Annotated in this window: 177 protein-coding genes and 6 tRNA genes (1 of these 183 cut by a window edge); 99 read left to right on the top strand and 84 right to left on the bottom strand. The window is 49.4% G+C overall.

Annotated features, from left to right (window positions below):
* On the top strand, nt 1-802 hold the 3' portion of the coding sequence (waaA, locus tag BUB81_RS15600) for a lipid IV(A) 3-deoxy-D-manno-octulosonic acid transferase (RefSeq protein ID WP_073324259.1). It extends 509 nt beyond the left edge of the window; 802 of the gene's 1311 nt are visible here — the last part of the coding sequence; its start codon lies beyond the left edge, outside the window; the stop codon is at nt 800-802.
* Between the two features lie 481 nt (nt 803-1283).
* Here the strand turns inward: waaA and BUB81_RS15605 are convergent, their stop codons facing one another.
* Nucleotides 1284-3119, bottom strand: coding sequence for a cation:proton antiporter (locus BUB81_RS15605; protein WP_073324260.1), 1836 nt, complete (start codon nt 3117-3119; stop codon nt 1284-1286).
* Nucleotides 3120-3384: 265 nt separating this feature from the next.
* On the opposite strand from BUB81_RS15605, the gene BUB81_RS15610 reads away from it, so the two are divergent.
* Entirely contained in the window at nt 3385-4176 is a 792-nt protein-coding gene (locus tag BUB81_RS15610) for a vWA domain-containing protein (protein ID WP_084526638.1), read from the top strand.
* A 168-nt stretch (nt 4177-4344) separates the two neighbouring features.
* Nucleotides 4345-5259: a hypothetical protein gene (locus BUB81_RS15615; RefSeq protein WP_139241604.1), complete on the top strand. Its 915-nt coding sequence runs from the start codon at nt 4345-4347 to the stop codon at nt 5257-5259.
* Nucleotides 5260-5288: 29 nt separating this feature from the next.
* Here BUB81_RS15615 and BUB81_RS21980 read toward each other — a convergent pair whose 3' ends face one another.
* The 4 genes from BUB81_RS21980 to BUB81_RS15630 form a co-directional block, all read right to left on the bottom strand.
* Nucleotides 5289-5519 (bottom strand): hypothetical protein, encoded by a 231-nt coding sequence (locus BUB81_RS21980; RefSeq protein WP_139241605.1) that lies wholly within the window; start codon nt 5517-5519, stop codon nt 5289-5291.
* An 85-nt stretch (nt 5520-5604) separates the two neighbouring features.
* Nucleotides 5605-7107 (bottom strand): S41 family peptidase, encoded by a 1503-nt coding sequence (locus tag BUB81_RS15620; protein WP_073324263.1) that lies wholly within the window; start codon nt 7105-7107, stop codon nt 5605-5607.
* A 182-nt stretch (nt 7108-7289) separates the two neighbouring features.
* Entirely contained in the window at nt 7290-7847 is a 558-nt protein-coding gene (locus tag BUB81_RS15625; RefSeq protein WP_217653474.1) for a nucleotidyltransferase family protein, read from the bottom strand.
* An 8-nt stretch (nt 7848-7855) separates the two neighbouring features.
* The gene (locus BUB81_RS15630) at nt 7856-8695 is read right to left on the bottom strand and encodes a class II glutamine amidotransferase (protein WP_073324264.1); all 840 of its coding nucleotides are present in this window, start codon (nt 8693-8695) and stop codon (nt 7856-7858) included.
* An 86-nt stretch (nt 8696-8781) separates the two neighbouring features.
* On the opposite strand from BUB81_RS15630, the gene BUB81_RS15635 reads away from it, so the two are divergent.
* Nucleotides 8782-9120: a hypothetical protein gene (locus BUB81_RS15635; protein ID WP_073324265.1), complete on the top strand. Its 339-nt coding sequence runs from the start codon at nt 8782-8784 to the stop codon at nt 9118-9120.
* 44 nt (nt 9121-9164) lie between these two features.
* Here the strand turns inward: BUB81_RS15635 and BUB81_RS15640 are convergent, their stop codons facing one another.
* The 3 genes from BUB81_RS15640 to thpR form a co-directional block, all read right to left on the bottom strand.
* Complete coding sequence (locus tag BUB81_RS15640) at nt 9165-11342, bottom strand: M3 family metallopeptidase (RefSeq protein WP_073324266.1); 2178 nt, start codon at nt 11340-11342, stop codon at nt 9165-9167.
* Between the two features lie 180 nt (nt 11343-11522).
* Nucleotides 11523-12377, bottom strand: coding sequence for a formyltetrahydrofolate deformylase (gene purU / locus BUB81_RS15645; protein WP_073324267.1), 855 nt, complete (start codon nt 12375-12377; stop codon nt 11523-11525).
* 69 nt (nt 12378-12446) lie between these two features.
* The gene (thpR, locus tag BUB81_RS15650) at nt 12447-13052 is read right to left on the bottom strand and encodes an RNA 2',3'-cyclic phosphodiesterase (RefSeq protein ID WP_073324268.1); all 606 of its coding nucleotides are present in this window, start codon (nt 13050-13052) and stop codon (nt 12447-12449) included.
* A gap of 169 nt (nt 13053-13221) precedes the next feature.
* Here thpR and hrpB point away from each other — a divergent pair, with 169 nt between their 5' ends.
* Both hrpB and phbB read left to right on the top strand, forming a co-directional pair.
* Nucleotides 13222-15690: an ATP-dependent helicase HrpB gene (hrpB, locus tag BUB81_RS15655; RefSeq protein ID WP_073324269.1), complete on the top strand. Its 2469-nt coding sequence runs from the start codon at nt 13222-13224 to the stop codon at nt 15688-15690.
* 159 nt (nt 15691-15849) lie between these two features.
* A complete protein-coding gene (gene phbB / locus BUB81_RS15660; protein ID WP_073324270.1) occupies nt 15850-16572 on the top strand; it encodes an acetoacetyl-CoA reductase in 723 nt (240 codons plus the stop codon).
* Nucleotides 16573-16658: 86 nt separating this feature from the next.
* Here the strand turns inward: phbB and BUB81_RS15665 are convergent, their stop codons facing one another.
* From BUB81_RS15665 to BUB81_RS15695, 7 genes are all read right to left on the bottom strand, one after another.
* Entirely contained in the window at nt 16659-17903 is a 1245-nt protein-coding gene (locus BUB81_RS15665; RefSeq protein ID WP_073324271.1) for a lytic murein transglycosylase, read from the bottom strand.
* A 64-nt stretch (nt 17904-17967) separates the two neighbouring features.
* The gene (locus BUB81_RS15670; protein WP_073324272.1) at nt 17968-19185 is read right to left on the bottom strand and encodes a polyhydroxyalkanoate depolymerase; all 1218 of its coding nucleotides are present in this window, start codon (nt 19183-19185) and stop codon (nt 17968-17970) included.
* A gap of 145 nt (nt 19186-19330) precedes the next feature.
* On the bottom strand, nt 19331-19669 hold the full coding sequence (locus tag BUB81_RS15675) for a phasin family protein (RefSeq protein ID WP_073324273.1): 339 nt from the start codon (nt 19667-19669) through the stop codon (nt 19331-19333).
* Between the two features lie 28 nt (nt 19670-19697).
* The gene (locus tag BUB81_RS15680; RefSeq protein WP_073324274.1) at nt 19698-20342 is read right to left on the bottom strand and encodes a phasin family protein; all 645 of its coding nucleotides are present in this window, start codon (nt 20340-20342) and stop codon (nt 19698-19700) included.
* Between the two features lie 197 nt (nt 20343-20539).
* On the bottom strand, nt 20540-20968 hold the full coding sequence (gene phaR, locus BUB81_RS15685; RefSeq protein WP_073324275.1) for a polyhydroxyalkanoate synthesis repressor PhaR: 429 nt from the start codon (nt 20966-20968) through the stop codon (nt 20540-20542).
* 100 nt (nt 20969-21068) lie between these two features.
* Nucleotides 21069-22853, bottom strand: coding sequence for a PHA/PHB synthase family protein (locus BUB81_RS15690; protein WP_073324276.1), 1785 nt, complete (start codon nt 22851-22853; stop codon nt 21069-21071).
* Nucleotides 22854-22871: 18 nt separating this feature from the next.
* Entirely contained in the window at nt 22872-23114 is a 243-nt protein-coding gene (locus tag BUB81_RS15695) for a DUF6489 family protein (protein WP_073324277.1), read from the bottom strand.
* A 279-nt stretch (nt 23115-23393) separates the two neighbouring features.
* Between BUB81_RS15695 and mrcB the strand changes: the two genes are divergently transcribed.
* Nucleotides 23394-25724 (top strand): penicillin-binding protein 1B, encoded by a 2331-nt coding sequence (gene mrcB, locus BUB81_RS15700; RefSeq protein ID WP_245819238.1) that lies wholly within the window; start codon nt 23394-23396, stop codon nt 25722-25724.
* Nucleotides 25725-26292: 568 nt separating this feature from the next.
* Nucleotides 26293-26760, top strand: coding sequence for an azurin (gene azu, locus BUB81_RS15705; RefSeq protein ID WP_073324278.1), 468 nt, complete (start codon nt 26293-26295; stop codon nt 26758-26760).
* Here the strand turns inward: azu and BUB81_RS15710 are convergent.
* Together BUB81_RS15710 and BUB81_RS15715 are read right to left on the bottom strand one after the other, a co-directional pair.
* Entirely contained in the window at nt 26747-27664 is a 918-nt protein-coding gene (locus BUB81_RS15710; protein WP_073324279.1) for a DUF808 domain-containing protein, read from the bottom strand. The two genes, azu and BUB81_RS15710, sit on opposite strands and share 14 nt — an antisense overlap.
* Before the next feature lie 2 nt (nt 27665-27666).
* The gene (locus BUB81_RS15715) at nt 27667-28431 is read right to left on the bottom strand and encodes a hypothetical protein (protein WP_073324280.1); all 765 of its coding nucleotides are present in this window, start codon (nt 28429-28431) and stop codon (nt 27667-27669) included.
* A gap of 256 nt (nt 28432-28687) precedes the next feature.
* On the opposite strand from BUB81_RS15715, the gene glnK reads away from it, so the two are divergent.
* The 7 genes from glnK (at nt 28688) to BUB81_RS15750 (ending at nt 35912) form a co-directional block, all read left to right on the top strand.
* Entirely contained in the window at nt 28688-29026 is a 339-nt protein-coding gene (gene glnK, locus BUB81_RS15720; RefSeq protein WP_073324281.1) for a P-II family nitrogen regulator, read from the top strand.
* 35 nt (nt 29027-29061) lie between these two features.
* Entirely contained in the window at nt 29062-30306 is a 1245-nt protein-coding gene (locus BUB81_RS15725) for an ammonium transporter (RefSeq protein ID WP_073324282.1), read from the top strand.
* A gap of 166 nt (nt 30307-30472) precedes the next feature.
* The gene (gene ggt / locus BUB81_RS15730) at nt 30473-32158 is read left to right on the top strand and encodes a gamma-glutamyltransferase (RefSeq protein WP_073324283.1); all 1686 of its coding nucleotides are present in this window, start codon (nt 30473-30475) and stop codon (nt 32156-32158) included.
* A 7-nt stretch (nt 32159-32165) separates the two neighbouring features.
* Complete coding sequence (locus BUB81_RS15735) at nt 32166-33080, top strand: Dyp-type peroxidase (RefSeq protein WP_073324284.1); 915 nt, start codon at nt 32166-32168, stop codon at nt 33078-33080.
* Nucleotides 33081-33106: 26 nt separating this feature from the next.
* Complete coding sequence (gene nhaR / locus BUB81_RS15740; RefSeq protein WP_073324285.1) at nt 33107-33985, top strand: transcriptional activator NhaR; 879 nt, start codon at nt 33107-33109, stop codon at nt 33983-33985.
* Nucleotides 33986-34103: 118 nt separating this feature from the next.
* Nucleotides 34104-34985, top strand: coding sequence for a protease HtpX (gene htpX, locus BUB81_RS15745; RefSeq protein WP_073324286.1), 882 nt, complete (start codon nt 34104-34106; stop codon nt 34983-34985).
* Between the two features lie 72 nt (nt 34986-35057).
* Nucleotides 35058-35912, top strand: a complete 855-nt coding sequence (locus tag BUB81_RS15750) for an endo alpha-1,4 polygalactosaminidase (RefSeq protein WP_084526640.1) — start codon at nt 35058-35060, stop codon at nt 35910-35912.
* Here the strand turns inward: BUB81_RS15750 and BUB81_RS15755 are convergent.
* Genes BUB81_RS15755 through BUB81_RS15770 form a run of 4 tightly spaced genes read right to left on the bottom strand, consistent with a single transcriptional unit; the run spans nt 35896 to nt 39520 of the window.
* A complete protein-coding gene (locus BUB81_RS15755) occupies nt 35896-36108 on the bottom strand; it encodes a hypothetical protein (protein WP_073324287.1) in 213 nt (70 codons plus the stop codon). The genes BUB81_RS15750 and BUB81_RS15755 overlap by 17 nt on opposite strands.
* A 19-nt stretch (nt 36109-36127) precedes the next feature.
* Complete coding sequence (locus BUB81_RS15760) at nt 36128-37195, bottom strand: adenylate/guanylate cyclase domain-containing protein (protein ID WP_073324288.1); 1068 nt, start codon at nt 37193-37195, stop codon at nt 36128-36130.
* Nucleotides 37196-37219: 24 nt separating this feature from the next.
* Nucleotides 37220-38500, bottom strand: coding sequence for a glutamate-1-semialdehyde 2,1-aminomutase (hemL, locus tag BUB81_RS15765; RefSeq protein ID WP_073324289.1), 1281 nt, complete (start codon nt 38498-38500; stop codon nt 37220-37222).
* Between the two features lie 12 nt (nt 38501-38512).
* Entirely contained in the window at nt 38513-39520 is a 1008-nt protein-coding gene (locus tag BUB81_RS15770; RefSeq protein ID WP_073324290.1) for an aspartate carbamoyltransferase, read from the bottom strand.
* Nucleotides 39521-39767: 247 nt separating this feature from the next.
* Between BUB81_RS15770 and BUB81_RS22195 the strand changes: the two genes are divergently transcribed.
* Together BUB81_RS22195 and BUB81_RS15775 are read left to right on the top strand one after the other, a co-directional pair.
* Nucleotides 39768-39920, top strand: coding sequence for a hypothetical protein (locus BUB81_RS22195; protein WP_175555826.1), 153 nt, complete (start codon nt 39768-39770; stop codon nt 39918-39920).
* Nucleotides 39904-40581 (top strand): DUF2982 domain-containing protein, encoded by a 678-nt coding sequence (locus tag BUB81_RS15775; RefSeq protein ID WP_073324291.1) that lies wholly within the window; start codon nt 39904-39906, stop codon nt 40579-40581. The genes BUB81_RS22195 and BUB81_RS15775 overlap by 17 nt, the downstream gene beginning before the upstream one ends.
* Here BUB81_RS15775 and BUB81_RS15780 read toward each other — a convergent pair.
* Entirely contained in the window at nt 40578-43706 is a 3129-nt protein-coding gene (locus tag BUB81_RS15780) for a hybrid sensor histidine kinase/response regulator (protein WP_073324292.1), read from the bottom strand. The two genes, BUB81_RS15775 and BUB81_RS15780, sit on opposite strands and share 4 nt — an antisense overlap.
* Nucleotides 43707-43916: 210 nt before the next feature.
* Here BUB81_RS15780 and parC point away from each other — a divergent pair, with 210 nt between their 5' ends.
* From parC to BUB81_RS15795, 3 genes are all read left to right on the top strand, one after another.
* Nucleotides 43917-46166, top strand: a complete 2250-nt coding sequence (gene parC / locus BUB81_RS15785) for a DNA topoisomerase IV subunit A (protein ID WP_073324293.1) — start codon at nt 43917-43919, stop codon at nt 46164-46166.
* Nucleotides 46167-46313: 147 nt separating this feature from the next.
* Complete coding sequence (locus BUB81_RS15790) at nt 46314-46850, top strand: heme NO-binding domain-containing protein (protein ID WP_073324294.1); 537 nt, start codon at nt 46314-46316, stop codon at nt 46848-46850.
* A 2-nt stretch (nt 46851-46852) separates the two neighbouring features.
* Entirely contained in the window at nt 46853-49015 is a 2163-nt protein-coding gene (locus BUB81_RS15795; RefSeq protein WP_073324295.1) for a putative bifunctional diguanylate cyclase/phosphodiesterase, read from the top strand.
* A 70-nt stretch (nt 49016-49085) separates the two neighbouring features.
* Here BUB81_RS15795 and BUB81_RS15800 read toward each other — a convergent pair whose 3' ends face one another.
* The 8 genes from BUB81_RS15800 to rpe all read right to left on the bottom strand — a co-directional run bounded on the left by BUB81_RS15800 (nt 49086) and on the right by rpe (nt 57748).
* Nucleotides 49086-49892 (bottom strand): DUF1338 domain-containing protein, encoded by an 807-nt coding sequence (locus BUB81_RS15800; RefSeq protein ID WP_073324296.1) that lies wholly within the window; start codon nt 49890-49892, stop codon nt 49086-49088.
* Between the two features lie 26 nt (nt 49893-49918).
* Nucleotides 49919-51391, bottom strand: a complete 1473-nt coding sequence (astD, locus tag BUB81_RS15805) for a succinylglutamate-semialdehyde dehydrogenase (protein WP_139241607.1) — start codon at nt 51389-51391, stop codon at nt 49919-49921.
* A gap of 24 nt (nt 51392-51415) precedes the next feature.
* Nucleotides 51416-52453: an arginine N-succinyltransferase gene (gene astA / locus BUB81_RS15810; RefSeq protein WP_073324298.1), complete on the bottom strand. Its 1038-nt coding sequence runs from the start codon at nt 52451-52453 to the stop codon at nt 51416-51418.
* A gap of 17 nt (nt 52454-52470) precedes the next feature.
* The gene (locus BUB81_RS15815; protein ID WP_073324299.1) at nt 52471-53679 is read right to left on the bottom strand and encodes an aspartate aminotransferase family protein; all 1209 of its coding nucleotides are present in this window, start codon (nt 53677-53679) and stop codon (nt 52471-52473) included.
* Nucleotides 53680-54076: 397 nt separating this feature from the next.
* The gene (locus tag BUB81_RS15820; RefSeq protein WP_073324300.1) at nt 54077-55237 is read right to left on the bottom strand and encodes an HDOD domain-containing protein; all 1161 of its coding nucleotides are present in this window, start codon (nt 55235-55237) and stop codon (nt 54077-54079) included.
* A 167-nt stretch (nt 55238-55404) separates the two neighbouring features.
* Nucleotides 55405-56025: an anthranilate synthase component II gene (locus BUB81_RS15825; protein WP_073324301.1), complete on the bottom strand. Its 621-nt coding sequence runs from the start codon at nt 56023-56025 to the stop codon at nt 55405-55407.
* 18 nt (nt 56026-56043) lie between these two features.
* Entirely contained in the window at nt 56044-57051 is a 1008-nt protein-coding gene (trpS, locus tag BUB81_RS15830; protein WP_073324302.1) for a tryptophan--tRNA ligase, read from the bottom strand.
* A 19-nt stretch (nt 57052-57070) separates the two neighbouring features.
* A complete protein-coding gene (gene rpe / locus BUB81_RS15835) occupies nt 57071-57748 on the bottom strand; it encodes a ribulose-phosphate 3-epimerase (RefSeq protein WP_073324303.1) in 678 nt (225 codons plus the stop codon).
* Nucleotides 57749-58135: 387 nt separating this feature from the next.
* On the opposite strand from rpe, the gene BUB81_RS15840 reads away from it, so the two are divergent.
* From BUB81_RS15840 to BUB81_RS15850, 3 genes are all read left to right on the top strand, one after another.
* A complete protein-coding gene (locus tag BUB81_RS15840; RefSeq protein WP_073324304.1) occupies nt 58136-58852 on the top strand; it encodes a TorF family putative porin in 717 nt (238 codons plus the stop codon).
* Nucleotides 58853-58997: 145 nt separating this feature from the next.
* Entirely contained in the window at nt 58998-59255 is a 258-nt protein-coding gene (locus BUB81_RS15845) for a hypothetical protein (protein WP_073324305.1), read from the top strand.
* 5 nt (nt 59256-59260) lie between these two features.
* Nucleotides 59261-59452, top strand: a complete 192-nt coding sequence (locus tag BUB81_RS15850; RefSeq protein ID WP_073324306.1) for a DUF2970 domain-containing protein — start codon at nt 59261-59263, stop codon at nt 59450-59452.
* Here BUB81_RS15850 and BUB81_RS15855 read toward each other — a convergent pair.
* The 9 genes from BUB81_RS15855 to pilM form a co-directional block, all read right to left on the bottom strand.
* Nucleotides 59439-60305, bottom strand: a complete 867-nt coding sequence (locus tag BUB81_RS15855) for a Dam family site-specific DNA-(adenine-N6)-methyltransferase (protein WP_073324307.1) — start codon at nt 60303-60305, stop codon at nt 59439-59441. The genes BUB81_RS15850 and BUB81_RS15855 overlap by 14 nt on opposite strands.
* Nucleotides 60306-60480: 175 nt before the next feature.
* Nucleotides 60481-61902 (bottom strand): SPOR domain-containing protein, encoded by a 1422-nt coding sequence (locus tag BUB81_RS15860; protein WP_073324308.1) that lies wholly within the window; start codon nt 61900-61902, stop codon nt 60481-60483.
* 24 nt (nt 61903-61926) lie between these two features.
* On the bottom strand, nt 61927-63006 hold the full coding sequence (gene aroB, locus BUB81_RS15865) for a 3-dehydroquinate synthase (RefSeq protein ID WP_073324309.1): 1080 nt from the start codon (nt 63004-63006) through the stop codon (nt 61927-61929).
* Between the two features lie 21 nt (nt 63007-63027).
* Nucleotides 63028-63543, bottom strand: coding sequence for a shikimate kinase AroK (aroK, locus tag BUB81_RS15870; protein WP_073324310.1), 516 nt, complete (start codon nt 63541-63543; stop codon nt 63028-63030).
* A 289-nt stretch (nt 63544-63832) separates the two neighbouring features.
* Nucleotides 63833-65608 (bottom strand): type IV pilus secretin PilQ, encoded by a 1776-nt coding sequence (locus BUB81_RS15875; RefSeq protein WP_073324311.1) that lies wholly within the window; start codon nt 65606-65608, stop codon nt 63833-63835.
* Nucleotides 65609-65624: 16 nt separating this feature from the next.
* The gene (locus BUB81_RS15880; protein ID WP_073324312.1) at nt 65625-66146 is read right to left on the bottom strand and encodes a pilus assembly protein PilP; all 522 of its coding nucleotides are present in this window, start codon (nt 66144-66146) and stop codon (nt 65625-65627) included.
* Nucleotides 66143-66751, bottom strand: a complete 609-nt coding sequence (locus BUB81_RS15885) for a type IV pilus inner membrane component PilO (RefSeq protein WP_073324313.1) — start codon at nt 66749-66751, stop codon at nt 66143-66145. Before BUB81_RS15885 ends, BUB81_RS15880 begins: the two co-directional genes overlap by 4 nt.
* Nucleotides 66748-67341 carry a PilN domain-containing protein gene (locus tag BUB81_RS15890; RefSeq protein ID WP_073324314.1) on the bottom strand — a complete coding sequence of 198 codons (594 nt, stop codon included), beginning with the start codon at nt 67339-67341 and terminating at the stop codon, nt 66748-66750. Before BUB81_RS15890 ends, BUB81_RS15885 begins: the two co-directional genes overlap by 4 nt.
* Nucleotides 67329-68396, bottom strand: coding sequence for a type IV pilus assembly protein PilM (pilM, locus tag BUB81_RS15895; protein WP_084526672.1), 1068 nt, complete (start codon nt 68394-68396; stop codon nt 67329-67331). The genes BUB81_RS15890 and pilM overlap by 13 nt, the downstream gene beginning before the upstream one ends.
* Nucleotides 68397-68538: 142 nt before the next feature.
* On the opposite strand from pilM, the gene BUB81_RS15900 reads away from it, so the two are divergent.
* From BUB81_RS15900 to BUB81_RS15910, 3 genes are all read left to right on the top strand, one after another.
* Nucleotides 68539-71208: a penicillin-binding protein 1A gene (locus BUB81_RS15900; protein ID WP_073324316.1), complete on the top strand. Its 2670-nt coding sequence runs from the start codon at nt 68539-68541 to the stop codon at nt 71206-71208.
* A 46-nt stretch (nt 71209-71254) separates the two neighbouring features.
* The gene (locus BUB81_RS15905) at nt 71255-72946 is read left to right on the top strand and encodes an NAD-dependent malic enzyme (protein WP_073324317.1); all 1692 of its coding nucleotides are present in this window, start codon (nt 71255-71257) and stop codon (nt 72944-72946) included.
* A 217-nt stretch (nt 72947-73163) separates the two neighbouring features.
* Nucleotides 73164-74138: a DUF4382 domain-containing protein gene (locus tag BUB81_RS15910; RefSeq protein ID WP_073324318.1), complete on the top strand. Its 975-nt coding sequence runs from the start codon at nt 73164-73166 to the stop codon at nt 74136-74138.
* A 30-nt stretch (nt 74139-74168) separates the two neighbouring features.
* On the opposite strand, the gene BUB81_RS15915 is transcribed toward BUB81_RS15910, so the two are convergent.
* On the bottom strand, nt 74169-75032 hold the full coding sequence (locus BUB81_RS15915) for an alpha/beta hydrolase family protein (RefSeq protein WP_073324452.1): 864 nt from the start codon (nt 75030-75032) through the stop codon (nt 74169-74171).
* Between the two features lie 179 nt (nt 75033-75211).
* On the opposite strand from BUB81_RS15915, the gene BUB81_RS15920 reads away from it, so the two are divergent.
* Nucleotides 75212-76357, top strand: a complete 1146-nt coding sequence (locus tag BUB81_RS15920; RefSeq protein ID WP_139241608.1) for an alpha/beta hydrolase — start codon at nt 75212-75214, stop codon at nt 76355-76357.
* Between the two features lie 63 nt (nt 76358-76420).
* Here BUB81_RS15920 and BUB81_RS15925 read toward each other — a convergent pair whose 3' ends face one another.
* From BUB81_RS15925 to BUB81_RS22520, 14 genes are all read right to left on the bottom strand, one after another.
* Nucleotides 76421-76882 (bottom strand): hypothetical protein, encoded by a 462-nt coding sequence (locus BUB81_RS15925; protein ID WP_073324320.1) that lies wholly within the window; start codon nt 76880-76882, stop codon nt 76421-76423.
* 126 nt (nt 76883-77008) lie between these two features.
* Nucleotides 77009-77404 carry a hypothetical protein gene (locus BUB81_RS15930; RefSeq protein ID WP_139241609.1) on the bottom strand — a complete coding sequence of 132 codons (396 nt, stop codon included), beginning with the start codon at nt 77402-77404 and terminating at the stop codon, nt 77009-77011.
* Between the two features lie 3 nt (nt 77405-77407).
* On the bottom strand, nt 77408-77653 hold the full coding sequence (locus BUB81_RS15935) for a hypothetical protein (RefSeq protein ID WP_073324322.1): 246 nt from the start codon (nt 77651-77653) through the stop codon (nt 77408-77410).
* A 451-nt stretch (nt 77654-78104) separates the two neighbouring features.
* A complete protein-coding gene (locus BUB81_RS15940; protein WP_175555827.1) occupies nt 78105-78542 on the bottom strand; it encodes a BLUF domain-containing protein in 438 nt (145 codons plus the stop codon).
* Nucleotides 78543-78759: 217 nt separating this feature from the next.
* Entirely contained in the window at nt 78760-79158 is a 399-nt protein-coding gene (locus BUB81_RS15945; RefSeq protein ID WP_139241611.1) for a hypothetical protein, read from the bottom strand.
* An 84-nt stretch (nt 79159-79242) separates the two neighbouring features.
* Entirely contained in the window at nt 79243-79443 is a 201-nt protein-coding gene (locus tag BUB81_RS15950; RefSeq protein WP_139241612.1) for a hypothetical protein, read from the bottom strand.
* A 60-nt stretch (nt 79444-79503) separates the two neighbouring features.
* Nucleotides 79504-79932: a hypothetical protein gene (locus BUB81_RS15955; protein WP_073324326.1), complete on the bottom strand. Its 429-nt coding sequence runs from the start codon at nt 79930-79932 to the stop codon at nt 79504-79506.
* A gap of 230 nt (nt 79933-80162) precedes the next feature.
* Nucleotides 80163-81473: an amino-acid N-acetyltransferase gene (gene argA / locus BUB81_RS15960; RefSeq protein WP_073324327.1), complete on the bottom strand. Its 1311-nt coding sequence runs from the start codon at nt 81471-81473 to the stop codon at nt 80163-80165.
* 6 nt (nt 81474-81479) lie between these two features.
* Nucleotides 81480-82862, bottom strand: a complete 1383-nt coding sequence (argH, locus tag BUB81_RS15965) for an argininosuccinate lyase (RefSeq protein WP_073324328.1) — start codon at nt 82860-82862, stop codon at nt 81480-81482.
* A gap of 2 nt (nt 82863-82864) precedes the next feature.
* On the bottom strand, nt 82865-84073 hold the full coding sequence (locus BUB81_RS15970) for an argininosuccinate synthase (RefSeq protein WP_073324329.1): 1209 nt from the start codon (nt 84071-84073) through the stop codon (nt 82865-82867).
* Nucleotides 84074-84087: 14 nt separating this feature from the next.
* The gene (locus BUB81_RS15975) at nt 84088-84999 is read right to left on the bottom strand and encodes an ornithine carbamoyltransferase (RefSeq protein WP_073324330.1); all 912 of its coding nucleotides are present in this window, start codon (nt 84997-84999) and stop codon (nt 84088-84090) included.
* A 1-nt stretch (nt 85000) separates the two neighbouring features.
* Nucleotides 85001-85792 (bottom strand): acetylglutamate kinase, encoded by a 792-nt coding sequence (gene argB / locus BUB81_RS15980; protein ID WP_073324331.1) that lies wholly within the window; start codon nt 85790-85792, stop codon nt 85001-85003.
* Nucleotides 85779-86804 (bottom strand): N-acetyl-gamma-glutamyl-phosphate reductase, encoded by a 1026-nt coding sequence (gene argC / locus BUB81_RS15985; RefSeq protein ID WP_073324332.1) that lies wholly within the window; start codon nt 86802-86804, stop codon nt 85779-85781. The genes argB and argC overlap by 14 nt, the downstream gene beginning before the upstream one ends.
* A gap of 119 nt (nt 86805-86923) precedes the next feature.
* Entirely contained in the window at nt 86924-87046 is a 123-nt protein-coding gene (locus BUB81_RS22520; protein WP_255051098.1) for a hypothetical protein, read from the bottom strand.
* 265 nt (nt 87047-87311) lie between these two features.
* Here BUB81_RS22520 and BUB81_RS15990 point away from each other — a divergent pair, with 265 nt between their 5' ends.
* The 7 genes from BUB81_RS15990 to trmL all read left to right on the top strand — a co-directional run bounded on the left by BUB81_RS15990 (nt 87312) and on the right by trmL (nt 94731).
* A complete protein-coding gene (locus BUB81_RS15990; RefSeq protein ID WP_073324333.1) occupies nt 87312-87728 on the top strand; it encodes a methylglyoxal synthase in 417 nt (138 codons plus the stop codon).
* A gap of 165 nt (nt 87729-87893) precedes the next feature.
* Nucleotides 87894-89543, top strand: coding sequence for a DUF1800 domain-containing protein (locus BUB81_RS15995; protein ID WP_073324334.1), 1650 nt, complete (start codon nt 87894-87896; stop codon nt 89541-89543).
* Between the two features lie 9 nt (nt 89544-89552).
* Complete coding sequence (locus BUB81_RS16000; RefSeq protein ID WP_073324335.1) at nt 89553-90905, top strand: DUF1501 domain-containing protein; 1353 nt, start codon at nt 89553-89555, stop codon at nt 90903-90905.
* Nucleotides 90906-91138: 233 nt separating this feature from the next.
* Nucleotides 91139-91852 (top strand): response regulator, encoded by a 714-nt coding sequence (locus tag BUB81_RS16005; RefSeq protein WP_073324453.1) that lies wholly within the window; start codon nt 91139-91141, stop codon nt 91850-91852.
* Nucleotides 91849-93219 (top strand): ATP-binding protein, encoded by a 1371-nt coding sequence (locus BUB81_RS16010; protein WP_084526642.1) that lies wholly within the window; start codon nt 91849-91851, stop codon nt 93217-93219. Before BUB81_RS16005 ends, BUB81_RS16010 begins: the two co-directional genes overlap by 4 nt.
* Nucleotides 93206-94186 carry an alpha/beta fold hydrolase gene (locus tag BUB81_RS16015; protein ID WP_073324337.1) on the top strand — a complete coding sequence of 327 codons (981 nt, stop codon included), beginning with the start codon at nt 93206-93208 and terminating at the stop codon, nt 94184-94186. The genes BUB81_RS16010 and BUB81_RS16015 overlap by 14 nt, the downstream gene beginning before the upstream one ends.
* An 80-nt stretch (nt 94187-94266) precedes the next feature.
* Nucleotides 94267-94731 (top strand): tRNA (uridine(34)/cytosine(34)/5-carboxymethylaminomethyluridine(34)-2'-O)-methyltransferase TrmL, encoded by a 465-nt coding sequence (gene trmL / locus BUB81_RS16020; protein ID WP_073324338.1) that lies wholly within the window; start codon nt 94267-94269, stop codon nt 94729-94731.
* A gap of 13 nt (nt 94732-94744) precedes the next feature.
* Here the strand turns inward: trmL and gpsA are convergent, their stop codons facing one another.
* From gpsA to BUB81_RS16040, 4 genes are read right to left on the bottom strand one after another with little or no spacing between them, the layout of a single operon-like run.
* Nucleotides 94745-95746 (bottom strand): NAD(P)H-dependent glycerol-3-phosphate dehydrogenase, encoded by a 1002-nt coding sequence (gene gpsA, locus BUB81_RS16025; RefSeq protein WP_073324339.1) that lies wholly within the window; start codon nt 95744-95746, stop codon nt 94745-94747.
* Between the two features lie 9 nt (nt 95747-95755).
* Entirely contained in the window at nt 95756-96265 is a 510-nt protein-coding gene (gene secB / locus BUB81_RS16030) for a protein-export chaperone SecB (RefSeq protein WP_073324340.1), read from the bottom strand.
* A 36-nt stretch (nt 96266-96301) separates the two neighbouring features.
* Nucleotides 96302-96559 carry a glutaredoxin 3 gene (gene grxC / locus BUB81_RS16035; RefSeq protein WP_073324341.1) on the bottom strand — a complete coding sequence of 86 codons (258 nt, stop codon included), beginning with the start codon at nt 96557-96559 and terminating at the stop codon, nt 96302-96304.
* Between the two features lie 20 nt (nt 96560-96579).
* Nucleotides 96580-97005, bottom strand: coding sequence for a rhodanese-like domain-containing protein (locus BUB81_RS16040; RefSeq protein ID WP_073324342.1), 426 nt, complete (start codon nt 97003-97005; stop codon nt 96580-96582).
* 439 nt (nt 97006-97444) lie between these two features.
* On the opposite strand from BUB81_RS16040, the gene gpmI reads away from it, so the two are divergent.
* The 3 genes from gpmI (at nt 97445) to BUB81_RS16055 (ending at nt 101050) form a co-directional block, all read left to right on the top strand.
* Nucleotides 97445-98980 carry a 2,3-bisphosphoglycerate-independent phosphoglycerate mutase gene (gene gpmI, locus BUB81_RS16045; protein ID WP_073324343.1) on the top strand — a complete coding sequence of 512 codons (1536 nt, stop codon included), beginning with the start codon at nt 97445-97447 and terminating at the stop codon, nt 98978-98980.
* 9 nt (nt 98981-98989) lie between these two features.
* Nucleotides 98990-100150 (top strand): murein hydrolase activator EnvC family protein, encoded by a 1161-nt coding sequence (locus BUB81_RS16050; protein ID WP_084526644.1) that lies wholly within the window; start codon nt 98990-98992, stop codon nt 100148-100150.
* Between the two features lie 90 nt (nt 100151-100240).
* Nucleotides 100241-101050: a divergent polysaccharide deacetylase family protein gene (locus BUB81_RS16055; RefSeq protein WP_175555828.1), complete on the top strand. Its 810-nt coding sequence runs from the start codon at nt 100241-100243 to the stop codon at nt 101048-101050.
* A 252-nt stretch (nt 101051-101302) separates the two neighbouring features.
* Here the strand turns inward: BUB81_RS16055 and BUB81_RS16060 are convergent, their stop codons facing one another.
* Entirely contained in the window at nt 101303-104425 is a 3123-nt protein-coding gene (locus BUB81_RS16060) for a TonB-dependent receptor domain-containing protein (protein WP_073324456.1), read from the bottom strand.
* Nucleotides 104426-104645: 220 nt separating this feature from the next.
* Nucleotides 104646-106454, bottom strand: coding sequence for a tetratricopeptide repeat-containing sulfotransferase family protein (locus tag BUB81_RS16065; RefSeq protein WP_073324344.1), 1809 nt, complete (start codon nt 106452-106454; stop codon nt 104646-104648).
* Nucleotides 106455-106620: 166 nt separating this feature from the next.
* Between BUB81_RS16065 and BUB81_RS16070 the strand changes: the two genes are divergently transcribed.
* Nucleotides 106621-107034, top strand: a complete 414-nt coding sequence (locus BUB81_RS16070; RefSeq protein WP_073324345.1) for a MerC domain-containing protein — start codon at nt 106621-106623, stop codon at nt 107032-107034.
* Here BUB81_RS16070 and BUB81_RS16075 read toward each other — a convergent pair.
* The 4 genes from BUB81_RS16075 to rsgA form a co-directional block, all read right to left on the bottom strand.
* Nucleotides 107031-107720: a glycerophosphodiester phosphodiesterase gene (locus tag BUB81_RS16075; protein ID WP_073324346.1), complete on the bottom strand. Its 690-nt coding sequence runs from the start codon at nt 107718-107720 to the stop codon at nt 107031-107033. The two genes, BUB81_RS16070 and BUB81_RS16075, sit on opposite strands and share 4 nt — an antisense overlap.
* 3 nt (nt 107721-107723) lie before the next feature.
* Complete coding sequence (locus tag BUB81_RS16080; protein WP_073324347.1) at nt 107724-108599, bottom strand: DMT family transporter; 876 nt, start codon at nt 108597-108599, stop codon at nt 107724-107726.
* A 3-nt stretch (nt 108600-108602) separates the two neighbouring features.
* Nucleotides 108603-109481 (bottom strand): archaetidylserine decarboxylase, encoded by an 879-nt coding sequence (gene asd, locus BUB81_RS16085; RefSeq protein WP_073324348.1) that lies wholly within the window; start codon nt 109479-109481, stop codon nt 108603-108605.
* Between the two features lie 127 nt (nt 109482-109608).
* Nucleotides 109609-110634 carry a small ribosomal subunit biogenesis GTPase RsgA gene (rsgA, locus tag BUB81_RS16090; RefSeq protein WP_073324349.1) on the bottom strand — a complete coding sequence of 342 codons (1026 nt, stop codon included), beginning with the start codon at nt 110632-110634 and terminating at the stop codon, nt 109609-109611.
* 88 nt (nt 110635-110722) lie between these two features.
* Between rsgA and orn the strand changes: the two genes are divergently transcribed.
* The 3 genes from orn (at nt 110723) to BUB81_RS16110 (ending at nt 112304) form a co-directional block, all read left to right on the top strand.
* A complete protein-coding gene (gene orn, locus BUB81_RS16095; protein WP_073324350.1) occupies nt 110723-111280 on the top strand; it encodes an oligoribonuclease in 558 nt (185 codons plus the stop codon).
* A gap of 100 nt (nt 111281-111380) precedes the next feature.
* Nucleotides 111381-111456: transfer RNA gene (locus BUB81_RS16100), tRNA-Gly, on the top strand.
* Between the two features lie 359 nt (nt 111457-111815).
* Nucleotides 111816-112304 (top strand): DUF4442 domain-containing protein, encoded by a 489-nt coding sequence (locus BUB81_RS16110; RefSeq protein ID WP_073324457.1) that lies wholly within the window; start codon nt 111816-111818, stop codon nt 112302-112304.
* 104 nt (nt 112305-112408) lie between these two features.
* Here the strand turns inward: BUB81_RS16110 and BUB81_RS16115 are convergent, their stop codons facing one another.
* Nucleotides 112409-112828 (bottom strand): hypothetical protein, encoded by a 420-nt coding sequence (locus BUB81_RS16115; protein ID WP_073324352.1) that lies wholly within the window; start codon nt 112826-112828, stop codon nt 112409-112411.
* Between the two features lie 561 nt (nt 112829-113389).
* Here BUB81_RS16115 and BUB81_RS16120 point away from each other — a divergent pair.
* Both BUB81_RS16120 and ilvN read left to right on the top strand, forming a co-directional pair.
* The gene (locus BUB81_RS16120; RefSeq protein WP_073324353.1) at nt 113390-115108 is read left to right on the top strand and encodes an acetolactate synthase 3 large subunit; all 1719 of its coding nucleotides are present in this window, start codon (nt 113390-113392) and stop codon (nt 115106-115108) included.
* On the top strand, nt 115108-115605 hold the full coding sequence (ilvN, locus tag BUB81_RS16125; RefSeq protein ID WP_073324354.1) for an acetolactate synthase small subunit: 498 nt from the start codon (nt 115108-115110) through the stop codon (nt 115603-115605). Before BUB81_RS16120 ends, ilvN begins: the two co-directional genes overlap by 1 nt.
* Before the next feature lie 90 nt (nt 115606-115695).
* On the opposite strand, the gene BUB81_RS16130 is transcribed toward ilvN, so the two are convergent.
* Entirely contained in the window at nt 115696-115983 is a 288-nt protein-coding gene (locus BUB81_RS16130; protein WP_073324355.1) for a hypothetical protein, read from the bottom strand.
* A 162-nt stretch (nt 115984-116145) separates the two neighbouring features.
* Nucleotides 116146-117105, bottom strand: coding sequence for a hypothetical protein (locus BUB81_RS16135; protein WP_073324356.1), 960 nt, complete (start codon nt 117103-117105; stop codon nt 116146-116148).
* 308 nt (nt 117106-117413) lie between these two features.
* Here BUB81_RS16135 and tatA point away from each other — a divergent pair, with 308 nt between their 5' ends.
* The 7 genes from tatA (at nt 117414) to hemB (ending at nt 123000) form a co-directional block, all read left to right on the top strand.
* A complete protein-coding gene (gene tatA, locus BUB81_RS16140; RefSeq protein WP_073324458.1) occupies nt 117414-117653 on the top strand; it encodes a Sec-independent protein translocase subunit TatA in 240 nt (79 codons plus the stop codon).
* Nucleotides 117653-117952, top strand: coding sequence for a Sec-independent protein translocase protein TatB (gene tatB / locus BUB81_RS16145; protein ID WP_073324357.1), 300 nt, complete (start codon nt 117653-117655; stop codon nt 117950-117952). The genes tatA and tatB overlap by 1 nt, the downstream gene beginning before the upstream one ends.
* Nucleotides 117953-118690: a twin-arginine translocase subunit TatC gene (gene tatC, locus BUB81_RS16150; RefSeq protein ID WP_073324358.1), complete on the top strand. Its 738-nt coding sequence runs from the start codon at nt 117953-117955 to the stop codon at nt 118688-118690.
* Between the two features lie 77 nt (nt 118691-118767).
* On the top strand, nt 118768-119334 hold the full coding sequence (locus BUB81_RS16155; RefSeq protein ID WP_073324359.1) for a hypothetical protein: 567 nt from the start codon (nt 118768-118770) through the stop codon (nt 119332-119334).
* On the top strand, nt 119335-120108 hold the full coding sequence (locus BUB81_RS16160; protein WP_073324360.1) for a TatD family hydrolase: 774 nt from the start codon (nt 119335-119337) through the stop codon (nt 120106-120108).
* A gap of 8 nt (nt 120109-120116) precedes the next feature.
* Nucleotides 120117-121988 (top strand): sensor domain-containing diguanylate cyclase, encoded by a 1872-nt coding sequence (locus BUB81_RS16165; protein ID WP_073324361.1) that lies wholly within the window; start codon nt 120117-120119, stop codon nt 121986-121988.
* Nucleotides 121989-121998: 10 nt separating this feature from the next.
* Complete coding sequence (gene hemB, locus BUB81_RS16170) at nt 121999-123000, top strand: porphobilinogen synthase (protein ID WP_073324459.1); 1002 nt, start codon at nt 121999-122001, stop codon at nt 122998-123000.
* Nucleotides 123001-123094: 94 nt separating this feature from the next.
* On the opposite strand, the gene BUB81_RS16175 is transcribed toward hemB, so the two are convergent.
* Both BUB81_RS16175 and rhlB read right to left on the bottom strand, forming a co-directional pair.
* On the bottom strand, nt 123095-124606 hold the full coding sequence (locus tag BUB81_RS16175; RefSeq protein ID WP_073324362.1) for a Ppx/GppA phosphatase family protein: 1512 nt from the start codon (nt 124604-124606) through the stop codon (nt 123095-123097).
* Nucleotides 124607-124620: 14 nt separating this feature from the next.
* On the bottom strand, nt 124621-125883 hold the full coding sequence (gene rhlB, locus BUB81_RS16180) for an ATP-dependent RNA helicase RhlB (RefSeq protein ID WP_073324363.1): 1263 nt from the start codon (nt 125881-125883) through the stop codon (nt 124621-124623).
* 99 nt (nt 125884-125982) lie between these two features.
* On the opposite strand from rhlB, the gene trxA reads away from it, so the two are divergent.
* From trxA to BUB81_RS16205, 5 genes are all read left to right on the top strand, one after another.
* The gene (gene trxA / locus BUB81_RS16185) at nt 125983-126309 is read left to right on the top strand and encodes a thioredoxin TrxA (RefSeq protein ID WP_073324364.1); all 327 of its coding nucleotides are present in this window, start codon (nt 125983-125985) and stop codon (nt 126307-126309) included.
* A gap of 128 nt (nt 126310-126437) precedes the next feature.
* Nucleotides 126438-127751 (top strand): prephenate-dependent tRNA uridine(34) hydroxylase TrhP, encoded by a 1314-nt coding sequence (trhP, locus tag BUB81_RS16190; protein ID WP_073324365.1) that lies wholly within the window; start codon nt 126438-126440, stop codon nt 127749-127751.
* Between the two features lie 273 nt (nt 127752-128024).
* Nucleotides 128025-129290, top strand: a complete 1266-nt coding sequence (rho, locus tag BUB81_RS16195; RefSeq protein WP_073324366.1) for a transcription termination factor Rho — start codon at nt 128025-128027, stop codon at nt 129288-129290.
* A gap of 120 nt (nt 129291-129410) precedes the next feature.
* The gene (locus BUB81_RS16200; RefSeq protein ID WP_073324367.1) at nt 129411-130709 is read left to right on the top strand and encodes an amidohydrolase; all 1299 of its coding nucleotides are present in this window, start codon (nt 129411-129413) and stop codon (nt 130707-130709) included.
* Between the two features lie 24 nt (nt 130710-130733).
* A complete protein-coding gene (locus tag BUB81_RS16205) occupies nt 130734-133517 on the top strand; it encodes an ATP-binding protein (protein ID WP_073324368.1) in 2784 nt (927 codons plus the stop codon).
* A gap of 7 nt (nt 133518-133524) precedes the next feature.
* On the opposite strand, the gene BUB81_RS16210 is transcribed toward BUB81_RS16205, so the two are convergent.
* Nucleotides 133525-134403 (bottom strand): LysR family transcriptional regulator, encoded by an 879-nt coding sequence (locus BUB81_RS16210; RefSeq protein ID WP_073324369.1) that lies wholly within the window; start codon nt 134401-134403, stop codon nt 133525-133527.
* A gap of 287 nt (nt 134404-134690) precedes the next feature.
* Between BUB81_RS16210 and purE the strand changes: the two genes are divergently transcribed.
* The 6 genes from purE (at nt 134691) to BUB81_RS16240 (ending at nt 138801) form a co-directional block, all read left to right on the top strand.
* Nucleotides 134691-135176 (top strand): 5-(carboxyamino)imidazole ribonucleotide mutase, encoded by a 486-nt coding sequence (gene purE, locus BUB81_RS16215; protein ID WP_073324370.1) that lies wholly within the window; start codon nt 134691-134693, stop codon nt 135174-135176.
* Nucleotides 135177-135178: 2 nt separating this feature from the next.
* On the top strand, nt 135179-136327 hold the full coding sequence (locus BUB81_RS16220) for a 5-(carboxyamino)imidazole ribonucleotide synthase (RefSeq protein WP_073324371.1): 1149 nt from the start codon (nt 135179-135181) through the stop codon (nt 136325-136327).
* Between the two features lie 71 nt (nt 136328-136398).
* Nucleotides 136399-136474, top strand: a tRNA-Thr gene (locus BUB81_RS16225).
* A gap of 149 nt (nt 136475-136623) precedes the next feature.
* On the top strand, nt 136624-137103 hold the full coding sequence (locus BUB81_RS16230; protein WP_084526648.1) for a copper chaperone PCu(A)C: 480 nt from the start codon (nt 136624-136626) through the stop codon (nt 137101-137103).
* Nucleotides 137104-137181: 78 nt separating this feature from the next.
* Entirely contained in the window at nt 137182-137652 is a 471-nt protein-coding gene (locus BUB81_RS16235) for a Dps family protein (protein ID WP_073324372.1), read from the top strand.
* Between the two features lie 36 nt (nt 137653-137688).
* Nucleotides 137689-138801, top strand: a complete 1113-nt coding sequence (locus BUB81_RS16240; RefSeq protein WP_073324373.1) for a PQQ-dependent sugar dehydrogenase — start codon at nt 137689-137691, stop codon at nt 138799-138801.
* Between the two features lie 119 nt (nt 138802-138920).
* Here the strand turns inward: BUB81_RS16240 and BUB81_RS16245 are convergent, their stop codons facing one another.
* Both BUB81_RS16245 and BUB81_RS16250 read right to left on the bottom strand, forming a co-directional pair.
* Entirely contained in the window at nt 138921-140996 is a 2076-nt protein-coding gene (locus tag BUB81_RS16245; protein ID WP_073324374.1) for a S9 family peptidase, read from the bottom strand.
* A gap of 1 nt (nt 140997) precedes the next feature.
* Complete coding sequence (locus BUB81_RS16250) at nt 140998-141342, bottom strand: Mpo1-like protein (RefSeq protein ID WP_073324375.1); 345 nt, start codon at nt 141340-141342, stop codon at nt 140998-141000.
* A gap of 107 nt (nt 141343-141449) precedes the next feature.
* Here BUB81_RS16250 and BUB81_RS16255 point away from each other — a divergent pair, with 107 nt between their 5' ends.
* The gene (locus BUB81_RS16255; RefSeq protein WP_245819239.1) at nt 141450-142316 is read left to right on the top strand and encodes a thioredoxin family protein; all 867 of its coding nucleotides are present in this window, start codon (nt 141450-141452) and stop codon (nt 142314-142316) included.
* Between the two features lie 25 nt (nt 142317-142341).
* Here the strand turns inward: BUB81_RS16255 and BUB81_RS16260 are convergent, their stop codons facing one another.
* Nucleotides 142342-142758: a hypothetical protein gene (locus tag BUB81_RS16260; protein WP_073324462.1), complete on the bottom strand. Its 417-nt coding sequence runs from the start codon at nt 142756-142758 to the stop codon at nt 142342-142344.
* An 81-nt stretch (nt 142759-142839) separates the two neighbouring features.
* Between BUB81_RS16260 and BUB81_RS16265 the strand changes: the two genes are divergently transcribed.
* The 6 genes from BUB81_RS16265 to BUB81_RS16290 all read left to right on the top strand — a co-directional run bounded on the left by BUB81_RS16265 (nt 142840) and on the right by BUB81_RS16290 (nt 147670).
* Nucleotides 142840-143028 (top strand): DUF2065 domain-containing protein, encoded by a 189-nt coding sequence (locus BUB81_RS16265; RefSeq protein WP_073324376.1) that lies wholly within the window; start codon nt 142840-142842, stop codon nt 143026-143028.
* 170 nt (nt 143029-143198) lie between these two features.
* Entirely contained in the window at nt 143199-144497 is a 1299-nt protein-coding gene (locus BUB81_RS16270) for an adenylosuccinate synthase (protein ID WP_073324377.1), read from the top strand.
* Between the two features lie 165 nt (nt 144498-144662).
* Complete coding sequence (locus BUB81_RS16275) at nt 144663-146042, top strand: aldehyde dehydrogenase family protein (RefSeq protein WP_073324378.1); 1380 nt, start codon at nt 144663-144665, stop codon at nt 146040-146042.
* Nucleotides 146043-146221: 179 nt separating this feature from the next.
* A complete protein-coding gene (locus BUB81_RS16280; protein ID WP_073324379.1) occupies nt 146222-146641 on the top strand; it encodes a VOC family protein in 420 nt (139 codons plus the stop codon).
* 109 nt (nt 146642-146750) lie between these two features.
* Nucleotides 146751-147335: a hypothetical protein gene (locus BUB81_RS16285; protein ID WP_073324380.1), complete on the top strand. Its 585-nt coding sequence runs from the start codon at nt 146751-146753 to the stop codon at nt 147333-147335.
* Between the two features lie 53 nt (nt 147336-147388).
* On the top strand, nt 147389-147670 hold the full coding sequence (locus BUB81_RS16290) for a hypothetical protein (RefSeq protein WP_073324381.1): 282 nt from the start codon (nt 147389-147391) through the stop codon (nt 147668-147670).
* 70 nt (nt 147671-147740) lie between these two features.
* On the opposite strand, the gene BUB81_RS16295 is transcribed toward BUB81_RS16290, so the two are convergent.
* The gene (locus tag BUB81_RS16295; protein ID WP_073324382.1) at nt 147741-148127 is read right to left on the bottom strand and encodes a VOC family protein; all 387 of its coding nucleotides are present in this window, start codon (nt 148125-148127) and stop codon (nt 147741-147743) included.
* A gap of 121 nt (nt 148128-148248) precedes the next feature.
* Between BUB81_RS16295 and BUB81_RS16300 the strand changes: the two genes are divergently transcribed.
* Nucleotides 148249-148935 carry a helix-turn-helix transcriptional regulator gene (locus tag BUB81_RS16300; protein ID WP_073324383.1) on the top strand — a complete coding sequence of 229 codons (687 nt, stop codon included), beginning with the start codon at nt 148249-148251 and terminating at the stop codon, nt 148933-148935.
* A 41-nt stretch (nt 148936-148976) separates the two neighbouring features.
* On the opposite strand, the gene ggt (BUB81_RS16305) is transcribed toward BUB81_RS16300, so the two are convergent.
* The 3 genes from ggt (BUB81_RS16305) to pbp4b are packed head-to-tail and all read right to left on the bottom strand — an operon-like array spanning nt 148977 to nt 154523.
* Nucleotides 148977-150650 carry a gamma-glutamyltransferase gene (gene ggt, locus BUB81_RS16305; protein ID WP_073324384.1) on the bottom strand — a complete coding sequence of 558 codons (1674 nt, stop codon included), beginning with the start codon at nt 150648-150650 and terminating at the stop codon, nt 148977-148979.
* Nucleotides 150651-150652: 2 nt separating this feature from the next.
* Nucleotides 150653-152029: a Na+/H+ antiporter NhaC family protein gene (locus BUB81_RS16310; RefSeq protein ID WP_073324385.1), complete on the bottom strand. Its 1377-nt coding sequence runs from the start codon at nt 152027-152029 to the stop codon at nt 150653-150655.
* Nucleotides 152030-152078: 49 nt separating this feature from the next.
* Complete coding sequence (pbp4b, locus tag BUB81_RS16315; RefSeq protein ID WP_073324386.1) at nt 152079-154523, bottom strand: penicillin binding protein PBP4B; 2445 nt, start codon at nt 154521-154523, stop codon at nt 152079-152081.
* A gap of 273 nt (nt 154524-154796) precedes the next feature.
* On the opposite strand from pbp4b, the gene BUB81_RS16320 reads away from it, so the two are divergent.
* The 4 genes from BUB81_RS16320 to BUB81_RS16335 all read left to right on the top strand — a co-directional run bounded on the left by BUB81_RS16320 (nt 154797) and on the right by BUB81_RS16335 (nt 159671).
* Entirely contained in the window at nt 154797-156668 is a 1872-nt protein-coding gene (locus BUB81_RS16320; RefSeq protein ID WP_084526652.1) for a glycoside hydrolase family 3 protein, read from the top strand.
* Nucleotides 156665-157804, top strand: a complete 1140-nt coding sequence (locus tag BUB81_RS16325) for an acyltransferase family protein (protein ID WP_073324387.1) — start codon at nt 156665-156667, stop codon at nt 157802-157804. Before BUB81_RS16320 ends, BUB81_RS16325 begins: the two co-directional genes overlap by 4 nt.
* A gap of 129 nt (nt 157805-157933) precedes the next feature.
* Nucleotides 157934-158680: a substrate-binding periplasmic protein gene (locus BUB81_RS16330; RefSeq protein WP_073324388.1), complete on the top strand. Its 747-nt coding sequence runs from the start codon at nt 157934-157936 to the stop codon at nt 158678-158680.
* Nucleotides 158681-158744: 64 nt separating this feature from the next.
* On the top strand, nt 158745-159671 hold the full coding sequence (locus BUB81_RS16335) for a dioxygenase family protein (RefSeq protein ID WP_245819241.1): 927 nt from the start codon (nt 158745-158747) through the stop codon (nt 159669-159671).
* A 9-nt stretch (nt 159672-159680) separates the two neighbouring features.
* Here BUB81_RS16335 and BUB81_RS16340 read toward each other — a convergent pair whose 3' ends face one another.
* Nucleotides 159681-161027 carry a M14 family zinc carboxypeptidase gene (locus BUB81_RS16340; RefSeq protein WP_073324389.1) on the bottom strand — a complete coding sequence of 449 codons (1347 nt, stop codon included), beginning with the start codon at nt 161025-161027 and terminating at the stop codon, nt 159681-159683.
* Nucleotides 161028-161197: 170 nt separating this feature from the next.
* On the opposite strand from BUB81_RS16340, the gene BUB81_RS16345 reads away from it, so the two are divergent.
* The gene (locus BUB81_RS16345; RefSeq protein ID WP_073324390.1) at nt 161198-162064 is read left to right on the top strand and encodes a MurR/RpiR family transcriptional regulator; all 867 of its coding nucleotides are present in this window, start codon (nt 161198-161200) and stop codon (nt 162062-162064) included.
* Here the strand turns inward: BUB81_RS16345 and BUB81_RS16350 are convergent.
* Genes BUB81_RS16350 through BUB81_RS16365 form a run of 4 tightly spaced genes read right to left on the bottom strand, consistent with a single transcriptional unit; the run spans nt 162061 to nt 166798 of the window.
* Entirely contained in the window at nt 162061-163023 is a 963-nt protein-coding gene (locus BUB81_RS16350) for a hypothetical protein (protein ID WP_073324391.1), read from the bottom strand. The two genes, BUB81_RS16345 and BUB81_RS16350, sit on opposite strands and share 4 nt — an antisense overlap.
* A gap of 20 nt (nt 163024-163043) precedes the next feature.
* Nucleotides 163044-164207, bottom strand: coding sequence for an exo-beta-N-acetylmuramidase NamZ family protein (locus BUB81_RS16355; RefSeq protein WP_073324392.1), 1164 nt, complete (start codon nt 164205-164207; stop codon nt 163044-163046).
* A gap of 23 nt (nt 164208-164230) precedes the next feature.
* Nucleotides 164231-165160, bottom strand: a complete 930-nt coding sequence (gene murQ / locus BUB81_RS16360; RefSeq protein ID WP_073324393.1) for an N-acetylmuramic acid 6-phosphate etherase — start codon at nt 165158-165160, stop codon at nt 164231-164233.
* A gap of 57 nt (nt 165161-165217) precedes the next feature.
* Nucleotides 165218-166798, bottom strand: a complete 1581-nt coding sequence (locus tag BUB81_RS16365; protein ID WP_073324394.1) for a sodium:solute symporter — start codon at nt 166796-166798, stop codon at nt 165218-165220.
* Nucleotides 166799-167014: 216 nt separating this feature from the next.
* On the opposite strand from BUB81_RS16365, the gene alr reads away from it, so the two are divergent.
* The 3 genes from alr to BUB81_RS16380 are packed head-to-tail and all read left to right on the top strand — an operon-like array spanning nt 167015 to nt 169831.
* Complete coding sequence (alr, locus tag BUB81_RS16370) at nt 167015-168106, top strand: alanine racemase (protein WP_073324395.1); 1092 nt, start codon at nt 167015-167017, stop codon at nt 168104-168106.
* A 2-nt stretch (nt 168107-168108) separates the two neighbouring features.
* Entirely contained in the window at nt 168109-168891 is a 783-nt protein-coding gene (locus BUB81_RS16375) for a ZIP family metal transporter (protein ID WP_073324396.1), read from the top strand.
* Between the two features lie 4 nt (nt 168892-168895).
* Nucleotides 168896-169831 carry a glucosamine kinase nucleotide-binding domain-containing protein gene (locus BUB81_RS16380; protein ID WP_073324397.1) on the top strand — a complete coding sequence of 312 codons (936 nt, stop codon included), beginning with the start codon at nt 168896-168898 and terminating at the stop codon, nt 169829-169831.
* Nucleotides 169832-169859: 28 nt separating this feature from the next.
* On the opposite strand, the gene BUB81_RS16385 is transcribed toward BUB81_RS16380, so the two are convergent.
* Together BUB81_RS16385 and BUB81_RS16390 are read right to left on the bottom strand one after the other, a co-directional pair.
* The gene (locus tag BUB81_RS16385; RefSeq protein ID WP_073324398.1) at nt 169860-170540 is read right to left on the bottom strand and encodes a YitT family protein; all 681 of its coding nucleotides are present in this window, start codon (nt 170538-170540) and stop codon (nt 169860-169862) included.
* Nucleotides 170541-170789: 249 nt separating this feature from the next.
* Nucleotides 170790-172313, bottom strand: a complete 1524-nt coding sequence (locus BUB81_RS16390) for a putative bifunctional diguanylate cyclase/phosphodiesterase (RefSeq protein WP_073324399.1) — start codon at nt 172311-172313, stop codon at nt 170790-170792.
* A gap of 387 nt (nt 172314-172700) precedes the next feature.
* Here BUB81_RS16390 and BUB81_RS16395 point away from each other — a divergent pair, with 387 nt between their 5' ends.
* The 22 genes from BUB81_RS16395 to BUB81_RS16500 form a co-directional block, all read left to right on the top strand.
* Nucleotides 172701-173786 (top strand): hypothetical protein, encoded by a 1086-nt coding sequence (locus BUB81_RS16395; RefSeq protein WP_073324400.1) that lies wholly within the window; start codon nt 172701-172703, stop codon nt 173784-173786.
* A 9-nt stretch (nt 173787-173795) separates the two neighbouring features.
* Nucleotides 173796-175793: a CsgG/HfaB family protein gene (locus BUB81_RS16400; protein ID WP_073324401.1), complete on the top strand. Its 1998-nt coding sequence runs from the start codon at nt 173796-173798 to the stop codon at nt 175791-175793.
* Between the two features lie 16 nt (nt 175794-175809).
* Nucleotides 175810-178617, top strand: coding sequence for a fibronectin type III domain-containing protein (locus BUB81_RS16405; protein ID WP_073324402.1), 2808 nt, complete (start codon nt 175810-175812; stop codon nt 178615-178617).
* Nucleotides 178618-179010 carry a hypothetical protein gene (locus tag BUB81_RS16410; protein ID WP_073324403.1) on the top strand — a complete coding sequence of 131 codons (393 nt, stop codon included), beginning with the start codon at nt 178618-178620 and terminating at the stop codon, nt 179008-179010.
* Nucleotides 179007-179444 (top strand): LPP20 family lipoprotein, encoded by a 438-nt coding sequence (locus BUB81_RS16415; RefSeq protein WP_073324404.1) that lies wholly within the window; start codon nt 179007-179009, stop codon nt 179442-179444. The genes BUB81_RS16410 and BUB81_RS16415 overlap by 4 nt, the downstream gene beginning before the upstream one ends.
* Nucleotides 179425-180900, top strand: coding sequence for a transglycosylase SLT domain-containing protein (locus BUB81_RS16420; RefSeq protein ID WP_073324405.1), 1476 nt, complete (start codon nt 179425-179427; stop codon nt 180898-180900). Before BUB81_RS16415 ends, BUB81_RS16420 begins: the two co-directional genes overlap by 20 nt.
* 12 nt (nt 180901-180912) lie before the next feature.
* Nucleotides 180913-181953, top strand: a complete 1041-nt coding sequence (locus tag BUB81_RS16425; RefSeq protein WP_073324406.1) for an LPP20 family lipoprotein — start codon at nt 180913-180915, stop codon at nt 181951-181953.
* Nucleotides 181950-182660, top strand: coding sequence for a tetratricopeptide repeat protein (locus tag BUB81_RS16430; protein ID WP_139241613.1), 711 nt, complete (start codon nt 181950-181952; stop codon nt 182658-182660). The genes BUB81_RS16425 and BUB81_RS16430 overlap by 4 nt, the downstream gene beginning before the upstream one ends.
* Nucleotides 182635-183354 (top strand): hypothetical protein, encoded by a 720-nt coding sequence (locus BUB81_RS16435; RefSeq protein WP_139241614.1) that lies wholly within the window; start codon nt 182635-182637, stop codon nt 183352-183354. The genes BUB81_RS16430 and BUB81_RS16435 overlap by 26 nt, the downstream gene beginning before the upstream one ends.
* Nucleotides 183344-184135: an MlaE family ABC transporter permease gene (locus BUB81_RS16440; RefSeq protein WP_073324409.1), complete on the top strand. Its 792-nt coding sequence runs from the start codon at nt 183344-183346 to the stop codon at nt 184133-184135. The genes BUB81_RS16435 and BUB81_RS16440 overlap by 11 nt, the downstream gene beginning before the upstream one ends.
* Complete coding sequence (locus BUB81_RS16445; protein WP_073324410.1) at nt 184132-184788, top strand: ATP-binding cassette domain-containing protein; 657 nt, start codon at nt 184132-184134, stop codon at nt 184786-184788. The genes BUB81_RS16440 and BUB81_RS16445 overlap by 4 nt, the downstream gene beginning before the upstream one ends.
* Complete coding sequence (locus BUB81_RS16450; protein WP_073324411.1) at nt 184785-185777, top strand: MlaD family protein; 993 nt, start codon at nt 184785-184787, stop codon at nt 185775-185777. Before BUB81_RS16445 ends, BUB81_RS16450 begins: the two co-directional genes overlap by 4 nt.
* Nucleotides 185774-187615: a right-handed parallel beta-helix repeat-containing protein gene (locus BUB81_RS16455; RefSeq protein WP_073324412.1), complete on the top strand. Its 1842-nt coding sequence runs from the start codon at nt 185774-185776 to the stop codon at nt 187613-187615. Before BUB81_RS16450 ends, BUB81_RS16455 begins: the two co-directional genes overlap by 4 nt.
* The gene (locus tag BUB81_RS16460; RefSeq protein WP_073324413.1) at nt 187615-188604 is read left to right on the top strand and encodes an LPP20 family lipoprotein; all 990 of its coding nucleotides are present in this window, start codon (nt 187615-187617) and stop codon (nt 188602-188604) included. The genes BUB81_RS16455 and BUB81_RS16460 overlap by 1 nt, the downstream gene beginning before the upstream one ends.
* Before the next feature lie 90 nt (nt 188605-188694).
* Nucleotides 188695-189687 carry a UDP-N-acetylmuramate dehydrogenase gene (gene murB, locus BUB81_RS16465; RefSeq protein WP_073324414.1) on the top strand — a complete coding sequence of 331 codons (993 nt, stop codon included), beginning with the start codon at nt 188695-188697 and terminating at the stop codon, nt 189685-189687.
* Nucleotides 189684-190658 (top strand): bifunctional biotin--[acetyl-CoA-carboxylase] ligase/biotin operon repressor BirA, encoded by a 975-nt coding sequence (birA, locus tag BUB81_RS16470; RefSeq protein WP_073324415.1) that lies wholly within the window; start codon nt 189684-189686, stop codon nt 190656-190658. The genes murB and birA overlap by 4 nt, the downstream gene beginning before the upstream one ends.
* Nucleotides 190648-191382 carry a type III pantothenate kinase gene (locus BUB81_RS16475; protein ID WP_073324416.1) on the top strand — a complete coding sequence of 245 codons (735 nt, stop codon included), beginning with the start codon at nt 190648-190650 and terminating at the stop codon, nt 191380-191382. The genes birA and BUB81_RS16475 overlap by 11 nt, the downstream gene beginning before the upstream one ends.
* Before the next feature lie 125 nt (nt 191383-191507).
* Nucleotides 191508-191583 (top strand) — tRNA-Thr (locus BUB81_RS16480).
* A 12-nt stretch (nt 191584-191595) separates the two neighbouring features.
* Nucleotides 191596-191680, top strand: a tRNA-Tyr gene (locus BUB81_RS16485).
* Between the two features lie 34 nt (nt 191681-191714).
* A tRNA-Gly gene (locus BUB81_RS16490) sits at nt 191715-191789 on the top strand.
* Nucleotides 191790-191796: 7 nt separating this feature from the next.
* A tRNA-Thr gene (locus BUB81_RS16495) sits at nt 191797-191872 on the top strand.
* Nucleotides 191873-191945: 73 nt separating this feature from the next.
* Nucleotides 191946-192409, top strand: a 464-nt coding sequence (locus tag BUB81_RS16500) for a GTP-binding protein (protein WP_139241455.1), incomplete at its 3' end; no start/stop codon positions are given.

Consider the following 192409-nt stretch of genomic DNA (forward strand, 5'->3'; position numbering starts at 1 on the left):
GATGACAGATCGTTCATCGCGGCGATATAAAAAATTCCCGATACTGTTTGAGCCATTGCTTCGAAAGCTTACTCATGTTTGTGCGCAGGGAGACCGAGACTATACAAACTATCTTTTCCTCGGTATGGAAAAAGAAAAGCTTACGCTGACGCAAAATATTAAGTTTGATCAGGCCGCGGCCCTGACGGCGGCGAAAAGTGATTTTCTGGGGTTGGCAAATGCAGAACGGTACATACTGATTGGCGGCAGTACACATGAGCCGGAAGAGTCAATATTACTCGGTGTCTATAAGGCACTCAAAGAAGCAAACCCCTCGCTGTTACTGATATTGGTACCACGTCACCCAGATCGTTTTGAGGCCGTATCGAAACTAATTGAAAAAGCAGAACTTACTCTCGTTAAAAGCGCCGACAACCCGGTTATCAATGACGACTGTGATGTGTTACTGGTAAATGAAATGGGCCGACTAAATGCCGCTTATGATGTGGCTGATATTGCATTTGTGGGGGGCAGTATTGCCCAGCGCGGCGGTCACAATGCGCTTGAACCGGCCGCCAAGCAGTTGCCTGTAATTATGGGAACCAGTACGCATAACAACCCTGAAATTTGCAGTAAATTAGCGGAGTCTGGCGGCCTGAAAATTGTTAGCGATGAAGCTGAACTTTGCAATCAGGTTGCGTATTGGCTTAACCACACTGAAGAACGAAAACAGGCTGGTTTAGCGGGTTACCACACCGTCACTAAAAACAGCGGCGCACTGGATAAGACACTGGTAGTTGTGAATAGCATACCGCACTCATAAGTTGTTTGTTTTTAGCTAAAAATAAATAGTGAGATTACTGGATTACCATTCACAGTATAAAGGTGCACGCAGATACAGCCGTTAAGATGTCATAGCAATACGCTTGCTTTTCGAGCCAGAAAAATCAATCCCTGCTGATGTGTTGATTTTCGGGTTTTCAAAAAGCTAAAGCCCGGCCTAACTAATGGTGAAAAAAAAGCGTCCAAAAAACGATCACCAAAATTGGGCATAACGCCATAACAATGCCCTGTTTTGGTGTAAAATCGTATAATATAGAATGTTTAATATCTTGCTTGTTTGTGCAAGATTTTGAATTTTAATAACTTAATTATTTTTGGCATATTGGCGCGTGCATTGCTATTAATAGTCGACGTTGTAATTGAGTAAAGCAAAAACACTAACGGTTGCACCTAACGCACCACTTAATTGCTCGTTTTTTCCAGGGAGAGGCACCCTGTCTTCAGACAGGGTGCTATTCTGACTACTTTTCTTCACTAGCCGCTGCGGCTACGGCCACTTCTTCCTTCGGCAATGCTTCAGCTTCCACTAAACTAATTAGCTTCCACCCGGCTTTTGGAATCATTTCGTCCGAACTTAGCATTACGTGTAACCGCTTATTTTCATCAATGGCAATCAGCGGCGTCGCTTTGTCGGCATAGGTGCGCAAATAATCCTGATAAGTAAATTCTGGCGTTATCGACGTGGTTTTAATTCTGCCACCGCGACTCACTGTGCTTGCCAGATAACCGTAAGTTACACCTTCCCCGAACAGTGAGAGCTTCTTAGCATAGTCTTCTGACACCTGATGACTTGGACGCGTACTCGCTTGATTGGTGGTTAGCCCCCATACCTTGTCCTTACCCATCGAATATTCAAAGTGATAGGCAATCATTGGGTTGAGCTGTTTATAAGGCGATAAGATCAGTACGGTACCAATGCTGTTTAAATCCAGATGCAGTGCCGCATGCTCAGACATAGGATTACCGAAATAAACGGGAATATCCTGCATGCGAGCTTCCCGAATGGCGTCCCAGTTAGTGTCGGCAACCCGCACTGAGACCTTGTGCTTGATTAACTCTTTAGCCAGTAACCGGCTAAATTGGCTGGCACCAAACAACAGGAAGCCGTTAGGCACGGGGGCGCGCACTCCCAGTAGTCTTGCTACAGGTTTGGCGGTTAGCCCCTGCAGTACAACCGTGGTAATGATGACCAGAAATACAAGAGGAACAATCACTTCAACGCCGGCATAGCCGAGGGCTTCCAGTTTTAGTGAGAATAAAGCAGAAACGGCAGCGGCGACAATCCCACGAGGTGCCACCCAGCTCAATAGAGCCAGTTCGCGCCAATTAAGTCCTGTACCAAAGGAGGAAATGAATACTGACAGAGGACGAGCCACAAAGATAATCGATATCAATACGATGGCGGCTGCCCAGCCAACTTCTGCTACTGCACCGAGATCCAGGCGGGTTGCCAGCAGAATAAATAAGCCGGAAATCAACAGGACGCTCAGGGTTTCCTTGAATTCCAGGATATCGTCAACATCGACATCACGCATATTGGCCAGCATGATGCCAGCGATAGTAACGGTTAACAGGCCGGATTCGTGTGCAAAAAAATTAGACCCTGCAAAAGCACCCAAAATAATAGTCAGCACCGCGGTGTTGCGCAGGTAGTGTGGCACCCAGTGATTGCGCAATGTCACTCCCAGAAAGTAACCCACTGTCAGTCCGCTGAGCAATCCAATGCCAATGGTTTTACTGAATGCATATAGCGTGTGCGACATGGCGCCCTGAGAGGAGATGATATATTCATAAACAATCACGGCGAGTAATGCGCCAATCGGGTCGATAACAATCCCCTCCCAGCGCAGTATGTTGCCGAGGTTCGTTTGAGGTCTCACCGTGCGCAGCATGGGAACAATGACCGTTGGGCCGGTAACTGTCACGATGGCCCCAAATAAAAATGACAGCTGCCAGGTCACCTCCAAAGCGTAATGGGCAACAACGGTGGCTATCACCCAGGTAACCAGCACACCCACAGAACACAGGTTACGTACCATTTTGCCGTGTCCGGCAATGTCCTGGTATTTCAGTGTCAACGCCCCTTCAAACAGAATAATGGCAACAGACAGCGACACGACAGGAAACAACAGGTCGCCAAACAGCTGGTCGGCATTGAGCACGCCAAAAACGGGCCCAACCAGTATACCTATTACCAAAAGTGGCAGAATGGCTGGCAACCGGATGCGGTAGGCCAGATACTGGCAACCGATTGATAACAGTCCAACAGTGACCAAAGCTAAAGTGGGATCTGACACAGAATTTTCCTTTATTGTTATGACAGTGACATCACTGCAGTTCAGGTAACACTGAATTACCTGCCTTACGTTACAGACTTTCTATTATAAACGTCCTCACCATACCTAACAGGGCCAGTTGGTACTAGTGTCGAACATTTTTACATATTTGTGGCGATAAATTATACGGACAAAGCTAAGCTGATGATCTTTTGTTGTTTTTTTTAATGGAATAAATATTGCATTTTTCTTTGTTTAACAAAGTATTATCGCGGTGGATGTAAAGATGTTCAAAATTAATAACCGACGTTTCAAAGCGATACTTTGCATGCTTGTGGTTATTGTGGCAGGGATGTCAATACCGGCGCAGGCTGGCATTGTAAAGACTGATATTGTCATGATCGTGGATGAAAGTGGCTCTATGAGCAACGTTCATTCAAACCTGGGAAACAGCATTGGCTTGTTTGCCAGTATTTTACAGGCGGGCGGATTAGACGCGCAATTCGCGTTAATCGGCTATGGTTTTGCTGGCGATAACATTCGACTGCTTACCGATTTTGTTGATGCAACTACGTTTGCGGGCTTTACCGGCGATTTGTATTCGATTGGTTCGAATGAGCCAGCTTACGACGCAACGGCTTATGCGTTGGATGGGCTGACGGCCGAGAGTGCCGGACTAAGTTATCGTGCTGATGCCGTTAAAAACCTGATCCTGTTTGCTGATGAAGCCAGTAACAGTGATACAGAATACGATGCCAACTCGTTGGATGGCTTATTGCAACAAAGCTCAGCGTTATTCAACGTGGTATTGGGTGGAACCTTCAGCGATTTGTTAACGCTGGCGGCTAACAATGGCGGCCATGGCTTCGATCTGAATGAACTGAATACGTCAGACACGAATGCACTCACCACCTTTGTCACCAATTTTGCTCAGGTAAAATTGCAGGAAACGCTGGATTACTGTGTAGCGAATCCGAACGATCCTGCCTGTGTGGGCGGCGGTACCGACCCTGTGCCTGCACCATGGGGCCTTGGCTTTATGGTAATGGCATTGGCAATTATGCGAGTGCGCAAATAAACGTTTTCGGCAAAATTCAGCCGTTTTGCCGACACTAAAAATGTAGATTATTAACCGGTTCGAAGTTGTAACACGGACTCAATTAACCGTTACCAGCGTAATACAGTGGAATGTTAAACGTCGAATTAATGCGAAAAAACCGTTTGCAGTGTTGGGTGGCAAGCCGCTATGCTTGACCGCCATCACATCCTTACCCGCACGGAGATATCCAGGTTGTCGCGTCGTATGTCGCGCTCTTTTGCGCTGTTCGTTTTATTATTTCCTATGGCTTGCAGTACCACTACCACTGCAAATTCCGGTCAACTCACCGTTATCGCTGAACATGGCCTAATGGCGGAACTGGGTGAAACATCCGGTCTGATCTGCAGTGCCGATGCCCAGTACACCATTGCCGATTCGGGCAACAGTCCCACTTTGTATCGCATTGACGACGAAGGTGTGATCATTGAAGGCGTTGATGTCGCTAAGAAGAACAATGACTGGGAATCGGTGACGGCCGATGACAAATTCTTTTACATTGGCGATTTCGGTAACAACGCGGGTAAACGCAGAAAGTTGGTTATTCACAAAGTGAGTCGGGATGATTTATCCAGTGAGGCCCGTCTAACTTTCACATATGATAATTATGAGCCGAAGAAGAACGAGTTGTATGCGCATGACTTTGATGCTGAGGCCATGGTCGCTCGTCACGATAAGCTGGTACTGTTTTCAAAAAGTTGGCTCACTAAAACCCTGCGGGTGTACCACCTGAATAAAAAAGACGAAGAGCAGCATATTTCGCCGGTAACCACCATTGAGGGGCTTCCGGGTGTTGTCACCGGCGCAGATTGGGACAGATTCCACAACCGCTATGTTGTTGTTGGCTACAGTAGCAACGCCTTTGGTATCGTCGACCCCTTTGTCGCCTTCCTGTCAGAAGATTACACTCTAATGAACAGTTTCACTCTTGCAGGATATGGGCAGGTTGAAGGCTTGTGCGTGAAGAACAAGGATGAGATTTGGCTGACGCAGGAAAACTCACCGTTCAGTATTGCTAAGCTAATTAAGATCCGCCTTGCCACGCTGGAAGAAGACGAAGACTAATTCAATCTCGTTAAATAGCGCGTTATACGCTATTTAACGATTCGACGTAATTTTAGCAGACCGCGCTGCCATAGCGTTAACTGCTCGGAAATGTGCGGTTGGTTAAACACCGAGCCCAGGCGTGTTGTATCCCGTTGTTCCAGCTCGTTCAAAAACCGCTGTTCCCACTGCGCATTCAATGGCGAACGCTGACGTTTTAGTGGGTGAGGTTGTGGCGGTCGTAACTCATCTTTCGCCCTTTCAATACTCCAATATTCCAATGAGTACTATGCGCACTACAGCTCAATAAAGTGTGACACTAGCTTAGCAGGCAGGTCCACAAAGAACCTGCCTGCTTTTCTGCATCTACATCAGCGTGGTTAATGCGGCCTCTATGCCCGAGTCCTGACCACTTTCACGATCATTCTTCGAAAAGTTCGGCACTTCAATATCAACCGGAATGCCTGAGCCTTCATACCACACATCATCGGCAGATAAATACACTTCATTGGAAAGCCCTAAAGCATGTCCACCGGGTAACACCCATTCCAGTACATCCGAGAAAATGCCCTGAGTGGCAGTACCGATTACGGTAACCTGGTCGTTTGGAAGCATGGCCAGGGTAAATGCTTCGGCTGCTGAAGCCGTTTCGGCGCTCACTAGCAATACCAGAGGCTTATTGGTATAGCTGACCATAGATGTAGGCTGAATAATCGCTTCCCGTGTGTCGGTTACACCGTTACCGTTGCGCGCATATTTTTTGTAGCCCACATAGTCGGTAGCAGCGAAACGGCCAGCAATAGCAAGGCTGATATAGTCATTGCCTCCACCGTTGCCACGAATATCGATAATCAGGCCCTGAGTGTCGCTTAAATCTGTTAGCACTTGATCTAAGGTGTTATTCAGATTTTCCAGCGCTGACGTGGTGTGCGCCAGGTCATCTTCGTCATCAGAAACTGAGCTGTAATTGGTCATTGAATCAATCCGGACATAGCCGATGTTATCAATGCCGAACCAGGTGATTTGTTCGCTGTCGTCTTGTTTTACCTCAGTGGTGGCATAATCCAAAACAATAGCTTGTTCGATGTTTAGATTGTTCTCGATGTAGGCTTCTATTGCAGCAATCTGGCTTGCGGAAAGCTCGTTTGCCTGCAAAGGGTAGCTGAGGCTATTGTCCATTGCATACTCTTCAATCAAGTCCATTGTATGGGTTTGCTTACCAAGGACTTTAATGAGTGTACCGTCGGCAGCGGTCATTGAATTATGCCCATCCTGCAGGACGACGTACGACGAATAAATGGCTTCGTACAACGTGTTAATATCATTGGTTACCGGCAAGCTCAGGTTGTAAGTAAGTTGCGGCCAGTCGACGTCCATTCGGTCAAAATCAACGTAGTATTCCTGCATGATTTGACTGTACAGTGCAAAGAGATCCTGATTGCTCAGCGATGATGACTCGGTCAGCACACCGCTCTGACATGACGCAGGAATAGCGCTCTCTTTACTCAGTTCCCGAGCGGGTGCGCCAAAGGTGTCGGTGCCATAGCCCGCAATCCAGCGCAATGCAGTTTCATCTTCATTCAGCGACACACTGCGGTTCAGTTCTGCCGTTGTAATGCCGTCGAAACTGGCCTGCAACACACAGTAGTCACTGGAGTACTTGTAATAGTTAACACTGTTGTGGGTGACTTCCAGCACATCGGCGTAGCCACTGGCTACCCAAACACCCTGGTAAGCGGCTGAAATGGTTGAGCCAGATGGGTTTCCACCATTATTCTGATTCGCTTGTTCTTTGCTGTTATTGCTGCCACAAGCGGTTAATAGTAATGCGCTAAACACTGCGCACGTTATAGAAATATTGCCTCGCATAATAGACCTCCGTGTTTGAGCCTATGAATAAGTGGGTTGTAAGCGTTATCCTGAAGCACAAAGGCACAGCTTCTTCGTTTTCGCCTTAACAGGAATGCGAGCAGTGTGAGGGCAGAAGGGTGAAACCAGGGTAAAAAATCCAGGGGGTTAACCGAGCGCGAGATGTGGCTCGATGAAAAAGGCTAACGCATTGTTATTTGCAGCTTCGGCCAGCGAGACAGCCACTGCTTTTGTTCGACGCGGTGTAAAAAAGTGCGCTGATCACGTGCCGGGTTCCAGGAGAGTCTGCCATTGAACAGGGATTCAAACCCAAATCCGGAAACAAACGTCAAACTACCCTGGTGTAACTGTACGGCAACTGCCGTTTCCTTTTCTGGCCAATGCTGCATGGCATCGACAATGCCTTCATAGGGAGCATCGCCATTTCGTTTGTGCATGACGGCCTGATTCTTAACTTGCCAACGAACGTTGGGTAACTGGGTGGCCAGTTGAGCCTGATAGTCACTAGCGGCATGCGGGCATGGGTCTGTGTTGTCGAAGTAAATCACATCGACATCGTTAAGTGGGGTAGGAGGATGAATGGCGTGTAATGCATCCCATACCAAATTCCGCAAAAAGCCAGCGGCAATAAAAGCGCTGCCGACCGACAACGCCGCAACGGCTTTTAAAATTTGCATGCGTGTTGGATCAGCAAGCAGTAGCTGAGCCAAACGCGCTTCAAAACCATCTTCCGGCTCCACCGGCGCGGTTACTCGCAGTCTCTGGGCATATTGGCAGGACTGACCATATCGGTTTCGGTTTTATGCACAGGTACATCCACTTTGCCGCACGCTATTACTTCGCCTTGTTGCCATAGCTTCCACTCACCCCGCTCGTAAATGTCCCATTGTTCGTCGTGTGTCAGCGGTTCTGTTGCGATAATACTGACGACATCGTTGGGTGTGGTTTCGGCCGCAAAGTCAATTTCGACCTCAACATCTTTTAAGCAGGCCGGGCCAAAAGGAGCACGGCGGGTGATACTGGCCATCTTGGTGCTGCAAAAGCTAAACAGCCAGTCCCCATTGCTGAGCAAACAGTTAAATACACCTTGTTGTGCATATTCCTGAGCAAGTGTAACCAAAGCGTCGGCTAACTGTTGAGGCATGGCATCGCGCGGCAGGCTTTGGCGAATCTGATTCATCAGATCGCAGAACAACTCTTCGCTATCGGTATCGCCTACGGCCTCATAGGTGCCTACCCGACGGGTAAAGCCCGGAATCTGACCGTTGTGCGCGAACACCCAGTACCGGCCCCAGAGTTCCCGGGTAAAAGGGTGCGTGTTCGATAAGTTGATATTGCCCACATTTGCCTGGCGAATATGACAAACTGCGGTTTTACTTTTGATCGGAAGTTTACTGACGAACTCGGCAATTTTCGATGTTGCGCAGGGTTCAGGATCGTGGAATAAGCGAACGCCTTTACCCTCGTAAAACGCTACGCCCCAGCCGTCTTTGTGCGGCCCGGTTTCGCCACCGCGACGCGTGAGGCCGGTAAAACTGAAGCATAAATCGGTTGGCGTATTAGCGCTCATGCCTAAAAGCTCGCACATGGTACTTCTCTCTTACCCTGAACTGATTTGTTTTTGAAAATTGAATCCGTATGATTATACCTCAATAAGGACGCAGGAAGTATGAAATGGATATTTTACCGCTTGGTGTTATTTGTTTTGCTATCAGCGCAGTGTCGTGGTGGCTGAGTTATAAAAACGTATTCGACCGACCTCACGAATGTGTGCAGGACGAAGGTGACACAATACGCCTACGCTGTTCGCCCTATGAACGCTATTGGAAAAGAGGCGGTAAAACGTTCCCAAAATCATCGATAGCGAAGATTCAAAAGGCCGGCTCTCTCACGGTGTTTAACCATTCCGATAACGCTACGGATATCTGGCTACATGACCGCGATGTCGATGCTGTCTTCGAGCAGCTATGTGCATTGCTACCCGATGCAGACGTTGTGGAAATACAGGTGTAATAAGCACAAAAAAGCCCTCATCAGAGGGCTTTTGCATTTTGGGTTTATTTGTCAGACTTTACCGGGAAGCCCCTGTCGCGCATGAGCGCTTCCACGTTAGCATCGCGACCGCGGAATTTACGGTACGCTTCAGCCGGGTCCATGGCGTTGCGGATTGAGAACAAGTATTTCACCAGGCGGTCAGACACTTCTTCATCGTAATAACCGCCAGGCGCTTCTTCAAACGCTTCGGCCGCATCTGCAGTTAGAACTTCAGCCCACATATAACCGTAGTAGCCAGACGAATAACCTTCACCCGAGAAAATATGACCAAACTGCGTAGTGCGGTGGCGCATCACGATTTCTTCCGGCATACCAATGGCTTTCAATTGCTCGCGTTCGAAACTGTCCGGGTCAATCTTAGCTGGATCGGTTGTATGGTATAGCAAGTCCATAATAGCCGAAGCCATGTACTCGGTGGTTTTGAAGCCTTCATTGAAGGTGGCTGCGTTGTTGATTTTTTCAATCAGGCTGTCTGGAATGGGCTCGCCTGTTTTGTAATGCACCAGGTATTGATCAACGACTTCGTCGGTGGTTAACCAGCGCTCAAGCAGCTGTGACTGGAATTCCGTGTAGTCACGCACACCAGAGTGAGACGTTGGGTACTTCACGGTTGCCGATAAGAAGTGCAAGGCGTGGCCAAACTCGTGGAAGTAGGTTTCAGCATCGTCCCATGAAATTAACGTTGGCTCGCCTTCCGGCCCTTTCACGAAGTTTGAGTTGTTAGAAGACAATACGGTTTTAGCACCGTCATACGTGGTATGGCTTCGATAGGTCGTCGCCCATGCGCCAGAGCGTTTGCCTTTACGGGCGAAGGGATCCAGGTACCACAATCCAATTAACTTGCCAGAGTCTTTGTCGGTGACTTCCCATACTTTTACGTCCGGGTGGAACACCGGCACAGAGCCTTCTGGCACAGGTTTAAAGTCAAAATTGAACAAGCGGCCGGCTACGTAGAACATCGCCTCGCGAAGTTTATCCAACTGCAGATATTGTTTTACTTCGTTGGAGTCCAGGTCGTACTTGGCTTTACGCACTTTCTCGGCGTAATAGCGATAGTCCCAGGGCTTAATGGTAATGTCGTCACCCAGCTCGTCGGCAATAGCCTGCATATCGGCAACTTCTTCTTCAACGCGGGCAATGGCGGCTGGCCATACCTTCATCATCAGGTCCATGGCATTTTCAGGCGTTTTCGCCATGCGGTCTTCCAAACGCCATTGGGCATAGTTTTCGTAGCCCAGTAATTTAATGCGTTCGTGACGCAGTTCCAGAATGCGTTTAACCAGCGCATTATTGTCGAACTCATCGCCGTTATCACCACGGCTATAGTAGGTTGTCCAAACCTTTTCGCGTAAATCGCGGTGAGTTGAATAGGTCAGAAAGGGATCCATGGAAGAACGGGTATTGGTAATGGCGTATTGCCCTTCTTTTCCGCGTTCAGTTGCTGCCGCTGCGGCTGCTTTTACAAAGGACTCTGGTAAACCGTCCAGTTGGTCTTCGGTTATGTAGGTAACGTAGTTTTCTTCGTCAGCCAGCACATTGTTGGAGAATTTGGTGTGCAAGCTGGCTAATTCTTTATTAATTGCCGCGTATCTGGCTTTTGCTTCGCCTTCAAGCGTCGCGCCGTTCCGGGCAAAGCCATTGTAGATCAACCAGGTAATGCGTTGCTCTTCGTCGGTTAAGGTCGCCAACTCATCACTTTCGTAAACGGCTTTAATGCGGTTGAATAGCTTCTCGTTCTGATTGATCTTAGAGCGGTAATCAGACAGCTTCGGCGATAACTCACGCTGAATCTCACGAAACTCCGGGCTGGACTTGTTTGAGCTCCAGATGCCGTAGTAGGTGTATACATTGCTAATTGCGCTGCCGGCTCTTTCCATTGCGACAATGGTATTTTCAAACGTCGGTGCTTCAGGATTGTTAGCAATGGCATCAATTTCTGCCAGGTGCTCAGCCATAGCAGCTTCCATGGCAGGCATAACATCACTGAGGTCCATTTTGTCAAACGCCGGTACGCCGCCATAAGGGCCTTTGTAGTCCTGAAGCAATACGTTATCTGCTACTGTCGTTTCAGCCTGGGCAGGTGCGGCGCTGTTGGTTGATTGCGTTTCAGGTGCTTGTGAACATCCGGCCAGTGCCATGACAATCGCAGCAGCCGTTAGGGTATGGGTGAGTTTTATCATAGGATTTACTTCAACTTCTCTGTCGTTCTTATTTCTTCAACAGGAGTCCAGCTTTGGGACCCTGCGTGCATCAACTTATCAGTGTATGTGCAGGTAACAGATTGTGAAAGGTATTTTAACGCGATGATTTGCACCAGACCGCTTTTACAATGAGTCTGGCGCAAAGGTTGATATGCGTGGCTACGCGAAAACGACGGTTTTATTGTGGTGAATAATAACGCGGTCCTCAAGGTGATAGCGGACGCCATGGGCCAGCGCGTTTACTTCGCAGTCTTTCCCTTTGCGTACCATGTCAGTCGCAGAATCACTGTGGCTGATGCGCTTGACGCTTTGTTCAATGATCGGACCTTCATCCAAATCACTGGTAACGTAGTGACAGGTTGCGCCAATCAGTTTTACGCCGCGTTCATAAGCCTGCTGGTAGGGTTTTGCACCAGCAAATGACGGCAGGAAGCTATGGTGAATATTGATCACTTTACCTGCCAGCTTCTTACAAAGGCTGTCTGGCAAAATTTGCATAAAGCGGGCGAGCACCGTCAGATCAATCTTGTATTCATCCAACAGTACTTCGATTTGTTTGAACGCAGCCTCTTTACCTAGGGTCTTAAAGTCTACCCAGTGGAATGGGACTTTATACCAGTCTGCAAACTGCTTTAATTGCGGGTGGTTACCAATAATACAAGGAATATCGCAATGCAGCTCGCCTGTGTGCCAGCGATGTAAAATATCAACTAAACAATGTGATTCCAGGCTCGCCAGTAACGCTACGCGCTGCTTTTTGCTGGAGTCGGTTAGTTTCCATTCCATTTGGAAGTGATTCGCCAATGGCGTGAATTCTTCAATAAAACGGTCGTAAGACAGATTGATTGAGTCTGTGCTGATTTCGTGGCGCATAAAAAAGCGACCGGTTTGCAGATCAGTATGATGGCTGGCTTCAAGGATAGAAGCATTGTGATCGGCAAGAAACTGAGAAACGCCAGCCACCAGGCCAACCTGGTCCGGGCAATCGATGATGAGTCTAAAGGTGTGATGCATGGTTATATATGGTGATAAATAGTGCTCCCTTTTTACCGAGCGACAGGCGTGCTGTAAAGAGGAAATGCCCTAAAAATGACCTCTTTGTAGCTTTTCCCTTACAGAATGGCTGCTTCTGAATGGCCAGGATTGTTTCACCGGGTAGCGAACGCCACTGGGTGTCGACACCGATTCAAATAAATGGAATTGACTAAACTGACAGGTTAGCTGCGGTGCGAACAGCGGTGGCGGATAATCCTCTTTGGTATTACGGATAAGCGTAACGTGAGGCCGGTATTCTCTTCGCTCAACGTCTATTCCTGCCTGCCTGGCAGCGCTATTTACACTTGCTGCCAGTGACATCAGCGAGGCGGGCGGCGCTGTTGGTGCCGCCAACAGTATCTTCGGGCCTTGCCAAAACGCGGTCATATCCAGCGTTACCTCGAATGGCGTTGCCGTGACGTCGTCGAGGTTGGCAATGACCGTTTCGTGCTGGCGGTCATTAATGTTGCCTAAGAAACACAGCGTAATGTGAAAGTTTGCGGCTGGGACGGGCTTTGGCTGGCGTACCGGCACTTTGGGTTGATTTGCGGTTCTGGCATTGGATGAGGGCAGACCCGGCAGGCTTTTCTCACGCCAGTTTTCCAACGCGAGTTTGTCCTGTGCCGATAAATCCAATCCGATAAAGCTTCGCATAACGTGACGACCTGCAGTATTGAGTCATGGTTAAGGGTGAACTGTGCAAGGGCACAATGCTACTATACCTGCTTATTCAAGTATAAGCCCGGTGTGTTACTTTGCTCTGTGGGGCAGCCAACAACGCACCTGTATTAGTAGACTCTGATGTTGTGAGACCCGTTCCGGTATGACGCTTCCTGTAGAATCTTTGCTGGCGCCGCTGTGTGATGCGCTGAATACACATGATGTTTTATTGAGTGCACCGCCGGGTGCGGGTAAATCAACGGCAATCCCATTAGCGTTGTTAGTCCGGAGCAACCAACGTATTGTTATGCTGCAGCCCAGGCGTGTCGTGGTTAAACAACTCGCCGCCTTTTTGGCTGAGCAGTTGGGTGAAACTGTGGGGCAAACCGTGGGGTATCGCATAAAAGGCGAGCAAGCGGTCAGTCAGAACACCCGGTTGGAAATTATCACAGAAGGTATTCTAAGTCGTCGCATCCAGCAGGATCCGGAGCTCGACGGCGTCGATATCATCCTATTCGATGAGTTTCACGAGCGGAATCTGCATAGTGATTTTGGTTTGGCATTGGCCATTGAGGTTAAGCAGGCGTTGCGTGACGATCTTCGGTTACTGGTCATGTCGGCTACACTCGATGTCTCTCCTATACAGGCGTTGCTTCCCGAGGCCGAAGTGCTGCACAGCGATGGGCGTCAGTTTCCCGTTGAGGTCAATTATCTGGGCGAATGTCAACATCATGAGTTGGTAAATAGTCTGGCAAAACACGTACGCCTAACAGCAGAACGTGAATCAGGCGATATATTGGTTTTTCTGCCGACGGTGAAGCATATCTTACAGCTTCAACAGCAGTTAAATGCCTCTTTACCAGACAATGTGGACGTTATGCTGCTGTACGGGAATCTACCGCTGGCTGAGCAACAGCGCGCACTCAGACCCTTGAAGCAAGGAAGAAGAAAGATCATTCTTGCAACCAATATAGCGGAAACCAGTTTAACTATTGAAGGGATCAGTGTGGTCATCGACAGTGGTCGTGAATTGGTTGCCGAATACCACCCGAAGAGTCAGATGACAGAGCTTTCGCTGCAAATGATTTCTCAGGCTTCTGCCGAGCAGCGAAAAGGCCGGGCAGGTCGTCTCGCAGCAGGTAAGTGTTATCGACTATGGAGCGAAGACGTGCAGGGGCGCCTGCGTAAGTATAGTCAGCCTGATATCCACACCCAGGACATCACTGGATTAGTGTTGCAATCTGCAGCGTGGGGGACGCCGGTTAGTGAATTGGCCTTGCTGGATATGCCGTCGGCAGCACAGCTTCAATCGGCCGTTCACACTTTGGTGCAACTTGGTGCCTTCTCAAAACAGGGCGATATTACATCGTTAGGACGTCAGGCTGCGCAACTTCCCGTGCAACCCCGCACAGCCAGCATGCTACTGAAGGTGAAAGCCCTGACGGATGAAACCGGCGACAGTGATTGGCTGGTGGCTGGTGGGGTAATAGCAGCGCTCAGTGAAGACCCGCCCAAGTATTCAGGGTGGGATGTACATCTTTGCCTCAAGCAGTTGCAAGGTCAGGCGAGACAAAGGGTGACAGAACAAGCGCTGCGCTTGGTGAATCTCTTGCGAGGCAAGGTAGACAAGTCATCATTTTTCAAGGTGGATGAGACTAAATTGGCAGTGGCCATTGGGTTACTCAATCCCGATTGGCTAGCGTGTAAGCAATCCAATGGCACCTTTAAACTGGCCCAGGGTGTAGGTGCTGAGCTCTCAGCGGACGCCTATTTCAATGGCGACTGGCTGGCAGTTCTGTCGGGACAACGTCGGGGCGCATCCATGCAAATTCGTTTAGCCCAGCCTATCGACATTGCGGTATTAAAAACGCATTTCGCAAATGGATTTAGTGAAAAAGAAGCCCTTTTTTACGATGCAACTGCCGATTCCCTGCGCGCAGAATCTCAGCAGTGCTTTGGTGAAATTGTGCTAAGTCGTCAGCCACTGGCAAAAGCCGGTGTCTCGTCTCGAGGTGATTTCTGGCGGGAATGGTTGTCAGGAAAGCCTCTGAAAGACTGGCCAAATAACGCGGTACTTATGCCAACAATACACCGCTTGTGCATGGCAAGAACGCTTAATCTTGAATACAAGCACTACGGCGAAACACACACCTGGCCGGAACCTACCGTTGGTTGGATACTAGCCTGTGAAGCCGTACACAGTGCATTACAACACTGCCAGTCCGTGGCACAACTGAAACAACTTCCCTGGGACAAACTTCTGTTTCAATCAATGCCCTGGCCATTGCAGGAAGCGCTAAACAGCCAGTTGCCAGACGCAATAACCGTACCCAGCGGAACCCGCCGCGCGCTACGCTACGACAGCCCGACCCGAGTTGTGTTGTCAGTGAAAATGCAGGAAGTATATGGCAGCAGTGAACCGGTATGCATTGCCAACGGGCGTCAGACTGTTACCGTTGAATTACTCTCACCCGCTAACCGGCCCATTCAAACCACTGATGACCTGCCAGGCTTTTGGAAAGGCAGCTATGTCGAGGTGCGCAAGGAAATGAAAGGCCGTTACCCCAAACACATCTGGCCGGAAGATCCGACCACTGCTCAAGCGACGATTCGAACTACAAAGCCTAAGTAACTGATTCGTCATATTTATTTGCTACTTTGTTCTTTTGGCTAATTGACATCGATCAATGAAACCCCGACCAAGGTCTGATTTTCCCATTGTCAGATTAGGTTTATAGATGGTTATATAGTAAACGGTTATTTGGTAAGCAATAGCAAAAGAGGAAACAGCATGAGCAGAGTAGCACTCGTCACAGGTGGGACACGAGGGATTGGTGAAGCAATTTGTACTACGTTAAAAGCCGCAGGCTATACGGTAGTTGCTAACTATGGTGGGAATGATCAAGCCGCGCAGGAATTTACCGAGCGTACGGGGATCGCAGCAATGAAGTTTGATGTGTCAGACTTCGAAAAAACCAAAGAAGCAATTTCGCAAATTGAAGCAGACTTTGGACCAGTGGATGTGCTCGTGAACAATGCGGGGATTACCCGAGATGGCACAATGCATCGAATGACCTTTGAGCAATGGAATGCGGTGATTCAAACGAACCTTGCGTCGTGTTTCAACACATGTCGCGCGGTGATTGAAGGTATGCGTGAGCGTAGCTTTGGTCGCATTGTGAACATCGGCTCAATCAACGGACAGGCCGGCCAGTATGGGCAAGTAAACTATGCTGCGGCAAAATCCGGTATCCACGGTTTTACCAAGGCACTGGCTCAGGAAGGGGCAGGCAAAGGCATAACTGTTAATGCCATTGCACCAGGTTACATCGATACTGATATGGTACGCGCTGTACCTGAAGATGTACTGGCTAAAATCGTTGCAAAAATTCCGGTGGGTCGTTTAGGCAAACCAGAAGATATTGCCGAAGGTGTATTGTTCTTGATCCGGGATGAGTCCAGCTTTATTACCGGCTCAACGCTGTCGATTAACGGCGGCCAACACATGTATTAATTTGCTTACAATAATAACGTACATGAGTTAACGGAGGTTCAAGTGCCTGATTTTTGCTGTTCTCAGGCACTTTGAAACACAACGGCTCAGGAGTTAGGGGTAATCGTTACGCCCAACGCTTCCATAACCGACAAGGACGGAAAACCATCGGCTACCATGTCCTGACTTAACTGGAACTGTCTTATACCTTCACGGGTCGCAGGGCCAAGAATACCGTCAGCGCCACCCACATCAATACCACGTGCATTAAGACTTTGCTGCAAGGCAATTATATGATTCCGGCTATACGCAGGCAGATCCGGTAAAGAAGCAATCATTTTCCCGTCACCTGCAATTCGATCTGCGAGTCGCCCTACGGCAATCGCGTAGAACTCTGAATTATTCCAGCGCATGATCACTCTGAAATTAGGGTAGGCCAGAAAAGTAGGTCCTTCATGACCCGCTGGCATGACAAGATAGCTGGCAATATCGCTCTCGCCTAATGCATCACCTTTAGCTTTGGTGACACCCATGTCATTCCATTCTGTGACAGATTTACGGTTACTGTAACCCAACAGGCGATAATCAAAACTCTCAGGTAGCATGACTTCGCGTCCCCACCGGAACCCCGGCTGCCAGCCGAGCTGTGCCAGGAAGTTTGCCGCAGACGTCAACGCATCTGCTTCACTATCCCATAAATTGATCTGGCCGTCATTGTCACCGTCAACGGCGTAGGCGGCGTAAGCTGATGGCATAAACTGGGTGTGACCCATTGCGCCCGCCCAGGAGCCTACCATGCGTTCCTGATCCAGCGATTGCGCTTCCAGCAGTTTTACGGCGGTAATCAGTTCTTTGCTGAAGAACGTGCTACGGCGCGGATCACAAGCCAGTGTTGCCAGTGAATCAAGTACAGGCATTTTGCCTTTGTAGCCGCCAAAGTTTGTTTCAAGCCCCCAGAAAGCGAGCAGATAATGGGCAGGGATACCGTATTTTTTTGTCAGGTCGGCTAATAGCTCTTTGTGCTTAGCTGCCAGCTCACGGCCTTTGTTAATTCGCCAGTCGTTGACACGTTTACTGAAATAACCTGGGAAGGTTTGTACGAACTCAGGCTGACTTCTGTCGAGTTCAATTACCCTTGGTTGATATTTTATTTTGCTGAACACCTGTTGGGCGATGGGCTCACTGACACCGCCCTCAACAGCACGTTGTTGAAGTCCGGCTTTGCAGCTATCAAAGTCGTCCTGAGCTGTCTGTGCGTTTGCGACATGGCTCAGCGTCAGTCCGCTAAAAATAAGACCTGTGGTGGATGCGCGAAGCAGAAGGCGAAGGGTTCCTGAAATGGTACGGCGCATGCAATACTCCCTGAAATAATGAGAGCCCATGCTAACGCAAAGCGCTGACATGGGCGAGTCTGTATCAGGCGTATTTGTGAATAAAATCGGTGATTAACGGACGGATATGCTGACGGAACTTAGAGCCACTAAAAATGCCGTAGTGGCCAGCACCGGGCTGCACATGGTGTTTACGCATCGAGTGCGGAATATTTTTACACAAGTTTTGTGCGGCTTCCGTTTGCCCTAACCCGCAGATGTCGTCGTCAGCACCTTCAACTGTCATCAACGGTGTGTTTTCGATGGCTTCGAAACTAACAGGCTCACCCTGATAGGTAATCGCGCCGCGTGCCAGTTCATTATTTTTGAAAACGCGTTCAATGGTTTCCAGATAGAACTCAGCTGGCATGTCGAGCACCGCCAGATATTCATCGTAAAAAGCGCGGAAACGATCAGCGTCTTCTTCTTCACCAAAGATCAGATTTTGGTAGAAGTTAACGTACTTCTTCATGTGGGTTTTCTGATTCATACTAATGAACCCACCCAGTTGCATGAATCCCGGATACACCTTTCGGCCTTCACCAGGGTAACCATGAGGCACCGTCATAATCGCCACGTTTCGAAACCATGACATTGGGTGTTTGGTAGAAAACTCATTTACCCGCGTCGGGTTTTTACTGGTGTCGATTGGGCCTGCCATCAGCGTTAATGAACGAGGGACGCATTCATTCTTCTTCTCAGCCATTACGGCTGTAGCAATCAGCGCCTGAACGGTTGGCTGGCAAATGGCAATAACGTGAGTACCTGGTCCAAGGAACTCTAAGAATTCAATGAGGTATCCGACGTAACAGTCAAAACTAAACGGGCCTTCGTCTAGCGGTACTTCCCGAGCATCGGCCCAGTCGGTAATGTATACTTCGTGATCGGGTAGCAGTGCTTCTACTGTACCTTTTAACAGGGTGGCAAAATGCCCTGACAAAGGGGCCACCAACAACACTTTGTGGTCGTCTCTTACGCCAACGCGATTGAAGTGAATCAGGTCACAAAACGGCTTGCTGTAAGCCACTTCTTCTTTTACCTGATGGTATTTACCATCAATGGTGATTTCGTCGATATTAAACCCCAGTTTTTCATAGCGACGAGTCAGGCGCATTGCGGTTTCCAGGGAAGCTTTAGTCATACGACCGGGAAACGTATGGGAAAAGGGGTTCGACGGATGACTCGCAATATCATTCATCAAGCTAAAGCCTTCGTGCATAATTTGTGCACTGCGGGCCATGTAATCATAGGCTTGGTAGTTCATTCGGTCACTCCTAACAATACAACAAGAACGAGCGCTGAGTAGGACAACTAGGGTTTACATCAGTTCATTTTTTGTAAAAAAAATGTAACACAAGACGCAAAAGAGGGCCATAGATACCTACAGCCCTCTTACTTGTTCTTTAGTCTTACTTAGCAGCGAATTTAGACGTAAATTCTTCGCTCATACCTTTCAGCATTTCACCCGCTTTGGTTTGTGCTTCAGTGATTAAGGTGTAGCTGCTCTTAGCAGATTCAGTCATTTTTTCCTGAACACCTTCCAGATACGCTTTTTGCGTTTCAGCAAGGCTCATCAGGTCTTTCTGCTGGCTCGCTGTTTCAACGAATGACATGCCGTCAGACAACAGAGTAGAAAACAAGCTGTTTTGCTTCTCTGCTAATTCTTGCATGGTGTTCATGTTCAGCGTCGCTAAATCTGTAACAGGCTTCATTGCAGTTTGGAACTTCTCTGTCATTTGCTCGATCATGGTGTCTCTCCTTAAAAAGAGTCGTTAGTTAACTTTCTGATTTGGTAGAAGGCGCTGCTTTGGCCGGCGCTTTCCTGGTAGTCGTGGTTTTACGTGTACGCGTTGTTTTCTTTGCTGCTGGCTTTGGAGCCTCAGCGGGCTTTGCTTCTGCAGCCGGGGCCGGCGTTGCAACTGGTGCTTCAACAGCCTTTTCTGGCGCTGGCTTAGGTGCTTCTGCCTTTACTGCAGCAGGCTCCGCTTTCGGCTTGGCCGGTGCTTTTGGCTTTGGCGTCGCTTTCGCTGCGGGTTTAGGCGTTGCCTTCTTCGGCGCAGCTGGCGCTTTAGGTGCTTCAGCTACGGGTGTTTTTGCTGCCTCAACCCCTTCGTCCAACGAGGTTTTCATTACGTCTTTTAGTTCGGCCTGCATGTGGCTGAGCGTTGAGTACGCCCCTTTCGATGCCATAGCGAAACGGTCGCGCATGGATTCGGCATATTCAGAACCAGCGGCAACCACCCCTTTTACCTCGGTCTGTACCGTCACGCTTTCAATAAATTTCACGCTGTCGGTGAGTAAACCGGTAAATAGCTCAGTTTGATTTTGCGACAGGTCTTCCATTGCCTTTGCATTCATCGCCATCAGCGAATTGATCGGCTTTGATGATTTCTTTAACTGTTCTGAAAATTTGCCAAACATATAACACTCCCATCCGAAGTCTATACTTGCTGCGCTGCAGCATGAGTTGGTTATATATTAGACAGCTTGGCTGGAAATGGTCAAGGGTATTTTTGTTGCAATGCAGCAAAACGCTAGAACATTATAGAATATACATGTAATTTTTTATGCTGCATTGCAGCAGTTGTGGCCAGGAAAGGTACCTGAATGACGGGCTATTACTTCTTAGGCGGCTTTTGTGACTTGGTCCAAACGTCCAGGTTTTGCTCCATCATTTTGCTAAACAAGCCTAGTGGTGAGGTGTCGACCATGTTTTTCATCATGCCCTGGAGCTGGTCCTGTTGTTCCATAAAGTTCACCAGGCTTTGCTCAAGGTATTCGCGTAAAAATACCTGCATGTCGGAGTCGTAAAACCGAATAAGCTGCATTAACAGCTTGTTGGTGAGAATGGATTGTTGTTCGTTAGTTTCAGATTCACTGATGATCTGCAGCAGGATGGTTTTGGTAACGTCTTCGCCAGACTTGGAATCGACAACGTTAAACTCGGTGCGGGCTTTAACCAAGGCTTTAATGTAATCCATGTTCACGTACTGACTCTGAGCGGTGTCGTAGAGTCGGCGGTTGGGGTACTTCTTGATCGTGATCATGGTGATTACTCTTTGCAGTTGATGTGCGCAATGTAGCGTAAAAGCTGGCAAAAGAGCAAATATAAGCCGCTACCGGAAGCCGATAGCGGCGTGATTACAACTAATCGAGCCGTTTTTTAACGTAACTGCCTGGCGCTGCTTCCACAGCCGGGTAGGCTTTGTGCTTGCCTGGCTTGGGTGCGGTAACTTTGGTGCTGTCATGCGTTGCCAACCACTGATGCCAGTCTGGCCACCATGAGCCTTCAACTTGCTCCGCACCGTCGAACCAACTGGCGGCTGTATCGGGCAGTTCGGTATTTACCCAATGCGGATATTTACCTTTGTCTGGAGGGTTGATAACACCGGCAAGGTGACCGGAGCCCGCCAGAACAAAGCGCGTATCGCCGCCGACCAGCTGGGTGCCCTGATAGGCTGCCTGCCACAACACAATGTGGTCGGCTATAGTAGACAGGAAATACACTGGCATATCGATGTTGCCTAAATCAATGGGCACGCCATCGATCACAATCGCGCCGGGCGTTTTGAGTTTGTTTTCCCAGTACATGGTGCGCACGTACTGTTTGAAACAGGCTGACGTGATGTTGGTTGCATCACTGTTCCAGTACAAAATGTCGAAGGCGGCCGGGTCCTGACCTTTCAGATAGTTGTTAATAAAGTAAGACCAGAACAGGTTGTTTTCTCTCAGCAAGCTGAAGCTCAAGCCGAGTATCCGGCCGTCATAAACGCCTTTAATATCGGCGTTTTGTTCCATGGCATTCAGGCTTTCTTCCGTGAGATAGTTGCCTATTTCACCGGGCTCACTAAAGTCCAGTAGTGTCGTTAGGAGTGTGAGCGACAAAATCCGTTCGTCCCCCTGTGCCCGTAAGTACGCCGAGGTCATTGCCGACAAGGTGCCGCCCACACAAAAGCCGACCATGTTCACTTTGGGTTGACCGGTAATGTCGCATACAACGTCCAGCGCTGCGATAGGACCGTGTTTCATGTAGCTCACAAAGTCATGGTCTGCGAGAGACTTGTCGGGGTTTACCCAGGAAATCATAAACACACTGAAGCCGGCATCCAACAGACCTTTTACCGCCGATTTTTTCTCGTCCAGATCCAGAATGTAGTACTTATTGATGAACGGTGGTACGAACAGAATGGGCGGTGCGTAGGTTTTCGCTTTCTTCGGCGTGTAGTGAATCAGTTGGATCAGGTCGTTTTGATACACAATGTCGCCGGGGGTGGTTGCCAGATTGCCACCTAATTCAAACGCAGACATGTCGGTTTGCGTGATCTTAAAGGCTTCCAGCGGGCTGTGTTCTAAGTCCCGCATGAAGTTTTCTATGCCTTTCAGCATGCTCTGGCCTTTGCTTTTCAGAATTTCTTCGCATACTTCCGGGTTAGAAAACAGGTAGTTCGTCGGTGCAACGGAATTAATGTACTGACGGGTATAGAACTTTACCTGCTCTGCTGACTTCGGGTCAGCAAACGTCATGGAGTCCATCATGCCCTGTAGCATTTTTGAATTGATCAGGTACGCTTGTTTCAGGTAATTGAAAACCGGGTTTTCTGACCAGTCACTGTGACTAAAGCGGCGGTCGCCGCGTTCTTCAGCTGCAACGGTTTCAGCCTTTTCACCAAACATCGCTTTGGTGGCTTGTTGCCACAGCTCAGTTTGCTGGCGCATAAACGCCATTTGGTTTTCGATTAACTTTGAGGTGTCGACCTGCACGTTTTCAGCCAGTTTACTGGTGAGTAAGGTCTGCAGGTGTTCGGGGTCAAACATAGCGGCGGTATCGGTACTGCCAGCCTGACGCGTCAGAATTTTCTGAACCATGCTATTAAACTGCTCGGCATATTGATTCAGCGTGTCCAAAATTTCGTTGTGGTCCTGTTGCTGCACAAGCACTCCTTGTGTGGGCTATTTCTTTGTAGTGGCAGCGCCAGTGGCGATACCTTCCATCATTTTTTGATAAAAACTAAATGCCTGCTGACTGCCGTCCAGGTAGGGCTTCAGCATGGTCATCATGGCTTCCTGATTACCGTTTTTCATTTGTTCGGTAAACATAGCAATAGACGCTTCGTGAATTTTGGTCATATCTGGCCAGCCCAATAACTCGCGTGCTTCAGACGGCGACAGATCAATGTCGATAGAGATTTTCATGGTACACTCCTTTTTCTGGCTGGCTATTGCGTGGCGACACGCAATGACACACGCATTTACTAACAGTTGTTGTGCAAAACGCGTGCTGAACAGCGGGCATTCTTAAAATACGATCCTGAATGCTTAGCTCGTTACAGAGTAAAAAGTGTACATTCGCTTGTCTAGTCTGATGAGCCAAAAGTATGATACAGCGCACAAATATATTGTTATCCAGGTCAGCACTGACAACACCGTAATCTCAGTTTACACAGCTTAACGTTTAGAATTAGTGGAAGATTTGTGACAACACGAACGAAAAAAACAGCCGAACCTACCGTTAAAAAACGCCGCTGGTGGGGGATCACCTGGAAATTACTGTTGTTACTTAGCGTTTTGTTCGGGGCTTACCTGTTCTATCTCGACGCGCAAATTAAACATCACTTTTCCGGCAACAAATGGCAGGTGCCTGCTCAAATCTATGCGCGCCCTTTGCAAATTGAAGTGGGTGAGGAAATCACGCGTAAAGAAATTACCGATGAGCTCAAGCTGCTCGGTTATCGCAAAGTCGCGCAGCCATCGGGGAGTGGTGAATACAGTGTCGCCAGAAGCGCAATTGAAGTGTTCAGACGCGCGTTTCACTTTCCGGGAGGGTATCAACCGTTACAGCGTGTGTTGATCAGTTGGGACGGTGCGCGTATTGGTGCAATTCGCAATGTCGATTCAGGTCAGGCTCTGACTTCCATGCAACTGGAACCCTGGCTGGTTACGCGTCTGGCAAGTGGCAGTAGCGAAGACCGGATGCTAGTAAAGCTCGACGAGGTACCACCTTTACTGGTCAAGGCGCTGACGCTGGTGGAAGACCGGGATTTTTATTCTCACCACGGTGTGGCGCCCCTGTCTATTCTACGAGCCTTAATCGCTAACATCGCTGCAGGTAAAACGGTACAGGGTGGCAGTACGCTGACCCAGCAACTGGTTAAAAACCTGTATTTAAGCCGTGAGCGGTCGATTGAGCGCAAAGTAAAAGAAGCCCTGATGGCGCTCATCATTGATGCGAGATACAGCAAGGATGCCATCATTCAGGCCTACTTAAATGAAGTCTTCCTGGGCCAAAGTGGCAGTATGGCGGTGCACGGGTTCGGACTGGCCAGCTATTTCTTCTTCGACCGGCCAATCAATGAACTGGACGAAACCGAAATCGCGTTGATGGTGGCGATGATCAAGGGGCCATCATTTTACAATCCACGCAAATACCCTGATCGCGCCATTGAGCGCCGCAACCTGGTACTTCGGTTACTTATGGAAGCGAATGAAATTACGCCGCAGGAATACGAAATGGCGGTGTCCAGGCCTCTGAATATAGCCAGTGGAGATAGCCTGGCAACCGGCAAACACCCTGCTTTTATGTCACAGGTCAAACGCGAATTACAGTCTATACTGGCCGACCCGAACATTCGGGAGTCGGGAGTAAAAGTCTTCACTACATTGGACATTCATGCTCAGCGGCGAGCGGAAACAGCCCTGACGTCGACACTGAATAAGTTGCAATCAGGCCGCGATGTACCCCTTGAAGGCGCGATGCTGGTGACGGATATTGCCAGTGGACAACTGCGGGCTATTGTTGGTGGGAAAAACGCTGGCTACGCGGGCTTTAATCGGGCTCTGGATGCGGTGCGCCCCATTGGCTCGCTGGCAAAACCAGCGGTGTACGTGGCTGCGCTGTCAGAGCCTGCAAGGTATCATCTGGCGACGCCACTGGAAGACAATCCACTCACCATTGAAGACGAGCACGGGGAGCCGTGGCAGCCTCAGAACTTTGATAAAACCTTTAGTGGCTCGGTACCATTGCTGTATGCACTGGCGAGATCGCTCAACGTGCCCACGGTGAATCTTGGGCTGGAACTTGGCATCGACAAAGTCGCAACTATGCTCAGGCAGCTTGGTGTAAAACGCGACTTCCCAATGGTGCCATCGTTAACATTGGGGGCAGTAGCGCTTACGCCTTTTGATACCACACAAATGTATCAAACGCTGTCTAACAACGGCGCATATCGACCACTGCATGCGGTGAGTGCAATTGTCAGTGCGAATGATCACCTTATGTGGCGTCATTCTGAATACGGCGAGCAACGCGTAGAAGAGGAAGCAGCCTATCTGCTTAACTATGCACTGTATAAAGTGACTACCGACGGCACGGCTAAATCGCTGGGACGGACCTTTCCGAATGTAAACATGGCGGGTAAAACCGGTACAACGGATGACTACCGCGATAGCTGGTTTGCCGGTTTCGATCGCAATCACCTGACCACCGTTTGGGTGGGCAACGACGACAACAATTCGATTGGTTTAACCGGGGCCAGCGGGGCTTTGCCTGTGTTTATTGCGTATCAGCAGTTACAGGAACCCAAATCTTTGTCGCGCAGGTTCCCTGACGGCCTGGGAATTGCGCATTTCGATCCCAATACCGGTGAAGTGGTGGTGGCAGGATGCCCCAATAGCATGAGTGTGCCTGCCGTGCTGGATGTATTGCCGCCAGCGCAGCAAGACTGCTTTGGTAAACCTGTTGCACCGAAAAAATCGAAGACAAAGGCTACTAAAAAGTCCTGGTGGGAACGTTTGCTTGGCCTGTAGCCTCAACTGCACTGCCACAGGAAAAAAACTCAGGAAATTGCAATGCGTATGCAATTCCTGAGAAGTGGCACTACGGGAGTAGTTCGGTTCTGTCAAAAAAGGGGAGTTAGTGCGCAACCGTATCTGAGGTAAACAAATAACGAATACCGTTAAAAATACCCAGCGCTACCACATAGGCCAGTACCGGGCCTAACACCAACCATAAAATAAAGCTGTAAGTGATCATATCCTGCACCTCGCTGTTCCATGTCCTGCTAACCTGTAAGTCGCAGCAACTATTGCGATAGTTGTGCCAATGCTCATAAAAATTTTAAATGGCTGATTTACAAAGCTATTTAATTTTCATCAGTATTAATTTGCTAACACGCTTTTACCAAGGATCGGTGAAAATCACACATTATTCGTCAATCACGCCACTCTCTATAACTGGTTAATCACACTATAAATGTAGGTAAGTTCAGGGGGATAATGAGAAAAAACGATAAAGTCGATGGAATATTCCGGTTGGCTTCATTTCCCAGACTCATGATTTACTGCCACCTGACTTAGTTTTACAAGGGAAGCAGTTATGCAAAACGTTCTACGCGCTATTGGCGTATTGTTTGTCACTGGATTGTCGTTCAATGTATGGGCAAATAACGAAGGTAGTGGCTGTGAATTGCAGCTTGAAGCCAATGACCGCATGCAGTTTGTGCAAAAGCAACTGATGGTGGATTCGACGTGTGAAACCGTGTCTATTTTGCTGAAGCACAGCGGTAAGTTGCCAGTGGCAGCAATGGGTCACAACGTGGTTGTTGCATTGGAAAGTGATATGCAGGGTATCGCAGCTGATAGCTTTAAAGCCGGTGTCGCAAATCGTTTTGTTACGCCTGGCGATAAACGGGTGATTGCGGCATCTGATGTTATTGGCGGCGGTGAATCAACCTGGGTATCGTTTGCTACTGGGCTGTTAGATCCGGCACAGCGCTATGTATTCTTTTGCGCGGCACCGGGGCATTGGGTCATGATGAAAGGCGAGTTGGTTATGCTGCCCTGATCTTAGTCCAGGCTTGCAATGCCAGCGCAATTATTGCGCCGGCAACTACGCCGGTAATGCCGTCAAATGTTATACTCAGCAGTAAACTGAAAGTCGGCGCCAGCGCAATAAAGGCTTCGGCAATGTGGTGCAAAAAGCCAATACTGTGGGTCAGAATACCACCACCAACCAGGAACATGGCGATGGTTCCGGCAACCGATAAAAATTTCATGAGTGCCGGTGCCGCAGTCAGCATGAAGCGGCCGCCCAGTCGTTGCGCCGTATTAAAAGAGCCCGTTAACGACTTACGCAACAGGTAAAGGCCAAAGTCATCCATTTTCACAATGGCAGCGACTAATCCGTATACGCCAACCGTAAACGCAACACTCAGTCCGCTTAGGATCAAGATTTGCGACATCAAATCGGCTTCCTGAATACTCCCTAGTGTGATGACCACGATTTCCGCAGACAAGATAAAATCGGTGCGGATAGCGCCTTTGATTTTGTCTTTTTCCATGGCAACCAGGTCAACGCTGCTGTCTGACAGCTTATTAAGCCGGGTTTCCGCGTTGTCTTCGTCGTCGTGAGAGAAAAACCATTTGTGGAGCAACTTTTCTGCGCCTTCAAAGCACAAATACAACCCGCCAATCACCAGTAATACGGTAATAAGCACAGGTACAAATGCGCTAATTAACAATGCTGCGGGCACTAGTATTAATTTGTTGATGAACGAGCCTTTGGCTACGGCCATGACGACCGGGATTTCGCGATCTGGCTTTACCCCCTGCACCTGGTTGGCGTTTAGGGCTAAATCGTCGCCTAGCACGCCGGCTGTTTTTTTAGCGGCCATTTTTGACATCACTGCGATGTCATCAAGCATGGTGGCGATGTCGTCCAGTAAGGCAAGTAAGTTTGCTGCAGCCACGTTTAGTTGTCCTTGTCGAGATGGGTTTTATTCAGCCGTTTATCAATAAACTGCTGAAAGTCGTTTCGTTGGGTGCACTTTACATTGCCACCGAATAGTCCTGCAACTACTGCCAGCGAACTATTCACGCCTTTGTCACAATTAATCTGATGTTCGCCTGGTGTCGGCTCTGGTTTGGGATCGTATTCTCCAATACGAAGGTCCGGTGAGTTTTTCTGTTGCCGGTAAGCGCGCGCAGCGGCTTCAGCCATGTCTTGCTGCATTTGCATCTGTTGTTGTTGCAGCGTCTGACCAATCGATTGACGAATACTGCGACTAGCAGGAGCCGGGCTGTCTGCAGACTGTGTCAGGATTTCTCCGTTAGCAGGCTGTTCTGCAGGTGGTTGAGCGTCGGGCTGTGTTTCGGGCTCAAGCGGAGGTTCAGAGACGTCAGGGGCAGGCGTTGGCTCAGCCGGTGCGATTGGCTCTTGGGCAACTTCGGTTGTCGTGACAGGAACTTCGTTTTTGGGCTCGACATCAGGCAATACAGGTTCTGGCTCTACAGGCGCTGTCTCGGGCGGAGACGGAGGTAAACGAATGAGTACTGCCTTTATGGTTGGCTCTGAAACTTCTGGTGGAACAGGCGTTGTCCACGACAGCGAACAGATAATTGCCGCATGTACCAGAACTGAAAGCAACAGGATCCCCCACAGTGCCTTGGACTGTGCAACTGGCCTTGGGGAAGGGCCCGGGCTGTCGTCAACCAGAGATATATCGATGATTTGCATGGGCAATTCGACCTGTTAAGTGTGCGATAGTTCCCTGCGATAAATGGTGTGAATAGAGGGATGAAAATCCATAGCACTAAAATGGTGCAATTCTGGCTGCTTGCTTTCAAATGGTGCAAAAAAAGCGTAAGTTTCTGTGTTATTTTGACGTTAGTTATTGATTTTTAATAATTAAAATTTGTGGCATAGGACTTGTCTTATTAGCTCTTGCACAACAATCAATATTGCAAAGCAATCCAACATTTGGGAGCAACACATGAAACTAGTCACAGCAATCATCAAGCCTTTCAAGCTGGATGATGTTCGTGAAGCCATTTCAGAAATCGGTATCGACGGGTTAACCGTGACCGAAGTGAAAGGTTTCGGACGTCAAAAAGGACACACTGAATTATACCGCGGAGCGGAATATCAGGTCGATTTCCTGCCAAAGGTAAAACTGGAAATTGCGGTACAGGATGACCAGGTAGATCGTCTGGTAGAAGCGATCGTTGGCGCAGCGAAGACCGGTAAAATCGGCGATGGCAAGGTATTTGTTTACGACCTTGAAGGTGCCGTTCGGATTCGTACTGGCGAAACAGACTCAGACGCCCTGTAAGCGCCGTCTACGAGAATTTTGCGGAGATAAGCATAATGGAAACAACTTTTGAATTAGGGTACGCGTTAGATACCTTTTACTTTTTGATCTGTGGCGCATTAGTAATGTGGATGGCCGCGGGCTTTGCCATGCTGGAAGCTGGCCTTGTACGTGCAAAGAACACAACTGAAATTCTGACTAAAAACATCGCGCTGTTTGCGATTGCTTGTACTATGTACATGATTTGCGGTTACGGCATCATGTACGGCGGCGACGACTGGAGCCTGTTCCTGAGCGGTATCGTTAGTGACGGTGCTACTGATGTAGCTGAAGATCCAGCCACTTACGCGCCTTCAGCAGACTTCTTCTTCCAGGTAGTATTCGTAGCGACTGCTATGTCTATTGTATCTGGTGCGGTTGCTGAGCGTATGAAACTTTGGGCTTTCCTGACTTTCTCAGTGGTAATGACTGGTTTCATCTACCCAATGGAAGGTGCATGGACTTGGGGCGGCGTATCTGTATTCGGTATGTATACTCTGGGTGACTTAGGTTTCTCTGACTTCGCCGGCTCAGGTATCGTTCACATGGCAGGTGCTGCTGCAGCACTAGCGGGTGTACTGGTACTGGGTGCTCGTAAAGGTAAATACACTGCAGACGGTAAAGTTAACGCTATCCCTGGCGCAAACCTGCCTCTTGCTACCTTAGGTACATTCATCCTGTGGATGGGTTGGTTCGGCTTCAACGGTGGTTCAGTACTGGCTACTGCTACTGTGGAAAGTGCAAACGCGGTTGCGGTTGTATTCATGAACACTAACGCAGCGGCTGCTGGTGGCTGTATTGCTGCACTGATTGTTGCCCGCATCATGTTCGGTAAAGCTGACCTGACTATGGCACTGAACGGTGCACTGGCTGGTCTGGTAGCTATTACTGCTGAGCCTTCTACGCCTACTCCTCTTACTGCAACTCTGTTCGGTGCACTAGGTGGCGTACTGGTAGTATTCAGCATTGTGACTCTGGACAAACTGAAAATTGATGATCCAGTAGGTGCTATCTCTGTTCACGGTGTTGTAGGTCTGTTAGGTCTTATCCTGGTTCCTTTCACAAACGACGGTTCTTCTATGAGCGGTCAGCTGATTGGTGCTCTGACTATCTTCGTATGGGTATTCGTAACCAGCCTGGTAGCATGGTTAATCATCAAAGCTATCATCGGTGTACGTGTTAGCGAAGAAGAAGAGTTCGAAGGTGTGGATATCAGCGAATGTGGTCTGGAAGCATACCCAGACTTCACAAGCGGTCGCTAATAGCGCACTGAGCAATTTAAGATTGGGCATCTAAAACAATATTAATAAGCCTATATCACTTCAACTCTAACCCCGCATTTGCGGGGTTTTTTCTTATGTAAGTGGCCTTCTCTAAGTGAGAAATAGCAGGTATGCTTTGGTTATTTAGCCAACGCTTATAACGACGATGAAAATAATTAGCCGGCTGTTGATATTACTTACCTTTTCCTTTGTCACCCACGCTTATGATCGCGTAACAGGCGCGCCTTTTGCCAGCCGCTCTGAAGTGATTGCACAACAGGGAATGGCGGCGACCAGTCAGCCACTTGCCACCCAAGTTGCACTCGATATTCTTAAACAAGGCGGTAGCGCGGTTGACGCTGCTATTGCAGCGAATGCCATGCTAGGCCTGGTGGAACCCACGGGTTGTGGAATCGGTGGCGATCTATTTGCCATCGTGTGGGATGCCGAAACAAAACAGCTGCATGGCCTGAATGCTTCAGGTCGCTCGCCTGCGGCGTTAAAGGCCGAATATTTTACCGAACAAGGGTTAACCACCATCCCGTCTTTCGGGCCCTTACCGGTATCTGTGCCAGGTGCGGTTGACGGTTGGTTCAGTCTGCACGAAAAGTTTGGTCGACTGCCGATGACCAGTATCTTGTCTCCCGCGATTGAATATGCTCGCAGAGGGTATCCGGTTAGCGAGGTTGTGGCCTATTACTGGCAAATGAATGTCGACCGCATCGGTGAATATGAAGGTTTTGCTGACGTTTTCATGCCTAACGGTAAAGCGCCCACTACCGGACAAATCTTCAAAAACCCATCACTGGCAGCGACTTATGAAAAAATAGCAACAGGCGGCCGTGATGCCTTTTACAAAGGTGACATCGCCCGCGTAATTGGTGCTTACATGAAAGAGCAGGGCGGCTTTTTAAGTTACGAAGATCTCGCTGCCCATACTTCTGAATGGGTTGAGCCGGTATCCACCAACTATCGGGGCTACGATGTTTGGGAGTTACCGCCAAATGGTCAGGGTATCGCGGCGTTACAGATCCTGAACATACTTGAACAGTACGATATTGAAGGCATGGGTTTTGGGTCGGCGGACTATATCCATACCTTCGTGGAAGCGAAAAAGCTCGCCTTTGAAGACCGCGCCAAGTATTACGCTGACCCAGCGTTTAACGATATCCCTGTCAGCGCATTAATTTCAAAAGACTATGCACAAAAGCGCCGTGCTCTGATCAACCCTGATAAAGCGGCTAAACGCTACGATGCAGGTGTGGTTGAAGGGGACACCATTTACCTTACCGTTGCCGACAAAGACGGCAATATGGTGTCACTGATACAAAGCAACTACCGGGGAATGGGTTCAGGTATGACGCCACCGGAGCTGGGTTTCATTTTACAAAATCGCGGTGAGTTGTTTACGCTGGCCCCGAATCACTTCAATACTTACGAACCTAAGAAACGCCCCTTCCACACGATCATTCCCGCTATGGTGACGCGCAATAACAAACCCTGGCTAAGTTTTGGGGTGATGGGCGGTGCAACACAGCCACAGATGCATGCGCAAATTGTGGTGAACCTGATCGATTTCGGCATGAACCTGCAGGAAGCCGGCGATGCACCGCGCTTTATTCACGTGGGGTCGAGCAGCCCGACCGGAGCACTGATGAAAGACGGTGGCGAATTGAGTATGGAAACCGGTTTTGCAACAGAAGTGCGTCGTACGTTATACGAGCGGGGGCATCAGTTGTCTGATAAGCTGGGAATATACGGTGGCTATCAAGCCATTCTGTATGATGCCGATAAACAAGTATATTTTGGTGCATCGGAAAGCCGCAAAGACGGGCAAGCCGCAGGGTATTAGGAGTTTTATGTCGCAACCACAAAAAGGTATCTGTGCTGAGCCAAACCTGCACGCACAATATTTATTGTTCAACGTGGTTGACGAGGACAGTCAGGCCGTGCGTGCCAAACTGGGAAGAGTGCTGGAAGTACTGGACCACTACGACAACGAACACTATGAAGCCATGGTGTCGGGTGTCATTGCTGTTGGCAATAACTACTGGAGCGAACTCTTCCCTGGCCCCATCCCGGTTGAGCTAACCCCTTTTCCCGATATGCAGTGTGAAGACAGGGTTGCGCCGAGTACACCAACCGATCTGTTTATTCAAATCCGTGCCGACCGTTGGGATATTTGTTACGCCATTGGTCTGGAAGTCATGGAGTTGCTGCGTATTCACGTAGAGTTAGTCGAGCACGTACAGGGGTTCCGCTATCTCGACGGCCGTGACTTAAATGGCTATTTATATGCACCGGACAATCCCAGAGGTATGCAGCGAATGAACGTTGCCGTGCTCGGCGCTGATGAGGAGTTTGTCGGCGGTAGTTATGTGCATGTGCAGCGTTTTCGTCATGATTTACGCCGCTGGCAGAGCTTGTCTCAACGTCAGCAAGAGCAAGTGATGGGCACAACCAAAGAACATAACCTTGCCAGTGTCGAATGTAACCCGTCTTCGCATTCGGTGCGTGCGAACTTAACGTCTCACGAAAACGGTGTCCCAGAGTTATTAAAGCAAGGCATGCCCTATGGCGATATGCTTGTGCAGGGGATGTTTTCGGTCACCTGCTCTTCAAGTTCACAGCCATTTAAGCGGATGTTAGATAGCCAGATATTTGGTACCGGTGATGGTGACTATGACCGCTGGCTGGATTTTACCAGCGCTGAGTCCGGCGGCGCGTATTTTGCGCCTTCGATTAATTTTATTAAGCAGCAAGCCAAGCTTTAGAACGGCAATCATATTCACAAGCACCCATGACGCCCGTTAATTTTAACCAGTTGTATTATTTCCATATGGTGGCCGAGCACGGCAGTATTGCCAGAGTCAGCGAGTTGCTGCATATCACGCCTCAGACCATCAGCGGTCAGATCAGTGCACTGGAGGATACCATTGGCGCTCCACTATTTACCCGGCAATCACGTCGACTGGTGCCAACAGAGCTGGGCCACTTGGTGCAGCGTTATGCAACCGATATATTTCAGCTGGGGGACGAGTTAAAAGCCGTCCTTACCCAGCAGCATAGCCAGTGGCAGAGCTTTACGGTAGGCATAACAGACGTGTTGCCGAAAACACTGGTTTACGAAATGCTGAAGCCTGTCCTGGAACTGCCGGTAAAACTGGTATGTCGGGAAGGTGAGTTAACCAGCTTGTTGGGGGAGCTTGCGGTGAATAAGCTGGATATGGTGCTGGCTGACCAACCCATTCAAACCGGCAGTCACGTGAAAGCGTACAGTCACCTGGTGACTGAATCCTCAATGGCGGTATTTGCTACCGAACAATTGGCCATCGAACTGACAAACGGCTTTCCAGAATCCCTCACTGGCAAACGGTTTCTGCTTCAGGGAAAGAAATCGCTGATCAGGCAGAAACTGCTTGGCTGGTTCAGTGAAATGGACATTCAACCCGATATTCACGCTGAGTTTGACGACAGCGCGTTGATGCTGGCATTCGCCCAGCAGGGATTAGGGGCTTTTGCGGCACCGGAACTCCTCTCTGAACACCTGAAAACACAGTACAACCTCATTAAAGTCGGCACTATTAATCGGGTTACCGAACAGTTGTATGCCATTTCCCCAGAGCGAAAGCTCTCACATCCCGCGGTAGTCACACTTGTTAAAGCGCTCCGCAAATAATCAGGTATTTTCTGATTATTTATAAGTTATATTCGATTTTAACTTATAAGTAATGACCCTATATACTCTATGTCTGGGAAATCTCAGAAACAGGTTTCTTTTTTTAGTCGAGGATTTTATGAAACGTATAGTGCTGTTCCTTATCACCAACCTGGCTGTGGTGCTGGTGCTGGGCGTTGTTATGAGCGTTGTTTTCAGCGTTCTGGGTATCAACAGCCAGAGCATGGGTGGGTTATTGGTTTTTGCTGCCATTTTTGGATTTGGCGGTTCGTTTATTTCATTGGCGATTTCGAAATGGATGGCGAAGCGCTCAACCGGCGCTGTGGTGATCACAGAACCCCGCAACGCAACAGAGCGTTGGTTATTGGATACGGTGCGCCGCCAGTCTGAAAAAGCCGGTATTGGTATGCCGGAAGTGGCAATTTACGACTCACCGGAAATCAATGCGTTTGCAACCGGTGCGAGTAAGAACAATGCGCTGGTCGCAGTCAGTACAGGGTTGCTACAAGGCATGACGCAGGATGAAGCCGAGGCCGTGTTGGCGCACGAGGTGTCTCACGTAGCCAATGGCGACATGGTCACACTGGCCCTGGTGCAGGGTGTGGTGAATACCTTTGTTATCTTCCTTGCGCGGGTCGTTGCAGGCCTCATTAGCAACGTGATGCGCGGAAATGATGAAGAAGGGGAATCCATGGGGGGATTTGCCTATATGATCACCGTGTTTATTCTTGAGATGATATTCGGTGTGTTGGCGAGCATCATTGTGTTTTGGTTCTCACGTCAACGTGAATACCGAGCCGATGCTGGCTCAGCCAAACTGGTTGGCAGCCATAAAATGGTAGCGGCGCTTGAGCGACTGAAGTCTAATCGCGAAAGCCAGCTAGAAGGCACTATGATGGCCTTTGGTATTGCCAACAAGCCGGCGATGTCAGAATTGTTTATGAGTCACCCCCCGCTTGAAAAGCGGATTCAGGCACTTCGCACTACTCTGCATGGATAATTGGTGACCAGGCCGGACGGGTGTCCACTTCCCGTCCGGCTTTTTCTATTTTCAGGCCTTGAGGATTGTAGTGTGTTGTTATCCTATCGCAGTTTGCTTTATGTTGTTGTGCTTACATTGCTCAGTGGATGCGGGGGTAACAGTCAGGAAGTCCCGCAGTCCTCATCGCCGTTTCCTATTCCCACACAGGTTAACGGTGCCTGGTACTCTCCTTCATCAGGTACAACATGGCAATGGCAATTGAGTGGTGAGTTGAACACCCAGTACACGGTTGATGTGTATGACGTTGATCTGTTTGATGTCAGCAAGGCGCAGATTAGTGAGTTACAGGATAAAGGTATTCGGGTGATCTGCTATTTCTCGGCTGGCTCCTATGAAGCCTGGCGTGACGATGCCTCGCAGTTTCCTGCCAGCGCACTTGGCGACACCCTGGATGGCTGGGAAGACGAACGCTGGTTGGATATCCGTGAACAAAGCATTCTTGCCATCATGGAAACCCGCATCGCATTGGCCAGTGAAAAAGGCTGCGATGCAGTAGAGCCGGACAACGTGGATGGTTATACCAACCAAACCGGATTCAATTTATCTCACGAAGATCAGCTTGCGTTTAATCTGGCCCTATCGACGGCAGCGCACAGTCACGGGCTGGGCATCGGTTTGAAAAACGACCTGGACCAAGTCATGGAACTCGAGCCGTACTTTGACTTTGCGGTTAACGAACAGTGCTTTGAATACAACGAGTGTAACGCTCTGCAGCCGTTTACTGAAAATAATAAAGCGGTGTTTAATGCCGAGTACCACAGCGGCTGGCTTAACGACGCTAACGCACGCGCAACCCTCTGCGACCAAGCCAGCACAATGGGCTTGAGCACATTGATTTTGCCCCTGACGCTGGCCGACAGTTTTCGCTTTAGCTGCTCGCAGTAGCGGGTAAATCCGGTTTGTTTATTAATACAATCAAATAAATCAGCGCGACTAATGGAATAATGCATGAGACTGCCAGAGAAATGGCCGTTAGCATGGGAGAGTGTGTTTTTCGCTTGCCCAGATGGTAGCCAATAAAGCCCATCGCAATGGCGGCAAGCACGATGATTTCGCCTACCAGGGTCAAATTGATGTTCAACGTCTTTTCCTTGCGTTTATTAAATCGACACCGAACCATCCCAGTCAGCCGGAATGGTGAGTTGCATCAATTGTTTGCATGTGTCGATATGATAGCTGATTAATGGATCGCCGGGTAGTAAGTTCAGTGCCTGGTGGAAGTGGTCCAGTGCGGCACTGAAGTCCTGCGCTATTCTGCAGGCAAGTCCCTGCTCGATGTAGGGCTGTACCTTAATTTTGTCTTGTAGTATGTCTTCATCGAGGTGGTTGAGCACCTCATAGACCCGGACTGGCGCCTGTCGGCCTTTTACCCTTACCCAGTCTAATACCCGGTAGCGAACATCGGCGGTTTCGCCCATAGCCGCAATGGTTTGGGCACTGACTACGATATCCGCGTGGTACTTGGGAGCTAAACCTTCCAGTCTGAATGCTACGTTTACGCTATCGCCAATCACCGTTGTGTCCATGCGGTCATCGGAGCCGACTGTTCCCAGAATAACCGGGCCAAAATGAATCCCTACACCCACACCAATGCCTGCATAACCTACTTTGGCGCGATGAGAGTTGTAGATTTTGAGCGCTTTCTGCAAATCGATAGCAGCGTTTACCGCATCCTTTGCTTTGGCACTTGCTTCTCCGCCTGGATGATCGAATAGCGCCATAATGGCATCGCCGATGAACTTATCAATGAATCCACCGTTTTGATGAATGGGGTCATTCATGCGCAAAAAATAGGAATTGAGAAAGTTCATTAGCTGCTGTGGGGTCATCTGTTCAGACAAGCCACTGAAACCGCGGATATCGCAAAGTAGTATCGCCACTTCGTCTTCGGCTGCACGGCCCAATTCCAGCGAGTCATCGCCGTGTTTGGCAAAGTGAGCCACGAACTGTTTGGGAACGAATTTCTGAAAAGTCTGAGTCAGGCGCATAGCTTCATCGGCTTTTTCGAGGAAGCGCTGCTCATTGTCGTCAATACGCCCGGCCGGGTTAGGAATTACCCTGGACGCGGATTTAACGATATGGCGGGTGACGCGACGCTGCCGCACTAAGAGCAGCGTCACAACGAATGCATAAAGTCCCAAGCCTGTACATATTATGCCTAATATCATCGTGCTCAGGACTCCGCGAAGTGATTACAAGTTCGCAAATACCTTACGTGCAGCGTCCAGTGTTGCCGTGATGATAGCGTCATCGTGCAATTTCGACACAAAACCCGCTTCGTAAGATGCAGGTGCTAAGTATACACCCTCGTCGAGCATGCCATGATAAAACTGCTTAAATTGCGCCTGATTGCAATTAATGGCCTGCTGGTAGTTAACGACTTTTTCCACGTCGGTAAAGAAAATACCGAACATGCTACCAGCTGAGTTTGTTGTAAGCGGGATGCTGAACTCATTGGCAATAGTCTGGAAGCCTTCAACCAATTTTTGTGTGCTGGCGAAGATGCTGTCATACAAGCCAGGCTCTGCTAACTGATCCAGCGCAGCCAGACCTGCGGCCATGGCAATGGGGTTGCCCGACAGTGTACCGGCCTGATAAATAGGGCCGGTGGGGGCGATATGAGTGAGGATATCACGTTTTCCGCCGAACGCGCCGACCGGCATACCGCCGCCAATGACTTTGCCTAAGCAGGTCAGGTCAGGGGTAATGCCGTAACGCTCTTGGGCTCCGCCACGGCTAACCCGAAAGCCGGTCATCACTTCGTCGAAAATCAGCACGGCACCGTATTCGTCACAAATTGCGCGCAGGCCTTCAAGAAACCCGTCTACCGGTGGAATACAGTTCATGTTACCGGCAACTGGTTCAACGATAATACAGGCGATATCGTCTCCACATTCGGCGAAAATCGCTTTTACGCTGTCCAGGTTGTTAAATTCAACGGTTAACGTGTGCTGAGCCACATCGGCAGGCACACCCGGTGAACTGGGCACACCCAGTGTTAGCGCACCCGAGCCCGCTTTTACCAACAACGAGTCAGCGTGACCGTGGTAACAGCCTTCAAACTTAACCAGCTTGTTTTTACCGGTGTAACCACGGGCAAGGCGAATAGCGGACATGGTAGCTTCGGTACCCGAGTTCACCATCCGTACCATTTCCATTGAAGGTACCAGTTCTTTAACCTTTTCGGCCATAATGATTTCGGCTTCGGTCGGCGCACCAAAACTCAGGCCATTTTGTGCCGCAGCAACCACGGCATTGCGAATTTTTTCGTTGTTATGACCCAACACCATTGGGCCCCATGACTGTACATAGTCGATATACTGCTTACCGTCAGCGTCGACGATATACGGGCCGTCTGCTTTGGTGATAAAGCGCGGCGTACCGCCAACGGCTTTAAATGCGCGAACCGGCGAATTCACTCCGCCGGGGATGGTTTTCTGCGCACGTTCAAATAACTGTTCTGATTTTTGCATAAATACTAACTCTTACTTATTGGTGTACCACACCACATCCCGCTCGTATTGAGAGACCAGATTCTCTACCCCGAGGGTAAGGGCAAACAAGGCCATCCGGACTAACACGCCGTTATCGGTTTGACGGAAAATCGCCAGATTCGGGTTCAGGTTGAGGTCGTTGTCTAATTCATTGGCTTCGGTACGTGAATCGCGCGGTAATGGATGCATGATCACGGTTTTTGATTGGAAGTGGCGAGTGTAAATACTCTGATTCAGGCGGAATTTACCACGGTATTTATTGGCTTCATCTTGCGAAGGAAAGCGCTCTTCCTGAATGCGCGTCTGATAACAGATATCCGCATCCATATTGCCTTCCAGCTGTTCGGTAATGTGCAGCGAATGGCCCGCGTCGGTAATGGCATCCAGAATATTCTGTGGCATGGCCAATTCTTTTGGCGAAATCAAAGTAAAACGAATGTTCTTGAATAAACACAGCAGTTTTGACAGTGAGTGAACTGTCCGCCCGTAGCGCAAATCACCAATCATAGCGATGTGCAGTCCATCGATGGTTTTGTTGTTGTACTGCAGTTCGCGTTTAATGGTAAACAAATCGAGCAGTGCCTGAGTAGGGTGCTCGTTAGCCCCGTCTCCGCCGTTAATTACCGGTACCCGGCTGCCTTCCGCAAATTCTGATACAGACCCTGCCGCGGGGTGGCGCATAGCGATGATATCGGAATAACCGCTGAGTACCCGGGCCGTATCGTATAGCGATTCGCCTTTGGCCAGAGCGGAGTTTGCCATGCCGGTGGTCTCACGGACTTCACCCCCTAACAGGTTAAAGGCGGTACCAAAACTCACTCGTGTGCGGGTACTGGGCTCGAAAAACAAATTACCTAATATCGCGCCATCAAGAACTGTTGTTCTTTTTTTCCGTTTGGCATAGGGTTCCATGGATTCGGCAACATTAAATACCAAATCGATGGCTTCACGATTAAACTGTGTAACTGAAAGGATGTGATTTCCGGTGAAACTAGACATAGTTGATGCGAATGGCCTAAGTTGGTGAACGGAACAAGTCTGCCTGGCATACATCGCCTGCTACAGGCACTGTGCTTTAAACACCAGCAATTGTAGCAAAAACAGCGGGCAGACGTGCGGATATTCTTTGCGCGGGATCATAGCGATGTGTATCCCAATTGCCAAGCCAAACCGTATGGCTTTTGTCATCATCAACCGGGCACAATAATTCATCCGTTTTCAGTTGGAAAACGTTTAAAGGAAGTCTATGTCTGAACAGCCTTCATCACAGAGAAACGCGTCGCAGCAGAAAAGGAAACGCTGGTGGGCAACTGACTGCCCGGTGTGCATGCGTATGCGTTTGTATGTGGTATGGACGGTAATTATGCTGGTGGTGTATTTTTATGTCTTCGACAAATGACACAATCCTGATTAAATCGACGGCCAAGCGAAATGGTCTCACAACACTGATCATAGGCGCTGTTGCTTTGCTTATTTCATCCTCACTGCTGGTGTTGTTACCCGATTGGCTATTTCTGGTTGGGATCTTTATGGTGAGTGGCTCCATCGTGACGCTGCTTATTGGCTGGTTCAAAGTGCGGGAGCCGGAACACAGTTTGTCGATGGATCGTGAGCAAATCAGCTATCAGCACCGCTGCGGGCAGTGGCGCATTGCCTGGGAAGACATTCAGCGCATCGATTGCCCGCGTATTCAGCAGGGGTTAAATCATACCACACTTGATGTGGTTGGCATCAAACTCAAACACTACGACGCGTTTATTACTGCCATCTCGCCTCGCCTTGCCTCGCACCTGATAATGGAGCAGCGGCCGTTATTAATGCACAGCGAAGATAAGTCCTGTACAACGGGCGGCTGCTACAGCAATAGCTTATTCGAAGACAAGCCTTATCAGCTAGCCAATGGACAAACGGTAACGGGTATCAAAGCCATATTGGCCAACCGTATGACAGCGTTGAGAAACAGCCTCGGCTACGATGTGTTTTTGTCAGCCAGTGAGCTTGACCGTTCACCCGAAGCCTTTGTTAACCTACTTCGGGATTGCCAGCAGTCTCGTCATTAGCCGCTGCTGTTTTCCTGAATAAACTTGTTGGCTTGGGCGGCGACGATTTCGCACTCAAGAATAATGGCTGGCAATTGTTCACTCATCTCCGCGTGCTTGCCGAGCTTTAAGTTACTTTCGATTTGATTGGTCAGGGCCTGAAGTTTAGGCACACCGGTGTAGCAACAGGCGCCATGTAAACGGTGTATTTCGTCCTGTACGCCTTTAAAGTGTCGCGCGTTCCATTCTGTGCGGATCATTTCTACTGTTTTGGGTAGGTGGCTAACAAAGTCACCCAACAACTCCAGGGCAACTTCCCGATTCTGGTTGGCGCGTTTGACTGCCAGTTGCCAGTCAAGAGTGGGGAGAGCCAATGTGGGGTTAGCATTGCTTTGGCACCAGCGTTTTATCAGGTTGATCAGGGTGGCGTATTCAATGGGTTTTGGAAGATAGTCTTCCATACCGGCTGCCAGCAGTCGTTCCTGCTCCTCCTTAAACGCATGGGCGGTAACGGCAATGATAGGTGTGCCTTTATTGAGTTCGGTTTTTCTGATCAGGCGTGATGCCTGTAGGCCGTCGATCCCTGGCATTTGTACGTCCATGAGAATGAGATCATAGGCATTGTTCTGACATTGTTTTACTGCGTCCTGACCACTGCCGGAGAGTGTCAACGTAACCGCAGAGTCTGCCAGCCAGGTATCCAGCAGTTTCAGGTTCATATCCATGTCGTCGACAGCGAGAATGCGGGCGGCAGGCAAAGAGCTGGCTTTCGGCTGTGAGGGTGACTGTGTAATCAGGTGGTCACCGTGCAGAATGCCGTCCAGCTTAGTCGGGGTTAACGGCAGTCGTATTTGCGCCTCAAAATCGTCGATATAGGCGGTATATTCGGTCAGAGGTTCTTCTCCTGCAAACCACAGAATGCGCTTGCCCGTAGGGATGTCGATTAACGTTTCAAGCATCATTTCCCAGGAAGACTGCTTGTAGTTGGGTAACGTTGCAAACAGGTAGTCAAATTTGCCTGTCGCCCGGCGTAAATAGTCGAGAGACTCAGCACTGTGTACCCGCGCGCCAAGGCTGGTGAGCATTTTGGCGCTGGCGCGTCTGCTAACCGGGTGAGGGTCGAATAACAATACGCGCTTATCCTGCCATTCAGTGTTGCCTGTCAGTGTATATCGCTGACTAAGCTGGTTCGTTCTTATGGTAACTGTGAACAGGCTGCCCTGACCCGGAATACTCTGTAAATGCAAAGAACCGCGCATGAGTTTCACCAGTTCCTGACAAATCACCAGCCCGAGCCCGGTGCCCTGATAACTTCGATTGAGTGAATCGTCCAACTGGGAAAACGCATTAAACAGTTTATTGCGGTCCTTGCGGCTTATACCAATCCCCGTGTCTTCGATCTTTATTTCCAGTTCATGGATACCGTGGGGTTTGGAGCAGCCATCTACCGAGAGTTTAATGTAACCTTCAGAGGTGAATTTAAGCGCATTGCTCAACAAGTTGTTGAGTACCTGGCGGATCCGAAACAAATCACCAATGAGTTTTTCAGGCAACGGCGCCAGCTCGAACACAAACTCCAACCCTTTCATGTGCGCGGACTTGCTCATCATGGTTACCATTTCTTCGAACAGCGAATTGGGCGAGAATGGTTGGTTATTGACGTTGAGTTTCCCGGCTTCAATTTTAGAGAAATCCAGCACGTCGTTCACGATGGTCAGCAGGTTGTCGGCAGCCGCATTAATAATATGCACCTGCTCCATTTTGTCGGCGGGCAGTGGCAGGTTGGTTAATTCCTTACTGAAACCCAGAATCGCGTTGAGCGGCGTGCGGATTTCGTGACTCATATTGGCCAGGAATTGTGATTTAACATTACTGGCCTTAATGGCATCCTTGCGGGCAATATCGAGGCGCGCGTTTTGTTCCTCAATCAGCTCCATATTATGGCGTAATTCATCTGTCGCTTCAGACACATCGTTTTCCAGACGGCTGCGGCTTTTCTCCATCAATGCAATTGAGAATAATCCGGCTTCGCAGAACACCGCCACCTGAAAACAATAGGTGGTAAACATGTTGGATGGCACTACGCCAATCAGGCTCAGCATACCAATGAGTGCACCGGTAGCCAGAATGCTCCAGGCGAATATAAAGTACCGGGCTGGCTTATATTTTTTAATGTAAGCCTCGAAACCCGCTGCGATATAGCTACAAATAGACAGCATTGAAATGCCGTAAATCAGGTTGTGCTCCCAGGTCGGCGGCAGAATTCCCAGTAGAGCGACAAGCCCCATTGCGCCCTGTAACCATAAAAAGGCAATAACCACCGGGTGGGTAGAGGGCGCGTTCTCTTTGGTCTCCAGGAATATCAGCGAGAATATCCCGGAACAAATCCCGATAATGACGAATATCAGCGAAGTATAAGGGGAAAAAATGGGCGACAGGGTATCGGGAAAGAAGAAGTGTAAGTGACCACCCCATACAAATTGCCAAATCAGCACCGCCGAAATATAGGTGACATACCCTACCAGACTTAATTCTCGCGAGCCTAAAAACAGCACGAAATTATACAGTGCCAGGATCATCAACCCACCGTAGAAAAAGCCCCACAGTAAATTGTCGACCTGGCTAATAATGATTTGTTTGGTTTGCGATGTTACATACACAGGCGCAATGAGTGCAGAGGAACTGCTTTGAACCCGAATGAAGAGTTCCGCCTCTACGCCTATCGGTAAAGCGGTTTTGAAAACCGGAATGCGAAAATGTTGCTCAGGCTGAAATTTACCTTGATGGCTCTGATCAATCACCTGGTTATCAACCACAACGTAAAAATCAACTTTGTCGAGCTGACTAAAGTTAAGTGAAAACACCCACTCATCGGTGTGTGACACATTGGATATGTCGGCATGCAGCCAGAGGCCGTTTTCACTGAAGCCGTAATTGGGGTTGTTGTCGGCCTGATAAATAAACTCGTGACGCAGCTTCAGGACTTCGCCAATGGTCAACTGTTCACGGTTTTCGCGGTACACAGAGAAGTTGTCGGCCAGTAACTGCATTTGCTCATCGTCATACAGATGAACAGCACTTTGCACTGGCATTCCCATGGCGCACAGAAGCAGAAAACACCACCATCTAACCGGGAAACTACGCATAAACTTTTCTGATCCTTGATAATACCGCCATAGAAAGACACGTCTATTAAACCCTAACTTTCACTTGTCTGCAAAAACAGTGAATTAGCACAAATCCTGAGCGAGCTATCTATTGCGATTACGTCTTGTTTATCTCACAATGGGTCAAAGAATACCTACGTTGAAGCAGCCGCGCCTGCGTTAGCATTACGACGAGAATAATAACGACCCATGAGCGACGAAATCACCATTAATCAAGACGGTGTAGAACAACTTCCAATACGCAAGTTTACCGAAGATGCCTACCTGAATTATTCCATGTACGTCATTATGGACCGGGCCCTGCCGAATATTGGCGATGGCTTAAAGCCGGTTCAGCGACGGATTATTTACGCTATGTCTGACCTGGGCTTGAGCGCGACGGCTAAATATAAGAAGTCTGCGCGTACCGTGGGTGATGTGTTGGGTAAGTTCCACCCTCATGGTGACTCAGCATGCTACGAAGCTATGGTCTTAATGGCTCAGCCGTTTTCTTACCGTTACCCACTGGTTGATGGACAAGGTAACTGGGGGGCGCCGGACGATCCGAAGTCGTTTGCGGCAATGCGTTATACTGAAGCGCGACTGTCTAAGTTCAGTGAAGTACTGTTGTCAGAGCTCGGTCAGGGCACAACAGACTGGGTACCTAACTTTGACGGCACCCTGAATGAACCCAAGGTATTACCGTCTCGTTTACCTCATATATTGTTAAATGGCGTAACGGGAATCGCGGTTGGTATGGCAACTGACATTCCGCCTCATAATGTGCGTGAAGTGGCCAATGCGTGTGCGCGATTGCTGGACAACAGCAAAACCGAATTACACGAACTGCTGGAAGACATACAAGGCCCGGATTTTCCAACCGAAGCTGAAATCATCACGCCGCGAAGCGATATTCAGAAGCTGTATGAGACCGGACGTGGCAGCGTAAAAATGCGCGCGGTATACCAGGAAGAAAATGGCGATGTGGTGATTACTGCGTTACCGCATCAGGCCTCTGGCGCAAAAATCCTGGAGCAAATTGCTGGCCAAATGCAGGCCAAAAAGCTGCCTATGGTCAGTGACCTGCGCGATGAGTCTGATCACGAAAATCCGACCAGACTGGTTATTGTGCCGCGCTCCAACCGCGTAAATGTTGAACAGCTTATGCAGCACCTGTTCGCCACCACGGATTTAGAGAAGAGCTACCGGGTCAATCTGAACATGATTGGTCTGGACGGGCGCCCTCAGGTCAAAGACCTTCGTACAATCCTGTCGGAATGGCTGGTATTCCGCAAAGACACCGTCACACGCCGCTTGCAATACCGTTTGGATAAGGTACTGGCACGCTTGCATATTCTTGAAGGTTTGATGATCGCCTTTTTGAATATCGATGAAGTGATTGAAATCATTCGTTTCCACGATGAACCCAAAGCCGAATTAATGCGTCGCTTTAGTTTAAGCGACAAACAGGCCGAGGCGATCCTGGAGTTGAAGTTACGTCATCTGGCGAAACTCGAAGAAATGAAAATTAAGGGCGAGCAGGAAGAGCTGGCCGCTGAACGCGACCATCTGCAACAACTGCTGGGCTCTGACCGCCGTTTGAAAACCTTGATCAAAAAAGAGTTGCTGGCAGACGCAGAAAAGTATGGCGATGATCGTCGCTCTCCCATAGTGCAACGTTCTGAAGCCAAAGCATTGAGTGAAAAAGAACTGGTACCCAGTGAACCAGTAACTGTTGTACTGTCTGAAAAAGGCTGGGCGCGCTGTGCGAAAGGGCATGACATTGATGCCGAAGCACTTAGCTATAAAGCCGGAGACAGCTACCTGGCCAGCGCCATGGGCCGCAGTAACCAACCCGTGGTGTTCCTCGACACCTCAGGGCGGGCATTCTCTTGCGATGCGCACGGATTACCGTCGGCACGGAGCCAGGGCGAACCACTAACCGGCCGTTTTAGCATGGTTGCAGGTGAGCAATTTGCCCACGTTGTTATGGGTAATGACGACAGCAAGTACCTGATTGCGTCAGATGCGGGTTATGGTTTTGTAGGCACGTTCAATGACATGGTCAGCAAAAACAAAGCCGGTAAAGCCTACATAAACCTGCCGACCGGAGCGAAAGTCATCGCGCCGCAAACAGTGGAAAATCTCGAATCTGACTGGTGCCTTGCGATTTCCAACGAGGGCAGAATGCTGATGTTCCCATTGCGAGACCTGCCCAGCCTGGGCAAAGGTAAGGGCAATAAGATCATCAGTATTCCGTCTGCGAAAGCGCAAATTCACGAAGAGTATGTGAAAGTGCTGGCAGTGGTACCCGATGGCAAGGCGGTGAAACTGTCTGCTGGCAAGCGTAGCATGACGCTTAGTGCTGATGACTTAACTCACTATCAGGGAGAGCGGGGTCGCCGGGGTAATAAATTGCCAAGAGGCCTGCAACGTGTAGACGCTATCGAGATCGAATAACTCGGTTTAATACCGGAATAGATATCTACTTTCTGATAAAAATGCGCCATTTAGGCGCATTTTTTTTGTGCTTTTGTCTGGCTCTTCTACACTTTGTTTATGGGGTTCGGCCATTTAATATGAACAAGTTTTAGTTAGGAGACACACGTGCTTGGGATAGTTTTTACTACTCTGGTGGACATGCTCGAAGAGAAAATTTCACCGGAGTTTGCCGATGAAGTGTTGGTGGAGGCCGAGCTTAAAAACGAAGGGGCATTCACAGCGGTGGGCTATTATCCGTTTTCCGAAATGGAGAAGATTCTGACGGTACTGGTTAACAAAACAGGTCAGTCAGCGGACGAGCTTCTGTACGGGTTCGGCGAATATTTATTTGGCGTGTTGGCGAAAGCTCACGGCGAGGTAATGACCGGAAAAATTACCATTTTAGATGTGCTGGAGAGCCTGGATAACGATATTCACGTGCAGGTCAGAAAGCTTTATCCAGACGCGGACCTCCCCTCATTTAAGGTGATGTCTCGTACGCAAAACTCGATAGAGCTTGAATATCATTCTCAGCGCGATTTGTTCAAACTGGCTGAAGGGTTAATTGATGGCGCGGCAAAACACCTTGGTAACGTCGTCACGCACCATGTCCAAAGTACCAATGAACCGCACACGTACATTATTCGCGTGGATATGGAGTAGTTGTGACCCTTTCTCAACACGATATTACGCCTGATGTCGCGTCGCTTACTCGCCGTCTAAAGCGGGAAAAAGCGGCGCGTCAGCAAGCCGAAACACTGCTTACCGAAAAAAGCCGGGAGTTGTTTGAGGCTTTGCAACAAAGTCAGACTAACCAGGAAAAGCTGGAGCTTGCCTTATGGGCGACCCAGGAGTCGTATTGGGAGTGGCACGCAACGGATGACGCTTTTCTGGTGAAATCATTTGGGTTGAGAAAGAAGCAGGTGAAGGAGTCTAAGCACAGTGCGATTGCCCTGATGGCAATAGTGCATGAGGATGACTTACCTACCATACAATTTCAGTGGTCCCTTGCCGTACACAGTCGCTGTGACGACATAGAGCTTACCTTTCGGGTTAAGAGCGTGCGCGGCGACCAATGGATGCGCTCTCGTGGCAGAGTATTGCGGCGGGACGATAATGGCACGGCGGTGTATATTGTTGGCACTAGCAAGGACATCACGCGTCAGCAAAAAGCGGAACAGTCTTTCCAACTCATGGCGTCGGCGTTTTCCAGTTCGCGCGAACCAATGCTGGTATTGTCTGACGACTTTACTATTACTGAGTCAAATGAAGCTTTTCTGTCGCTGGCACAGCTCAATGCCAAGCATGAATGCGAGCACCAGTCCCTCACTGCATTTTTACAAGGCGCTAAAGAGAAACTCCAACAGTTGCCCAAATTGGGGCAGTTGCAGTTCGATACCCACTTGATCACCGTCTCTGGTACTACTATTCCGGTCGAACTGTCGTTAGCCATGTTCGAATCAAGGCAGCAAGGCTCGACTTACCTGATAGCTACTATCAGAGACATTAGTGAGCGCAAACAAAACGAAGAGCGCCTTCGCGAGCTAGCTACCCATGACGACCTGACAGGGTTGAAAAACAGGCTGGGCCTGAATGCAGCCCTGAAAGCAATGACAGAACGCGAAGAACCGTTTGCACTGGCATTTATCGATCTGGATGGGTTTAAAACCGTTAATGATTTGGCGGGGCACGATTCCGGAGACAATTGTCTGGTTGCCGTCGCGAATACTTTAAGAACGGTATTCAACGGTGATGCCGAAGTTACCCGTTGGGGAGGCGATGAATTCCTGATAGCGATCCCCGTAGAGGATGAGCAACAATGCGTAGATCAAAGCCAGGCGTTAATTGAGGCGTTGGAAGCGCTGAGCTTCGGCGTTAGTGGCAATGACGTTCGGTTGTCTGCAAGTATCGGGGTTGCCTATTTCCCGGCACACGGAAATTGTGTTGAAGCCTTGATTCAAAACGCCGACGCAGCGATGTATCAGGCTAAAACCCTCGGTAAAGGACAGGTGTTTGTCTACCGCCATGGCCTTATTGAAAGTATGAAAGAGCAGGTGACCTTGCTCACCGACTTACACCGCGCTATTCGCACTCGCTCGTTGGATTTTTACTTACAGGGTAAATTCAGTTCGACGGGCAAACTGATTGGGGCAGAACTTTTGTGTCGCTGGTTTTCGCCACTGCATGGCATGGTGAGCCCCGGAACGTTTATTCCTCTGGCAGAAGCACATGGGCTTGACGGTGAAATCGGACTGATGGCGCTGGAGTCGGCCTGTGAGTACATTGCTATGATGGAAGCGGAAGGGTTGAGTGTGCCCATGTCAGTGAATATCAGTGCCAATCAGTTACTCGAACCAGGATTTGCCAACATTGCCTTGTCGATTTGCGATGAGCATGTAGTTGCGCCACAAATGATAGAAATAGAGATCACCGAGTCTATTTTTATTCAGGACGAGTCGAGTGCACTACGCGCATTAACCGAACTGCGTAATGCCGGGTTTGTGCTGTCTTTAGATGATTTCGGCAGCGGATTTTCGTCGTTGAGCTATCTGCGTACCTTCCAGTTTGACGTTATTAAGATCGACCGTTCTCTGGCAAAAGATATTCATTGCTCAACTAAAGCGCTATCACTGCTGTCAGGGTTAGTAAAAATGCTTAACAGTCTGCAGTACAAAGTGCTGGTGGAAGGGGTGGATAACCTGGCTTACATCCCGCTCATGGAAGATATGGGCATTTCGGCTTATCAGGGATTCCTGTTTGAAAAGCCCATTCCTTATGACCAGTTCATCTACAAGCACGTACACAGTTCAATTCCGCTAGAAGACTAACGTGAAAATCGATAAAGAAAGCGCAGCATAGTGACACCCAAAATGTCACTATGCTGATTCTATGCAGGATTTACTTGGCGTTGGTGCTTTCGAAAATCTTATCTGCTGACGCTTCAACAAACCCCTGATACAACTCACCGTCAGGCATAGCGTAACGCTGGGCAAATTCGTAGAAACAGCTGGGGATTGTTAACGACGTATCACTGAACGCCAGTGCGATTTTGTCGGCCATTGTTGAAGACTGAGCCAGGAAGACCGACTCGCCGCCTTTGATTTCACCACCAACGGTGTTCAGTACAAAACCGGCTTCTTTCAACAGGGTATTCACCTGTTCGAGACTGTCGCTGTTGTTCAGGTGGTTTACACTCACGGTAAAGTGATTCGCACGGAATCCCCAGGCTGCAAGCCAGCCGGCGTATTCAGACTCACTGATAAGTGCCTGATACTCCTCGCTCGACAACTGCCATTGACGTCCTGAGTACAGGAAGTTGTCTGCCGTTACGACTTCTTCGGACATCTGCTCTACCAGACCCTGAATGATCTTCTGAGCTCCTTCTGACAGCTCTTCAACGCGCAGTTGGCTTATGAACACCTTCGGCTTGGTTGTGTCCGGGTGCTCGAAGTGTTTCGCATCCAGCTTTTTGGCCTTGAAATTGTACTGGCCTTTCTCTTCGTAACCCAATGCTAAGAAGTGCGCCGCCAGCTTATCCAGATTGGTTTTTTCCAGATTAAACGTACGGAACGCGACATGATCATTAACGATTTCAGGGCTGTTCTCTTCACCCGCCAGTAGTTCGTGAATACGCTTGGCGCTTGGGGTGATTTGCACATAATCCTGCCACATATTGGCAAACAGGGTACTGATATTGTTGTGCATAGTATTCTGTCGTTCCTTATAGTCTGTTACAGCGTTAAGCCGGGGCTTAACGTACCAGGTAGGGCTACTTTATCCAGTTCTACTGAAGCCACCGGGTACGCACAGTAGTCTGCCGCGTAATACGCGCTGGCTCTGTGGTTTCCGCTTTCGCCTATGCCACCGAACGGTGCTGCACTGCTGGCGCCGGTAATAGGACGGTTCCAGTTAACAATACCTGCACGAATATGCTGGAAAAAGTGCTGGTAGTCAGCCTCAGAGTCGCTCAGTAAACCCGCAGACAAGCCGAAACGCGTGTTGTTAGCCTGTGCAATGGCGGTGTCGAAGTCAGAATAACGAATTACTTTGAGCAGCGGGCCAAAGTGTTCCTCATCCGGCATTTCATCAACGATGTCAGTGACGTCCAGAATACCCGGGGTAACAAAGCCGGTATTTTCGTCGGTGTGCGTTAATGTCAGTAACGCTTTGGCGCCCAGATCAAGTAATTCCTGCTGAGCAGCAACCATTCCTTTGGCTGCAGCAGCACTGACCATGGCGCCCATGAATGGCTGCTCTTCAGCGTCGTAATGTCCTACCTGAATGGCTTTAGTCGCGTCAACTAACGCGGCCATTAACGCATCACCCTGTGCATTTGCCGGTATGAACAGACGGCGTGCGCAAGTGCAGCGCTGGCCTGACGTAACAAAGGCTGACTGAATGATGTCGTGTACGGCTGCTTTGGTGTCGGCAACGTCGGTAACGATGAGAGGGTTATTGCCGCCCATTTCCAGGGCCAGAATTTTGCCCGGGTGACCTGCGAATTGTTCGTGCAGGATTTTACCCGTGCGTGAGCTACCGGTGAAGAACAAGCCATCTAACTGATGGTGGCTGGCTAACGCCTTGCCGGTTTCCACCTCGCCCTGAACCAGGTTCAGCACGCCTTTAGGTAACCCGGCCTGTTCCCACAGTTTCACCATCGCTTCTGCAACGGCTGGTGTTAAATCGCTGGGCTTGAACACAATGGTGTTGCCTGCAATCAGTGCTGGCACAATGTGACCATTAGGTAAGTGACCCGGGAAGTTGTAAGGGCCAAATACGGCAACCACACCATGGGGTTTATGACGAATAAACGCTTTGCCTACCGGCATGGCATTTTCAACGGTACCGGTGCGCTCAAAATACGCTTTTTCTGAAATCCCGATTTTACCGATCATGGCGGCGACTTCGGTAGCGGTTTCCCATAATGGCTTACCGGTCTCCTGCGCAATTAACGCAGCCAGTTCCGGTTTGTTAGCCGCCAGTAATTCACCGTACTGTTTGATAATGGCCAGGCGTGCTTCAACTGTCAGTGCAGACCAGGCTGGCAATGCTGTTCTGGCGGCATTTACCGCGTCATTTACCTGCTCAGCAGAGGCTGCATTGCCTTGCCAGAATACGTGGTTTTTCGCTGGATCAGTTGACGCGATAGAGGCACCTTGGCCTTCAATCCACTGTCCATTTATAAAATGTGTGGTTGGCATAATTCTGTCCTGATGCTTGTAATTGATTTAATCTCGGGGTGTTACCGAAGCAAAGCGAATGGCATCACCTTCTTCTATGGCAAGCGCTGCCGCCGCCTTATGTGAAATCACTGCGGTGTCGGTTTGATTGTCGTAACGGACATCAGCCATGACGGCGCGGAAATCTTTCACCGAGGTGTTGATGATGTAGCACAACTCGCCATCTTGTGCGGCTGACTGGTCGTCAATGTGTGCCGCAGCGCGTTTACTGCGCTGTGCGGTACGAATATTACTGAGGTTTGCCTCAACAGTAGGGCCGCCATCAAAAATGTCTACGTAGCCGCGACAACTAAAGCCCTCTTCCTGTAGCAAGCGCAACGCGGGTTCGGTTTTCTTGTGCACCTTACCAATCACGTTTTGTGCTTCCTGACTTAACAGGTTGACGTAAATGGGATACTTGGGCATCAACTCGGCAATGAACACCTTGTTGCCGATCCCGGTCAGGTAATCGGCGGTGGGGAAGTCCATTGAAAAGAAATGGGCTTCCAGCCATTCCCAGAACGGCGAACGGCCATTTTCATCACTCACGCCACGCATTTCGGCTATTACGGTTTCGGCGAAGCGTTCCTGGTGTTCCTGCATAAACAGAAAACGGACTTTAGACAAAAAGCGGCCGTTAAGGCCCTTACGGGCACTTTCCCGCAAGAACAACGTACAAATCTCGCTTACACCGGTGTAGTCGTTGCAAAACGTCAGGATTTCCACCGTGTTGTGGATATTCAGTTCGCGTGAAGCGTGGACGACTTTGCCTACGTGATAATGATAGAACGCGTCGTCCGTACCCACAGCCGCTTCGATACCGGTTGTCCCTACCACATCACCAGTTGTCGCGTCTTCCATTACAAACAGATACGATTCACTGCCTGGCGCGGTAACCTCACTGCCGAAAGAGTCGGTGGATCTGTTAATTTTACGCTGCAACAGTTCCTCGTTCACTGGCAAAGACGTAAAGCCAATGCCAGATTCCTCAGCTATTGCATACAGCGCTGCGTAATCGCTTTGTTGTATTGGGCGAATGATGTACATGGTTAGCTCTCTTATAGCTACTTCGCTGCCACGACGCTGGCTACGGCTTTCTCGAAGCGTACCAAACCTTCCGCAATATCTTCGTCAGGAATGATCAGCGACGGTGCGAAACGCACTACGTTAGCGCCTGCAACCAGACACATCAGTTGTTGTTGTGTTGATGCATCCAGGAACGCGCGTGACTGGCCGGCGAAGTCTTCGGTTAACGCACAACCTAACAGCATGCCTTTACCGCGGATTTCGCTAAACACTTTGTGCTTATCGTTAATGGTTGCAAGGGTGTCACGGAACAGCTGCTCTTTGCGCTTAACGCCTTCCAGTACCGCTGGATCGTTAATGATATCGAACGTGCGTTCTGCCACGGCACACGCCAGTGGGTTACCACCGTAAGTGCTGCCATGCGTACCAGGTTTGAAGTGTGCAGCAATGTCAGTTGTGGTTAGCATTGCGCCTACAGGGAAGCCACCGCCCAGCGATTTTGCAGTGGTCAGAATATCTGGCGTTACGTCCAGACCCATGTACGCATACAGGTGACCAGTTCGGCCTACACCCGATTGCACTTCATCGAAAATCAACAGCGCATTGTGCTTGTCGCACAGCTCGCGAACGCCTTTTACGAAGGCCGGATCAGGCGAAATAATACCGCCTTCACCCTGCAGAGGTTCCATCATTACCGCACAGGTATTGTCCGAAATCAGCGCTTCAAAAGCAGCCAGGTCGTTGTAAGCACAATGCTCTACAGCGCCAGGCTTTGGACCAAAACCATCTGAATACGCAGCCTGACCGCCTACCGTCACCGTAAAGAAAGTACGGCCGTGGAAACCTTGGTTAAACGCAATGATTTGTTGTTTGTGTTCACCGAACTTTTCCAATGCATAGCGACGCGCTAGTTTCAACGCTGCTTCGTTCGCTTCAGCACCCGAGTTGGCAAAATAAACGCGCTCAGCAAAGGTGTGGTCGGTTAGTTTTTTGGCTAAACGCAACGCAGGTTCGTTGGTGAATACGTTGCTTAAGTGCCACAACTTGTTACCTTGCTCGGTAAGGGCTTTTACCAACTCAGGGTGACAGTGACCCAGTGCGTTTACAGCAATACCACCGGCAAAGTCGATGAATTCGTTGCCGTCCTGATCCCAGACTCGCGAACCCACACCGCGAACCGGTACCATACTGGCAGGGTTGTAGTTCGGCACCATGACTTCATCAAATAAACTCCGGGTTACATTCATCTCTTCACCTCTAACTGTCGATTTACTGCTTGCTCGTTGCCACAAATGAGCAACGAAATACAGTGGAATAATGTGTTTCAAAGCGCTTCAGTATGCCAGCATAACGCGCCTTTGTCTCGTCAATTCATTGGCTGTAAACACAGTAAAATCAAGGGGTGTGGCTTAACTTGCATAATTAGTGAATAACTATCCATAGAAGTGAATAGGCGGAAAAATAAACAATAGAGAGTTTGTATCTTGCGCCACGCGAGCGGGCTGAACGCGTGTAGATGTACACCAGGGTTTACGGCTGAATGATTATGAAAGCGAAAAAAACACGCATTTTTACGTTTTCAGCTCAGAACATGTCGCAATTCCGCGCGGTCAACAGGTAATTACGCGTCTGGGTTCAGCTGTTTTACAGCTCGGCAACAACGGGAAGTTGTGACAGAGATTGTTTTTGCAGTGCAGTAAAAGTGTCTGCGGATATCGCACTGCCAGAACGAAACACCGGGGCTTCGTCTTCCAGAAATAATTTGGCATCACTGAGCATTCTGAATTTAGCGTAATACCGGCTTTGTTGAAGTGTGCGGGTTAACGGCAAGGCATCCTCATCATCAGGCTCTTGCAGGAACTGTTGCATGGGGGTGTGCAAGTCCACTCGCTTGAATACCATTTGCTCAAACAGGTGCAGAGACAGTTTATCGCCGTGCTGGTTAATCAACTGAATACACTGCGCCGGGTCTGGTACTAACTGCGTAAGTGCACTGTGCAAATCGCGCAATTTGGCTTTCTGCGCGTGTTGCAGAAAATCAAAATGCACTTGTTCGAACAGTTTAAAATAGAGTTTTAGGATCACACTGCGGCCTAACTGACTCAGCAGGGCAAGCAGGTAAGCCGGGTAGGGCTGGGCTTTAAATTGAGGTGCAATGGCTTCAGCGGTTCTGGCACAGGTTACCGCGTATTCCATGGTCTTGTGCTTTACTTGCGGAAAAGGATCGGTAATCAAGGGGATTGACTGACGGAACATTAAAGCCGGTAATACCAGCTTTACGTTGTCGATGCCCATAAAACTCAACGCGGTCTTCAGCGTGTCGACACCAATCACCATGCCCCGCGCATCGCGCCGACGATTTTGGGGGGCATTAACTAACTTCAGCAGTTCGTCATACAGCCAGGGCATGCCTGCCGCAACAGCCTCCACTTTTGAAATGGTTGCTGATGGTGTGGTGAGCAGGTCGATAAGATCTGTTGACTCGTCTTGCCAGTTTAGTTGTTTGTCTAGGATCGCGGGCGTGTCACTGATAGCTTGTGCCAGCTTTTTCTTAACCAGTGTATGCAGTTGCTGGTTAATTTGAGCCAGATATTCTGCGCGGACTTTGGCGGTTTGCAGCTTATCGCGAATCGCAGTTTTTTCGACTTTAAGCAGTTGGCGACGGGTAAAACTCTGTTCCGATTCCTCATAACTTACTTCGCCCGGCGCACGTTTGCCAATCATGACGCTGACGCGCTCAGGCGCAATCAGCCAATAATCAAAACGTTCGGCAATGGAGGGGGGCGTTAGTAATTGCTCAGCCATAAGCGATGTAGTGACTCCGTTTGTACTGCAGATCGATAAAAATAGCGTGATATTCAAATAGTATCGGCCGATTCCCAATACGCTGCAACTTAATTAACCCCAGCTCGGAAATAGTGCTAAAAAACACACCGTAGTGTTGTTGTTTCGCGAATTCAGAGCGAATGTGTTTACGCTTGTTCCGTTGAAAGCCGCGGCGTATAAGGGGCTGAAATACCGGCTAAGGTTAAAAAGTTGGCCAGTACCTGATGACCATACTCGGTTAACAAAGATTCCGGATGATACTGCAGGCCCCAAATGGGTAAAGAGCGGTGCGCTATCGCCATGATCTCTGGCTCGTCGCCATCCTGACTCCAGGCAATTGCCTGCAGACAGTCGGGTAACTGCTCTGGCGATAAAACCAATGAGTGGTAGCGTGTTACGGTAAAGCGTTCAGGGATGCCATTGAACAGAGGGCTTCCGTTATGTAGAACCGGTGAAAGCTTTCCATGACGAATATGGTGGGCACCGCAGACTGTGGCACCAAATACCTGACCTATAGCCTGATGTCCCAGGCATACGCCAAGAATGGGTAAGGTGCCAGCAAAGTGTTTGATTGCTGCCAGACTGATTCCGGCGTCATCAGGCGTGCAAGGCCCCGGCGAAATCACGATGCCTTGTAACGGCATGGCAGCGATGTCTGCCAGACTGACCTCGTCATTTCTGACGACTTTCAGCTCACAACCTAACTCAATAAAGTAACGCGCCAGGTTGTGGCTGAACGAATCATAGTTGTCGATGAGCAATAACAAGTGGTACCCGCTACCCAATTAAGGTTTGGCAATAAACCCTAGGGCGTCATAGGTCGCTGCCAGGGTTTTGCTGGCTTTTGCCTGTGCCTTGGCCGCACCTTCACGCATGACTTCATTCAGGTACGCCTGATCTTCGCGAAGCTGGTGGTAACGTTGTTGAATGGGCTCAAGCAGTGCTACCACGGCATCGGCTACGTCGCCTTTCAGGTGGCCGTACATTTTGTCTTCGTAATCCGGTACCAGTGATTCAACCGATTTACCCGTCGCCAATGAGAGCAGGGTAAGCAGGTTGCTGACGCCGGCTTTTTCTGCTGGATCGTAATAAATGCGCGCCTGCTCGTCTGAATCGGTGACGGCACTCTTGATCTTCTTCGCCAGTTTCTTCGGCTCTTCCAGCAGCCCGATGTAGTTTTTCGGGTTGTTGTCAGACTTCGACATTTTTTTGTCAGGCTCTTGCAAGCTCATGATACGCGCACCAAATTCCGGAATGTACGGATCGGGCAGGCGGAAGGTATCGCCATAGATATTGTTAAAGCGCGTTGCTACATCGCGGGTCAGTTCAAGGTGCTGCTTTTGATCTTCACCAACCGGTACCTTGTCTGCCTGGTACAGCAAAATATCTGCTGCCTGCAGTACCGGGTAGCTGTACAAACCTACATTTATGTTAGAGGCATTCTTTGCAGACTTGTCTTTAAACTGGGTCATGCGGTTAAGCTCGCCCATTTGCGTGTAGCAGTTCAGTACCCACGCCAGTTGCGCGTGCTCAGGTACGTGAGACTGTACGAACAGCGTACTTTTTTGTGGGTCAATGCCACAGGCAAGGTATAAAGCCAAACCATCAAGACAGGCCTGCTTCAGCTTTTCAGGCTCCTGACGAACAGTGATGGCGTGTAAGTCTACCAACATGTACAAACAGTCGTGGTCGTCCTGCATGCTCACCCATTGCTTCAGTGCACCCATATAGTTGCCAAGGGTTAATTGACCGGACGGCTGACAGCCGCTTAGTACGATTGGTTTTACACTCATGAATTTATACCTACTGTTATTACCGGGCGCCAACTGAAGCGAGTTCGTTGCGCATTTGCTGAATCACGGTGGCGTAATCAGGCTGGTTAAAAATAGCTGAGCCGGCAACAAACATGTCTGCGCCTGCGTCAGCAATGGCTGCGATATTATCGACTTTCACCCCGCCGTCAACTTCCAAACGTATATTTCGGCCTGATTCTTCTATTCTTTGTTTTACTTCACGCAGCTTGTCCAGCGTATTTGGAATAAAAGACTGACCGCCGAAGCCGGGGTTAACCGACATCAATAGTATGTGATGCAGCTTATCCATGACGTAATCAAGGTGAGAGAGCGATGTCGCCGGGTTAAATACCAGGCCGGGCTGGCAGCCCTTATCAATAATCAACTGCAGACTGCGGTCAACGTGCTGACTTGCCTCGGGGTGAAAACTGATCATGCTGGCACCGGCGTCTGCAAACTGCTCAATAAGGTCGTCTACCGGTGAAACCATCAGGTGCACATCAATAGGGGCCGTAATGCCGTAGTCACGCAGCGCCTTACAGATCATAGGTCCGAAAGTCAGGTTAGGCACATAGTGGTTATCCATGACATCAAAGTGAACGACATCGGCACCGGCCGCCAGTACCTTCTCAACATCCTCGCCTAGCCGGGCAAAGTCGGCGGACAGAATGGACGGGGCTATCAGAAAATCTTTCATACCTTACCTTCGGGTTAGTCAAGCCAGCAACTGGCTTTATGGATTTGCAGAGTACGTCTTTTTAACACGTTTTTTGATAACGCTTTTATTGATTAAATTTTACCGGATTCTGTGAGCAGGCAAAAGGCAAAATACCGCCCTTTATTGGTGAGTGTGCACTTATATGGTGCGACGGGCTTGTGCGAGTGCGCGTATGAAATCTTCCGGTTAAAAAACACCCTAAATAAAATATAAATAAAATCATATGTTTATGTGTTTTTTCTTTGATTTTGACGAAGATTATTAATTGGGCATCAAGTTTGCGTATGTCGTGAGCACAATAACAAGAACAATAGACAGAAAGTGATTTTAAAACACTTATGCAAAGTTAATTTACGGAGAACACACATGAAATTTAATAAAACTTTGGTAACTTTAGCTGTTGTTGGCTCTTGCCTGACTTCTACTGCTGCCCTTGCTGACAGCGTATCTGCTAACGTTAGCGTTACCAACAACTACATCTGGCGTGGTCTGACTCAAACCATGAACGAAGCAGCTGTACAAGGTGGTATCGACTACGCAAGCGACAGCGGTTTCTACGCGGGAACTTGGGCATCTAACGTTAAGTATGGTGCAGACGATGTTTACTCTTACGAGCACGACATCTACTTCGGTTACGCGGGCGAAGCTGGCGACATTTCATATGATGTTGGTTACCTGTACTACAACTACGACACTGAAGCCGGTTACGATTTCGGCGAAATCTACGGTACAGTAGGTTACGGTAACTTTAGCGCGACTTTATACGTTCTGGCGAACGCAGAACCAGATGAAGGTCCAAATCAAGACTTCGGTTTTGGTTCAACGACTTACCTGTCACTTGACTATGCTTACGCACTGGAAAGCGGCACTGAAGTTGGTGTTCACCTTGGTTCTCACCAGGGCGACTTCTCTGAGTCATTCAACGGCGTACCTGGTGACTACATGGATTACGCACTGACGCTGTCTAAAGACGGTTTCGGCTTCATGATCAGTGGTACTGACCTGGACGACGCTGGTCCGGACGCGTTAGACAACGATAGCGTGAAGTTCACTGTTTCTTACGGTGTAGACTTCGAGCTGTAAGCGATAGTCGCTTAAAAATTATTTGTTGTGCGTACGGGGCCATGCAGAAATGCGTGGCCTTTGTACTTTAGGCGGAAATTTTCGTTGCCAGACGGTTCGAACTGGTTATAATTAAACCAATGGAATCTACTGGGTAGATAAGTGAATGTTTAACAGAAACCTAAAATGGCGGGCATCTGGCACAGTGTTAACTGTTGGCTTGCTGGTAGGAACATTTCATTTGGCAACGGATAGCCGCGAAATAGCCTCAAATGACTGTCAGCCCCCTTGTGCGAACGCACAGCAGCATGCCGAAGAAGTAAGCTGGTCGAGCTGGTTAACCGGTCGTTCTACGTCTTATCGCTTTCATTATCTCGATTTGCTGGAATTATTGTCGCGCCAGAAAGGCACGGACAGCGAATAGTCGCAATGGCCAGTAAACCCGGTTTACTGCAAGTGATTCAAAGCGTGTTGGCGAGCGCCTTTGGCGTGCAAAGCCATAAAAACTACCAAAAAGACTTCTCTCAACCCGACGTAAAAGTGTACATCACGGTTGGTGTTGTATTTGTCGTTCTGTTTGTCTTGTCTCTGATAGCGTTAGTGCAGTTTATACTGCCTTAGCGTTGTGCTCGTCGGTAATTGGCATAACCGGCGTATCGTCGAAAAACGCCAGTAGTTCACTGACTGGTTTACGTTTGTGGCCCTTCTGACTGATTGACCGTTTTACATTTAAGGTCGAGATATGGGCGCCGTTGTATAGCTGGCGTGTCAGTGGTAGATCGTGGTTCGATATGAGTACGGGGATCCCTCTTTTATAAGCAGCTCGTTTTGCCAGTGTTGCAAGCTTGTTTTGGCATGCAAGACTAAACTGCTTGGCTGCATAACTGGTAAACAATGCGGTTTTGCTTATTGGTGCATAAGGTGGATCACAGTAAATAACACTGCCTTTACGGGCGCGTTGGAAGACTTTTTCGAAAGGAAGGCAGGTAAATTTCGCGTGTTGGGACTTTTCCGCGAACACATACATTTCACGCTCGGGGAAGTAGGGGCGTTTGTAACGGCCGAATGGCACATTAAAGCGTCCGCTCAGGCTATAACGGCATAAGCCATTGTAGCCATGGCGATTCAAGTAAACGAATAACAGCGCGCGATAATGCTCGTCAGTGGTCTGATTAAACTCTTCCCGCAGGGCGTAATACGTGGCTTCTTCATTGTGCTCTGGTGTAAAGAACGCTTTTAAATCATTAATGAGTACATCGGGCTGCTGCTTCAACAGATTGTACAAGCTGATCAGGTCTGGATTGATATCGTTGAGGACGTAATGCGGGTAGTCTGAATTCAGAAAAACAGACCCTGCACCGACGAAGGGTTCAATGAGTTTGTTCGCAACTGGCAATTGCGCGTTTATCTTTTCTACCAGGCTGTATTTGCCTCCTGCCCACTTGAGGAATGCCCGGTTTTTATTGACTGCCATTATGTTGGTAACTACTCACTGACTATTTATTGGTTATTTGTCTTCGTGGAAAGCATAGCCATGACAGCGCACATTCAGAAAATGAAGCTGTAAAACATGTTCAACCCAGAGAAACCCTGATTGTAGCGACCACAGCGGATCCCGACAACCAGCAATTTCCAGAATCGGTAAAATATTAGCGTGCCGGGTTCAGTTCGCCTTGGATTTGACGGCCGGATTTTACAAAAACAGCGTCTTTGCCTGGGAACGGCGGCAAAGACGACACCATTGCTCTGGCATCGAGAAGGGTGGCTGCACTTGTATGCCACAGCAGAACGTACCAATCGCCGCCGTAACGTGCAGTTTTGTACATGGTAACCTTGTCGGTAAGGTTGTGGTCCCGCAGGAAGTCTTTAGCAAGCGGTAGGTCTTTCATGCCTGCAATTTGAATGTAGTAGGCGGCGGGGTCTGCCTCGGTCATGAGTGTGGTTGCGTCGACTGTCGCTGGTGCAATAGCGGGTTGCTCGGAATTCAGCTCAGTAGCAACTCCCTGACTTTCGCTTGCTTGCCCAACGTTATTTGCGGACTCAGATTCAGTTTCTCCAGCTATAGCAGGCTGTTCGGTTGCTGTTTCAGCGACAGTCGTTTCAACAGAACTTGCAGTTGGTATCGCAATTGACTGCTGAGTGGCTTCCCCTGACTCAGAAGTGCGCACCTCCGGCTCTGGTATAGTTTTTAGTGCGTCAGTAAAGCTGGTTACCACGCGGGCATTCTCAGAGGGCTGCTGCACCGGCTCTTCAATCACCGTGTCAGTCTGTTTAGGCACACTGATTGTTTGCGTGGGCGTACTGTCTTCAGTGTTGTTGGCTTGCACTTCCTCAGCGACGGATTGTGTGGTTTGTTCAATAGGGTTAAACAACGTGCTTAACGTTGCGCCGTATTGCCAGCCCAGTAACGCAACAAAGCTGGACAGGAACACCAGTACCACTGCCAGCCACAACCAGGGGGAGCGCAGTCTGTTGGGCCGGGTTGCAATATGTGCCTGACCTTTGGCCTGGCGGTAGCGGTCAAAGGCTGCGCGGCGCTGAGCCAGCAGTTTGTCTACGTCGCTACCGTAGTTGTCGCGAGTCACAGACTGACTGCTGATAAGTAAGGGGGTGTCGGTATTTTTAGCCGGCAGCCATTGTTTGGCTTGCTCTGCCCATTCTGACTCACCAAACAGCAGCACGTTCAGGTGTTGCTTGTTGTTGGCAAAGCGGCTTTGCAGAACCAACTCCCACAGCTCTTGCAGGAATTGGTTTGGCAGGAACTGCGCATTGGTAATGGTGATCAGGACCGGGCCGTTGTGGTGATTCAGGTCAGCTAATAGTTCGTTGAGCGGGCGCACATAGCTGCCAATGACCTGACCGAGTAACTGACGACACACATCCCGACGGTAATCGGTGACCTGCATGTCGTCATTCGCGGTTATGAATGCCAGCTCGGTATTGTCGGCCTGCTGAAATACAAACGACTCCAGCGTGCGTTGCTGCTCTGCAATAGAGTCTCCGCTAACAAAAATTAGCTGAGACGAATAATTGACCAGATATTCAAGTCTGTCATGCAGTTCAGACGACACGGATTCACCCTTTAAAGCCCGTTATTAACCAGCAGGTTGGCTCAGTAGTTCAGTGAGTATGGCTTCACTGACTTCTTTGGTAACCACCGCATGACCGATGCCTTGTGGGATGACAAAGCGAATGTGTCCGGCTTCGACCTTTTTGTCGCGGGCCATGTGACGCATGTAATCGCTGTATGTCATGGTATCCGGGCCTTCAACGGGCAATGCAAATGCCTGTTGCAGCTCCGCCACACGACGGGTTTCTGACGGTGTTAGCCAATCCAGCTTCTCTGCTGTCTTACAAGCAAGGATAATACCAGCCGCAACTGCCTCGCCGTGCAGCCAGTTACCATAGCCTTGCTCGGCCTCGATGGCATGACCAAATGTGTGCCCTAAGTTGAGCAGCGCACGAATACCGCCTTCACGCTCGTCTTGTGCAACTACTTCAGCTTTGATTTGGCAGCAGCGGAAGATTGCATGGGCAAGCTCAGCTTGCTGCAGATCCTTCAGGCCTTGTTGGTTGGCTTCCAGCCATTCAAAAAAGGCGCTGTCATAGATAATGCCGTACTTAATGACTTCTGCCATGCCAGCCGAGAATTCACGTGCAGGCAGGGTGCTCAATGTATCGATGTCGATAGCGACAAGAATAGGTTGGTAGAAGGCACCAATCATGTTCTTGCCCAGAGGGTGGTTAACGGCAGTTTTGCCGCCCACAGAAGAATCTACCTGAGAGAGCAATGTGGTGGGCACCTGAATAAATGGCACGCCGCGCTGGTAGGTAGCAGCCACAAAGCCACACAGGTCGCCAATAACACCGCCACCAAGCGCAATGAGTGTGGTGTCTCGCGCTGCATTCATTTCTAGCAGGCGGGTCATGACCACTTCATATTGTTCCAGTGTTTTGTATTGTTCGCCGTCGGGCAACGTGACAACGTCGACGTTTTTATCGCCACAGGCTGCAATTACCTTCTCCAAATACAGCGGTGCAATGGTTTCGTTGGTGACGATAACTGCCCGCGGTCCTTTAATATAAGGCACAAAAAAGCCGGCTTGATTTAATAAGCCGGCTTCTATTTGGATGGGGTAGCTACGATCGTCAAGTTCTACAGTTAAGATTGACATCGAAGTAGCTCCTAAAGAAATTTATAATCCAATTTTGCTGATGATTTGATTTGCGACTGCGCGTGCAGACTGATCATCGGTATCGACTACGTAATCAGCGACTTCTTCGTAAAGTGGATTACGCTTTTCAGCAAGATCTCTTAATACTTGCTCTGGATCGTCCTTTTGTAACAATGGACGACGCTTATCGCGTTGTGTTCTTGCGACCTGCTTGTCGATAGTTGTTTGTAAATACACTACGATACCGCGAGCTGATAAACGGTTACGCACCGCTTTCGTCATGATCGAGCCACCACCGGTAGCCAACACAATACCTTGCTTATCGGTAAGGTCGTTAATGACGTTCTCTTCGCGCTTACGGAAACCTTCTTCGCCTTCTAAATCGAAAATCCAGGTAATATCAGCGCCAGTGCGACGTTCAATCTCCTGATCAGAATCGTAGAATTCCAGATGTAGTTCATCTGCTAAGTGACGACCAATGGTACTTTTACCTGCGCCCATTGGACCAACCAAAAAGATATTACGTTTTTCAGCCATATTTGCTTATTTCACAACTTATCAATGTTAAGGGCAGCGTTGCCTGAGTTCCTCAACCACCCATTCACACGTGCTTATTTTGTCGCTAATAAGCACATACATAAAACCTCGTAAAAATTTCGAGGGCGGGATTATCTCAGTTTCTCAGACCTCTATGCAAGTTTTGTTGCAACATTGGGGCAGATGTTTTGAATATATCGGGGAAATCAAAGCCGTAGCGACCTGAAATGGCAGGTATGTACGGCTTGTCAGGTTGTTTGAACAGGCGTTTTGCCCGGCCTGTTCGCGATCAAAAGTCTTCCGTTACAATTTTGGGCGTAACGAAAATGAGCAGTTCGCGTTTCTGATACACCGTTGAACTGTTTCTGAATAGCGCGCCAACGACAGGTAAATCACCAAACAAGGGCACCTTGCTGACATCGTTGCTGTTCACTTGCTGGAAAATACCACCCAATACAATGGTTTCGCCATTTTCGACCAGCACCTGGGTTTTGATTTCCTGCGTATCAATCGCTACGGCATCACCGGTTGCAGTCGCAACGGTTTCGCCACGCGTATCCTGAGTGACTACCAAATCGAGAATAATACGATTGTCGGGGGTAATGTGCGGGGTTACTTTCAGGCTTAATACCGCCTTTTTGAATTCTACCGATGTCGCACCGCTTGAAGTGGCCTGTGAATAGGGGATTTCAGTACCCTGTTCAATATAAGCTTCCTGTTGGTTTGCAACGGTGATGCGCGGGCTGGCGATGATCTCACCTTTGTTTTCGGTTTCCAGCGCTGATAATTCCAGGTCCAGAATTGTACCGTCTGCCAGGCTGGCTATTTGAAAGCCAATCGCACCGGCTGCACTGGTAACCGGCAGATTTACGTTCAGGCGGTCACCTAAATCCGGCACTACACCGCCAGAAATCGTTTCAGCACCTTCAAGTGAGCCCGACACGCCGTTGTCGTCCTGGCGATCGGAGAAGCCCCAACGTACACCGAAGTCTTCGCCTACATTGTCGCGTACTGTCACCATGCGCGACTCAATCAACACCTGTTTAACCGGAATATCCAGTGAAGCAATCACTTTGCGCGCTTCATCAATTGACTCAATGGTATCGCGCACGAGCAGGGTGTTAGTACGCTCATCAACCGTTACCGTACCGCGCTCGGTAAGAATGCCGCCGCTGCCTTCGTTGGCTTTGAGGATATTCGCCAGTTCAGCGGCCTTAGCGTAATTAACGGTAATGCTGGCAGAGGATAATGGCGCCAGTTGTGCTACCTGCTGGTCGCTTTGCAGCTTTTGAGTTTCCCTTTGCGATAGTTCTTCGCTAGGCGCAATCAGCAAAATATTGCCTTCGCGGCGCTTGTCCAGGCCTTTGATCTTCAGAATCATATCCAGCGCCTGATCCCACGGCACGCCTGTTAAGCTAATGGTCACATTGCCACTTACCGTATCGGTGGTGACCAGGTTAAAGCCATTTACCTTGGCGATAATTTGCAATACCTGACGGACCGGCACATCCTGAAAATCCAGTGAAATGGGCTCACCTTCGTACTGACTGCGTTCAAGATTTGCTACCTGCTCTTCGCTCATTGGCGAAATAGAGACGCGCAGTGTTTTTCCGTCCTGCTCTGTGTTGGCAACTACTTTTCCTTCGTAGTTAAACACCACGCGAGAGGACTCTTTTTCCTGAAACGTTTCAATGGTGGTAACAGGTGTGCCAAATTCGGTGACATCTAACTCTACCAGTTGGTCTTTACCCAGTTCAGTTTTAGGAAGGGTAAGTACTAACTTACCTTTTGCTTCAATGAGCTGTGGCTGGCCTTTGCTGTTTGAAAATGTGAAGGTGGTCACAGCGCTTTGATTGGCACTGCGAGTGAAAGCAATATCCTTCAGGGTAGACTGAAATACGGTTTGTTCAGCGGCGTTTGGGTTCAGTAATTGCGGAGATTCCTGCGCATTTAACTCAGAGGCAACGACATTCGCCAGCAACAATGTTACCGCTAATCCCACAAACCAGGAGCGGCGTCTGCTACGCTTGTTGAGTCTTTCGTTAAAGATATATCGCTTAGACATCTTGTTCTTCTCCTGCTCACGAACCCATCGCGAGCGTTGTTTCTTTGCGCTGCCAGCATCCGGTGCCATCAGGCACTAACTCTTCAATGATCACGCTGTTGTTTTTTACATTAATAATCTTGCCAAAAAACAATCCAATTCGATTCCCGGCTTTAGCCTGGTACAAATTACCGTCATTGGTCTTAAACAATACCCAGTCAGCGCCATTAGAGCGGAAACTACCGGTCAATTGCAGCGCATCAATGCCATAAGACTCCAAAGGCTCTTTTGCCCGGGTCAAATCGGGTTGCGTGCAGTTCGCTTTGACCTGGGTTACAACAGGCGCCTGATCGCGCTGGGGTCGCATGAACGGACTTCTGAATTCAGAAGCGCTGTACACAAATGCCGGTTGCTGCGTAAATTCCGGGTAGGGCTCAATGCGAGACTGTGTAGTTTGCTTTACCTGATTGGTGTAAGCAACTAAATCATCCATTTGCGGAGCGCAACCCGCTGTTAAGCCTAACAAAGCCAGTGTTACCAATACGCGTAAGGGTGTCATTTCTTGTCCCCTTCGTTCTTGGTATTCGCTGCCCGATAGGTTTTCGCCAATAGACTTAGCTTCAGGCCTTCCTGTTCAGCCTTTAACTCAAAATCGTGCATCGTAACAATGCGCGGCAGGCCGGCTACCTTTGAGACAAACTCCCCAATATTGTGGTAACCACCGCTGACTTCGATTTTTATCGGCAGCTCAGTATAAAACTCTTTAGGGATTTCATTTTCCCAGTTAATTAACCGGAAAGTGAGTCCGGCGCTGGTACCTACGTATGTAATATCATCCAGTAAGCCGGGTGTTTCGTTACGTGTTGGCAACGACTTGAGCATGGAGGAGAAGTCTTCCTCGATTTTAGCCAATTGTTGTTTGTACGCGGTTAAGTTAACTGCCAGTCGATACTTGGCCTCAAATTGCAGTTTAAGCTCGGCTTCCTTTTTTTCCGCGGCGTCGAGCAAAGGTAATTTAGGGCTGACAATGGCAAAGTAACTGATGCCACAAATTACAACGGCAACAAACAGCGACACTACAACTTTGATTTCAAAAGGCCATACCGCAACCTGTTCAAAATCCAGATCGTTCATTTCTTTCAGGCGAGACACGTCAAACTTCATTTTTTGCCTCCCTTCGCTTTCTGCTCTGCCTCGCGCTGGGCGTTGGCAAGTACCTGGCTAATTGAAAAGGTCAGCGTGAATTCACTGACAGCGTCACTGGCGCTGGTGTCGGCCACAATGGAAGACAAATCACCGGCAGTGAAGACTTTGGACTTTTCCAGCTGTCGCATAAACTCAGCCAGACGGTTGTTCGACTCGCTGGTGCCGCGAACTTCAATTTGCGCGCCTTTGCGGATCATCGATTTAAAGCTCACACCGGGTGGGACTAATCGGGCAAGTTCATCCAGAATGTTGGGCGTGATGTTTCTGCTGCTTTGCAGTTGTTCAATCAGGGCCATACGCTGTTCGATAGCAGCTTTACTGTCTTTGATGCGCTTAATTTCTGCAATTTGGCTTTCCAGTGCTGTAATTTCGGTTTGCAGATACTGATTACGGGTATTCTGGTTACTGATTTGCGTTTCAATGAACTGGCCAATTAACCAAAAAATCAGGCCGCAGAACACGGCGACTAGCGCCAGTGTCACTAAAAACTGTTGCTTCTGTTTCTGACGGCGCTGTTCACGCCAGGGCAAGAGGTTTACATGTGCCACGACGAAAACCCTCTGCTAGCAAGCCCGGCTGCAATGACCATCATAGGCGCCAGTTGATTAACCTGCTCTTCGTTGACTTTGTCACCCAGTTTGATTTGCGTAAACGGGTTAAAAATGTCGACATCAATACCCAGGTCTTGTTGCAGTGTGTCAACCAGTGCTGGCATAACAGCACCCGCACCACATATTAAAATACGATCCGGGCGGTCGGCGTGCACGGTACTCATGTACATCTGCAACGCGCGGTTAATTTGCTGCTGTAAGTTAGCGGCGAACACCGGCAGCGTATCTGTTTCCCAATTTGCCGGGAGTTGCTGGGTAATCAATTGTTCTTCGGTGTCTTTGCGGTCCTGCATGTGGATCAGTGCCAGGTCCTGAATCAGCATGTCGACCCCAAAGTTATGCTCCTTGCTGTACATCACTTCACCAGATTGCCACACACACATTTGCAACAATGAGGCGCCGATATTGATACAGCAAACGCGCTCATCTTCCCCTTTGTTCGGGTAGAAGTGGTCAATGGCGTTGCCCAGTGCATACCCTTCTACATCGACCACTAGCGGTTCAAACCCCTGCTCGCGGACCAAGGTAGAGCGCAGCATGACTACGTCTTTATGGGCAGCGGTTAGCAGCACATTTACTTTGCCAGCATGGGTTTCACTCATGCCAAGCTCTTCAAAATCCAGGTAGACTTCTTCAAGGGGGTAGGGAATAAGGCTGTCGGCCTCGACTTCAATTTGGCCTTCCAGTTCAAAGTCAGTTTGGTCTGGCTCCATATGGACCACTTTACTGATCACTGACGCACCAGCAACAGCAATGGCCGCGGGCTTCAGTTTGCTCTTCATCGCTTTACGCACTTTGCGCAATGCCAGACTGACCGCTTCCATGTCTGTGATTTCGCGTTCTTTAAACGCGTCTTTAATAATGGGTTCGCAAGCAAAAGCCGTTAAGGTGTAATCACCCTCACTGCCTTCCAGCACCACTGCTTTTATACAACGCGTCCCGATGTCGAGACCGACAATGGGTGGTTGCTTCTTTTTAAACAGCGATTTCAACATATAAACCGTGCCTTTGCGTGCCTGCGTAAATTTCTACCATATGATGTTACTTAATTTTTTTCTATTAAATGGTTCTAATAAATACACTTAGGTATAAAATATAAGTCATTTTGGCAAAAAAGCCCTGAAATATCGTATCGTGAAGTACATTAAAACCTTATTAAAACTTGGCATTATTGCCGGATTGCTCGGAAGCATTGTACTAACGGGTATCTATTTCTATATCAAACCTGATCTGCCCAGCGTTGCTATCCTGAAGGACGTGCGGTTGCAGACGCCTATGCGTATCTACACCCACGACGGTAAACTGATATCCCAATACGGTGTCAAAAGACGGATTCCGGTAACACTGGACGAAACGCCAGATTTACTGAAAAAAGCCATATTGGCCACTGAAGACAACCGTTTTTATGACCACTTTGGTATTGATCCTATCGGCATCACCCGGGCTTTCATTAACCTGGTAATCACCGGTGAGAAAAGTCAGGGGGCCAGTACGCTTACGCAGCAGTTAGCGCGCGGATTCTTCCTGACCCGCGAAAAAACCTACATCCGTAAAATCAAAGAAGTGTTCATTGCTTTGCACATGGAAGCAGAGCTCTCCAAAGACGAAATTTTTGAACTCTATCTGAATAAAATTGAGCTGGGTCACCGTTCGTTCGGGTTTGGTGCGGCAGCACAAGTGTATTACGGCAAAAAGCTGAACGAACTCAATCTGGCCCAAATTGCAACGCTGGCCGGGTTACCGCAAGCGCCGTCTGTGTTAAATCCAATCAGTCGCCCGGACCGTTCCCTGGAACGTCGCAGAATTGTATTACTGCGTATGCTGGATGAGGGGTACATCACCCGCCAGCAATTCGACGAGGCGTTAAATTCACCGGTAACCGCTAAAAAACACGGCGCCGAAATTGAACTGGATGCCCCGTATTTAGCTGACCTTATTTACAACGAAATGGTTGAGCTATACGGCAAAGAAGAGGCCGAAACCGGTGGCTACCAGGTGTATGCGACGGCAGATTCACACATGCAGCAAGCGGCTCAGCGCGCGGTGAAGCAAAACCTGCATGACTATGATGAGCGTCACGGTTATCGCGGACCGGTAGCCAGGTTATGGCCTGAGGAAGACGGTAAATCTGCATCAGGCAATGCTACTACCGAACTAACCGATTCATCAGTAACACTCTGTGATACACCGGCGATGTATGCGGACTGGCCCTGTGATATCACCGAAGAACAGGTAATGATGGCGCTGGACAACGCGGGTGCGTATGGGTTTGTGTTCCCGGTAGCGGTTACTGCAGTCGAAGAGCAGCGTTTTGTTACTCGTGATGTGACTGGCATTGAACGAGCCATTGAGTGGGAAGGGATGGATTGGGCCAGACCTTACATCAGTGACAGTCGTCAGGGCGAGCCACCCAAAACTGCCAGCGACATAGTGTCACCAGGCGACGTTGTGTATATCCGTGAAATGGACGGACAATGGCGACTCGCGCAATTGCCGGATGTGGCAGGCGCGTTTGTAGCATTGGATCCAAAAAATGGCGCGGTGCAAGCCATTGTGGGCGGATACAGTTTCTATCAGAGTCAGTTCAACCGCGCCACCCAGGCCAAACGTCAGGTGGGTTCGAACATTAAACCCTTTGTCTATTCTGGTGCATTGGAGCACGGTTATACCGTAGCCAGCGTTATTAATGATGCGCCTATCAACGAATGGGATCAAGCTACAGGCGTCGCATGGCGACCACAAAACTCGCCAGCGGAATACGATGGCCCAATTCGAATGCGCGTTGCACTGGGTAAATCGAAAAACGTTGTGTCAGTAAGGTTGCTGCGAGGCGTCGGGCTCGACAACACCATAGAGCACCTGACCCGATTTGGTCTCGACCGCGCTGATATTCACCGCGACGAAACCGTGTCATTAGGTTCAAGCTCACATACTCCGCTTGAAATAGTGCGTGGCATGGCAGTGATAGCTAACGGCGGTTATTTAATTGAACCCTATTTTATTGACCGTGTGTCGAACGAATTTGGCGAAGTATTGTGGAAGCACAATCCGGTTGTTGCCTGCGGTGAGTGCAACAAAGACACTGAGACAACCACCCCGGTCAACGAAGAGGATATTGATATTGAAGCCTTGCTGGCTGCTGAGTTAAATCAGCAAATGGCACCGCAGGGCGAAGAGGAGGAGGTGATTCCTGCTCCTCAGGTGATCTCTTCGCAAAATGCCTTCCTGGTTGCCGAAATGATGCGAACCGCTGTGCGCTACAATGGTAGCTACAGTAAAAAAACCGGTTGGCAAGGCACCGGTTGGCGAGCCAGCAATATCCTTGGGCGCGAAGACTTAGCCGGTAAAACCGGTACAACCAATGATTCACGAGATGCCTGGTTCAGTGGTTTCAACCGTAATCTGGTGGCAACTGCCTGGGTTGGTTTTGATGATATGAGCCGCCAGTTGGGGCGTGCAGCGTATAACCGCCCCCTTGCCGCCCGCAATCCGGAGCGCTTCGGCTGGATAGGTAATGCGCTGGTTGGGGCAGAAAGTGGTGCCAATGCGGCACAACCTGCCTGGATACGATTTATGCAGGTTGCCCTGGATGGAGAGCCTGAAGCGCCCATGCCAGTACCTGATGACATTGTGCGCGTACGCATTGATCGTACCAGTGGAAAGTTGACCCGGCGCACTGACCATACCACACTATTCGAATATTTCCTGCGGGGCACTGAGCCAACCGTTTATGTGCTTGAAGATGACATCGACGATCCGGCTCAGCAGGATGAAGAAAGTGTAGACGTAGAGGAAATTTTCTAACGTTTGCGCCAAACGACAATGCTAAAAAAATAAATGGTTAACTACAATGTCTGATGACGATAAGCGCTATCTGTATATCCCTCATGCGGGGCCCTCGCTACTGGAGACCCCGCTGCTGAACAAAGGCAGTGCGTTCACTGCGCGCGAACGAACCGCCTTTAACCTTACCGGTTTATTACCGCCCCGTTACGAAACCATCGAAGAACAAGTCGAACGTGCTTACATGCAATACAGCTCGTTTGACGAGCCGCTGAATAAACACATTTACTTGCGTGCCATTCAGGATACCAACGAAACTCTATTCTACCGTCTTATTCAGCGTCACATTGAAGAGATGATGCCTATCATCTATACCCCAACGGTGGGGGACGCCTGTGAGCAGTTTTCTGATATTTATCGCAGCTCGCGCGGCTTGTTCATCAGCTGGGAAGAGCGCCATCAAATCGATGATATCGTCCGCAATGCGACTAAGCGCAAAGTAAAGGTCATTGTGGTAACCGACGGTGAACGTATTCTTGGTCTTGGCGACCAGGGAATTGGCGGTATGGGTATTCCTATCGGTAAGCTTTCGCTATACACCGCGTGTGGCGGGATTTCTCCTGCTTACACGCTGCCGGTAATGCTTGACGTGGGTACCAACAACGAAAAGCTGCTGAACGACCCTATGTACATGGGCGCGCGTCATCCGCGTATCAGTCAGGAAGAGTACGACGAGTTCCTTGATATGTTCATGCGCGCGGTAAGTAAGCGCTGGCCGGAAGCCATGATCCAGTTCGAAGACTTCGCTCAGCCTAATGCCATGCCACTTCTGAAGCGTTATCGCGACCGCGTATGTTGTTTTAACGACGATATTCAGGGTACAGCGGCAGTGACGTTGGGAACTATTCTGGCCGCATGCAGAATGCGCAAAGCCAAACTGTCTGCGATGAATATTGTGTTTGTCGGGGCGGGCTCTGCTGGTTGTGGTATTGCAGAGATGCTGATCCAGCAAATGGTGCAGGAAGGGTTGTCTGACGCGGAAGCGCGTAAGAAAATCTTTATGATCGACCGTTACGGTCTGGTTATGGAAGGGCAGGAAGGGTTACGCGACTTCCAGCAACGCTTACAGCACAGCGCTGATGAAGTAAAAGACTGGTCATTTAGTGGCGAATACCCGTCGTTACTGGACGTGGTGAATTGTGCCCAGCCCGACGTGTTAATTGGCGTATCTGGTCAGCCAGGCTTGTTCACAGAGCAAGTAATTCACGCCATGAAGCGCAACAGTGATATGCCGATTATCTTCCCGTTGAGTAACCCCTCGCGTCAGGTCGAAGCGCGTCCTGAGCAGGTCATCGAGTGGACCGAAGGTGAAGTGATTATCGCCACAGGCAGCCCGTTCAAACCCGTTGAGTACAATGGTAAAACCTATCCGATTGCGCAGTGCAACAACAGCTATATCTTCCCTGGTATTGGCCTTGGTGTAATTGCCGCTAAAGCCCGCCTGATCAGTGATGAAATGCTGATGGCGGCCAGTAATGCGCTGGCAGACGCATCGCCATTAGCCAATACGGGTGAAGGTGAGTTGTTGCCACCGCTACGTAAAATATCCCAGCTAAGTCGGGATATTGCTTTTGCTGTTGCCAAAGTTGCCATGCAGCAAGGTCTGGCGTTAGAGCAAACCGACGAGCACCTGCTAGCCAGCATTGAACGCAATTTCTGGCGGGCCGAATACCGGCCATACAAGCGCGTCAGCATTTAACCGCGAAGGTGATTTCAAGGGCAACATCTGGTTGCCCTTTTCGTTTCCCGCTACCGTGTAATTTCTGTTGCCATCTTGCAACACTTTCACACTGTCCTTTATCTTGTAACAGTTAAAATACACCCTAACGTTCTGAAAATTAGACGTTTGTTGTAGTTGGCATACGCTTTGATACTAACTTCTCTGTAATGATAAATAAAAGCATTCCGGAGTAGTTATGATGTCTCTACGTCAATTCAATTTAAAACCCATTACCCAAGCGGTCCTGATTAGTGCCGTGGTCAGTACATTAGCTGCGTGCGGGGGCTCGGGTTCCGACAGCAACCCAAATAACGCCGGTAACGAGCCTGATAGTACGTCGTTTTCATTAGCCGTTTCTGACGCCCCTGTTGATCAAGCCAATGAAGTGGTGGTGTATTTCGATACGGTGGAGTTGATTGGCGAAGAAGGCAATCAAACGTTTGATGTACGCGATGGCAATGGCGATCCGATGGCAATCGACTTGCTGCAATATCAGGGCGATGCCTTTGTTGAAATTGTTTCTGCTACAGAAATCCCGCTAGGTACTTACTCGCAGCTTCGATTGGTTGTAACAGACGACTCTTACATTTCTACTGACATAGGCACATTTGATCTTGCTGTCCCAAGCGGCGAACTAAAGCTGGATGGCTTTGTTGCGTTGCCTAATGTTGAGGCGGCTTACACTGTCGAGTTTGACCTGCGTAAAAGTGTCGTCGACCCGGTAGGACAAACTACGACTTACTTCCTGAAGCCTCGCGGTGTGCGCCTGGTTGCAAATAGCGATGTCGGTACGCTGAGCGGTACCGTCTCCTCTGACTTGATTACGCATCCGGATTGCAGCGTTAAAGCCGACAGCGATGTAGGAAACGCCGTGTATATTTACGGCGATGTAAACCTGGACGCGGCCGTTCTGGGCGATGATGCGGACAACCCAAGCGATACGCAAGAGGTGTCGCCCTACGCTATTGCCACGGTGAATTACGATGAAGCTTCTGACTCATACAGCTATGTAGCGGGCTACTTACCTGCTGGTGACTACACGGTTGCATTTAGTTGTTTGGCTGACGTTGACGAACCAGAATCAGATGAAAACGCGGAAGATGGATTTACCTTCCAGGCGGTAACTGAAACCAGTATTACTGCAGGTAACGAGACCGTATTGGCACTTTAACCCTTAGTGGGCAAGGGACTGCCCACTTTTTTATGCGGTTTGTTTTTGCAGCCACTGACTGGCGATAGACCACAACGGCAAACACTGGCGCGAGAAAAAGCGCATATGGCCAATATGACTTAGGCCGTACGTAGTGGGGTTGAGAGACTTCTTCTGTGCTTTAATGCGGCTGTAAACAGCCAGCATTTCATCGACGTTCTGAGGACGTGCAATTTCATCGTCGGTGGCCGTCAGCCACAACGAAGGCTGAGTCAGGTCATCGTAATAATGCCGGGTTACACCTTTGCCAAATTCGGTTTTCACATAACCCTGACCGTTACACCACTTCTGCCATTGAGCAGCCACGCGTTTTGGTAATGGCTCTCCCATTCCCACCCATTGAGATTGAGTTTGCCCAAACAACAGGTTAGTAAGCGGTATAAAACAGTTCATGTAGAAATGGGCTTTGAATTTGTAGGGCCAGTCGAAGTTACGCAAGCTACCTGAAGAGCTCCCAAACGTAACAAAGCTATGAAGCTGGTGGCTGTTAGGCATGAGGCCAACTAACTGCCCGCCAGCACTGTGGCCAATTAAATGTAGCGGTATATCAGGGTACAACGACTTTAACGTATCCAAAACCGCTGGCATATCCAGCTCGCCCCAACACTGCAGTGATGCATTGCGCATGATGTGTTTATGTTTGTCAGATTCGCCGATGCCCCGGTTATCGTAGGTCAGTACAGCGAAGCCCTGCTCACTCAAAAACTTGGCGAAATGTTGGTAAAAACGCTGACCAATACCCGTTGCAGGCGCAAGCATAATTGCCCCGGTGGCGAGCTTCTTCGCTGGGTATAGTGTCGCAGCTAACTTTACGCCATCTGTACAGGTAATCGTGAGCGGTTTAGGGATTGTCATAAGAGATGCAGTAATACGATTCTGGTCTAACCAGTTGGCAGTATAGCGGAGCAGTGCCTGAAGTGCTACTTTATCGGGGCAGTGAACTCTGGGCGGATACAAAGGTCAACAGCCCCTGGTACTTGTAAAATCTGTTCAGGCCCCAATATCTTTCTAACTACAATCCAAACGGAGTTGGTGTGAATAAGGGATTAATGTTACTACTTTGCCTGTGTTTTTTATTATCACCGCTGGCCACTGCCGGAGTAGACTGGCTGCCCCAGCAACACATAAAATCACAGATCCTAAAGGAACAGCGCGCTTATCGTGTGTCGTTACCTGAAAACTATGAGCAATTTTCCCGGCAATATCCGTTGTTACTAGTGCTGGATGGCGACCACTATGGCGATCTTGTCGCTAATAACGCTCAGTTTTTGGCGGAAGCCGGTGATATACCCGAACATGTGATCGTTGCGCTGTCTTCAGTAAACCGATTGCGGGATTTTACGCCTACAGACTCGCCAGATTGGCATGGTGATGGCGGCGCTGAGGCCTTTTCAAACTTCATTAACAACGAACTGCTCAGCGCGCTAAAGGCGGACTATCGCATTGGTGGGCACAAGGTTATCTGGGGGCATTCGGCGGCTGGGCTGTACGTGATGTACCACTTGTATACTTCTCCAACCACGTTTGATGCGTATCTGGTTAATGACGGCTCACTGGATTGGGACAATGGTGTGGTGGTTGATAGCCTGCGGCAGTACCTGCAAAAAGACACGCACCCCAAGCAGTTTCTCTATTTCAATAACAGTTATCTGCTTGAGGATATACCAGACGAGTTTCGATTTGTTGATCACGTAAAGGCTGTGCTGAAAGCCAATTCCACTCAGTCATTGCGTTGGGTTTATCAAAATCTGAGTAATGAAAGCCATGCCACTATACCATTGGTGGGCAGCGTTCACGCTCTGCGAGCCCTCTATGAAGGCTACAGGATCCCAGAAGCCATTGTGTATAAAGGGCTGGAAGCCATGAAGTCGTATGTTGAGTCCTTGTCTGGTCGGATTGGCGCGAAACAGAAAGTTGCTGAGGAAAGCTTGTTGGATTACGGCTACCACGCGCTGTTTTCTGAACACATTGATATCGAGCATGCCATTGAGACCTTCAAATACACGGTGAGCTTATATCCGGAATCCATTGCATCACTTGAAGGCCTGTATCTTGCCTATGAGGAAACAGGCAATAAAACATTGGCAGGTGCTGCGTTAAACCAAGCAATCGATGTGGCTAAACGTAACGGCTCTGACGAATTACAGCGGCTACTGGATATGAAACAGGGCACTGAATGATACTCTGAACGGGCGTATGACATACTGGCAAGACAGCGTCGGGGGGTAGTAATTCTATGCCAGTTAACCATAGTTTCTTACTACGGCATTCCTGATAAAATTGAATTGAAACCAGACCATAATCGGCATTGCACTAAAACTGTAAATGACCCAAAGGTACCAGCTCCCTTCGACAGCGGTAAGGGCGTATACGACAACTGCGTATACAAGCCAGTATACGGAATGCACTTTGATACAAACAGGCAGACTCAGCACAATCACCGTGTCTAGTACGCCGGCCTTCTGGTAGTGCGCACAGGCTTTGTAAACTTTGAGTGCACCAAGGTGGAATACCACCAACGATGCAACGTATGACGCGAGTGTGATCACATCCAATGAATACGATAAACCAAACAAGTACATGGGTAATACCGTGCTGGCCGTTTGCAAATAGAAGCAGGCGATGTAGTACCTGATTTTTTGGCCTTGACCGAGTTCCTCATTGGCTAATAATGCCGCCAGGCGATCCGTGTCCCAGAAGTACATAGTGCTTCATCCCTGAATGAATTTAGTGTGTTATTGAACAATATCAGGTGGATATGACAAAAGCGATCAGTGTGATTGAGGCTTAAGACACAAGTGGGGCAGTTGGGCCTGACTTTAATAAACAGGTTAATTTTTTACTTCTGAGGCTGCTCCACTTTGTAACGCGAGATGCGCAGCAAATGGACCATATAATTGAGAACTGCCATCAAAGGCGTTGTGTAACAATATATAATTCGTTGATTCACTATTGAGTCGATACAATGTAAACCCCAAACCATCTGAGATTATTTTACTCTGCAATTGGCACGTTTCCGCAGTGCTCAAAGCTTCTTTTCCAAACACTCGGTCTGAGGCGTTATCCTCAATGAAAGCACTCTTTTGGTGCAGTTGTTTAATGTATTCAACTTCCACTCCTTCGCAGTTGCGGACCTTAAATGCATATGCATTTAAACTGCTAAGGGCGACAATGGTAGTAACAGAAACCACCGTTCTCAGGACTACATTAAACGGCCACATTTGCACTCGCTATTCCGGTGAGCTAAAAGGCCTGACGATAAACGGGTTTTTACCGGCTTTACCGGCATACCAAAACGCCCACGCCAACATAGATGTGAGAATGGTCATGCCAAAGTTTGCCAGTAAGTTAAAGAAGTCAGTGAATGCAAATAGACTAGAAATAAATATCGTGAGTGAGAAGAAAGCGCAGATAAACGCGCCGACATAAGCAAACGCTCTGGTGATTGGATGAAATCCTTTGCTGGGTTGATTCATTAAAATTCCTTTTTTTAATTTCCAGTATGCGCTTTGCGCTCTCCTGGTAACGCCCGCTGAATAAGGTTGAAAAGCGTTATATTCACATAATTAAACCGCTATTTTTTGTCATTGGTAAGACTCTTGTGGGCGATTATCCCAACTACGAAAATGACAAAAATAGCTAAGCCGAAATAAATTAAAAATTCTACCACTGACCCCATAATGGCCTCCTTGTTATTGGCTAACCATCGCGACGTCCAGGGTTCGCTCTCCGTAGCAGTCACGCATGGTGTGTCCACTTCCAAACGAATTGCAGACAAGCATGAATAAACATAGCATGATTTTTAGTCCAATGGATATGTGCGACGAATTTCACTCAAAGGTGTGGCATTTACTGAAAACTAATACGTCTTGTGTTAATTCACATAACGGGTTTGCAGACGGTACGCTTCGCCTATTTGTTCAATAATTAGTGAATTGGTTGAGAAAGACCTTTGAAAATAAGAAACACCCCTTTTAGTTGATCGTCAGCGGGACACTTTGCTTTTGCAAATCTATCGAGCACAACGAAACAGTCAGAGTTTTCTGCATTGATATCAATATTAACCATAGACCAATTACCAAACTCGTAATCACATAAGACCTTTTCTGAAAGGATCCTTATGTTGCAGTGTCTCGTGTCATTTTTTACCCGTGATATAAGTTTTTCTATGTTGTTCGATGGGCCTTCTAACACTTGAAAAAAATAATCGGGAAGTACCAGTAGTACGCCTTTTATTCCGCTTTGGTCATTGTTTTTGCGGGCAGTTTCTAGGATCGATTGCACGTCGGCGTCATCCACGTCACTTTTACGTTCACTGACATAAATAAGTTGAGTTAGTTGGTCTTCACTGTGTGTTGATGCCATGAGTTCTATTAGGCCCAAACTAAAATGACTTAAGTATAGTATCCCATGCACCATTGCGCACAAAAAATAAACAGTTCCTGAAGGGGAGTGCGCCAAGCATCTTTTATCTCATGTGTGTTTTACTTTTTGCGGTTCATAGTGCTGGAATTCATACGTCTTTATTGGATGGCGAAAATGGTGAAGTCGCTGCGCATATTTTTCTCTATTGAACGCCTTGCTAGGTGCGAGGCAATTCATAACTTTCCAGTAAACTATACGCAGTGTTTTGGTGCTCTTTGTTTAGAATACTGTTTTCCGACAATGAGCTTACAAGGTAAAACTCTTTCTCATTTCTTATGCTGCCACGGTTAGAAATTTTTAAAAACTCCTTAAACGCTTTATGTTGCAGTGAGAAAAGAGAAGGTAAGCCTGCTTCTAACATTTTGCTGTTTAAGCGCTCTTGTTCTGACTTTGACATATATGAACAAATTTCCAATGCGTCGTTGGCTGCCATACGCACTGAAGTTAATGAGCCTTTCATTAGATTTATGTTGGAATACACATCCTTACTGTCTGTATTTTCAGATTGAAAAACCAGCCCAACAAATTCGCAAAGGATTTCCTTTTCTGTCTTCAAAATGCACCTGGTAATAAGCTAACGGTTAAAAACAGCCCGCCTACGGGTGAAGGTGTTTTTAGTTATATGCGACATTTTTGATGATTAGCACTTACCAACTCCAAAATAGGTTTTGTCGGACTTGGTAAAAGCTTCTTCAATATCTCTTTGAGCAAAACCTAGGCTATAGAGTTGTTGCTTAATATCAGACTCAGAGTTCGGACCTAAAGAGTGAACGCTATCGCCATCATTTAATAGTGAGTAATGAGCAAAATATCCCTCATTTTCCTTTGATACTTTTATCACACCGACTCCCTCCAAGCACATAATGTCCCAGCCCGCTTTGGCGGGCACCATAATTTGTTGTTATGTGGCACGTTTAAAATAACCTACACAGTAATACAAACTGACTAAAAACAAACTAAGAACATAACCAAAAGCTACCCTTGGATAAAGATTGGCCTGTACGCAATGTACTTGCTGGCGTGGGTTTACTAGTTGAGCGCAGTCGATATTTGAGAAAATTGAATAAGCTAAAAATAGACATGAAGCGAGTAAGGAAAAAACACAAAAGACTATTATTAACCAACGAATTTGACTAGCAAACCAATAGAATGCAAAAGCGACAGTAACTACCGGAACAGTGTCAGCTAATGCGACTTTAGGATATTCATAAAAAGATATGCAACCGATGACAAAGAGCATTCCTGCAAACCCAATCCATGTACCCAGAAATTCAAAGTTTCTGTCGCCGTGAGAATTTTTGAGCTTGAGGTTTACCTTATATCTCTGCATGTTCCTTTGCCACATAACAACTGAATAAACACCTACATGGTGTATTTGTGATGTTGAATTTTCAGGCTATCTCAATGTTTCCTTCTTGGAAAGGCACTTATGTGAGGTGAGAGTTGGGTTGTGGTGCATCACGTCATTGTATAGCGATGTGTTTTAGGTGATTACACATGACATGCCAGGATGTTCTTTGTTGGAAAGTGTCGGGCAGGGGGTTAGGCTGCCCGAAGAATTTACAGCTCCAGCGTGAATACTTTTGAGTTACGCTGGAAGTTATACAGCTCTTTTTTCGATGCAGGCAGGGCATCTACGGTAGCTGGCTTGAATCCGTGATCCAGGAACCAGTGTGCGGTTACTGTTGTTAATACAAACAAGCGGTGAATACCGGCGGCAATGGCTCTTTCCCGCACTTCTGCCAGAATACGTTCTCCGCGGTTTTTACCGCGATACTCTGAGTGCGTAGCAACACATGCCAGCTCGGCCGAACCGTCTTCTGGGTACAAGTACAACGCTGCACAGGCGATGATCATGCCGTCGCGAACAATTACAATGAACTGGTGAATTTCGTTTTCCAGGCGCTCCCGGGAACGTTTAACCAGCACACCGCTTTCTTCCAATGGCTTGATGAGATTGAGAATGCCGCCTACGTCGTCAATGGTGGCTTCGCGGATCTGCTCGTAATGGTTTTCCATTACCAGTGAGCCTGCACCATCGCGGGTGAACAGTTCCTGCAACAGGGCGCCGTCGGTTTCGTAGCTTACACAGTGAGCACGGGGTGTGCCAGCTTTTACACTGGTTACCAGGGCACGAATCACCGTGTCTTCGGTCATGATTTCCTGATCTTTGTGTAACTGCTCTAGCTGCGTGCGCTCGATAGTGCGGACCAATTTACCGTCTTTGCGGAAAATACCTGAGTAGTTGGAAAATACAATCAGCTTGTCAGCTTTCAGTGCAATGGCTGCCTGAGTGGCTACATCTTCGTGAGACAGGTTAAACACCTCACCGGTCGATGAATAGCCCATGGGCGACAGCAGTACAATTGAGCCATCATTCAGGTGGTCGTTAATACCGGTGGTATCAATACGGCGTACAACGCCGGTATTTTCAAAGTCGATACCGTCCAGCACGCCCATCGGTTTGGCGACCACCAGGTTACCCGTACACACGCGAATTTGCGCACCGTGCATAGGAGAGTTTGGTAGCCCCATGGTGAGCAGCGCTTCTACATGACAGCGCACCGAGCCGGCGGCGTCTTTCACGCATTCCAGGGTTTGCTTGTCGGTAATGCGCACGCCGTGGCTGAAGCGCCCTTCAATTTGACGCAGCGCTACGCGCTGATCGATTTGCGGGCGAGCACCATGTACCAGCACCAGGCGAACGCCCAGGCTGTTAAGCAGGGCGATATCCTGAATGATGTTGGCAAAGTTGTCGTCTTCGATCGCCTCTCCGCCAAACATAATGACAAAGGTTTTACCCCGGTGTGCATTAATGTAAGGCGCAGAGCTGCGAAACAGGCCAATACTTTCGTGATGCGATAGCACCATGTGTTGTTATCCCAACTTATCCAGATTTTCTAATTCCTGGTACAGTGCTTTGGTCACTGTTTCGGCACTGGTGCCGCCCAGGATGTTGCGTTTGTCTACACCGAATTCCAACTGCAGAACCGGGTACACATCATCGGTAATGTCAGCACACACAGATTGCAGTTGTGCTAACGACAGTTCTTCAATGGCGGCATTGTTTTCAATGGCCAGTAATACAATCTGTCCGGAAATATCGTGCGCGGTTCTGAACGGAATGCCTTTGCCTACCAGATAGTCAGCAAGCTCAGTGGCGTTTGAGTAGCCCTGAGCGGCTGCCACGCGGCAACGTTCTTCGTTCAGTGCCAGTGTGTCCAGTACTTCGCTGGCGATACACAGGCAGCAATGCCATTGGTTAACCGCGTCGAATGCGCCTTCTTTGTCTTCCTGCATGTCTTTGTTATACGCCAACGGCAAGCCTTTCATGGTGACTAACAAAGCCTGCAAGTGACCAAATACACGGCCACATTTACCACGCAGTAACTCCAGCGCATCCGGGTTTTTCTTCTGCGGCATCAGCGATGAGCCTGACGTCACGCTGTCGCCCAACTGCAGGAAGCCAGCTTCGCCGGAGTTGTAGAAGATCAAATCCTCTGCCAGACGAGACAGGTGCATCATGCTGGTGCTGGCAGTAAACAGCAGCTCCAGTACGAAGTCGCGGTCAGAAACGGCATCCAGGCTGTTCAGGCATGGGCTGGTAAAGCCCAGCTGGCTGGCGATTTCATGACGGTCTACCGGGTAGGTAGTGCCGGCCAGTGCGCCTGAGCCCAGTGGACACTGGTTCATGCGCGCGTGTAAATCTTCAAGACGACTTAAGTCGCGTTTGAACATTTCCACATAGGCTAAACACCAGTGCGGGAAGCGAATAGGCTGCGCACGCTGCAGGTGGGTATAGCCAGGAATAATGGCCTGCTGGTGGCGGCTCGCGGTATTCAGCAAGCTGCGAATAACCCCAAGCACGTCGGTTTTCAGCGATTCAATGTGGGTGCGGCACCACAAACGGAAATCGGTCGCAACCTGATCATTACGGCTGCGGCCGGTGTGCAGCTTACGCCCCACATCGCCCAGCTTTTCAATCAATGCGGCTTCGACAAAGCTGTGAATGTCTTCTTCGCCACTGGCACCAAAGTCAATCTCACCCGCTTCCGCCTGGGCTTTCAGTTCGCTGAGTGCAGATTCTAACTGCTGCTGTTCTTCTGCGGTTAGTACACCGGCTTTTGCCAGTGCACGAGACCACACGATCGAGCCTTCCATATCCTGCGCGGCCATGGCCTGGTCGAAGGGCAAGGAATCATTGACCTGACGGAACATATTACTACTGCCGGCAGCGAACCGGCCTCCCCACAATGCCATGCTTACTCTCCCTGCTTTTTCAGTGCCGCGATACGGCTTGATAAGCTAAACAGACGGATAAAGCCTTCTGCGTGTTTCTGGTCGTAAACGTCGTCTGCACCGAAGGTTGCGAAGTCTTCAGAGTACAAGCTATTAGGCGACTGACGCTGTGTCACGGTTGCCTGACCTTTGTAGAGTTTCACTACGATTTCGCCGGTTACGTATTTAGCAAACGAGGCAGCACCTGCAATAAGGGCGTCGCTCAGCGGGGTGAACCAACGGCCGTCATACATAACGTGTGAGAATTCAAGGGCAAGCTGTTCACGGTGCTTCAGAGACGCTTTGTCCAGTACCATGGTTTCAAGCGCTTTGTACGCTTTAAGTAGTACGGTGCCTCCTGGCGTTTCATAACAGCCACGTGACTTCATGCCAACCAGACGGTTTTCAACGATGTCGATACGACCCACACCGTGGGCAGCAGCCAGTTTGTTCAGTTCAACCAAACCTTCGTATGGAGACACTTCTTTACCGTTTACGTGCGTCAGTGCACCTTCGAAGAATTTAAGGTTTACACGCTCTGCCTGATCAGGAGCTTCTTCTGGATCAACGGTCATGGTCCAGACCTGCTTGCTAGGCTCGCACCATGGATCTTCCAGTTCTCCACCTTCGTGTGAAATGTGCCATGCGTTTGCATCACGGCTGTAGATCTTGGTGGCAGATGCCGTGGTTTTGATATTGCGCTCTGCCAGGTAAGCCAGCAGGTCTTCACGCGATACCATGTCCCACTCACGCCATGGCGCAATAACCGCCAGATCTGGTGCCAGTGCGTTAAATGCTCCTTCAAAACGAACCTGGTCGTTACCTTTACCGGTACAACCGTGGCATAGCGCGTCAGCACCTACTTTACGGGCAATTTCAACCTGCGCTTTGGCAATTACCGGGCGTGCCATAGACGTACCTAACAGGTATTCGCCTTCGTAAACGGCACCGGTAGTGATGGTTGGGAAGATATATTCTTTAACGAATTCTTCTTTCAGATCGACGATGTAGCATTCGCTTGCACCCGTCGCAATGGCTTTTTCCTTCAGGCCTTCCAGTTCTTCGTCACCCTGACCCACATCGGCCGCAAACGCGACAACTTCGCAGTCATAGTTTTCTTTTAACCATGGAATGATCGCTGAGGTATCTAAACCGCCTGAGTAGGCGAGCACAACTTTGTTTACTTTGCGCATAATGGGTGTCCTGATTAGGCTCCTAACAAATGGGTTAAAATAGCATTTTGGCCGTGCATCCGGTTTTCTGCCTGTTGCATTAGCAGCGACGCGTCGCTGTCCATCAGGCTTCCGGTAATTTCCAGGTCGCGGTGAGCGGGCTGGCAGTGCAGTACGTGTGTTGCACCTGTCAGCTCCATCAGTGCCTCGTTAACCTGATACGGCATAAACTTGTCTTTAATGGTTTCAAGTGGCGTGTCGTCGCCCATTGATAACCAGGTGTCGGTATAAATGACATTCGCGCCTTTCGCGGCAGCAACGTCATGAGACTCTGTGATTTTTACGCCAGTTTGCTCTGCAATGGCTTTGGCCTGGGCCACAATGGTAGGGTCGGCTTCGTGGCCTTCAGGCGTAACTACTACCTGATGGCATCCCAGCAATGCGCCCACAATCAACAGTGAGTGTGTGACATTGTTACCGTCGCCCACATAGGCCATGGTCAGGCCTTCGGTGCTGCCGAATTTCTCGAACAGAGTAAGATAGTCAGCCAAACCCTGACAAGGGTGATACTTGTCGCACAGCGCGTTAATAACCGGCACGTTGGCGGCTTCTGAAAAAGTAACCAGTGTCTCGTGCGAGAATACTCGAGCTACAATGGCATCGGCCCAGCACGCAAGGTTAGCGGCTACGTCAACGGCATCTTCACGTCCGGCTAGCTTGTTTGACTGGCTGTCCAAATACACCATATGACCGCCCAGGCGGTTAATACCGATGTCGAAGCTTACGCGGGTACGCAGAGAAGGCTTCTCAAACAGCGCAACCACTGATTTACCTGCCAGTACGTTGGCATAGGCCGCCGGCGACTGTTTAATCTGAACAGCCAGTGCAAGAAGTTCCTGCATTTGGTCGGGTGTCCAGTTGGCAAAGGTTAATAAATCCTGCTTCATGCTACTCTCCAGAAATCTGGGCTGCCGGAATCACTCTGGTTCCGGTTTGGTTAGTTAAAATAGCGGCTAACGACTGCGACCAACTGGCAATCGTTACCGGCTTACTTAATTGAGTTGCGGCTTGCATAGCGGCTTCTACTTTTACCAGCATGCCGTCTTTAATAACGCCTTTATTTACTTCGTCTTTCAGGCGGGCTTCATCCAGGGCGTGAATTAGCACTTTATCGCCGTCAAGTACGCCTTCAACATTGCTGAGCAGCAATAGGTCACCGCCAGTTAACTCGGCGATAACGGTTGCGGCCTGATCGGCGTTTACATTCAGCAAACGGCCATCGGCATTACTGCCAATAGAACTGATTACGGGCAAACAACCGCTTGCCAGCAAGTGATCCAGCAAGGCTGAACTACCCGGAGACGGAATGCCTACCGCGCCGTATTTTTCGTTCAGTACAGTGCATTGTGTTAAGCCGCCATCGAGTAAACTAATTCCCACAGGGGTAACGCCTGCACCAATTGCCAGGCCACACAACATTTTGTTTGCCGTGCCCGCCAATGCACCGCTAACCACAGGCATGTGCTCATCGGGCGTAACCCGTAGTCCATCAATTTTGGTACTGGTTAACTGCATGGCACCTAACAGGGTGTCCACCATTGCGCCGCCACCATGTACCAATATTACCGAGCGTGTGGCCATTAACGCTTTGATCTCAGTTAACAATTGTGCGGCTATTGCCGGATTTTCCAATAATGCGCCGCCGACTTTAATAACGACTGGCGTGTTACTCGTAGCCATGAATCAATCCCTGTGTAGCAGACAAGCCAAGCGCCAGGTTGGCACATTGCATGGCTTGAGACGCGGCGCCCTTCATAACGTTGTCGATAGCACTGGCTACTACGGCGTAACCAGATTCGGCATCAACCTTCCAATGCAGATCACAAAACGGGGTGTGTGCTACATCGTCAACTTTAGGGAAGCTTTCGCGTAATCTTACGATAGGCTGGTCAGCATACACGGACTCATACAGGCTATCCAGATCACTTTGGGTTGTGCCTGCTTTTAGCTTAACGGTGACGGTTGCCAGAATACCGCGTTTGAAATTGCCCAGGTGCGGGGTAAAGATAACCTGCGTACCCAGGTGAGCTTCAATTTCAGGGGTGTGGCGATGCCCCAGCACGCCATAGGCTTGCAGGCTGACTTCGTAAAAGCTGGTGGTAAGGCTGGCTTTTCTGCCCGCGCCACTCACGCCTGAAACGGCATTAATAATAGGGCGCATGCTGGTGTCCAGCAGGCCTGCGTTAAACAGCGGCTTTAACGCCAGCAATGATGCCGTTGGGTAGCAACCCGGCACCGCAACAATATTGGCGCTTTTCAGCGCATCAGCCTGATACTCAGCCAGACCATAAACGGCTTTATCAAGGCAATCGACAGACGTGTGCGCAAAACCGTAATGTTTAGCGAATACTTCTGTATCTTTAAGACGGAATGCGCCCGATAAATCGAATACTTTTGCTTTCCCGGCAGACAGTGCTTCCATCCAGTCATGACTGGCTTCGTGAGGCGTAGCCAGGAAAATGCCGTCCATCGTGGCGGCTAATTCGGCCAGCAGATCACTGTTTAATGGAGTAAGTACATATTGAGAAAGATGCGCCAGGTTACCATGCACTTGTGCCATGGTTTTACCCGCGTCTGCACTGTTTTCAGATACCAGTACATGCTTCAGGGTCATTTGAGGATGACCAACAATTAAATTAACTAGCTGTGCCCCGGTGTATCCGCTGGCACCAATCACTGCAATATTAAACATAGTTCGTTCGTAGAGTTTGGGTAGTTACAAATAAAAAAACACTTTTTACCTTTGCGTGGGGCTTGTGAGCAGGCCGACCGATAAAGCACAAAGGTAAAAAGTGTGCTACAGCGAGTGTTCTACTGCTTCGGCGACCTGACTATACGTCGTCGCCATTCACACTGCATATTGTAGCCAGCCAGGGGAGAGCTAAACTGGGCGTTAGCAACCGGCTTGGCAAACCGGTTGATTGTCATATTCATGTCCTAATCCTGTTATGTTTTCCCGATACCCTGCACGTTAATCAGGCAAAAAGCAGGGCCGAAAACTATTACCGCTTGCCATCATACAATATTGGAATATTTATGCAATAAAAATGTATAAATATTTACGATTGCCAGGTAAAATTCAGTTTTACCCCTGTCTGGCGACAAACTATCCATTTTTTCAGTTTAGGGTTACCGTTTCATTACCCGCTGATAAATGGTACAAAAAGCGAATAATCATACAATAAAGAAAGGAATTGCCATGTCTAGCCGTACCATTGCGTTGGTTGCTCACGACCATAAAAAAGCCGAACTGCTCGAGTGGGTAAAACAGCACATTGACACCCTGCGCCCGTTTCGCATTGTTGCAACCGGCACAACCGGGGCCCTGATTCACGACAATACCGGCCTTGAAGTACACCGGTTTAAAAGCGGTCCGCTAGGCGGCGATCAGCAAATCGGTGCACTCATTGCCGACGGCAATCTGGATGGGTTGTTTTTCTTCTGGGACCCGTTGAACCCCGCGCCGCATGACCCGGACGTAAAAGCGCTGCTGCGCTTGTGCTCGGTTTGGAATGTGCCTGTTGCATGTTCGCCGGCTACCGCGGATTTAATCGTCACGTCACCATTGTTCAGTGACCCTTCACACCTGCGGAAAGTACCTAACTACGGCAAGTAAACAGGAGAAACGCAGTAATCTGCCAGCTAATTGCTATTATTCCGGGGGGGACGGAAGGGTTCCTGCTGTAGAATAAATATACGCATTAGTCGATGGGTATACCCGCAAAACGGTGCCGCCTGTGTCATACTGAAAATTCTTCGGTCAACACTCGGGCGGGACACTATGTTCACTCGTTTCATTTTCTGCTTTTTTTTAGTCGCTTTGCTCCCGGCATGTGGTGGCGAAGATGCTGCTACGCCAGCACCTGAACCAACACCGTCTCCCCAGCCCCAACCAACGCCTCCAGACCGGGCAATGACAGACCAAGAAGCAGTGCGTTTGCTGTTGCAGGCGTCATTTGGCCCCACCGATGGCAGTGTGGAAAACGTGGCGGAAATTGGTGCTGAAGCCTGGTTAGAAGCGCAGTTTGCTTCGCCGGTTACTGAACATCTGCCGTTGTTGAACAGTACCTTTCCCGGTGATGAAATTTACAGCCATCATTGGGTTGAGATCTGGTGGCAGCGTTCTATTTACGCGGATGACCAACTTCGACAGCGTGTGGCCTTCTCGCTGTCACAGATTTTTGTAGTGTCTACCAAAGATGCACGGTTGTTGGTTGATCCCAGAGGCGTTACGTCTTACTACGATACTTTACTCACGCATAGCTTTGGCAACTTCAGGGACTTACTCGAAGCGGTGACTTTACACCCGATGATGGGCATGTATTTGAGCATGCTCGGCAATGAAAAGCCGGATGCCGAAAGAAACATTCGCCCGGATGAGAACTTTGCGCGAGAGGTTATGCAACTGTTTACTATTGGATTGGTGGAACTCAATCAGGATGGGAGTGTGGTAACCGATAGTCAGGGCAATCCAGTCGCCACCTATGATCAAGAAACAATAAAGGGCTTCGCTCATGTGTTTACTGGCTGGCATTACGCTGGCAGGGCAAGCTGGTGGGATGATAATTACGATGGACAGTCTCCCATGGAGCCCTATGAGGCTTTTCATGATCGGGGTGAAAAAATTCTGCTGAACGGCACTGTGGTGCCAGCCGGTCAAAATGCCAGAGCTGACCTTGCCATGGCACTGGATAATCTGTTCAATCATCCCAATGTCGGGCCGTTTATTGGTAAACAGCTGATTCAGCGCCTGGTTACGAGCAATCCCAGTGCCGGTTATGTGTCTCGTGTGGCTGCCGCATTTAACGACAATGGCGAGGGTGTGCGTGGTGATATGCGAGCGGTTATCGAAGCTATTTTACTGGACGACGAAGCGCGAGACATTAACTCAACCAGTACCGGCAAGCTAAGAAATCCACTGTTGCGGATTGCGCATGTTATGCGTGTGTTTCAATCCCGGGCACGCGACGGCGGTATGGGCCATGAATTTGTGGGCCTGAATATTGGTGTCGCACCGTTGGATTCACCCAGTGTATTTAACTTTTACCGCCCGGATTACAGTGCGCCGGGCGCTATTCGCGAAGCGGGACTGGTGTCACCAGAATTTCAAATTACCAACGAAATTAGTATCACCCGATACGTCAATTACATGTTCTACATGGCGTGGTTTAACAACCTGCGCGGTGACGACATTGTTGAAGATGATGCAGGGATCGTGAATTTCGACCAACTGGCAGCACTCTCTGACGACCACGACGCATTATTGGATTACCTGAACCTGATGTTGATGGACGGGCAAATGAACGACACTATGCGCACCGTGCTGATGGACGCACTGGATTACTGGTCACAGGGCGAGGCCGACTGGGTCAAATTGGCCAATGTGGTCTATTTGATAACTATTTCACCGCAGTTTGCGGCGCAGCAATAGGAGCCAGCCATGCAACGACGTGATTTTTTAAAGCGCAGCCTGGTTGGCTTGGGTGGGGCAAGCTCTCTGTGGGCAACCACATCGCAATTTAATCTGGTAAACGCTGCGACCTCGGCGAACAGTTTTACCGACTACAAAGCACTGGTGTGCGTATTTTTGCTAGGCGGGAATGATTCTCTGAACATGCTTATTCCTACAGATCAGCGTGCCTACGACCAATACGCTGCTACCCGACAAAATCTTGCCGTCGCGCGCAATGTAGCGCTACCAATAAACGTCACCAATACGCAATACTCAAGCGTCGGGTTACATCCTTCTTTGGCTGCACTTCATACGATTTATGAACAGGGCAATATGGCGCTGGTTGCAAACGTAGGACCTATGATTGAGCCTGCGTCTAAAGCGGATATCTTGACGGGCCGCGTCATGCTGCCGCCACAGTTGTTCTCACATTCAGACCAACAAAATCATTGGCAAACCGCTCACCCACAGCAAGCCGCATTAACTGGCTGGGCAGGTCGAATGGCTGATATGTTGTCAGACGGCACAGAACCGCTGTCGATGAACTTGTCTATGGCAGGCAATAATCTATGGCAGACCGGCAGTCAGGTATTGCCTTTTGCCTTAAGTAGTCAGGGCGCCGAAATCCTCGAGGGGATAAACCCTGATGAAGAGTGGCAGCGGCCAAATGCTGCGTTTTTAGACCGTATTCACGCCAACACCGAAGGCCTGTTTGCCTCTCAGTTTGCGGCTATGGTCGACCGCACTCGCACAACCGGTGGACTGGTGAACAGTGCGTTGGCATTGGGGCCTGAGCTATCAACCGCGTTCCCGGCTACCCGTTTTGCAGAGCAGATGCGGCTGGTGGCTAACATGATCAGTGTTCAACAGCACTTAAATCAACCCAGGCAAATATACTTTGTTGCTATGGGCGGATGGGACACCCACGATAATCAGTTAGCCGATCATCCGACTTTATTGAGTGAGCTGGCTAATGGTATGGCTGCATTTTATAACGCTACGGCCGAATTGGGCGTAAGTGAGCAGGTTACTGCTTTTACGGCATCGGATTTCGGACGCACATTAACGAGCAATGGGGATGGCACCGATCACGGCTGGGGTGGCAATCATATCGTGCTGGGAGGGGCCGTGCAGGGCGCCGATATATATGGACAGCTTCCTCAAATGTCGCTCGGCAGTGACGATGACTTGGGCGATGGGCGTATCATTCCCACATTGTCGGTAGACCAATATGCGGCTACCCTGGCCCAATGGTTTGGCTTAGCCGATAACGAGCTGACTGAGATATTGCCGAACCTGAACAACTTTAATCAGCATAATCTGGGCTTTTTAGCGGAGTAACGGCCTCAGCAGGGGGGAGATGTTTATTTGTCAGGTGCGATCGTTCGGTAATGTAAAAGTTGCGTAAATCACGGGTATTCGTTTTGCTTGTGTAATAAGCAATCAGTAATCTTGCGGTCAGAATTGTCTTCCACATTAATGGAAAAATTATGACCACCATGAAAGCCCGTGCTATATCTACCGTTAATGTAATTAATCACGTATGGCAAAAAAAGGAAATCGACGTGAGTAATATGAGCAAGCCGTCGTTTACGGCTTATCAGTCTATTTTGTTGATTGATGACGACGATGAGCTGAGTGACATGCTGAAAAGTTACCTGGAAACCATGGGCTATGAGGTAACCCTGGCGCCTGACGGCGAGGCGGGCTTAAAGCTGGCCACCGGAATCGGGAATTTCGACCTGATCCTGTTAGACGTGATGATGCCGAAAATGGATGGTTTTGACGTTCTGAAAAAACTGCGCCAGACGCATTTAACACCAGTACTAATGCTAACCGCCAAAGGTGACGACTACGACCGCATTCTGGGCCTTGAACTGGGCGCCGATGACTACCTGCCAAAACCCTTTAATCACCGTGAGTTGGTGGCGCGTATTAAAGCTATCTTCCGCCGCCTGGACCTCGGTTCTCAGGTAAAGCAACAACAGGACTTGGTAATCAATGGCATTGAGTTGAGTGTCAGTAAACAGGAAGCATCAGTGAAAGGCGTACCGTTAACGTTGACCGGCACAGAGTTCTCTATCCTGCGCTTGTTAATGGTGAATGCCGGCGAACTGGTGTCCAAAGAAGATATCAGTCAGCAGGTGCTGGGCCGCAAACTCATGGCATTCGACAGAAGCATAGATATGCATGTGAGTAACTTACGCAAGAAAATATCAGCCTGTTGCAATGATGAAAAAATCAAAACCATACGTGGCTCTGGCTACTTATTGCGGCAGCAATCATGAAATTTTTAGCGTTTATTAATCCTACGCGGCGCCTTGTTGGGCGCCTTTTTCTTTGGTTCTGGGTAACGCTGGTATTAACGGCTGTCACGTCGGCCTGGTTGGCCAGAATGTTCTATCAGCCATTTCAGATTGAGCAGCCCAGTAATACCGATATTCAGGAATTAGTGTCTATGGTGAATGAGTTGGAAATGCGTAAAGCTGATTACGACCGTTTCAGACCGCTTTTGCGCGACTTAAGTATTCGAAAACGGCGTTCGTTCATTTCGGTTAACCTGGACTCTGGCAGGGTGATGAGTGACGGTGGGCCGCCACTGCGTCAGGATGAAGAAAACCTGCTGGCACAATTTGCCCGTCAGTCTAATTATATTTCGGTGCAGTTAGGGCCAATGGTTGCGGTGGGACCTGTGCTGGTAGACTTCAACGGCACATCTCATGCCGTATTCTGGCGTCATCCAGACGGCAAAGGTGGTCCGGAGCGCTTGTTCACCTGGTTAATTCCGACTGCCGTGATTATTTCCGCATTGTTCTGCTGGTTGTTTGCTAAGTCTATTGTCCGCCCCATTCGGCATTTGCAGCACACTGGCCGAAAGTTAGCCGAGGGCGATTGGCAGGCACGGACTGATATCAAGGCATTCAGACGCGATGAAATCGGTGAGCTGGCAGCGGACTTTAATTTAATGGCTGAGCAGTTATCAACGATGTGGTCAGGACAGAAGCGGTTGCTGGCTGATATTTCTCACGAGCTGCGTTCACCACTAGCTCGAATGCAAATGGCGATTGGTCTGGCTCATCAGCAGGAGGTGGATACACCAACGCTTGACCGGATCGAGCGTGAAGCGATTCGTATGGAAGCACTGATCAATCAACTGTTGCAACTGACACGCGCAGAAGCTGGCAAGCCGGCGTTAGGTAAAGTGAATTTGCGGGAAACTATGCGCGAGTTGTTTCAGGATGCGGCCTTTGAGGCAAGCACCAACAGTAAACATTTCAATTGTGATGAGATTCCGGACATTGTTCTGAGAGCAGATGCTACGCAGTTAAACAGCGCAGTAGAAAACGTCCTGCGCAATGCCATTCGTTATGCAGATACGCAGGTTGAGGTAGCATTTACCGTGAAGGATGATCAGGTTACGCTGGTTGTTCAGGACGACGGACCTGGGCTAACGCCACAGGAATGCGAAGAGATCTTCAGGCCATTCTACCGACCTTCGGCATCGAGGGAGCGCAAATCAGGGGGCGTGGGTCTTGGACTGGCCATCGCGCAGGCGGCTATAGCCTTACACCGGGGCACCATAAGCGCTAAACCGGCAGATTCTGGTGGTCTGGTTGTCACAATTACCGTACCCTTAGGGAATGAGCGAGAATAATTATTCGTATTTTACCGAACCTACCCTGCAGCAGGATTACGCGCAATCTATAACGCCGTTTTGGCAACAGTGCGTGTCGCAAGGCCGTTTTACCGGGCAGGGGGACATACAGGTGCACTATGCCTATTGTGTACCTGAAAGTGCGCATGCGTCGGTGGTTATCAGTTCGGGCCGTATAGAGTCGTTGCTGAAGTATCAGGAGGTCATATATGACCTCTACCATCAGGGCTTTGCGGTTTTTATACTCGATCACCGCGGTCAGGGGTTATCTGGCAGAATGCGCGACAATCCTCACCTGGGCTTCGTAAATCATTTCGACGAATACGTTGCCGACATGCAGCACTTTTTAAATGAGGTAGTGATCCCCAATCAGCAAGGCAGCCTGAATCTGTTGTGTCATTCCATGGGCTCGGCCATTGGCGCGCTTACGGTATTGTCTATGCCTAAAGTGTTTTCGAGGGTGGTATTTTGTGCGCCCATGTTTGGTATTCGGCCTGCAATGCCACAGTGGTTGGCGTCTACACTCATTACAGTAAATCGCCTGTATAACGCCTGTGTGCCAGGGGCCAGTGGTTATTTTTTTGGTCAGCGTAACTATCACGAAGAGCCTTTTGCAACAAACCGGTTAACTGGCAGTGAGGCGCGTTATAAGTTGTTTCGGGAACTGTATACTCTGCAGCCGGAAATTCAGCTCGGCGGTGTTACGCCTGAGTGGTTGGCGGCAGCCAGTGCAGCAATGTGGCAGATTGAACAACACGCCAGTGAACTCACACTACCTGTGACTGTTTTTAGCGCTGAGCGGGATGGGGTGGTCGATAACCAAAGACAGCAGCGCGTGGTCAGCAATATGCCCAATGCTAATTGGGTATCGGTGGCTGGTGCGAAGCACGAAATACTTATTGAGCAGGATGCTATCCGCACGCCGGTTATGCGTCAGATAGTGAGCTTTTTTAACTCCGACCTCTAGCCCTGTTACCGTACTTTGACGCCACGCCTGAAAACTCGGATAATGCGGGCCCTCTGCCGCAACCTGTCAGGAATTAAGTCATGCTCGATATTGTGCTTTATCAACCGGAAATTCCGCCCAACACGGGTAACATTATTCGCTTATGTGCGAACACGGGCTATGCGCTGCACTTAATTGAACCTCTTGGCTTTGACTGGGACGACAAGCGCGTGCGCAGGGCTGGATTGGATTATCACGAATTTGCAGAAGTGAAACGCTACGCAAACTTCGACGCCTATTTAGCGGAGCGAAATCCCAAGCGGGTGTTTGCGTGTACCACCAAAGGTAAGGCTTTTCATTCTGACGTGCAATATCAGGCAGGCGATGCGTTATTGTTTGGGCCCGAGACCCGCGGATTACCCGACGACATCATTGAATCACTGCCACCGGCACAACGGGTTCGCATTCCCATGTTACCAGACAGTCGCAGTATGAATTTGTCGAACGCCGTCTCGGTTTTCGTCTATGAATCCTGGCGTCAGTTTGGATACGAGCAGGCCAGATAGCCTGCATCGGAATTTATTCGCTTTTTAGTGAGCGTCCCAATAAGGCCAGTGCTGCGTCTTTGGGTGACTTACCCTGATACAGTACCGCGTAGATTTGCTCACAAATAGGCATTTCTACATCAAGGTGTTCTGCCAATGCTTTGACTTCTTCTGTGTTGCGGTAGCCTTCTACTACCTGACCAATATCGGTCATCGCTTGCTCAACCGACACGCCTTTACCCAGCGCTAATCCGAAACGGCGGTTCCGCGATTGATTGTCGGTACAGGTCAGCACTAAGTCACCTAACCCGGCCATGCCCATAAATGTTTCTGGCTGTGCGCCGGCTTTAACACCCAAGCGCGTTAATTCAGCTAAGCCTCGGGTAATCAATGCCGTTCTTGCGTTTGCACCAAAGCCCAGACCGTCGGCCAGTCCTGCGCCAATGGCAATCACATTCTTAACTGCGCCGCCTAATTGAACACCTGTGAAATCCGGGTTTTTATACACCCGAAATGACTTGGTACAGTGGAGCTTAGCGGCCATATCGTCAATAAACGCATCGTCAGTAGACGACAGGGATATTGCTGTTGGCAAGCCCGCTGCCATTTCTTTGGCAAATGTGGGGCCAGACAGCACGGCTAACGGGTAACCCTCGCCCAGCACATCTTGCGCTACATCTTTAAGCAGCCTGCCTGTGCCCGGCTCAAGCCCTTTAGTCGCCCATATAATGCGTTGCGATGGCGTTAACATGGGCGCTATGGTTTCCAGCATGCCTTTAAACGCATGGCTGGGCACCACTACCAGAATATCTCTGCTAGCTGCAATCGCCTTAGTCAGATCGGGTTCAATAAGTAAACTGTCTGGCAGGGGGATGTCGGGCAAATAGCGCTGGTTTTGGCGGCCAGCAGCCATATCGCTGAGCTGATGTGTGTCGCGCCCCCACAGCAGCGTGGGAGTGCCATTGCGGGCAAGGCAAATCGCCAGAGCGGTGCCATAAGACCCCGCTCCGAGTACCGTAACCGATGCTTGATTCATGCGATGAGATTAAGCGTCTAGCTGTGGTGACGCTTGTTGTGCTTCCTGAGCACGCTTTTGCATGTAAGCGGCAAAGATTGCGTCGAAGTTAACCGGTGCAAGGTTCAGTGGAGGGAAGGTGCCACGGTTAACCAGGTTTGAAATAGTTTCACGCGCGTATGGGAACAGCGTAGTTGGGCAGAATGAACCCAGCATGTGTGCTTTGTTCGCTTCTGGCATCTCGCCAATCATGAAAATACCGGCTTGCTGAACTTCACACAGGAACGCAGTTTCTTCGCCCATGCTGGCAGTTACGGTAACAGACAGGATAACTTCAAACAGGTTGCCGTCCAGCTTGTTGGTTGCCGTATCGATATCCAGTTTAATTTCTGGCTTCCATTCTTTGGTAAAGATGCCTGGTGCATTTGGCGACTCAAAAGAGATGTCTTTGGTGTAAATGCGCTGAATGTTGAATTGTGGAGCCTGGCCTTGTGCGCCTGCTGCTGCGTTCTCTTGATTTGTTTGATTTTCGTCAGACATGATATTACCTATGGAATTTATATAATCGTTATTAAATTATTGGGCCAACAGCGGGTCCAGCTTTTGTTGTCGCTCTAACGCGTACATATCGTCGCAGCCGCCAATGTGTTGCCCGTTTATAAAAATCTGAGGCACTGTGTAACCACCGTTAGCGCGCTGAATCATCTCGTCGCGAAGTGCAGGCTCTGCATCCACGGCAAATTCAGTGTATTCGACGCCTTTTTGCTGAAGCAGTGCTTTAGCGCGGTGACAATACGGGCAATAGCCCTTGGTGTAGATTTCTACTTTACTCACAGTGTTACCCCAATTGCTGGTTATTTAGCGACGGGCAGTCCGGCCTGAGTCCAGGCGTTCATACCACCGCGCAGCACATTCACTTTCGCGAAGCCTGCTTTGGTCATAGCCGCTGCGACACTACGGGCACTATTGCCCATGGCGCAAACCACTATAATGGGTGTGTCTTTGTGTTTTTCAAGTTTGCTGAAGTTACGCTCGCGTAATTCTTCAGGTTTTATCTGGCGAGCACCTGTTACATGACCTGCTTTATAGTCGTTGGCTGAACGGGTATCCAGCACAACCGCATCTTCGCGGTTTATCAGCAGCGTCATCTCATGCACACTGACTTCCTTAACCGGGGAGATCAAGCCGCTAACGTAGCTGTATACCAGCATGCCAACCAACGCCAGCCATATGCCTGCCAGCATAAAGTTATTGCCAGCAAATTCGATGATTTGATCCATTACGTCTTCCCAATGCATCGTTTTAAAAAAAGAGAGCAAAGTATATAGAAAAAACCGACAGAAGCTAGGGTAGCGCCTGGATTGCGGCTGAAAATTGTACGGGAGCCGGATTGTGCCGTTGCTTTTCCGGCACCTTGCCTGACGCATGCTAATGGAAACAGACAAGGGGATAACAGGCAGTGTAGATTGTACTCAGCAGGTTTAATCGAAAAAAACTATGGAACAGATTTGCTGAAATTTTGACTTATACACTTCAATCCCTTGTAAGGTTTGGTAATATAACAATCAAGCCTCACCCTACGGAACGTTATAAAGCGTCTTAACGAACCAAAGCGATCAAACAAGAGTACCGTTGAGTACCCACTATACCCCTTTGGTAACAAGTATCGTCTGAGCAGGACAGCCTGCCCGGAGGCATAGAATTTTGATAGGAGAACTCATGACTGAATCCAAGAAAACACTGGCGTTAATCATACTCGACGGCTGGGGTTATCGTGAAGATCCAGAAAACAATGCAATTCTGGCGGCAAACACGCCAAATCTGGATGCATTGTTTGCAAACTACCCCAGCACCTTGGTCAGTGGTTCAGGTCTGGATGTTGGATTACCTGACGGACAAATGGGTAACTCTGAAGTGGGTCACGTGAACCTGGGCGCAGGTCGCGTGGTGTATCAGGATTTCACCAAAATCACTAAAGCTATCGACGACGGTGAGTTTGAACACAATCCGGCACTGACGAAAGCCGTTGACGAGGCCGTCAACAAAGGCAAAGCCGTTCACATTATGGGTTTGATGTCGCCAGGTGGTGTACACAGCCATGAAGACCATATTTTTGCTGCTGTGAAAATGGCAGTGAGCCGCGGCGCAAAGAAAGTCTACTTACACGCGTTCCTGGACGGACGTGATACACCTCCTCAGAGCGCACAGGCATCCCTGGAAAAAGCCGATGCGCTGTTTGAAGAACTGGGTGTAGGTAAAACCGCCAGCATTATTGGTCGCTATTTTGCAATGGATCGCGACAAGCGTTGGGACCGTGTGCAAAAGGCCTATGACCTAATTACCCAGGGTAAGGGCGAAGCGCAAGCTGCTTCTGCGGTTGAGGGCCTGAAAGCCTCTTATGAGGCGGGTAAAAACGATGAGTTTGTTCCACCAACAGTAATTGGCGATAGCGTCGCAATGGAAGATGGCGACACCTTGTTGTTCATGAACTTCCGTGCTGACCGCGCGCGTCAAATTAGCCAGGTTTTCCTTGACCCAGGCTTTGATGGCTTCACCAAAACAGTGGCGCCTGAGTTATCGGCGTTTGTTATGTTGACTGAATATTCAGCCGATCTGAAAGCACCTGTTGCGTATCCACCAGAAAAATTGGTTAACGTATTAGGTGAATGGCTGGCAAAACACAACAAGACCCAACTGCGTATTTCAGAAACTGAAAAATACGCCCACGTTACTTTCTTCTTCAGCGGCGGCGTTGAAAAAGAGTACGAAGGTGAAGAGCGCATTCTGATCCCTTCTCCGGATGTAGCGACTTACGATCTGCAACCAGAAATGAACTCAGAAAAGCTCACTGATGAACTGACTGGCGCCATTGAATCAGGCAAGTTCGACGTGATTATTTGTAACTACCCGAATGGCGACATGGTGGGCCATACCGGTGATTTCAATGCGGCAGTAAAAGCCTGTGAAGCGGTTGACCACTCAATCGGCCGGGTCATTGAATCGCTGAAGAAAGTGGGTGGCGAATGTTTGATTACAGCGGACCACGGTAATGCTGAGCAAATGGTCGATAAAAACAGCGGTCAGGCGCACACAGCTCACACCAGTGAGCCAGTACCATTTATTTACTTCGGTCGGGATGCTGTGGCTCGCAAAGGCGGTACGCTGAGCGACGTCGCACCAACCATTCTGCACTTAATTGGCATGGAACAGCCAAAAGAAATGACAGGTAAAACCATTATGACGCTTAAGTCGTAATTTTTAAGCATGTCACTGGCAGTAAGCAATGTGTGGTTGAAGGCCATTACCCGCGCGGTAGTGGCTGGCTGCATGTTGCTGCTGTTGTCTACCGTCGCGCAGGCACAGGACAGCGACGATGCCGAGAAAGAACTGGCTGCGCTTCAGGAAGAGTTAAAAGCACGGCAGCAGGCCTTGCTTAACAGCCGGGCGTCAGCCGAAGAGTTACAGGCAGTACTGGCAGAGTCCGAAAAACAAATTGGTGCGGTAGCGGGAAAGCTAAATACAACGCGCAAAGCACTGGCTGAAAATAAACAGCAACAAGCATCGCTAACTCGCCGTCAGGCAGAACTACGCGAAGCCATTGGTCAACAGCAGTCCATGCTGGCAGGCCAGCTCAAAAGTGCCTTTATAGCTGGGCACTACGACTACGCCAAAATGATATTTTATCAGCAGGACGCAGCCCGTTTTGAGCGAATCATCACCTACTACAAGTATTTGAATCAGGCCCGACAGGCCAATATTACCCAATTTACTGCAACAGTCACTGAATTGGAGTCGGTCACTGCTTCGTTACAACAAAAAGCCAGTGAACTGAATCAGTTGCAGGCTGACCAACAGCAGCAGCAAAATGAGCTGGTTGCCCGTCAGCAGGACCGTCAGCAAACCCTCAAGCAACTCAACGCCAAAATTGCCGGTGAAGAAACGCGTATTGCCCAACTTCGCGAAGCGGAACAGGCGTTAGTTGAAGCCATTGAGCGGGCACAACGGATGAGTCAGATTCCGCAGGAGCTGACCGGTCTGGCGTCAGATAAAGGACGACTCTTAAAACCGGCCGACGGCTCAGTCAGAAAGCTGTTCGGTAAGCGCCGACAGGGTCAGGTGCGTTGGAAAGGCATCATGATCGACGGCCGTGAAGGCAGTGCGGTTAAGGCTATTGCCCATGGCCGTGTGGTGTATTCGGATTGGTTACGTGGCTTTGGACTGGTGACAATCATCGAACACGGCGATGGGTTTATGACTGTGTATGGCCATAATCAGGCATTACTTCGTCAAGCGGGCGAGTCGGTTGCTAAAGGAGAAACTGTTGCACTTCTTGGGCAAAGTGGCGGTCAAAACTCGCCTAATTTGTACTTCGAAATTCGCCACAAGGGCAAAGCAGTTAATCCTGCAGACTGGCTCGACCTGTAAGTCAATCGACAGGGGGTAATCCCTTCTTGGTGTTGATGGGGTTGGCTGGTATGCTTAGGCCACAACAACAAAAACGAAGTGCGCTTGGTAGTGTTTAAACAACATTGGCTCATCAAACTGTGTTGCCTTGCAGGGCTGCTTGCAGGTGTCAATTCGGACTGTTTGGCTGCGCCGGAAAACAAAGCCACCATTTACGTCATTATCGATGATATCGGCTATCGCTATACCGATGATCAGGCGTTGGTGTTGCCGAGCGAAGTGACGTTTTCTATTTTACCTCATACTCCACTGGGTGAAGCGCTGGCATACAGAGCGCATGGCCAGTCCCGCGAGATCATGTTGCATCTGCCTATGGCGGCAAATTCAGATAAGTCACTCGGGCCCGGAGCAATTACACCGCACATGGTGCCTGAGGAAATTAGCCATACGTTCGATAGTGCATTAAGTTCCGTGCCGTTTGCGATCGGCGTGAACAACCACATGGGCAGTGAATTAACCGCTTCTGAAGATGCGATGGCAGTGGTGATGCAGCAAATAAAGCAGCGAAATTTGTTCTTTGTCGATAGCCGGACGACGTCTAAAACCGTTGCGCAACAAGTGGCACAACAACAGCATGTTCCCAATGCTCGTCGCCATGTCTTTTTAGACCATGAACAAACTGAGCCTTTCATGCAAACGCAATGGCAACGGCTGCTTCGTCTGGCGAAGCGCCATGGTCGTGCAATTGCTATTGCACACCCTCATCCCGAGTCTATTGCATTCCTGCAGCAGCAACTTAACAATCTGGAATCAGAGCAGGTTGAACTGCGGCCGATTAGTCATTATTTTCAAAACAATCGCCCTGCTGTGTTTGCATCAGAAGTACCAGAATCAATAAATCCCCCTGTATCAGCAAGGTAATCGGCAATTCTTTACGAGATGTCTATACATCATTAGCCCAACTATATTGCAACGATACGGCGTTGCCTGTGTGGTACCTACCACAAATTTGGACCAACAGAAAACGCTGTCTGTTAGCATCGTCATTGGAAATATAACAACCATAAAAAAACGGTTGATCACTTAGTAATCAACCGTTTTTAAATAGTTTTCAACATAGCTACGCCTAGCGGAAAGCTGACTATAGCCAGCGTCTGCCGCCAGGGGGGACTATTATTCCATCGTGTAGTTAACACCCATGAAGAATGTGCGTCCGCGAGGACCTACAGGCCATGCTTCCTGAGTAGCGAATGGAATTTCATCCGTAATGTTATTCACACCACCGAAGACTGAAACGCTTTCGTTCAACTGGTAGCTCGCGTTGAAGTCATGAATAACGGTGCTGCCAAAGAAGCCACCGCCTTCGCCGAATAAAGCTTGGCTATCACCCAATCCTAGTGAGTTTTCCACCTCTTGGTATGCCTGGCGGCTCTGATAGGTAGTTTGTAGTGCCATACTGATCTCACCGCGGCTCCAGCTCAATTCTAGATTCGCAGCTGTTTTCGGAGTCTGGATTTCTTCAAGGCCAATATCTACGTCAGAGGAATCAGCAGGGTTGAAGTATCTGTTCAGTGTTTTCTGACGTGTACCAACTACGTTGATTCCAAACTCGTTTTCATCAACATTAAACGAATAGCTTGCTGAGAAATCGATACCTTCTGCTTCGATACGTGCGAAGTTAATTTCTATGGTGGTAATGTCATTTAAACCACCATCTGCACGGCGATTAAACTGGTTGCAGAAGTCTAATGATGGGAAGTTATCTGAATCATAACAGCCCTCAAGAATGTCACTGGCACTAACAGCTGAGATCGCATCTTCAATTTCAACGCTCCAGTAGTCAACGGTTAGAATTAAACCCTCAATAAAGCTTGGTTGATAAACGGTTCCAAATGTAATGGTTTCCGCTGTTTCAACCTCAAGTTCAGGGTTACCACCAGACGTTCCAGAGAATCGAGCCGTCAATGGGTTTTCCCAAATGTAATTACCATCAGCATCTAAAATATCTGCCAAATCTACACCGGCTGCTTGTAAACCAGCCACACAGTTAGCTTGACGAGATGATGTGCCTGCAGCGATATTTGCTGGGTCACATGGATCAGTGTCTAGGTTTACTGTGATTGGTAATTGCGGATCAAATAATTCGGTAATGTTTGGCGCACGTACCGCTTCTGACACGGTTCCACGGAAGTTTAATTCTTCGATAGGACTGTAAGAGAAGCCCAGCTTCCAGGTAGTAGCATTACCTAGCGTAGAGTAATCCGCCACACGCACTGCACCGTCAACGGTAAATTCATATGCGAACTCACGATCAAGGAATATGGGTAAACGTACTTCCAAAAAGGCATCTAATACGTCATATTCACCTTTCGTATTAAACTGCTGGACGTTATCTATGCCAGTCAGGAAGTTTAACCATGGTGACACTTCACTTACGAGCTGACCTTCGGTGTGAGGTGTTCCGGCAGGTAACTGGCCGAGAGCAACAGGATCTAGGCGGTTATCACTGGATTCCTCACGGTACTCTAAACCGGTCGCATAACCCAACGCGCCGTCAATTACGCCATCCAATAAGTCATCAAACTGACCTACTGCTGTTAGCGTAAATACAGTTTGTTCGATGGTTAAGTTGTCTTGCATACGGTTAGAAATGAATGCTTTTGCTTCATCGCTAAGTGCATCCGTACCAAATGGATTTAGCGGCGCACATTGACCATCGCCAGGTGTGAAAGTGTAGTATTGGTCGCTATAGAATTGTCCGTTTGCGTAATTTTCGTTAAACGCAAAATAGTCAATTTCGTATGCAGCAGTTGGGTCGATGTCGGAACGACAAACCGGGCTGCCATCAGGGCCGGTTACGGCGTCCATTGCAGCAAAAATACGGTCTATGAATTGCTCTGTGTAGGTGGTTTGGTTTTTAAACTGACCGTGGTTTACCGCAAATTCCAAACTGTGGTCGTAGGAATAATCCCAGGTAAATCCACCTACAAAGCGCGTAGTTTCGCGAACATAATTCGTGTCATCGTCGTCCCAGGCAATCGCATCCTGGGTGATTAACAAGCCGCCCGTCTGGTCTACAACCGGCAGCAACTGCTCAGGGATATACGGGTTGTCTGGCAGGATGAACAGCGTGTCGTAGTACGAGTCATATTCTGCGTAGAAGTTGGTTTCTGCTTTTACGTATTTGGCTTCGAAGAATGCATTCAGCTCTTCATTGATTTGATAGTTACCGTTCAGGTTAACAATGAACTTGTCGGTATTTGGCATCAGGGTGTCATTGTCAAAGTTGAACCTCGCACCGTCACCGCCACTACTTAACAAACCGTTGTAAATAGGGCCGTCACTATTTACACGCACAGTACCGTCCGGATTTGTTAACCAACAACCCGCAAGGTAGCCCACGCGTCCGCCCTCAGACTCCTGACAGTCGGCAATGCCGTTGTTGTTAATATCAACATAGGTAACATCACGACCACCAAAGGTAGGTGCAATCGACCCTTCATTTGACGTTAACCAGTAACGAACGTCTGAGGCCAACTGGCGCTGACCATCTGTGCCTGGAATGGGAACTACAGAGGAGATGCCGTTGTTACGAGACCAGTCGCGGTCGCCGTGAAGCAGTTCTTCTTCAGTTTCATAAGATAAAGTGAAAACAACGTTACCTTTGTCATCGTCGAAGTTTTTACCGTAGATACTATCGATGGCAAATGAGCCACCACCTGATTCTTCAGGCAAAGCGCCCGTCGCGTTAATTTGGAAACCATCAAAGTCATCTTTTAGGATGAAGTTAACCACACCGGTTACCGCGTCAGCACCATATACAGCTGATGCACCACCAGTGGTTACTTCTACACGCTCAACCAAAGCTCTTGGAATGGTACCGATATCTACCGCTGAGGTTCCACGGAAACCGGCAACGTGTCGACGGCCGTTTACCAGGGTAAGTGTTCTCTCTGAACCTAACCCGCGCAGGTTCAAAGAGTTAGAACCTGTATCGGTATTTTCTGCGGTTGAAGAGGAGATAAGCGCGGGAATATCGTTAACGATATCTGCCAGGTTTAACTCACCAGACATGGCAATATCTTTGCTGTCTACTGATTGTACGGGTACAGAGGACAGTACATTAGGGTCGGTCGGAATTCGTGAACCGGTGATGTTGATCACTTCTACCGATTTCAATTCTTCTTCTGTTTCCTGGGCCAGGGTATTCGCTGAATAACCCAGACCTAACGCAGTAGCGATACAGAGTGATATCGCTGAGCGCTTTTTGTCGTTAATTTTAAAAGGTGTGCTCATGATGGTTTCCTCAGAGTTCTCTGATGTTTTTATAATAAACAGAATGCCTAGCATATCTCGTACCAGTAATTACAAACCTTGCTGGACATTGCTACACAATCGTTATTGTAAAAGCTCACTGACAAAAAGCACCATGAGAGTGCGTTAAATTGCACTAAAGTAGAAGAGAAATGCTTAAAGATAGTGCAACTTGCTATCTCTACAATTGTTACTGGTGCAGTTATTGGTTGCTCTTTACTGACTGGGCATATAAGTCCGATCTCAAACTGTGTTTCAGTGTCTCTAGCTCGTCGGCGACAGGAAGCCAACTGCCCAGACCGTTGCGATTGATGGGTTGCCTGACCTGCTCACTGCTTGCTGTGTGCACCGGGCGTGGCGAGTTGTGAAAGGCTAAACAAGCTGGTTCGAATGCCAGGCCAATATGGTTCAATAGCTGGGTGAGTTGTAACTTCGGATTTGATACCAGTGATTCATATTCAAGGCGGTAAACCTTGCCGGGAAGGGCCTTTTGCCAATACGTCATTAAGTCAGTGTAAGCATTGTAGATTTCGCCGATGTGGTTTTGGTCGTAGCTAAAGCTCACACCGGAATGAAAATATTGTTTATACAAACTAAGGCCACAATCCATTGGATTTCGGACTACGTCAATGATGATGGCCTGGGGTAATATTTTGTGTATTAAGCCGACTAAGCGAAAATTAAAAGGTTGTTTATCGGTGAAGAAGCGGCTTCCGGTAGGCCTGAACAGCGCACTTTCTTCTAAATAGCGGTTTCCTATTTTTGCAAGGTCAGCCGGCGTTAGCTGATCGATGACAGATAGCAATGGTTGTTTATACTGCTGCTGTGCAAAGCGGTTTGCCCATTGCTCAACAGCGAGCAAGGTGGGTTGTTCCATTGTTCCTTCAACCTGACTGTGACTTGCCAGCATTTGATCAACCAGTGTCGATCCCGAACGGGGCAGGCCAACAATAAAAACCGGTACGGGCAACGCAGTGTTAACTTCTGCCTGAATTGACAGCGCAGGCGCGGTGTAGCTACGTTCTATATGCTTAAATTCCTGTGCGATGGCATTGATTTGCACCTGGCTCGCGGCATATAACTTATTCGCCGCAGCATAGTGCTTGAAACTCTCCTTAGGCGTAGAGAGCTGTTCCTGCAATCTGGCATAGGCAAAAGCGGCAGTACAACGTTGTTGTTCACTGAGGTGACTGCTGATTAGCGCGCCTAGTTGCTCAGCCTCAGCAGCACTGAACAGGTAATCTTTAAAGTCTGCCAGTGCCAGCCATGCATCGGCATTTTTGGCGTTGTAGTGCAGGCTGAGCTTTAATGCGGATATGCTGTCATCTCGCTTGCCGGTTATTCTGAGAACCTGGCCTTTTAGCAATGCCAGTTGGCTTTTAATATCCGCCTGAAGCGGTTCTGCAAGAGATTCTGCCTGCTGGCAATAAGTCAGAAATGCCTCGTACTGACCATATTTAAATAGTAAACCGAGTAAGCGCCAGAGGTTATCGAAACGCGTATCGAGTCTAACCAGCGCTTCAGCCGAGTGAATGGCATTGGCATATTGCCCGCTTTGCAAATAAGCGTCGCCGATGAGTCTTTGTAGTGTCATGTTGGCAGGGTATTGCGCTATGCCGGGTGCCAGTAACTCAATGGCATATTCTGGCTGTTGCTGCTGCAGTGCAATACTACCCAGTGTAAATAGCGCTTTGGGATGCAGACAGCCTTGCACCAGCATGTTACGGGCAACCTCCGCCGCGTCTGTGGGTTTGCTTTGTTGCATCAACGCCTGAATGCGCTGAAATTCCCGTTCACAGGGGTCTACGTTGTCAGCATGTTGTGCAACCTGAACGGCTTCTTTGATGTGACCCGTTTCGAACAAACAGCGGCTAAAGAGCAGCCAGCCGGCATAGAAATCCGGGTAATGCCTGACCCCCTGATAGAGTATTTTAATTGCATCAGCTTGCTTTCCTGATTGCGCCAGCGTTTGCGCTTGCTCGAATAACTGGGGTTGAGAGGGGAACGACATGCATTAAATCCGAGCGGAAAGCCAAGGTCGAAAAGACTAACAGCTAATTTTTATTGCTTCAAGGGACAGGTATTTATCGGAGAGAGGGCCCAATAGTGTGAAAATTGACTTGAAAAAAAACAGGTTTGTTATATTATAACATCCGTATGCAGCGCTAAGGTTTGATATGCAATCACCCATCGACAATCCGACTATTCTCGACCGGCTAGGGATCTGGATCTCTGGCTTGTGTGCGTTGCATTGTCTGGCCATCCCTGTGCTGCCACTTCTGGCCTCCAGTGTATTCGGCGAAGTGTGGTTTGAACGCACCATCTTAAGTTTGTCGATTCTGATTGGCAGTGTTGCGCTAATTGCAGGTGCAGTGCGCTATCACGGTCAGGTTTATCCTCTTATTCTTCTGCTCACCGGCGGCGCTATTTACTGGTTTAAAGACATGTTCGGCGAATCGGGAGAACCGTTTACTATTGCGGTTGGAGCCATGCTCATCATTGTTGGACACTGGATCAATATGCGACTTTGCAGAAAGTGCCGTTGTTGCCAGGGCAAGCTTACCTCACAGCATTTGGCTGATAATAACTAAGCCAGCACATCTCGTGCTATGTCTGGCACATTGGTAAAAATACCGTCAACATCCCAGCTTTTTAGCATTTTCATATCCTGCGGGTGGTCTACTGTGTAAACCAGCACCTTCAGGCCCGCTTGTTTAGCCTCTGTTACATATCCTTCGTCAACGACGTCCAGGGCCATATGTAACGAATAAGCACTGAGGTCATCAGCAAACCCCAGCCCGTTTTCAGGGTAGGTTGCTGTTAGTGCACCAATCTTCACTTCTGGCCAGGCATGCTTAATGCTGCGGAGCCAACGATGATTGAACGACGAAATAATCAGGTTTTGTTGCGGAAATCCGGATATTCGCAATCCGGATTTTACGTCGGCTATCCAGGATTCAATGTTAGATAGGTGTTTAATTTCGATGTTCAACAGCGCGTCATGAGGCAGTGTGTCGAACACTTCTTGCATCAGGGGGATGCGCTCGCCGTGTCCGGCGTCGAGGCTGCGTAAATAGTCGAGGGAATGGCTGGTGACCATGCCGTCACCATTGGTGGTGCGATTTAACCAACGGTCGTGGATAACGACAATTTTCCCATCAACCTGGTAGGTATCGATTTCTATGCCGTGAGCCTGTTGGGCCATGGCCAGTGCAAAGGCCGCAAGGGTGTTTTCCGGGGCGGCTTTACTGGCACCACGGTGCCCCAATATCCACATAGATTAACTCTTTTTCGACGCAACCGATTTATGGGTGTTTACTGTTTCATAAATTGACGCAGAGGTCACTAAAATTCCACCTATCAGGGTATTCCATCCGGGGCTTTCGTGCAGTAAGACAATCGCAAAGGCAACCCCGTAAAAGGGTTGCATGCAGGCTATAAGTGAAAATGTCTTAGCACGCAGGTGTGCCAGTGAGCTAGCGACCATAGCGTGTGGCAAGGCGGTGAAAAAAGTCCCCAGGGCTAGCAGTAACAACCAGACATTCAGGTTGGCATTGACTAAAGCTACGCCACTGAAGGGCAGAATACACAGCGCAATGATGAGGGTTTGCCACGCCATGGCTTTCGCGCCGCTGTAGTGCGAAAAATACTTGCGGTGAGACAGGTTTCGAATAGCGTAAAGTACCGCGGACGCAATACCCAGTCCAACGCCTAAGGTTACGTCGTTAGCCAGTGAAATCTCGGGTACTATCAATACAATTCCCAGTACCACCACCAGGGTACTGATAACATCCTGCCACACCAGCCTGGTGCCTTCAAAAAAGGGCTCCAGCAATACGGTTATTACCGGAAAGGTGAACATGGCAATCATGCCAACGGAAACGCCTGCATACTGCATTGAGGCGAAATACGTGATCCAGTGCACTGCCATTAACACACCCAGCCCAATGGCAATGCCATAATCGCGGCGGCGCCCCAGGGCTAACCCTTCTTTGCCGATCAATACCACGCAAAAAAGTGCTATGCAGGCGAATAGGCTGCGACCCAGCGTAATGTCGGTCGCAGAAAGCGGAATAATATGTGAAAAGAGTCCTGTGCCCCCCAGCAAAATAACCGCAATATGCAGGGAGATTAGACTCTTTTTAACCGGTTCCATGAATTAGTCTGGTTGGGTTTGATTGTCCGCGAAAGTGGCGAAAGGTGTACCCAGACGGGTCACTTGCTCAGCAGCAAGGTCGGCAAAATCAATCTTGTCGGCTTCGAAGCATACAACAATGGTAGAGCCAAGTTTAAACTGACCCATTTCCTCGCCTTTACCAATGGTAATAGCGTCGTCACCGTCCGCGTCATAACGCCAGTGCGTGACGTGTTTACCCGCTGGTGGCGTTACTGTGCCAGCCCATACGGTATCAATACTGGCTACGATGGTTGCGCCGACCAATACGATAGCCATTTTGCCAACCGGGGTGTCGAATAATGTCACCACGCGCTCGTTACGGGCAAACAAGCCCGGCACATTTTCTGCGGTAAGCGGGTTCACCGAAAACAATTCTCCGGGAACATAAACCATGTCGGTGAGCGTGCCTTCGATCGGCATATGAATGCGGTGATAGTCTTTGGGGGACAGATAGATAGTCGCAAATTTACCGCCTTTAAAGTGCGCAGCAAGGTCCGGGTTGCCTCCCAACAGTGCGCTTAAGGTAAATTTGTGGCCCTTGGCCTGAATCAGATCTTCACCAACAATATCGCCAAACTGGCTTACTGTGCCATCAACGGCATGGCATAAGCCCTTTTCGTTGTCGTCGATAGGTCGAATACCAGGCTTTAATGGGCGGGTAAAAAAAGCGTTGAAAGTGCGGTAATCTTCCGGCTGTGAGTACATGGCTTCGTCCATGTTTACTTTAAACTGCTTTACAAACAGCTTGATTAGCCACGTGGTTAATGCACCGGCTTCGGCTGCGGCAAGTTTGCCAACCAAACGCGAAATAGGGTGCTTAGGTAAAATATACTGTACGTTAACTTTAAACCAATCCAGCAAAGGGGATCTCCTTATTTATTCTGCGGTGTCTGCCTGCTCACTCAGTAAAATGCCGGAGGCGACCCTGTTATGCTGCGCATTGTACCGTATCCTGCCATCAAACATAGCAATTTACGGTTATGGTCCATCAGGGTTTGATATAAGACGGCCGCTGCTCATCCATTGCTGCAATAATTTTGTGATAATTTTCGTAGCGTTGCGCATCGATTTCGCCGTCCTCGACCGCCTGACGAATAATACAACCGGGATCATTCAGGTGCTTACAGTCGCGAAATTTACACCCACCAAGATAATCTCGAAATTCCTTAAAGCCCCAGGTAATACGCTCTTCCGGCAGGTGCCAGAGGGCGAACTCCCGCACGCCGGGTGAGTCAATCAAATCACCACCCGTGGGAATAGGCAGTAATTTTGCGGCTGTGGTGGTGTGCTGACCCAGCCCTGAGTTTTCCGAGATTTCACCAACCAGTTCATCGGCGTCGGGCAGAACCTGATTAATAATACTGGATTTGCCTACACCGGATTGACCCACAAACACGCTGGTTTTGTCGCGCAGTATGTCGTGCAGGGTGTCGATGCCTTCGCCGCTTTTACAGCTCGTGTACATAAAGCGATAACCGAGTTTGGTATAGATTTGCAAAGAGGCCTCTACCGCTTCGCGTTCTTCCGGACTCAGCAATTCGACTTTGTTGAGTACCAGCAGTGGGGCGATACCTGTGTCTTCACACGCGACCAGATAGCGGTCAATGATGTTAAGCGACAAGTCGGGCTTGACCGAAGACACCACAATAATCTGATCGATGTTGGCTGCAATGGGTTTTACGCCGTCGTAGAAATCCGGGCGCGTTAAAACCGAATGACGGTCTTGCACCAGTTCAATGACTCCACCCAGGTTTTCATCCGGTACTTCGGAGCGGGCAAACAAGACGTTGTCGCCGCATACCACCGATTCAATAGTGCGGCGTATGTGGCAACGCACAACCTCGCCGGTGTTGTCCTGTACGTCAGCCTGCTTACCAAATCGCCCGACGACGCGCCCCGTAATTAACGAAGATAAATCAGGTGAAGATTTCGACTGTCGGTGTGCCAGTCGCTTCTCGCGATTTGCTGCTACCTGACGCTTCTGTCGCTGGGATAATTTGGGTTTCTTGGCCACGCCACTCTCTTTTATTGCGTTTTAAGCTATGCATGATACCTTTTGTGCACTTTATGTGTCACCACTTCAACTCAAATAGGTGCTCTTCATGACAACATCTGCTGCGTATTCACCTGATAACCTGGTTTGGATCGATATGGAAATGACGGGGTTGGATCCGGAAACGTGTGTCGTTCTGGAAATCGCCACTATTGTGACGGACTCACAACTCAATGTGCTGGCGGAAGGGCCGGTAATCGCGGTTCACCAACCTGATGCCGTTCTTGATGGCATGGATGAATGGTGTACCCGTGTGCACGGCGAAAGTGGGTTAACCCAACGCTGTCGGGAAAGTAGTATTGATGAGGCAACAGCGGCGAAGCAGACCATCGCGTTTTTAGAACAGTATGTACCGGCTGGCAAATCGCCTCTGTGCGGAAACACTATTGGTCAGGATCGCCGCTTTATGGTGAAGTACATGGCAGAGCTGGAGGAATACTTCCATTATCGCAGTGTTGACGTGAGCACCATTAAGGAGCTTGTTCGACGTTGGCAACCAGCGGCATTGGAAGGGTTTACCAAAAAAGGCACGCATCAGGCGTTGGACGATATTCGGGAATCCATCGCCGAATTACAGTTCTATCGCGAAAAAGTGTTTAGTATTTAGGCATTCAGTGCGCATATTACAAAAAAATTGAAAATAGGTATTGCGTTCGAAAAATATTTTTGTAAAATGCGCACCACTTCAAACGAAGTACCACTCTTAAGCGGGAATAGCTCAGTTGGTAGAGCACAACCTTGCCAAGGTTGGGGTCGCGAGTTCGAGTCTCGTTTCCCGCTCCAATTTCTCTTCAGAAATTACAGAAAATCCAAGCAAATAAAAATCAAAGCGAATCGCGACCCCAAGGGGCCAGCGACGATGTGCATGTCGCTCAGCGATTGCCAGTTGAGCCTCGTTTCCCGCTCCAATTTCTCTTCAGAAATTACAGGACATCCAAACAAAGAAAAACAAAGCGATTCGCGACCCCAAGGGGCCAGCGATGACGTGCATGTCGCTCAGCGATTGCCAGTTGAAATGTTTATTCAAGTGTCTTTTCGGTTGTTGGGTTTAGGCAGTAATAATAGCAAAACAAAGCAACGTGCTTGAATAGCGGGTTAGAACCGACTACTCTTCTGGTATGACCAGTAATGAAAATAAAGCTATGAAGCACAATCCACTTCGCGCATTTGCGCAAAAAGCTAATCAGTATCCATTGTGGCTACGCCAGCGCTTGCTGACCTGGATGTTCAGATACAAAGTCAAGCTGGCTGGCACAGCAAAAGTCGATATTCTGGGGACGAACCTAAAGCAGGTAACATTCCGCCAGAAAAACTACAAGAAAGTACAAAATCACATAGGTAGTGTGCACGCCGCTGCAATGGCCTTGCTGGCAGAATCTGCTACGGGGTTTATAGTGGGTGTAAATTTACCCGGTGATAAGCTACCGCTTATTAAATCCATGAACCTGCAGTACGTAAAGCGTGCTCAGGGTGATATGCTGGCGGTTGCGTCACTCACGGACGAGCAAATCGCGATGATGCAGGAGCAGGAAAAGGGTGAAGTCACCGTGCAGGTTAAAGTTACCGACGCACAAAACATTGAACCCATTCTGTGTGAAATGATTTGGGCCTGGGTGCCGAAAAAGAAATAACGTCAGGCAGTGTTTCTTGCCTGTGTTTAGTAAGGTGAGCCAAATCCGACTTTGGCTCTATCTTTAGCTTAATGTCCTCTGCACACAACCGGCGGTACAAGGCGTCATGCGTCTGGTGGTTGGAAGTGTTCAATCAAACGTAGCGCTGCAGTGCCCCAAATATGTTCCACGTTGTTGTTGTATTCAGGGTCGTGTTTTTCTACAGCTCTTAATAGCGCGCCGCGCCATTTCATCATCATATCGGCGGAAATGTTCAAACCATTTGGGCCATGTGAGTCGATAAGTTTTCTTAATTCCTGTGGCGCGGTAACACCATCTGCGCCTAACACCGTAAACGTGAGTGACTGAGCCAGTATCCGCTGTCTGCGGCTGGAGTCAGTGTCACTCATTAATTGTTTAATACGTCGATCAGCGGCGATGAACTCTTCGTAAAACGTGCGATAAAACAAACCACCACAAGCGGTGAGTCTGGCTAGTGAGGCGATAAGATCTGCTTTATCGGCCGATGATAGAACGTAATTCACTGTACCCCCCTGAACAGATAAACGCCGGTTCTTCAACCGGAACAAACGTTACGATGAGTAGGCCTTACTTATAGGCCATAACACAATATCTGTACAGCCTGACCGCAGTATTCGTTTTAGATTAGGGCCTTTTTCAGAGTGCATAAAAGTCATCACTATTACTCAAATTACACGCCAATCGAAATGTTTATCCTAATTTTTGCCGTTATTGAAAATTGTTGTAATTTTGTCAAGTTGCTCTGCGGGCCAATGTTTAAGCGGGGTTGGAGTGTTTTTTATACAACTTTAGTGTTAATTTAATGTGAATAGTTATTTCGATTATTGATGAAAAATTCAAAAAATCGAAAGATTTATCCTAATTATTTCCATTATTGGGATATATGTCTCACTTTTATTCATAAAACTGTTTTATCTTCCTAACTGCTTCGTTATAGTCCGCGTACCGTAATGAGGTGAGAAACAGATTTTGCCATTTTTCTCGTTCGACGAACTGTGTTTTTCACTTGTTACGGTTAATTTTTACGCTGTAACAGGCACAATTATCCAATAGGAGATAACACCGTGAAGATGATGTCGGGCGCCGCCATGGTGGTGGAAGCGCTAAAAGATGTAGGAGTTACACATGTATTCGGTTACCCGGGTGGTGCCGTACTTGACATTTATGATGCATTATTTGCTCAGGATGATGTCAAACATGTCCTCGTACGTCACGAACAAGCGGCTGCTCATATGGCAGACGGTTATGCGCGTTCGACCGGCAAAACGGGTACGGTCCTGGTCACCTCTGGCCCAGGGGCAACAAATACCCTGACCGGTATCGCAACAGCGTATATGGATTCAATTCCGATGGTTGTATTGTCTGGCCAGGTGCCGTCAATGCACATCGGCGAGGACGCGTTTCAGGAAACAGACATGGTGGGTTGTTCCCGCCCAATTGTGAAGCACAGCTTCCTGGTGAAGCGCGCTGTAGATATTCCTGAGGCAATTGCCAAAGCTTACTATATTGCTAACACAGGGCGCCCTGGCCCGGTGGTAGTTGATTTACCTAAAGACATCGTTAACGTGATGGAAGAACACCCGTATGTGTATCCAAGCAGCGTTGAGATGCGTTCATACAACCCAACCGTTCGCGGCCATACCAAGCAGGTTAAGAAAGCAGTAGCGTCGCTTAAGAAAGCTGAGCGTCCGGTACTATACGTAGGCGGTGGTGCTGTTACCGCAGAAGCGTCTGGCCTGGTTACGAAACTGGCTGAACTGCTCAATTCGCCGGTAACCTGTACCCTCATGGGACTCGGTGCGTTTCCGGGAACACATCCACAATTTGTGGGTATGCTGGGTATGCACGGTACCATGGAAGCAAACAAAACCATGCACAACGCAGACTGCATTCTTGCGCTGGGTGCACGTTTTGATGACCGGGTGACCAACAACGTAGCGAAGTTCTGCCCGCACGCAGAAATTATTCATGTTGATATCGACCCGGCGTCGATCTCTAAAACCGTCAATGCACATATTCCGGTTGTGGGTTCAGTCGACGTGGTTGTCGAGCAAATTCTGGAACTGCTTAAGCCCGAAGAATTGTCCGGGCAGTCAGAAAAACTTGCGGACTGGTGGCAGCAAATTGAACAGTGGCGTTCACGTCAGTGTCTGACCTATGATCAGGGCGACACCGTGATCAAGCCACAACGTGTTATTGAAGCGTTGTACAAATATACCGACGGCAAAGCGTACGTCAGCTCAGACGTAGGTCAGCACCAGATGTTTGCTGCGCTTTATTACCCGTACGCCAAACCTCGTCAGTGGATTAACTCAGGTGGCCTTGGCACCATGGGCTTTGGTTTACCAGCCGCGATGGGTGTGCAGTTTGCGCATCCGGAAGCAACGTCTGTGGTTGTTACGGGCGACGGCAGTATCCAGATGAACATCCAGGAACTGGCGACCTGTTTACAGTACAACCTGCCAATTAAAATTATTTCACTGAACAACCGTGCGTTAGGTATGGTGCGTCAGTGGCAGGATATGATTTATAAAGGGCGTCACTCTCATTCTTATATGGATTCTTTACCTGACTTCGTCAAACTGGCTGAGGCTTACGGTCACGTTGGTATCAAAGTCGATTCACTGGACCAACTCGATGCCGCGATGGAGAAGTGTTTTAGCTTAACCGATCGTCTGGTGTTCATGGACATTGCAGTTGACCAAAACGAACACGTATACCCCATGCAAATTAAGTACGGCGCAATGGACGACATGCGTTTAAGCAAGACGGAGAGAACCTGATGAAAAGAATCATATCGGTATTAATGGAAAACGCACCAGGTGCTTTGTCGAGAATTGTTGGCGTGTTTTCACAACGCGGTTATAACGTTGATTCTTTATGTGTAGCACCGACAGAAGATCCTAGCCTGTCTCGCCTGACTATTATTACGCATGGCGATGACAAAGTAATCGAACAGATTACCAAGCAGGTAAACAAATTAGTCGACGTGCTCAAAGTCGTTGATTTAACAGAAAATGCGCACATTGAGCGTGAAATGATGCTGATTAAAGTCGCCACGCGCACCGAAGCTATCCGTGCTGAAGTTAAGCGCAATGCAGATATTTTCCGGGCCAATATCCTGGATGTATCAGTAAACAACTACACTATGGAAGTGACGGGCACCACTGACAAGCTTGATGCGTTCGCTACCACTATGGCCCAGTGTACGGAGATCATTGAATCTTCTCGCACCGGTGTGTGTGGATTAGCGCGCGGTGAGCGTGCACTGAGACCCTAGCTTGCACAGCTAATTAAACAAAAAACCCCGGTAATTACCGGGGTTTTTTGTATGTACTGCGACGTCTCTTACGGAATGGGTAAACGAATTCTAATCCTGTTGACTACACTGGCGAAACTGCGTGTAGTCCTGACGTTGCTGACTGCGAATAGCAACGACGACCATGAATGCGGTGAAAGCAGAAAACATTAACTGAATGGCCTCTTCATTTACCACTGAAGTTCGCTTTTGAGGAGGCAACATGGACACCTGAGGTCCGCTGGTATGAACATTAGCTCGAAAAAACGTGAGTAAATCATCATGTTCTGGCTGAAGGGCAAACGCAGGTAAAGACAACACCAAGAAAAGCGCACAGCGAATGGCATTCTTGATACACATGCGAAAGTATCTCCCTGTTCAGCAATCCATTAGTAATAAAATCGGGCGAATATTAAACCCAATTCTTTCGATGCACGCAACATAAACCCAATGATTTACGCATCGTTCGAGTGAACATTAAGCTAATCACGTATTGAGTAAAAAGTAAACAGTTATCGAGTGTCAGTTGCTGCCATAGTAGAATTCAAACCGCACGGCGAGTCCGTAAGAAGGGGAAAAGTGCTCTTGTTTCAGCCAGATAACAAAGGGCTCTAATTCGAAGAACAACCAGCTGCGACGATAATTTGTGCGCCACCTTACACTGGTGTAAACCTCAGTGACGTGATGGTTTGGTTTGGTCAGGCCCTTTACAAAAAAGGTGTAAAGCAAGGCGCTTTGGTCAGTCAGCGGCCGCAGGTACTGTAGCTCGTGGCGCCATAACCAATCAGTGCTCCTGTCTCTGTAATAGTAGCGGTTTTGGAGTCGGACAAACTGATCATCCTCTAGCATTTGGGTAAAGTTAAGGCCCAGTTCTGCACCAAACTGGTCCCGGGTGTAATAGTAAATTTCTCCATCGTAGTCGAGCTTAAAATCTTCCGCGAACCAAATGTCATCCTCGTAACGACTGCGGGCAAACAGTTGGTCTCCGCGTCCCGCACCAATGCGATGCGACAATTTTGAGTTGTCATTTTTCTGGTAGCGTAAGGCAAGACTGGCAGAGTCCTGTAAGTGATCAACGGAGTCTCTGGCCGCTCGGATATTATCGCGTCGGGTGTAGTCGTCATCGTCAGACAAGAGCAGTTCGACCCGGTTTTTTAGCGCGGGTAATTTTACCCTGATCCGAAAGCGAAAGTCGGTTGCCATCAAATCACGTGTTCTGGGCTCAAGCCCGAATCTCACACGTCCTTCAGCTTGCGCATCCTTGTGATTGTCGCTGCCTTCCAGGGCAAAAAACTCGTCGAGTTGTTGCGCAGTATAGTCCATAGAATTACTGAACTTACTGTGCCAGACGTCCAGCCAGGCATCATCGGCGGCTGGCAGGGGGGTGTTCTCCGCCTGCTCGTCGGCGTTGACTGGTGTTGAAATGGTAATCAGTAGAATAAATACATACCAACGCCCCTTACGTCTGAACGGTGCTTTCAAATACTAAATCCTTTTAGTTGTGGGATGCTGTGCGAGTAGGGAACGAATCATTGGCGGCCCGGTCCTAATACAGTGCTGAATCGCTACTATTAAGCTTGCGCGATAAATACGGTACCTGCAAATGATTTTTCGTTACAGCTCATGTCATTAGCGTGGTCAACAAAGGTGAAATTATTCGGTTAGACCAGCTAACAAATGCTGGCTTATCCGTGCAGGCTCGGTAGAATGTAGTGATTCAGGGATAAAAGTACTGCCCGGCCACGCTGTCGGTGGCATACTGTGTAAACAGAAGTAAGTTAGAGGTTTTTATGGGTGGAATAAGTTTGTGGCAACTGCTGATCGTTTTGTTGATTGTTGTGTTGCTGTTTGGAACTAAGCGGTTAAAGAGCATTGGCTCTGATCTGGGTGGTGCGGTAAAAGGCTTTAAGAAAGCAGTGACCGATGAAGAAGCAGATGCTGACTTCAAAGACAGCCAGGCCAAGGTAGAAGAAAAACCTGCCGCAACGGCGTCAACTAAAACTGAAAGTGACGTTAAAGAAAAGCAATAATGTTTGATATTGGGTTTTTTGAAATCCTGGTGATAGGTGTACTGGCACTGTTAGTGCTGGGGCCGGAACGTTTACCCGGGGCTATTCGCTCTACGCTGAAAACAGTGCGTAGTGTGCGCAATATGGCCTCAGGGTTTAAACAGGAGGTGGAACACCAGCTTCGTGTACATGAGTTACATGAGAATTTGAAAAAAGCGGAGCAGCAAGGCCTGAAGGACTTAACACCGGAATTACAAGACAGTGTTGATGAATTGAAGAAAGCCGCTGAGTCTGTTCAAGAACCGTATAAAAAGCCTTAGATGTCTGAAGAAAACAGTTTAATTTCGCACCTCATTGAGCTGCGTACCCGAATTCTACGGGCACTGCTTAGTGTAATGCTTGTGTTTTTGTGTTTGGCCTATTTTGCCAATGACCTGTATCAATTGTTGGCAGAGCCGTTGCTAAAGACGTTGCCAGACAACGCTTCCATGATAGCAACTGACGTTGCCTCACCTTTCTTCGCACCGTTTAAACTCACCTTGGTGTTGTCCTTCTTTATTGCTATTCCTTTCGTGTTGTATCAGGTTTGGGGCTTTGTCGCACCGGGCTTGTACCGCAATGAAAAAAAGCTGGTGGCACCGCTGTTGCTGTCCAGCACCTTGCTGTTTTATGCAGGAATGGCGTTTGCGTACTTCGTTGTGTTTCCCATCGCGTTTGCGTTTTTTACGTCGGTTGCACCTGAAGGCGTAACCGTGGCCACCGATATAAACAGCTACCTGAATTTTGTCCTCAAGCTGTTTTTCGCATTCGGTATGTCTTTTGAAATCCCGGTAGCTATCGTGTTGTTGTGCTGGACCGGCATTACCGATGCAGACAGTTTGCGCCAGAAACGTCCTTATGTCGTCGTAGCGGCGTTTATTGTTGGAATGCTGCTAACGCCTCCGGATGTCATTTCACAAACACTACTGGCAGTGCCAATGTGGATTTTGTTTGAGTTTGGTGTCATTGTAGGCGGAATCTATTCAAAGAAAGACGACGAAGACGCGTCTGCTGAATAAGCCTGTTAATGGGCTTATTCAGGCTAACTGACCGGTTAGGATTTACATCCACATTACCGGCATAACAGGACAGAAACATGAGTTTACGTACTAAGCTGCTATTGCCACTGGGTTTATTCTTCTCCGCTATATCTGCTGCTCAGGCCACGACGCTGGAACAGGCACTGACAGAATGCCGGGCCAAGGATAATGTCATTGAACGCCTTGCCTGCTACGATGCTATTGACCTTTCACCGCTTGCCAATAAAAAGCCAATGCCTGAGCGTATGGACAAATCCGTGACGGAAATTGCTGAAGAAAGACGTCAGCAAGTGAAGCCAGTACAACCAGCTCCAGCGCCCGCACCAACACAGCCCGTTGAGCCGGCTGTAAAACCAAAACCTGAGAGTCAGTTTGGTTTGCAGGTTAAATCTGAAGTGGATGAAATAGAAGATATTTCAGACACAATCGCAGACATCACAAAAACCATTCGCGGTAAACAAGTCATCCACATGGTGTCAGGTGCTGTCTGGCAGCAAGTGGACTCAAGATACTTCAAGCTTAAAAAAGACATGGACGTGTATATTGAACGCGGTTCATTGGGTTCTTTTTACCTGGGGCATGACGGGGTTAACGGTCGAATAAAAGTTAAACGGATCAAATAAATGCCGTGGTTTGATGCTGGGGTTAACTTGTTTGACGACAGAATGCCTGCCGAACAAACAATCACATTGGCGGCGCAAGCCGGGGTAGATCGGTTGTGTTTGATCACCACTCACCCCGACGAGTGGGAAGTGGCTGAACAGTTATATCTTCAGCACCCCGACAAGCTTTGTTACACCCTCGGTATTCATCCTCATCACGCGAAAGATGCCAGACCTGAGCATTGGGACATACTCATTGAAAAGGCGACACTAGCTGGTGTAGTCGCCATCGGAGAGTGTGGTTTGGACTACAACCGGGACTTCTCTCCAAGAGAGGTCCAACGCAGTGTATTTGAACGACAGCTATCGATTGCCACTGAATTGAAAAAGCCAGTGTACTTGCATGAACGTGATGCGTTTGATCATCAGCATCAGTTATTAGCGCAATATTTACCGGCATTGCCCGGCGGAATTGCACACTGTTTTACGGGTGATGCTGTGCAAATGAAGTCGTATCTGGCATTAGGATTATATATTGGCGTGACTGGCTGGTTATGTGACGAAAGACGCGGTAGCAGCCTGCGTGACGCGGTACAGCAACTGCCGTTGGAGCGTTTGATTCTGGAAACCGATGCGCCGTACTTGTACCCTAAAACTCTTAAGCCGCGGCGCCGAAACAACACGCCTGCTAATTTGCCGCACATTGGACAAGCGCTGGCGACCCTTGTAAAGCAAGAGCTTGAGATTATAGAGCAGGCAAGTTATACCAACAGCCTGACCCTGTTCAATTTGTAGGTAGACAAATGCAGTTTAGTGCGCCCACTACTCGAATTACCGACAAATGGTTATTTGCCATGACGGTAGTCTTTGTGGTGGCCTTATTGGTTTTATTTACCAACAATGCACTGAATCAACCCAGACAATACTTCTGGCCGGCGGTAACCGAGTGGGTCAGTGAGCAGAATCAAGCTTCGTATGAGTCTATTCTAGCCGGGCCAGATTCAGCCTGGCAGGAAGCGGTAAATCCTATTAATGCCGGGCTATCCGATGAACCAATATGGTTGCGATTCACATTGCCTGTAACGCAGATAGACCAGCATGGGACCTATATCGACATCGGGTATCCATTACTCGATAGCATCGATGTCTGGATTCAACATGGTAGCGAAACAACCCATTATCATGCCGGCGACGCACAGCCATTCGCGCAGCGCGATAATAAGTATCACGGCTTTTTGTTCCCTGTGCCTGACTATGGCAGTGCGGTCTCCGTTATCATGCGAGTGCAGTCTACCAGTGTGGTAAAAGTGCCAGTGAAAATTTGGCAGCAGAAGGCGTTTTGGGAGCACATCAGTAACACAAATCTGGTCATGGGGCTGTTTTTTGGTTTGTTGCTGGCCATCGCGCTAAGTAATTTATTTTTCTTTTTCACCACCCGCACACTGACATTTATTTTCTATACCGGCTATGTCATTTGCCTGGGATTAACATTAGCCACATTGCATGGTTTTGCCTACAAATACTTGTGGCCAGCGCAGCCTTGGTTTCAGTCTAAAGCCATTTCACTTTTTGCCAGTACAACGCTGATTTTTGCAGTGGTATTTTCAGCGTCCCTGCTGGAAATTCGCACGTACAGCAAACGATTATCAACGGTGTTCAATGCCCTTGCCGGCGCATTTGGTCTGATTGCTGCCAGCGCGCTGTTTCTCGATTATGCAGTGTCCATTCGCATCTTCCTGGTGTTACTTACGATTACCGTCTTTTTAATCATGGGCGTAGCAATATGGCTGGCGCGTAAGAAAGTCTCGGTAGCCGGATATTATGCGCTGGCCTGGGGCGCATTACTGGTGAGTGCGTTTACCGCGAGTCTGGATAACCTGGACATTGTGGCTATTAGTATCCCGTCTCAGGTGCTGTTGTTATACGGTGCAACCATCGAAGTGCTGATGCTGGCCTTTATTCTGGCCATCAGTTACAGCCGTCAACGCGATTTTATGCTGTCTGCCAAAGAAGATGCGCTGGAAAAAGAACGCGAGGCTGTCAGGGCAAAGCAGGCGCTGATTGATCTGCAACAAACTACTCAGGATGAATTAGAGTATAAAGTGGGCGAGCGCACCCTGGAGTTGGAAATTGCGTTGAGAGAACTCTCCGAAGCGAATCGCGAGCTTGAAAAACTCAACACTATTGACCCGTTAACAGGCATACGCAACCGTCGTCATTTTGACAAACGTTTGCAGGCAGAGGGACGACGCAGCCGTCGTGAACAAACGCCATTGGCGTTGGCTATGGTCGACATTGACCACTTCAAGTCGGTGAACGACCAGCATGGCCACAGCGCAGGGGATGCCTGTATTCAGCACGTGGCGACCATCTTACAACAACAATTAAAACGTCTGTCTGACGATGTGTGCCGTTATGGCGGAGAGGAATTTGGCCTTATTTTGCCTAATACCGACACGGCGGGGGCGCAGCAGTTATTAGAAGCGATGCGCGCCGAGATCGAAGCAAACCCCTGCCAGTTTGATGGTACCTCGATTTCACTGACGATCAGTGCAGGAGTGGCCTCTGGTGTCATTGCTTTCGGCGATGAAGAAACCAGCCTGCTAAAAACGGCCGATGAACGATTATATCAAGCCAAGCAAGCCGGCCGAAACCGGGTTGTGGCAGAACAGTAAAGGTTTATCCATGTCTTATTCTCAATACTTACCGCGCAGAATGCGCAGATTACGTCGCACGGATGGACTGCGTGCCATGGTGGCTGAAAATCAGTTGAGCGCAGCAGATTTGATCTACCCGGTCTTTGTATTACCCGGAGCGAATCAACGTGAGGCCGTGCCGTCGATGCCAGGCGTTGAACGCTTGTCCATTGACTTGTTAGTTAAGGAGGCGCAGGCCGCTTACGATTTGGGTATTCGCAGTCTTGCGTTATTTCCGGTTACACCCATGGAAGCAAAATCACTGTGCGCCAGTGAGGCCTTTAATCCCAACGGTATTGCGCAAACGGCCATTCGCGAGTTGAAGAAACACGTGCCTGACATGATGCTGATTTCAGACGTGGCATTGGATCCCTTCACGTCACACGGACAGGATGGGCTCATTGATGAAGACGGGTATGTGGTAAACGATGAAACCGTAGAAATTCTGATCAAGCAGGCGCTGTCTCATGCTGAGGCGGGTGTGGACATCGTCGCGCCGTCAGACATGATGGATGGACGCATTGGTGCCATTCGCGATGCTCTGGAAGAAGCGGGCTTCGTACACACCTGTATTATGGCGTATTCCGCCAAGTACGCCTCCAGCTACTACGGCCCTTTCCGCGACGCAGTCGGCTCAGCGGCCAACATTAAAGGCGGGAATAAAAAGACATATCAAATGGACCCTGCCAACAGTGACGAAGCCATTGCAGAAATTGCACTGGATTTGGAAGAAGGTGCAGATATGGTCATGGTTAAGCCGGGTATGCCTTATCTGGATATCATTCGCCGCTGTAAATCTGAACTGGCAGTACCCACTTTTGCTTACCAGGTGAGTGGGGAATATGCCATGCACATGGCGGCATTTGAAAATGGCTGGCTTAACCGCGAGCAGGTCATTCTGGAGTCGCTATTGGCGTTTAAACGCGCCGGCGCCGACGGTATCCTGACGTATTTTGCCCCAGAAGCGGCAAAACTTCTGAAGCAGGGTTAGAACCTGTCAGCAAAAGCTCGGATAACAAATAAAAAAGCGAAGAACCCGGTTCTTCGCTTTTTTGTGTCACTGGTGATTAGTGAGTGAATGGGTATTAAACGCAGGTCAGGTGCCAGCCTGCCCGGTGTTGAAGCCAGGCTTCATTGACCAGTTCAGCATTAATTAACGGGTGTTCTTTTAACCAGCCTTCCGGGAAAGTAAGTGTCCAGTCGTGTTCATTCACTGCCAGCGTGATCTCCGGAATATGCTGCTGATGACGGCGCAGGCACACAACCACGGCAATACGCAAAATGCGCAGCAGGCCCATTAACATGGTACGCACGTCATCGTGGTACAAGTTAAACGGCGCAATGTCGATAGTTTGTCGGTGACACTTCACTAAGTCGCGAATGGCCGCACGTTGCAGACGGGTATAACCGGGTAAGTCGATATAATTGAGAATGTAGGCACCGTGATCATGGTGTTTTTTGTACTCAATATGCAAGCCCAGTTCATGCAACATCGCCGCCGCATCGAGTACCGCTTCGGTATCGAGGTGACAGAAATCCGTTTGATTGCACAGCTGCTTGCAGAGATTGAGTGCAAGCTTTCTCACATTCACCGCGTGGGGTTTGTCGATATGATAGCGTCTGATAACCGTATTGATGGTCTGTGTCCGGCGGTCGTTGTGTTTTACATTGTCGAGCATGCCGTAGATCAGGCCTTCCCGCAGCGCGCCGCCGGAAATGTTCATGGTCGCTATTTTCAGGCGTTCAAATAACGCAAGCAGGATGGTGAGACCGCTTGGAAAAATAGGCTGGCGATTAGGCTCCAGGCCATCTATGACGAGGTTGGACAGATTGCCACAGTCAATACACTGTTGCTTCAGGTTGTACAGGTAATCCAGACGAATAGCGTCGCTGATTTCCTGTTTTACCAGTATTTCAGTAATGGCTTGTGGTGTGCCAGATGCGCCCAGGCAATTGTGCCAGTCGAAGCAAAGAAAGCTATCAACGACCGGGTCAAGCAAGGCATTGGCTGCTTCCATAGCGCGGTCAAAGTTGGCCTCAGACAATTCGCCATCCAGGAAGTAACGCTCCATAAAGGTCACGCAACCCATGTCCAGGCTAACCATATGAATAGGTTGCATGTCGTTGCCAATAATGATTTCAGTACTGGCACCGCCAATATCGATAACCAGCGAATTACCCTGATTAGCGGAAGTGTAAGCCACCCCCAGATAAATTTGACGGGCTTCCTCTTCACCTGAAATCACCTGTAACGGGTGCTTCAGAATCCGCTCAGCTTTCTCAATAAAGTCCTGGGCGTTTTGTGCCAACCTCAATGTGGCTGTGGCAACAACACGAATATTTGACGAGGGGATGTCCTGCAGTCGTTCGGCAAAGGTCTCCAGACACTGCCAGCCACGCTGCATACTCTCTTCGCTGAGGACCATGTCCTTGTCGAGACCTGCAGCCAGTCGAACTTTTTGTTTTACCTTGCCAATGATTTGCACGCTGCCGTTAACCACATGCACTACCACCATGTGGAAGCTGTTTGAGCCCAGGTCAACGGCCGCATAGTACTCGCCGAGTGTCTCGGCGTCATATTGTGTTTGAGGCTGCATAAACTAACGCCGTATTATTTCTTCTGCGGTGGTCTGCCTTTACCCCGACGGTTGGTTGGACGTCGGTTCTGTCTGCGTTGACGCTGCTTCGGCGGCGTAATGTCATCCAAAAGCGCATCGTGCACATAGTCAGTGACTGGAATAGCATGACTAATATAACTTTCAATTGCTGGCAGGTTTAATGCGTATTTTTCACAGGCAAAACTGATCGCAACACCACTCTTACCTGCACGTCCTGTTCGACCGATTCGATGAACATAATCTTCTGCGTCGTCAGGCAAATCGTAGTTAAATACGTGCGTTACAGCTTCAATGTGCAAGCCTCGCGCAGCCACATCAGTTGCAACCAGAATGTCCAGACCACCTTTGGTGAAGGCATCTAAAATGCCCAGACGTTTCTTCTGGGGCACATCGCCGCTTAACAAGCCAACGCGGTGGCCGTCGGCTTCCAGCCAGTCAGCTACGCGCTCACAGCTGTGTTTGGTGTTGGCAAACACAATGGCTTTGTCTGGCCACTCTTCTTCAATAAGTGTCAGTAGCAAGCGCATCTTGTCGTCATCAGATGGGTAAAACAATTCTTCTGATACACGACTTGCAGTCATTTGCTGAGCTTCAACCTGAACATGAGTCGGGTTGTTCATATGCTCGTAAGCCAGTTCCTGCACGCGGTAGCTCAGCGTGGCAGAGAACAACATGCTCAAGCGCTCAGTCGCAGCAGGCATGCGTCGGAATAAGAAGCGTATGTCTTTAATGAAGCCTAAATCAAACATACGATCGGCTTCATCCAGGACGGCCACCTGAATATTTTTCAGACTAAAGACGCCCTGCTTGTAGTAATCTACAATGCGGCCGGTCGTACCAATAACGATATCTACCCCATCCTGCAATGTTTCTCGTTGACTTTGGTAACCTTCGCCCCCATAAATGAGGCCAAGTGAAAGTCCGGTGTGTTTACCGAGTAGCTCTGCATCATTATATATTTGCACAGCAAGTTCGCGGGTTGGTGCCATAATAATGGCTCTGGGACCGGCATTTTTATCTTCAGGTGACTGTTCACGACTTAAAATGTGATGGAAAGTCGCGACAAGAAATGCCATGGTTTTACCTGTTCCGGTTTGTGCCTGACCAGCGATATCGTTACCTTCTAATAAAGGAGGTAAGCTCAACGCCTGAATTGGTGTACAATGCGTAAAATTAGCCGCATTTAAGGCATCAATCACTTTGCCATTGATAGGCAAATCGGAAAAATGAGTTTCGGTTAAATGAGTTGTTTGCATAGCTTATAGCTTATCAGTGCTTGCATTAAAAAACAGTTTCTATATAACACTTATGGTAGAGCTGAACAAATCAGCGACAGACCAATTACGGAGAAAAGAATGAGCGACAAAATTATCCAGTTGACTGACGATAAGTTCGAAGCAGATGTTATCAATGCTGAAGGTCCTGTGCTGGTTGACTTCTGGGCCGAGTGGTGTGGCCCTTGTAAAATGATTGCACCTATTCTTGAAGAAATTGCAACCGATTTTGAAGGCAAGTTAACAGTTGGCAAGCTGAATGTCGATGAAAATAATGAAACTCCACCTAAATACGGCATCCGTGGTATTCCTACCCTGTTGCTGTTTAAAGGCGGTAACGTTGCAGCGACAAAAGTAGGCGCATTGTCTAAAGCACAGTTAACTGAATTCCTTAACGCGAATCTTTAAGCGTTAATCGACGTAAAAGAACCGCCTCCGGGCGGTTTTTTTGTGTCTGTTTGATCTCGGTTAATAACCGGTTTAACAATCTCGCTATGCTGTCGCGCTTCTACTGCTAAAAGAAACGACGACACATTATGCGAACACCTGAGTTGCTCTCGCCAGCCGGTTCAATGAAAAACCTGGAATACGCTTTGGCGTATGGCGCCGATGCGGTCTATGCCGGCCAGCCTCGCTATTCTCTGCGAGTACGAAACAACGAATTTACCCTGGAAAAGCTGGCAGAAGCCCGTGCTTACACATGGGAAATGGGTAAAAAGCTGTATGTGGTGAACAATATTGCGCCGCATAACAGTAAGCTGAAAACCTTTGTCAGTGACCTTGGGCCGGTTGCTGCGCTGCGGCCCGATGCGATGATCATGTCTGACCCGGGCATTATTATGCTGACGCGCGAACATTTTCCCGACTTGCCAATACATCTGTCTGTGCAGGCGAATGCCGTAAACTGGGCCGCTGTGAAGTTCTGGCAGCAACAAGGTATTAAACGGGTGATATTGTCCCGCGAGTTGAGCCTTAACGAGATCGAAGAAATCCGCCAGCGCTGCCCGGATATTGAACTGGAAGTCTTTGTGCACGGTGCGCTTTGCATGGCGTATTCTGGCCGCTGCTTATTGTCGGGCTACATTAATAAACGGGATCCGAATCAGGGGGCCTGCACCAATGCTTGTCGATGGCAATACGATGTAAAACCGGCAACAACCGATGAGGTAGGGCAGTTTATTCCAAGTGATGAAGCCGTGGAACCGACGCTGGGTAAAGGTACCCCGGTGTCCCAGCCGTTTTTGATTACGGAACCGCAACGACCCGAAGAACCTATGGCCGCGTTTGAAGATGAGCACGGCACTTATATTATGAACTCGCGGGATTTGCGTGCCGTGCAGCACGTTCACCGTCTCACCGAAATCGGCGTAGATTCACTGAAAATAGAAGGGCGTACCAAGTCCTTTTATTACTGTGCCCGCACTGCTCAGGTCTACCGTAAAGCCATTGATGCTGCAGTAGCCGGACAGCCTTTTGACCCTGATTGGTATAACGAATTAGCGCATCTGGCCAACCGGGGTTACACCGATGGATTTCTGCAACGCCACAATCATCAGGATTATCAGCAATACGAGCGGGGCAGTTCGGTAAGTACTTCCCGGCAATTAGTTGGCGAAGTCATCAGCGAAGCGGGCGAATGGTGGTATATAGATGTAAAGAATCACTTTGCTGCCGATGACCTGATTGAAATCATGACGCCGACTGGAAACCAGATTGTGCACTTAACGACATTGCAGTCTGCAACGGGGGAACCTGTGCTAGTAGCGCCTGGCAGTGGTTATCGGGTTCGTATTCCAAAGCCAGATGGATTGGCATCATCCCATGCCATATTGTTGCGTTGTACCGGCTAGGTCTTCTGACTTAACAACACCTGTGAAGCCATGGTCGACGCCTTATTTAGCCGGATCTATGGCTATCGCAAAGTTTTTTTAACAATTACTCGTGAAAGGCTGGACGAGTTAAAGTTATGGTGCTAACGTTACAAGGACTAGGCAAACCGTGCGGTTTACTAGCATCCTTACAAGCCTTTACCCGGCTGGCCCATACCCGGGCAACGAACCCTTTTCTATACAATTTAACGAATTTCCCAACAAGACGTTCAAAATACACAAAGACCCACCAGTATGAATCTAACTGAACTAAAGAATAAACCAATTAGCGAATTGGTAGCCCTTGCCGAAGAAATGGGCCTGGAAAACATGGCCCGTGCGAGAAAACAAGACATCATTTTCTCGATCCTCAAAACGCACGCCAAAGGCGGCGAAGACATCTTCGGCGACGGCGTCCTTGAAATCCTTCAAGACGGCTTCGGATTTTTACGTTCAGCCGATTCATCTTACCTGGCTGGTCCGGATGACATCTATGTATCGCCAAGCCAGATTCGCCGTTTCAACCTGCGTACTGGTGACACCATTTCCGGTAAGATTCGCCCGCCGAAAGACAGCGAGCGATACTTTGCCCTGTTAAAGATCCGCGAAGTTAACTTCGACAAGCCTGAAAACTCACGTAACAAGATTCTGTTTGAAAACTTAACGCCGCTGCACGCAAACTCACGTCTGCGTATGGAGCGTGGTAATGGTTCATCTGAAGATATCACTGCTCGAGTTTTGGATTTGGCATCGCCAATTGGTAAAGGTCAGCGTGGTCTGATTGTTGCGCCGCCTAAAGCCGGTAAAACTTTGCTGCTGCAGAATATCGCGCAATCCATTGCGGCGAATCATCCTGATTGTGAACTGATGGTATTGCTGATCGACGAGCGTCCTGAAGAAGTAACGGAAATGCACCGTTTGGTTCGCGGTGAAGTTGTGGCTTCGACCTTCGATGAGCCGGCTAGCCGCCACGTTCAGGTTGCTGAGATGGTAATCGAAAAAGCCAAGCGTTTAGTTGAGCATAAGAAAGACGTGGTTATCCTGTTAGACTCAATCACGCGTCTTGCACGCGCATACAACACCGTCATCCCATCATCAGGTAAAGTACTGACCGGTGGTGTTGACGCTAACGCTCTGCACAAGCCAAAGCGTTTCTTTGGTGCTGCGCGTAACGTTGAGGAAGGCGGTAGCTTAACCATTATAGCAACTGCACTGATTGATACCGGCTCTAAAATGGATGAAGTTATCTACGAAGAGTTTAAAGGTACTGGTAACATGGAACTGCACCTGAACCGTAAGATAGCCGAGAAGCGTGTCTTCCCTGCAATCGACTTCAACCGTTCAGGCACGCGTCGCGAAGAATTGCTGACCGGTCAGGATGAACTGCAGAAAATGTGGATCCTGCGCAAGATAGTTCATGAGATGTCTGAAATTGACGCCATGGAGTTTTTAATCAATAAACTGTCAATGACGAAGACCAACGACGAGTTCTTCGATGCGATGAAGCGTCAGAAAAGTTAATCCACTTTTCCACGTAAACAAATATTAAAGCCGCTGAAATTTCAGCGGTTTTTTTTTCTGTAATACCTGAGCTGTTCAGGTATAGTGGAATGTACTCTGTCCTGAAAATTCGGAAATTGTATGCGAAAGTTATCGATGTTATTCGCCCCTCTTGTTTTCTCTGTTGCTGCCGCAGCCCAATCCGCTGACGTAGACCGCCTTGCCGACTCGGTAGAAGCTGATGTTATAGCCTGGCGTCATCACTTGCATCAGTATCCGGAACTGTCTAACCGGGAATTCAAAACAGCAGAATACGTCGCTAAATTTTTGCGTTCACTGGATCTTGAAGTCACTACTGGTGTGGCAAAAACCGGTGTGGTTGCCGTGTTGGACAGTGGCAAGCCCGGCCCGGTAGTGGCCTTACGTGCCGATATGGACGGCCTGCCTGTTCCTGAGCAAAACGACCTTGCATGGCGCTCAACCCAGCGCGGCGAATTTAAAGGCCAGGATGTGCCGGTAATGCATGCTTGCGGTCACGATACGCACATGGCCATGCTCATGGGGACTGCCAGCGTATTAACTGCAATGAAGGATCAGCTAAAAGGCAAAGTGAAGTTTATATTCCAGCCTGCCGAAGAAGGTGCACCTCCGGGTGAGAAGGGCGGAGCTGAAGTGATGGTGCAGGAAGGCGTATTAAAGAATCCGGATGTGGATGTGATTTTTGGTTTACATATCAGCGCAAACGCCGACGTGGGTACTGTGAGTTATAATCCGGGCGGCACCATGGCCGCTGTGGATCCCTTTAAGATCGTTATTCATGGCAAACAAGCGCATGGCGCCTATCCCTGGAAGAGCGTGGACCCCATCACCACCGCGGCGCAAATGATCATGTCATTACAAACCATTGTGAGCCGTGAACTCAAGCTTATCGATGACGCTGCAGTCGTTACCATTGGTTCAATTCACGGTGGCAACCGGTCTAACATCATCCCGAATGAAGTCGAAATGGTGGGCACAATTCGAACGCTGAACCATGCTGCTCGTGAGCATGTATACGAAGCCATGGCAAGAAAAGTGAAAGGTATTGCAGATAGCATGGGCGCCACAGCGGAGCTCACACTGCCATTGGATTACAACTATCCAATCACTTTCAATGACCCGGCACTGACGGCAAAAATGCTGCCTACTGTTGAGCGTACAGCCGGAAAAGAAAATACCATTCTGGCCAAGCCGGTAACAGGCGCAGAGGATTTTTCCTTCTATCAGGAGCAGGTGCCTGGCTTATTTATGTGGCTCGGCGGCAAACCGCTTGATGTGCCTGTAGCAGATTCACCAGCACACCATACGCCAGAATTTTACGTAGACGATTCAGGTATGAAACTGGGCGTTCGAGTGATGGCTAACCTAACCCTCGATTACATGGCGCAACACGGCGAGTAATTCACACTAGCATCAAGAGCGAACATGGGGAAATACTTGCTAAGTCCATGGGTTCTGATTGCCATTGGAGCCTGTGTAAATCTATTACCTGAGCCAATAGACAGTCAGGGCGTCATCTTTTTCGGTGGTGGTTTTGCCGTCACTGTTGCGCTGTTGTGCTCGACAAGATTGACACTGCTGGCAATTGCTGTGGTTTATGGCGTATTGTTTTTGAAAGGGCATGACTGGACCTTAGTACTGTTTCTGGCCGGTCAGCCTTTGCTGATGAATCTGCTCTATGAACGCCAGGACACGCTGAACCCACTCAAAGTCGGTCTTGGGTGGTGGAGCGCGTTTACCGTCCCCATTTTTGCTGTGCTTATCATCTTGCATTTCAATGGTCGTCCGGACACTGCATTTACCGCCTATATTGTGACGTGGCTAAGCGGGGCGTTTTCCTGTTTGTTTGGGCACTTGTTATTCTTGTTTGCGGTTCGTCGAATTGACATAGGCTATAAGCTGAAATTCAATGTCGAAGTCCTGTTTCGATATATGTTCTCGGCGTCCTTCTTTTTCGTCATCCTTTCCATGACGTATGTCTACGTCGGCCAGCTTCAGCGTCAACAGGCGGCACAAGTCAACAGTTATATGGTGCACCGGTCTCAGGTGATGGCCGAAGAGCTGTCTTCGTTTTTGGAGCGCCATGCCATGGCAATAACCAGTGCTGCGCAGTCAATTCAAATCGCCACACAATATGGCGCGACGCTCGACCAGGCTGCACCGGCTACTCTGGCTGGTTTGGCAAGAAACCACCCTGACTTCCTGACTTTCCTGGTCGCCAATATCGAAGGAGAGGTCACGCATTCTTATCCAACTAACTTGTTATTCAGAGCCAGACAGCTTGGGCGAGCAGACGTTTCCACGCGCGCTTATTTTACGGAAGCTGTTGCTACTGGCAGTACCTATGTCTCTTCAGCTATTCAGGGACGAGGCTTCGGTGATGACCCCATCGTGGCTATTTCCAGCCCAATTCGCGACGCAGAAGGTGCAATTGTGGGCATCATTGAAGGGTCTTTGAACCTGAGTAGTTTCATGGAGTACGACAGTCGTAACCTGGCGCTGTTCTGGGCTATATACAGAGACAATGCCGGCACGGTTGTCTATGCGTCGCCGGAATTGCAGATCAATCCACTGGATAAGCCTGACATGGATTTTTGTGCTGACTATGAATGTCAGGAGCGTGTGGATTTCCTGGACCGGAATTGGTTTGTGTCTCAGTCACTGGAGTCGACCTATGGCTGGTCGATTACGATTCTGTTTGAGCAGGGTAGTTTTGTGGCAATGAGTACCAGTTATCTCAGGTGGGCGCTGATTTTGCTCTGTTGCCTGACACTCCTTGGGATTTTCCTGGGGGGGAAAGTGGCAAGGATATTTGCTAATCCTATCAGGGAGCTGATGTTGACGTTTGCCGGTTATTCGCCCGAGAAACAAGTACCACGCCAAACGTTTGCCAACGATACCATGCAGCTCACTGAAATTTCCGGGCTGGGTAATGAGTTTCACGAGCTTGGCGAGCGACTACTGAGAGCATTTAGCGACCTGAATGAATCCAGGAAACGACAAGGCGTGTTGAATCAGGAGCTGGAAGAACTCAACCGAACGCTGACCGAGCGGGTAGAAGAAAAGACCGCCTCTTTGGTCAAAGCGTTAGCTCAGGCAGAGGCAGCAAGTGTCGCCAAGTCACAGTTCCTGGCCAATATGTCACACGAAATTCGCACCCCCATGAATGGCATACTAGGCACCTGTGAAAATTTACTCGAAAAGCCACTAGAGCCCCATATTGGAAACCGTCTGCAGGTGATTATGCAGTCCGCTTCTAACTTGCTGTTGATCCTCGACAGTATTCTGGACTGGTCGAAAATTGAAGCGGGCAAGATGAAGGTTACCCTGCATCCTATGTCGCCCAAGAAAGTGATCAACGCCTGTATTGAAATCCATCGTCAGGCAGCAACCCGTAAACAGATCCGCTTAGACGTAAAATGGTCTGACTCGGTACCAGACATGCTTAAAGGCGATGCTGTGAAGATTAGTCAGATATTGAATAACTTGCTGAGTAACGCGGTGAAGTTTACCGCTATTGGCGGCGTTACAGTGCAGTTGGACTATATAGACGGTCAATTGAAAATCACCATACAGGACACGGGGATAGGTATCGACAAGTCAGAGCAATTTAAAGTCTTTGATCAGTTTGTTCAGGCCGATGCCACTACCTCACGTCAGTTCAGTGGCACCGGATTGGGACTGGCGATTACCAGCAAGCTGGTAGAGTTGATGTCGGGTAACATCAAACTCGACAGCGAGCTGGGATTGGGCACCACATTTACCGTGTCTTTGCCGATGGCGGCAACCGACTTTGTAGAGCCGATATTCGACGAAACGCGTTTAGTTTTGCCAGCAGGGCTGAAAGTGCTGATAGTTGAAGACAACGATATTAATGCTGAAATTATTATCGACATGCTCAAAGACGCCAAGACCAAATGCATAAGGGCAAAAAATGGTAAGGAAGCCCTCGACGTGATTGCACGGGTCGCGTTTGATTTGGTGCTTATGGATTGCCAAATGCCCATTATGGACGGTTTTACGGCCACCCGGGAGATTCGGGAAATGGACGATGACAAAGCAACGATACCGATTGTTGCACTGACTGCAAATGCGTTCGAGGATGACAGAAAGGCCTGTCTCGCAGCTGGTATGAATGATTATCTTGCCAAGCCGGTGCGCCGTGCCGACTTGTTTCAGTTAATTATTCAATATACCAGCGGTAAGTAACAGCGCGCTATTTTTGCTCAATCAGAGATTGTCTGAAAGCTTGAGCGGACAAGCTGATAGGTCGGCGCTTGTTAGTGACAACCTGCCAGTTACTGTGCAGCGGGAAGTCGCGAACCTTAAGGATTTTGACGTTGTCAGTCGATGCCTGAGCCAGTGTGTGCTGTGACAATACGGCTAATCCCATTCCCGCTGACACCGCTAATCGAATGGCCTCATTACTTTCTATTATCATGGTGTTGTTCAACGACACGCGTTTTAAATCGCAGTACTCGTCGAGGGTACGACGCGTGCCGCTGCCTTTTTCCCGTAGCAGAAACTTCTGATCAACCAGCTCACTCAGCAAACAGTCGTCAGGGCCATCATAATTAGCCGGGGCAATAATCACTAACGGGTTTGACATGAAGGGCACACATTCCAGATCTTCGTCTTCAGGCGGATATGTGAAGATGTACAGGTCGTCCCGGTTTTGTGACAGACGCTCTATAATTTGCGCGCGGTTCCCAACGGTAAAGCGCACATCAATATTGGGGTGCTGATTACAAAACGGGCTCAAAAAGGGCGGAATGATGTACTTGGCAGTGGTCACCACTGCGAGTTTAAGTGAACCAACCTCAACGCCCTGTAAAGCACTGATTTGACTGTTGAGCTTTTCCTGCGAAGTAAGGACTTCCTGAGCGCAGCGATACACCGCTTCCCCCGCCTCGGTTAACTGAATTTTGCCTTGATAGTGTTCTACCAGCGGCAAGCCAACAATACTGGTTAGCTTTTTTAACTGCAGTGACACCGTTGGCTGAGACAGTGATAATGCATTTGATGCGGCGGTGACGGATCCACTGTCTACGACCTGTTGAAAAACTTCTAGTAAACGAAACGTCAGGGTATTCATGAACGGCTCACTCTGAAAATATTGATATAAAAATAGAACAAAAATGCATTTATTTCTATCTATATTTTGTCGGACGTGTCTATGAGGGGCAACCGCTATGGGTTAAAGCCAGTAATTCCCGGGCTCTGTTGCAGTTTCTGCTTGCCAGTGAAATACACAGAAATATAGACATTGGGCCAGGCTGGCTATGGGCAAACGAGCGAAAATACGCTAATATCGGCCGCTTTTCGAGCGCTGTGTATTATTCCAGCACCTGTTGAATACAGCTAGCCAGTGAGGACAGCATCATGGCAAAAGTCGCGATCGTTATGGGGTCTACATCAGATTGGCCTACCATGCAGAATGCCGCGTTAATGTTAAAGCAATTTGGCGTTGAGTTTGAAGCCCAGGTTGTATCGGCTCACCGTACTCCGAATCTGCTGGTAGAGTTTGCCGAAACGGCGGAAGAGAAAGGCTTTTGTGCCATTATTGCCGGCGCCGGTGGTGCTGCGCATCTACCGGGTATGATTGCCGCACACACACACCTGCCAGTCTTTGGTTGTCCGGTAAAGTCGAAGGCGTTAAACGGCCTCGATTCACTGCTTTCTATTGTGCAGATGCCTAAAGGCGTCGCAGTAGGCACGCTGGCGATCGGCGAGGCGGGTGCAGCAAACGCGGGCTTGTTGGCTGCGCAAGTGGTTGCACTTCAGGATGCCGATGTTCGTGACGCTGTGATTGCGTTTAGAAAAGCACAGACCGACACGGTGTTAGCAAGCGGTAAACTGGAGTTATAAACATGCAAGTGCTGGTATACGGTGCCGGACAGTTGGCACAAATGATGTATTTGGACGGTGCTGCGTTAGGGATTGATGTACAGGCAGTTGATGTTAGCAATAACACGGTTGTGCATCCGGTGAGTAAACAACCTCTGGATTGCTCACTGGAACAAGCTATTGAACGCGCAGATGTCCTCACCGTCGAATTTGAGCACGTGCCTGAGGCGTTGCTCGAGACCGCTGAGCAATCCGGCAAGCTGCATCCGAATAAAGACGCCATTTTGGTTGGCGCAGATCGGGTGCGTGAAAAAGCATTGCTTGAACGCTTGAATATTCCGAATTGTGCTCACCGCATTGTGACCGATTTAACGCAACTCGATGAGTGTGTTGAAGCACTGGGCGAACGTCTGATTATAAAAGCCAGTCGCGACGGGTACGACGGCTACGGTCAGTGGCGCTTGAGCCAAAAAGCCGATTTACCGGCACTAAAGAAACAGCTTGAAGGGCTGGATCTGGTTCGCGTACCACTGGTAGTAGAGCAAATGCTGAAGTTCGACCGTGAAGTGTCACTGATTGGTGCTCGCAACGTGAGCGGCGATATCAAAGTGTACCCACTGGCAGAAAACCTGCACTACCAGGGCCAGTTACATGTATCTGTTGCACCAGCAACAAATAGCGATGATGCGCTTACCGCCAAAGCGCTGGAGATTTTCAGTAAGCTGGTGGAAGGCATGGATTATGTCGGTGTGCTGGCGGTTGAATTGTTCCAGTGTGGCGACACATTACTGGTTAACGAACTGGCTCCGCGGGTACACAACTCCGGTCACTGGACCCAGGCCGGTGCCGATACCAGTCAGTTTGAGAATCATTTACGTGCTGTGCTGGATTTGCCGTTGGGTGATACTACGAACATCGGCGGCGATGCTGCGGTAAGTGCCATGGTGAATATCATTGGTTGCGACGACCACGATTTGGCGCTGTTGGGTCTGCCAGGCGTACATTTTAATTGGTATGGCAAAACGGTACGCAACAAGCGCAAAATGGGTCATATCAACGTAACAGCGTCGGGCTATAAGGCATTGGGGAGTAAACTGGAGCAACTTTCCGGCTATTTGTCTGCTGATCATTTCCCCGAATTAGTGGATGAAGCCGCTCGCTTGCAAAAGTAAGCTTGACATTCACGCCGTCCAGCATAAAATGCAGCGCGCTTACCGAGAAGGTAGGCGCACAAAATTAATGGGCCGACTTAGCTCAGTTGGTAGAGCAACTGACTTGTAATCAGTAGGTCGCCAGTTCGATTCCGGCAGTCGGCACCATTTCCCCCTTTTCTCAAATCGTTTTTTCCAATCAGGCGAATCGCCTGTTCAAGATCAACATTCAGCTATTTCTTGCTTGTTTTAACAGGCTTTTATCGTCTACATTGATAGTCATCAACTGATGACGAAAAACAAGGCTGGTGTCTGGAATGTCAACGTTTAAACGCGCTTTTGCGGTGTGCCTGTGTGTATTTAGCCTGATGGGACTCCAATGGGTAAATGCCATGCAAGGCGTTATGGTTCATAATGTCAAAGCCCGGGCCACGTTTGCCATGGCAACAACCGCTGCGGTGTATTTCACGGTTATGAACCACAGTGACAAAGCGGTTACGCTCACCGGCGTGAGCGTGGATGAATCCATTGCTGCAGATGCCCAGCTTCACACCACGGTGATGGACGGCGACATGATGAAGATGCGACAAATCACCGATGGCATCGACGTAGCGCCCGGCGCAATGGTTGAATTCAAGTCGGGTAGTTACCATGTCATGCTTATGGGCCTGGTAAAGCCGTTAGTGGAGGGAGCGTCATTTGACCTGACCCTCACCTTTGCAAATCAGCCGTCCATGACTACCACGGTTACTGTTGGCGCGGGCGCTGGTGAGCACTCTCATCACCACCACGAGTAATGCTTTTCGAGGAAACGAATCCAATTGGGCGTTTTCCCTCTATAAACAATGCAATAAATTAACGCTAAGGAGTTAATGATGAGCAAGATTGATATTGGTATTTCAGAAGCCGATCGCGAAGCGATCGCCGACGGCCTCAAAAAAGTACTGGCAGATTCATACACCCTGTATTTGCAAACCCACAACTTTCACTGGAATGTCACGGGTCCGCAATTCCGCGAATTACACCTGATGTTTGAAGAGCACTACACGGAGCTCGCCGTGGCGGTAGACGATATTGCAGAACGTATTCGTACCATTGGGTTTTCTGCACCAGGTACTTATCGGGCTTTCGCAGAGTTAAGTTCGATTGAAGAAGTTGATGGCGTACCGGAAGCGTCTGAGATGGTCCGTTTGCTGACCCATGGTCATGAGCAGGTGGTAAAAACCTGTCGCAGTGTACTGAGTATTGCGCAAGACGCTGACGATGAATCTACCGCGGCGCTGGTCTCAGATCGCATGCGAGTCCACGAAAAAACGGCTTGGATGCTACGCGCTATGGTACAGTAATTAAAATCTGTTAATCGAATAACGAGAAAAACAATCATGAAGCAGCCTATTAAACAGGTTGCAAAACTCACAGCACTGGCCCTGGCCGGTGCTGTTGCGTTTAGCAGCCAAGCGACAGAAGACGTAACCGTTAACGAATTAGCGAGCGGTCTGGACCATCCTTGGGGGATGACTTTTTTGCCCACCGGTGAGGTCTTGATTACCGAGAGAAGTGGCCAGATGCGGGCTTTTCAATTTGGTTCAGGATTGAGTGCGCCATTAAAAGGCGTGCCCAAGGTAGTGGCAAACAACCAGGGTGGCTTACTGGACGTCATTGCTGACCCGGATTTTACCAGCAATCAGACCATTTACTTTTGCTATTCACGTCCAACCGAGGGCGGCAGCAGCTCTTCTGTTGCCAGTGCAACCTACACCGCGGGTGAACTTAAGAATGTGAAAGACATTTTCATTGCTGACTCCGTAGTCGACAACGGCTTTCACTTCGGCTGCCGCCTAGCGTTTGATACAGAAAACGACCTGTATGTTGCGTTAGGTGATCGCTATAAATACATGAAAGAAGCGCAGAACACCGATAACCACTTCGGCAAGATTGTGCGTATAGAAAAAGACGGCAGTGTGCCGAAAGACAACCCCTTTACCGACGGCAAAGCACCCGAGGTATACAGCTATGGCCACCGCAATATTCAGGGCCTGACTGTTCACCCCGATACCGGTGAGGTCTGGGCAATGGAACACGGCCCCAAAGGGGGAGACGAGATCAACCTGATCGAAGCCGGCAACAACTATGGCTGGCCAGTAATCACCTATGGTATTGATTACAATGGCGATATCATTTCTGATAAAACCCATCAGGAAGGCATGGAACAGCCCGTGTTGTACTGGAATCCTTCGATTGCGCCCAGCGGCATGACGTTCTACAAAGGCGACGTATTTAAAGCCTGGCAGGGTGATTTGTTGGTTGGTGCGCTGAAGTTCCGTCATTTACGTCGAATCAGCTTTAACGACAAAGGCGAGCCGGAGTCACAAACGGAATACCTGAAAGATCGCAACGAGCGGGTCCGCGATGTTGAAGTTGGCCCGAACGGGTTTATCTATGTGTTAACCGACGAAGACAACGGCAAATTGCTGCAAGTGATGCCAAAGCTATAAACTAAAAAGCGCGCTACCCACATCGGGTCGCGCGCTTTCTAATATTTCACAACGCTTATATCGACGACCAGGTTACCGCATGGTTGCGATAACCTGGTCAAAGCTTCTGACGAGCCGGTTTATTCTGAACCTGCGGCAGTCTTAGTCTCTTCGCTGGTGCGATACCGTTCAAACCACGCCAAAATATTGCCTACCTTCTGAATTAATCGGGAAGGCTTGGACGCAATACCATGTGACGCGCCTGGCAAACGCAGCATGGCTGCATCAACCCCCTGGAGCTTCAAGGCCTGATAAAACTGCTCAGATTCACTGATGGGTGTGCGGTAATCCGCTTCACCGGTTAGCAACATGGTCGGGGTCGTCACATTGCCGACCAGCGACAATGGAGAATGCTTCCAAAGGTGCTCAGGAATATCCCAGGGCATACCTGGCATCCAGTACTGGCTGAAATAGGGGTAAGCATCAGCGGTGAGTGCAAAACTCATCCAGTTGATAACCGGCTTAGCGACCACGGCTGCGGCAAAGCGGTCTGTTTTACCAATAGACCAGGCTGTTAGCACACCACCGCCAGAGCCACCGGTAATGAACAGGTTGTTGGTGTCTACGTTGCCTTTTGCAATCACCCCATCAACCACGTCCATCAGGTCGTTGTAATCTTGTGATGGGTAGTTGTGATGAATCAGGTTCGCAAAATCTTCACCGTATGAAGTACTGCCGCGTGGGTTCGACCACACAACAATGTAGCCTTTCGCAGCCATCAGCTGAATTTCAGCGCTGAAGTTAGGGCCATAGGCCGTATGCGGTCCGCCGTGGATTTCCAGAATCAACGGGTAAGACTTGCTGGCATCAAAGTCCGGTGGTAACAGCATCCAGGCTTCAATGGTTTTGCCGTCTACCGATGATTCAACCGTTAATGGCTGGATCTCTGGCATGGTCAGATGCCCAAGCACATCTTCGTTTAAATCAGAAATCGCACTGGTTTTGCCGCGCTTACTGCGAAGATATAAATCTGCAGGTCGGGTACCGGTGGAATAGGTGTAGGCTATCTCGTCATTGTCTGATACCGCAAATTGCCCTGAGGTATAAGGGCGACCAAGTGACTGTCCTGACAAGCTAATATTCAGCGATTCCTCGTCGCCATCCAGTTCGAACAGTGACAGTTTTACTTCACCGTGATCCTGGTAGCTGATATATAGCCCGTCACTGTCGGAAGCCCACTCTACCTGACCAACCTGACGGTCGAGCTTTTCAGTGATGTTCTGCATGTCACCATTAGCCAGCTTCATCACCCAAATATCTGACTGTTGGTGGCTCAGCTTGCGATCGTTCACGTAACGAAAGGCAAGGTATTTACCATCCGGGCTCAGCATGGGGGAAGATTCAGGCCCCGGCATGTCAGTAACCTGCGTTACCTTCGCTGTTTTTACATCAATCTGATAAATGTCGCTGCTCATGACTTCCATGGCGTAGTTATCGCTAGGGTTCATGGAGAAGTACAAATGGGTACCGGCTTTATTCCAGACTATATCGCCATTATTGGGGTACGGATTAAACGTTAACTGGCGAGGTGTGCCGCCCTCGGCGGGCAATACGTAGATTTGTGAAAATCCACTCGGTGCATAGCCTGCGCCGTCAAAGCGGTAATTCATCTTTTCAATATAATTGCCAGATGGGGCCCATTCTGCTTTTGCGGGTTTGGCGGGCATGCCGGTAAACAGCGGCTTTTCTGATGCCGGCGTAAACATTGTGAAGGCCAAATGTTTGCTGTCTGGTGACCATACAACATTGCCCGGGGAGTAGCTGAGGTTCGTCAGTTTGGCTTCATCGCCGGTGTCCAGGTAGCGTACATAAAGTTGCTGACTGCCGTCTCTGTCTGACAGATAAGCCAGCTTTTTGCCATCCGGTGAGATAACCGGACTTCGTACATTCGCACTTTCAGAGATCAGTGGACGATGCGAGCCTTTTTTCAGATCGTACCGCCAAAGGCTGACATGCGTACGGTCGTGCATAATGTCATTACTGCGTCGCTCGTAGATAACCTGCTTGCCGTCTGGCGTAAATACCGGAGAAGCGGCATATTCCAGCTCGAATATATGTGCGTAGTCAAAGTAAGTGGATTGCTCAGTTGCGCTCGCCCAGCTTCCTGCACAAATCAATGAAGAGGCCAGTGCCAGGGTTTTAATAGGGTATTTCATATTATTTGTTGTCCCGTTTTTCTGTCGTTGTCAGAGAAAGCTTTCCTGTCCAGATATCTTTATACATTACCCAATCACCCATCAGGCTGTAAAAAGGGTAACGAAACGTTGCTGGTTTATTGTGTTCAAACGCGAAGTGACCCAACCAGGCAAAGCCATAGCCCGCTACAGGCAGGCACCACAGCAGCATCCAATGCTGCGTGACAACAGACAATATCAATAAGGCTATTACCAGCGTAGAGCCGATGAAATGCATAAGGCGGCAGCGAGGGTCGCGGTGCTCGTCAAGATAGTAAGGGTAAAATGCCGCAAAGCTAGTAAATGGGCCGTTGGTTTTTTCTGTCATGACTGCCTCGTTGTTATTGTTTTCGTTAGTTTAGGACAAAGCCCAAACTTGTACTTGTTTTTGTGTTCAGGATGCCCATATTGTTAAACAAAGCAAATTACAGACAAATGAGCAAACAGCAGATGATGTCGAACAATATTGTTGACCTGACCGTCGAGAATTTCCAACAGGTTATTCTGGAAACCTCCAGAGAGAAACTGGTCCTGATTGATTTTTGGGCCGAGTGGTGTGAGCCATGTAAAGATTTGATGCCGATCCTGGAAAAAATCGCCGGCGATTACCCAGACACTTTGCTGTTGGCGAAAGTTGACTGCGAGCGTCAGCAGGAAGTGGCTGCCCAGTTTGGCATTCGCAACTTACCTACCGTGATGGTTGTAAAAGACGCGCAACCCATTGACGGGTTTGCCGGTGTGCAACCCGAGTCAGAAATACGCGCAATGTTGGCGAAATACCTGCCAGCGCCTGAAGATGAATATCTGCAGAAGGCTTCGGAATGCTTGTCTGAAGGTGATTATGCAGGGGCATTTCCGTTTGCCAAGCAAGCCTACGAAATTAACCCGGACAACATCGACAGTAAATACTTGTACATCGATTGTTTGATTGAAACCGGTGCGCTGCCTCAGGCCAAAACCTTACTCGGCGAAATTAAGATGGTCGATCAGGACCAGCGTTATCAAACATTACAGGGCAAAATTGAGCTGGCTGAGCAAGCGGCAGACACACCCGAAATCCGTGCCTTGTTCGAACAGGCCGAAGCAGAACCGGACAATCTGCAGGTGAAAGTCGATTTGGCGGTTGCGCTTTATCAGGTTCAGCGCTCAGAAGAGGCACTGGAATTGTTGTACAGCGTGTTGTTAAAAGACTTTGGGTTTGGGGAAGCGAAGAAGTTTATGCTGGATGTCATTAATGCACTGCCGGATGGCGATGCGCTCAAGTCGACCTATCGACGCAAAGTATACAGCCTGATGTACTAAGCTGAACCCTGAGTGCGCTTGCCACTCAGGGTGTGTATCCTTCGCTTTGAAGCCATTTCAGCGCTTCCAGGTAGCTGCTGAAATACTGGCGTTCATACGCCTGCAATGTTGGACTGGAGTCTGTCAATTGTGGATTGGTGCGCTCCAACTGAACGTGCTTAATGTGGTTAGTATCGACTACGTAGGCGGCGCGGCGCAGGCCTTTCTCAATATTTCGGGCGATCCCTTCACGCACTTTCACCTGTGACTCAGGTGTACTCAGTACCCATCGACGACAATCTATAATGGCTGCCCAGTGAACGTTATTAAACTCTTCTGATATCGGCAGCATTTCATCCACCAGCAAGTTCGCCATGGCAAGATCCCAGGCGCCGGTCACATAAACTTCAAGTATATTGTTGGACACTGTCAGGCTAAACTGACCTAAATTAGGAAATAGCATGGCATTTTCAGTTAACAAGTGTACGCTGAGTATAGTGGGAAATGCTGTATTGCAACATAAAAAATTGAAGGAAAACAAAAAATGCCTGAGTGGTTCTGGCCTGCAGTGGCAATGGTCGTGATTCTGGAAGGGCTGGGCCCTTTGTGTTTTCCCAATCGGTGGAAAGCCTATATTCAGGAGCTGAGCAGACTGTCTGCCAGCCAACTGAGGCAGGTTGGTGGGATTACTGTTGCTGCGGGGGCGATCCTGCTTTGCTGGTTGACAGCTTAAACGCGTTATCTCATTCCCCTGCAAGCAGTACTTCGGTGTTGTTATTGCTATTAAATGTAAGATATTACTTATTAAATCCCTTCGTGCTGAATATTTGTGCATAAAACAGATGATCAGGGCAGGGTAATTTTGATAGAATCCACGCCTAATTTTTTACACATACTCGACTCATGGCTAAAAATATTGTAGTCCTCGGCACTCAATGGGGTGACGAGGGTAAAGGTAAAGTAGTAGACCTACTCACTGACCGGGCAAAGTATGTTGTGCGCTATCAGGGCGGACACAATGCTGGCCACACCCTGGTAATCGACGGTGAGAAAACCGTTCTGCACTTAATTCCATCTGGTATCCTGCGCGACAACGTAACCTGTATTATCGGTAACGGTGTGGTATTGAGCCCGGATGCACTGATGGCCGAAGTGACTATGCTCGAAGAGCGTGGTGTACCGGTTCGCGATCGCCTGAAAATCAGTGAAGCCTGCCCGCTTATTCTTCCTTATCACATCGCGTTGGATGTGGCGCGTGAAAAAGCGCGTGGCAACAAAGCCATTGGTACCACGGGTCGTGGTATTGGTCCGGCTTATGAAGACAAAGTGTCTCGTCGTGGTCTGCGCGTCGGCGACTTGTTTAACGCGGAAGACTTTGCCGCTAAGCTGAAAGAAGTACTGGATATTCACAACTTCACACTGACTCAGTATTACGGTGAAGAAGCGGTTGATTTCGACAAAACCTTAGCGGATGCACTGGCTGTAGCAGACATTCTGCGTGCCATGGTTGTCGACGTAACTGACGAACTGGACAAAGCGCAAAAAGCCGGTCTGCCAATCATGTTTGAAGGTGCACAAGGTACGTTGTTGGATATCGACCACGGTACATACCCTTATGTAACGTCTTCAAACACCACAGTAGGTGGCGTGGCAACAGGTGCGGGTTTTGGTCCGCTGAACCTCGACTATGTGCTGGGTATCGTTAAGGCTTATACTACTCGCGTTGGTTCTGGCCCGTTTCCAACTGAACTGGACTGTGCAGTAGGCGAACACCTTGGTGTTAAAGGCCACGAATTTGGCGCGACTACCGGTCGTAAGCGTCGAACTGGTTGGTTTGATGCGGTTGCCATGAAGCGCGCAGTACAAATTAACTCGATCACCGGTTTCTGCTTAACCAAGCTGGACGTACTGGACGGTCTGGAAACCCTGCAAATTTGTGTGGGCTACAAAGACGCTGATGGCAACATCAAAGATGTGCCGCCAATGGCAGCTGATGGCTATGATTTGGTCACGCCAGTGTACGAAGAGATGCCTGGCTGGAGCGAAACCACGTTTGGCGTAACCGACTACGAGAAACTGCCTCAGGCCGCGAAGAACTACATCGCACGCCTTGAAGCGCTGACCGGTGTGCCGGTAGACATTATCTCTACAGGGCCGGACCGTAACGAAACTATCGTTATGCGTCACCCATACGACGCCTGAGTCGTACACAGTCTCTGAGTTTGAAGGCCCCGTTCATCGGGGCTTTTTTATGCCTGTAATACCATCATTACCCAAAGCTTCTGTGGCGACAATCAATCTTCTATGCGGATTGGTATTAATTAGTGTTACGATAGGTCGGTCCAGTTAAGGTGGAGTGGATTTCAGATGTCGCAAACTCATTCAATCGCACACACGTTTGAGCGGTTACAGCAAACATTTCAGCTCGGCAAAACACGTACTTATGCGTGGCGAAAAGCGCAGCTGGATGCGTTACAGCGCCTGCTCACAGAAAACGAAAAGGCACTGTGTGAGGCGCTTGCAGAAGATTTGGGTAAAAGCCAAACTGAGGCCTGGACCACTGAAGTCGGCTTCCTGCTCAGCGACATCAAACACACCAAAAAGCATTTAAAGCAATGGATGAAGCCGTCCCGCGTGAGTACGCCAATCGTTGCTCAGCCTGGTCGCAGCTTTATCCAGCCTGAGCCCTTGGGCACGGTGTTAATAATTGGTGCCTGGAATTACCCCATACAACTTACCCTGGCTCCGTATGTTGCGGCGCTGGCGGCAGGGAACTGCGCTATCTTAAAACCTTCCGAGTTGTCGCCGGCCAGCTCAGCGCTCATGGCCACTCTGATCCCACGTTATCTGGATGGCGATGCGATTTCGGTCGTCGAAGGCGGAAAAGATGAAGCGGCTTCATTACTGGAATTACCTTTCGACCATATTTTCTATACCGGAGGCGACCGAGTCGGCAAAATCGTCATGCAGGCCGCAGCTAAACACCTGACCCCGGTAACACTGGAACTTGGCGGCAAAAGCCCGTGTATTATCGACAGCGACACCGATCTGGCTACCAGTGCCCGACGTGTCGTGTGGGGCAAGTGGACCAATGCTGGCCAAACGTGTATTGCGCCGGACTATTTGCTGGTTGAGCGCAGTGTAACAAAGGAATTTCTGACACTGCTGGAGCAGGAAATCAACCGGCAGTATGGTGCACAACCCCTGACCAGCCCGGATTACGGACGCGTTGTTAACCGGACTCATTTTGACCGCATCCGTGGATACATGCAGCAACAGGACGTTGTTATTGGCGGGCAGGTAGACGAGGCCGCCTTGCGTATTGCACCCACCGTTGTACTCAACCCGGATATTGACAGTCCGGTAATGCAGGAAGAGATTTTTGGCCCGGTGATGCCATTGCTTGAAGTGAGCAGTGTCCAGGAAGCCTTTGATTTTGTGAAGCGCAGACCCAAGCCTCTGGCTGGTTATTTGTTTAGTCAGCGCCAGTCAGTGCAGCAGCAAATGATTGACGAAGTCAGTGCAGGCAGTGTGTGCATTAATGACGTAATGATGTTCATGGCAAACCCGGAACTGCCATTCGGCGGAACCGGCTACAGCGGCATGGGGCGGTATCACGGTAAGTTTGGATTCGATACGTTCTCACATCAAAAAAGCGTTATGAAGCGCAGCTTCTGGTTTGACGCAGCCATTCGTTACGCACCCTCCAGCGCACGAAAACGCTATCTGTTGAAAAAACTGCTTTAGCAACGGGGCTTAATCACTGAAAAGCCGCCTTGCCTACGCGAAGCGGCTAACCACCTCAAACTATCTTACTGCGCTTTGCGTTTCGTGCTTTATTTCTTAATATGGTTCGCACTTGGCAGTAATTTTCTGCTTACGCGAAGACATGTAGTAATTTTTATTCGTCGATTTAAGGTTTAGTCATGACGCAACCGTTTCACCTAGCCATACCTGTAGATGATTTAGACAAAGCTCGGGCGTTTTATGGCGACTTGTTGGGCTTTAAGCAAGGCCGCAGCGATACCCAATGGATTGACTGGGATATGTATGGACATCAGTTAGTCACGCATTGCGTTAAGCGTATGCCAACGCCTCCTGAGTACAATAGCGTGGATGGGCACAATGTACCTGTACCGCACTTTGGTGTCGTACTTACTATGGCTGACTGGCAACAGTTAGCCGACCGATTGGTTGCCGCGAAGGTAGAGTTTGTGATTGAGCCTTATATCCGCTTCAAAGGTCAGGCTGGGGAGCAGGCCACATTGTTTTTTAAGGACCCGGCTGGGAATGCACTTGAATTCAAGGCATTCAAAGACATGGGGCAGCTATTTGCGGTAGATTAAAAAATACACAAATTGATGCTGGCCTTTTTTGCTAACTTATTGTTAGTATGGGTATATTGTAGTTCGATGCTGTAAAGCTCGTGTAGTCTTGATAACGGGAAAGAGATAAATGGAGTTTATCCAAAAGAAGCGCGGCGTAAAACAAACGTTTACGCTCAGGGACGACCATTTCAATTTTGCTTACGAAGATAAATCCGGTTCCGGGGATATAGATCTCAACTATGTCGATTTACCGCAAAAGTCCTCGGTATCCATTGAGCAGAACGAGTGGTTACGCAATGTCGGCTTGCTTTGGATTGCATTGGGCGTAGCGCAAATAGGCTGGGCGATTTTTAATGACCTGAGCCTGTCTGGAAAGGGGTTCTGGTTGATGGTGGGCATGGCCTGCGTATTATGGGCCCACTTTTCTAAAACCCGCTATTCGGTATTCAGAACAGAGCGTGGTAACGTGCTGGTAATGCAAAATAAGCAACACCAACAGATTGTTGAAACACTGCATGCCCGCCGCAAAGCGCAGTTGCTGGACTGGTATGGTGACGTTAATCCTGACAACGAATTGGAAAATGAAATTAGAAAGTTCCAGTGGCTGGTGGAACAAGACGTCATGACCCAGGCGGAGTCAGAGCAGAAGATTGCCCAGGCGCAATTACTGCACAACAGTCAGTATGAATCGACAGAAACTAAATTGAATTAACAATGTCCAACTAACTTGATCGCCACTAATAATAAAAATAAAGGAGCGAAGACATGCGTGAAGAGCTTATATCTGATGGTCATCGGGGACGTTCCCGTTCCCTCACAAAGGTGCTGGTTGACTGGTTATTCTGGGGTGTGTGTTATGCCGTAGGCTGGCCCGTCTGTAAGGTCTTCACTCTTGGGTTTTACCCACAATCCAAATCTCACGAACGCGCTATTTTCAGCCAGCGCCGGGCTCATACCGGATTTACCTGTGCCATGATCGGCCTGGGGATTATCATTGCTGCAGCCGGGTTTTATAGTGGCTATCTGCCCCCGTTAACGCTTAAATAACCCTCTCGTTTCTTAAAGGAATAGTGCGGCATGCCAGGTGAGGCAAACCGCAAAACCCGGTGCTGCCAGCTTACTGTACCATACAGAATGCGTTCAGCTTGTTGCCGTCCAAATCGCGAAAATAGCCGGCGTAAAAGCCTCTCTCTGCATCTTCTGGCCTGAAGCCTGGCGCACCTTCACAGGTGCCACCCAGTGCTAAGGCTTTTTGGTAAAAGGCGTTCACCTGTTCTGGTGTGTCCAGCGCAAAGGCCGCCATATTGCCATTGCCTGCGCTTGCTGGCGCTTTGTTAAATGGCAGGGTGACGCCAAACGAGACTTCTCCTTGGTTTCGCGCCCAGGCAATAAAGTAATTGTCCTGTTCCATAAAACGCTCAGCGCCAATCGTACCCAGTAGCGCGTCGTAGTATGCGCCTGCTCGTGCCAAATCAGCCGTGCCTACCAGTATATAACCAATCATCTTCGTCTCCTTTGTGGTTGTTGGTTAACAGACGCTTTCATAGTATTCGTTGACTCCTGACAGTAAGTGTCAGTAGAGTTTTTCTATTCTTGGATCTCCCTTAACAACGGACGACAAACACATGCGAAAGGCGGAAAGACTCAACGAAATTGTGCATCACCTGAGAAGGATGCATCAGGCTGTCACTGCCGACACCCTGGCAGCATTATTTGAGGTCAGCCCGCGAACTATTTATCGGGATATTCAGGATTTAATGGACAGCGGCATTCCCATCACTGGTGAGGCGGGGGTTGGGTATGTAATTGATAAACAGTACCACTTGCCGCCAATTATGTTTGATGCCGATGAAATAGAAGCCATAGCACTGGGCATTGGTATGGTAAGTAACTGGACGGACGCTGCCTTTGCCCGCAAAGCGAAAAGTGCTTATGAGAAAATACAGGCAACGCTCACTGCGCCTATGATCCACGAGCTCACCCAAATCAGCACGTTTTCAGCACCTAGTCGCTATAAAATTCCCTGGAAAGTGAATTTTACCGAGGTGCGCGAATGTATCAGGCGAAAGCAATTTGTCACATTCAGTTACCTTGACCTGAGTGACCAGGTTACCGAGCGGACAATTCGCCCTTTGGCATTGATTTCATTTAGCCCAATCTGGCTGTTGGCCGGGTGGTGTGAAATGCGTCAGAACTTCAGGAATTTCCGGCTGGATCGGATTTCGGACTTTTCAGTATCGCCACAACGGTTTCGGGATGAAAAGGGCAAGGCGCTGTCGGATTACTTAAAAGAGCAGGACGAGTGCGTTTAATGAGGGAGCTGCTTGTCGCAAAACTCCCTCACCTGACTGTGTTATTGGGTGTTGCGAACAATGGCCTTACCGCGGCCGTTTTTCTCTGAAGCAGCAGACAGCTTGCCGTTTTCATTGAGAATAAGGTGCAGGTCACCAAAGCGGCGGTCGTCGATGGTATAGCCCATGGCTTCTAACGCCGTCAGTGTGGCTTTGTTAAACCCATCGTGTACGCGGATTGTGTCTTTGGGCCATAACTGATGGTGGAAACGCGGACTGTTCACTGCCTCTTCCGCCGTCATGCCGTACAGCAGGGTATTAAAAATCGACAGTGTCACAGAAGAAATAATCGTGGTGCCGCCTGGTGACCCGGTAACGAGCTTCACGCTGTCGTCCTCAAGCACAATGGTCGGGGTCATGGAAGACAGCATACGCTTGTAGGGTTCAATGGCATTGGCTTCACCACCGATTGCACCAAAGAAATTTGGCACGCCGGGTTTAGCACTGAAATCATCCATTTCGTCGTTCAGCAAGAAGCCCGCCCCTTCTGCAACCACACCTGCCCCAAAACTCAGGTTAATGGTGGTGGTGTTGGAAACGGCATTACCCCACTTGTCGACGATAGAGAAATGCGTGGTGTCTTCACTTTCATGTAAGCCGGGTGCAATACCTTCTGTGGGTGAAATGGCTGTCAGATTAATGTCTTTTGCTCTGCTTTCGATATAGGCAGGTTGCATGAGTTCACTCTGCGGCACATCAAAGAAATCCGGATCGCCCAGATACTCGGCACGATCTGCAAATACACGTTTTCCTGCTTCCGAAACCATATGCAGGTAAGGTGCAGAATTGTGCGCAGGCATAATATTGGTCTTTAGCACCGTATCAACCATACCCAGCCACTGTGCTACCGCTATCCCCCCTGAACTTGGCGGTGGAGCCGTAACCACTTTGTAACCACGCCAATCGAATGCCAGTGGCGTGCGCCATTTTGCGTGGTAGTTGGCAAGGTCATCGTGGGTCATCAGGCCATTGGTTTTTTGCATGTAGGCAACGATAGCGTCAGCAGTGTCACCTTTGTAGAAGCCATCAGGTCCCTGGTCACGAATACGCGCCAGCGTTGCCGCCAATTCAGGTTGTGTAAATAAGACGTCTGCTTCCGTGGCTGCGCCAAAATAGTGTTCGAAGTTGCTGTCACGTTCATTGTCACGCAGGCGTTTAATATACCGGCTAACACGTCCGGCTAATTTCGGGGGAACATGAAAGCCGTCTTTGGCCAGTGTTACCGCGGGCTGAACCAGTCTTGCCCAGGGCAGTTTGCCGTATTTTTGGTGTGCTTCCCACATTCCTGCAACGGTGCCGGGAATACCAGAGGCTTTCGCGCCAAACAAAGAGTCGGTAGGGTGAACATTGCCGTCTTCGTCCAGGTACATATCGCGAGATGCGGCTTCTGGTGCCATTTCTCGGTAGTCCAGAAAGTCAGGCTGACCGTCGATGTAGATAGTCATAAAGCCGCCGCCGCCGATGTTGCCGGCTTCCGGATAGGTGACCGCCAGCGTAAATTGCGCAGCAATGGCGGCATCAACCGCATTGCCGCCTTGTTCCAGCACGTCTATGGCAACCTGGGCGCCGAACTTGTCGGGCATGGCTACTGCGTAATCGGATGTGGTTTGTTCTGTAGGTTGGTTTGAACAGGCGACTAAGCCAAGCAGCCCTAATGTAATTAATAAAATGCGCATTGTTATCCCACCATTATAATACTTGTGATCAGGTAAGCGATGAGTGTTAACCCGCCGCCAACCAGGGCGTAGGGCAGTTGAGTTCTAACGTGTTCAAGTAAATCACAGCCGGAAGCGATGGATGAAACTGCCGTTGTATCTGATATGGGTGAACAATGGTCACCAAATACCCCGCCACCCAGAATGGCACCAATGACCAGCGAAGGGGGGAGTCCCAGTTGTTGAATGAGCGGCACCCCAATGGGGATCAGAATAGCAAAGGTGCCCCAGGACGTCCCCGTAGTGAATGACATGATCGCACCGGCGATAAACAACATGGGCACCACGAGAACAACAGGTAAGTACTCACCAACTAATCCGGCTACGAAAACCCCTGTGCCCAGCACCTTCAGGCTGCTGCCCAATGTGAGTGAAAGCAGCACAATCGTGACCAGCGGCAGAATTTCCCCCATGCCTTTGAAGCCGGTTTCTACCGCTTCGTGGTGGGTAAATCGCTTGCCAAATACCAGCATAAGATAGGCGACAGCCGTTGCCAGAATAGTAGCGTACAGCACGGATTTACTGCCGCTACCCTGTGCAAGCACACCATTACCAGTCCACAGCATAAAGCCCACCATACTGACTACCATGGTTACAATAGGTACAACCATGTAGCTGGCTTTGGTGGCAGGCGCCGCCTCTAGTGACTGCTGGTTGCTGCTAAGCTGTTGCTCAGCTTTTGCCATTGGGCCATGAACCTTGTCGGCAAAAACCGTGTAAGCCGCAATCGCCAGCGCAATAATAGCGTAGAAATTGAAGGGTACAGAGCCCCACAGAATACTGGCCGACGATTCAGGTAAATCATAAGTGTCCAGCATGCCTAGCACAAAGGCACCCCAGCCGTTTAACAGAATGAGAATACACACAGGCGCACTGGTGCTGTCGATGAGATAAGCCAACCGTGCCCGGCTCATGCCAAACTTGTCGAACAGGCCCCGGGCAAAAATACCCGCAGTCAGCACGCTAAGGTTCGATTCGATAAATACCACAATACCGGTGGCCATGGTTAATCCGCCTACCTGACGACGACTGCGGGCAACGCCGCGCTGGGTGAGCCAGTTAACAGTTGCGGTGACGCCACCGGAATCGCGAATATACGCCAGTAACGCGCCTACCAGTACACTGAACAGCAGTATGCGGGTATTTCCCGCACTGGTGGCAACATCGACAACCCGTTCAATAGAGGTAATGGGAGCCAGTAATAGGAGCCCGTCTTCGGAAGTAAGAAGAATAAGCGCTTCAGCGCATAATACCGCCATGAGCAGCGCCATAATGACTTCTTTCTTCCAGAAAACAATCAATATCGCAACCAGCGGTGGAATAATGGAAACCCATTCCATAGTGTAAAGCCCTGTTGTTGTTCTTTTAGCGTGGCATTAATGCCTGGGATCAGCGGTTGAGGACCGCCTCGTAAACCAGCGATACAATACTGCCATATTTACCGGTTTCAAAGGTTTTCCCGGTAAATTGCAGATTGCCGTCGTCGTCTTCCACAATGGGCGAATGTCGGGCGTTGGTCAATAGGATGACGGCCAAATCCAGAGCAGGGTCGATTACTGTCGCCGTGCCTGTCCATCCGGTATGGCCAAAAGCCTGTTCGCTGGCATATGGCCCAAAGTGCCAGCGGTTCTGGCCATTCGCGGCGCGACGCCAACCCAACCCGTAACTCCAAAAGCGGTTATCCGGCTTAATAAACGCATTGAGAACGCTGTTTTCAAATAACTGAACATTGCCGTAGCCACCGCCGTTTAACAGCAGCTGTGTCATGACGGCCAGATCATCCGCTGTAGAAAACAGCCCGGCATGGCCTGCTACACCTTGCATGGCGTGGAATGCTTTTTCATCGTGTACTTCACCTTGCAAGGTGTAGGTGCGAATGTTGGGGAAATCGAGCCGGCCACCACGCGTATTGCCCATCAGTTCTGTAGCAGCAAATTCTTCGTGCTGGTGGCCTTTAAGCAATGGGTTGAAACGCGTGTGGGTCAAACCCAGTGGGGTATACAGTTGTTCTTCGCAAAACTGGTCGAGAGGCAAGCCGGTGATGCGCTCAACTAACAACCCAAGTAGCATAAAATTGGTGTCGCTATAGGCCGTGGTGAGCCCATTGCCGATGTTGAACGGCACCTGCGTAATCAATAACTCGGATGTGCGCTGTTTGTCCTGAGAGTAGAATGCCGGGCCCAGTGGATTGTCCGGTTTATGGAACGGGATCTCCGGGGCATATCCGGATTTGTGTGAAAGTAAGTCGCTCACTCTGCGGGCTTCACGTCCATCGCCCTGGTATTCTGGCAGGTAATACTGGATGGGTTTGGTTACATCGAGCTGGCCGGTTTCAACCAACCGCATCAGCGCGAAGGTCGTTGCAAACATTTTGGTATTAGACGCCAGGTCAAAGCCGGTGTTGGTTTGCATTGGCTGAGGCATGGCCAAAGGCTGACCATTTTCATCATAGCGCCTGGCAAACCCGTAGGCGCTTCGTTTAATGATGGCGCCATCTTTAACTACCAGCAGGACCGCACCGGGAAAGCCTGCTTCCACTTCCTGATTGATCAGGGTATCTACTGCACTGAATCGTTGTTGGTACTTGGCTGTTTCATCTTTGAGCGTTGGAAAAGGCACCGTTACTCGCAATTCAGCGGTGCTGGGCTCAACCTGACTCACAGACAGCGTATTCAGGCCATTACGGGTTCGTCGGGCCAGAGAGTAATGGTAGGGCGTACCTGGTAAGAAAGGCTGGTCCAGCGTCAGGGTCTCACCATTGACTTTAATCTCGGCGCGGGTGGGTTCTGTTGCTTCGACAATCAACTCCCCGCGCCCCTGATAACTTTTGAATGCAAACCGGTCAGTCACAAAGGCGCGCTTGGTTGGCTCTGTATCCGGCACAAGGGTATCGATTTGGCCGTGTTTCGGCTCGTATACCTGGGCTTCAGACGGTTGTAGTTCCTTGTCATAACGGGCCAGGAGATTTTCTGCGCTGGCCGGAAAATACTTCTCCAGCAGGGCGAATAAGGCCGCCGCGGTGCGGCTGTCAGGTTCGCCTGTGACATGCCAGGGTAAAAAGTGCATTTGAAAAGCCGATACCGCATTCAGTGTGCTGCTGTCTTTAATGCCCGTTTCGACCACACCGTAACCATAGGCGCGGAATGCAGCCTGAATGAGTCCGACCGAAGCCGGCTGTTCGTTAAATTGTTTCCAGTAGTGGGCCAGTGTGTCGTTGTCGTACCAGGCGCCAATACCTTGTTGATAAAGCTGGTACCAGGGGAAGCGCGGGCCAGGATCATTTTTTCTGTCGAAGGCAATATCAGAGTGCCCTACAACGGCGGTAGGGTGAATGTCGGGGTTGCGCGCCAGGATGTCCTTTGCCAGTTCAATGACCACTTCAATTTGTTTGTGGTCATAGTCGGGGAAAAGGCAAAGGCGATTATTGCCATGTTCAGCCAGCGAGGGACCTAGCTGACCATCACGCTCGCAAGTAGGTACATTAACAATTTCAATACCAATGGAATGGTCGTTCAAACCAGTACGGCCCTGCCAGTAACTCTTACCGGCATGCCATGCGCGCTTATTTTCATCGACCAGTTGAATGACCCGCGGCTTACCTATCGGATCTGATGGGTCGTTTGATTCAGGTACCAGGTAATGTGCGCTTAGGCCACCTTCTTTCACCAGTGCATCAACCGACTTTGCGTAATCGATGGCAGTAAAGTGGATAACCAGAGACTTCACCCTTTCGCCGTAGTTACTGGACGGCATTTGAATAACGTTACGGCTGCTACAACTGATAACCAGCAAAACGCAGAAAATTAACGTTAACGAGTGGCGTAATGCGCGCATAAGCAGTGTGCATCCTAGGTAAGTGGTCGGTATTTACCCCAAATTAGCAATACCGAAACCGAAAGTAAATAATAAAATATTCCAAGTTAAGCCCAGGCTGTGTTTCGTATTAGGTATAAGGCGTCTTCCTGATTATGTCTCATTTATTCGGCAGTTTGGCGTGTGCATAGTTGACGCAGGTTAATTGAGTTCAGGTTGCTTTTTTCTGAGATCTTGGGAGGAAATTGCGATTGTTGGAATAATTTATTTTTTAGTGTGAATCGGGTAAGCTGCATGAATAATGAAACTGCCAATCGGAAAGCGGGTATGATGTTGCGAGGATTTTATGGGGTATTGGGAGTACTGGCTATGCTGAGCGTAACGGCGAGTTGTTCGTCATCCAGTGAGTCCACGTTATGGCTGGGTCAAAAGCTCATGCTGGATTTGCGCTATTACTGCGAAGACGGCACAGACGAGAAACACTGTAAAACACCGGTAACCGCCATCTCGCCAGAACTGGAAGCTGTCATTCGCGAGGGCAAAATCGGTGGCGTTATTCTGTTTGCAGAGAACCTGGAAGAGACCGGGCAGGTGGTCCGGCTGAATTATCAGTTGCAAAGCATTGCGAAAGAGGCGGGATTGCCGCCACTGTTTGTGGCGATTGACCAGGAAGGTGGCAGAGTAGCGAGATTACCCGACGCCGTCGCTACCCGGTTTGTAGGCAACATGGCAATTGGCGCAACGTATCCCACCCACGGCACCGCTTTCTCGACGAGTGTGAACGCGGGTATTGCAAAATCTATTCGATTATTAGGCTTTAACGTCAATTTTGCCCCCACAGTCGATGTTAATCTCAATGCAGACAACCCGGTTATTAACGTTCGTTCTTATAGCGAGTCGCCTGAGCAGGTGGCTGAAATGGGCGCGGCAGCGGTATCAGCTTTACAACAGCATGGCGTAATGAGTGCGCTCAAGCATTTCCCGGGTCATGGCGATACTCATGTAGACAGCCACACCGGCCTGCCAAAGGTTGAACACGACGCAGCGACCATTAATGCCGTGGATCTATTGCCATTCAAGCATGCCATTGAGCAAGCAGACTACCCGGCCATGATCATGACTGCGCATATTCAGTATCCCGCGTTGGATGACACAACATTCATTACCCGCGACGGCGAGCAAAAAGTGTTACCCGCTACGTTGTCGAAGAAAATCCTGACTGGCCTGCTACGCGACGACTTGGGCTACAACGGCCTCATTGTGACTGACGCTCTGGATATGGCCGGTATCGCTCAATATGTTGATCATCGCGATGCGGTAATCAAAACCTTCAATGCGGGGGCCGATATTGCGTTAATGCCATTCGCTATCCGTAATCCTGAGGGGATTAAGCAATTTCGCGCTTTGTATAAACAGTGGATTCAGGCCCGTGAACACGGCGAGTTGAATGCGGCAGAGATGGATGAATCGCTGCTGCGTATTCTGGCAGCGAAACAAGCGTATAAACTCGACGACTTTATTGCCCGGCCACTTGCTCAGCGTCTGGAAGAGGCGACGGCGGCACTGCCGATGGCTGATAATCAGCAATTGGAGCTCGAGTTGGCAGAAGCGGCACTGACCAAGGTCTTCGATAAGGGCGTACTGCCGCTGAAGGGTAAACACTTCGCTCTGGTCATGCCCGACGAAGCGCGTTGCGACGCGCTGTCGAATGCGCTCAAACAGTACGGTAAAGGCATAACGACGGTGTGTATGTCACTCAATCGCATTGCTACTCAACCTGATTTATCGCCGTTACTCAGCGCTGATGCACTGATAATTGGTGATATTACGCCGCAGCACAGTATGGCTGAAATGGGTGGCATGGATGACTTAGCCAGTTGGAGAGCAAGGCCCGACAAAGCCGCGATAGACCGCTGGGTGAAGAGCCTGACCGAACAGGCAAAAGCGAACCAGGTTAAAACAGTGATGGTTGCCCTGCGCACACCTTATATGTTGAGTGAATACCGCAATGTCGTCGATGCCGGCATAGCCACCTTTGGCTACAACGTCACAATCAGTCAAACGCCAAGAGGCGAGGTTGCTGAAGGCGCGGTCTTTTCCGCACTGGCAGCGGGCTTGTTAGGGCACATTCCTATGCCTGGTGAATCACCGGTTACCATTGAATGACACATCGTGTTCAGGCGCTTGATGCACTGCGAGGGCTGGCTATCTTCGCCATGTTACTGGTGAATAATCCCGGCTCCTGGCAGCACGTTTATGCGCCTCTGCTTCATGCTAATTGGCATGGTCTGACACCCACCGATCTGGTATTCCCCGGCTTTGTCTTTGTCATGGGCGTTACCCTCGCGATTCAGTTGCCCAAAGCACTCGCTGCATCAGGCAGTAAGCGGGTGTGCCTGACAGCGTTAAAACGAGGTGCCACCCTCGTGCTGCTCGGCTGGTTTCTGTACTTGTTCTGGTTTAATTTCGCAGTACCCGATTTCGACTGGATCAACGACCGGTTAGCAACCCTGCGCTATCTGGGTGTGTTGCAGCGACTGGGAATAGTCTATCTGCTTTCCGTGCTGCTAATGTGCACAATCCCACCGCAACGGTACCTTACCGTTGCCATCGGGCTATTAGTTGCCTACTGGCTGCTTATGCGTTTTGTGCCTTATAGTGCTGCGGATGGACAAACGTATCAGGGGTTATGGTTGCACGGTAATAGTCTGTCTGCGTACCTCGACAACCTGATACTGGGCGCATCGCATCTTTATTATGCCGATGCCAGCCCTTTTGCTTTTGATCCGGAAGGGTTGTTATCGACCGTACCGGCGGTGAGCAGTTGCTTGTTGGGCGTGGTTGCAGGTCGCTACTTAATTACTGAGAAACGCCGTACAGTGCAAGTATTGATTGTAGCGCTTGCTGGCATTGTAATAGGGGTTGCTTTGTCCGCCTGGGTTCCTGTGAACAAGGTATTGTGGACGCCTACATTTGTGTTGGTAACCAGCGGGATTTTGGTGTGTCTGTTATGGGCCTTTATGGCCCTGGATTCCCGTGTTTCATTGTTCAAACCCGGGCATCCTCTATTGGTGGCGGGCACTAACAGCATTGCGCTGTACATGATTGCAGGCGTGTTGGCCCGCTTGCTATTAATGATTCGCGTTGACGGTGCGACGGTGAAGTATTGGCTCTATCAACCTATCACCCAATTCATCGGCGACCCCAAACTGGCCTCATTGTGTTTTGCGCTGCTTTTCTGCTTAATTTGTTATTTACCGCTATTGTGGATGTACCGGCGCGGTATTTTTTGGCGGGTATAATCACATCTTTTTCAACTGGTGTTGAATCAACGGTGTGTTAGTGCGCTGGTTTGTCCACCTGACCATCAGGTCAAGGGCAAAATAAGTAAGAAGGTGGGGATGGGCCATTGAAAGTAAAAGGATTTCAAAATGATAGCCAACCGCTTAAGGTACATTCTGAGTACGATCTGGCTTTTGCTGGCCGTTGCCGGGGGCGCGCAGGGTGAAACCTTGTACCTTGCTATGTCTGAAGACTGGAAGCCTTATGTGTATGTTGATGCAACAGGCAATGTGGCAGGTGAAGACTATGCGTTGTTGCAACGAACACTCTCTAGTCTTGGGCATGAACTTCTGGCGGTAGGCCTGCCCGAACAACGGATGGGTCGGGATATCTCCCGCGGTCATGTTGACGTTACGCTGGGCGCGGTATCGACTCCACAACGCCGCGAACAAAACCTTTTCTCTATTCCATATCGACTTGAAACCATTGTGTTTGCTTATCTGGGGTCTGAACATCCTGACTGGCATGAACAGGATCTTGAGCAAATATTGCAGCAAGGCGCTCTGGTTGCTGTAAACAAAAGCGGCTGGTTTGGTGAATGGTTCCGGTATCATGTACGTGAGACGTATCCGTCTCAGCTTGTCCATGCTGAAGGTACCCTTCGCAGAATGCAGTTGCTGAAGCTGGGCAGAGTGTCGGCGGTGGTAGGTGATATCGACGTCATTCAGGCTGCCGGACAGGAATTAGAGGTAACCGACTTGCACATCAGTGATGCGATCATTAATCAAACTCCGGTGCATTTTATGTTTAGTCGGCAGCGTGTGGATGCTGACTTTATGCAACGCTTTAATACCGCACTCAAACACCAACTCGACGAGAATGTAAAACTTCAGTAAAGACCTGAATTAACGGACCTCAGCACTGCCAAACTGTTATCTGGTATTTTTGGAGTAAATCGTTGTGGACCGTCAACCACCCGTTAAATTAAATCATACAGTGCAGCGTCGCCGTGTCATTCGTTCTTTGCTGGGCGCAGCCCTGGCAACGCCCGTTTTAGGGCTTATTGGATGCGGAGGGTCTGGTACTACGGCCACTTCAGCCGCATCGTCTTCCTCATCTTCCTCCTCGGGTACGGGGAGTTCTGCCGGCAGCAGCGGGTCTTCTTCGTCGGGGAGCAGCACGGCGAACGGCGGTGTGACGACTACCACAGACTGGGCCACAGGCGGGACGTCATCGATCACAGAAAATTTCCCGGATGACAGCTTGTTTGAGAGCAGCAGCACCTGCTCGGTTGAGTTAACTGAAGCGCTGACCGAGGGGCCTTGTTATTTCGACAGCGAGTACCGCGACGACATATCAGAAGGGCAAACCGGTTTGCCGATGATGCTGTGTTTACAGCTGGTGGACGCAAATTGTAATCCGCTCTCTGGCTATGAAATCGAAGTTTGGCATTGCGACGTTGAAGGCATTTATTCCGGCGATACCAGCGACAGCAGTGATGCGAATGGTTTTAGCTCTGGATTTTGTACCGGAAATGACCAGGCAGCCTTAGCGGCAAAATGGTTTCGCGGCATTAAAGTCACGGACAGTGCAGGACGAGTGGATTTCGCGTCGTGTTTCCCAGGCTGGTATTCCAGCCGCGTTATTCATATTCACTTCAGGGTGAAGAACAATAATAACGACGAAGTGATTTCGCAATTTGCCTTCAGCGACGAGTTTGTGGATGCTATCTGCACGTCACACAGCGATTACGCTGCACGCGGGGAGCCGGATACACATTTGTCTGGTGACACCGTCTTTCGCAGCAGCGACGACGATTATCTGTTCGATCTCCAGCAAAATGCCGACGGCTCGTTACTGGCGTACAAACGCATTATTATTTCGTAATAACAAAGGTCAACAGCCCCAAACCACTTCCCCGTTCAGTACGGCAACTATGTGGCCGTTGTCGTGCTGCATTAGCCAGTACGCCGGGGTATCGGGCTGAAGCCAGGGTTGTGGCAGCGCTTCAGGCACACACAACACTGGCAGTCCTGACTCATTGGTAATGTGTCCATCGTCGCCAATAAAATAAACCCATCCCTCAGCTAGTCGCTGCAGGTACAGCTCCCTGGTGAGCGAGAGCGGTTCATTCACAACGTATCCTTTCAGTGGTAACACGCGCATGCCAGCGGTATCGGGGGTGTGGAAAGCCTGTTGAACAGACATGTCGCCAATGTGCTTAATGGTGGCCTTGCCGGATTTACGGCACACATTCACGTTTACATCCGCATTAAATGCGGTGTCGAAACAGCGTAGTTGCAACTGGCTGAATTTGATGTCAACCAAGCCGTCCTCCACGTTATCCGGGATCCGGTAGTAGTCAGCCAGCGACTTATGCATGTACTGATTACTGAGCAAAGCCTCGAGTGCAGCTTGCAAGGCAACTACATTCATTTTTCTGGCTGTCTGTCGGTGTGGGTCGCCCGGGTATGCGCCCGATTCAATTAATATCGTGCTGGCACCTGTTGCGGCTATATTGTCGCCAAAAGAACGCTGGGAATAGGTATCGTCATATCGTCCAATATGACGGGGTAACCAGTGTTGAATTGCGTCGGCCATACACGCGATAAGCTGTTTGGCGCGCAAACGTGCAGCGTCCACATGCTTATCGACATGAAACGCCGGTGCCAGAAATGCAATAGTCGCCGTTTCACCGGCCTCCCCGGCAGTGTAGTAAGGGTTCTGGTCGTGCAGGTTAAAGGCCACATCGGGCTTCAAGCTTTGAACCTGCTCCCATAACACTCTGCCCTCGGGTGTCTGCAGTGCCTTAGCGTCGCGGTTAATGTCGATACCCTGAGCGTTCACTCTGGTTCGATTCTCTGCCCCATCCGGGTTTAGCATAGGAATGACATGCAGTGTTACCAGTGATTGCCAGTTCGTGTCGAGGGAAGGTAATTTCTGGGTTAATAAGATGTGCAGCCAATCCAGCACCGCTGCCGTCGCGGTAGGCTCGTCGCCATGCATTTGTGTCCACGCCAGTAGAATGAGCGGCCCACGCCCCACCGTTAAGCGCGTTATGGGCGTGCCGGAGCAGGCGTGCCCGACAACCGAAGAGGTTATCGCGTCGTGTTGGGCTAACTGTTCAACCACCTGACTGATGTCTGAAAAGCGCAGGTGAGCACGATTCAAATTGTCCGTATGGTGTTTATCCCACAAAGAGGCAATGGCATTCGCTGGTACATGGGGATGGGCAGTGTGCATAATTTACGGTAACCTGTTTGGAATAATTTAAAGGCGTGTTGCTCGCTAGCCTTTATTTAAAGAGATTTTGATATTCGTATCAACTAGTTTATATTTGAATAAAAAATTCATTAAGCAAGGTTGAAGTTGTCGCCACGGCGGTGTAACCGGTGAGTAGGAAGTAATCAGTCATGTCTGCCTTTGTTAAAATCAAAGCCATTAAACATTCGCTGTCTGCGAGTGAATCAAAATTAGCGACGTTTACGCTGGATTCACCCAATGCTGTGCGTGATCTGTCGTCACAGGAATTGGCGAATGTGGTAGGAGTCAGTCAGTCCAGTGTGGTTAAATTTGCCCAGAAATTGGGATACAAAGGATACCCTGCGTTTAAACTGGCAGTCATCGATGCCCTCAATCGCGAAACACCGAATACCCAGTTGCATGGCAAAATAACGCTGAATGACGGGTTTGAACAGATGGCCGACAAGCTGCTCAGCAGTAAAATCAGCGTATTAAATGAAACCCGAAATCTGAACGAAATCGTCGAATTCGAAAAAGCCGTAGAGATCATCAAAAACGCCAAGCGTATTCTTATTTGTGGTGTTGGGGGGTCTGCCCTGGTGAGCAAAGACTTTTCATTTAAATTGCAGAAGCTGGGGATGGTGGCGATTGCGGAGGCCGATGGCCATATTCAGTTGGCTGTGGCAGCAACGTTTGGTGAAGCCGATGTGGTGATTGCCATTTCTGAGTCAGGTTCCACCCGTGAAATCGTTAACGTTGTGCAACAGGCTAAAGACAATCACGCCAAGGTAATATCGATTACCAAATACGGCAACACGCCGGTCTCTGAACCTGCTGACGTCAAATTGTACTCGGTGGCGGAGGAAGCTTCGGCCCGGTTGTCGTCTATTCTGGCGCGAACTGCACAGGAGCTAATTATTGATATGCTCTTTATCGCGCTGACACAGGCCTCTCGTCCCGGCCGTAAATTACTCGAACGAACGAATGAAGTGGTATCCCAGTTTCGCCAGGGTAATCCGTCTGTTTCCGGAAGTTAGTTTTCGTCTGTAACAAGCGTGCCATGACTGCGTATAAGGTGAAGCCAGGTCTCAGCCTGAGCATATCCCCGAGTCAGCTCAGCGTCGCTCAATGTTTGCTGTAGTCGTTGCTGCAGCCAGTTGTAGCGATTGTATAACTCATTATCGTCGGTGAGTGTCAGAATGACCTGATTAAGCGCAAAGGCGTTTACATAGCCGCCGCTGCCTGTTTGTTGTGCATGGTGAAGGCCGGCCAGCCTCTTCATGGCCGGAAAACTCCCCTGAGCAACGGCCTGTTCAAGGAAAGCGCGTTGTCGGGCAACAAACGCATCGCGCTTCTCAATAAAGTCGTCTCTGGGCAAAGAGGTAAACCCTTGCGAATCCATATACCTGTCGACGGTAAGCCTGCTTATCGCATGCTGAGCAAACACATGCCCTTTGTCAGCCGCCTCGTCCAGATAGTCATAGTAACCCTTATTCACCTGATGATGTGTGCCTTCGCAGTAGGCGTAGCGATGTTCTATACGGGCTGTAGCCGCTGACACGTCACTAAATGATGACGCTTGTTGTAATGCCTCATCGAGCTGCTTCGGTGTGCTGGGCGCGTAGTAACAAAACTGCAGATTCATTCCCAGCACGTATAAGGCGTTAATGTCACCTTCGGATGCGGCAGTAAAGAGTGCCGTAACATGAGAGCTGAAATTATCTGAAAACTGCCAGACAGGCGCAGTGAGTAAGACAAATGAGCCGCCCCCTTCCACGGCATTATGTTGCGGCTGTTCATAGTCGCCAGCTGTGGTGTTGTTTTCTGTGGGTGCACCTGACTTTGCCTCTGGTGTAATTGGCTGCGAATCTTGCTGCACAGTTGGTGCGTGTTTTGCCGAAAAATAAGGGCTGGTTGCAAACAAATGCCACAGCCAGGCGCTCGCCAGTAACAACGAACATAAACCGGCAATTAACAGGCGGGTAGATTTGCTCATAGAGTCTATGACAAAAAGCGTTAGGTAAGGGGGTACAGCAAGTAAGGCTGCCGGCGTTGTTGATACTCGGCTAATGCAGGCTGCCAGCCAGCGCGGATGGCTTGCAGGGAATCGCCTTTGCTTAACTGTTTTCTCAGTGAATCGGTACCGCTTAGTAAATCGAAAAATCGCGCGCGGTCGATCAGTGGTGTATCGCTTTCTTTAAAAGCCTGAATCGCGGTAAGTAACAGCGAAATATCAAAGCCTTCCATAGTACTGCCCGTTAAGTCCAGACCTTGTAACTGCATGTCCTGGTGCTTGGGATTTGGGGCGCTTTCGGGCATGGATACTGGCGTAAAGGCAAATTCCCCGAGTGCGACATCCGGATGTCCTATAACCTGGAACGGCCAGGGAGTGCCACGCCCTACGCTGATCTCGGTGGCTTCAAACAAGCATAAAGAGGGATATAGCCGGATTGCCTGCTCGTTGGGTAAATTCGGGCTGGGGGGAACGGGCAATACGTAGCGGTCGGTTTTGCGGTAATCAAAGACAGGCACTATGGTTAACGACAAGGCCTGTGCGCTGTTTATCCACTGTTCGCCACGGATCATCAGTGCCAGTTCTCCTACCGTCATGCCGTGTAACAGCGGGATAGGGTGCATGCCCACAAAAGACTGAAATGCTAAATCCAGTACGGGGCCGTCAACAAAGCGCCCGTTCGGGTTTGGTCTGTCTAGTACCAATACGGCAATACCCTGTTCAGCGGCTGCTTCCATTACATAGTGTAAGGTGCTGATGTAGGTATAAAAACGGGCGCCGACATCCTGAATATCAAAAACCAGTATATCAATGCCGGCCAACATCGCTGGTGTTGGCTTCTTGGTTTTGCCGTACAAAGAACGTATAGGCAGGCCAGTTTTGGCATCGCTCCCGTCGCTAATGGTTTCACCTGCCCCCGCGTTGCCGCGAAAGCCATGCTCCGGCGCGAATACCGATGTAATGGTTATATGCTGTGAGAGCAAAAAATCTACCAGGTGCTGGTCTCTGACCCGGCTGGTTTGATTGACCACCAGACCAACCTGCTTGCCTTGTAATAGTGGCAGATAGGCTGCAGGTTGCTCTGCGCCGACGATGATAGCCTGAGAACTAAAACTAACCAGTACAGTCAGTAGTGTGACGACAATTAACTGCACTCGTCCTTTCATGCTTCCCTCATGGTCTGTAAAAACTAGCTCTGAGCCTGAACCGCTTGACGTAAGAAACCGTTATTTTCCGTCAATATCGCTTCTGCTCGCTTTGCGTCCAGACCTGTCAGGATCATTAAAATTGCTAATTTGGCGTGATTATTCGCGGCTGTCAGTGCTTCGCTGGCTTCCTGTTCAGCGCAATCCGTGGCTTGCATCACTATGCGAATGGCACGCGCTTTTAATTTCTGATTGGTCGCATTTACATCGACCATCAGGTTCTCATAGGTTTTGCCCAAGCGAATCATACTGGCCGTGCTGAGCATATTCAGCACCAGCTTTTGTGCTGTTCCTGATTTCATTCGCGTTGAACCGGTAATGCACTCCGGGCCGACGACGGGGCAGATGCCTATTTGCGCGCAGTCCATCATGGGTGAGCCGGGGTTACAGGTAACGGTAACTGAGACGGCCCCTAATTCATTGGCATATTCGAGCGCGGCAATGGCATAAGGCGTTCGGCCGCTGGCAGACAGTGCCACGAGCACATCGTTATGGTTAAATTGAATGGCCTTCAGGTCGGCCACACCCTGAGCGCTATCGTCCTCAGCACCCTCTATGGCATTCTTAATTGCACCGTCGCCACCTGCAATAATGCCAATCACAACTGATTCGGAAACGCTGAACGTTGGTCTGCATTCTACTGCGTCTAAAATACCGAGACGGCCACTGGTCCCCGCGCCCAAATAAATCAAGCGTCCGCCTTCCTGTAGACGAGGCACAATGGCATCAACCGCTTTGGCAATATGGGGGATGGTTTTGCGGACAGCGTCTGCTACGCCTGCATCTTCCTGATTGATCTTTTCCAGAATGGATATTGTGGGCAACAGGTCAATATCCATTGTTGTCGGATTGCGACCTTCAGAGACAATCTTATTGAGTTGTTCCAGTAGGGTTGCTGAATTGTTTTTAGTCATGAGCATAATTTTTAACGCTTGCTTGCGCCTGTCCGAAACAAAAAATACCGTTCGTACTTAACATTGTACGCTGGCCTCCTGCCAGGTTTTACCGGACGTCTGCTGTCCGACGGCACACACTGCACCGGCAATCAGTGTGCCAATAACGAGTTGCCACGTGAATCCCAGTGAAAACTGTAAAGATTCAGGCAAATACCATTCCATTATATAAGGTTGTAGCAGCAGTGGGATGATAAAACCAACAATCAGTGCTGCCAGTACCGAGGCCGGGCTTCCCCGTTGGGTAAATAGCGTGACGAAGTACACGCCAAGTAGTCCGCTGTATGAGAAAACCATTACGCCTAGCGCAAACTGCAGCAGGGGCGTATCTGAATACTGTTGCCAGTAATAGCACAAACAAGCCATGAGCGCTAATGCCAGCGCAACAAAGGCCATTGCGATGCGGCCTGCGCTAACAAAGTGCTCTTCTGCACAAGATGCGTGCCGTTTCAATTTCCACGGCCGGTATAAATCCTGAATCAATACGCTGGACATCGAATTCAGACCAGAATTCAATGTAGACAGCGCAGCAGCCAGAATACCTATAGTGACTAACCCCTTGAGACCTGCGGGTAAATCGGTCAGAACATAATACATGAATATGGTAACCGGCTCGCCGGCAAACTCAGGTACAGGCGCACCACTGCTCATGCTCATGATATCCGGCCGCTGATAGTAAACGTACAGCAGCAAACCAATGATGATAAATAATAGCATCACGGGTATCACCATCACGACCGAGAGCAGCATGGCTTTCGCACCTTCTTGTGCATTCTTGCAGGTTAATACGCGTTGCGTCATGTCCTGGTCCAGGCCAAAGGCCGCTATATTCAGCAGTACGAAACCGGTAAATACCGACAGCAGGGTAAAGACACCGCTTGGGCTAAAGTCAGTACGAGCGTCGAATAGTAAAAGCTTTGATGGGCCATCTGCAGGAGATTGCAGCGCCTGAATCACCGTGTTGAAATCGGCAGGAATGGCTAACCAAAGCGCGATAATCACGGCAACAGCCGCACTGACATAAGTGATCGCTTGCATTACATCACTGTAAATTACGGTGCGAATCCCGCCGTAGACGCTATATACTAAGCCTATGATGCTGATGAGCAATGTGGCAGATATCACACTCGATGCGTCGATATTGCCAAACAGGATCATGGCAACCGCCAGGGCTGCCATATACAACCGGGCGCCACTGGCAAACACGCGGCCGAATAAATACATGAGTCCGGCCTGCTGTTTGGCTGATTCACCAAAGCGATTTTCGAGCAGTTCGTAAACGGTATAGACGTTTAGCGCGTAAAAACGGGGAATAAGAAACCGGGCAACAAAAAACGCGGCAATGAAAGCGCCCAGGTTGGTGGCCAGATAGGTCAGATTTCCCCGGTATCCCTGGTCGGGCCCACCTAAAAAGGTTGCCGCCGACTGGGATGTTGCCAGCACCGATATGGCTACCATCCAGATGGGCATGGCGTTGCCACCCAGAAAATAATCGCTCGTTGTGGCGGCTTTTCGATTAAAATACCAGCCGCTTACTGCGAGCAATAAGCCGTAGAGGGCAAAGAGCAATAAATCGATGCTGGTATATTGGGTTAGCATGTAATCACTTTGTGGCCATGGGCAAGCTAAGTTAGGATGCAGCAAACCGCGTTTTCTGCACCGGTGTTAATCCTTCAGCGGGAAATATTTCATGTGTATATTTCCCAGAATATAAGTCTAGAATATATTATTCTGCGAACATTTCAAATTAAGAATTTATTAATTAATTCAGTCAGTGTATTGTAGGATTTGTGTTCATTACTGAGAGCGACGTCGTTGAGCAGACAAACCCGCGCCATTATTCATCCACAGGCATTACAGCATAACTTTGCCAGGCTGCAACCGTCGTTGCCAAGCCGGGCGATAGCCGTGATCAAAGCGGACGCCTATGGTCATGGTGCGGTAACAGTCGCCACGGCGTTAAGTGATTTGTGTACATGTTTTGCTGTGGCAATTTGCGATGAGGTGCGTCCGCTGCGAGATGCCGGGATCACCCAGCCTGTGGTGGTGCTTGAGGGGCCACATGATATGCAGGACTGCCAGATGGCGAAAGCGTCAAACAGCATTTTGGTGGTACACAATACAGTTCAGCTCGACTGGCTAACTACACTGCCGGCGTCGCAAAGACCAGAAGTCTGGTTGAAAGTTGACTCTGGCATGCACAGACTGGGTTTTTCGGTCGATGATGCTATTGCGCTACTGGCCTCGCATGAGTGGTTAACGGAACAGCCCTGTGTGTTGGTTACGCACTTCGCCTGTGCCGATGAGCCGGATAATCCATTTAACACGGCACAGTTCGACGCGTTTAATCGAATTGCGGCTGCGACCAATTTGCCTGTATGTGTTGCCAATTCTGCAGCTACGCTTACGCATCCGGATCAATGGGGGGCGTGGTGTCGCCTGGGGATTGGGATGTATGGTGCCTCGCCACTGGCGAACAAAACCGCTGCGCAATTAGAACTGCAGGCTGCAATGACGTTACAAGCTGAAGTGATCGGACTGCATAATGTCAAAAAAGGTGAGTCGGTGGGCTACAGTCAGTCTTGGAAAGCGCCGCGGGACAGCGTTATTGCCACAGTGGGAATTGGTTATGCAGACGGTTATCCGCGCCACTGCCCAACGGGCACGCCGGTCGTTATTAGAGGGCATCGGGCCCCGTTGGTGGGACGTGTGTCGATGGACATGATCACTATCGATGTGACCGATATCCCGGACGTAGCGTTACAAGACACAGTTGAGCTGTGGGGCCGACAATTACCAGTGGATGAAGTCGCGCAATGTGCAGGCACCATAAGCTATGAGTTAACGACACGTGTATCGACCCGGGTGCCGAGGACGGTGGAACAGGCTGCAAGGGATAACCCCTGAGCATGGACTCGTCCAGTATTGTCTTAGCCGGGTTTATCGCCAGTGCATGCGCCAGTGTGGGAACCGCGCTGGGCAGCCTGGGTGTATTTTTTATTCAGTCGCTGTCGAGGCGGCTGGAAGACGGGTTGTTGAGCCTGGCCGCGGGCATCATGCTGGCAGCGACGTTTTTTTCGTTGTTGTTACCGTCAATAGAGTACGGAACGGCTTTGTATGCAAGTGACATTGCCGGTGCTTTGGTCGCTGGCGCGGGTGTGTTGGTGGGGGCGTTTTTATTATTCTTTATTCACCAGACCGTGCCGCACGAACATTTTGTATCAGGGCGCGATGGTGCGTCAGACAAGCAGTTAGCCCGTATTTGGCTGTTCGTTATAGCCATCACCTTACACAATTTTCCGGAAGGTCTTGCGGTTGGGGTGGGATTTGCCGGCGGGGAAATGGCTAATGGCTTGTCGCTTGCGTTGGGGATCGGTATTCAAAATGTGCCGGAAGGCCTGGCGGTGTCGGTAGCCTTAATGTCGGTAGGGTATAGCCGAACTAAATCTGCGACGATTGGTATCGCCAGTGGGTTGGTTGAGCCTGTTGGCGGATTGTTGGGCGCGGTTGCTGTATCGGGCGCAGAGGTGTTTATGCCTTGGGCGCTGGCATTTTCTGCGGGCGCAATGTTGTTCATCATTTCAGATGAAATCATTCCCGAGACGCACCAAAACGGCAATCAGAATATTGCCACATTCAGTTTGATTATAGGCTTCGTTGTAATGATGTTATTGGACATCGTGTTGGGTTAACAGCATGAACAAAAGTAAACAACTCTTTTGGGTAGGTATTGATGGTGGCGGCACGAAATGCCGGGCTGTTTTGTATGATGCACAGGGCGAAGCGCTAGCCGACGGGTTAGGCGGGCCAGCTAACATTGCCCGCTACCAGCACCTCGCGCTCGAGTCCATGCTGGATGCGGTTAAGGCCGCAGTCGCTCAGGCAGGGTTGGTGTTTGATGATGTGTGCCAGTCACTTACCGTTTGCGCTGGTTTGGCCGGTGCGTTTCTGCCTTCCTCACAAACATTGTTAACGCAGTGGCGGCATCCGTTTGGTGATTTCGTATTTACCTCGGATTTGCAAATTGCTTTACTGGGGGCGCATGCTGGCAAAGACGGCGCTGTAATGATCACAGGAACTGGGTCATGTGCTGCGACGCTTTCCACGTTAGCCAACGGGTATGCAGTGCATCAAATTGGTGGCTATGGTTTTCAGTTAGGTGATCAGGGGAGTGGGGCGTGGTTGGGCCGCCAGGCGGTTCAGCAGGCTTTATTACATGCAGATGGTATTGCCGACGCGAAAGGGATTTATGACATGGTGACTGGGTTTTATCAGTGCCAGTCTGCTACCGACATTGTCGAACGGCTCAATCAGGCTCAGCCGGGGGAATTTGCGCAGCTGGCACCGTCGATGTTTGCACTGGCGCAACACGACACTGCGGCAAAACACATCGTACAGACTGGCGCAGAGTATCTTGATGCACTGGCACATAAGGCGCTGACGAATCCGTCGATTTATCTGGTGTGCTTGGGTGGATTGGCGAACAAATGGACGCCATTTCTTTCTGATTCCGTGCAACAGCGTCTAGTGGAACCAGCACAGTCTGCTGAATGGGGCGCAATGCACTACGCTCGCGCAAAAAATGCGTTTCAGGTGTGCGTTCAGGCTGAACAGGCCGCGGTATTAAAATAACATCCGTCGGCCATATAGCAGCGAATACCTAACCGTTTTGAGGGTGCAGATGGTCAACATCATCTGCGTTGGTGTCGATATCGGCGCTGGACTCCACCGGTTTTACAGACTGTGGCAAGGAGTAGCGCTCAGGCCGATGATTCAGTGAAATCACCATATTAAGACAGAGTGCGGCCAGGATAGAAATCAGTACCAGATAGGCGTCGATAAACAAAAATGAGATGCTCAGAATTACCGTATCAACGCACAGCTGAAATGTGCCTGCGCGAATGTTGAAGCGACTTTGCAGGTAAAAAGCCAGTATTCCAAGGCCGCCAAGGCTAGAGCTGTGCCGGAACATAATAAGCATGCCCACCCCTATCAGAATACCACCAAACACAGCGGCAAAAATGGGGTCTATGCGAGACAGGTCAACAAACTGAGGCACCCATTCAGAAAACAGTGACACCGTGGTTACCGAAATGAAGGTATTCACCATGAAGCGCTTGCTGATTTGGCGCCACGCAAGATAGTAAAAGGGCAGGTTGATGAGAAAAAACAACAAGCCGAATTCGACCGGAAATACATAGGTACTGAGTAATGCCAGTCCAGCGGCACCGCCAACCATCAGTTCCTGAGATTGAAACAAAAAGATACCAAACGCGACGAACAATCCTGCGCAAAGTAATGCGAAAACATCTTCGAAAACACTGTGTGATGCGTTTTTCATAGGCCTAATGCGTATAGTTACTGAAGTCAAAATCACGGTGGCCGGTCAAATTCTGGTGCTGAAAGAAGACTCGCCATGAATAAGACCGCGTTAAATACGCGGGTATTATACTGCCACCTAGGGGCGAAAACACGGGGGCAACCGGTTCGGCCCCGGAGGAGAAATATTATTGGTACGGCAGCTTTACGCATTGTAGTAAGACTGTAATGCCAATGTATTTTATTTGTGAAAATGCGGCGCGGTCGCCGGTTATTCTGCGGTGTTCAAATAGCCAAGCAGTTTGTCCAGTGCGAGGGGCTTGCTAAGTAAATACCCCTGAATACTGTCGCAACCAATTTGCTGGAGAATGGTGCGTTGTTCGTCTTGGTCAACCCCTTCCGCGAGTACCTTGAACTTCAGCGCCTTGCAGATATCGATCATGCCTTTATAGATTTTCTCTGCCTGCGGGGAATGCGCAAGTTCGCGAACAAAGCTCATGTCGATCTTAACGGTGTCGACGGGTAAGCGGGTGAGATAGCTTAGCGAGCTGTAACCGGTGCCGAAATCATCTATGGAAAGGGCGAAACCGGCTTCTCGTAGAGAATTTAGCAGTAAAATGCAGTGATTGAAGTCACTGATGAACGCGCCTTCTGTAATCTCCAGTTCGATATCTGACGTGCTGACCTCAGATTCTGCAATGATATCCAACAGCGCCTGAACCAGATTTGGCCGTAAAAAATCGTTGGCCGAAATATTGATTGAAATTTTCCCTTCAAAGCCCTGTTTGCGAAGAACTGGAAGGTCCTGGCACACTTGTTTGACCACAAAGTCGGTTACTTCACAAATTAACCCGGTGCGCTCGGCAAGTGGAATAAATTCTGCCGGTGAGATCAAGCCATCAACCGGGTGTCGCCAGCGTATAAGTGCCTCTAAGCCGTTGATCTCCATCGAATGCAGGTTTTGTTTGGGCTGATACCAAATTTCGAGGTCGGTTTCATCATCCAGTGCCTGGTTTAACTGTGATTCAAGCAACACCTGGCGAGTCAGGTTTTTTTCCTGCTGTGGGTTAAACAATTTTTCCTTTGCTAGCGGGTCGCTTTTGGCGTGATTCAAAGCTATATAGGCAGATTCCAGCAGCGATACCGGATCGCCGGTAGTATTTATATTCAGCGACATGCCGATTGACGGGGTAAGAAATACCGCGCCTTTTTGCGTATTGAACGGCGCTTCGAATTGGTCGCCAATCCATTTGGATACGTCCCAGATTTCTTCGTGACTTTCCATCTTGGTAACTGCTAAAGCGAATTCATCACCATGTAATCTGACCAATTTAAATCTGTGGGCTTCGTAGCGCTCAAGACGACGGGCGATTTCAAATAAAATAGAGTCGCCGGTGGCATGGCCAACGGTATCGTTGATGTTGCTGAATCCATCAAGTTCAACCAGACAGATTCCAGTGATGGCATCGGGGCGCTTCTGGTACCAGATTTCGATCTGTCTCAAAAGAGACACACGCAATGGCAATTGGGTTACGTGATCGATTTTTTCCTGCTTCCGGTTGACCACGATTTCCACCAGGTCACCTTTTTGAATCAGCGTGACACAACGGTGGCACAACGGCGCTACGCCGTGCGTATTCTGCTCGGATTTTTCTTCAAGCTCATTCAGATGCTGAATCAGAAACTCGCATTCATCGGGGTAAATAACCGACCGACGTTGCAATGACAATAAGTAGCTTTCCAGTTCGGCTGCCGGACATTCAAAATACCAGATGCCAGTGGAATCACTTTGCATGCCTGTTTCCTTTCTGTGTGTTAAGCGGTAACTATAAGTGCTGGCCGGAAGCGCCAGACTGCAACCGTTTCCAAGAAATTATTATATTCAATAATGATAATAAACCTTTGTTGGATTTATACACGTAAAATTTTGGTGTTTTGTGGATAAGCGACGCAATTCGGCAACAGGTAGGAACAGTTAAACCAAATTATATGCCTGCAGGTGTAAATGATTTTCTACAAAGAGGGTTAAAAATCCGTAAAAACGCAAAAAAAACCACTTTAACAGAAGACATTGCAGGTGAAATCTGGATAAACTGCGATGAACGGGATGCATTAGTGCAATAACTCGGCAATTGGATTATATTTAATACTTGTTGTCGTATAGTTGGTATTTGGAGACACCATGTCAGTGTGCAATGGAAGCGTAAGACGTATATTTCGCATCGCATTCACGCTCTGCGCTTTAATCAGTGTCGGGGTAAGCTCATCAGCAGTTGCAAAGCTGGTTGAAGCAAAGGGAATCAGTGAGTTAACTGAAGACAATATGGTGGAAGCGCGGAAAGTCGCGCTGGAAAACGCCAAGCGGGCGGCGGTTGAACAAGTCGTTGGTACTTTTGTTCGCTCTCGCACCGACGTTAACAATTACCTCCTCGGTAAAGACCAAATCTATTCCAGCACAGCTGGTCAAATCGACGAATATAAAATCATGTACGACGGCCCTGGCGATAACGGGGTGTACGAAGTGGTTATCCAGGCAGACGTTCGGGTTAATGCGCTTGTCGATAAAGTCGCTCAGATTCAGGCTTCAATGGGCTGGACAAAAATGCCACGTATTACCGTGGTCATTGATGACGCATCGGAAAACCTCGTGGTCGCGCAAAACGTGCGTAATGAAATGGTGGAGCGCTTGTTGCGCGATGGCTTTCAGGTATTCGACGAATCTGAGCCTGTCTATGCTGGTTTCGCAGTAAATCTGACCGTTGATGCGCAGATCAAACCTGATGAATTCCAGGGTATGAAAATTAACGCCAATGAGCTGACGCTGGGCATGAAGGTGACGCGCGTTGGTGACAACCAGGTATTGGCCGCTGGCGTAAAAAGCGCGAGCAAACCCGGCGTAAAATCAAACAGTATTTTCAGCAAGTTGTCAGCCGATATTATTCGCAAGGAATGGCCACAGCTTCGCAAGCAGCTCATCAAGTTCTGGCACCTGGAACAGGTTCAGGCGCGCAACATTTTCTTAGACATTGAAGGTGTAGAGTCACTGGATATCGCCAATCAAATGAAAGCGGCGCTCCAGGATGCCATGCCGGCAGTGCAACAAATTGAAGTATCAACAATCGCCAATGGTGTAGCCCACCTGGTTATTAGTTACAAAGGGTGGACCGAGCAGCTTTATGAAGAGCTGTTGGCGAGTCAGGTAGCCCAGCGTCACAAAATGACAATTCTTGGCGTGTCTGGAAATAAAATCACCGCAACCAAAGTTTGAGGATAAACAATGAGACGGTATGTACTGGCCGCTCTGGTATTGTCAGCCCTAGCAGGGTGTCAATCAACGGGCAAGGGAAAGAAAGAGTTTGACGTATCTCAACAACTGGCGGCAGCTGGCAATTACGCAGAAGCCATTGCGTACTTGCAACAAGCCATCGCCAAAGAGCCTGACAATAAGCAGTATGCTGCACAGCTGAGCAACATGCGCTTAAAAGCCTCTCAGGACTTATTGGGTCAGGCACAGGCACTGTTGAATGCGGCGAGCGTTGACATTAACGCCATTGATAAAGCCGAGTCACTGGTAAACGAAGCTAAGCAGTTTTCGCCAACCTTACCGGCTATTGGTGAGCTAGAAGCCAAAATTAGTACGTCACGCACAGCGCTGATTGATGAAGTAAAAGAAAAATACTCTGAAGCGCTGGCGTTAATTGACCGGCAGGACTGGGTACGCGCCAATCTGACACTGCAACAAGTACAAAAGCTGTATCCAAACTTTGAAGCCTCCGTGCCTTTAGCCTCAAGAATCAAGACAGAAGGTACCCGCGACTATCTGTTACAGGCTAAAAAAGCCTTTGTTAATTACGAGTTCGAAGATGCAAAGTTGGCAGCGCGTAAGGCCAGTATGCTGGATCCGACTAATGCGATTGCCAAGAAAATGGCTGCCGATGCGGACTCGAAAAACACCCCTGTGTTCTTCAAGAACTTAGCCGCTGAGTCTGTCGATATTCAAAATTGGTCGCTGGTTGAATTTGCGTGTGACAAGGTACTGGCTATGTCTGGTGATGACCAGGACTGCCGCACCTGGAAAGTGACTGCAGTCGAGAAGCAAGTCGACGAAAAAGTGTTGGAAGGCACACGTCTGCTACAGCAAGGTTACATTGCCCGTGCCGTTAAACTGTCAATTGAAATTGATGAAGCAACGGGTGGTGCGCTACCGCCTCGCGCAGCAGCCCTTCGTAATGCGGTTGTATCGCGCGCCGAGGATATTGCTATTGAGTACATGGATAACGGTAACTACGGCGTTGCCTGGTACATGTATGAGTTAATCGGCAAGCTTGATCCATTAATGGAAGGTTTGTTCGAAAAATCCCGTGACGTGCAGGACAAGATACGTGAGCGTGTTATTAAATCCATTGCGGTGTTCGACTTTAAGAGCCCGTCTTACAACATGGATGCGGGTGGCTTGATTGCCGGTAAGTTGATCTCAAACCTGTTCAACAACGCAAGTAAAGACATCAATATCCTTGAGCGTGAAAACCTGAAGTCGATTTTGGAAGAGATGAAGTTGGGCCAGATTGGTGTAGTTTCCGAGGACACTGCCAAGGAAATGGGCCGCTTATACGGTATCGACGTTGCTATCATGGGTTCTGTACTGTTATTTAAAGTCGATCAGACTCGTTCTGAGAGTGCTGAAACCGTGCGTTATCAGGTGGGCCAGGAAATCCAGGACAACATTGACTTCCTGAACTGGAAAGCACTGAATCCGAATCCGAAGAAAGACGAACTGCAATCTGCACCACAAGCAAAAATCATGGTGCCGGTATATGCAGAGAAAGAGTACACCGTTACGAAAGCCAAAAAAGTGGGCTTCATCGAAATTTCCTACCGTATCGTTGATGTCTCTACAGGCCAGAACGTTAGCGTTGACACCATCCGCTCACGTCTGGTGAAAGAAGATGAAGGTAACGACGGCGTGAAAGATGCGAACGTACCTTATGATCCGCTGGAAATTGCAACCGATACTGAAATGTTGCAGCTGATGGCAGACCAGGTAGTTGAGGACCTGTCGCGTAAAGTGCTGCAGCCCTTGCGTAACCGCGAAGTGGGTTACTTTGAACAAGGCGAAGAGTTCCTGTTAAGACGTAAAGAACCGATCGCTGCATTAGAGCAATTTATCAATGCCATGTTTGATGAAAAAGTGAAGTCTAATATCAATTCACCGATTTCATCGAAAATTGACGGGTATGTTGAGCAAATTATCGATACCTATCAGTTTAAAAACTAAGTAGTAGGCGAGGGATATGCGCGGAGTAGTTAACAGGTTACTTGTGCTGGTTATGCTATGCATACCAGCGGTGGTTCAGGGAAAAACCAGCCTGGCGTTGTTTAATCTAACGCCAGCCAGTATCGATGCTATCGGGCTGGACGGTGACCTGTTATTTTCGATGCGTAAAGAGCTGGAAAGAACGCAAACCTACCAGCTGTTATCCCGTCGTCAAATGGAAGATGGCCTCTACAGAATTGGCGGTGCGCAAGTCGCTGATACCGATCAGGTTATTAGCTACGGCAATGACTTAGGGGTCAATTTCATTCTTACCGGCACAATCGATATTAAGCGTGCCACCATTATCGTCGACTTTAAACTCGTCGATGTCAGTAATTCCCGGGAAGCTGCCATCTGGCAGGAAAGTTTCCTGACCCAGGGTGAACTGGTTTCAAGAGCCTCGGAGATCGTCGCGTCACTGGAGCGACGTATTCGCAAAGCGCAATCTCTTAAGCCTGAATCGTCAAGCGCTGCATCAGCATTAACTGAATTCCGCGGAACCGCGCAAGGTGAACAGGTGGTACTTGAGTGGAAAACCAATGAGTTAGGACCTGTTTTTTACTACAACCTTTATCGCGGCGAGTCTGCTACGGGTCCTTTTGAATTTGTGGAAAGCACCACAGAGCCCAAATACGTTGATACACGTGTGCCACAAAGCGGCACATATTTTTATCGTCTGGACATTATCCTTGAAACGGGTGAAGAAGTGGACGGCGGCATGTTGGCCAGGGCCAGTATCTCTAAAACGGAAGTTGCAACGGACGTTACTGCACCGGCTATTTTGTCTCATCAGGTATTTGTAAATGGCGTCTCTCTGGACTTTGTACCCTCGATAGCGAACAAAGAAAAAACCGCAGCCTATCAGGTTTATTACCGCGAAACCGGCGGCAGTTGGCAACTGGCGGTAAAGGTTGAAGACACGGGCAAAATTAATTATTCCGTTACTGCTGTTAATATCCTTGAAGCCGATACGCAGTATGAATTTGCGGTCACAACGGTAACCGCCAGCGGTAAAGAAAGTGCTAAGTCGTCACCGGTTCAAATAACGAGTGCGCCGTCTGTTACGCTGAGTGTTGACGACGTAGTGTTAACTCGTGAAGTCCGTCTATCGTGGCAGCCAGTTGCCAATGAATACGGTATTAAGGTTTACCGCCGCGAAACAGGCGCCGATGACTGGCGTGTCGTTGGCGAAGCCGCCTCAGGTCACGGTGGCCAGTATACCGATACGAAGGCACTCAGCGACGGCGTGTCTTACGAATACGCGATTACCTTATTCGACAGGTTATCAGAGTCGGCGTACACCAACACGGTGCAAAAGACCACTAAAAAGCTACCAGCCCCGGCCGAATTTACGGTATCCGGTGGAGTGAAATCTGTGCATCTGTACTGGTCAGAAGTGCCTGATAATGATGTGACGGGTTATCGGATTTTCAGAACTCAGGACGCATTGACCCCTGATACCATGCTGGAAGAGTTGGCAGATGTTAGCGGTAAGAGCAAAACCCAGTTTGTAGATGGTGTCGATAATAGTAAGCCGCTACTGGACGGTGAGGAATACCACTATCTCGTTGTAGCGACCAATAAGTTCGGCGGTGTCGGCGTGGTTTCTCAGACACAAACCGCAAAAACCAAACCGAGACCGGATCAGGCAAGCAGTCCGACATTGACCGTAGAAGACAGCCAGATTACCGTTAGCTGGCAACCATCCAATGAGGTCGATATTAAGCAATACCGTTTATATCGTCGCTGGAATAATGGCAACTGGCTGCAAATTGCGTCGGTGCCTGCCAGTGAATCAGCGTTTATCGACAGCGATTTAAAACCCTATGCGCAAACCGCTTATTACGTTGTTGCCGAAGACAAAGATGGCCTGCTAAGTGATCCTTCTGATTACGCCGTAGCAAAAAGTCCCGATGCCATTGCGCTGCAAGTCGCGAGAGACGGGGAGTTGCGTCGCACGGATTTATCGTGGAGTCAGCACCGCAATATAGATGGCTATCGACTTTATCGTCGCTTGCAAGGCAGCAATGGCTGGAAGCTGGTTAAAAACATTACTACGCCTTCTATTACACAGTTCAGTGATGATGACCGACGCAATCTGGCCGACGGTGTTACCTACGAATATGCCCTTACTGCGCTCGATGGCGATACCGAAACAGAGCAATCAAACATCGTGAGTGCAACAACAAAACCTGTTCCTCAACCTCCATCGCAATTTCAGGCCGCCAGCGGTGAAGTCAAAAAAGTCACTTTGAGCTGGGTGCCGTTAACGGATGCTGATGTGAAGGGGTATAAAATTTACCGCAAAGACGGCAATGACTTTGATTTACTGGAAACCATCGACAGTCGTACCAGTGGCAGGTTTGTAGATGAAGGTAATTTCTTTAAGAAGTTAAAAGACGGTACACAGTACGAATATCGAATCGTGGCCTATAATCGTTATGATGCTATCGGTCCAACGTCAGATTCCGTTGTTGCTGAAACCAAGCCTGTTCCGACGCGGGTTGAAAACGTCGTAGCGTCTGAATCTGTGCCGAATGTCGTATTGCAATGGCAAGCAAATCCCGAGTCTGACATTGATTATTATCAGGTTTACCGAGGTTCCAGTTGTAGCAGCGTCAGAAAACTGGCCAGCGTGAAAAACACATCCTACGTGGATGCGGATGTCTCTGGCGGCCGTAGTTATTGTTACCGCATCAGTGCTGTTGATACAGACGAATTAGAAGGTACTACCTCTTCATCGGTGGAAATCTCCACCACAGCTGTGCCCGAAGGAGGCCAATAAATGAATGCTCCAAGGAAATATCCTGGCATTGCCACCGCTGTGTTACTGGGCATGTTATGTGTGAGCAGTGCATCGACTACTGCCAACGAGTTATCGGCCATCAAAAAAGTCAGTGAATCAAAAGAACTAGGCTCATTACGCGACAATTACAGAGCCTGTGTCGTTGCGAAAGCGAAGCTGTACTTAAAGGTCAATTCTATCGATTCAACCATCGCTCATGCACCTATCGCCTGTAAACGTGAACTGCTCAGTATTCGTCAGTTTTTATTGTCGGGGGCGTTTAAAGTAGATGTCGTTGATCAACTCATGGATTCGGTGCGTGAAGGGGTCGAAATTGACCTGGTAAACAGCGTTTATGACGAAGTACTTAAACAGAAAGGTATTAAACAATGAAGCGTAAATTGTTAGCGCTTGTTGCTGTACTCGCGTGTTGTGGTATGGCTCAGGCAGACACACCTCCTGGCGTTGTCACCGCACTGGGTTTTGGAACGATTGATCCGGCCATGGCGAAAACCAATGCCCAGGCCCGCATGTTGGCCAAACGTGCCGCGCAGCTGGACGCACAGCGACAATTATCTGAACAGGTTAAAGGCATAGAGATTCGCGCAGGATCAACCGTAGAAGAATACGAGGTGCGCAGCGATATCATCGCTACCCGGGTGAAAACCTGGTTGCAGGGTACGGTGGTCGTCGACGAAAAAGTCTATGAATCAGAAGGAACCTGGGTAGCCGAAGTGACATTGGGGATTTGTTTAACCAATGAAGCGGACGTCTGTAAACAAAGGGAAAGTTTAGAGGCCATTAGCAATGCGGCTAAACAATACTAAACGCCTCGTTTCGTTATTTTTCCTGGTACTTGCGTTCACAAGTCCGGTTTCGGCACAGTCGGTTGATGACTTTGACGACATCAGCGCCCAAATGGATCTGGAATTCAATACTCAGGCCCAACGCATAGACGACATTTACGATGCCGTTGACCAAGCTATTAACCGCGCGTTTAAAGGTCTTACAAAACGCATCGAGGTAAAGTGGCCCGATGGTGCTCTGCCTGACCGCCATCGCTGGGTTACTTACAATGCTTCGATGTCGAGCCGCGCGATTGCGGACTTTGACAAAGGCGAGCTGGTTGTAGAAACGATCATTGAACCTGGTGCTGACATTCAGGAAAAGCTCGCCGAACTTATGGCGATGTCCAGTTCAATTGCGACGGCGACTCCCGAGCAGCTGGATGCCCAGGATGTGCTGCGCGAAGCTGTCATCAAAGAAGTGGCGGAAGTCACAGAAGCGTCCAGTGAAGTGATTCCGTCTACAGAGTCTTCCATCCAAACCGTTCTCCCCATTAAAATCGATACTCAACTGGCCGACCTGAATGAGCAGTTGGCGGTCAGGATGGCAGAAGTCGAAGCAGAGCAGCAGGCCCTTGCTGCTCCCGAGCCAGAAACAAAAACGAAGCAGCTCAGTGCAATCACCGCCATTGCTGGTCCGGTTAAGTCAGTGGGTGGGGGCAAAAAGCCCGATAGAGTTAAACGCGACGCGGTTGCGCCGACCATGGAGTCAGATCCTGCGAAGCCCGAACAACCGTCATCTCGGCAAACACAGACAGCTGTAATTAGTAGTCAGCAAGCGCCAGCTGAAACCGTTGAGCAAGCCGCGCCAGCTGCAGTTATGCCCGTTGTAGATGTGGTGGAAGAAGACGGTCAGACGCGTCTGCAACTGCGCATTGCGTTTGTTAATGATTATCAGGAAAAGTTGTTTGGCCAGTACTTCAATGAAATAAAAGCGTACGCCAAACAATATGACGTACCGGTGTCCGTGATCATGGCCATCATTGAAACCGAATCGAGCTTTAATCCCAGAGCAGTTTCACCAATACCTGCGTTCGGATTAATGCAGTTGGTACCGAAAACAGCCGGCTTAGATGCGCACTTGTTTGTGCACGGCGAAAAGAAAATTGTCAGCGCAGACTACCTGTTTAACGAAGAAAATAATCTCAAACTCGGCTCAGCGTATTTTCACTTATTAACGCACCGGTATTTACGCAAAATCAGTGATCCAACGGTGCGGTTTTATTGCGCTGTTGCCAGCTACAACACGGGTGTGGGCAATGTGGCCAAAACCTTTACCGGTAAGAAAAGTATCAGTGCAGCAGTCAAAGCAATAAACCAAATGGCCCCTAACGAGGTGTACGATTTCCTGCTGACACATTTACCCGCACAAGAAACCCGGAACTACCTGAAGAAGGTGGTGACCCGGATGGAAAAATACAAGCAATTTGACGCATAGCGAGTCAACAACATGAAAAAATCTTCAAGCGCCGCTCTTTATCTATTTGCACTGTGCAGTGCCATCTTTTTCAATGCTGCACAAGCCGACGAGGTCGTACAACAGCAGCCTGGCGGCCAGATAAACTGGTCAACAGGGGTAATTTCTGCGTATGGTTACGGCGTCGCGCCTGACGATGTACCGCTGGTGAAGCAGCGGTTACTAGCCCGCCGCGCTGCGCAGCTTGACGCTTATCGGAACCTTGCCGAGATGATCCGCGGTGTGCGCGTAACATCGGAAACCGTTGTTGAGCAGATGGTAACACAGAGCGACACGGTGAAAACCAGTCTGGAGGCGATGATCAAAGGCGCAGCTATGACTGCAGATCACTATCAAAATGACATTGCTACCGTCACAATGACCATGTCGATGGATGGCCGTTTTATTCAAATGATCGCCCCGCATGCAGCGAAAACGGGCATGAACACAACAGCCTGGTATCAGGCGCCCGTTGACTGGGTATTGGCAACGACAGCCAATATCCGTATGCCGCGATTGACCCTGTTTCCTCAGGCAATGGCCAGCGATAGTACGCAGCAGGTCCTGGTTATCGATAATCCAAATCAGCTGGAACTGGTAAAAAACATCACGAAATTGCTAAAAGCTCAGCCTCAACAACAGGTGATTACACAGCTCGAACAGCAAATTGAGTTTTATGAAAGCAACAGCAACTTTACCGGTGTACTGATTGATGCAAGCCAGATTAGTGCTTTTGAACTGGCGACAATTCCGCGTATCCGCAACGCAAAAGGTGACATTATTTACCCCAACTCAAACGATTTGGCTGAGGGAAATATCAGTAGCCGACCGGTTTCCTACGACTTTGATGTAGGTGATGCGGTTCGCAATGCGCGTATAGCCGTTAAGCCATTTATCATTCCGGCCGAAGGTATATACAAATCTCGTAATTCTGATCTGGTGATTTCTGACCAGGCTGTCGCGTTACTCAAGTCCCAGCAAACCTTGCTGAAAGCATTGGGTAATGCCGAAGTAATGATAGTGGTGGCCAGGTGATCAGACGGCTTTGCGTTTGGTTAGTCATTTGCGTACTGAGCCTGCCAGCGATGGCAATGGCTCAGGAGCTGGCCTCACCCAAAGTCGCCATTGTTGAAGCACAGATCCTTATCGACAAAGGGGAAATTGTTAACGCCATTGAGCTGCTCAAGAATGCAAATCAACAATTTCCCGGTAACGATATTCTGCTCATTCTGTACGGTGATGCGCTTTACGAAAATAAGCAAATGGCATTAGCGGAACAAGCTTACATGCAAGCATTGGAAATTAATCCGCTCAGCCCCACCGCCGCCAAGCGAATTGAAGTAATTCGCGCCATATCGAACGCTTCAGTGAGCGAAAAAGCCCAGCAACTGGAAGAGCTTACTCTGGATAAGCTGTTTGATTTGTTGGCAATGGCTCTGGCTTTTGCGTTAGGTACGGTTATGTCCAAGTACCTGCGTAAGTTTTCCGACTGGAACTTTATGCGCCGCAGCCGCAAACTCTTTTTGAAAGGCGATTACGACGACTTCGTGGATTTGCTGGAAATCCAGCTTTCAACCAACGAGCTGAAGCCGTTGCGTAAAAGTATCGAGTTTATGCAGCAGCACATGGCGCATGAAGAGATTAACCGCATGCTAAACCGCTATGTGAATACTGAGGACAACCTGCATACCCTGACACGTATGGTGAGGCTAAGTTATGAAGCGGGCTACCACAAAGACTAGTTTGCTGTGCGCGTTGGTGTTATTAGCCAGTTGCGCCAGTGCACCTCCGCCACTCACTACGGCGCAGTCTTTTAATGCGCTCGCCGCTGATCCGAATTTTTCACCTTATGCCATGCGAGCTGTTGCGAGCAAAGCCTTCGAAAGCGGTGATTTGGAACTGATGTCTTCGGCACTGTGGCGATTGTGTCAGCGCAGTGTCGCTGTTGGTGGTAACACAATAGATTGTGAAGATTACCTCGATGTTGCGCTGATTCAGAACAATGCCTCCGACCAGGCTCAGGCGAATATGGCACTGTATTTTCTGACCCGCGACACGGCCTATCACGACAAAGCAAAAGCACTATTGCCGGATGACAAGCCGTATTATCAGCAGTTGCTGTCGGCCCGATTGGAAGATTGCCTGAATGTCACTGAAGCAAGCGAGCCATTAGCGCTCCAGTGTTATGTCAGTGGCAAGCATTTCAGCCACGAGGCGGCTTTGAAAAAAGCGTTAACGCTGTTTGAACAGTACGGCGCACAACACAATGTGGCAGATACCTACTATTTGCTCGCCCGGATTGCGGCAGACAAGGGGCAAACAGCACAGGCAGAGATGCTCGCCGCCAGAGCTTCATTGCTGTTAAGTCAGCTTGGTGAAGCGCAGAAAGCCCGTCAGGTTCGTCAGTGGCGTCAGGATGTGCTGCATGCTCAGTAAAATCGGCCTGCGCGCCCGACGTTCTGGCAGTGTATTTATCGGCATCATTGGCTTGCTTGGACTGGCTATCAATACCTGTCCTCAGTTGCTCAAACCGCAACGGCGTCGTATTTTTTGGTTGCTGTTCAAACGTCAACTGTATAATTCAGGGCTAAGAGCCGCGTCTATTAATACGATTATTGCAATGCTGCTGGGCATTTTTGTAATGTCGAAAGCCTATGCGGTGATCCCCAACAACACACAGTTTATCGATTACTACGCGCAGTTTTTTAATATCGTGGTGAACCGTGAAATTGGCCCATTGATTTCTGGCATTATCCTTATTGCCCGTTCGGCATCTGCGGTCACCGCGGAAGTCGGGCAAATGCAGTTATACCGTCAGTTCGATGCACTTTCTGCGGTACATATGAGCCCGGCGCTGGTGTTTCTGTTGCCAGTGTTCTTTGCCTTTCCGGTATCGCTAATGCTGATGTTTTTCTACTTCAACATGATTTGTGTATTAACGTCGTTTGCCATGATCGAGTTGTATCACGAGGGTGGTATTACGCTAGTGGATTATATTCGTGCGCTGTTACAGCAACTTACGGTTGTAGAAGTGGCGGTAAGTATGGCGAAAGCCATGGTGGGCGGATGCTTGATCGGTCTGGCGAGTTTGTATTTTGGCTACCATGTCGAAGACCGGTTTACCGATGTATCCCGCGCGATCTCTAATTCCAACACGTTTCAGTTGTTTGCCTTTTTTGTGCTGAACATCGGCTTGTCGTATTTGGTGTACTTATGATGCGATTAAAGCTCGACGACATCACCTTGCAGTTTGCCGATAAAGCCATTTTCCAAGGGCTGAATCTGCATCTGAAACCGGCAGAAATTGTCTGTGTGCAAACCGGCGTTTTGGATGGCGGCTCAAGCCTGTTAAAACTCGCTGCGGGTTTACTGACTCCTGACCGCGGACATGTTGTGGTGGACGGGCTGGCTATGAAGGACATGACCGAGCAAGCGCGTTTCGGTGCGACCTGTATGGCGTTTGAAGCAGGCGGCTTGCTCAGTATTTTTACCAATTACAACAATATTGCGTTTCCGCTGTTGTACCATACTGACATGTCTAAAAAAGCCATTGCGCAGCGCATTGAACCGCTGGCAGAGGCGCTGCAAATCCAGTCGCTGTTGCAGTTAGAGCCGCATCAGCTAAATGATGTACAAACCCGTATGATGAATTTGTTGCGGGCAATGGTATTTCGCCCCAAACTGTTATTATTGGATGAAGTGCAAAGCGGGATGTCATTTGAAATGCGTGAGAACATGTTGAACGTATTGCTGACAGAGCAGCAGTCGCAGGGGTACTCCGTATTAATGACGACGACGGTCGGCGACCGCACGGACTTTGCTGACCGTACCCTGGCCATTACCGGGGGTAAATTGGAGCCAATACAATGAGTTTTGCGCCATCACAATCACTGTCTTCCCGCGCTCAGGATACTGTGCTTGGTTTATTTGTGGTGGTCGCTATTGTACTGGGCGGCTGGCTGTTTTTTGAAGATACGCGGCAAGCGCAAGGCAAGCAGTTGTCTTTTGAGGCAGTGCTGTCTTCGTCCTATGGATTAAGCAAAGGCTCACCCGTCAGACTTAATGGCGTCAATGTGGGGCGAATTGAGTCAATCGGGCTGACTGCCCAGGGCGATGTTGCCTTAACACTGTCCATGCAAACTGAATATCAGTCGCTGTATCGCGAAGGCAGTCAGCTTAAAATCGACTCAACACTGGATATAGACAATGTTCTGTCCGGAGCCGGCATCGCGTTTATTCCCGGCACGGGCGCTCCGCTTGGTAATGGCGCCACGCTTACGGCCTCTGAGCCAAAATCCCTTAAAACACTGATGGAAGAGTGGGACATTCAGGCCCTGTCGCAGAAGGTGGCAGACATTCTGATCAATCTCGATGCGATAGTGAGCAATGTCAGCAATAATCAGGACAGCCTGACACGGAGTCTGGAAAACGTTGCCACACTGACTGAAAGTATGAATGACGCCAGTCAGCAATTACCCGCGGTGCTGGCGCAGATGCAGCAGACCATGAAAGTCATGGAGTCCACGTTGCAAAACGGGCAAACGACACTGACCGACAACATGGGCGCGTTTACCGATGTTGCTGAACAGTCCAGTGCGCTAATTAAAAGTATCGACAAGATAGCCAGCAACATTGAACCTACAGTGAGCGAGCTACCTGAAACACAGGCTCTGCTGAATAATTTACTATTTGAAGTAAATGGGCTCACTCAGCAGTTACGTCAACACTGGTTACTACAAGGCGGTCAGCCTGCCAGTGACAAGTCGGGCAAACGCCCACAAGGTAACGGCCTGTTTCCACCCGACGAATCACTTTACCCGTCTGAGCGTGGTGAATCACAAGGAGAACCTGAATCATGAATAAGCTGTTAACGCGCCTTACGTTCGGTGCAGTGATTACTCTGCTGGCAGGCTGTTCTGTCAGTACCAAGGACTCTATCTCAATTGGTCAGCCGCAGCGCTCTGCCAGTAGTTCTGTTGAGAACAATACCGGGACCAGCGGTGACAAACGGGAAATTCCAACCAGTATCGCCATCTTACCATTCAGCAACAACACGGAAGAGCAGGTGGCGGGGCCGCTGTTACGTCAGGTGATTAACAGTCAGTTAGCCGGGCGGAATTTCTCATTAGTGCATCCCGCGGAAGTCGACAAACGGCTGCCTTCAGGCCCGCTGGACCACTCCAAAATGGCCTCCTACCTTGGCGTCGAAGGTGTGTTAGTGGGTGAAGTGGTGGACTTTGAACGGTTCTTTGCTGGGATTTACTCAGAGATTCGTCTTGAGGTTGCCCTGTCACTATACAACACCAAAGGCGACGTCGTGTGGAGCGGTGAACACGAAGTCACACAGCGCGCTGGTGGTGTTTCTACCACAGCCTGGGGGCTGCTATTGAATGCGGCGATAGCAGCAATGAATCTGGATGATGAAAATCTGTTAGCCGCAGCTGATGAACTGGGGCGCAAAGTGGCTTTTGACTTCCCGCAACCGGCGGTTTATGCCGGCGACGGTGGACCGTTAATTGAATCGGTTATTCACGATAAGGCCGATCAGTGGCTGCGCTATTCCGATGTACTGGAGGTGGGCGTTAAAGGCGAGCCCGGGGTGCAGGCCTTTGCTGAACTTGGCAATTTAGTGCGTACGCAATTAAATGAAGTTGAGCCAGGGGTGTACATCGCGAAGATACCGGTTCAGCCCGACTGGGATCAGGTACGCGTGCCGGTTACGGGTATTCTGCAGGGGAAAGACGGCAGCACGACCACTATGCTGAGTATTACCGGATTGGTTAATTTCGATAATAAGCCACCCGCAACGGTGAAAAATCTGGTTGGTAGCCAAACCGAGTCAACCCTGAAGTTATCGTGGCAGGCCGACGATGACGCAAGTAGCTTTAGCGTGTTTCGGGTTGTTGAAGGGGAAAAAACGCTGGTTTATTCAGGCGCAGATAGCTTTGCTAATGTAGCGGTCGCTACCGAAGCCTTCAGCCTGAATGAATATCAGGTACTGGCCGTGGACCGAGCAGGCAACAGCAGTGACACCAAGTCCATTACGCTGACTACGTATGTGAAGGAAGTCGGTCAGCAAACCTATTTGAGTGGCCCCTTACAGGGCGATTACTCAGGCGTTATGGCGTTAACCAAAACCTTCAGCCCCTATCAGGTGAAGGGGCAGGTGGTCTTTAATGAAGACAGTGAAATTTATGTTGAGCCCGGCGTTGAACTCCAGTTCGACCCACAGGCCACGATGGTGATCCGCGGTGAAGCCTATTTCTGGGGGCTTAAGCAGGCCATCAAGATTGGTCCGGTAGCCGATGCTGAACGACGCGCACCTTATCTGATTCTGGAAAACAACAAGGCTACTCAAATCAGTGGTGTGCAAATGCACAGCGGTGGTATTGGTATAGCCATTAAATCAGGCCAGCCATTGCTGGAGGCCATTGAGATAATTGGCAGTAAATTCACCGCTGTTATGATTGAAGGGGAGGCGAATGTGACGCTTCGTCATTGCCTTATTGACGGCAGTAATACATCAGGTGTGGTAGTGAGTGATTTCGCGAAGCTGAAAGTCAATGACTGCACCATACGGAACAACTTCCCATTCCATATTCAGAATGCATCCAGTTATGAAATTGATGCAACAGGCAATACTTGGGACCCAGCGGCCTCAGCGACTAACCTGCTTGGAAAAATAAGGACAGAATAATGAAAAAGGCGTGTATAGCACTGGCACTAACGTTAGCCAGTTTTTCAGGTGTGGCGGCCAATGCACATTATGAAGAATGGACCGCCGCGGGCGGTAAGGTAAACTGGACAACCGGGCAAATTGCGGCGGAAGGGTATGGTCTGCCGCCTGCCAATGCGATGGGTAAAGCAGGCCCGTTGCTGGCATGTCGTGCAGCGGTGGTCGATGCGCAGCGTAATTTGCTGGAAGCTACGCAGGGGGTGCGCGTTACCGCGACCACGGTGATCGACAATTACATGCTGAATAATGACGAAGTCAAAAGTCAGGTTGAAGGCGTGATCCGCAACGCGCGCATTCTGAGTCGCACACCCGCGCCAGATGGCAGTTGTAAAATCGAGATGGCGATCAGCCTTGGCGGTCCTGCCTCTAAAGCTGTGTACAACGAACTCTATCAGACTGCCGGCCTACAGAGCTGGGTGAAGCAACCCCTGGAATGGTTAGCGATGGCGTTGATTCCCAATGCGCATGCTCAGGATGACGTGACGCTGCAGCCGGTCCCCTGGCTGGATGATGTAGAGAAACTTAATCGTCGTCTATCAGTACTTGAGCAGCAGCTTGCTGCACAAAAGCGCGACGATGCTACGCCCGTTGCTAAAAAAGACACTCAGCCTACCGGGCTGGTTGTGGATGCGCGCGGCAGCAACTTTATACCGTCATTAAGCCCCAAGATCCGTCAACTTCGCGGTGGCGTTGTGTATCCTGATTCCGCCGTAGAAAAAAGCGAGCGATTGCTTGAACGCGGACAACTGGTTTCCCTGTTTGCAAGGGACGTTGATTTCGCTGTTCAACACCCAGTGGTTGGCAGTCGCCCGTTACTGGTGAAAGCATTGCGGACTTATGGCGATACGAGAACCGAGATTGTACTGGCAACCGAATATGCCCAGCGCATTCAACAGCTCAATGAAAGTGGCTTCTTCGGTGAAGCCGGTGTCATTATCGTGTTAGATTAAAACATGTGTACCGGAAGGCCAGCCTAATGACTGGCCTTCACCCCGACCGTTAAGGCATACTAGCGGCTCGTTTTCATCATATATCTCCTTATGCCAGAACTAACTCATCGCCATACCTTCGCTTTGCCCAGTCATTGTAAGCAATTGCAGACGTTCGACTCGGTCAGCTCGCTGCTGTCGGCTTATCGTACCGATGTGCCTGTGTATATTTTGGGTGGTGGAAGCAACAGTATTTTCATTGAAGACTTCGACGGTCTGGTACTGTTGAACGACATTAAAGGCATTGACGTCAAGCTCGGAGAAGATGGGGTGCGACTCACCGTTGGAGGAGGCGAAAACTGGCATGCGCTGGTGGCCTATACCGTGAAAAAAGGGTGGCGCGGCCTGGAAAACCTGGCACTTATCCCCGGCTCAGTAGGGGCGGCGCCGATTCAGAATATCGGTGCATACGGCCTGGAAGTCGGTGAGCGGATTGAACAAGTTGACGTAGTGTCACTGGACACGGGTGAACAGTTCAGTTTGTCGCAACAGGAATGTGAATTCGGCTATCGTGACAGTATTTTTAAGCGCCCAGAACACAGCCGTTGGATTGTGACGCATGTTCATTTTTTCCTGCCATCTGATATTGCGCCTGTCACTCAGTATGCCGAGCTGGATGCACTCAGCGACCCTACAGTCGAAGACATATTCAATACGGTTATTGCCGTCAGACAGCGAAAGTTACCTGACCCCGCTCGATTGGGTAACGCTGGCAGTTTCTTTAAGAACCCGGTCATTTTAACATCGCACTTTGACAAACTCAGGCAGCAATATCCGTCCATGCCGGGCTATGAAGTGAATGCGACGCAAACGAAAGTCCCTGCTGCCTGGTTAATTGATACAGCAGGTTTTAAAGGGCAGTGCAAAAACGGGGTCTGTAGTTATCAGCATCAGCCATTGGTGCTGGTCAATCAAAACGCGGTATCAGGTAAAGCAGTCGTTGAGTTTGCACAGGCTATAATAGAAAGCGTTGAGACGACGTTTGGTATCCGTTTGGAGCCAGAGGTCAGACTGGTGGGTAAAACAGGACTCGTAACATTATGAAACCGAAAGCGCGGGAAGTACGTCAAACGCTATTGTGTACCCTGGCCGATGGCGAGTTTCACTCGGGTGAAACCCTGGCCCAAACGCTCGGGCTATCGCGCACAGCAATAGCGGGTCACATATCTCAGCTTACCGATTGGGGGCTGGATGTATTTAAAGTAAAAGGCAAAGGTTACAAGCTTAACCGGCCTTTAATCCTGCTGGATGAGCAAACCATTGGGCAGCAAATCACTATGCCGCATAAAGGTAACATCCGCGTGGCACAGGTTATTGAGTCCACCAACACGGAATTAAAAGACGCTGCCTCCAAGCGCGCTAATGGAGATGTGATACTGGCTGAAATACAAACCGCAGGCCGGGGCCGGCATGGCAGACAATGGCTGGCACCTGTCGGGGGGAGCCTGACTATGTCGATGTACTGGCGATTTAACGACGGCTATCAAAGTATGGCTGGGCTGTCGCTGCTGGTGGGCATTGCTGTTTGCCAGGCCCTAAAACAGTGCGGTCTTGACGAAGCGCGCCTGAAATGGCCCAACGACGTGTATTTGTACGGGAAAAAACTTGCTGGCGTACTCATTGAGGTTGAGGGCCAACTGGGCGCGCCGGCAGACAGTATTATCGGTATTGGACTGAATGTGACCGTGCCGGAACACGAATATGATGTGGGACAACCCCATATCGATATGAGTCATGAGTTAGGACCGGATCTAAACCGCAACGACATCGCGGCAAGGATTATTGAGCAACTGTGGGAATTATTACCTGCTTTTACTCAGCACGGCTTTGAACCCTATGTAGCAACCTGGCAAGAGCTGGACTGGTTTGCCGATCGCACTGTGGTCATAAAAGCGGGCAACAAACGCATTAGCGGGGTTAATCGTGGTATTGACGCAAGCGGCGCGCTATTACTGGAAACCAGCGATGGGATAACCCGGTTTCACGGCGGCGAGGTAAGTTTGCGTGCAGGCTGATAAGGTTTTATTGGTAGATACCGGGAATACCTGCATAAAGTACCGGTGGCTGTCAGATACCAGTGAGCAAGTACAGGTAGCAGACACGATTGATGTCCTCGTTAATCGTTTGAGCAAAGCCCCCGTGTTGAAGATCTATTTATCAAACGTGGGCAATGACGACGCCGAAACACAACTGCAGCTTTTTTGTCAGTCCAACAACATAGCACTACAGGTCATTACCACGCCTCATAGTGCGTTTGGGATCACCAACAGTTATGCCAATCCAAACAAAATGGGCGTTGACCGTTGGTTGGCTATGGTGGGTGCAGCGGGTAAAACTGAGTTGCCCTTTGCGGTGATTGATGCGGGCACCGCGATAACGGTGGACTTTGTAGCAGGCGGCCAACATTTAGGTGGTTGGATTTTGCCTGGTTACCACACTATGAAAAATGCCCTGGTGGGTGCGACCAAGCGCGTTACCCAGGACAAACAGGTGCCAACGCGCCTGGATGCTGGCACCGATACCGAAGAATGTGTTGCAATGGGGTGTTTGGCGGCTGTTCAAGGGGCGGTTTTTGCGGCTAACCGGTATTTAGCTGAACGATTTGATGATTATTTGGTCATTTGCACCGGCGGAGACAAAAATCTGCTGACAAGCGTTCAGGGGAGTGTTAACCTCAGCGCCGCGAATTTGGTGATAGATGGCCTTGCCCGCTACGCTGAAAAAGCTTCTTTTGATTGAAAACGTTCAATTAAACGTCTAAGTGGTAAATAAATGACCACTTGAACAAAAAAAGAAATTTTTTCGCAAAAGCCTATTGCACCGAGTGATTCATTACTCTAGAATTCGCACCCACTTGATGAGGAGCCGACTTAGCTCAGTTGGTAGAGCAACTGACTTGTAATCAGTAGGTCGCCAGTTCGATTCCGGCAGTCGGCACCATTCATCAACTCTGGAGGGGTACCCAAGCGGTCAACGGGAGCAGACTGTAAATCTGCCGGCTCAGCCTTCGCAGGTTCGAATCCTGCCCCCTCCACCACTTTCTTCTATGAGGTGGCCAGAGAATTAGGAACGCGGGCATCGTATAATGGCTATTACCTCAGCCTTCCAAGCTGATGATGCGGGTTCGATTCCCGCTGCCCGCTCCAGTCCCGTGCTGATATAGCTCAGTTGGTAGAGCGCACCCTTGGTAAGGGTGAGGTCGGCAGTTCAAATCTGCCTATCAGCACCATTTTCTCCCCAGCTCATGTTTAAGTTTGAATGTTTTTTAATTTTTAACGTAACTTTGCTGGGATACTAGAAAAATGGCAAAAGAAAAGTTTGAACGTACGAAACCCCACGTAAACGTGGGTACAATCGGCCACGTTGACCACGGTAAAACCACTCTGACTGCAGCAATCACTACTGTTCTTGCAAAGACTTACGGTGGTTCTGCTCAAGCGTTCGATCAAATCGATAACGCGCCAGAAGAAAAAGCACGTGGTATCACCATCTCTACTTCACACGTAGAGTATGACACTCCTACTCGTCACTACGCACACGTAGACTGTCCTGGACACGCTGACTATGTTAAAAACATGATCACTGGTGCTGCTCAGATGGACGGCGCGATCCTGGTAGTAGCTGCGACTGACGGCCCAATGCCTCAGACTCGTGAGCACATCCTGTTAGGTCGTCAGGTAGGTGTACCTTACATCATCGTATTCATGAACAAATGTGACATGGTTGACGATGAAGAGCTGCTTGAGCTGGTAGAAATGGAAGTTCG

It is taken from the genome of Marisediminitalea aggregata (genome assembly GCF_900129565.1).
Taxonomy (GTDB): domain Bacteria; phylum Pseudomonadota; class Gammaproteobacteria; order Enterobacterales; family Alteromonadaceae; genus Alteromonas; species Alteromonas aggregata.

Bases quoted from the DNA above. Each gene is read 5' to 3' on its own strand.
- ilvN (WP_073324354.1), top strand. From the start codon at position 115,108: ATGAAAAGAATCATATCGGTATTAATGGAAAACGCACCAGGTGCTTTG.
- BUB81_RS16405 (WP_073324402.1), top strand. From the start codon at position 175,810: ATGCGCGGAGTAGTTAACAGGTTACTTGTGCTGGTTATGCTATGCATA.
- murQ (WP_073324393.1), bottom strand. From the start codon at position 165,160: ATGACTAAAAACAATTCAGCAACCCTACTGGAACAACTCAATAAGATT.
- gpsA (WP_073324339.1), bottom strand. From the start codon at position 95,746: ATGAATCAAGCATCGGTTACGGTACTCGGAGCGGGGTCTTATGGCACC.
- BUB81_RS15615 (WP_139241604.1), top strand. From the start codon at position 4,345: ATGCTTGACCGCCATCACATCCTTACCCGCACGGAGATATCCAGGTTG.
- BUB81_RS15855 (WP_073324307.1), bottom strand. From the start codon at position 60,305: ATGGCAGTCAATAAAAACCGGGCATTCCTCAAGTGGGCAGGAGGCAAA.
- BUB81_RS16425 (WP_073324406.1), top strand. From the start codon at position 180,913: ATGAAAAAATCTTCAAGCGCCGCTCTTTATCTATTTGCACTGTGCAGT.
- BUB81_RS16235 (WP_073324372.1), top strand. From the start codon at position 137,182: ATGAGCAAGATTGATATTGGTATTTCAGAAGCCGATCGCGAAGCGATC.
- BUB81_RS15620 (WP_073324263.1), bottom strand. From the start codon at position 7,107: ATGCGAGGCAATATTTCTATAACGTGCGCAGTGTTTAGCGCATTACTA.
- aroK (WP_073324310.1), bottom strand. From the start codon at position 63,543: ATGGCTGAAAAACGTAATATCTTTTTGGTTGGTCCAATGGGCGCAGGT.
- BUB81_RS16350 (WP_073324391.1), bottom strand. From the start codon at position 163,023: ATGAGCAAATCTACCCGCCTGTTAATTGCCGGTTTATGTTCGTTGTTA.
- aroB (WP_073324309.1), bottom strand. From the start codon at position 63,006: ATGTCAATCTTAACTGTAGAACTTGACGATCGTAGCTACCCCATCCAA.
- trhP (WP_073324365.1), top strand. From the start codon at position 126,438: ATGCGAACACCTGAGTTGCTCTCGCCAGCCGGTTCAATGAAAAACCTG.
- BUB81_RS16155 (WP_073324359.1), top strand. From the start codon at position 118,768: ATGAGTTTACGTACTAAGCTGCTATTGCCACTGGGTTTATTCTTCTCC.
- BUB81_RS15845 (WP_073324305.1), top strand. From the start codon at position 58,998: ATGTTTAACAGAAACCTAAAATGGCGGGCATCTGGCACAGTGTTAACT.
- BUB81_RS16015 (WP_073324337.1), top strand. From the start codon at position 93,206: ATGAGCGAGAATAATTATTCGTATTTTACCGAACCTACCCTGCAGCAG.
- BUB81_RS15885 (WP_073324313.1), bottom strand. From the start codon at position 66,751: ATGAAGTTTGACGTGTCTCGCCTGAAAGAAATGAACGATCTGGATTTT.
- BUB81_RS16455 (WP_073324412.1), top strand. From the start codon at position 185,774: ATGAATAAGCTGTTAACGCGCCTTACGTTCGGTGCAGTGATTACTCTG.
- glnK (WP_073324281.1), top strand. From the start codon at position 28,688: ATGAAACTAGTCACAGCAATCATCAAGCCTTTCAAGCTGGATGATGTT.
- trmL (WP_073324338.1), top strand. From the start codon at position 94,267: ATGCTCGATATTGTGCTTTATCAACCGGAAATTCCGCCCAACACGGGT.
- hrpB (WP_073324269.1), top strand. From the start codon at position 13,222: ATGACGCTTCCTGTAGAATCTTTGCTGGCGCCGCTGTGTGATGCGCTG.
- BUB81_RS15820 (WP_073324300.1), bottom strand. From the start codon at position 55,237: ATGGCTGAGCAATTACTAACGCCCCCCTCCATTGCCGAACGTTTTGAT.
- gpmI (WP_073324343.1), top strand. From the start codon at position 97,445: ATGACTGAATCCAAGAAAACACTGGCGTTAATCATACTCGACGGCTGG.
- BUB81_RS16295 (WP_073324382.1), bottom strand. From the start codon at position 148,127: ATGATTGGTTATATACTGGTAGGCACGGCTGATTTGGCACGAGCAGGC.
- BUB81_RS16340 (WP_073324389.1), bottom strand. From the start codon at position 161,027: ATGCACACTGCCCATCCCCATGTACCAGCGAATGCCATTGCCTCTTTG.
- murB (WP_073324414.1), top strand. From the start codon at position 188,695: ATGCCAGAACTAACTCATCGCCATACCTTCGCTTTGCCCAGTCATTGT.
- BUB81_RS15925 (WP_073324320.1), bottom strand. From the start codon at position 76,882: ATGTACTTCTGGGACACGGATCGCCTGGCGGCATTATTAGCCAATGAG.
- BUB81_RS15695 (WP_073324277.1), bottom strand. From the start codon at position 23,114: ATGAAAATCTCTATCGACATTGATCTGTCGCCGTCTGAAGCACGCGAG.
- BUB81_RS16285 (WP_073324380.1), top strand. From the start codon at position 146,751: ATGGAGTTTATCCAAAAGAAGCGCGGCGTAAAACAAACGTTTACGCTC.
- BUB81_RS15725 (WP_073324282.1), top strand. From the start codon at position 29,062: ATGGAAACAACTTTTGAATTAGGGTACGCGTTAGATACCTTTTACTTT.
- BUB81_RS16130 (WP_073324355.1), bottom strand. From the start codon at position 115,983: ATGTGTATCAAGAATGCCATTCGCTGTGCGCTTTTCTTGGTGTTGTCT.
- BUB81_RS16070 (WP_073324345.1), top strand. From the start codon at position 106,621: ATGCAATCACCCATCGACAATCCGACTATTCTCGACCGGCTAGGGATC.
- BUB81_RS16380 (WP_073324397.1), top strand. From the start codon at position 168,896: ATGAACAAAAGTAAACAACTCTTTTGGGTAGGTATTGATGGTGGCGGC.
- BUB81_RS16050 (WP_084526644.1), top strand. From the start codon at position 98,990: ATGTCACTGGCAGTAAGCAATGTGTGGTTGAAGGCCATTACCCGCGCG.
- ggt (WP_073324283.1), top strand. From the start codon at position 30,473: ATGAAAATAATTAGCCGGCTGTTGATATTACTTACCTTTTCCTTTGTC.
- BUB81_RS15935 (WP_073324322.1), bottom strand. From the start codon at position 77,653: ATGAATCAACCCAGCAAAGGATTTCATCCAATCACCAGAGCGTTTGCT.
- BUB81_RS16270 (WP_073324377.1), top strand. From the start codon at position 143,199: ATGGCTAAAAATATTGTAGTCCTCGGCACTCAATGGGGTGACGAGGGT.
- BUB81_RS16435 (WP_139241614.1), top strand. From the start codon at position 182,635: ATGAAGCGGGCTACCACAAAGACTAGTTTGCTGTGCGCGTTGGTGTTA.
- BUB81_RS15665 (WP_073324271.1), bottom strand. From the start codon at position 17,903: ATGCGCCGTACCATTTCAGGAACCCTTCGCCTTCTGCTTCGCGCATCC.
- BUB81_RS15975 (WP_073324330.1), bottom strand. From the start codon at position 84,999: ATGAAGCAGGATTTATTAACCTTTGCCAACTGGACACCCGACCAAATG.
- BUB81_RS16200 (WP_073324367.1), top strand. From the start codon at position 129,411: ATGCGAAAGTTATCGATGTTATTCGCCCCTCTTGTTTTCTCTGTTGCT.
- BUB81_RS15850 (WP_073324306.1), top strand. From the start codon at position 59,261: ATGGCCAGTAAACCCGGTTTACTGCAAGTGATTCAAAGCGTGTTGGCG.
- BUB81_RS16260 (WP_073324462.1), bottom strand. From the start codon at position 142,758: ATGCTATTTCCTAATTTAGGTCAGTTTAGCCTGACAGTGTCCAACAAT.
- purE (WP_073324370.1), top strand. From the start codon at position 134,691: ATGGCAAAAGTCGCGATCGTTATGGGGTCTACATCAGATTGGCCTACC.
- nhaR (WP_073324285.1), top strand. From the start codon at position 33,107: ATGACGCCCGTTAATTTTAACCAGTTGTATTATTTCCATATGGTGGCC.
- BUB81_RS16365 (WP_073324394.1), bottom strand. From the start codon at position 166,798: ATGCTAACCCAATATACCAGCATCGATTTATTGCTCTTTGCCCTCTAC.
- BUB81_RS16165 (WP_073324361.1), top strand. From the start codon at position 120,117: ATGCAGTTTAGTGCGCCCACTACTCGAATTACCGACAAATGGTTATTT.
- BUB81_RS15770 (WP_073324290.1), bottom strand. From the start codon at position 39,520: ATGTCTAGTTTCACCGGAAATCACATCCTTTCAGTTACACAGTTTAAT.
- BUB81_RS16005 (WP_073324453.1), top strand. From the start codon at position 91,139: ATGAGCAAGCCGTCGTTTACGGCTTATCAGTCTATTTTGTTGATTGAT.
- BUB81_RS16345 (WP_073324390.1), top strand. From the start codon at position 161,198: ATGTCTGCCTTTGTTAAAATCAAAGCCATTAAACATTCGCTGTCTGCG.
- trpS (WP_073324302.1), bottom strand. From the start codon at position 57,051: ATGAGTGTAAAACCAATCGTACTAAGCGGCTGTCAGCCGTCCGGTCAA.
- BUB81_RS22195 (WP_175555826.1), top strand. From the start codon at position 39,768: ATGTCTGAACAGCCTTCATCACAGAGAAACGCGTCGCAGCAGAAAAGG.
- BUB81_RS16040 (WP_073324342.1), bottom strand. From the start codon at position 97,005: ATGGATCAAATCATCGAATTTGCTGGCAATAACTTTATGCTGGCAGGC.
- phaR (WP_073324275.1), bottom strand. From the start codon at position 20,968: ATGATCACGATCAAGAAGTACCCCAACCGCCGACTCTACGACACCGCT.
- BUB81_RS16385 (WP_073324398.1), bottom strand. From the start codon at position 170,540: ATGAAAAACGCATCACACAGTGTTTTCGAAGATGTTTTCGCATTACTT.
- BUB81_RS15800 (WP_073324296.1), bottom strand. From the start codon at position 49,892: ATGCACAACAATATCAGTACCCTGTTTGCCAATATGTGGCAGGATTAT.
- hemL (WP_073324289.1), bottom strand. From the start codon at position 38,500: ATGCAAAAATCAGAACAGTTATTTGAACGTGCGCAGAAAACCATCCCC.
- BUB81_RS16450 (WP_073324411.1), top strand. From the start codon at position 184,785: ATGAGTTTTGCGCCATCACAATCACTGTCTTCCCGCGCTCAGGATACT.
- tatC (WP_073324358.1), top strand. From the start codon at position 117,953: ATGTCTGAAGAAAACAGTTTAATTTCGCACCTCATTGAGCTGCGTACC.
- astA (WP_073324298.1), bottom strand. From the start codon at position 52,453: ATGTACATCATTCGCCCAATACAACAAAGCGATTACGCAGCGCTGTAT.
- tatB (WP_073324357.1), top strand. From the start codon at position 117,653: ATGTTTGATATTGGGTTTTTTGAAATCCTGGTGATAGGTGTACTGGCA.
- BUB81_RS15780 (WP_073324292.1), bottom strand. From the start codon at position 43,706: ATGCGTAGTTTCCCGGTTAGATGGTGGTGTTTTCTGCTTCTGTGCGCC.
- BUB81_RS16440 (WP_073324409.1), top strand. From the start codon at position 183,344: ATGCTCAGTAAAATCGGCCTGCGCGCCCGACGTTCTGGCAGTGTATTT.
- BUB81_RS15840 (WP_073324304.1), top strand. From the start codon at position 58,136: ATGAAATTTAATAAAACTTTGGTAACTTTAGCTGTTGTTGGCTCTTGC.
- BUB81_RS16250 (WP_073324375.1), bottom strand. From the start codon at position 141,342: ATGACAGAAAAAACCAACGGCCCATTTACTAGCTTTGCGGCATTTTAC.
- BUB81_RS16220 (WP_073324371.1), top strand. From the start codon at position 135,179: ATGCAAGTGCTGGTATACGGTGCCGGACAGTTGGCACAAATGATGTAT.
- BUB81_RS16175 (WP_073324362.1), bottom strand. From the start codon at position 124,606: ATGCAGCCTCAAACACAATATGACGCCGAGACACTCGGCGAGTACTAT.
- BUB81_RS16240 (WP_073324373.1), top strand. From the start codon at position 137,689: ATGAAGCAGCCTATTAAACAGGTTGCAAAACTCACAGCACTGGCCCTG.
- BUB81_RS15775 (WP_073324291.1), top strand. From the start codon at position 39,904: ATGTCTTCGACAAATGACACAATCCTGATTAAATCGACGGCCAAGCGA.
- BUB81_RS16210 (WP_073324369.1), bottom strand. From the start codon at position 134,403: ATGAATACCCTGACGTTTCGTTTACTAGAAGTTTTTCAACAGGTCGTA.
- rho (WP_073324366.1), top strand. From the start codon at position 128,025: ATGAATCTAACTGAACTAAAGAATAAACCAATTAGCGAATTGGTAGCC.
- BUB81_RS22520 (WP_255051098.1), bottom strand. From the start codon at position 87,046: ATGAATATGACAATCAACCGGTTTGCCAAGCCGGTTGCTAACGCCCAG.
- BUB81_RS16255 (WP_245819239.1), top strand. From the start codon at position 141,450: ATGAGCAAACAGCAGATGATGTCGAACAATATTGTTGACCTGACCGTC.
- orn (WP_073324350.1), top strand. From the start codon at position 110,723: ATGACAACATCTGCTGCGTATTCACCTGATAACCTGGTTTGGATCGAT.
- azu (WP_073324278.1), top strand. From the start codon at position 26,293: ATGCAAAACGTTCTACGCGCTATTGGCGTATTGTTTGTCACTGGATTG.
- BUB81_RS16390 (WP_073324399.1), bottom strand. From the start codon at position 172,313: ATGCAAAGTGATTCCACTGGCATCTGGTATTTTGAATGTCCGGCAGCC.
- BUB81_RS15735 (WP_073324284.1), top strand. From the start codon at position 32,166: ATGTCGCAACCACAAAAAGGTATCTGTGCTGAGCCAAACCTGCACGCA.
- BUB81_RS15640 (WP_073324266.1), bottom strand. From the start codon at position 11,342: ATGATAAAACTCACCCATACCCTAACGGCTGCTGCGATTGTCATGGCA.
- secB (WP_073324340.1), bottom strand. From the start codon at position 96,265: ATGTCTGACGAAAATCAAACAAATCAAGAGAACGCAGCAGCAGGCGCA.
- argB (WP_073324331.1), bottom strand. From the start codon at position 85,792: ATGGCTACGAGTAACACGCCAGTCGTTATTAAAGTCGGCGGCGCATTA.
- BUB81_RS15970 (WP_073324329.1), bottom strand. From the start codon at position 84,073: ATGCGCAAAGTAAACAAAGTTGTGCTCGCCTACTCAGGCGGTTTAGAT.
- BUB81_RS16415 (WP_073324404.1), top strand. From the start codon at position 179,007: ATGAAGCGTAAATTGTTAGCGCTTGTTGCTGTACTCGCGTGTTGTGGT.
- argA (WP_073324327.1), bottom strand. From the start codon at position 81,473: ATGGTGCTATCGCATCACGAAAGTATTGGCCTGTTTCGCAGCTCTGCG.
- BUB81_RS16160 (WP_073324360.1), top strand. From the start codon at position 119,335: ATGCCGTGGTTTGATGCTGGGGTTAACTTGTTTGACGACAGAATGCCT.
- BUB81_RS16245 (WP_073324374.1), bottom strand. From the start codon at position 140,996: ATGAAATACCCTATTAAAACCCTGGCACTGGCCTCTTCATTGATTTGT.
- BUB81_RS15680 (WP_073324274.1), bottom strand. From the start codon at position 20,342: ATGTTTGGCAAATTTTCAGAACAGTTAAAGAAATCATCAAAGCCGATC.
- BUB81_RS15910 (WP_073324318.1), top strand. From the start codon at position 73,164: ATGATGTCTCTACGTCAATTCAATTTAAAACCCATTACCCAAGCGGTC.
- argC (WP_073324332.1), bottom strand. From the start codon at position 86,804: ATGTTTAATATTGCAGTGATTGGTGCCAGCGGATACACCGGGGCACAG.
- BUB81_RS15630 (WP_073324264.1), bottom strand. From the start codon at position 8,695: ATGTGCGAGCTTTTAGGCATGAGCGCTAATACGCCAACCGATTTATGC.
- BUB81_RS15995 (WP_073324334.1), top strand. From the start codon at position 87,894: ATGTTCACTCGTTTCATTTTCTGCTTTTTTTTAGTCGCTTTGCTCCCG.
- BUB81_RS16290 (WP_073324381.1), top strand. From the start codon at position 147,389: ATGCGTGAAGAGCTTATATCTGATGGTCATCGGGGACGTTCCCGTTCC.
- BUB81_RS15715 (WP_073324280.1), bottom strand. From the start codon at position 28,431: ATGCAAATCATCGATATATCTCTGGTTGACGACAGCCCGGGCCCTTCC.
- trxA (WP_073324364.1), top strand. From the start codon at position 125,983: ATGAGCGACAAAATTATCCAGTTGACTGACGATAAGTTCGAAGCAGAT.
- BUB81_RS16400 (WP_073324401.1), top strand. From the start codon at position 173,796: ATGAGACGGTATGTACTGGCCGCTCTGGTATTGTCAGCCCTAGCAGGG.
- BUB81_RS15675 (WP_073324273.1), bottom strand. From the start codon at position 19,669: ATGATCGAGCAAATGACAGAGAAGTTCCAAACTGCAATGAAGCCTGTT.
- BUB81_RS16300 (WP_073324383.1), top strand. From the start codon at position 148,249: ATGCGAAAGGCGGAAAGACTCAACGAAATTGTGCATCACCTGAGAAGG.
- BUB81_RS16000 (WP_073324335.1), top strand. From the start codon at position 89,553: ATGCAACGACGTGATTTTTTAAAGCGCAGCCTGGTTGGCTTGGGTGGG.
- BUB81_RS15760 (WP_073324288.1), bottom strand. From the start codon at position 37,195: ATGATATTAGGCATAATATGTACAGGCTTGGGACTTTATGCATTCGTT.
- thpR (WP_073324268.1), bottom strand. From the start codon at position 13,052: ATGCGAAGCTTTATCGGATTGGATTTATCGGCACAGGACAAACTCGCG.
- BUB81_RS16410 (WP_073324403.1), top strand. From the start codon at position 178,618: ATGAATGCTCCAAGGAAATATCCTGGCATTGCCACCGCTGTGTTACTG.
- BUB81_RS16230 (WP_084526648.1), top strand. From the start codon at position 136,624: ATGTCAACGTTTAAACGCGCTTTTGCGGTGTGCCTGTGTGTATTTAGC.
- BUB81_RS16065 (WP_073324344.1), bottom strand. From the start codon at position 106,454: ATGTCGTTCCCCTCTCAACCCCAGTTATTCGAGCAAGCGCAAACGCTG.
- htpX (WP_073324286.1), top strand. From the start codon at position 34,104: ATGAAACGTATAGTGCTGTTCCTTATCACCAACCTGGCTGTGGTGCTG.
- ggt (WP_073324384.1), bottom strand. From the start codon at position 150,650: ATGCGCATTTTATTAATTACATTAGGGCTGCTTGGCTTAGTCGCCTGT.
- argH (WP_073324328.1), bottom strand. From the start codon at position 82,862: ATGGCATTGTGGGGAGGCCGGTTCGCTGCCGGCAGTAGTAATATGTTC.
- BUB81_RS15635 (WP_073324265.1), top strand. From the start codon at position 8,782: ATGGATATTTTACCGCTTGGTGTTATTTGTTTTGCTATCAGCGCAGTG.
- BUB81_RS16280 (WP_073324379.1), top strand. From the start codon at position 146,222: ATGACGCAACCGTTTCACCTAGCCATACCTGTAGATGATTTAGACAAA.
- BUB81_RS16325 (WP_073324387.1), top strand. From the start codon at position 156,665: ATGACACATCGTGTTCAGGCGCTTGATGCACTGCGAGGGCTGGCTATC.
- BUB81_RS16060 (WP_073324456.1), bottom strand. From the start codon at position 104,425: ATGAGCACACCTTTTAAAATTAACGACAAAAAGCGCTCAGCGATATCA.
- BUB81_RS16460 (WP_073324413.1), top strand. From the start codon at position 187,615: ATGAAAAAGGCGTGTATAGCACTGGCACTAACGTTAGCCAGTTTTTCA.
- BUB81_RS16445 (WP_073324410.1), top strand. From the start codon at position 184,132: ATGATGCGATTAAAGCTCGACGACATCACCTTGCAGTTTGCCGATAAA.
- BUB81_RS16355 (WP_073324392.1), bottom strand. From the start codon at position 164,207: ATGAAAGGACGAGTGCAGTTAATTGTCGTCACACTACTGACTGTACTG.
- BUB81_RS15940 (WP_175555827.1), bottom strand. From the start codon at position 78,542: ATGGCATCAACACACAGTGAAGACCAACTAACTCAACTTATTTATGTC.
- hemB (WP_073324459.1), top strand. From the start codon at position 121,999: ATGTCTTATTCTCAATACTTACCGCGCAGAATGCGCAGATTACGTCGC.
- BUB81_RS15915 (WP_073324452.1), bottom strand. From the start codon at position 75,032: ATGACAATCCCTAAACCGCTCACGATTACCTGTACAGATGGCGTAAAG.
- BUB81_RS16080 (WP_073324347.1), bottom strand. From the start codon at position 108,599: ATGGAACCGGTTAAAAAGAGTCTAATCTCCCTGCATATTGCGGTTATT.
- pbp4b (WP_073324386.1), bottom strand. From the start codon at position 154,523: ATGCGCGCATTACGCCACTCGTTAACGTTAATTTTCTGCGTTTTGCTG.
- birA (WP_073324415.1), top strand. From the start codon at position 189,684: ATGAAACCGAAAGCGCGGGAAGTACGTCAAACGCTATTGTGTACCCTG.
- tatA (WP_073324458.1), top strand. From the start codon at position 117,414: ATGGGTGGAATAAGTTTGTGGCAACTGCTGATCGTTTTGTTGATTGTT.
- BUB81_RS16320 (WP_084526652.1), top strand. From the start codon at position 154,797: ATGAATAATGAAACTGCCAATCGGAAAGCGGGTATGATGTTGCGAGGA.
- BUB81_RS15815 (WP_073324299.1), bottom strand. From the start codon at position 53,679: ATGAATGTAACCCGGAGTTTATTTGATGAAGTCATGGTGCCGAACTAC.
- purU (WP_073324267.1), bottom strand. From the start codon at position 12,377: ATGCATCACACCTTTAGACTCATCATCGATTGCCCGGACCAGGTTGGC.
- phbB (WP_073324270.1), top strand. From the start codon at position 15,850: ATGAGCAGAGTAGCACTCGTCACAGGTGGGACACGAGGGATTGGTGAA.
- BUB81_RS16420 (WP_073324405.1), top strand. From the start codon at position 179,425: ATGCGGCTAAACAATACTAAACGCCTCGTTTCGTTATTTTTCCTGGTA.
- BUB81_RS16330 (WP_073324388.1), top strand. From the start codon at position 157,934: ATGATAGCCAACCGCTTAAGGTACATTCTGAGTACGATCTGGCTTTTG.
- BUB81_RS15670 (WP_073324272.1), bottom strand. From the start codon at position 19,185: ATGAACTACCAAGCCTATGATTACATGGCCCGCAGTGCACAAATTATG.
- BUB81_RS15990 (WP_073324333.1), top strand. From the start codon at position 87,312: ATGTCTAGCCGTACCATTGCGTTGGTTGCTCACGACCATAAAAAAGCC.
- BUB81_RS16375 (WP_073324396.1), top strand. From the start codon at position 168,109: ATGGACTCGTCCAGTATTGTCTTAGCCGGGTTTATCGCCAGTGCATGC.
- BUB81_RS16010 (WP_084526642.1), top strand. From the start codon at position 91,849: ATGAAATTTTTAGCGTTTATTAATCCTACGCGGCGCCTTGTTGGGCGC.
- rpe (WP_073324303.1), bottom strand. From the start codon at position 57,748: ATGAAAGATTTTCTGATAGCCCCGTCCATTCTGTCCGCCGACTTTGCC.
- BUB81_RS15955 (WP_073324326.1), bottom strand. From the start codon at position 79,932: ATGCAGAGATATAAGGTAAACCTCAAGCTCAAAAATTCTCACGGCGAC.
- BUB81_RS16310 (WP_073324385.1), bottom strand. From the start codon at position 152,029: ATGGAATGGGTTTCCATTATTCCACCGCTGGTTGCGATATTGATTGTT.
- BUB81_RS16205 (WP_073324368.1), top strand. From the start codon at position 130,734: ATGGGGAAATACTTGCTAAGTCCATGGGTTCTGATTGCCATTGGAGCC.
- BUB81_RS16110 (WP_073324457.1), top strand. From the start codon at position 111,816: ATGAAGCACAATCCACTTCGCGCATTTGCGCAAAAAGCTAATCAGTAT.
- BUB81_RS15880 (WP_073324312.1), bottom strand. From the start codon at position 66,146: ATGACACCCTTACGCGTATTGGTAACACTGGCTTTGTTAGGCTTAACA.
- BUB81_RS15610 (WP_084526638.1), top strand. From the start codon at position 3,385: ATGTTCAAAATTAATAACCGACGTTTCAAAGCGATACTTTGCATGCTT.
- parC (WP_073324293.1), top strand. From the start codon at position 43,917: ATGAGCGACGAAATCACCATTAATCAAGACGGTGTAGAACAACTTCCA.
- BUB81_RS16075 (WP_073324346.1), bottom strand. From the start codon at position 107,720: ATGTGGATATTGGGGCACCGTGGTGCCAGTAAAGCCGCCCCGGAAAAC.
- rhlB (WP_073324363.1), bottom strand. From the start codon at position 125,883: ATGCAAACAACTCATTTAACCGAAACTCATTTTTCCGATTTGCCTATC.
- BUB81_RS16265 (WP_073324376.1), top strand. From the start codon at position 142,840: ATGCCTGAGTGGTTCTGGCCTGCAGTGGCAATGGTCGTGATTCTGGAA.
- BUB81_RS16275 (WP_073324378.1), top strand. From the start codon at position 144,663: ATGTCGCAAACTCATTCAATCGCACACACGTTTGAGCGGTTACAGCAA.
- BUB81_RS15905 (WP_073324317.1), top strand. From the start codon at position 71,255: ATGTCTGATGACGATAAGCGCTATCTGTATATCCCTCATGCGGGGCCC.
- BUB81_RS15875 (WP_073324311.1), bottom strand. From the start codon at position 65,608: ATGTCTAAGCGATATATCTTTAACGAAAGACTCAACAAGCGTAGCAGA.
- BUB81_RS16395 (WP_073324400.1), top strand. From the start codon at position 172,701: ATGTCAGTGTGCAATGGAAGCGTAAGACGTATATTTCGCATCGCATTC.